This is a genomic window from Pseudomonas sp. DTU_2021_1001937_2_SI_NGA_ILE_001 (assembly GCF_032463525.1).
Classification (GTDB): domain Bacteria; phylum Pseudomonadota; class Gammaproteobacteria; order Pseudomonadales; family Pseudomonadaceae; genus Aquipseudomonas.
On the sequence record NZ_CP135971.1, the window covers coordinates 679,483 to 906,996 of the forward strand.

Here is a 227,514-nt window from a genome sequence, read left to right on the forward strand (position 1 = left end):
GTGTCACACCGCCGGCCTTGGCTACGGCTTCGAACTCCCACCCGGGCATGCCTACTGGCGGGCCGGGGTGTCCGATGGCCTGGACAGCGCGACGCTGAGCCTGGAGCAGAATCTGCGGCGGCTGGCCGAGCTGCCGCTGCTGTTCGCGCCGGGTAGCGCCTGGCGCTATTCACTGGCCACCGACGTGCTCGGTGCGATGATCGAGGCCGCCAGCGGGCTGCCTTTGGCCGCTGCTATCCAACTGCATGTCACAGGCCCCTTGCAGATGCAGGCCACCGGCTTTGCTGGTGACCAGCACCTGGCGCGGGCCTACAAGGACACTTCAGGGCTGCCGGTGCTTATCGGCGAGGATGACACCCTGCAGCTGGACGGCGGCGTGGCAAGGCTGAGCGCCCGGCGCATCTGGCAGGCCGACGCCTACGCTTCGGCCGGCGCCGGACTGGTGGGCACGGCGGATGATTACCTGCGCTTGCTGGAGTGCCTGCGCCAGGGCGGCGCTCCGCTGCTGAGCCCGGCCAGCACGGCATTGCTGCTGGGAAATGCGCTGGGCGATCTGCCCATGGCCAGCCGCGGTCCCGGCTGGGGCTTCGGCCTCGGCCCGGCGATTCTCACCGACCCGCGCCGCGCCGGTCAGCCGCAAGGCCCAGGCACCTGGGGCTGGTGCGGCCTGTACGGCTGCCACTACTGGGTCGACCCTCAGGCGCAACGCAGCCTGGTGGTGCTGACCAATACGGCGGTGGCGGGGGCCTGGGGGGCCTTGGCGGATGGCCTCGTGGCGGCGCTTTATTGATGGGGCTGATTGGCTCGGTGCTTTGCCACAACGGGCGGCGTGGGGGTGAGCGGTGCGCGGTAGGCGCGAATCCCCCGGCACTGGGGGTAGTCGCTGCAACCCCAGAACTGCCCGCCCGCGTTGGGGCCGGTGCGGGCCGTTTTCATGAGCATGGGTTTCTTGCAGTGCGGGCAGCCGGGCGCCATCGTCGATACGGGTGCGGGTGCGGGTGCGGGTGCGGGAGGCGCTGGCATTGCTGGCTGTGCTGGCGGCATCGGCGCCTCAGGCGCCGTTACCGGACTGCCGGACGGCTCGACACGTTCGTCGATCCAGCGCTGCAGTACCGCACCATCGACCAATTGCAGGTTACGGCCGTGCCCGAAGTCTTCGGCAGCACGGGTGAAACGCCCGCTGGTGACCACGTAACCGCCTACTGCGCCTTCGGCGGCCATTACGCCGTACAGCTCACGTACGACGGCGACGCCTACTTGCTGTGCGCGCCAGTGCTTGCACTGCACCAAGTAGGTTTCGCCATCACGCTGCAAGCGCAGGTCCACCCCGCCATCCGGACCTGCGCCTCGGTTCTCCTGGACCACGAAGCCCTGGCGCCGCAGCGCTTCCCCTACGGCCAACTCAAACTCCCGCCACGTGAGGTTGACCAGTTTATTGCCGCCCGGCTTGGCGAGGGACTCCAGCAACTGGCGGCGCTTGCGTCGGCCCACGAACGACGCCACCGCAGCACTGGCGAACACCAAGGGCAGAAAGAACTGCCCGAAGGTGGCCATGCCCTTGAATGCTGAACTGATCAACGCCTTGTCGATGTGTCGCGGGTCTACCCCCACTGGGGTGGCGGCCAGGGCGTGCAACAGCGCCGCAGAGGTGATAGCCAAGGCAACGTTGGCCCACCAGGGCAGGACGCTGGCGAGCTGCAGCAGAGCAGTAAATGGCGAGATTTTCTTAGGTGACATGGCGGGGCTGGACACATCCGTGTAGGGCGCTGACCGCGCCGTCGATAGCGCGATCAGTCAGGCGACGACTGGCTGAAAGGGGTGGGTGATAGCCATATAATATCATGGTAAAAGTGTGTCGGAAATTTCATCCAGCCCGCCAAGGAAAGCACCCATGATAAAGGCAGTCACTTGCACCCTTGCGTTACTCGCGTCCGTTTACTGGCTGCCGCTGCAAGCCAAGGAAGCCCAGGTTTCCGATGCCGAAATCGTCCAGCGCCTGATCGACGCGTCGATTGCCGGTTATTCCGGCGCCTGCCCGTGTCCGTACAACACGGCGCGTAACGGCAGCCGCTGCGGCAAGCGCAGCGCCTACAACCGCGCTGGCGGCTATACGCCGTTGTGCTACGAGGAAGACGTGAGCAAGAGCATGGTGCAGGACTATCGCAAGCGCATGAAACTCTAGGTTTTGTACGAAAAGTCGGCGAGCGAATGTCAGGCAAGGCGCAACGAGCGAAGCGAGTAACAGCCGTAGGCTGACCCGAAGGGCGAGCGCCAGCGAGTCAAAACAGGCGAGGAACGGTCGGAGTCGCGGGCGACTTTACTGGAGTAAATGAGCATTCCGACCGGGTGGCGATCCACCGGGCTGGCGATCCAGCCTGTTTTTAACGCAGCATGGCCGAGCGTAGGCACTTTTCGTACAAAACCTAAGCCACTGGCTCGAATGCCGAGCACCACCTAACCTGATGCATGGAACCCCTGGCCGGGCGCTCCCTCAAAAAGGTGTCGCTCAATAACCCATCCAGGGATCAGGAGGCGTGTATGTCCAGGCACAACGTTGTCGAGAGTCTGTACGCATGGGTGATGATCGTGGCGATCATCAGTGTCTTCAACATCCAATACCTGATAAACGCCTTCCTCATCGGTATCTTCCTTTGCCTGGCCTATGTGCCGGCCTATCGCCTGCTGGGCCAGACCGTGCAGAACGTCGAACGCCAGGTGCTGCTGCGTTTCGTCGGTATCGGCTTTCTCATGGCCCTTGTGGCGCTGTGCGTGCTCGGTGACGAGTCACGCGGCAACGCCATGGTCGCGACCCTGCTGGGCTACGCGGCGGCACGCCCGGCACGGATGATGGTGGGCAATTATCTGCTGGCGGAAGATTGAGCAATCGCCCTCATGCTCCGGTGTAAAGCGTAATCGACTGCTCCCGATACGCTGGGTCGGGTTCTCGCCAAAAGGGGCGTGACTCGCGTGTCGGATCACTTACCCGCCTTGCGTTGCCACTTGACCACTGCCATTTTTGTTCAGGCTTGTGAATGACCTGATCGGGTTTCTAAGTAGCGGTGGCAGTTAATTGCTAATGGGTCTCATGACAGACTAGGCCGTTGCGCAGTGGATCACTTGTCAGGCGAGACGTTGATTTAATTCAGAAATGACGTACGTGTTGTCGACGGTCACTCGTTTATTTTCCATCCGAACGTTAGTATGGCCATTTTTAAAATAACGCGAGCCGCGAGCTGTTTTTGGAACGGCTTGCTGGGTCCGAAAATGTCCGACCTTGCCTGAGGCTGCCAGCCTTATGGGGGACAGCGAAAAAAACCTCCGCCGCACGCTAAAGCCCAGCGCGCGATAGACGATAAGCAGGTGTAAACCTGCATGAAAATCTGCTTGCCCCTGCCATAACTATACGAATACGCGAAGCCACACACGGACGCATGGCTGAGTCTGGAGCACCCCTCATGTTTAATAAACTTAGCATTTCGCAAAAGCTTTACCTCAGTTTCGCCACCGTCTGCGTCATCATTGCCATTCTGGTAGCAGGTGCCTATAGAGGGTTTGAACAAGTTCAAGAGGCCACGGACAGCAACCTGCATACTTATCAGGTACTGGGTGACACTCAATCGGCGCTAGAGCAGTTGATCAATATCGAAACCGGTATGCGTGGCTTCGTTATTGCGTCCAAGGACACTTTTCTGGAACCGCTTATTGCTGGGGAAAAAGTTTTCGCTGAAAAACTTCAGTCACTCAGAAAGTTGACCGCCGACAACCCGGAGCAACAACGACGCTTGTCACAGCTGGATGAAACACAGAAGCGCTGGATGAACGAGGATGTCAATCCGATCATCGCGCTGCGCAAGGACCTGACCGCCCGCAATCAGCCGGATGACGAACTGGACAAACGCATTACCGCCGGTGCCGACAAGGCCAAGATGGACAGCATGCGGGCGACCCTGGCTGAGATCAAAGGCGCCGAGAACCAGTTGCTCGTCAAACGCAGCCAGCACATGAAGGACGCGAAGGACTTGGCGTTGATGATCCTGATCTGGGGTGGCCTGGCTGCCGTCGTCTTGTCGCTGGTCATGGCTGCGACCCTGGCGCGCAGTACCACGGCACGCCTGCAGTTGGCCATTGATGCCGCTACCGCGATTGCCAACGGCAAGCTGGATACCGTGATCGACACCAGCAGCCATGACGAGCTGCCGAAAGCCTTCGACCGCATGCAGAAGCGCCTGCGTGAGACCATTCAACAGATCAACCAGGCCGCGCGCGAGCTGGTGGTTGCCGTGCAGCAGATCTCCGGTGCTTCCACGCAGCTGTCCGGGGCCATTCATGAGCAGTCGACTTCAGCCTCGGCGATGGCTGCGACCATCGAAGAGCTGACCGTCAGCATCCACCACGTGTCGGAGAACGCCGACGAGGCCCACCAGATCGCCAGCCAGTCGGGCGAGCAATCCAAGGAAGGCGCACAGGTCATCGAGAGCACGCTGTCGAGCATGAGCGGCATCGCCAAGACCGTGCAGCACTCCTCGGCGCAGGTCGCCGACCTGGGTCAGCATTCGGAGCACATCTCCTCGATCATTGGTGTGATTCAGGGCATTGCCGACCAGACCAACCTGCTGGCGCTCAACGCCGCCATCGAGGCTGCACGTGCCGGCGAACAGGGCCGTGGTTTTGCCGTGGTGGCCGATGAAGTGCGCCTGCTGGCACAGAACACCGGCAAGTCGACCAAGGAAATCTCCGGCATGATCGAAAAGATCCAGGCCGGGGTGCGTGACACCGTCGAAACGATGCGCAGTGGTGTGGATGAGGTGAACCAGGGCGTGGCCATGGCCGGTACGGCGGGGCAGGCGATCATCGGTATTCGCGACAGCTCCAGCAAAGTGCTGCATGTCGTCGACCAGATCTCCTTCGCCCTGCGTGAGCAGACCGCTGCCAGCCAGGACGTAGCGCGCAGCGTGGAACGTTCGGCGCAGATGGCCGAGCAGAACAACCAATCGGTGCAAGAACTGCTGAAAACCAGCGGCAACCTCAACACCCTGGCCGCCGGCCTGCAGCGCGAAGTGGCCAAGTTCCAGGTCTGAACCGGAAAGGCCCGGTAGGGGCTTCAGCCGCGAAGAGCCCAGCGCAGCCTTCGCAGCCGAAGCCGTTCCTGCATCCTGCCGCTGGGTAAGCCGCGTCTGGTCAGGCCCGGGCGAACTGCTTGCGGTAGCTGGTGGGGCTGACCCCGACCAGATTGCGAAAATGCCGCCGGAACGACTCCTCGGAACCGAAGCCGCTCTTTTCCACCACTTCGATCAGCCGCACCTTGGGCGATTCCAGCAGTTCCTTGGCGTAGGCGACGCGTTCGCCCAGCAGCCAGTCGTAGGGCGTCAGCCCGGTGCACTCCATGAAGCTGCGGTGCAGGGTGCGGGTGCTGACGGCGGCCTTGTCGGCCATGTCCTTGATGGTGATCGGGCGCTGCAGGTCGCTGCGGATCCAGTCCATGAGGTTGGAGATTGGCGCGTCGCTGGTGCTCACCAGCTGGCGCGTGGCGTATTGTGACTGGCCGCCTTCGCGATGCGGCGGGATGACCATGCGCTGGGCGACCATGTTGGCCACCTTGGCGCCGTGGTCCTTGCGCACCAGATGCAGCATCATGTCCAGCCCGGCGGCAGAGCCGGCGGCCGTGACGATGTGCTCCTCATCCACGTACAGCTCATTGGGCTGGATGGTCAGCTCCGGGTACATGCTGGCCAGCAGGTCGGTGAAGCGCCAGTGGGTGGTGACCTTGTGGCCGTTGAGCAGGCCGGCGGCGGCCAGCACGAAGGCACCGGTGCAGATCGAGCAGATCCGCGCGCCGCGTGCATGCGCGGCTTGCAACTGTTCGATGAGGCGGGCTGGCACTTCGGCCTCTACGCCGCGCCAGCCGGGCACGATGATGGTGTCGGCGTTCTCCAGCAGCACGTCGCCAGCGGTGGGGGTGATGGTGATGCCACCCGCAGCGGTGATCGGCCCATCGTCCACCGCGTAGGTGGCGAACTCATACCAGGGTACGCCCAGTTCCGGGCGCTTGAGGGCGAATACCTCGACGGTGCAGCCGAATTCGAAGGTGCACAGCTGGTTATAGATGAGGGCGACGACCAGATGATTCTTCATGGCGGGATGTGACCGGATATTGGCATTACCGACAGTAGTTGCCCCTGATGCTACTCAGTAATCTGCCTCCTGTCACTCAGGGCCTGTCCCCCAGGCCGTGGCGCCCGTCCGGTGCGCCACGCAGCGCCACGCGACAGGCCCTGGATGGAGTCATTTTTTCAGGGGAGCCCATACAACATGACACTCAATATCGGCATCTACGTATTCGACGACGTCGAAGTACTGGACTTCGCGGGGCCCTATGAAGTGTTCACCACCGCGACCCGCATGCATGCCCGCAACAGCCGCGACGAGCGTCCGCTGTTCAACGTCTTCACCATCGGTCGCAGCACCGCGCCGGTGCGCGCCAGGGCCGGGCTGAAGGTCGACCCGGACTACGCCATCGATGACCACCCGCACCTCGACTGCCTGGTGGTGCCGGGCGGCGTGGTCACCGCCGAGCTGGAAAAGCGCGATGTCATCGACTGGATCAGCGGCCAGGCGGTGCCCGACCGCCTGGTCGCTTCCGTATGCACCGGCGCTTTTCTGCTGGCACAGACCGGCAAACTCAATGGTCGCCAGGTGACCACCCACTGGGAAGACATCGCCGACCTCAAGGAAATGTTCCCGTCCGTGGACGTGCTCAGCACCTTGCGCTGGGTGGATGAAGGCGCGTTCATCACCTCGGCCGGTATCTCTGCCGGTATCGACATGAGCCTGCACCTGGTCGAGCGTCTGCACGACCGTGCCCTGGCCGAGCGCACTGCGCTGCAGATGGATTTCGACTGGACCGAGAACGACTGACGAGTCGCCATCCCTGGCCGTGGCCATGCCGCCGTCAGGACCTGCATCGTTCAAAGCCTGGCCTGCAAGCCGTGTCTTGCGGCCGGGCATGGTGCGTTTGCAGCGGCCCTCTCGCCTAGGTTCTGTACGAAAAGTCGCCGAGCGCAGGCACTTTTCGTACAGAACCTAGCGTTTTACACCTGCCTGAACCCAGGCCTGCGTCCCCTCGCCATGCAAAGTGCAGGAACACATGAGAACCCACTTCTTCAAGATCGTCCAAACCGTCGCGCAGCATGGCTCTTTCTCGGAAGCCGCAGCCATTCTCGGTTGCAGCCAGTCCAACATCAGCTACGCCATCAAGGAAGTCGAAGACTACTTCGAAAAGCGCCTGTTCATCCGCAGCCGCACCGGTTGCACCCTCACCCCGGAAGGCAAGGTCATCAGCCAGACCCTGGGTCAGATGCTGGCGACCCTCGAACAGCTAAAAAAAATGGAGTCAGCGGCTCCGTTGCCATCCACTACAGCACCCATGTACAGGAAACCAATCTCGGTCCCTCACTGGATTACCTCGCCCGGCACTACCCGGACATTCAACTGAGCGTGTTGCATACGCATCAGCTACAGCCCAGCCTCGACCCCCTGCAGCGCGAAGCGGCCGATATCCTCATTCTGCCGAGCACCGTGCTCGACGAGCAGCACATCGAGCACCATCGTTGGTCAGATCACTACGTGCTGGTGATCGCCCGCAGCATTTGCAAGCGTGCCGTCCCGCTGACCGACCTGGTGCGCGGTGTGCGCTACGTGGCCTGGCGGCATCCCGGCCAGGATCATCTGTACGCCCAGCTGGCCGCCGCGCAGTTGCGCCTGAGTCATCGCGGCGAACTCAGCTGCCTGGACACCCTGCTGGACCTGGTCAGCAAGGGGCACTGCCTGGCGGTACTGCCCAGTGCCTTGCTGCCGGTCAGCGATCCCGGCCTGGAATACCTCAGCCTGCCGGTGCCGGTGAAGCGGCGGATCAGCGTGGTGGCGCGGCCGACGTCGCTGTTGTCCAACGCTGCCAATGTGGTGATCGAGGCCCTCAAAAAAGCCCCGGCCCAGCCCCCTCGGCGTCTGGAACGGGTGTAGCGCGCCTGCTTGTCGATGCAACGAATGCCGCACGGGAGGTTCTACAGCTTAGGAAAGAATCCATCGGGGGTGCAGGCCCCCGGGTCGTGCAATCGCAAATGGATGAACGGACCCCATGACGAAACCGGACAAACACTACGTCGACTGGCTGGTGGAGCAGTCGATGCTGCAGGCCGCCAGGCAACGGGCAAAAACCTACGGCGGGCAGGGCAGGCTCTGGCAGCGGCCCTTCGCCCATGCGCGGCCACGCGACGCCACGGCGATTGCCTCGGTGTGGTTCACCGCCTACCCGGCGTCCATCGTGACCCGCGAGGGTGGCTCGGTACTCGAAGCCCTGGGTGATGAAAACCTTTGGCGGGCGCTGTCGGAAATCGGCATCCAGGGTATCCACAACGGGCCATTGAAACTCTCTGGTGGCCTGCAGGGGTATGAGCGCACGCCCAGCGTGGACGGCAACTTCGACCGCATCAGCTTCGGTATCGACCCGGACCTGGGCGAAGAAAGCCAACTGCTCAACCTCAGCCGCATCGCCGCCGCGCACAACGCCGTGGTGATCGACGACGTCATTCCCTCGCACACCGGCAAGGGCGCGGACTTCCGTCTTGCCGAGATGGCTTATGAGGATTACCCCGGCCTTTACCATATGGTCGAGATCCGCGAAGAAGACTGGCCGCTGCTGCCGCCGGTGCCGGAAGGCCGCGACGCGGTGAACCTGCTGCCCGAGACGGTCGACCTGCTGCGCGACAAGCACTACATCGTCGGCCAGTTGCAGCGGGTGATCTTCTTCGAGCCAGGGGTCAAGGAAACCGACTGGAGCGCCACCGACGAAGTGGTGGGCGTGGACGGCAAGACCCGGCGTTGGGTGTATCTGCATTACTTCAAGGAAGGCCAGCCGTCGCTGAACTGGCTGGACCCCAGCTTCGCCGCCCAGCAGATGATCATCGGCGATGCCCTGCACGCCATCGACGTCATGGGCGCGCGGGTGCTGCGCCTCGATGCCAATGGTTTCCTTGGCGTAGAGCGCAAGCTCGAAGGCGGCGCCTGGTCGGAAAGCCACCCGCTGTCGATCACCGGCAACCAGTTGCTTGGCGGGGCGATCCGCAAGGCTGGCGGGTTCAGCTTCCAGGAGCTGAACCTGACCGTTGATGACATCGCCACCATGTCGCACGGCGGGGCCGACCTGTCCTATGACTTCATCAACCGCCCGGCCTACCAGCATGCGCTGGTCACCGGCAATACCGAGTTCCTGCGCCTGATGCTGCGCCAGGTGCATGCCTTCGGCATCGACCCGGCGTCGCTGATCCATGCGTTGCAGAACCACGACGAGCTGACCCTGGAGCTGGTGCATTTCTGGACCCTGCACGCCCACGACACCTACCACTACCAAGGCCAGACCTTTCCCGGGAACATCCTGCGCGAGCACATCCGCGAAGAGATGTACGAGCATCTGGCCGGCGAGCATGCGCCTTACAACCTCAAGTTCGTCACCAATGGCGTGTCGTGCACCACCGCCAGTGTCATCACGGCAGCGCTGGGCATCCGCGACCTGGACGCGATCACCGAGGCGGACATCCAGCAGATCCAGCACATCCACCTGTTGCTGGTGATGTTCAACGCCATGCAGCCGGGGGTATTCGCGCTGTCGGGCTGGGACCTGGTGGGGGCCTTGCCGCTTGCTGCCGAGCAGGTACAGCACCTGATGCAGGACGGCGACACACGCTGGATTCATCGTGGCGCCTATGATCTGGTCGACCTCAATCCGCAGGCCGAAGTCTCGACCGGCGGCATGCCCAAGGCCCGTGCGCTGTACGGCAGCCTGGTCGAGCAGTTGCAGCGCCCGGATTCCTTCGCCTCGCAGTTGAAGAAGATCCTCGCCGTGCGCCGCGCCTATGACATCGCCGCGAGCCGCCAGGTCCTCATACCGGATGTCGAGCACCCCGGCCTGTTGGTGATGGTCCATGAGCTGCCGGCGGAAAAGGGCACGCAGATCACCGCGTTGAACTTCAGCAACCAGCCGATCACCGAAACCCTGCATCTGCCGGCGGACATCGTGCCCGGCCCGATGGTGGACATTATCAACGAGCGGGTCGAGGGTGACTTGAGCGAGCAGGGTGAGTTCACCATCAACCTGGATGCCTACGAGGCGCTGGCGCTGCGGGTGGTCAGCCACCTGGTGTAGCCGCGTGCCTTGAGGGTGGAGCCGCTTGCGCCGCTACGCATTGCGTCTGCTTGGGGCGTAATGCGGCGAAAGCCGCCGCGGCCGGTCGGGCTTATGGACCGGCCCGGTAAACGTGCTTTAATACGCGGCTTCCAAGGGGCGGGTGCCCACTCTTCGACTTCTTTCATGCAAGGCGGTTATGGACACGGGCACACGACTCAAGCTGGTTCGCGAAAGCCACAAATTGTCCCAGCGCGAGCTGGCCAGGCGCAGTGGGGTAACCAACGCCACCATTTCGCTGATCGAGCAGAACCGCGTCAGCCCTTCCGTGAGTTCGCTGAAGAAGCTTCTCGAAGGCATCCCGATGACCCTCGCCGAGTTCTTCACTTTCGACCAGCCGCCCGGGCAGGCGCCGGAGCGCTATGTGTTTCGCGCCGCCGACCAACCGGACCTGGGCCGCGACGGGTTGCGCCTGTTGCTGGTCGGCGCAACCCTTCCGCAGCGACAGATGCGCGTGCTGCGCGAGTTGTACGCGCCCGGTGCCAGCTCCGGTGACGAGCCCATCGTGCACAGCGAGGGCGAAGAGTGCGGCCTGGTGACCCGCGGCACCATCGAGCTGACTATCGACGGGCAGGTGAATGTCCTGGGCCCAGGCGATGGCTACTACTTTCCTACCACCTTGCCGCACCGTTTTCGCAACATTGGCCAGGACGAGGCCGAGATCATCAGCGCCAACACGCCGGCGAACTTTTAACGGCCAGTCCTCAGGCAATGATCCTTCAGGCGCGCTTCGCGGCTACAAACAATACTGTCCGATTAAGCGCTTTGCGGGAGCGAGCTGGCTCGCGAAGGCGCCAGGAAATTCACTGCATCGGTTGTGAACGGGCGGTCGCTTCGCGGCTGAAGCCGCTCCCACCCGGCTAACTGACCGGTATTGTGGCTACAAAGGCTGAAAAGCGTCCGAACTGACAGGGCTGTCTCGAGCGGCGCAGGCGTCTGCCGACCACCGATCCATTTCCATTTGCCAGCATTGGATGGTCTGGTTACTGTGCGCCCATCCAGTATTCGGTAACCCCCTTGAGCCTCACCGATTCCTCTGCCGACTCGCCGCGTTATCGCGTGGCCGTGCGCGCCCTGTGCGAGTTCACCGCCAAGGCCGGCGACCTCGACCTGCGCTTCACGCCATCGCCCAGCGCCCAGGAGGGCATTGCCGGGCACCAGAAGGTGGCGGCGCGGCGGGGGCCTGAGTATCAGGCGGAAATTCCGCTCAGCGGTGAGTTCGAAGCGCTCAGCGTGCGCGGTCGCGCCGACGGCTACGACCCGCTGCTCAACCAGCTCGAAGAGGTCAAGACCTATCGCGGTGAGCTGGATGCCATGCCCGACAACCACCGTCACCTGCACTGGGCGCAGGTCAAGGTCTACGGCTGGCTGCTGTGCGAAGCCCGCGGCCTGGCGGAGGTCAATCTGGCGCTGGTGTACTTCAACGTGGCCACCGAACGCGAAACGCTGATCCGCCAGCGGCTGGGCCGTGAAGAGCTGCGTGCCTTCTTCGTGCACCAGTGCCAGCTGTTTCTCGACTGGGCGCGCCAGGAACTGGCGCATGCCGCCGAGCGCAACCAGGCCCTGACTCTGCTGAGCTTTCCCCATGTGCAGATGCGCAGCGGCCAACGGGTGCTGGCCGAATCGGTGTACAAGGCGGCGAGCACCGGCCGCTGCCTGATGGCCCAGGCGCCCACCGGCATCGGCAAGACATTGGGCACGCTGTTCCCGCTGCTCAAGGCCATGCCGGTGCGCCAGCTCGACAAGCTGTTGTTTCTCACCGCCAAGACCCCGGGCCGGCAACTGGCGCTGGACGCGTTGCAGACCCTCGACCGCCATGCGCAAGGTCTGCCGCTGCGGGTCCTGGAGCTGGTGGCCCGCGACAAGGCCTGCGAACATCCCGACAAAGCCTGCCATGGCGAAGCCTGTCCGTTGGCCAAGGGGTTCTACGACCGCCTGCCTGCCGCGCGCCAGGCGGCGCTGCAAAGCGCCTGGCTGGATCGGGCCGGCGTTCGCGACACGGCGCTGGCGCATGGCATCTGCCCCTATTACCTGAGCCAGGAACTGGCGCGCTGGGCCGACGTGGTGGTCGCCGACTACAACTACTGGTTCGACCTCAGTGCGCTGCTGTTCGGCCTGGCGCAGCTCAACCAGTGGCAAGTCGGCGTACTGGTCGACGAGGCGCACAACATGGTCGAGCGCAGCCGCGCGATGTACAGCGCCAGCCTCGACCAGCAGAGCCTCGCCGAGGTCATCCCCACCGCACCGGAGCCGGTGAAGAAGGCGCTGCAACGCCTCAACCGCCAGTGGAATGCCCTGAACAAGGAGCACACCCAGAGCTACCAGGCCCTCGGTCAGCTGCCGGAGCGTCTGCTGGGCAGCCTGGGCGGTTGCATCACTGCGCTGAGCGACCACTTCAACGCGCATCCGCAGCAGGCCACCGACGCGGCCCTGCAGGGCCTGTACCTGCAATTGATCGGCTTCACGCGCATCGCCGAGCTGTTCGACGAGCATTTCATCTGCGATGTCACCCGCCGCGACCTCGGCCGCCAGCGTGTGCGTTCGCGCCTGAGCCTGCGCAATGTGGTGCCGGCACGCTTCATCGGTCCACGGTTGGCGGCGTCGCGCAGCACCGTGCTGTTCTCCGCGACGCTCACGCCGCAGCCGTTCTACACCGACCTGCTGGGCCTGCCGGCCGGTACGGTATGGATCGACGTCGAATCGCCTTTTTCCGCCGAACAGTTGCAGGTGCACGTGGTCAGCCGGATCTCCACGCGCTACACCCACCGCCACGCCTCGCTGGCGCCGATCGTCGAGCTGATGGCCGCGCAGTACTGCGAGCGACCGGGCAACTATCTGGCGTTCTTCAGTAGTTTCGATTACCTGCAACAGGTGCTGGAGCGGCTGCGCCAGGTCCATCCGGAACTGCCGGTGTGGAGCCAGGCCCGGGGCATGAGCGAGGCCGAGCGCGAGGCGTTTCTGGCGCGCTTCACGGCAGACGGGCAGGGCATCGGCTTCGCCGTGCTGGGCGGCGCCTTCGGCGAGGGCATCGACCTGCCGGGCGCGCGGCTGATCGGCGCGTTCGTCGCCACCCTGGGGCTTGCCCAGCTCAACCCGATCAACGAGCAGTTCAAGCAGCGTATGGCTGCGTTGTTCGGTGCGGGCTACGATTACACCTATCTGTATCCGGGCCTGCAGAAAGTGGTGCAGGCCGCTGGCCGGGTGATCCGCACCCGTGAAGACCGGGGCGTGGTGCATCTGATCGACGACCGTTTCGCCGAAGCCAAGGTGCAGCGCCTGCTGCCGCGCTGGTGGCAGATCGACTGAAGTCCGTCACGGGCTGAATCAAAGCCGAGCAACTTGGTCAGAGTGCCAGTAAACTGCCGCTGTCCGGCGCGCCCGGCAGTGATTTCTACTTTCTATGGAGGTTGCATGAGTCTCAGTCCACTCGCCGGCAAGCTGGCACCCGAGCATCTGCTGGTCGACATCCCACGACTGGTCACGGCCTATTACACCGGCCAGCCGGATGCCTCGGTGGCGACCCAGCGTGTGGCCTTCGGTACGTCCGGGCACCGCGGCACCTCCTTCGAGCTGAGTTTCAACGAATGGCACGTTCTGGCGATCAGCCAGGCGATCTGCCTGTATCGCAAGAGCCAGGGCATCGATGGCCCGCTGTTCCTCGGTGCCGACACCCACGCGCTGTCCACCCCGGCCGCCGCCAGCGCCCTGGAAGTGCTGGCCGCCAATGGCGTGCAGGTGATGATCGCCGAGAACGACGAATACACCCCGACTCCGGCGGTGTCCCACGCGATTCTCTGCTACAACCGCGGCCGCAGCAGCGGCCTGGCCGACGGCATCGTCATCACCCCGTCGCACAATCCGCCGCAGAGCGGCGGCTTCAAGTACAACCCGCCCAATGGCGGCCCAGCCGACAGCGACGTCACCAAGTGGATCGAGAACAAGGCCAATGAACTGCTGGCCGGCAAGCTCGCCGATGTCTCGCGCATCAGCCACGAGCAGGCCCTGCGCGCCGACACCACGCATCGCCATGACTACGTGAATACTTACGTGGCCGACCTGCAGAGCGTCATCGACCTCGAAGTGATCCGCAATGCCGGCCTGAAACTGGGTGTCGACCCGCTGGGCGGTGCCGGGGTGCGCTACTGGCAGGCCATCGCCGAGCACTACAAGCTCGATCTCGACGTGGTCAACCCGCATGTGGACGCGACCTTCCGCTTCATGAGCGTCGACTGGGACGGGCAGATCCGCATGGACCCATCGTCCAGCCACGCGATGCAGAGCCTCATCGGCCTCAAGGACCGTTACCAGATCGCCTTCGCCTGCGACCCGGACCACGACCGCCATGGCATCGTGACCCCCACTGGCGGGCTGATGACCCCCAACAGCTACCTGGCGGTGGCCATCGACTACCTGTACCAGAACCGTCCGCAGTGGCGCGCCGATGCAGCGGTGGGCAAGACCGTGGTCAGCAGCGGCCTGATCGACCGTGTCACCGCGCGCCTGGGGCGTCAGTTGTTCGAAGTGCCGGTGGGCTTCAAGTTCTTCGCCCAGGGCCTGTTCGAAGGCTCGCTGGGCTTTGGCGGCGAGGAAAGCGCCGGGGCGTCGTTCCTGCGTCGCGACGGGACGGTATGGAGCACCGACAAGGACGGCCTGATCCCGGCACTGCTGGCCGCCGAAATGACCGCACGCAGCGGCCAGGACCCGAGCCAGCGTTATGCCGCGCTGACCGCCGAGCTGGGCCAGCCGTTCTCCACCCGCGTGGACGCCAAGGCCAACCCGCAGCAGAAGGCCGCGCTGGGCAAGCTGGCGCCCGACCAGGTGAAATCCACCGAGCTGGCCGGCGAGCCGATCCAGCAGGTGCTCAGCCATGCGCCGGGCAACGGCCAGGCGATTGGCGGCCTGAAGGTGATGACCGCCAACGGCTGGTTCGCCGCGCGCCCGTCGGGCACCGAGGACATCTACAAGATCTACGCGGAAAGCTTCATCGGCGACGAGCACCTGCAACGTCTGGTCGGCGAAGCCCAGGCCCTGGTCGACCAAGCCATCGCCTGAGCCAGCGGCTTCGTCCGATTCGATGATGGCACGCTGCCAAGGCTGGAGCTTGGCAGCGTTTTTGGCCACCATAGGCGGCTTTCAGCCTTGCTACGGACCCCCGCGTGCCTGACGACCTGCCTTCCGCCTTGCCCCCCGAACTGGACATCGACCTGGTTGCTGCCGAACGCCTGCCGTGGTTCAAGCGCCTGCTGGCCAGGGGGCTGTCCAAGGCGCTCGACGGGCTGGGTGCCCAGCACCAGACTTCCTGGGCACAAGGCCACACCGACGGCTATCTGAACGGTCACGGCGAGGGTGTACGCGAGGGCTATGCCGATGGGCATCTGGATGGTGTGGAGAAGGGCCGGCGCATGCTGCTGATCCGTGACACCCGCCCCGAGGCGCATCGCGGTCCGCAGGTCGAAGATCACCTGTTCGACGACTGGCGCCTGCCGCTCAGTACCGAACTCAAGAAACGCATCAAGGCCGATGTCGAGCAGAAACTGCCGGCCCACAATCAACCCAGCGCCGCGCAATGGAAGCTGATCTTCAGCGACACACCCTCCACCTGCGTGATCGCCGGGGCCGGGGCGGGCAAGTCCACTTCGCTGGTACTGCGCATCGTCCTGCTGGTCCACTACCTGGGCTTCGAGCTGGACAGCCTGACCGTGGTGACCTTCACCCGTGAATCGCGCAAGGATTTCATCGCCCGCCTCAAGCAGGTCATGGCCCTGTGGGGCCACGAGCTGAGCGATCGCCAGGCCCGCGAACTGGTGCGTACTTTCCATTCCCGTATTCTGCCGATGGTCCGCAGCCTGCCGGGTTTCGAGCGCCTGCAGGCCTTCGAGACCCTGGGCAGTGCCAGCCCCGCCAGCGAAGATGTCGACAGCAACCCCTTCGACCTGCGCATCAACGACGCCCAGCGTCAGCAGCTCAACCTCTGCTACCGCGACCTCTATGCCCGCGAGCCACGCTTTCGGGAGCTGATCGCGCCGCTGTGCCGTCAGGCCCGGCAGCTGCGCGAACTGGAGCGCGACCACCCGGACGTACAGAAACGCATGGCGGTGACCGAGCTGTCGGCCAAGCGCGACGCTGCATGGTGCGACACGGTCGAAGGCTTGTGGCGGCGCGCCGGAGCCTGGCCCATCGAAGGCATCGAACCCAGCCGCCAGACCGTGCAAATCAACGGCCATGCCTTTCACTTGCATGGTTATGCCGCCGAGCTGGATGCCTGGGTGGTGCTGGGCGTCGACGACAGTGAGAACCGCGAATTCAAGCGCCCCGATGCCAAGCTGCCGTTGTGGGCCGAGGGGGTGATCAAGCGCACACTGTTCCAGGCGTTCTGTGCCCAGCCAGTAATCTGGCTGGACAGCTATCAGGCTGGCCGCCAGCTCCTGGCTAGCCTGAGCGGCCAGGCCAGCGCCGGGCCCGGCTTCGAATACAAGGTCAAGGGGGAGCTGGCTAGCGCGCCGCTGCTGGACTGCTTCGTGATGGCCGCGGGGTTCATCGAGAACCTGGGGCTGGATGTCGCCGACGCCGTGGCGCGCATGAGCTTCGCCAGTGACGATTCGGATCGCTGCTTCTTCGAGGCCTTGAGTCTGTTCTGGAAGGCCTTCGAGTCGCAGCTGCTGGACCTCAGCCCTCCGGTGATGACTTACAACCGCATGTTCGCGCTGTTCGGTGAGCACAGCCCGGAAAACCTCACCCAGCTCGATGACCAGGCCCTGCGCCCGCTGGCGCACCTGCTGATCGACGAATTCCAGGATGTCTCGCCGCAGATCGTTTCCTGGTTGCGGGCCAGCCTGCGCGAGATCCGCCGTCGTGGCCCGGCCATGCATGTCGGGCGGCGGGCGACTTACTCGTCACTGTTGTGCGTCGGCGACGACTGGCAGTCGATCTATGGCTGGCGTGGCAGCTCACCGCATTACTTCATGGCCTTCGACAAGACCTTTTCTGCGCCGGCCAGCAGCCGGGTGATGCTTAGCGAAAACTACCGCAGCCACCAGTACATCATCGATGCTGCCGAACATATCGTACGCGCCGCGCCGGCGATTCCCGGCAAGAAAGCCAAGGCCTGCGGCGCGCCGCAGCCGTTGACGCCGGTGGTGATTCTGGAGCGCGACGACCAGCTGCTGGTCGACAAGGTCCAGGCGCACTACCAGCAGGGCGACAGTATCCTGCTGCTGTACCGCAAGGGCAGCGAGCGCCAGCGTCTGCCCGAGGCCTTGCAGACCCTGCTGCAGAACGATGCCGCCCAGGCCCGACGCATACGCCTGCTGAGTTACCACAGTGCCAAGGGCCTGCAGGCCGATACGGTGTTCCTGCTCGGTGATTGCCAGCACCTGACCCAATCGCCCTCGAAGAACCAGCTCTACCGCTTGGCCGGTCTGGGCGAGGCCGTTGACCCGCAGGCCTACGACAAGGCTCAGCAGGACGAAGTGCTGCGCCTGGCCTATGTAGCCATCACTCGTGCGGTGCGTCAGTGCTATTGGTTCATCGATGGCCAGGAAGAGGCCAAGGGGCCGAGAGCCTCGGCGCGCATCGCCGCTGACCAGCCGTTCTTCGATGACCGGCGTGTCGCGGCGGGCGCCCAGGCCTGATCAGGAGGCGTGTGAGGCAGCGGCCGGTAGGCCGAACAGTTCCATCTCCGTCTCGATGGCTTCGATGATGATTTCCACGTCACGGGCATGCATCACCGTGGCACAGGGCAGGCCTGCGATCGCCACGAAGGTCTGGCCACTGGCCCGGTCGAACAGACGGGCGACCATGCTGCCGGGAGCATCCATGGTGGCCTCGAAGCCGACCGGATGGAAATGCCAGCGCATGAGCTGGCAGGCGTTGGGAAACGTGACCTTGTTCATGGGACCCACCTGTTTCATGCAAGCATCAATCGATGCGTGGAGTGGCAGGGCAAGAGCGGGCCGGACAACGAGAGTGTTCTGCAGAAAAGTAGGAACGTTCCGGCAGAAGTGTCAGGCTTGTCTTGGTGAACACTCAACATAGCACCGCAATGTGACACAACGTGAAATATCTGTCGGGCGGTTACAAATAACTCGCGTTTCTTGATGTGCATCATCTTTGTTACGCATCGGTGCCTGTCGAGGTGGCCTTTCTATGAGCGTCAGAGATTCTTTTGATTGCGGCGCCAAGCGACAGAAGGCAAGCTGACAGCATTGCGCCGAGGGTCAAAACCATGTTGAAGAAAGCCATGTTGGGACTGGTGTTACTGGCCACCGCTGCGCAGGGCGCCGAGACGGTGAACATCGCCAACTGGACCGATTACATCGCGCCAGACACCCTCGCCAATTTCAAGGCCGCGACCGGTATCCAAAGCCACTACACCACCTATGAAAGCAATCGCGAGCTGAACGTCAAACTGCTGGCCCGGCATTCGGGTTACGACGTGGTGGTTCCCTCCATTCATTTCATGGCGCAGCAGATTGCCGTCGGCGCCCTGAAGCCTCTCGACAAGAGCCGTCTGCCCAACTGGAACAACCTCAACCCGGTGCTGCTCAAGGCACTGCAGGTCAGCGACCCCGGCAATGCCCACGGGTTTCCCTACCTTTGGGGCAGTACCGGCATCGCCTACAACCGCGACAAGGTCAAGGCGCTGCTCGGCGACAAGGCTCCGGTGGATTCCTGGGACCTGATCTTCAAGCCCGAGAACATCAGCAAGCTGGCCAAATGCGGTGTGGCCGTGGTGAGGAATGCCCCCGAAATGCTGCCCATCGCCCTCAACTACCTTGACCTGCCGCCGCACAGCACCTCGGTGGCCGACTACGCCAAGGCCGAAGCGCTGCTCGCCAGCATCAAGCCTTACATCACCTCGTTCCAGCTCGATGGCTTCACCCAGGACCTGATCCAAGGCAAGACCTGCGTCGCGGTGGGGTTGTCCGGTGACATTGCCATGGCCCAGCAGGCCGCACAGGGCAGCGACGTGCATATCGACTACGTGGTGCCGAAGGAAGGCGCGCCGATGTGGTTCGACATGGTCGCCATGCCGGTCGATGCACCCAACGAGAAGGCCGCCTATGCCTTCATGAACTACCTGCTGCGCCCGGACGTGATCGCCAATATCAGTAACCGCATGCGCTACGCCAACGGCAATGAAAAGGCCGACGCGCTGATCATTCCGTCGGTGTGGAACGACAAGACCGTGTACCCCTCGGACGACACGATCAGCCGCATGTTCGTGCTGGAGAACGTCACCCCGGAGATTGCGGCGTTGCGTGACCAGATCTGGAACCGGATCAAGACCGGGGAATGACCCTCAAGGGCCAGGCGGTTCATATTTGCTGACAACTTTTCGTCGGTTTTTCGCGCCTCTGTGCAACGCAGCGGTGTTACGCGGATCCGATGCACACCCTGGCAGGTTCCCCCCGCGATGGCTCTCGTTCTTCATCGTGCAACATCTTGGCGCTAGCCTGCTTCAGGGCTGCGGGAAGGACCCCGATAGCCGTAACGGCAGGGAGCCGATCATTGCCGACATTCACCCGGCGGGCTGACGTGGCCGCCGTGATTGGGCAGACGGCTTACATCCAACCTGTATCGGATTCACATATGAAACGCTTGCAAACCTTGTGTGACCGCTGGCGCCAGCGCCGCTGGCTGGTCCTGCCAGCCGTGCTGAGTGCCTCTGCGGTGTTCTGGTTCTCCATCGGCGACGGCGTGCTGGCCGAGCCGAAGAACGGCACCCAGACCCTGGTGTTCCTGCGCCATGCGGAAAAACCGGCCATGGGCCTGGGCCAGTTGAACTGCCAGGGGCTGAATCGTGCTCTGGACCTCGCCGAGGTGCTGCCCAGCGAATTCGGCAAGGCCGACTACATCTTCGCCGCCGACCCCAGTCGCCATGTAGAAGAGGGTGAGGGTGACCGTTCCTACAGTTACATTCGGCCGCTGCTGACCATCGGTCCCAGCGCGGTGAAGCTGGGCCTGCCGGTCAATATCGATTTCGCTGCCAACGACACCGATGACCTGGCCGATGAGCTGATGGACGCCAAGTACCACAATGCCACCATCTATACCGCCTGGTCCCACGGTTACCTGCCGGAGTTGGTCAACAAGGTCGCCAAGGAGGCTTCGGGCAAGGAAATGAAGCTGATCGACGACTGGACCGGCAACGATTTCGACTCGGTGCTGGTCATGACCCTGGAATGGACCAACGGCAAGGCCAGCATGGAATACCAGGTGGTCAAGCAGAACCTCAACGATGTACAGGCCAGTTGCCCGAGCCGCGCATGAAGTAGTGGCATAAACGCAGTACCGGCGTTAGTGTGCGCGCTATCGCCCGCCGTCCTGGCGGGCGATTTCGTTGCGGACTCTTCATGAACGTCGTACTCAACGCCCTGGTTCTGGCCCTCGCCGTGTTGTTGGCCGGTTGCATCGGTCCACCCATCCCCCTTACCGAGCGTACCGTGGAAAACCTGCGCCAGCAGGCCCCGGTGCGTTTCGTGCTGAGCTTCGATGACGGCCCCAGTGGCTCGGACTTCTATAACCCCACGGCGCGAATCCTCGACGACCTGGCCGACAATCCGGTGATGCCGGGCATCAAGGCGGTGTTCTTCGTACAGACCGGCGCCATCGGCGGGGGCGGCACCGCCACCGGTCGCGAACTGATGCGCCGTGAAGGGCGCGAGCGGCATGTGCTGGGCTTCCATACCGCCACCCCACGGCATACCAACCACCGTTCGCTGAGTCCCGAAGCGTTGGAGCAGGCGCTGACCGACGGGTTGCGCATCATCCAGGCCGAAACCGGACAGCACGCCACGCTGGTGCGCCCGCCATTCTGGAACTACGACCGACGCACCTTTGCCGCTTACCAGCAGAAGGGCCTGAGCGTGCTGCTCACCGACCTGAGTGCCAATGATGGCAAGATCTACGGCTTCAACATGAGCCCGCGGCGGCGTGAGAACCTGCTGCTGCAGGTGTCGCAGGTGCGCGAGCGCATCGCCCATGGCGAACTGCCGGTGGTGGACGGCGCCACACCAGTGGTGGTGACCTTCCATGATGTGAACCGCTACACCGCGCGGCACATCCAGGAATACCTGCAGATTCTCCTCGACAGCGCCCAGGCCGACGGCCTGCCACTGGCCGCGAAACCCTTCTACGACGACCCCGAAGAACTGCTGCGCGCCGCCACCGCACGTACCGTGCGCGACGCCAGCGAGCCGGTGCGCCTGCCCGGTTGGTGGAACTGGATCTGGGACCGTAACAGCCATTGACCGCCCCTGCGTCCAGCCCGCTCGGACCGGCTGTAGCCGCAGTACTGATCAGTCAGGCCGGGTAGGAGCGGCTTCAGCCGCGAAGCGATCGCATGTTCACAACAGATGCAGTGAATTTCCCGGCGCTTTCGCGGCTGAAGCCGCTCCCACCGGGCCAGTCCCACAAGGCCGCAAAGCGCTTAATCGAACAATATTGGCTTCAGCCGGGAAGCTTCTCTGCGTTCAGGCCGGACAACGGCTATTCAGCAATCCCTCGCCAGCAGCCAGTCGCGGAACACCACCAGCGACGGCAGGTTCTGGAAGCGCGCCGGGTAGGCCAGGTAATAGCTGCGGCCGCTGTTCATGGGCGCAAACAGGCTGACCAGCTCACCCTTGGCCAATTCATCGCGCACCAGCACGCTAGGCACCAGGGCGATGCCGATACCGGCGGCGACCGCCTGGATCAGGTGCGAGGTGACCTCGAAGCTCGGGCCTGGGCGCATCACGTGGTGGTCCAGGCCGTTGTGCTCGAACCAGTCCGACCAGGCGTGCGGTCGTGAAACCACACTGAGCAGCGAGTGCCGCGTCACGTCCGCCGGTTGCAGGGCGGCGTGGTCGGGCAGGGCGCTTGGGCTGGCCACCACCAGCAGTTGCTCGACCATCAGCGGGTGGGCGATGTAGCCGGGCCAGTTGCCGTCGCCGGCACAGATCAGCGCGTTCATGTCCTGGGCAGCGACGCTGAGGTCGGCCAGGGCGATGCGCGAATGGATGTGCACCACGAAACCGGGGTGCCGAGCATAGAAATCATGCATCTGTGGCAGCAACCAGCGCGAGCCGAAGGTCGGCAGCACCGCCAGGTTCAGGGTGCCGACCTGCGATTTATGGGCGATGGTCTGCAGCGTCGCGCTGCGGATGCGCCCCAGCGCGGCAGCCAACTCATGCTGGTACAGCGCCCCGGTGGGAGTCAGTTCGATGCGTCGGCCGTCACGCTTGAACAGCTCGACTTCCAGTTGCGCCTCCAGCGCCTGCACCTGGCGGCTGACCGCGCTCTGAGTCAGCGCCAGTTCATCGGCGGCCTTGGTGAAGCTGCCATGCCGCGCGGCGGCTTCGAAGGCCAGCAGCAGGGACATTGACGGAGTGAGTCGGCGCGGATTCATTCATAAAACTCATGCAAAAACGGCGGTATTTACGTTTGCCCAATGCCACCCAGTGCCGGAGAATCGGCAGCACCGTGATTCAGGCGTAGCCGGGCATGCCCCGCAGCATACGTGTTTTACCTATTAAAAGTCTCCGTGCCAGGAACCTCCGTGATGATTGCCCAGCTCAAGCCTGCCAGCCCCCAGGCCGACCTTTATGAACGCTTTCTCAGTGCCCTGAGCCGTGCCGGCTTCGCTGGCGAGATCGCCCGGGACCATGGTTCGCGCAGCGTGCTGGGCACTGACAACTCCATCTACCAGCGCCTGCCGCAGGCGGCGGTGTTTCCCCGCGACGCCGATGACGTGCAGATCGTCGCGCGCCTGGCCGGCAGCCCGGAGTTCCAGCAGGTGGTGCTGACCCCACGGGGTGGTGGGACCGGCACCAACGGCCAGTCGCTGACCGACGGTGTGGTGGTCGACCTGTCGCGGCACATGAACCGCATCCTGGAAATCAACGTCGAAGAGCGCTGGGTGCGGGTGCAGACCGGGGTGGTCAAGGACCAGCTCAACGCGGCGCTCAAGGCCCATGGCCTGTTCTTCGCCCCGGAGCTGTCGACCTCCAACCGCGCCACCCTCGGCGGCATGATCAACACCGATGCCAGCGGCCAGGGCAGCTGCACCTACGGCAAGACCCGTGACCACGTGCTGGACCTGCATACCGTGCTGCTCGGTGGCGAGTGCATTCACAGCCGCCCCCTTGACGCAGCCACCCTCGACGCGGCCAAGGCCGGCACCGACCGCGCCGCCGAGGTGTACCGCTGCGCTCAGGGCATTGCCGATGAACAGGCGCAATTGATCAAGGATATTTTCCCGCCGCTCAACCGCTGCCTGACCGGCTACGACCTGGCGCACCTGCGTGAAGAGGACGGTCGCTTCAATCTCAACAGCGTGCTGTGCGGTTCTGAAGGTTCGCTGGGCTTCATCGTCGAGGCGCGCCTGAATGTGCTGCCGATTCCCAAGTACTCGATTCTGGTCAACGTGCGCTACGCCAGCTTCATGGAGGCGCTGCGCGATGCCAAGGCGTTGATGGCGCACAAGCCGCTGTCCATCGAGACGGTGGACTCCAAGGTGCTGATGCTGGCCATGCAGGACATCGTCTGGCACGGCGTGGCCGAGTATTTCCCGGCCGGTGGCGAGGTGCCGACCCTGGGCATCAACCTGATCGAATTCAGTGGCGACGAGCTGGACGAAGTGGAGCGCCGGGTGCATGAGTTCGTCGAGCACCTGCAGCGCGACACCTCGGTGGTGCGCCTCGGCCATACCCTGGCGGTGGGCAGTGCCGCCGTGAACCGCGTGTATGCCATGCGCAAGCGTGCGGTGGGCCTGCTCGGCAACGTCAAGGGCGAGGCGCGGCCGCAGCCGTTCGTGGAAGACACTGCCGTGCCGCCGGAGAACCTCGCCGACTTCATCCAGGCGTTCCGCGACCTGCTCGACAGCCACGGCCTGCAGTACGGCATGTTCGGCCATGTCGATGCCGGTGTGCTGCACGTGCGGCCGATCCTCGACATGAAGGATCCGGCCCAGGCCGCGTTGATCCGCCCGATCTCCGACCAAGTCGCGGCGCTGACCCAGAAGTACGGCGGTCTGCTGTGGGGCGAACATGGCAAGGGCCTGCGCTCGCAGTACGTGCCCGGCTACTTTGGCGAGCTGTATCCGGCGTTGCAGGCGCTCAAGGCAGCCTTCGACCCGCACAACCAGCTCAACCCCGGCAAGATCGCCACTCCGGCGACAAAGCCGGAGGCCAGGCTGACCCTGGTCGACGAAGTGCAGCTGCGTGGTGACCTGGACCGCAGCATCGACGAGCGCGTATGGCAGAGCTACGAGAGCGCGGTGCACTGCAACGGCAACGGTGCCTGCTACAACTACGACCCCAACGACGCCATGTGCCCGTCGTGGAAGGCCACCCGCGACCGTGTGCATTCGCCCAAGGGCCGCGCCTCGCTGATCCGCGAATGGCTGCGTCTGCAAGGCCAGCAGAACATCGACGTACTGGCCGCCAGCGTGCAGGCGCGTTCGGCCGGTTTCTTCCAGGGCCTGGCGGGCAGGGTGCGCAACAGCCTGGCGCGGCGGCGCGGCGAGGCGGACTTCTCCCATGAGGTGTACGACGCCATGGCCGGCTGCCTGGCGTGCAAGTCGTGCGCCGGCCAGTGTCCGATCAAGGTCAACGTGCCGGATTTCCGCTCGCGCTTCCTGGAGCTGTACCACACCCGTTACCTGCGCCCGCTGAAGGATTACCTGATCGGCTCGCTGGAATTCAGCATTCCGTACCTGGCGCGCTTTCCCAAGCTGTACAACGGCCTGATGAGCGCCAGGCCGGTGCGCTACCTGCTGGAACATGTGGCCGGCATGGTCGACAGCCCGCTGCTCAGCCTCATGGATTTCCGCGCCGCCTGCGCGCGCTGGAACGTCGCCATCGCCACGCCTGAACGCCTGGCGCGACTGAGCGCCGAACAGCGCCAGCGCACCGTGATTCTGGTGCAGGACGCGTTCACCCGCTACTTCGAGACCCACCTGGTCGCCGACTGGCTGGAGCTGATCAGCCGCCTGGGCTACCAGGTGTACCTGGCACCGTTCGCGCCGAACGGCAAGCCGTTGCAGGTACAGGGCTTCATGGCCGCGTTCGAGAAGGCCGCCGCCTACAACGCGCAGACCCTGCGCAGCCTGCAAGGCTACGACATCCCGCTGGTGGGCCTGGACCCGGCGATGACCCTGGTGTACCGCCAGGAGTACGCCAAGACCCTCGGCGAACAGGCGCCTACCGTGTTGCTGCCGCAGGAATGGCTGGCCCAGGCGCAACTGCCGGAATTCGCCGAGACCGGCCAGGCGTTCCGCTTCCTGCCGCACTGCACAGAGAAGACCAACGAGCCGGGCAGCGTCGGCCTGTGGCAGAAGGCCTATGCGCGCCTGGGGCTCACGCTGGAGGTGCTGCCCAGCGGCTGCTGCGGCATGTCCGGTACCTACGGCCATGAAACCCGCAACGTTAAGACCTCGGCGATCATCTACCAGCAATCCTGGCAGCCCCTGGTCGCCAAACATGCCGCCGATGGCGGGCTGGTTGCCGACGGCTACTCGTGCCGCAGCCAGGTCAAGCGCCAGGATGGCAAGGTAGTGCTGCATCCGTTGCAGGTGTTGTTGCAGCAACTGCGCAGTGCGTGATCAGCGTTGGCCCTGGCGTGCCTGAAGGGGCGCAAGGGCCGCGCCAGATATCCGGTTGAATCTCTGGAATAGGGACGGGTCACAAAACTGTGGCGACCCGTCACCTACATCGATAGCAACCAGAGAGGTATCTATGAGCGATCAAGAGCTGGAGCGCGAAGTCCTGACCCGTCTGCTGCACGCTCACCCCGAGGGGCTGGGCAAGGAAGTGTTGGACAACTACCGAGGTGAGAGGGCTGTCGCCGACGTCCTCAAGGACCTGCAGGGCCGCCACCTGATCCATGGCGGCGCGGTGTCCGAGCAGCAGGACACACCGCAACTGGTGTTTCCCATCAAGCTGAGCAGCGCCGGAGTCGAGCACGCCAGGCGGCTGGAGGTCTGACCCGGGCAGGGGGGCGGGCTAAGCCTGCCTCCCTTGGCGGGCTCTTGGTGGCGTACATGACATCTGCTGTAACGCAGTCACGCAACCTTTTTGCCTGAACCTGTATTCGATGGTGCTCAGTCCATTAACGGAGGTATGAGCATCATGCAGTTCGAGTCATTGATAGGCTGCCTGGGCCAACGTCATGGTACGTTCGAGATTCCTGGTTTCGACATGGATCCTTCGGTCAGTGGCTGCGAAGGTGGCAAGAACTGGTTCGCGTTCGAGGCGGCGCCTGGGGTCATGGTCGAATTCGGCGAGGGTGGCGTCTTCGAGTCCATCGCCATACGCCGCCCTGAATCCGGGCTTGCTGCGCGAGCATTGGCACAGGCGTTACCGTTACCTCTGAGTCTGGATATGGATCGTGCCCAGGTCAGGCGGCTTTTTGGAGCGCCGTGCTCGGCGCACCCACCGTACGCCTTCAACGGCACCGGCGGGACGGATATTTTTGAACATGTCCTTGACGCTTATCCTTGCGTGCATCTGGCATTCGAGTATCAAAGTGATCTGTCGGTTTCGGTCATCTTCATGTTGCTGAATACGACAACGGCTTGACGAGGTTCGAACGGCTGGGGCTTGGCAGAGCGCAGTCAGTCTCTGTCGGTCAAACCCGAAAGCGAAATTCTCTGAACTTCCCCGCCTGCTTCTGGCCCACCTATGCAAGGGCGATCAATCGGTTGCCCACGGTTGAAGGAGAGTCAGGATGCCAAGTGAAGACGGCAAGATCCGGTATGGGGTCGTAGGCGGCGGATCGATTTCCCAAGGGGCGTTCATGCCAGGCGTAGGGCAGACCGACAATTCGGTGCTCGCCGCGCTGGTCACCGGCGACCCGCAGAAGGCCGAGAAACTGGCCGCGTTATACGGCATCAAGGCGTACCGCTACGAGGACTACGACAAACTTCTGAAGTCCGGCGAAATCGACGCCGTGTATGTGGCCACGCCGAATTTCCGCCATACCGAGTTCGTGATTCCGGCGCTGGAAGCGGGCATTCATGTGCTGCTGGAAAAACCCATGGCCACCAGCGAAGCCGATTGCCACGCGATGATCGAGGCCGCCAACCGCACCGGCAGCAAGCTGATGGTCGCCTATCGACTGCACAGCGAGCCGGGCACCCTGGAGATCATCGAGCGGGTGCGCGCGGGCGAGTTCGGTGAACCGCGCCTGTTCACCTCCACCTTCACCCAGACCGTCAAGGCCAGCAACCACCGCTCCAAGCATGGCTTCGCCGCCGGCCCGGTGCCGGACATGGGGCCTTATCCGCTGAACATGGTGCGTCAACTGTTCGGCGACGAGCCGATCGAGGTCACCGCATTTGGCAGCAAAGACCCCAAGCACGACATCGGCACCTGGGACACGGTGACCGTGGCCTTGCGCTTCCCCGGTGAGCGCCTGGCACATTTCACCGTCAGCTACAGCCTGCCCGACAGCGAGCGCTTCCAACTGATCGGCAGTGAAGGGGAGGTCGAGGCGTCACCCTGTTTCGGCTATGGGGAAGGTGTAGCAATTGGTTATCGCGCCAAGCGCGGCGATAGCTGCCGCGAGCATGTACACCCGGTGGTCGACCAGTTCGCCGGGGAGACCGCCTACTTCTCCGCTTGCATCCTCAACGACCAGACACCGGAAGCGGATGGCCAGGAAGGCTGGCGCGATGTGCGCGTGGTGGCGGCCATCGAGCGGGCACTGCAAACCGGCCGGCCGCAGACGCTGGAGCATGTGCCAGGGCGTCGCGGCCCGCAGCGCAGCCAGGCGCGCGAGTTCCCGCTCGCCAAGGTGCCGGAGATGATTGATACCGAATCTCCAACCGAGTAAAGGCCGTTGAGGGCAGGGGACAGGCTCTGCGAAAGGTCAGGTAGGCCCGTTTTTGCTTGGCGAATGGCGGGTCTCGACCCAGGGCAGCCGGGTCAATCAGTAACCAGCTGTTTTAAAAGTAAATTTTTTTACATCAGGGCTTCACAGGCGACAATAAAGTTGTTAAATTGCCGCCCATTCCAGCATGGTCTGCCAAGACGCGCTGGAAGTTTCAGCAGAGTGCTCACGCACTCGTCGCTACAGGGGCGTCGCCAAGCGGTAAGGCAGCAGGTTTTGATCCTGCCATGCGTTGGTTCGAATCCAGCCGCCCCTGCCATTTTCTCTTCGAATATCTTCCTTTGCCCTTCAGGGTTTTTTGCGTTTCTGTCTGCCCCTTTTCCACGTCGGGCCTGTGTCCTGCGATCCTGTCGCAACAGACCTGAGTGCCTGTATGCTGGCGGCAAAATTCAGGATCCCGCGCACGTCTCATGAAGCCTTTCTCGCTGTTGTCTGGTCGCATGACCTCCAGGGCTTTGTCGATCTGGATCGCGTTCTTCATCAGCCTGGTGTGCGTTTCGCTGATCCTGGCCACGCTTTGGCAGATCAAGCAGTCAGCGAACGAGCGTCTGGCCAGCGCACGCAGTGCGGTGCTCAACATCGTGCGCGCCACCGAACAGCAAGCCACCGACACCGTACGCCAGGCCGACAACACCTTGCGCAACATCGCCGAGCGTATCGAGACCGACGGCCTGGGTACGGCGCAGCTCGAACGCCTGGCGCAACTGATGAAGCACAACGTGGTCGAGGTTGAAGGACTGCAAGGTTTGTTCGTCTACGATGCGCAGGGAAACTGGATTGCCAATTCGTTCAGCCAGATACAGGTTGGACTCAACAACAGTGACCGCGACTACTTCATCTGGCATCGGGACAACTCCAGCGCTGCCGTGCATATCGGATCCATCGTCGTCAGCCGTACCACGGGTGAGCTTATCGTGCCGATCAGCCGCCGCCTCAACCATCCGGACGGGCGCTTCGCTGGCGTGGCGCTGGCGACGGTACCGGTGGCCTATTTCCAGGCGTTTTTCCAGCGCATGGCGGTGGATGAGCAGGGTGTGATCTTCCTGGCGCTGGTCAACGGCGACCTCCTGGCGCGGCGGCCCACCATTGAAAAAATCATGACCACCAATCTGGCCAAGGGCGAAATCTTCAGCAAGTACCTGCCCGTGGCCGATCAGGGCACGGCGATCGTGACTTCGGTGGTGGATGGGGTCGAGCGGCTGTATGCCTATCAGCGTATTCCGGGGCTGCCGCTGGTTACCGCCGCCGGCCTGTCGATGCAGTCGGTGTACGCGTCCTGGTGGGAGTACGTCTGGCGTTCGTTCGCGCTTACCGGGGTGATGATCCTGGTGCTCGGTCTGCTCGGCGGATTGATCTGGCGCCAGGTGCAGCAACTGATGGTTGCCGAGAAACGCCTGGGCAAAGCGCACCGCGAACTGGAACTGCTGGCCCGTACCGACGGGCTGACCGGCGTCGCCAACCGTCGCGCCTTTGATATCGCCCTGCAACGCGAATGGGCTCAAGCCGAGCATCGCGGGCTGGGCGTCATCCTGCTGGATATCGACTGGTTCAAGCAGTACAACGACCGCTACGGCCACCTGGACGGCGATCAGTGCCTGAGGCGCATGGCTGCGCTGTTGTCTGATCAGCTTGATGCTGACCACGGCCTGGTGGCTCGGTATGGCGGGGAAGAATTCGTCATTCTGCTCCCCGGCAGCGACCTGACACAGGCCGCTGCGGCGGCCGAGCGGATACGGGCTGCCGTGGCCGAGGCGCAATGGGTGCACGCGGGCAGCCCGCTTGGCGTGGTGTCGATCAGCGCCGGGGTCGCCAGTACTTCGGGCCTCGCTGCAGGCAGTGCAATGGCGCTCCTGCAACGGGCCGATGGCCTGTTGTACAAGGCCAAGCAGCAGGGTCGTAATCGGATTTGCCAGGGCTAGGCCCAATACCGTTCGGTTAGTGGTAATTGGACCTTGTTGGAGCGAGCCCGCTCGCGATGACTGCCTCAAGTTCACAGCCGATGTGCTGGCTTTACCGGACTTTTCGTAAGCAAGCTCGCTTCAACAAAAGCCGGATGACACGTATTGGGGTTAGGCCTGGCTCGGGCGCCGCAGCCCCTCGACGATGAGATAAAAGGCTCCGGCCATGATCGCCATGTCGGCGATGTTGAATACGCCGGTGTGCAGGCTGCCGAGGTTGAGCACCAGGTAGTCCACCACATGACCGTCGCGGTAGACCCGGTCGAACAGGTTCGAAGCCCCACCCAATGCGATCAGGTACACCGCTGCGGCCTTGGCCGTGGCGATGCTCCAGTGCGACAGCGACCACCTGATGGCCCAGGCCACCACCAGGCCGACCGCGATGACGAAGATGGCCTGCTTGAGCAGCAGTGGCAGGCCGGCTCCGAGGCTTAAGAACGCACCAGGGTTGAGGCTCAACGCCACGTCGAGCCACAGGCTGCTGCTTCCATACCGCAAGCTCTCGTGGGCCAGGCGTGTCAGGGCCACGAGCTTGACCCACTGGTCGAAGAGGATGAACAGCACCCCGGCCACTAAGGCGAAGGCAGGGGCTCTCAATAACTGGCGCATGACAGCGGTTCCGAGCAAAGTAGGGGCGGCGTGAAGATAGCCTGAGCACAGACTTTACTCCAGGCCTTCGTGCACGCTGGCGATGGCTTCCACCTCGACCTGATAGCCGTGGTGCAGCTCCGCGACCGGAACGATTGCCCGGGCTGGGCGATGTTCACCCAATACCTGGGCATAGAGTCGATCGAAGGTCGGCCAGTGCTGCACGCCTACCAGATAGACCCTCACCTGCAGCAGATCGTGGATTTCGCCTCCCGCCGCTCGCAGCACGGCCAGCAGATTATCCAAGGCGATCATTGCCTGGACTTCGAACGGCGCGTCGTGGCTGTGTCCGCCGCCAGGGTGTATCGGCAACTGCCCGGAAATGAACAGCGTATTGGCGTGCCGCAAACCCTGAACGTAATGACCGCCAGGCGCTGCGGCCTGTCGGGTGCTTATCGTGCGGTCCGCATTACCAGCCATGCAGGCGACTCCAGGCTTGAGTGTTGCCCTGGGCGTCAAGCGCCTGGTAGGCAGGAAACTGCGCCCCAGTGGCGCAGGCGTGGTTGGGCAGGATGCGCAAACGGAGGCCGATGGGAAAACGCGACAGCAGGGTGCTGCTGTCCAGGTTTGCCAGGGTGATGAGCCCATGCTCTTGATTGGCGGTATGAAATTGCGCCGCTTCGATCCATTCGCCTTCCAGGCTGCACACCTGTCCGTAACCGAAGTCGCGGCGCTGGCGTTGCGTGCCGCGGTCGCGGCTCATGGCCATCCATCCGGCGTCGGTGATGACCCAGCCTTTGTCCAGCTGATGGCCAATGACCGTGGTCAGGACACTCAGGGCCAGGTCTTCGCGGTGGCAGACGCCGACGTTGTGCATCACCAGGTCGAAGAATACATAGACACCGGCGCGAACTTCCGTGACTCCCTCCAGGTGGGCGGCTGACAGCGCCGTGGGCGTAGAGCCGACGCTGACCTCGGGGCAGGGCAGCCCTTGGTTACGCAGCTGTTCGGCGGCCGTCACGCAGGCGAGGCGCTCCTGCTCTGCCAGGCGCTGTAAGGACTCGGAGTCGTTCAGTTCGTAACTGGAGCCGGCGTGAGTCATGACCCCGGCCAGGCGCATGCCGGCGGCATGCAGGCAGCGGGCGACCGTCAGCAGGGTATCGTCATCGGCCTTCAGTCCGCCACGGTGACCGTCGCTGTCGATCTCGATCCATACGCTGAACGCGCATTGATGTCGGCTGGCGAATTCGACGATGGCCCGTGCGCTCTCGAGGCTGTCAGTCAGGATGCCCAGCCGACAGCCATGACGCTGCAGTTCGAGGGCTTGTGGCAGCTTGCCGGGGGCGATGGCCACGGCATAGAGAATGTCGTCGATGCCGGCAGCGAAGCAATGTCGGGCCTCGTGGAGGGTCGACACGGTGATGCCCTGGGCGCCGGCGGCCAGTTGAGCCTTGATTACCGGCAGACACTTGCTGGTTTTCACATGCGGGCGCAAGCGTACGCCCAGCCGTTCTGCGCGCTGCTGCAAGCGCTGGATGTTGCGAGACATCGTCGGCAGATCGATGAGTGCTGCCGGGGTCTCGAGGTGGTCGAGTGAGTGAGGCATGACGAAGCGCTCCATATGAGTCGTGGTTGCCACTCTATTGTTTGTTCGTAAAGCCGTGGTTCAATGGCTGGTCATCAATCATTAAGTGAATCTGAATGTTCAGCCTTGAAGATCTCCGTCTGGTCGTGGCGCTGGGGCATTCGGCTTCGCTCAGCGCAGCCGCGCGGTCACTGCGAGTGACCCCGCCAGCTTTGTCTATGCGTCTGCGCAAGCTCGAGGCGCAGTTGGGTGTTGCCCTGGCCAACCGTGATGCTCGGCGCCTGAGTCTGACTGCCGAAGGCCAGCGCCTGGCCGAGGAGTGTGCGCAACTGCTGGAGCGCTTCGAGCGCTTGTCGGAGTCCTTTCGTGCCTCTGACGCGCCGCTGCACGGCACCTTGCGCCTGGCCGCGCCGTTCGGTTTCGGACGCCAGCGCATCGCACCGTTGCTGGCTCGGTTCGCTCGCCTGCACCCGGGGCTGCGCCTGTGCCTGGACTTGCGCGAAACTCCCTGGCCCGATCGGCACGACAGCGATGCGGTGGTGCATATCGGCCCGGTCAGCGACAGTGCCTGGGTGGCACGAACTCTGGCCAGCAATCACCGTTGGCTGTGCGCGAGCCCTGAGTATCTGGCGCGCCATGGAGTGCCCGCCACGCCAGACGAGTTGCCTGATCATCGCTGCCTGTGTATCCGCGAGAACGATCAGGACGTGACCCTGTGGCAACTTCAGCAAGGGGCAAGGCAGCGCAGCCTGCGCATTGATCCGGCGATGCTGTGCAACGATGGCAGCGTGGCCCGGCGCTGGGCCGAACAAGGTCTGGGGTTGGTGCTGCGTTCGCAGTGGGATGTCGAGCAGGCGATAAGCCAGGGGCGTCTGGTTCGGGTGCTGGCCGATTGGTCGTTCGGCAGCGTACCGGTGCTGCTCTTGGTGCCTGCGCGCCGGCAACGCAGTGCCCGTGTGCAGGCACTTGTCGCATTCCTCGAACAGGCTTTCGGCGGTGACAGCCCTCTCACGCCGTTGTCTACCCCTGAGCCGATGGGCGACGACGCTTCGCATCACCCCCTTGAGTGAGCTACTGGTACAAGGAGCTGCAATGAAAGTTGGCGTTATCTCCGACACTCACGGGCTGTTGCGTCCAGAGGCCCTGGCGGCCTTGCAGGGCTGTGCGCGGATTGTGCACGCGGGTGATATCGGCAAGCCGGAGATCCTCGAGCAACTGGCGCGCCTCGCCCCCTTGCACGTGGTGCGTGGCAACAATGACCTGGGTTTTGCCTGGGCCGATAAACTGCCGGATCAGTCGCTGTTCGATCTGGAAGGCTGGCAGATTCTGCTGGTTCACGACCGCGCGGATGTGCCAGCGGAACTGGCGGGTGAGATCAAGGTGGTGATCACCGGCCACTCGCACAAGCCGCTGATCGACTGGCGTGGTGAGCGCCTGTGGCTCAATCCCGGCAGCGCCGGGCCGCGGCGCTTCAAACTGCCGGTGACCGTGGCGATTCTGGAGTTGGGGCCAGCGGGGGTAGAGGCGCAGCTGGTGCCTCTGCTGCAATGACGCAGCGCCCGGAGGTAGTGCCGTTGGGCGATGCACACGGAATTTTCTTCTGCCCATCGGGTTCAACTGCCTGACGCTGTCTGAACCTAGGGAGGCTTGCATGAGCAGTGCATTCAAGAAGGGCGATACCGTGACCTGGAATTCCGAGGCCGGGGTGATTCACGGCAAGGTGGTCAAGAAGCATACCGAGGATGTCGAGTTTCGCGGGCGTACCCGACATTGCTCCAAGGACCAGCCGCAGTACGAGGTCAAGAGTGACAAGACCGGGGCGACGGCGATGCACAAGGAAGACGCGTTGAAAAAGGCCTAGCCTCGATACTGTTCAGTTAGACGCTCTTCGGCCTTTGTTGGAGCGAGCTTGCTCGCGAAGAGGTCAGCAAAACCCATGCATCTGCTGTGAACGTGACTCAGCTATCGCGAGCAAGCTCGCTCCAACGGTGTGATTGACCTGCATTGGCTGTAGCCGGGAAGGGGGTTACCCCAGCCCCAGTGCCTTCAGCCGGCGATACAAGGTGCGTTCGCTGATGCCCAGTTCTTTGGCCAGCTCCGCGCGTGAGCCGGTGAACCCGTGCAGGGCGTGGGCGATGCGGGCCAGGCCGTCGTCCTGACGGTGTGGCAGTGGCGGCGTGGCAAGCAGGTGCGCGGGCAGGTCCTTGTCGCGAATCACGCCGTCGTCACTGAACAGCCGGGCGCGTTCGAGGATGTTCTTCAGTTCGCGGATATTGCCGGGGAAATTGTGCCGCTGCAGGTGCCTGAGGGCGCTGGCGTCGACACGCGTGCGGCCGCCGGGCGCCAGGTTGCGCAGGTGGCTTTCGATCAGCAGTGGCAGGTCTTCGCGGCGTTCACGCAACGGCGGCAGGTCGATGGTGAAGGCATTGATGCGGTAGAACAGGTCCTGGCGAAAGCTGCCTTGTTCGACCATGCGTGGCAGCGGCTTGTGCGTCGCCGCCACGACGCGAAAATCGGCATGCACGGTACGCAGGCTGCCCACGGGACGAAAGCTGCCCGACTCGATCAGGCGCAGCAGCTTGACCTGCATGGCCAGTGGCACGTCGCCGATCTCGTCGAGAAACAGCGTGCCGCCATGCGCCGCTTCGGCCAGCCCGGTCTTCTTGTACAGGGCGCCGGTGAAGGCGCCTTTTTCATGCCCGAACAACTCGCTTTCGAACAAGGCTTCACTCAGCCCGGTGCAATCGACCACCACCAGCGGGCCGCTGGCGCGTGGGCTGCCCATGTGCAGGGCGCGGGCGAACAGTTCCTTGCCGGTACCCGACTCGCCCTGCAGCAGCACCGGGATGGAGGAGGGCGCCGCACGCTGCAGGGCAGCGAGCGCCTGCTTGAAGGGCGCCGATGTGCCGACCAGGCCCTGCTTCTGCGGCTGTGCCGAGGCCAGTTCGACGCTCTGCAGGCGTTCGACGTAGGCCACCACACGCTGCTGGCTGTCGAGCACCGGACGCAGCTCTACATCGACATGTTCTGGTCCGCGCGGAGTGTGGTGGATATGCAGGACGCGTTCCGGGCGATGGCTGTCGAAGGCCTTGCGCATCGGGCAATGCTCGCCGGCTTGGTCGCAAGGCACTGCGTACTCATGGGAGACCTTGAAGCACTTGGCGCCCAGATGTTCACGCCCTTCCACCGCAAAATGGCGCTGGTAGGCGGCATTGGCCGCCACGATGCGGTATTCGGTGTCGAGAATGATGGTTGGGCAGTCATCGTGTTCCAGGTAGGAAGACAGCGCCTGGACGTTCAAGGCATCGGTGGCAATCAGGGATTCGGCGGACATGGGCTGATCCGGGCGGGTCGACTGCCAGATACTGCCACGAACTGCCAGCGTTCTGCCACAAAGCCTGGCAGTCGGTGTGCCAGCAGGTCGGTCGACCCTGTGCTGAACTGCGTATGACCGGGCCCCAGAGCCTGCCAGGTAGGCTGGCACGGATATTGACTTGCCTGTTGGGACATTCAGAGGAAGCGGTGCATGAACATCGGTGCGAACATCTGGCTTGAAGCCTTCTTCGACGAGGCTTCGTCCACTTTCAGTTATCTGCTGCTCGATCTGCCCAGCCGCCGCTGCGCGTTGATCGACAGCGTGCTGGACTACGATTGCAAATCCGGGCGCACCGCCACCCGCGCGGCTGACCAGCTCGTCGAACGCGTGCAGGCGCTGAACGCCCAGGTGGAGTGGATCCTGGAAACCCATGTGCATGCCGACCATCTCAGCGCCGCCAGTTATCTCAAGCGCCAGGTCGGTGGCCGCATCGGCATTGGCAGTCGGATTCGCGACGTGCAGAGCGTGTTCGGTGATCTGTTCAACGCCGGTGCAGGGTTTCGCCGCGATGGCAGCCAGTTCGACGTGCTGCTCGAAGACCGGCAGGTGATCAGTGTTGGCGGCCTGCAGGTCACCACCCTGCATACGCCTGGACACACGCCGGCATGCATGACCTACGTGGTCAGCGACGGCGACGAGACGCTGGCCTTCGTCGGCGATACGCTGTTCATGCCCGACTACGGCACCGCACGCTGCGACTTTCCCGGTGGCGATGCACGCATGCTGTTTCGTTCGATCCGCCGCATCCTGGCCTTGCCCGAAGCGACCCGGATCTTTCTGTGCCACGACTATCGGCCTGACGGCCGCCCGCTGGCCTTCGAGACCACAGTCGCGGCACAGCGTGCGGCGAACATCCATGTGCATGACGGCGTCGAGGAAGAGGCGTTCGTGCGCATGCGTGAAGCCCGCGATGCCACGCTGGACATGCCGGTGCTGATGCTGCCGGCGGTGCAGGTCAACATGCGCAGCGGCCAGTTGCCCGAGCCGGAGGACAACGGTGTGCGCTACCTGAAAATCCCCCTGGACGCGATATGAGCGACTGCACAGGAGACCACCCCATGTCAGTGCTTCACCACCAGGTGCTGATCGTCGGCGCCGGCTCGGCCGGTATCGCCACCGCAGCCAGTCTCAAGGCCCGTGAGCCCGGTCTGGATATCGCGCTGATCGACCCGGCCGATACGCATTACTACCAACCGGGCTGGACGCTGGTGGGCGGCGGCGCTTTCGACGTGCGTGCCACGGCAAGGCCCATGGCCTCGGTGATTCCCCGTGGCGTGCAGTGGTTACGCGCCGCAGTGCGCGCCTTCGAGCCTGAGGCCGACACAGTGGTGCTGGACGATGGCCGGCGTGTCGGTTATTCGCAGCTGATTGTCTGCCCTGGTCTGAAGCTCGACTGGGCGGCCATCGAAGGATTACCGGAAAGTCTTGGCGAGCATGGCGTGACCTCCAACTATCGCTTCGACCTGGCGCCCTATACCTGGGAGTTGGTGCGCCAGTTGCGCGGTGGTCGGGCGCTGTTCACCCAGCCGCCGATGCCGATCAAATGTGCTGGTGCACCGCAGAAAGCCTTGTACCTGGCCTGTGACCACTGGCGACGCCAGGGCTTGGGGTCGGCCATACAGGCGCGTTTCTTCAACGCCGGCGGCGTGTTGTTCGGCGTCCCGGACTACGTGCCGACATTGATGGAATACGTGGACAAGTACGCCATCGACCTGCAGTTCAATCACCGTCTGGTCGCCGTGGATGGCCCTGGCAAGACCGCGACTTTCCTGCGCAGCGCGGCTGACGGCAGTGTGGCGACGGTCATCGAGCCGTTTGACATGCTGCATGTGGTACCGCCCCAGGTGGCCTCGGATTTCATTCGCAACAGCCCGCTGGCCGATACCGGCGGCTGGCTGGACGTCGACCCCGCCAGCTTGGCGCACCGACGCTTTGCCAACATTCATGGCCTGGGCGACGTGATCAACACCAGCAATGCCAAGACCATGGCCGCCGCCCGCCAGCAGGCCCCGGTGGTCGCCTGTAATGTGCTGGCAGCACTGGGCATGCGCAGTTCGCGGGCAACCTATCAGGGCTATGGCTCGTGCCCCTTGACCGTGGAGCGCGGCAAGATCGTCCTGGCTGAATTCGAATACGGGGGCCGTCTGGCGCCGACTTTCCCGCGCTGGCTGCTGGAGGGGCGCCGGCCGACGCGGCTGGCCTGGTGGCTGAAAGCCTGGCTGCTGCCGCCGTTCTATTGGCACGGCATGCTCAAGGGGCGTGAATGGCTGGCGGGCGTTCGCTCGGCCGAGCAGGCGCCGCACGGATGATCACCGGCATCGCACTGGGTGCGTTGATGGGGCTGATCCTGGCCCTGACCGGTGCCGGCGGCGGCATCCTCGCGGTGCCTGCGCTGGTGTTCGGTATGGGGATGAGCATGGCCGAGGCGGCGCCGGTGGGCCTGCTGGCGGTTGGCTTGGCGGCCGGTGTCGGTGCGGTGCTGGGTTTGCGCCAGGGCATCGTGCGCTACAAGGCCGCCTTGTTCATGGCCGCGATTGGCATGGCCAGTGCGCCGTTGGGCCTGCATTTGGCCCGACAGGTGGCCAACGCGCCATTGGCCCTGGCGTTCGCGGCCGTGCTGGTGCTGGTGGCGCTGCGCACGCTGGGCAAGGCGCATCGGCAGCTACGCGGTGAAGTGACAGCGCCAGCCCCGGCCTTGCTGCCCTGTGTGCTCAACCCGACCAAGGGCCGCTTGCGCTGGACCCTGCCGTGCGCCCGGGCTCTGGCGTTCACCGGTTTCGCCTCGGGGCTGCTCTCGGGCCTGCTGGGCGTCGGCGGCGGTTTCGTGATCGTGCCCGCGCTGACGCGCTATACCAACCTGCCCGGCAACAGCGTGGTCGCCACCTCGCTGGCGATCATCGCCCTGGTGTCGACCGCGACGGTCTCCACGGCGGCTGCCACGGGTGCGCTGCACTGGGCAGCGGCGATACCGTTCGCCGGGGGCGCACTGTTGGGGCTGCTGCTCGGTCGGCAGATCGCCGAGCGCCTGGCCGGTCCGCGCCTGCAACAGCTGTTTGCCCTTGCCGCAATGGCCGCCGCCGCGCTGTTGGCCGCGCATGCCTTGGGCGGGCGCTGAATCATGATCAGGACCCAGGGCGCCGTCCCCCAGCGGCTTCCCGTCCAAGGCCAATACGGGTCAGTTAGGCCGCATAGGAGCGGCTTCAGCCGCGAAGCAACCGCATGTTCACAACAGATGCAGTGAATTTCCTAGCGCTTTCGCGGCTAAAGCCGCTCCCACCGGTCCACATGCCGCTTAAGCGAACAGTATTGCGTCTAAGGCCGGTCCCGGCGGGTCGGTGCAGGCTTCGAGGCTCGGAGCGGCTTCAGCCTCTCTATGGCTGCTCCTCAGGGCAGGAACGAGGCCAGCAGCCGGCCCAGTACGGCCATGGCGGCTTCGCTCTGCGGCGTCCAGGGGTAGCCGTGGTTCAGCCGTGCGCAGTGGCCGAACTTGCGCTGCGCCGAGAACATCGGCCCTGGTGCGATGCTGATGCCCTGGGCGAGTGCCATCTGGTAGAGCTTCAGCGAGTCGACCGGCTCGGGAAATTCGAACCACAGGAAATAGCCACCGCCAGGCCGCGTGACCCGCGTCTGCTCGGGAAAGTGCCGGGCGGCCGAGGCAAGCATCGCACCCTGCTGCATTTCCAGGGTATGGCGCAGCTTGCGCAAGTGGCGGTCATAGGCGCCGTCTTGCAGGTAGTCGGCGATTGCCGCTTGCGCTGGCACCGAGGGGGAAATGCTGGTCATCAGCTTGAGGCGGCTGACCTTCGCCGCGAAGCGCCCGCCGGCGACCCAGCCGACCCGGTAGCCGGGGGCCAGGCATTTGGAGAACGAGCCGCAGTGCATCACCAGGCCCTCGGTGTCGAAGCTCTTCACCGGGCGCGGTGCACGGGTGCCGTAGTACAGCTCGGCGTACACGTCGTCCTCGATCAGCGGCAGCTCGTGTCGCTTGAGCAGCTCGTAGAGGGCCCGTTTCTTGTCATCGGGCATGCTCGCTCCGAGCGGGTTCTGCAGGCTGCTCATGAACCAGCAGGCCTTGATCGGCAGGCGCTCCAGGCTGTCGGCCAGGTGCTGCAGGTCGACCCCTTCACGCGGGTGCACCGGAATTTCCACGGCCTTGAGCTTGAGGCGTTCGAGCATCTGCAGGCACGCATAGAAGGCCGGAGCCTCGATGGCCACCAGGTCGCCTGGTTCGGTTACCGATTGCAGGCACAGACTCAGCGCCTCCATGGCGCCGTTGGTGATCACCAGTTCTTCGCGGGCCGGGTGAACGCCGCTGTTGAGGTAGCGCAGGGCGATTTGCCGACGCAGTTCCTGGTTGCCACTGGTCATGTCGGCGATTACCCCGTGCGGTGACAGACCGCGCACGCTATGGGCCATGGAACGCGCCAGGCGGGGCAGGGGAAACAGGTCCGGGCTGGGGAAGGCCGAGCCGAAGGGGACGGTCTGCGGATCCTGCAGGCTGGCCAGCACGGAGAACACCAGCTCGCTGACGTCCACGTCGGTGCCAATGGCAGGGCTGGCGTGGATCACCGGCTCGCTCAGCGAGCGGTTGGCGTGTTCGCGTACGTAGTAGCCGGAGCGCTCGCGGGCCTGGATCAGACCACGGTCTTCGAGGCGGTAGTAGGCCTGAAACACCGTGGAGGGGCTGACCGCGAAGCGCTGGCTGGCGACCCGTACCGAGGGCAGCTTTTCCCCGGCCTTGAGGGTGCGGGTGCGGATCATCTGGGCGATGTCTTCGGCAAGCTGTTCGTAGCGTTTCATGGCGGGTACGAGTGATGGGTGATGCGCGAAGGATGCATGGCCGCTACTGATCGCACCAGCGTCATTTTCGGGATTTATTTGCATATCAGATGGGGCCGGGCCAGCCAGCGTGCCGGTCTGTGGGTGATGTGGGCCGGGCGGGAAAACAGCGGGGGAAGCTGCGCTGCTCTGGCGAAATCCGCTGAATCTGAGCCTTTTGGGCCAGCCCAGGGCTGAGCAAACTCTTGGTATACCGTAATACATCGGTAATTTCAGGAGGCAATATGGCTTTTCAGATACGCAAACTGGTCACCTATCACGAACAGATCTTCATCGAGGGTGGCAAGGCAGTGCAGACACCACTGAACATGGTGGCCGTAGCGGCGGTGATCAGCAATCCGTGGCATGCCCGGGGCTTCGTCGACGACCTCAAGCCAGAGATTCGCGCCCACTGTTCGGCGCTGGGCGAGCTGATCGTCGCGCGCCTGGCCGAGGCCATCGGGGGAGCGGGGCATATACAGGCGTACGGCAAGGCGGCCGTGGTGGGCGAAGCCGGAGAGGTGGAACACGCCTCGGCGGTCATTCATACCTTGCGTTTTGGCAATCATTTCCGCGAGGCGGTAGACGCCAAGAGCTACCTGGTGTTCACCAATAAACGCGGTGGGCCGGGCACTTCGATCCAGGTGCCGATGATGCACAAGGACGACGAGGGTCTGCGTTCGCATTACCTGACCTTGGAGATGCGCATCGATGACGCACCACGCGCCGACGAAATCATCGTGGTGCTGGGCGCCGCCGACGGCGGCCGGCCGCATGCGCGGATCGGTAACCGCTACCTGGACCAGCAGGAACTGGCCACTGAAGCGGCGCCCATCTGATACGGTTTTTATTGGTATTTCTGAATCTGTAATCGGATCAGCCATCGGCGCAGGCTATGCCCATGATCTTTGATAAGTGACAGGAGCAACGAGATGGGCAAGATGGCGCTTTTCATGCTTGGCTTTCTGGCGGTGACCATTCTGATCGGGGCCCTGGCCACCATCCCGCCGCCGCTGTAATGCCTGTGGCCAACCAGCAGCCCTCGACGTGCCGAGGGCTGCCGCGTTTACGCAACCTCAGTGCCCTATGACAGGTGTTCTTCGCTGAGCATGCCGTCTAAACTGCGCGGCCCAGAGCACTGACCAGGCATCCCTCCCTTGAATGTTCCGCTGATTCTGCTTCCCGGCCTGTTGAACGATGCGCGCCTGTGGGCGCCACAACGCGCCGTCCTCGAACCTGACCGAGCCGTTCAGGTTCCTGACCTCACCCTGGATGACAGCATCGCCGCCATGGCGCGCCGGGTGCTGGACGCTGCACCGCCGCGTTTCGCCCTGGGGGCATTGTCGATGGGGGGCTATGTGGCGCTGGAGATCGTGCGCCAGGCCCCGCAGCGCGTCGAACGCCTGGCCCTGGTGGACACCATGGCCCGTCCGGACAGCGCAGACCGTGCGCGGGTGCGTCGTGGCCTGCTGGAATTGGCGCACATGGGCACCTTCAAGGGCGTGACGCCGCAACTGCTGCCCAAGCTGATTCACCGCAACAGCCTGGACACGCCAGCCGCCCAGACGGTGCGCGACATGGCCCTGGCGGTGGGACGCGAAGGATTCATTCGCCAGCAGCAGGCGATCATTGAGCGCGCCGACTATTCGGCATGGTTGGCAGATATCCAGGTGCCGACCCTGGTGATCGTGGGCGCAGACGACCAGATCACCCCGGTGGAGGAAGCACAATTCATCCACCAGGGCATAGCCGGTTCGCGGCTGGAGATCATTGCCGAATGCGGCCACCTGCCGCCGCTGGAGCATCCCGAGTTGACCACCCGGCTGCTGCAGCAATGGCTTTCGGCCTAGCCGAACGCCCTGAGGGGCGGGCTCAGCCGTGAACAGGCGCCGCTGAAGCGGCTCCTATCTCCTCACAGACTCCACGACACTCCGGCATAGATGCCCCGGCCTTCGCCCGGTGTGGAGCGCGCCACGTCCTGGCCGCGATCGTCGTAGCCTGGGGTGACGGTCGTCGCGTAGCGCTGGTTGGTCAGGTTGCGCAGGTCCAGCCAGGTCTGCCAGTGCTGGTCGGGCGAGTTGTAGCCCAGGGTCGCGCCAAACAGGTTGTAGTGGTCGGCGTAGAACGAGTTGGCATAGTCCACCGCCACCTTGGCGGCGTATTCGGTGTTGACGCCCAGGTACATGCCGGTGGAATGCGTGTAGCGCAGCTCGGCCTGGTAATAGTGCTGCGGGACGCCAGGCAGGCGGTTGTCGCCGAAGCGCTTGTCGTCGCGGTAGTGGAAGTCGCTCCAGGTATAGGCCTGGCGCAGCTCGACCTTGCCAGCCGGGCCTTTCCACAAGGGGCTGGTCAGACCCAGCTCGACGCCCTGGTGCACCGTGGGGCTGGCGTTGTTTTCGGCGACCACCGATGAAGTGCTGGCGCTGGCCGCCTGGATCTCGACGCTGAGCAGTTCATGGCGCACTTGCGAGTAGTACCAGGCCAGGTCCCACTGCCCCAGCCGGTTTTCGCCCCGACCGCCCAGCTCCAGGGTGGTGGCGGTCTGGTTGTCGAGTTTCACGCCACCGCTCTGCAGCCCAGTGGCGGCGCCGCTGCCGGCCGGGAAATACTTGTTCGAGCCCCAGATCATCGACCAGGCGTGCGGCGGCTCCACCGAGCGGCTGAGGTTGCCGTACAGCTGCAGTTGCGGGTCGACCTGGTAGCGCAGCCCCAGGCGTGCGGCATAGTCCCAGGCATGGGTGCTCAGCGGGTCGTGGGCGTCGGGGTAGGTGACTTCGGTTTCCCGGCGGGTGTAGATCGCCGCCACGCCGGTGCTCAGCCACAGGTCCGGGGCCAGTTCCAGGTCGTTGGCGGCCTGCAGCACGCTGTCCGAGCCCAGGTAGCTGTAGTCGCGAGTACGGGTGCCGGGGGCGAAGCCGGCGGTGTTGCCGGCCGGGGTGCGCACGAACTCCGACGTGCCGCTGTTGGGCAGGCCCTGGGTGTGGCGCAAGCCCAGGGTGGTCCGGCTGTTCAGGCCGAACAGTTGGTGCTGGCGCACGTAATTCAGGGTGCCGCTGACATCCGTATAGGCCACCTTCAGGCGGTTGGTGCCTTCGCGCAGGTCCATGGGGTAGTCGTGGTAGACCAGGCCGGCCTCGACCCGTGACTGGTCGTCGATGTACCAGGTGGTCTTGTTCGCCAGCCAGGTGCTGCCCGGCTGCACGCGTTTGTTGTCGCGTGCCACGTTGAGTGGGTTGGCGTCGCGCGGGTCGTGGCGGATCTGCTCGCGAGTCAGGCGCCCCGGCGTTTCGTAGTCGTTCTCGCGATAGCGGAAGTAGAAGCGTGTCTCAAGGTTCGGCCCCAGGCGGTAGCCCAGGTTGGCGGCGATACCCTGGGCGTTGCCGGCGGTCTGGTCTTGAAAGCCATCGGTGCGCGAGTCGGTGAGGCTCACGTAGTAGTCCAGGTCGCCCAGTACCTGTCCAGAGCTGATCTGGCGCTTGGTGTAGCCATGGCTGCCCACTTCGTAGCGCAGTTGCAGCGGCGAGGCGTCGTAGCCGGTGTGCGTCACGTAGTTCACCGCACCGCCCAAGGCCAGCGAGCCACGCTCGAAGCCGTTGGCGCCACGATAGACCTCGACGCGGCTCAGCCACAGGGGTTCCTTGAGTTCGTAAGGCGTACCGCCCGGGCCGGTGAGCGGCAGGCCATCGAAGGTTTCGTACAGGCCTGAGGCATGCCCCCCCGGGGCGCGGTTCAGGCCCGAGCCGCGGATCGACAGTTTGCTGCCTTCATTGTGCGCGGTACGCGCATAGACCCCCGGCTGGTAGCGGAACACATCTTCGTTGCTGCTGACCCGGCCCTGGCCGACGCGGCCCATGTCCACCAGGTTGCTGGCCCCCGGCACGCGGTGCAGTTCTTCGCGGGCGCTTTCCAGCTCCGTGACGGGTTGGGCATTGACCTCGATATCGCCCAGATCAAGCGCTTCGCCGGCCATGGCCTGGGGGGCGCAGGCCAGCATGGCGCTGAGTCCCAGGCTGCGCACTGGACGTTGCCAGGCGCCGCAAGTGGCGCGGCGCACAGCGGCCAGTGGGCTGAGGGCGAAGGGCGGGGCGGGTGGCACGGGCATCGAGCGTGTTCCTTGCAGCATCGGTAGAAGAAGTACGTCATTCGATGCTGCGCCGGGCCTGGGGGTCACGCCCCTGAACTCTGTGGCCGTTCATCGGGTCGTAGCCAGTAAGCAAGTGAATCTCCAGGGGGCATGGCGTGGCGGAAAACAAGACACGGGTCGACAATGCGGCGACGGGTGACATCAGCCATCTGGGCAAGAACATATTCTTCGCCGCCGTGGAAACCACGCGCATGCCGATGATCGTCACCGACCCGAATCGGCCGGACAATCCGATCATCTTCGCCAACAAAGCCTTCCTGCACATGACCGGCTATACCTGGGACGAGGTGCTGGGCCACAACTGCCGCTTCCTGCAGGGGCCGGAAACCGACCGCGAGGTGGTGCGCCAGGTGCGCGAGGCCATCGAGGCACGCCGGGACATTTCCACCGAGATCCTCAATTACCGCAAGGACGGCTCCAGCTTCTGGAACGCGCTGTTCATTTCGCCGATCTTCAACGAGAACGGCGACCTGATCTATTTCTTCGCCTCGCAGCTGGATGTCAGTCGTCGTCGTGACGCTGAAGATGCCCTGCGCCAGTCGCAGAAGATGGAGGCACTCGGACAGCTCACCGGTGGCATCGCCCATGACTTCAACAACCTGCTCCAGGTCATGGGGGGCTACATCGACCTGATCGGCAATGCCATGGAAAAGCCCCAGGTCGATACCCAGCGCGTGCAGCGCAGCGTGCATCACGCCAAGGCGGCGGTGGAGCGTGCCAGTACCCTGACCAAGCAGCTGCTGGCCTTCGCCCGCAAACAGAAGCTGCAGGGCCGAGTGCTCAACCTCAACGGCCTGGTCGACAGCGTGCAGCCGATGATCGAGCGCACCTTTGGTGCCGGGGTCAGCGTGGAAACCGACCTGGATCCGGCACTGCGTAACTGTCGCATCGATCCGACCCAGGCCGAGGTCGCTCTGCTGAACATCTTCGCCAACGCCCGGGACGCCCTGGCAGGGCGTACAGACCCGAAGATCTTCATCGAAACCCGCAACATGGAGGTGCATGACCTGGCCGGCATGACTCACGATGGACTGTTGCCAGGCCATTACGTGAGCATCGCCATCACCGACAATGGCGTCGGCATGCCGGCCAGTATCCGCGAGCGAGTGATGGACCCGTTCTTCACCACCAAGGACGAAGGCAAGGGCTCCGGGCTGGGCCTGTCGATGGTCTATGGCTTCGCCAAGCAGTCTGGCGGCGCGGCACGCATCTACACCGAGGAGGGCGTGGGCACCACGCTGCGCCTGTACTTCCCGGTCGACGAAGCCAGCGTCGCCGCCCATGAAATTCAGCGCGTGCCCGAGGGGCGCCAGGGCAGCGAGCGCATCCTGATCGTCGAAGACCGCCCGGACGTCGCCGAACTGGCGAGAATGGTCCTGGAGGATTATGGCTATACCACCGACATCGTGCTCAACGCCCGCGAAGCGCTGAAGCGCTTCGAGTCGGGCGCGCAGTACGACCTGCTGTTCACCGACCTGATCATGCCCGGCGGCATGAACGGGGTGATGCTGGCCCGCGAAGTGAAACGCCGTTATCCGGATATCAAGGTGCTGCTCACCACCGGTTACGCGGAAAGCTCCATCGAGCGCACTGACATCGGCGGGGCGGAGTTCGACGTGGTGTCCAAGCCCTGCATGCCACATGACCTGGCGCGCAAGGTGCGCCAGGTGCTGGACGGGCCGAACGGGATTACCTGAGTGGCGTTCGCTTTTCAGCGCTGGGCAGCTATTTCGGGTGGCGGAACGGCAGTCTTGAGGTTGATGCCGATGGTGCTGCCCGGCAAGTGGCCCAGGCGTCTGCGCTAGCCGGAAAAAAGCATACCGCACCAATAAGGGTGAAACGGTGCTTCGTCAGGTCGCGCTTGTTTTTTCAAACGCTACAACAGGCTGAATGCGGCCTCACGACTTCCTGGCCCCGTAAGGTTTCGCGTCATGGTTCCTGTTTCGGCCTACCTGAACATTGCCTGTCCGAGTATCTGGGACGGGCTTCAGGACAGTAGCCAGACGCTTGGGGACACTTTACAGCCGTCAAGGGCTAGTGACAGACTGCCATCAGCAAACCCGCCTGGATGTTCTGCACGCCGCGTTCCTGGTGCGCGTCAGTCATCCTCAGCTGCTACCTTGATAACGCTTGAAACAAACTTCTGCGGCCTGGCCGTTGGATTTGTGTCTTGCCGTACCTGCAAAGCCCCTCGAACGCGCTTAAGGATAAGACTCGCCATGAACCTTCGATCCATGCCCATCGCCCGTCGCAGCATGCTGTGTTTCGGCGCCATTGCCATTCTGGTCGTGATGCTGGGTCTGTTCAGCCTCAACCAGATGACCAATATCCGCAACGAGAGTGAAGTGATCGAGCGCGATTCGATTCCCGCCATCGTGTCGAGCAGCAAGCTTGCACTGGCGTTAGCGCGCCTGCGCCTGGAAACCATCCGCCTGGCTGCCGACCCTGGCAGGGTGGACGGCACCTACGCGAAGATCCAGGAGATCGGTGGGGTTATCGAAGCCGAGCTGGCTCGCTTCAAGGCGCTGATCGGCTCACCCGAGGAGCAGACTCACTTCGACAAGCTGACCGACATCTTCCACGAGTACCTCAAGCATGACGCGACCCTGGTCACGCTGATAAAGCAGGGCCGTATCGACGAGGTGCGCGAGATGCTGGCGACGCGGATGAACGACTTGGGCATCGCGATGAACGCGTCGTCGGGCAAATTGCAGAGTCTCAACCTTGATGAGGCCAACCATCACACCGAAGTGGCCGCCGTGATGTTCGCCAACTCGCAGAAAATCACCATTCTGGCCATCGTTCTGGCCGTGGCGCTGACCGTCCTGCTGTCCTGGCGGGTAACACGCAGCCTGACAGCGCCGTTGAGCACCGCCGTAACCGCTGCGCAGACCATCGCTTCGGGTGACCTTACCCGTGAGCTGGATCTGGCCGGCAAGGACGAGGCGGCGCAATTGCTGCAGGCCATGCATGCGATGCAGACCACCTTGCGTGGCACCCTGGAGCATATCGGCAAGTCGGCAGAGCAACTGGCGTCTTCCACCGAGCAGATGAGCGCGGTGATGAGCGAGAGCGCCCAGGGATTGCAGCAGCAGAATAACGAGATCGAAATGGCCGCTACCGCGGTGACCGAAATGAGCCATGCCGTTGAGGAAGTGGCGTCCAACGCGGTGACCACCTCGGCCGATTCCAAGGCCGCCGCCGAAACCGCGCGCTTCGGCCAGGTTCAGCTCACCGACACCCTGACCGCCATCGGGGCATTGACCGGCAACGTGTTGACCGCATCTGAGCAGGCGCGCCACCTGGCGGACCAGACGCAGAACATCAGCAAGGTGCTGGACGTGATTCGCGCCGTGGCCGAACAGACCAACCTGCTGGCCCTGAACGCCGCGATCGAGGCGGCGCGTGCCGGTGAGGCCGGGCGCGGCTTTGCGGTGGTGGCCGACGAGGTGCGTTCGCTGGCGCATCGCACCGGCGAGTCGACCCGGGAAATCGAACAGATGATCGGCAGTATCCAGCAAGGCACCAGCCAGACCGTCTCGGCCTTGTTGACCAGCGCCGAGCAGGCGCGCCAGACCCAGGAACAGGCGCGCGCTGCCAACGAAGCGCTGAGCACCATCACCCAGGCGGTCAGCGGTATCGACGAGCGTAACCTGGTGATTGCCAGCGCCGCCGAGGAGCAGGCCCAGGTGGCCCGTGAGGTGGACCGCAACCTGGTGCGTATTCGTGACCTTTCGATCCAGACCTCTGCCGGCGCCGAGCAGACCCAGACGGCCAGCCAGGAACTGTCGCGCCTGGCCGGCGACTTGAGTGGTCTGGTGCGCCGCTTCAAGGTCTGACAGACGCCGGGGCGGTTTCTGGCGGCGCGGCTGCAAGGCGGGTACGCAACTCGGTTATCATGCGCGTCACTTTCTGTCAGGCGGCCCTACGGCCCGCCTGACACCCTGCATCGATCACAGGAACGCGCCATGCCGCTGAGCAACGAAAAGCTCCAGGAATACCTGACCTTCGCCCACCAACTGGCCGACGCTTCTGGGCTGGCCATTCAGCCGTGGTTCCGCAGGCCACTGTCCGTCGAGGACAAGGGTGAGGCGCTGTTCGACCCGGTGACCGAGGGCGACAAGGCCGCTGAGCGGGCCATGCGCGAACTGATCCAGGCGCGCTACCCAGCAGACGGCATTCTGGGTGAGGAAGAGGAGGCCGTGGCCGGCAGCAGTGGCCTGACCTGGGTACTCGACCCCATCGATGGCACCCGCGCCTTCATCACCGGCCTGCCGCTGTGGGGCACCCTGATTGCCCTGAACGACGGCCAGCAACCCGTGCTGGGCATCATGAACCAGCCATTCACCCGTGAACGTTACGTCGGCACCCGCGAACAGGCCTGGTGCAACGGCGCGCCGCTGAAAACCCGCCGCTGTGCGAGCCTGGCCGAAGCGACCTTGATGGCCACCACCCCGGACATGTTCGATACCGCCCAGCGCCAGACCTTCGACCGGGTCGCCCGCCAGGCTCGCCTCATGCGCTGGGGTGGTGACTGCTACGCGTACTGCATGTTGGCCTCCGGTTTCGTCGATGTGATCATCGAAGCCAGCCTGAAACCCTACGACGTGCAGGCGTTGATGCCGATCATCGAAGGTGCCGGCGGGGTGATGACCAGCTGGACCGGGGAAACCGCACAACACGGCGGCCCTGTGGTGGCCTGTGGTGATCCGGCGTTGCATGCCGAGGTCATCGAGTGGCTGTCTGGCCAGCGCTAAGGCTGTCTTGTCACCCGGTAGGAGAGGCTTAGCCGCAATACTGGTCAGTTAGACCGTTGGAGCTTGCTCGTGAACACCTCCCAACTGATGTTAAAGCTGTTCCGGCCCCAGGTTTCGCCCTGGCGGGCGACCCACTTTGTTACGGCAAAGTGGGCAAACCACTGCTCCTGGTTTGGCCCCGCCTACGGCGGGGTTCCCTCCTTCCGGCGCCATTCCAGGGGGCCGGCGCAATGGGCCGTCCCTGGCCCAGTGCGCCTAAGCCGGCTTCCCTGCCGGCTTACCCCCTTCCATGACACCTGCACTCGGCCTGCACCCAAGTCGCGTCTGGCGGTGTCTGTGAGAGCGGTGCTTGAAAAGCAAAAGCGACGCCAGATCAGGTTGCTTCGGTCTAACTGACCAGTACTTGGCTTAGCCGCAATACTGGTCAGTTAAGCGCTTTGCGGCTTTGTGGGAGCGAGCTTGCTCGCGAAAGCGCCAGGAAATTCACTGCATCTGTTGTGAACATGCGGTCGCTTCGCGGCTGAAGCCGCTCCTACCCGCCTAACTGACCAGTATTGAGCTTAACCGGGAAGCCATTCGCAGCGGAGGCCGGGCCTTACAGGTCGGTCATCGGGCGGCCTTGTGCCAGTACCCCCGTTGATCGGTGGACCGGGAAAAAATCCGAACGCGCCACCTCGCGATGCCTGTCGTAATCCTGCACGGCGGGTTTTCCGTCGCTGAGGCGAGGTGACGCAACATGGACATTTCGGTTTTCGTATGGGGCGGGGTACTCATTCTGGCGGCGCTGGACATCTGGGTCGCCAATAGCATCTGGCGCAGCGAGCAGCGCTCGGCGTCCAAGACCGGCTGGACGCTCATCGTGTTCCTGCTGCCGGTCATCGGTCTGGTGATCTGGGCACTCATGGGGCCGCGTGGAGTGGCCGAGCCGCCCAGCTCCGACACGCACAGCAAAGGCTGAGCGCGCCTGCTTGAGGGTGTCAGCCGCGCAAGGCGGCCATACGCCGGCTGACCGCCGAGGTGAAGACCCGCTCCAGCGTATCCAGCTCTGCCTGCGGCAGGGCTTTCACACAGCCCAGGGCGCGAGTGAAGCCTTCGGCCACGCCGGCCAGCTGGGACATCTCCAGCAGGCCGTTGGCGTTCTCCAGGTCGGCAAGAATCTGCACCGCCTCGGTCTTGATGGTTTCCGGAATCGACAGATGGGTGAGTGGCATGGAAGTCACCTGTGGCTGGGGCCTGAGTGCCCAGCCTAACAGTGAATGGGCATGCTCGACGATCTGTTGGCGTGATTCAGGTCAACCGCAGGTCGTGACGCAGTGCTTCGCGATGCGCCGCACGTCCGGTCCCCATAGCCAACAGCGTGGCACTGCCCAGCAGTGCGGCGCTGAGTTCGAAAGTCGGCCGGTAGCCACCGGCGTCGAAGACCCACCCGCCGACGGTGGCGCCCAGGGTAATCGCCAACTGCACCACTGCAACCATCAGCCCGCCACCTGCCTCGGCGTCGTCGGGCAGGGTCCTGGCCAGCCATGTCCACCAGCCTGCCGGCGCAGCCGTCGCCACCGCTCCCCACAGGCCGAGCAGTACTGCCGTGGCGACCAGCGAATGCCCGAAGCACACCAGCGCCAGTGCCAGCAGTGACATCAGCAAGGCAATGGCCGCCAGCGTGCGGTACAGACCCCTATGCAGCCAGCGCTCGACCAGTAGAGTGCCTGCCAGGCCGGTAACGCCGAGAATCAGCAGCATCAATGACAGCAGGCTGTCATGCACGCCGGTCACGTTCTCCAGAAACGGCCGCAGGTAGGTGAACAGCGTGAACTGGCCCATGAAGAACAGGTCGACCGCCGTCATACCCAGCGCGACGGGAGCCTTGCCCAGCAGCGCCAATGGGCGGGTAGCCGCGGCACGTGAAGTGGCGGGCAGGCGTGGCAGGCTGAACTGCAGCCAGACCCATGCCAGGACCGCCACCGGCACGATGCAGAAGAAGGCGCCCCGCCAGCCGATCAGCCCGCCCAGGAAACTCCCCAGCGGTGCGGCAATCACCGTCGCCAGGGCATTGCCACCGTTGACGATGGCCAGTGCCCGAGGAACCCGGTGGCTTGGCACCAGTTGCAAGGCGGTGGCGGCCGACAGAGACCAGAAGCCGCCGATGACCACGCCGAGCAGCGCCCGGCCAAGCATGAACAACATGAAGCCGGGCGCCAGGGCCACCAGCGTGCCGGAAAGCACCATCAGCAGTACTAGGGCCAGCAACAGAGGCTTGCGTGCGACACGCGCGGCGATAGCGGCGGTCAGCAAGCTGCTGACCAGGGCGAATAGGCCGGAGACGGCGATGCCCTGGCCGGCCCGGCCCTCGCTGATGCCCAGTTCCTGCGCGATCGGGGTCAGCAGGCTGACCGGCATGAATTCCGAGGCAACCAGTGCGAAAGCGACAAGAGAGAGGGCGAGCACAGCGCTCCACGATGCGCTCGGCTTGGCCGAGGAGGGTGATACAACCATGAGGTGCGTTCGAGTCCTGTCGTCCGATCAGCGCCGTGGGGCGGCGCTGACATGAGTTTATGGATCATTGCAGATGGGTCAGGAAGAACTGGCCGAGCCTGTCGAAGGGAATCAGCGGGACGCGGTCGTACAGGTCCACATGACCGGCGCCGGGAATCACCAGCAGTTCCTTGGGTTGCGCGGCGCGCTGATAGGCGTCTTCGCTGAACTCGCGTGAATGTGCTTCAGCGCCGGTGATCAACAGCAGGGGGCGGGGTGAAATCGTCTCGATATCGTTGAACGGATAGAAGTTCATGAACTTCACGTTACTGGTCAACGTCGGCATGGTGGTGGTCTGTGACGAGGCGCCGGGCGGAGTGACCTCACCCCTTGGCGTGCGGTAGAAATCATAGAACTCATCAGCGACCGGTTGCCCCGTACGTTGCAGCGGCGTACCACTGGTGTACTTGAGAGGTGCCCCCTGGAATTCGGCGTAGCGCTGCCGGGCGGCATCGCGCAGGATCTGCTGGCGTTGCTCAGCGCCGATGGCATGGCGCAAGCCGTTGCGGTTGGCAGCGCCCATGTCGTACATGCTCACTGTGGCGATGGCTTTCAGGCGCGGGTCGATCTTCGCCGCAGCGATGGCGAAACTGCCGCTGCCGCAGATCCCGATCACCCCGATGCGTTCGGGATTCACGAACGAGCGGGTGCCAAGGAAATCCACGGCAGCGCTGAAGTCTTCGACATACAGGTCGGGCAGCACGGCATTGCGTGGCTGGCCAGCGCTCTGGCCCCAGAACGACAGGTCAAGTGACAGGGTGACAAAGCCGCGTTCAGCCATTTTCGTGGCATACAGGTTGGCGCTCTGTTCCTTCACTGCGCCCATCGGGTGGCCAACGATGATGGCGGCGTTCTTCGCCTGCGTGTTCAGCTCCTTGGGACGGAACAGGTTACCGGCCACCTGCATGCCGTACTGGTTGGCGAAGCTGACCTTCTCCATGGTCACCTTGTCGCTCTGGTAGAAATTGTCCGCACCCTCGGGAGCGGCGCTGGCCATGCCCGAGGCGATCAGCAGTCCGGCAGCCATCAGCAATCTTTTCATGGTCAATCTCCGCAGTCAGGAAGCCAGCGTGGCGTTATCGATGACGAAACGGTATTGCACATCGCCAGCGAGCATGCGTTCGAAGGCCTGGTTGATCTGCCCGGCCGTGATCAGTTCGATGTCGGCGACGATGCCGTGCTCGGCGCAGAAATCCAGCATCTCCTGGGTTTCGCGGATGCCGCCGATCATCGAACCACTGATGGCGCGGCGTTTGGTGATCAGGTTGAACACGTCTGGCGAGGGGTGCGCCGATGCGGGCGCGCCAACCAGGGTCATGCAGGCGTCGCGCTTGAGCAGAACCAGCAGCGCGTCGAGGTCATGAGGAGCGGCGACGGTATTGAGGATCAGGTCGAAACTGCGCAGGTGTGCGAGCATTTCCTGAGGGTTGCGGGTCACCACCACGTCATCGGCGCCGAGCTGTCGCGCCGCTTCGCGCTTGGATTCGGACGTCGTGAAGGCCACTACGTGAGCGCCCAGCGCACGGGCCAGTTTGATCCCCATGTGCCCCAGCCCGCCGATGCCGACGATGCCGACTTTCTTGCCTGGCCCGATGTTCCAGCGACGCAAGGGCGACCAGGTGGTGATACCGGCGCACAGCAACGGTGCTACGGCAGCCAGTTGCGCCTCGCCATGGCGAATGCGCAGGACGTAGTGGGCATCTACGACGATCCGTTGCGAGTAGCCTCCCAAGGTATGCCCCGGGGTGTCGGTCGTCGGGAAGTTGTAGGTGCCGACCATGCCGTCACAGTAGTTTTCCAGGTCTTCGGCGCAGTCTGCGCAATGACGACAACTGTCGACGATGCAGCCGACGCCGACCAGGTCGCCCACGCGCAAGCCGCTCACCGAGGCGCCGAGGGCGCTGACCCTGCCGACGATCTCGTGACCCGGCACACAGGGATAGTGGGTGCCTGCCCACTCGCCGCGTGCCTGATGCAGGTCGGAGTGGCAGACGCCACAGAAGGCGATGTCGATCTGCACGTCATGCGCGCCCGGCGTGCGGCGGCTGATCTGCAGAGGAACGAGTGGCTGGTCGGCTGCGTGGGCACCATAGGCATGAATGATCATGCAGGTTTCTCCGATAGGGTGGATGTGCCGACCATCTTTTCCCGAGCGGGCTGCGCCGGGTTAGCGTGATTCGCTGTTTTTCTTGCCTGATCCGCTGAAGCGGGTGAATTTCGGTAGGAGTGACGGCCTTGGCGCAATATCCTCGCCGGCAGCCCCTTGAGACAGGCCCTTGCATGACAGAACTCGCCGCTACATTGACCGACCTGATCACCCGGCAGATTGACCGTACGGGCGATTTCCCCACGCTGATCGATGGGCTCGGCCTGTACCGCCGCGACGCGCCGACACCGCCGGTGGTCTGCATGGTGCCGCCGAGCCTCGTGGTGGTCGCCCAAGGGGCGAAGCGTATGTGGGCGGGGGATGAAGGATTCGACTACGACCCGGACCGTTTTCTGGTGACCTCGCTGGACATGCCTGCCAACTCCGAGGTGATCCAGGCCAGCCACCAGGCGCCTTGCCTGGGCGTGGTGTTGAAGCTCGACCTGCGCATGCTGGCCGAGTTGATTGCGCTTGGTCATCCGCTGGCTCCCCAGGCGCGTTCGACGGGCAAGGGGGTGGGCATCGGCACGCTGAGCGACGCCTTGCGCGAGCCATTAGTACGCCTGTTGCGCCTGCTCGACGAGCCCGAAGCCATCGCGGTGTTGGCGCCGATGATCCAGCGCGAGCTGCATTATCGGCTGCTGTGCAGCGACCAGGCCGCCAAGTTGCGGCAGATCGTCAGTGTCGACAGTCAGGGCTACCGCATTGCCCGGGCCATCGACTGGCTGAAACTCAACTTCGCCGAGCCGCTGCGTGTCGAGGAGCTGGCCGCACGCGTGCAGATGAGCGCACCGAGCTTTCATCATCATTTTCGCCAGCTCACCGCCATGAGCCCCCTGCAGTACCAGAAGTGGCTGCGTCTTACCGAGGCGCGGCGGCTGATGCTCAACGAACAACTCGACGTGTCCAGTGCTGCCTATCGGGTCGGCTACGAGAGTCCTTCACAGTTCAGCCGTGAATACGGTCGGCTGTTCGGTAGTTCGCCGAAACGCGACATCATGGCCCTGCGTGGTCAGGCTGCGGGGCTCATGGAGGCCTGAGCCTCGCGTCTTGCCGCCAGGCGCAACACCGCGCAGGCCAGCAGCGCCGACACCAGCGAGCCCAGCAGGATGCCGAGCTTGGCCTGTTCGACCCAGGCCGGATGCTGCGGATAGGCCAGGGCGCTGATGAACAGGCTCATGGTGAAGCCGATACCGCATAGCATCGACATGCCATACAGCTGCGTCCAGCTGGCGCCCTCGGGACAGCGGGCCAGCCCGGTCTTGACGGCCAGCCATACGCCAGCGAACACGCCGAGCTGCTTGCCGAGCAACAACCCGAGGGCGATGCCCAGCGGCAGCGGCTGCAGGGCGTCTGCCAGGCTCAGCCCGTGGAACGACACGCCGGCGTTGGCAAAGCCGAACAACGGCACGATCAACAGCGCACTCCACGGCGCCAGGCCATGCTCCAGGCGCACCAGCGGGCTCTGCTCGGCAGCTGGCCGGTGGGGAATCAGCAGCGCGCCGACCACGCCCGCGACGGTCGCGTGCACACCCGAGAGCAGAGTGAAATACCAGAGCACCACACACCCGAGCAGGTAGGGCCACAGGCGTGTGACACCCAGGCGGTTGAGCGCCAGCAGACCGCCCAGGGTCAGAGCCGATGCCCCCAGTGCCGCGAGGTCCAGGCTGCTGGTGTAGAACACCGCGATGATCAGCACTGCGCCCAGATCGTCAAGGATCGCCACCGATACCAACAGCAGTTTCAACGAGGCGGGCGCGTGACGGCCCAGCAGGGCCAGCACGCCCATGGCGAAAGCAATGTCGGTGGCCGCAGGTATGGCCCAACCATCGCTTAGCCCGGCCTGGCCGGCGGTCATGCCGAGAAAGATCAGTGCGGGCAGCAGCATGCCAAGCAGCGCGGGCAGTGCCGGCAGGCGGCGCTGTTCCCAGGTCGCCAGGCGGCCGTCGAGCAACTCGCGTTTGATCTCCAGGCCCACCAGCAGGAAGAACAGCGCCATCAGACCGTCGTTGATCCACAGGTGCACGGTCATGGGGCCGAGTTTGTCGCTCAGGGTCGGCCCCAGCTGGGCATGCAGCAGGTGTTCATAGCCGTCTGCCCAGGGGCTGTTGGCGATGAGGATCGCCAGGGCGGCGGCGAGCATCAGCAGTACGCCCGCGCTGGCCTCGCTGTGCAACAGGCGGTGGAGGATGGATTTGACGGGCCGGCTGGCCTGGGGTGCAGTCATGCAGAAGTCCTCGGGCAGGAGCGAACCGCCACAGGCAGGACCGCAGCCGGGCGAACACGTCGCGCAGCGCGGCCAATACCAGAGGCAGGCGCAAAGAAAGACAAGGCGTGGAGGCGGGGCGCATTCGAAGGCTGAATGCAGGGTGCGGTAAGGCACGCAAGCGCGGCGTGGAACATGCTGAAAACCTCGGAAAACAAATGAATGTTCTCCGTATTCGGGATGGCTCCCGGGCGCACGCAGCACACGCCAGACGCGAATGTTAACAAAGCACAGGCATTTCCAGGCGTGTCGATCTGCTTCCGAATATTTCACCGGGAGGAGGTTGTGCGGGGGCTATGCAGGTCAATGGAGCGTTCTGATTTAGGCAACAACAAATGAATTCCGCAATATTGGAGTGGCTGCTGGTGCTGGCCATACTGGCCTCACGCCTGGCCGGGTTCGCTGAAAACGGACACGGGCGTCGCTGATAACAATCCGCTCGCCAACCGCGAGCCGCCATGCCCGTCATGGATTTTCCATCTGCCCTGGGTGCCGACAGGCACTTCCTGAAAACAAGACAACTATTGGGCCACCGGCAACGGTGCCCAGCAGGCGAGGGGATTCACATGCACCACACCAACACGCTCGCCATGGGCGAGAACAGCGCTGTGTCGGCCACGGTCAAGTTGTACTGCTGGGCCGCCGTCATCCTCATCGTCGCCGAGGCCGTCGGGGCCTTGAGCATCCCCCTGGGCCCCGGCAAGGTCGTGCTGCTGCCGATGGTCTGGGCATTGCTGATCGGTGCCGCCATCGGCTTGCTCAGCCCGCGCCTGCCAGGCTCGCTGGCCCTCGACAGCCGTGCCCAGGCCCGCGCCGCCGCAATCCTGCAACCGGCCTTGCTGGTGTTCATCGCCAAGCTCGGCCTGGTGGTCGGTGGTTCCCTGCCGGTGGTCATGGCCTCGGGCTGGGCGTTGGTGTTCCAGGAGTTCGGCCACTTCGTCGGCACCGTGATCCTCGGCCTGCCTGTGGCCTTGCTGCTGGGCATCAAGCGTGAAGCCGTGGGGGCGACCTTTTCGGTGGGGCGCGAACCGAGCCTGGCGATCATCGGTGAGCGCTATGGCATGGATTCCCCCGAGGGGCGTGGCGTATTGGCCGAATACCTCACCGGCACCCTGTTCGGCGCGCTGTTCATCGCCATCGTGGCCGGCTTCATCACCAGCCTGGGCATCTTCGATCCCAAGTCTCTGGCGATGGGTTCGGGCATCGGCTCGGGCAGCATGATGGCCGCCGCCGCCGGGGCCATCGCCGCCCAGCAGACCCCCGAGGTGGCCAAGGAGGTCATGGCCCTCGCGGCAGCGGCGAACCTGATCACCACCACCCTGGGTACCTACTTCACGCTGTTCATCTCGCTGCCACTGGCGGTGTGGGGCTACCGCGTGCTGGAGCCATTGATTGGCCGTACCACCAAGGCTTCGGTCACCGAGCACGGGCCGAGCAGCCAGGACGTGTCGCTGGAAACCCCGGAACTGGGCTGGGCGGGCCGCATCAGTGCCTGGTTCGCCGCGGGTGCCCTGGCACTGATCGCCAACTATGTCGGTTATAAGGTGCTGTCGCCAGCCGCGTTCGCAGGCATGGCGATCATGATCGGTGCAGTGTTCGTAGGTGAGCTGCTGTACCACCTGCTGCGCCGCAAGATCCCGGCTGTATGCACCGTCTCGGTGGTGGCGATGTTCCTGACTTCGCCGGCCTGCCCATGGGCGGCAGAGATCACCCGCCTGACCGGTACGGTAAATCTGCTGGCGGTCATTACCCCGATGCTGGCCTTCGCCGGGCTGTCGGTGGCCAAGGACCTGCCAGCGTTCCGCCGCCTGGGCTGGCGTATCGTGCTGGTGTCGTTCCTGGCCAACTTCGGCACCTTCATCGGGGCGGTGCTGATCGCCGAATTCTTCCACTGACACCCAAGCGACGACGGCCCTGAAAGGGGCCGTTCGCACGACCGGCCCAGGCCGGTCGTTTTCGTTCATGCGCCGCCTCGACATTCGTGTGCAGATGGCCTAGGGTCGGCGCTTTACCTGCCAGAACAAGGACGCGCCATGCTGCGGATACTGGGAAAAGCCTCGTCGATCAACGTTCGCAAGGTGCTGTGGACCTGCGCCGAGATCGGCCTGCCCTTCGAGCGCGAGGACTGGGGCTCTGGCTTCCAGTCCACGCACAATGCGGCTTTCACGGCCTTGAATCCCAACGCCATGGTGCCGGTCATCCAGGACGGCGATTTCACGCTGTGGGAGTCCAACAGCATCATCCGCTACCTGGCCAACCGCTATGCCGGGCCAGGCCTGTATCCCGTCGAAGCCTGCGCCAGGGCGCGGGTCGACCAGTGGATCGACTGGCAGGCCAGCGATCTCAATCGTTCCTGGAGCTATGCGTTCATGGCCCTGGTACGCCAATCGCCAGCGCATCAGGACAGCGCCGCCATCGAGGCCGGTTGCGCAGAGTGGTCGCGGCACATGCAGATTCTGGAACAGCAACTGGCAGCCACCGGGGCCTATGTTGCCGGGCAGGACTTCACCCTGGCCGACATCCCCATCGGCCTCTCGGTGAACCGCTATTTCGAAACCCCGCTGGCCCACCCGCCGTTGCCGGCGGTGCGGGCGTATTACGAGCGTCTGAGCGCAAGGGCCGGCTACCGTGCGCATGGGCGCAACGGTACGCCGTAAGGCAGACGAGGGAACAGGGCCTGCAGCGCAGGCCCGGGTTGGCTCAACGAGCCGGCAGGTTACGCTCCACCAGGGCGGTCCACACCGCCACGCCCGGCTCGATCGCCCGGTCGTTGAAGTCGTAGTAAGGGTTGTGCAGCGGTGCCGAGGGCTGCTCGCCATCCACGCCCAGCCACAGGTAGGCACCGGGGCAGGCCTGCAGCATGAACGCGAAGTCTTCCGAGGCCATCGACGGATTACATCCGAACACCACCTGGTCTTTGCCCAGGGCCGCCTGTGCCGCCTCGCGGGCGATCTGCGCCTGTGCCGGATGGTTTTCGGTCACCGGGTAGCCGACGTTGTAGGTCAGCGCTCCGCTGACGCCGAAAGACACCGGCAACTGCTCGACGAATTCGCCGATCAGGCGCTGTACCTTCTCCCGTACCGGCGTTTGCAGACAACGTACGGTGCCGCGCAGGGTGGCGGTTTCCGGAATCACGTTGATCGCCTCGCCAGCATTGACCTGAGTGACGCTGACCACCGCGCTGTCCAGCGGCGACAGGCGCCGCGAGGTGATGGTCTGCAGGCCGAGGATCAGCTCGGCGGCCGCGACGATGGGGTCGTAGCCACGATCCGGCATGGCGGCGTGCGAACCTTTGCCGGTGAGGACGATCTCGAAGGTGTCCAGCGAGGCCATCATCGCACCGGGGTTGACCGCCACCTGGCCGGCCGGCAGGCCCGGCCAGTTGTGCAGGCCGTAGATGGCCTGCATGGGGAAACGTTCGAACAGGCCGTCGTCGATCATCTTCTGCGCGCCGCCGAGGTTTTCCTCGGCGGGCTGGAACACCAGGTAGACCGTGCCGCTGAAGCGTCGGGTCTCGGCCAAGTGGCGGGCGGTGGCCAGCAGAATGGCCGTGTGGCCATCGTGGCCGCAGGCATGCATGCAGCCCTGATGGGTGGATTTGTGCCCACACTGGCCCAGCTCCTGGATCGGCAGGGCGTCCATGTCGGCACGCAGGCCGATGCTCGGCCCCTCGCCGTTGCGCAGGACACCGACCACGCCGGTGCCGCCCAGGCCGCGATGCACTTCGATGCCGAAGCTGCTGAGCAACTGGGCAACGCGGTCGCTGGTGCGCAGTTCTTCAAAGCCCAGCTCGGGGCTGGCGTGGATCTCGCGGCGCCAGGCGATGGCGTCCTCGATCAGTTGCTTGGAAACCGTCATGCCGTTCACTCCAGGCTGGCGCCGTAGCCGAAGCTCGCCGCCGGCACGGCAGCGGTTTCGACCCAGACGCTCTTCACTTCACTGTATTCGCGCAGGGCATCGAGGCCCGACGAACGACCGTAGCCGCTTTTACCATAGCCGCCAAACGGCGAGCTGACGTGGATGGTCTTGTAGCCGTTGACCCAGAAGGTCCCGGCGCGCACCTGGCGCGCGACGCGGTGGGCGCGGCCGACATCGCGGGTCCACACCGCGCCGGCCAGGCCGAAGCGGCTGTCGTTGGCGATGCGGATGGCGTCGGCTTCGTCTTCGAAGGGAATGGCCACCACCACCGGGCCGAAGATCTCTTCCTGGGCGCAATGCAGGCGGTTATCACCCGCCAGTACCGTGGGGTTGATGTAGTAGCCCGGCCCGGCAGGCACCGGCTCGGCATCCTCGCCGACCAGGCGTGCGCCGTCGGCCAGGGCGCGCTCGATCATGGCTTTGACGTGAGCGTATTGCTTGGGGTTGTTGATCGGGCCGATCTGAGTCTGTTCGCTGGCCGGGTCGCCGACCTGGAACTGTACGGCGGCCTTGGCCAGGGCCTGGGTGAACTTGTCGAAGATCGACGCCTGCACCAGCAGGCGCGAACCCGATACGCAGCTTTGCCCGGCGCCGGAGAAGATCGCCGCCTGGGCACCACGCAAGGCGACCTCCAGGTCGGCATCGGCGAACACGATGTTGGCCGATTTGCCACCCAGCTCCAGCACGGTGGGGATGCAACGCTGCGCGGCGGCGGCGGCGATGTGTCGACCGGTGGCGGGCGAACCGACGAACACCACCTTGCGAATGTCGGCTTGTGCGATCAGCTGCTGGCCAATGCTATGGCCAAAACCGGCGATCACGTTGACCAGACCCTTGGGCACCCCGGCACGTTCGACCAGCACGCCGACCACCAGCGAGGACAACGGGGTCAGTTCCGAGGGCTTGAGGATCACCGCGTTGCCGGCAGCGATCGCCGGCGCCACTTGCCAGCCGCAGGTGAAGATCGGCGCGTTCCATGGGGTGATCTGCAACACCGTGCCCAGCGGTTCGTAGGTGACGTAGTTGAGGTGCGAGGTCGGTACGGGAATGACTTCGCCGTGCAGCTTGTCGGCCCAGCCGGCGTAGTACTCGAACATCTCGGCGACCTTGGCCACCTCGACCCGCGCATCGCGAATCGGCTTGTTGGCGCTCAGTGCTTCGATCTGCGCAAGATTCTCTGCGTGCTCGCGGATCAGCGCGCCGACCTGGTACATGGCCCGGCCACGCGCCTGGGCGGTCAGCGCCCACCATTGCTGGCGCGCGCTGCGTGCGGCGGCGTCGGCTTTCTCGACCAAGGTCTCGTCGGCGTCGGCGAAGCTCAGCAGCAGGCTGTCATCGTGCGCGTTGCGGATCTGCACCGGGGCGCCGTGGCCGTCGATGAACTCGCCGCCCACATAGCTGGCGACGGTCTGCCGATCGCCCCAATAGGGGCTCATCAGGTCGAGGATTGTCTGTGTGCTCATCGTCTTATTCCCCACGGCCGTACAAGGCCTTGTCGGTGCGCTGCACGATGCAGCAGAAATCGTCGCTGTCCGGCAGCGTTTCACGGCTGTCATCCCACAACTGCGCCACGTGGCGCGCCAGCGGCAGGTCGAGATCGAGGGCGGCGGCCAGGTCGCTGGCCAAGCCGACGTCCTTGCGCATCAGGCCCATGGTGAAGCCCGAGTCATAGGCCTTGTTCAGTACCCAGGTCGGGAACATCACCTGGCTGGCGGCGCTGCGCCCGGACCCGGCATTGATGCCTTCCAACAGCTTCTGCGGGTCGACGCCGGCCTTGGCGGCCATGCTCATGGCTTCGGCGGTGGTGATCAGGTGTGCGGCGGCGAGCATGTTGTTGGCGATCTTGGCCACGTTGCCGGCGCCATGGCCGCCGACATGCACCCGCGTGCCGCTCATGGCTTCCAGTACCGGCAGCACCTTGGCCAGGTCAGCTTCCTCGCCGCCGATCACCATCGACATGCTGCCGTTGGCCGCGCCCTTGGGGCCGCCGGAGACTGGCGCGTCGAGAAAGGCGATGCCCTTGGCACGCAGGGCGGTGGCGACCTTGCGGCTGGCTTCCGGGGTGGAGGTGGTGGTGTCGACCACCACCAGGCCCGCACGGCCCAGTTCGAGAATGCCGTGCTCGCCCAGGCACACCGCCTCGACGTGCTCGGCCTTGGGCAGCGACAGAATCAGTACGTCGACGCTGCGGATCAGCTCGGCGCGGTCGCTGACGGCGCGTACGCCCTGGCGCTGTGCCTGCTCCAGCGCCGCGGCACTGAGGTCGAAACCGCTTACCTCGAAGCCTTTGCCGGCCAGCGTGGCGGCCATGCCGCCGCCCATGTTGCCCAGGCCGATCACTCCGGTTTTCAAAGTCATGTCAGAACGCTCGCTCGATGATTCACCCGCATGAATGAGGCCCTGCCTCTGGCCGCAGAAGGCGTGTGCAGCCGAGGAGGGGTCGTTGGACCGAGTATGGACAGTGCTCTGTCATCGCAGCAATAATCAGTCAAATTCGATTCCGTTGCCTTTTCAGCAACACACAGGAAAGCCCATGAGTCTGGTTCAGGATCGCCGCATTCTTTATTTCTTCGAAGCCGTGAGGTTGGGCAGTGTGCGGGCGGCGGCGGACTTTCTTGACGTCGCGGCCTCTGCGGTGAGCCGGCAGATCGCCCAGCTCGAACACGAACTCGGCAGCCCGCTGCTGGAGCGCCATCGCCGTGGGGTAAAACCCACCGAAGCCGGGGAGCGGGTGCTGCATTACTATCGCCAGCGCCTGTCGCAGCAGGAGGTGCTGCTGGACTCGTTGCAGGCCCTGCGTGGCCTGCAGAGCGGCTCGGTGGTGCTGGCGGTGGGTGAGGGCTTCATCGACGGCCTGGCCGCGCCGCTGAGTCGTTTCTCCGAGCAGTACCCGCGCATCGACTTGCAGGTCAACGTGTGTGGCACCAACGAGGTGATCCGTCAGATCGTCGAAGACGAAGCGCACCTGGGGCTGGTATTCAACCCTCCCGCCGACCCCAAGATTCGTTCCCATGCCCATACCCGCCAGCCGGTGTGCGTGGCGGTAGGCCCCGAACACCCGCTGGCGCAGCGCAGCGAGCCATTGCCCCTGGAAGGGCTGGACCGCTATCGGCTGGCCCTGCCGGGGCTGTCGTATGGCATTCGCCAGATTGTCACCCTGGCCGAGCATCGCCAGGGTCTGAGCCTGGTGCCGACACTGACCTGCAGCACCTTCGCCATGCTCAAGCGTTTCGCCATGCGCGGGGGCGTGACGCTGATGCCGGTGTTCGTGATGGAAGATGAGATCCGCAGCGGTGAGCTGGTCGCCGTGCCCCTGCAAAGCGAAGTGTTCAGCAGCCCTGAAGTGCACCTGATCAGCCGCCTGGGCCGGCAACTGAGCGTAGGCGCCAGCCGCATGCTGAGCCTGGTGCTGCAGGACATGACGGCGTTCAGGCAAGATCACTAAAGCCATTTTTTGAGGGGGCAGCCAGGTAGAACCGGCTTGAGCCGCAATGCTGGTCAGTTAGACGTTCTTCGGCTTTGTCGGAGCGAGCTGTTTTGGCCTCAGCCGCAATCCAGGTCGATTAGACCGGGTAGGAGCGGCTTCAGCCGCGAAGGGACGGCCTGTTCACAGCAGATGTAGTGATTTTCCTGGTGCTTTCTCGGCTGATGCCGCCCATGTCGGCCGAGGCGGGCAAACCCGGCTGGATGCTGCTGGGTGCATCTATGGTTATTCAATAAAGTTATTTATTGGCGTTGTTTTAGATTCGCTAGGCTATAAGAAAGCGGCCATCCCGGCCCTGAAGCCTGCGACTCACACTGCCTCATGACTTTCGATTTTCCGTTCCTGCTCAGCACCTTGCCGGCGTTTTTCAAGGCGGTGGGCGTCACCTTGCAGGTGGGCCTGATCGCCATTGCCACTTCGCTGCTGGTGGCATTGCTCAACACCGCGATAGTGCTGTTCCGCACGCCGCTGCTGTGCCGGGCGATCGGCCTGTATGTGGAGCTGGCGCGCAACACGCCGTTGCTGATCCAGCTGTTCTTCGTGTATTTCGCCTTGCCCAGCCTGGGCGTCAAGATCTCCGGCTTCGCGGCGGCCATCATCACCATGACCTTCCTCGGCGGTGCCTACCTCACCGAGGTGTTGCGGGCCGGTGTCGAGGCGGTTCCCGCCGCGCAGCTTGAGTCGGGGCGCTCCATCGGCCTGTCGGACTGGCAACTGCTGCGCCATGTCATCCTGCCGCAAGCGGGCATCCTCAGCCTGCCGGCGCTGTTCGCCAATTTCATCTTCCTGCTCAAGGAAACCACCGTGGTGTCTGCCGTGGCGGTGCCGGAAATCCTCTACACCACCAAGAGCTACATCGCCCTGTACTACAAGACCTATGAAATGCTCACCGTGCTGACACTGATCTGCGTATTGCTGTTCCTGCCGCTGTCGCTGCTGCTCGGGCGTCAGGAAAGGAGGCTGCAACATGGCCAGTTCGGGTCTTGAGCTGTTGTGGGTGTCGCTGCCCCTGCTGGGGGAAGGCGCCGCCCTAACGGTGTCCATCTCGGCCTTGAGCATTCTGTTCAGTACCGTCGGTGGCTTGCTTTACGGTTCGCTCGGCACACTGGGTATTGGCTGGCTGAACCTGGCATTGCGCAGCTATCTGGAGCTGTTTCGCGCCGTTCCGGTACTGGTGTGGCTGTACCTGCTGTTCTTCGGTTTGCCGATCTTCTTCGGCCTGAGCATCCCCAGTTTCTGGTGCGCGGTGCTGGTGCTGAGCCTGTGGGGGGCGACAGAGGTGGGCGAGGTGGCGCGCGGGGCGCTGAAATCACTGCCCAAAGGGCAGCGCGAGGCGGGGCTGTCCATCGGCCTGTCCACCGTGCAGCTGTACTCACAGGTGCTGGTGCCGCAGGCGCTCAAGCGCATGACGCCACCGACCATCAACATCTATACCCGGCTGATCAAGACCAGCTCGCTGGCGGTGCTGATCGGTGTGGTGGATGTCATCAAGGTGGGCCAGCAGATCATCGAGCGCACCTACGAGTCGGTGCTGATCTACGGCGCGCTGTTCCTGTTCTTCTTTTTCATCTGCTATCCGCTGTCGCTCGCCTCGCGCGTGCTGGAACGGCGCTGGACACAAGCATGAGCGCACTGATCGAATTCAAGGGTTTCAACAAGTCCTACGGCAGCCAGCCGGTATTGAGGGACATCGACCTGAAGGTCGAAGCCGGCGAAGTGATCGTCGTCCTCGGCCCCAGCGGCTGCGGCAAGAGCACCTTGCTGCGCTGCCTCAACGGCCTGGAGCAGGCGCAGGGCGGCGAACTGCACTTCGCCGGGCGACAGTTGCTCGCGCCCGGCACCGATTGGCGCCAGGTACGTCAGCAAGTCGGCATGGTGTTCCAGAGTTACCACCTGTTTCCGCACATGAGCGTGCTGGACAACGTCCTGCTCGGTCCGCTGAAGGTACAGCGCCGTGACCGCCGGGAAGCCCAGGCCCAGGCCGAGGCGCTGTTGCGCCGGGTTGGCCTGGCGGACAAACGCGATGCCTTTCCCCGCCAGCTTTCCGGGGGCCAGCAGCAACGCATCGCCATCGTGCGTTCGCTGTGCATGAACCCGCAGGTCATGCTGTTCGACGAGATCACCGCCGCCCTCGATCCGGAAATGGTCAAGGAAGTACTGGAGGTGGTGCTCGACCTCGCCAAAGGCGGCATGACCATGCTCATCGTCACCCACGAAATGGGCTTCGCCCGCGCCGTGGCCGACCGCATCGTGTTCATGGATGCCGGACGCATCCTTGAACAACGCGACCCCGAGTCTTTCTTCACTCAACCTTCGAGCGCACGCGCGCAGCAGTTCCTGGAGAAGTTCTCATACCTGGAGACCCTGCCGGGGCGGCGCCATGCCACCCGGGCAGCGGCCATCTGAAAACAGCCAAACCAAGGACATCTCATGCTGACTGCCTCGTTGAAATCCACCCGCTCGCTGTTCCTGCTGCCCTTGCTCGGGCTCGGCCTGCTGGCCGGGTGCGGCCAGGGTGACCAGGCGGCCAAGCCTGCCGCCACGGCACCTGTCCAGGCGGCTGCACCCGCCGGCTACCTGGACAAGATCAAGGCCCGCGACAAACTCATCGTTGGCGTGTTCACCGACAAGCCGCCATTCGGTTTCGTCGATGAGAAGGGCCGTTATGTCGGCTTCGATACCGACATCGGTCGGCAATTTGCCAAGTCGCTGCTGGGCGACGAGAACAAGGTGGAGTTCGTCGCAGTGGAGCCGGCCAGCCGCATTCCGTTCCTGCAGAGCGACAAGGTCGACATCATCCTCGCCAACATGACCGTCACCCCTGAACGCCAGCAGGCGGTGGACTTTACCAACCCCAACCTGAAGGTCGCGGTGCAGGCCCTGGTGCCCAACGACAGCCCGGCGCAGAAGCTCGAAGACCTGGCCGACAAGACCATCATCGTCACCACCGGCACCACCGCCGACGTATGGCTGACCAAGAACCATCCGGACTGGAAGCTGCTCAAGTTCGAGAAGAACTCCGAGTCGCTGCAAGCCCTGGCCAACGGCCGTGGCGACGCTTATGCCCAGGACAATCTGGTGCTGTTCAGCTGGGCCAAGCAGAACCCTGGCTACCGCACCCTGCCGGAAAAACTTGGCGGCGAAGCGCCGATCGCGCCGGCCGTGAAGAAGGGCAATACCGAGCTGCGTGACTGGGTGAACATCGAGCTGGCGCGTCTGGGCCAGGACAAGTACCTGCTCAAGCTTTACGACCAGTACGTGCGCAAGGAACTGGCCAGCGATACACGCCCTGAAGACGTGATCGTCGAAGGTGGCAACTGGAAGGGCTAAGCCCTGTTGTTCTGAGCAGACAAAAGGCCCGGTGTCGATCACCGGGCCTTTTTGTTTTGCGCACGGGCTTGAGCCTTGACGACGGGGCGATGAAGAGAAATACTCCGCCAAAGATTCATATATATGACTGGATGACCATAACAATGAAAACCCCTGTCACTGATGACCGTCTGCCCCGTTACCAGCGTCTGCGCGACCAACTGGCCCACGAAATCGCCATGAACCGCTGGCGTCCGGGCGAGGCGATTCCCACTGAAGCTGCCCTGGCCCAGGAATACGCGATCTCCGTGGGCACGGTGCGCAAGGCAGTCGATGCCCTGGTAAGCGAGGGGGTGCTGGAACGCCAGCAAGGGCGCGGTACCTTTATCCGCCGTCCGCAATTCCAATCATCGCTGTTCCGCTTCTTCCGCTTCCAGGGGCCTGGCGGCGAGCGTCGGGTGCCGGAAAGCCGCATCCTGCGTGTGGAGACCGTGCCGGCCCCTTCGGCGGTCAGCCAGGTGCTGGATCTGCCCGCCGATGCGCCGGTCATCCGTATGCAGCGCTTGCGTCTGCTCGATGCCCAGCCGGTGCTGGCCGAGGAGATCTGGCTGTCCCAGGCGCTGTTCCAGCCGCTGCTGGAGGTCGACCTGGACCGCGAGGGACCGCTGCTTTACCCCATCTACGAATCGCTGTGCGGGCAGGTCGTGGCCAGCGCCGAGGAAACCCTGACTGCCGAAGCCGCCAGCGAGGTGCATGCGCGCCTGCTGCACACCGAGCCGGGCAGCCCGGTGGTGGTCATCGAGCGTCTGGCGCGCGACTACGCCCGCAAGCCCCTGGAATGGCGCCGTTCGCGCGGCCATGCCAGGCATTTCCACTACAGCGTCGAGATTCGCTGAGGCCCGCGACGCTTCACTCACCCCCAATAAGGATAAGAACAATGTTCAGTTGGTATCGCCAAATCACTTCCCGGGAGCGCAAGACCTTCTGGGCCTGCTTCGGTGGCTGGTCCCTCGACGCACTCGAAGTACAGATGTTCGGCCTGGCCATTCCCGCGCTGATCGCGGCCTTTGCCCTGAGCAAGAGCGATGCCGGCCTTATCAGCGGCGTGACCCTGGTCACCTCGGCCATCGGCGGCTGGCTGGGCGGTACGCTGTCGGACCGCTACGGGCGGGTTCGCACCCTGCAGTGGATGATTCTGTGGTTCTCGTTCTTCACCTTCCTGTCGGCCTTCGCCACCGGCTTTCACCAGATGCTGGTGATCAAGGCCTTGCAAGGCTTCGGCATTGGCGGCGAATGGGCGGCCGGTGCGGTGCTGATGGCCGAGACCATCCAGAGCAAGTATCGCGGCAAGGTGATGGGCGCGGTGCAAAGCGCCTGGGCCTTTGGCTGGGGTGCGGCGGTGGGCCTGTTCACGCTGATCTACTCCCTTGTGCCGGAAGATATCGCCTGGCGGGTCATGTTCCTGGTCGGCCTGTTACCCGCGCTGCTGGTCATCTACGTACGTCGCAATGTCGAGGAGCCGCCGGTTTCGGCGCACAAACGCGAGGCCTTGCAGGGCAAGAGCCTGCTGGCTTCGATGGCCGGGATCTTCCGCCCTGAGCTGCTGCGCGTGACCCTGCTGGGCGGCATCCTCGGTCTTGGCGCCCACGGTGGCTACCACGCCGTGATGACCTGGTTGCCGACTTTCCTGAAGACCGAACGCAACCTGTCGGTACTCGGTTCCGGCGGCTACCTGGCGGTGATCATCGTGGCGTTCTGGCTGGGCTGCATCGTCAGTGGCCTGCTGATCGACCGTATCGGGCGGCGCAAGAACATCATTCTCTATGCGCTGTGCTGCGTGATCACCGTGCAGTGCTACCTGTTCCTGCCGTTGACCAACACGCAGATGCTGTTCCTGGGCTTCCCGTTGGGCTTCTTCGCCGCCGGTATTCCGGCCAGCCTCGGCTCGTTCTTCAACGAACTGTACCCGGCCGACGTACGCGGTGCGGGCGTGGGCTTCTGCTACAACTTCGGCCGCGTGCTGTCGGCGGTATTCCCGTTCCTGGTCGGGCACATGAGTGGCTATATGTCGCTGGGCAGTGCCATTGGCATCGATGCGGGCATTGCCTACGGTGTTGCGGTGCTGGCCGCCCTGGCGCTGCCGGAAACCCGCGGTCGCCAGCTGAATGACAGCGTGCCAGGCAGCGAAGCCCCCGAACCGGCTCCCGCGCAGAAAGCCTGACCGTCGTTTTCCGGTGCCCGGTACGGGCACCACCCTTGATCGAGATGTTTCATGACCACGATTCAATCCTTGCCGTTCAGCGGCATCGACGCCCATGCCCACGTGTTCGACCACCGGCTGCAAATGGTCCAGGCGCGCCGCTACGCACCGAACGCCGATGCCACGCTGGACGATTATCTGGCGCAACTCGACGCCCATGGCATGAGCCACGGTGTGCTGGTGCAGCCCAGCTTTCTGGGCACCGATAACAGCTACCTGCTCGACGCACTGGAGCAGAACCTCGATCGTCTGCGCGGGGTGGTGGTCATCGACCCGCACACGCCCCTCGAAACCCTGGTGCACATGGCCTCGCTGGGCGTGCGGGGCATGCGCCTGAACCTCGTCGGCCAGACCTTGCCCGACCTGCGTCAACCGGCCTGGCAGGCTTGCCTGGAGATGGTCAATGCACTGGGGTGGCATGTCGAGCTGCACCGCCAACTGGCCGACCTGCCGGCGCTGATCGAAACGCTGCTGGCGGCAGGCTGCAAGGTGGTGGTCGACCACTTCGGTCGTGCTGACGCTCGGCTGGGCCTCGACCAGCCCGGCATGCGCGAACTGCTGGAACTGGGCCGTGGCGGTCAGCTCTGGGTCAAGGTCTCGGCCCTCTACCGCCTGGGCGGCACCGCGCAGCAGCAAACGGACTTTGCCGCCCAGGCGCTGGCAGCCTTGAGTGACCATTTGGGCGCGCGGCGCCTGCTGTGGGGCAGCGACTGGCCGCACACCCAGCACGAAGCGCAGGCCCGCTTCGGCGACGAGCTGGACAGGCTGCGTCAGCTGGCCGCCGCTCAGGGGATCTTGCCCCAGGTACTGCGTGAATCGGCGGCCGAGCTGTTTGCTATCTGAGTGTCATGGGTTGACAGCCCGGTAGAGGCGCGCGTTTAATGCGCGCCTTTCGATAAACCCTTTCCTACAAGTGGTGAAGCCAGTGCCCTGCATCAACCAACACATCTAACCCGACGACGGTCTGATCGCTGTTGGTCTGCGCCTGCGCATGGCCTTGCCACATCCCTCCGAGCGTTGTCGGTCTCTCATTTTCAGGAGACTCGATCATGACACTCGACCCGCGCGCTGAAGCGCAACGCTACGAATTATTCAAATACCCCCGTACTCGCCACCTGGAAAGCTCGCGCCTGCAGTTTGGCGACTCGGCCCATGACCAGTTGGCTTACCGCGACCTGCAAGGTCGCCATATCGTCGTCGAAGAAAAACTCGATGGCGCCAACGCCGCCGTGTCGTTCAGCGAGGCCGGCGAGCTGCTGTTGCAGTCGCGGGGGCATTACCTGACCGGTGGTTCTCGCGAGCGCCAGTTCTCGATGTTCAAGCAATGGGCGGCCTGCCACGAAGCCTGGCTGCTGGATCGCTTGCAGGACCGCTATGTGATGTTCGGCGAGGTGCTGAGCAAGACCCATTCGGTGTTCTACGACCGCCTGCCGCATCTGTTCTGCGAGTTCGACGTCTACGACCGGCGCAGCGGGCGGTTCCTGTCTACGGCGGCGCGCACTGAACTGCTGCAAGGCGGGCCGGTGCTGCCGGTGCCGGTGCTGTACGCCGGCGTCGCACCACGGCGGCTGGCCGATCTGCTGGACCTGGTCGGTCCGTCGCTGGCGCGTTCTTCGCAGTGGCGCGAGCGCTTCGTCGAAGCCGTGCAGCGCGAAGGCCATGACCGGGAGCGGGCCTGGGCACGCCTGGACAAGTCGGAGCACATGGAGGGCCTGTACCTGAAGATCGAAGACCAGGCCCAGACCCTCGAGCGTGCCAAATGGGTCAGGGCGGACTTCGTCCAGGCCATCATGGAGGCCGGTGAGCATCACCTGCGCCAACCCTACGTGGGCAACGGACTGGCGGCCGGCGTGGACCTGTATGCGCCACAGCCGACAGTGACCTGGCAAACCTTGAAGGAGGACTGCTGAGATGGACTTTCAAACCCTGCAGGCGCTGTTGCCAGCGCCTGGACAAGAGCCGGACTGGGCTGCCCTGATGCACGGCATTCCCGCGCTGCTGGCACTGGAAGGCACACCCCAGGACCCGCTGTACCATGCCGAAGGCAATGTGCTGATCCACACCCGCATGGTGGTCGAGGCCCTGCTCGACAGCGCCGCCTATGCGGCGGCGAGTACCGAACAGCGTTTCATCCTGTTCTACGCCTGCCTGCTGCATGACATCGCCAAGCCCTCGACCACGGTGATCGACGAAGCGACCGGACGCATCGGCCAGCCAGGGCACTCCGCGCGTGGCGCCGTAGACGCTCGGGTGATCCTCTGGCGGGCCGGGGTGCCCTTCGATATTCGCGAGACGATCTGCCGGATCATCGCCGTGCATCAGGTGCCGTTTTTCGCGCTCAACGACCGGCGCGGCGACAAACCGGCGGAATATGTGGTGCGCAAGCTGTCCTGGGAGCTGCCATTGTGGATGCTCTGTGCGGTGGCCAGCGCCGACATGCAGGGGCGTGGCTTCGACGGCAAGCAGGCGGTGCTCGACGACATCGAACTATTTCGCCTGCTGGCCGAGGAGGAGGGCTGCCTGCACCACCCACGAGCCTTCGCCGATGCCTATACGCGTCTGGCGTACTTCCAGGGCGCCAAGGTGCACCCGGACTACGCCCTTCACCGTGAGCGCGAAGGTTCTTCGGTGATCGTGATGTGCGGGCTGCCGGCCAGCGGCAAGAACACCTGGGTGGCCAGCCAGCATCCGCACCTGCCCTGCGTGTCGTTCGACGATGCGCGGGAAGAACTGGGGCTGGCGCACGGCAAGAACGAGGGCAGGGTGGCGCACCATGCCATCGACAAGGCCCGGCAACTGCTGCGTGAGCGGCAGCCGTTCGTCTGGAATGCCACGCACCTGTCGCGGCAGATGCGCAAGAAGACCCTCGACCTGCTGCACGGCTACGGCGCGCAAGTGACCCTCTGCTACCTGGAACAGGCCGAAAAAGAGCTGTACCGGCGCAACAGCCAGCGCGACAGCAGCTTGCGCAACAAGGATCTGGCGCGCATGTTCCACCGCTGGGAAGTGCCGACCCCGGTGGAGGCCGAAGCGGTCGAGTACCTTGTCAGCCACGGGTGAACGGCGCACTGTGTGCGCCTCACACAAGGAGTGCGGCGATGCCAGACAAACAACACCAGTACAGCGTCAAGGTCACCTGGACCGGCAACCAGGGCAGCGGCACCTCGGGCCATCGCGCCTACAGCCGTGACCATCGTATCGAGGCCGAAGGCAAGGCCAGCGTGATCGACGGCTCGTCAGACCCAAGCTTTCGCGGCGACCCGGCGCGCTGGAACCCCGAAGACCTGCTGTTGGCTTCGCTGTCGGCGTGCCACAAGCTCTGGTACCTGGGGCTGTGTGCCAGTGCCGGCGTCATCGTGCAGGCTTACGAGGACAACGCCGAAGGCGCCATGCTGGAGCAGGCCGATGGTGCCGGGCAGTTCACCTCGGTGGTGCTGCGCCCGCAGGTGACCCTGGCGCCGGGCAGCGACCTGGACAAGGCGCGCCAGCTGCACCACGCCGCCCATGAGAAGTGCTTCATCGCTCGCTCGGTGAATTTTCCGGTCAGCCACGAGCCGCAGTTGCGCATCGCCAGCGCGGACTGACGGCTTATGCGGCTGCCTTAATTTCAAGCTAGACATAAGGGTTTCTGTCAGCAGGAGTTCGATCATGTTCAGCCACATCCAGATCGGCGCGCGTGACCTCCCGCGCATGACCGCCTTTTACGATGCCGTGCTGGCCCCTTTGGGCCTGGTGCGTGCTCCAGATGCCGAAGACTCCGGCCCGCCAGGGGTCGGCTGGCATAAGCCCGGCACACGCTGGCCGTTTTTCTATGTGCAGTTGCCGTTCAATGGCTTGCCCGCTACCTGGGGCAACGGCGTGCAGGTCAGCTTCGCCGGCACGTCCCAGCAGCAGGTGCGTGATGCCTGGGCGGCGGCGATGGCGCATGGTGGGGTCGACGAGGGCGAGCCGGGAATTCGCGCACACTATGCGCCGGATTACTTCGGTGCCTACTGTCGCGACCCGGAAGGTAACAAGCTGTGCTTCGTGCATGCCGATGATCTGCCGATCGGCTGAGATGTACGGCGGTTCATCGTGTGGCAGCGAGCTTGCTCGCAAAAGACCGCATCGCCGCGGCAGGTCTTTTCGCGAGCAAACCCCAACGGTATGAAGGCCTGTGCAGGCCCGGACAGCGTGGATGCGTCAGGCGTGGCCGTCAGCCACGTCGCGCTCGATTTTCTCGGCCTTGCGTCGCAGCTCTTCAGCCTCCTGCTCCTTGGTGCGCACCGAGGTCGGGGTAATGGCTTCATCGATGCCGCGGGTCTTGGCCGATGAATCTTCAAGGTCGCGGCGCACCACGTCCACCGGCTTGCCCTCGGCGTCTAGGGCACGGCCGGCAGTGTCTGGCTGAGTGTTGCGGTCTTCTGGGGTCATGGCACTTCTCCTTGAGGTGTAAAAGATTGGAGAAGGCCGGCAGCCACGAGTTCGGTCTTTTTTACCCCCGGTCAAACCCCAGATAGCAGGCGTTGAACCCGTTCGAGCAGCTCGTGGATCTGGAACGGCTTGATCAGCAGGTCGGTTCCCGCGTCGAGAAACGCCTGGCGATCAGTAGTCCCGGCGGCGTAGCCGGTCATGTACAGCACGGGCAGGTCGGGACGCAGGCTGCGCGCCTGGCGCGCCAGTTCACGACCGCTCATGCGCGGCAGGCCAATGTCGGTGAGCAGCAGGTGGATGCTGTCATTGTCACGCAGCTGTTGCAGTGCGCTGTCGACGTCGCTGCAGGCCAGGCATCGATAACCGGCATCTTCCAGCACTTCGGCGACGAACAGGCGCACCGAGGCGATGTCGTCCACCAGCAGCACCAGCTGTCCCGCCCCGCGCTTCGGTGTCGCCGAAGGCAAAGGTTGCACAGGCACGGGCTCGCGGCTGGCCGGCAGCATGATGGTCACTTCGGTGCCGCGTCCGGACACACTGCGGATACTCGCGTGTCCACCTGACTGACGGGCAAAGCCATAGATACTCGACAGGCCCAGGCCGGTGCCCTGGCCCAGGGGCTTGGTGGTGAAGAAGGGGTCGAAGACCTTGTCGAGCAGCGTGTGATCGATACCGGTACCGTCATCGCGTACTGCCAGCGCCACGTAGGTGCCATCGGCCAGGTTGGGGTCGCCACTGGCGTGTGCGGTGTAGGTGGAAATCCAGATGTGCCCGCCGTGGGGCAGCGCATCGCGGGCATTGATGACCAGGTTGAGCACGGCGTTTTCCAGCTGGCTGGTGTCGACCATCGCTACCGCCGGATGCATGCTCAGTTCCAGGCCCAGTACGATGCGTTCGCCGATGCTGCGCACCAGCAGCTCTTCCAGTGACAGGATGCGTTCGTTGATGTCCACCGGGCGCGTGTCCAGCGGCTGCTTGCGGGCGAAGGCCAGCAGCCGTTGGGTCAGGCCGGCGGCACTCATCGCCGAACCCAGCGCAGCCTGGACGTAGAGTGGCACCTTTTCCAGGCGCCCGGCGTCCAGGCGTTTCTCGATCAGTTGCAGGCTGGTGATGATACCGGTCAGCAGGTTATTGAAGTCGTGGGCGATGCCGCCGGTGAGATTGCCCAGGGCGTCCATCTTCTGCACTTGCAGCAGCTGAGCCTCGGTCTGTGCTCGTTCGGCTATCTGCACCGCCAATTGCGTGGTGGCATCGTCCAGGCGGGCGAGGTGGGCGCGCTCGCGCAGACGGTGCTCGGTAACGTCTTCGACGAACACCAGGCTCAGTGCCGAGGAACGATAAGGGGCAACCTGCCATTCGGTTTCACGCAACTGCCCCAGTACCCGCATGTTCAGCGAGCCCTTCCAGCGCTCGCCACAGCCCATGCGCAGGCGCATCTCTTCAAGCATGTCCTGTTGGCCATCGGCGAAGCAGGCCGACAGCTGCGCGCAGTCGAGGTTGTCCTGGATCAGCTGGGCGAAGGCACCATTGCACTCTTGTACCTTGAGATCGGCATCCAGCACGGCGATGGGCGCCGAGACATTGAGGAAGATTTCGCGAAACCGCGCCTCGCTCTCGCGCAAGGCGCGCTCGGTGTCGCGTACCCGCAGCAAGGTGCGCAGGGTCGCCAGCAGCACGTCCGGGTCTACCGGGTGGACCAGATAGGCATCGGCACCGGCATCCAGCCCGGTGATGATGTCGTTGGTCATGATCGACGCGGCGGACACATGGATGACCGGCAACAGGGTCGTTGCCGGGTCGCTGCGCAGGCGGCGTACGATGTCGAAGCCGCTGATATCGGGCAGGTTGACGTCGAGAATCAGGGCGTCGGGTTGTTCGCTGGCGATCAGTGCCAGCCCCTCGCCACCGGTGCCAGCTTCCAGTACACGGTAGCCGTGGCTTTCCAGGCGCCGGCGTAGGGCGTAGCGCGTGGCGGCGTTGTCATCGACGATCAGCAGCCGGCTGTCAGGCTTCATCGGCCGTCTCCGTGGCCAGCGCCAGCGGAATGATCACGTAGAAGCACGAGCCAACGCCTGGGGTGCTGTCGACGCCGACTTCGCCACCGAGCAGTTCTGCGAAGCGCTTGCACAGCGACAGGCCCAGACCGGTGCCACGCAATTTCTTCTGCAGCGGCGAGTCCACCTGGGAGAAGTCTTCGAACAGCTTGTCGTGCAACTGCGGGTCGATGCCGATGCCGGTATCGCTGACCGCGAAGCGCACCCGTTCCCCGCCTTCCAGGCGTGCAGACACCCGCACTTCGCCCTGGGTGGTGAACTTCAGCGAGTTGGAAATGAAGTTGCGCAGGATCTGCGCCAGCTTCTTGTCGTCGGTGAACAGCGCCGGCAGGCCCTCCGGCGCTTCGAAGATCAGGTCGACATTGGTGGCATCGACGATGGGCCTGAACATGCCACGCAGGGCGGCGAACAGATCGAACATGTCGAACCAGGCCGGCGAGATGGATATGCGCCCGGCCTCGATCTTGGCCAGGTCCAGCAGGTCATCCACCATATCGCTCAACTCGCGGGCAGCGGTACTGACGAACGCGACCTGCTTGTGCTGTTCGGGGCTCAGCGGGCCGTCCAGTTCGTCGGCCAGCAGGCTGGTGATGCTCAGGATCGAGCCCAGCGGCGTGCGGAACTCGTGGCTCATGTACGACAGGAAACGACTCTTGAGATCCGAAGCCTCGCGCAACTGCTCGGCCTGGGTGTCCAGCTCGGCATACAGCGCCAGCACGCCCTGGTTGGTTTCATCCAGTTCGGCGCGCAGCGCTGCGTTTTCCTGTTGCAGGCGACAGAGCAGGGCAGCCTGCTCGTTGAGATCACTCATGAGGGTCCTCCAGGTTCAGCACCAATACGGTCACGTCGTCACGGCCACGGCAGAAGTCCCGGTGCAGGATGCTGGCGATGACGGCGGGGTGGCGATGCACCAGGCCGGGATAGTCCTGCAGATTCCAGCGTGACTGCAGGCCGTCGCTGTACAGGATCAGCCGATGAGCGCCGACCGGTTGGTAATCGAAGCTTTGCGACTTGCGGTATTGCACGCCGACGATGCCCGGATGCGAGGCCAGGCCGCGGGCGCGCTCGGCATTGATCAGGCTGGCGCCGATGTTGCCGATCCCGGTGTAGGTCAGCTGCCCGGCGCGGTACTGGGCGAAGGCCGCCGCACCGCCACGTGTCGAGGTCATGGCCTGGTGCAGGCTGTCCATCAACCGGCCCGGTGCCTGGAAGGGCGCCTGGGCGAACGCTTGCTCGCCGGCGCGGGCGGCCTGTTCGGCCTCCTCGCCGTGGCCCAGGCCGTCGATGACCAGAGCGCTGAAATCCTGGCCCTGCCAGGTCAGGTGCCAGACATCGCCGCAGGCCGGGGCATCGTGCAGGGCGCGCTGCACGACGCCGAACGGCAGGTCGGCGTCGGTATCGTCACGTCGCTGTACCCGTGCCAGCAACACGGCGCCGCGGTGGTCGGCATAGGCGTCGAAAACGCTGGCCATGCGCATCAGCGCGCCGAGGCCGATGCCCTGGGTGCCGCCGGTGGAAAAACCATCGGCCAGGCAGGTGTCCAGGTCGAAGCCCTGGGCGCGATCCACCGATTGCAGTTCGATGGCGAAGCCAGTCGGTCGGGGCAGAGCGCGCAGGTGCAGCTCGCCGTGTCCCGCGTGCTTGAGCAGGTTGCTGGCCATTTCGGTGGCCAGCAGTGCAACGCGTCCGGCATCGGTTTCGTCCAGCCCGTGCGCCTGGGCCAGGCCCTGCGCCACGCGGCGGGCATGGCCGACCTGGCTGCTTTCCTGAATGGGCAGAACCTGCGTTTGGGTGCCGCTGATCGTCATGTCCATCGGGTAATCGTGACTCGCGTGCCCTGGCCAGGGGCGGTGTCCAGTTCGAATTCGTCAACCAGCCGGCGGGCACCGGTCAGGCCCAGGCCCAGGCCGCCGCCGGAGGTCCAGCCATCGGTGAGGGCCAGCTGGATGTCGGGTATGCCCGGCCCCTCGTCACGGAAGGTCAGGCGCAGCCCGACCCGGGTGCTGTCTTCGAGGATCTGCCAGTCCATGTCGCCACCGCCGCCGTAGATCACCGTATTGCGGGCCAGCTCGCTGACTGCAGTGACCATCTTGGTCAGATCGACCAGGCGCATGCCGCATTCGGTGGCCAGCTTGCGCGCCACCTGGCGGGCCAGGACCACATCCTGTTCGACGCGTACCGCCTGGGTACCGCTGCTGCGTTCGATCATCGCTGCGCCACCCGTTCGCGCAAGCGCTGCATGCCGCGCTCCACGGTCAGGGCGGTGCTGACGCCGGGCAGGTTCATGCCCAGTTCCACCAGGGTGATGGCTACGGCCGGCTGCATGCCGACCAGCATGGTTTCGGCATCCATGATGCGCGACAGGCCGGAGATGGTGCCGATCATGCGGCCGATGAACGAGTCGACCATGTCCAGCGCCGAGATGTCGATCAGCACACCACGCGCCGAGGTACGGCTGATGAGGTCGGCCAGGTCGTTCTGCAGGTTGAGGGCCAGCTGGTCATGCATGTCGACCTGAATGGTCACCAGCAGGAACTCGCCCATGCGCAGGATGGGGATTCTATCCATGGGTTCAGGCCTTTTTGTCGAGAACGACACCCTGGCGGGTCAGCGCCAGCTTCAGCGCATCGGCGAGGTTGGCCTTGGTGATCACCCCTTGCAGGTCGACGCCTAGGTGCACGATGGTCTGGGCAATCTGTGGCCGCACGCCGCTGATGATGCAGTCGGCGCCCATCAGGCGGATCGCGGTAATGGTCTTGAGCAGGTGCTGGGCCACCAGCGTATCTACGGTGGGCACGCCGGTGATGTCGATGATGGCGATTTCCGAGCCGGTGTCGACGATGCGTTGCAGTAGCGATTCCATGACCATCTGCGTACGCTGCGAGTCCAGGGTGCCGATCATCGGCAGCGCCAGTACGCCATCCCAGAGCTTGACCACCGGGGTAGACAGCTCGAGCAGCTCTTCCTGCTGACGCTTGATGACGGCTTCGCGGGACTTCTGGAAGGTGGCGATGGTGTGCAGGCCGAAGGCATCGAACAGCTCGGAGACTTCCCAGAGCTGCTCGGCCAGTTGCTCGGGCTCATTCTGGTAGTGCTTCTGCAGCAGGCTGAACAGTGGGCCCTTGAGGGCAAAGATGAAGCTCGCCGTCTGCTGCGAGTCATGGCCGAGCAACGCGCGGCTGGCCGAGAGCTTCTCCAGGAACTGGCGAATCGGCGCCCACTGCGCGGCGGCCAGGTTGATGTCGGCGCCACTTTCCAGTGCGCTGGTGAACAGGGTGAGGAATTCGGCGGTCTGTTGCGACAGATCTTGCTCTTTGATGTTGCGCCCGGCGCCGCTCTTGCGCAGCCCCACGGTCCATTCGTCCAGCAGTTGCGGGTGTTTGTTACGGATCGCCTCGATGGTGCCGACCTGCATTACCGCCATGTGACATGCTCCCGAAATATTGAACGCCGGCTCCCCATATAAAGTCCGGCGTAAGGCTCGCTGTGTGCGAAAGCCCGGGCGCTGGCTCATGCAGCGCTCCTCGGCCTTTCGTACAGAGGTTACAGACCCCAAGGGTTCAAAATAGTTGAAACAACTGTATCAAAGTCGCAGAAATAAAGGGTTTGACAGCCATGACCAGCTGTGATGGCCATTAAATGGCATGCGCGGGCAAGTATACGCTTGAACCGTGTCGGGTCGCTGCGGTCATTGGCGTTGCCCCTCTGAATTTACGGAAGCGTTGCGCATGAACGAAGACGAACAGTACATCGCCGACTCGATCCGCCTGTGGGTATGGTCGGGCTATTACTCGGCAGAAGAAATGGACGAAATGGTCGATGACGTCCTCGACGGGGAGTGCGACGTGGCCATGCTCAAGGGCCTGATCGCTCCTGAGCTGCAGCGCAAGCGCGAAGCCGAGCGGCATTGGCCGGCCAAGACCGACTGCGAGCGGCTCGACGCGCTGTTCGAGCAGTTGCATGAAGAAGGCATATGCGCCCTGGACAATGCCGGCTACACCATGTCGGACGGCTTCGCGGAGATTGCCGAGGCGTTGCATGAGGCGCCCGAGGGACACTATCACGGCTACTGCTTCTACCACGGCCAGGACATCGAAAGGTCGATTCAGGAAGGCGGTCTGATGCTCGCCTTCGGTGCCATGAGCGATGACCCTGAGCAGGCCTTGCAGGTGGCCCAGCGCATCGGCCAGTTGTGCCGCGCGGCGGGCTTCGAGGTGCACTGGGACGGCAGCGTGAAGCAGCGCATCGACCTGGTCGGCTTCACCTGGCAGCGCCGCCACCTGCACTGAATGCTGGGGCGGCTCAGCCAGCTGCGCGGCGGGTGTTCTGGCGTATCAGCACGGCCAGCCACAGGCAAAGACCGAAGGCCAGCAGCGCCAGGGCGGCAAGCAGGTGCAGCATCGCGGTGCTGCCGTAATGCCCGAGGACATAGCCACAGGCCAGTGGCGCCACGGCCTGGGCCAGCAACGCGGGCCGTGCCATGCGCCCGGACACCAGCGCATAGTCCGCCGGAGCCACCACGACCATGGGCAGGGTGCTCTTGACGATGGCGCGCAGGCCGTTGCCGACGCCGTAGCACAGCAGGCCCCAGATCACCAGGTCGGGCACGAAGTCCACCAGCAGCAGACCCAGGGCCGTCATGCCGCTGGACAGCAGGGCGGTGAACAAGGGCGCCTGGCGCTGCGCCAGCAGGTCGATGATGCGGCACAGCACCTGGGCCGGGCCGATCAACGCGGCCATGGCAATGGCCGAGGCCAGGCTGTGGCCGCGATCCTGCAGCACCGTGATGAGCACGATCGATACGCCGGTCATCAATGCCGCCGCGATGGCAAACAGCAGGGTCATGGCCCAGTACAGCGCGGGTTCCAGCGCATCCTCGTTGCCCTTTACGGCGTGGGCGCTGCGCTGCACCGGCGTATGAGGCTCCAGGGCGTAGCGGTACAGCGGAAACAGCAGCAGCGCTGCCAGCGCGCCCAGCAAGGCGCAGGTCATTCGCCAGCCCATGGCGTGCTCCATGATCGCCAGCAATGGCCATACCACCGTGGTGCAGAACCCGGAAATCAGCGTCACGCCGACGATGATCGGTCGGGCCTTCATGCCATACATGGCACCCAGCGAAGTGAACAGCGCGTCATACAGCCCGGTGGCCATGGCCGCGCCGAGCACCACCCAGGCCAGCAGGAACATCGGCAGGTTCGGCGCCAGCGCCATCAGGCCCAGGCCGGCGGCGAGGATCAGGCTGTGCACCGCCAGCACCTGGCGTCCGCCGACCCGGGCGATCATCCGCCCGCACAGCGGGGACAGCAGCGCCGCGACCAGCAGGCCCAGCGAGGCACCACCCAGCACCCAGGGCTGCGGCCAGCCGGTGTCCCGGGCAATCGGCCCGGCCAGTACGCCGAGCAGGTAGAAGGAACCGCCCCAAGAGAGGATCTGCAACAGACCCAGCAGGACGATTTTCGGCAGGTTGGGGCGGGCGGGTGATGTGGAACTGGTCAAGCGTGATCCTTGGCAAACGGCCAGGCCTGAGCGGGCAGGCGGTGGCTATGGAAAAGCGGCAGGTGCGCAGCTTAGCCGGTCGCTGGCGCGCCTGACAGTACCCGGCCGATGCCGTGTCAGTTGTAGGGAATGATGGACAGGCTGCCATTTCGCTCGATGATCGCGTAGCGAATCTCCTCCAGGCTGATCAGGCCTGGCCCGGAGCGCGCCGCCTCGAGTATGTCGGCCTCGGTGATGCGCGCTTCCTTCATGCGCTGGCGCAGCCATTTGCCGTCTTCGACGACGATCGTCGGGCCGCCGTCGAGCAGGCTGGCCAGGCGCGGTGAGCGCTGTTTCAGGCGCGAGAAGCCGACATCGATGGCGATCAGCGTGGCAATGATCAGCAGCGAATTGGTGACGGAGAAGTCGTCACCCAACAAGGCCTGCTGGGTGGCCTCGCCGACGATCAGCAGCAGGACGAAGTCGAAGGTGGTGAGGTCAGCCAGTGAGCGTCGCCCGGCAATCTTGAACAGCACCACCAGGGCCAGGTACATCGCGGCAGCACGTAATACGGCATCCATGAACGGCTTCCTTCAGGGGTAGATGAATTTACTCAGCGACAAGGCGGGCTGCCCTCGCAGCCCCAGGCTGCCGCGATACAGACCGACGCCGTCGCTGCGCAAGGTCAGGTACAGCGTGGCCACGCCCTGTTCGTCGCCCTGCATGGGAATCAGCAGGTCCTGGCCCTGGCTGCGCGAAGGCCCAGGCTCGGGCGTCTGGAATTCGATCGAGTAGCCTTTCAGCAGGCCGCTGCCCAGCACCAGCCAGCGCATTTCACCGGGCGCGCCGTGGCTGGTGACGATCAGGCTCTCCTGGGCGCCATTGCGGCTGAAACGCTGGTACTCGACCTGCAAGCGTCCGTCGGCGCTGCTGCGCGTCACCTGGCTGAGCGGCCCCTTGGAAAACAGCCCGCCCAGCGCGAGCGCCACCAACATGATCAGGGCCAGCCAGCCCACCCGCTCGAAACGCCAGGTGCGGCGTTGCAAGGCCATGTTTTCCCGAATCGGTGCCTTGCGGTCGCTGAACTCTTCATCGCTCATCATCGGATGCCTGCCAGCCCTCGGGTCCTGTTGAAGGATAGACCGCGCGGCAACGCCACTTGCTCAACCGGGGCGCGCGCGCGCCAATGACCGTTGGTAGAAAACCGTCGGCCATTGGTCCCTGGGCGTGAACCTCGCTGGCCGCCGGTGCTTCTACCGCGTCTCTGAGAGGAGGAGATGACCATGACCACCACAACCCCCCAGGAAAATCTGCTGGACTGGCTGCGTGATGCGCATGCCATGGAACAGCAGGCCGAGAAGATGCTGCAGGCGCAGAGCGAGCGGCTGGAGCACTATCCGCAGCTCAAGCGCCGTATCGACCAGCATCTGCAAGAGACTCGCGGACAGCAGGCGCGTATCGGCGAATGTCTGCAGCGCTTGAATGACAGTCCATCGACGCTCAAGGACCTCGGCGCCAAGCTGATGGCCTTCGCCCAGGGTGTCAGCGGCATGACCATGAGTGATGAAGTGATCAAGGGCGCCATGGCCAGCTATGTGTTCGAGAACGTCGAGATTGCCATGTACACGGTGCTGATCGCGGCTGCCAATGCTGCCCACGACCCGGAAACCCGCTCGGCCTGCGAAGCCAGCCTGTCCGAGGAAATCGACATGGCGGACTGGCTTCGCGAGCATTTGCCGGAGCTGACCCGCCAGTATCTCAGCCGTTCTCAGGCACCGGACCAGGAGGCCAAGGTCTGAGTCGCAGCGGTTCTGATCCGGGCTGTCGTGCAATGGGACTGTGCAGGGCTGCTTATTGACGCAGGCTTTTTGCCCTGTCGAGAATGCGCGACACCCTCCTGGCGCGAGCAAAGCCGACGCTGCCCTGGTCCGGGCTGTATGATGCCGGGCAGCGTTTCGATCAGAATCAGAGTGAACAGGTCCATGATAGAAGTCACCGAAGTTTCCATCGCCCAACTGCGTGAAGCCCTGCAAAGCGGGCGTACCACGGCCGTCGAACTGGTCAAGGCCTACCTGGCGCGCATCGAGGCGTTCGACGTGCCTGGCAGTGCCACGGCGTTGAATGCCGTGGTGGTGCGCAACCCGGAGGCCCTGAAAGAAGCCGAGGCTTCCGACGCCCGGCGCGCCAAGGGCCAGACCCTCGGCCCGCTGGACGGCATTCCCTACACCGCCAAGGACAGCTATCTGGTCAAGGGGCTGACCGCCGCGTCCGGCAGCCCGGCATTCAAGGACCTGGTAGCGCAGAAGGATGCCTTCACCATCGAGCGCCTGCGTGCCGCCGGTGCCATCTGCCTGGGCAAGACCAACATGCCGCCCATGGCCAATGGCGGCATGCAACGGGGCGTCTATGGCCGCGCCGAAAGCCCCTACAACGCCGATTACCTTACCGCGCCGTTTGCCTCTGGCTCTTCCAATGGCGCCGGCACCGCCACGGCGGCCAGCTTTTGCGCCTTCGGCATGGCCGAGGAGACCTGGTCCAGTGGCCGAGGCCCGGCCTCCAACAATGGTTTGTGTGCCTACACGCCCTCGCGCGGGGTGATCTCCATTCGTGGCAACTGGCCGTTGACGCCGACCATGGACGTGGTGGTGCCGTATGCACGCACCATGGCCGACCTGCTGGAAGTGCTCGATGTGCTGGTGGCCGACGACCCCGAGACCCGTGGCGACCTGTGGCGTCGCCAGCCGTGGGTGCCGATCCCCAAGGCCAGCTCGGTGCGCCCGGCCTCCTACCCGGCATTGGCCGCTGGCAGCGAAGCCCTGGCCGGCAAGCGTTTCGCGGTGCCGAAGATGTTCATCAACCGTGACCCGGACATGGGCACCAGTGAAAAACCGGGCATCGGCGGCCCGACTGGCCAACGCATCGATACCCGGCCGACGGTCATTGCGCTCTGGGAGCAGGCGCGCCAGGCCCTGGAAGCCGCCGGTGCCGAAGTGATCGAGAGCGATTTCCCGCTGGTGTCCAACTGCGAAGGCGACCGCCCCGGCGCGCCGACGGTGTTCAACCGTGGCCTGGTCAGCAAAGAGTTCCTGCATGACGAACTGTGGGAGCTGTCTGGCTGGGCCTTCGACGATTTCCTGCGGGCCAACGGTGACCCCAAGCTGAACCGCCTGGAAGATGTCGATGGGCCGCAGATCTTTCCCCATGACCCTGGCACCTTGCCCAATCGCGAGGATGATCTGGCGGCGGGCATGGATGAATACGTGAACATGGCCAAGCGGGGCATTACGCCCTTCGAGCAGATTGCCACGCTGCCCGACGGCCTGCGCGGCCTGGAGCAAACCCGACGCATCGACCTGGAGGAGTGGATGCAGCGCCAGGGCTTCGACGCGGTAATCTTCCCGGCGGTCGCCGACGTGGCACCGGCCGATTCCGACGTCAACCCGGCGTCCAACGACATTGCCTGGCGCAACGGTGTCTGGGTGGCCAACGGCAACCTGGCGATCCGTCACCTGGGCGTGCCGACGGTGACCGTGCCCATGGGCGTCATGGATGACATCGGCATGCCGGTGGGGCTGACCTTCGCCGGTCGCGCCTATGACGACAACGCCTTGCTGCGCCTGGCCTCGGCCTTCGAAGCCACCGGCCAGCGCCGCCGCGTGCCGCCGCGCACGCCGCCTCTGACCCAGGGCTGAGCCAGGATCGGCCAGCCAGGCAAGGTCCGGCATCTCGCCGGGCCTTGCGGGCTCCAAACCCCAGCTTCGTCACGCCACGGCCTGTAGGCCCGGCGCGGCGTCGCTCGCCCATAACAATGACTGCATGGATGCACGCGCTTGAACGTGGCCCTTCATTGAAGGCTTCCACACTGCCTCGTAACGACATAACGACAAATCAGCAACGGGCAACAACGATGACCAGCACACATGATTCTTCCCTTGGCGACCAACGCCTGCGTCGCGTCCTGGGCCTGCCGGCCCTGGTGTTCTTCGGCCTGGTGTACATGGTCCCGCTGACCGTCTTCACCACCTACGGTATCGTCACCGAGACCACTGGCGGGCGCACCGTCAGTGCCTACCTGATAACCCTGGTGGCGATCCTCTTCACCGCGTTGTCCTATGGGGTGATGGTGCGCCGCTACCCGATCGCCGGCTCCGCGTATTCCTATACCAACCTGGCCTTCGGGCCCAACGTGGGCTTCCTGGCCGGCTGGTCGCTGCTGCTCGACTACCTGTTCATCCCGATGATCAACTACCTGTTGATCGGGCTGTTCCTCAATATCGCCTTCCCGCACATCCCGTCCTGGGTGTTCATCGTCGCGTCGATCAGCCTGGTCACTGCGCTGAACGTGATCGGCATCCAGTCGGTGACCAAGGTCAGCAACCTGATCGTCGGTGCCCAGTTCCTGTTCATCCTGGTGTTCGTGGTGCTGTCCTGGCGGAGTTTGTCCGGTGCGCCGGTACTCGACCTGTGGGCGCCGCTGCTCGGCGATGGCAGCCAGCCGGGGTTCGGCGCGCTGATGGCGGGTGCCGCGATCCTGTGTCTTTCGTTCCTGGGCTTCGATGCCGTATCGACCCTGGCCGAAGAAACCCGTGACGCACGGCGCGACGTACCGCTGGCGATTTTGCTGACCACCCTGGTGGCCGGTGTGCTGTTCGCATTGCTGTCCTACATCAGCCAGCTGGTGTTGCCGGGCACTCACTTCGAGAACACCGACGCCGCTGCTACCGAGGTCATGATCAAGGCCGGCGGGCAGTTCCTCGCCAACTTCTTCACCGCCGCCTACGTGGCCGGCAACCTGGGTTCGGCGCTGGCCTCGCAGGCGGCCGTGTCACGGATCATCTACAGCATGGGCCGCGACCGCCTGCTGCCAGTGCGCTGGTTCGGCAGCCTGTCACCGCGCTACGGTACGCCGGTGACGCCCATCGTGCTGGTGTCGCTGGTGTCATTGATGGCCATCGTCTTCGACCTGGCGACCCTGGCCTCGCTGATCAGCTTCGGCGCCCTGGTGGCCTTCTCGGCGGTCAACCTGGCAGTGATCCGCACCCACCTGTTCGGCGAGCAGCCGCAGCGCGATGCCAAGGCACTCTTGCACTATGGCCTGGTGCCGCTGATCGGCCTGGGGCTGACGCTGTGGCTGTGGACCAGCCTGTCGGGCCTGACCCTGGTCATCGGCCTGTGCTGGTTCGCGGTCGGGCTGATCTATCTCGCGGTGCTCACCGCCGGCTTCCGGCGCCCGGTGCGGCAGGTGGACTTTTCCGAGGCCGGCTAAGGGCAGGAGAGTGAGATGGCTGGCCCGAAGCGACAAGTGCTCAGGGCGCCAGCTCGTTTTGCGGATGTAAAGGCTTTCGCGCTAGCGCGTGGCTGTCAGGTCTGCAGGTACACCACGTGGGTATGGGTGTACTCGTACAGGCCGTGCTTGCCGTCGGCACCGCCGATGCCAGACTTGCGCACCCCGGCGTGGAAGCCCTGCATGGCCTCGAAGTTCTCGCGGTTGATGTAGGTTTCGCCGAAGTCGATCTCGCGCATGGCCTGCATGGCCTTGTTGAGGTCGCGGGTGTACAGCGACGAGGTCAGGCCGTACTCGCAATCGTTGGCCAGGGCGATGGCTTCGTCGAGGTCGTCGACGATCTGGATCGGCAGCACCGGGCCGAAGATCTCCTTGCGCATGATTTCCATGTCCGCCGTACAGCCGGCGAGCACCGTGGGCTGGTAATGAAAGCCGGCGCCCAGGTCGGCAATCTGCCCGCCGGTGATCAACTGTGCGCCCTGATCGATCGCCTTGGCCACCTTGGCAGCCACGCCGTCCAGCCCTCGGCGGTTGATCAACGGACCCATTTCCACTTGCGAGTCGGCCACTGGATCCCCATACCGGGTTGCGGCCATGGCGGCGGCAATCCGTTCGATGAACGGCTCGGCCACCTTGCGCTCCACATAGACGCGCTCGGCGCAGTTGCAGACCTGTCCGGTGTTGATGATCCGTGAATCGCGGATGGATTTCACCGCCAGGTCCAGGTCGGCATCGGCCAGGACGATGGCCGGCGCCTTGCCACCCAGCTCGAGGTTGAGCTTGGTGATGTGGGGGGCAGCGGCGGCCATTATGCGTGCGCCGGTTTCCACGCTGCCGGTGAAGCTGACCATATCAACAGCCGGGTGCGCGCTCAGCGCGGCACCGATACGGCCATCACCGCAAACCACGTTGAAGACACCCGCCGGCAGCTCGGTCTCGGCCACCAGCCGAGCAAATTCGAAGCAGTTGTTCGGCGTTTCCTCACTCGGCTTGATGACGATGGTGTTGCCGGTCAGCAGCGCCGGGGCCATCTTGCGGGCGATGAGGAAGAACGGGAAATTCCACGGCAGGATGCCGGCTACCACGCCCAGGGGCTTGCGCAACAGGAAGATGTTTTCGCCGGGGCGGTCGCTGCTGAGGATCTCACCCTCCATGCGCCGGGCCCATTCAGCCATGTAGTCCAGGTAATCCGCCGTGAAATTCACCTCCACCTCGGCCAGCGCGCTGATCTTGCCCTGTTCCAGGGTGATGGTGCGGGCCAGGTGCGGCACCTGCTCACGGATCTTCGCGGCAATGCGCCGCAGGTAGCCGGCGCGCTCCTGGGCGGTGCGCCGTGCCCAGCCGGGTTGGGCCTTGCGAGCAGCGGCCAGGGCATCGTCCACCTGCACGGCGTCCGAGGCCGGGACCTGAGCCAGCAGGGCGCCGGTGGCCGGGTTGAAGACGTCCAGATGCTCGGCGCTGGTGACGAACTCACCATTGATGTAGTTCTGATAGACAGGCACTGAAGTCATGGTGATCACTCCTTGTTCTTTTAGTAGGTGCGTGAGGTCGACGGCGCCGCTGTGAGGTCGCGGTAGCGCGCCAGGTTATTCAGCGCGGCCTGGCGCATCAGGCTGATGTCGATGCCCACGGCGATGAACTGGCAACCCCAGGCCTGGTAGCGACGGGCGTCGTCTTCGGCGGGGGCGAGAATGCCGCAAGCCTTGCCGGCGGCCAGGGTCGCGTCGATGGCCTGGCGGATGCACTGCTGGACCTCGCGGTGCGAAGGGTTGCCGACATGGCCCAGTCCGGTGGACAGGTCGGCCGGCCCGATGAACACGGCGTCCACGCCCTCCACGGCGGCGATGGCGGCGGCATTGTCGATGCCGGCACGCGACTCCACCTGGACGATCAGGCACAGCTCGCGTTGTGCGTCGAGAATATAGTCAGGTACGGCGTCCCAGCGCGTAGCGCGGGTCAGGCCACCGCCGACGCCGCGAAAGCCGTGGGGTGGGTAGCGCATGGCCTGGACCAGCGCGCGGGCCTGTTCGGCGCTTTCCACCATGGGGATCATCAGCGTCTGCACGCCGATATCCAGCAATTGCTTGATCAGTAGTTGGTCATGGCCCACCGCACGCACCACCGGGGCAGTGTGATAAGGCGCGACGGCCTGCAGTTGGGCAAGGATCGACGGCACGGTGTTGGGGGCATGTTCCCCGTCGATCAGCATCCAGTCATAGCCGAAGCTGGCGGTGATCTCCGTGGCATAAGGGTGGGCAAAGCCGGCCCAGATGCCGTACAGGGGCTCGCCATGGGCGAGACCGGCCTTGAAAGGGTTGCGAGGCAGAATCATGGAAGACTCCCAGAGGGCTAATGAGGGCTCAGTGCGTGTAGGGGCGGTGCAGTTGGCACTCGGGATTCAGCGTCACGCCAAAGCCCGGTTGGTCCAGGCGCGACAGGCGCATGCGGCCGTTCTCCGGCACGGGTTCACCCAGCAGTTGCGGATGGAACATGGGCACCACCTGATCGGCCTTGGGCGCCATCATCAGGAACTCGGCGAACGGACTATTGGTGCGGGTGGCGACGAAGTGGTAGCTGTAGACCGACGAGCCGTGGGGTACGACCATGGCGCCGTGGGCGTCTGCCAGCGCGGAAATCTTGATCAGCTCGGTGAGGCCGCCGCACCAGCCGACATCCGGCTGGATGATGTCGCAGCAGCCCATTTCCAGGAGCATGCGAAAGCCCCAGCGGGTGGCCTCGTGCTCGCCGGTGGTGACCAGCATGCCGTTGGGCACGTTCTTGCGCAGCGCGGCGTAGCCCCAGTAGTCGTCCGGCGACAGCGCCTCTTCGATCCACTTCAGGCCGAACTCCTGGGCGCCGTGGGCCAGGCGAGTCGCGTAGTTGAGGTCCAGGCTCATCCAGCAGTCGAGCATCAGCCAGAAATCCTTGCCGACCCGCTCGCGCATCACCGCCAGTTCTTCGAGGTTCTTGCGCAGGCCTTCCTCGCCCTCGGCCGGGCCATGGTGCAGCGGCAATTTGCCGCCGATGAAACCCATCTGTTGCGCCAGGTCCGGGCGCGCGCCGGTGGCGTAGAACTGCAGCTCATCACGCACCGCGCCCCCCAGCAATTGGTGTACTGGCTCCTGGCGAACCTTGCCGAGCAGGTCCCAGAGCGCCAGGTCGATGCCCGACAGCGTGTTGATGACCAGCCCTTTGCGACCGTAGTACTGCGAAGACAGGTACATCTGGTCCCAGATGCGTTCGATGTCGGTGACCCTGGCGCCCTCGACGAAACGCGCCAGGTGTTTTTCCACGATGAACGCAGCCGGTTCGCCGCCGTTGGTCACGGCGAAACCGATGTTGCCGTCGCTGTCTTCGATCTCCACCACGAGAGTGCCGAGCACGTTGATGCCGAAGCTGCGTCGGCTCTGCCGGTACTCCGGGTATTTGCTCATCGGCGTGGCGATATGGTCGTCGATCCAGTGGCCGTCGCCCTGGTCGTGGTAATCGGCGCCGCCGCCGCGCAAAACGTAGGCGCGAACGTGCTTGATGGTCGGTGTGGCCATGGGGTGAGCCTCTTGATCAATGTTGAAAGGTGGGTTGTTTGTGGGGCACGGAAGGGGCCTTGGCGCGGATGCCCAGCACCAGGACCGCTGCGATCAGCGTGGTGACGGCCAGCAGGTAGAGACCAGCAGCCGGCGACTGAAAGACGCCTTCGGCCCAGTTCTTGAGGATGGGGGCGATGAAACCGCCCAGGGCGCCGAAGGAATTGATCAGGGCGATGGCCCCGGCGGCGGCCGAGCCGGCCAGGAAGCTGCCGGGAAAGGTCCAGAACACCGGCTGCACGGCAATGAAACCGGAGGCTGCGAAGCACAGGGCGAGAATGCCGAGTACCGGGCTGGACACCGAAACCGAGGCCGCTATACCCAGCCCGGAGATCAGCAGAGTGAGGGCCGCGACGCGGCGACGCTGGCCGCTGCGATCAGCGATCGCCGGGACTTTCCACGCTGCGAGCAGGGCGCACAGCCAGGGAATGGCACTGACGATGCCGACCATCAGCCCGACCTTGGTGCCCAGTAGCCCGGCGACCTGGCTGGGCAGGTAGAACACCACGCCATACACGCTGGCCTGGATCAACAGGTAGATCAGGCACAGGTACAGAACGGCGGGCTGGCACAGTACCCCGAGCAGGCTGCCGTGGCGTTGCTTTTCGCGGTCTTCGGCGTCGAGCACGGTCTGCAGCTGGCTGCGTTCCTCGGCGCTCAGCCACTTGGCGTCAGCCGGGCGATTGTCCAGGTAGAAGTACGCCCACACGCCCACCGCACTGGCCAGCAGGCCCTCTACGGCGAACAGCCACTGCCAGCCGCGAGCGCCGAGCAGGCCGTCCAGTTCCAGCAGCAGGCCCGACAACGGGCTGCCGAAGATGAAGGCCAGCGGCGCGCCGAAGTAGAAGAAGCCCATGGCCTTGCCGCGTACGGCGCTGGGGAACCAGTAGGTCAGATAAAGAATGACGCCGGGGAAGAAGCCCGCTTCGGCAACGCCCAGCAGAAAGCGCAGCACGTAGAAGGTCATTTCGTCGTGGGCGAACATCATCGCCGCCGACACCAGGCCCCAGGTCACCATGATCCGGCACATCCACAGGCGCGCGCCGACGCGGTGCATGATCAGGTTGCTGGGCACTTCCAACAGCGCGTAGCCGACGAAGAATACCCCGGCGCCAAAGGCGAAGGCGGCGTCACCGATGCCGGTGTCGGCCTGGAAGGTCTGTTTGGCGAACCCGACATTGGCGCGGTCGAGGAAGGCCATGATGTACATGAGCAGCAGGAAGGGCAGCAGGCGCCAGGAGACCTTGGCCAGCAGCGAGGCGGGGAGTGTGTTCACGTCAGTTTCCTTTTTTGGATTTATCGAACTGAGCAACAGCAGATCTTGTGCTGGAACGAACTCTACCGCCTGTTTATGATGCGCCACCAATCGAAATAAGCTGTTAGTCGATACCCTGGGGTTATCGATCCTGAGCGGGAGGTTGCCATGAATGGCCAGCAACTCTTTGGCCGGCTGCGCTACAAGCATCTGCAAATGCTGCTGATGCTCGGCTCCAGCCTCAATCTGCACCGTGCTTCGGTGAGCATGAACATGTCGCAGCCTGCGGCCAGCCGCATGCTGCAGGAGATCGAGGACATGTTCGGCTGTGAGCTGTTCGAGCGCCTGCCACGCGGCATGCGCCCCACCGCACTGGGGCGCGAGCTGCTGCGCTTCGCCGAATCGGCCCTGAGCGGCCTGGACCGCTGCGCCGCCGACTTGGCGGCGCGCAAGGAGGGCGGCTATGGCTACCTGTCGATCGGCACCATCATGGGCGCCGCCCCTGACCTGGTCATGCACGCGGTGGCGCGAATCAAGCAACTGAACCCGCGCTTGCGCCTGCGCATCATGGGCGACACCAGCGACCAGGTGGTGCAGCTCCTGGAACAGGGGCGGGTGGACATCGCCGTGACCCGGCGCAGCCCCAGCCATGACCGCGACCAGTACGAGTTCGAACCACTGGGCAACGAGCGGTTGATCGCGGTGGTCCACAGCGGCCACGCCTTGGCCCGGCGACCGGCACTGGAGTGGGAGGAGCTGGTGCGTGACTGGCCGTGGATCCTGCAGCCACAGTCCAGCCCGGCACGCATGGCCTTCGACCAGGCCCTGCAACGCCTTGAATTGCCGACGCCGGCGGACATCATCGAATGCAGTTCGGTGTACTCGATGCAACAGCTGGTGCAACTGACCGACGCGATCATGGTGTTGTCCGAATCAGCGATGCGCGACTACCTGAAGATGGGCCTGGTCACCGCCTTGCCGCTCAGCCTGGAAGCGCAGATGGCGCCGTTTGGCCTATTGCGCCGCAAGGACGAACCGGTCAGTCGCGAATTGCAGTTGTTCATCGAGTTGCTGCGCGAGCATCGTCAGGACGCTAGCGGGTCGTTCAACCCGGATCAGCCTGTACCAGCGAGTCGCGGCTGATTTCGCTGATGGTGCGGGCACCGGTCAGCACCATGGCCACGCGCATTTCCTTTTCGATCAGTTCCAGCAGGTGGCTGACGCCTGCGCCACCCGCTGCCGCCAGGGCATAGACGAAGGCGCGACCGAGCATCACGCAATCGGCGCCCAGCGCGATCATGCGCACCACATCGAGCCCATTGCGCACGCCTGAGTCGGCAAGAATCGCCAGCTCGCCCTTTACCGCATCGGCAATGGCTGGCAACGCCCTGGCAGTCGACGGCACGCCATCGAGCTGGCGCCCGCCATGGTTGGACACCACGATGCCGTTGGCGCCGAAACTCACCGCATCGCGGGCGTCCTGGGCATCGAGAATGCCCTTGATGATCATCGGCCCGTCCCAGAACTCACGAATCCATTCCAGGTCCTTCCAGCCGATCGACGGGTCGAAATTGGCCCCCAGCCAGCCAATGTAATCGGCCAGTCCGGTGGGATGGCCGCGATAGGTGGAAATATTGCCCAGATCGTGAGGCTTGCCGCGCAGGCCGACATCCCAGGCCCAACGCGGGTGGGTGACGGCCTGCAGCAGACGCCTGAAAGGCGCGTTCGGGCCGCTCATTCCAGAATGGGCATCGCGATAGCGGGCGCCGGGCACCGGCATGTCGACGGTGAATACCAAGGTGCTCACCCCGGCGGCCCTAGCGCGCTCCAGGGCGTTCTTCATGAAGCCGCGGTCCTTGAGCACGTAGAGCTGGAACCACATGGGGCGGTCGATGGCGGGGGCAACTTCTTCGAGGGGGCATACCGACACGGTCGACAGCGTGAACGGCACGCCGTGTTGCGCCGCCGCCCGGGCCGCCTGCACCTCGCCACGGCGTGCGTACATGCCGGTCAGGCCCACAGGGGCGAGGGCTACCGGCATGGCCAGCTCTTCGCCCAGCACCTGAGTGCGCAGGCTCAACTCCGACATGTCGCGCAGTACCCGTTGCCGCAAGGCGACATCCGCCAGGTCGGCGACGTTGCGGCGCAAGGTGTGCTCGGCGTAGGCGCCGCCATCGATGTAATGAAACAGGAAAGGCGGCAGTGTGCGCTGGGCAACGGCGCGGTAATCGCTGCAGGCCGAAATGATCATGGCGGTTTCTCGTTATTGTCTTGGAATGCTGACTTGCGGCCTGCCTGTCGGGCCTGGCGCATTGAGCCTGCTGCACAGTCTAGCGGTCCTCTACGATGACCCACCAATCGCACGTTGTTAAGCACCGATACCTTGAGGTTATGGGTGATCGAGACCGTTGGTCTGTCCAATTGCAACCCCTTGTCGGCGTAACTTTCCAAATTGAAGGTCATCAGGCGGTCGCCGATGGTCTTTCAATCTGCCAGCAGGAGGCGTCATGTCCGAGAAACCAGTCAATTCCGTTTGTGCATGCGAGGGCTGCAAATGCCAGGTCGAGCCGGGCAAGGCAGTCATCAGCGCTGGCAAGGCCTATTGCTGCCAGGCCTGCGCTGAACACCATCCTCACGACCGTCCATGTAACGACCAACATTGCCACTGCGGCGACACGGCCGGTGCCGCGCACTGAGCGACGCCGTATGGCGGGAGCGGCTTGTTCGACTCAAGCCGCTCCTGCAGTGGCCGCGAACGGCCATGATCAGTCGCTGAACAGCTCGAACATCAATTCGCGGAACCACTGGTTGGCCGGTTCCTTGTGGAAGCGCGCGTGCCAGAACAGGTTGATGGCGATTTCCGGCAATGGCACCGGCAAGGGCAGGGCGACCAGATCGAAGGGTTCCAGGCAGGTGTCGGCGAAGCGTTCCGGTACCGTGGCCAACAGGTCACTGCGTTGCAGAATGTGCCCCACCGCGACGAAGTGTGGCACCTGCAGGCGGATATCGCGCTTGACCCCGGCGCGGCGCAGGTATTGTTCGACTTCGCCGTGTCCGGTGCTGGCCGCCGCTACATGGATGTGGCCGTGGTCGCAGAACCCTTCAATGCTCATGGGCTGCCGTGTCAGTGGGTGGTCGCGGCGGCACAGGCACACGTAGCGATGCACGAACAGGCGCCGCTGGTAGAAGCCACTCTGCAGGTTGGGCTGCAGGCCCACGGCCAGGTCGATGGCGCCGCTGGCCAGCGCTTCGGAGAGTTGCGCGTCGCTGCGCACGGTGGTCACTGAGACGCCCGGCGCGCGCTGCAGTAGCGTTTCGATCAGCCGAGGCATGAACCAGATCTCGCCGATGTCGGTCATCGCCAGGGTGAACGGGCGTTCACTGTTGGCGGGGTCGAAGGCGGCCGTGCGCACCAGCGCCTGGCTCAACAGGCCGATGGCCTGGGCCACCGGCTCGGCGAGGCTCTGGGCGTATGGGGTCGGCTGCATGCCCCGGCCGGTACGCACGAACAGGTCATCCTGCAGGGCGAAGCGCAGACGCTTCAGGGCGTTGCTCATGGCCGGCTGGCTCAGGCCCAGGTGTTCGGCGGCCACCGAGACCTGGCGGTCGAGCAACAGTTGATGCAGGACCAGCAGCAGATTCAGGTCGAGATCACGCAGGTTCATGGCAGGTCCTGTGATGCAGGGTGATGCAATATTCATCACCGTGATAATGGCTATATTCTTTGCGGCATTTATCAATATCGCAAGCGGCCGCATGATGGGCTCATTCCAATAACAAGCAGCCCGACGGGTAACCCTCATGCAACAAGCTTCCTTGCGTATCGCAATCGTCGGCGGCGGCATCGCTGGCATCGCCCTGGCACTGGATCTGTGTCGTCACGCCCACCTTCAAGTTCGCCTGTTCGAATCCGCCGCCGCCTTCGGCGAAGTGGGGGCGGGCGTGTCGTTCGGCGCCAACGCCGTGCGCGCCATCGGTGGCCTGGGTATCGGTGAAGCCTACCGGCAGATCGCCGACCAGACCCCCGCGCCCTGGCAGGACGTGTGGTTCGAATGGCGGCGCGGCGTCGATGCTGGCTACCTGGGCGCCAGCGTGGCACCGGGGGTCGGGCAGTCGTCGGTGCATCGCGCCGACTTTCTCGACGCCTTGGCCAGCCGCCTGCCAGAGGGCGTCGCCTGTTTCGCCAAGCGCGCGGTGCAGGTACAGCAGGCCGATGACCAGGTGCGGCTGAGCTTCGCGGACGGCAGCTCGCACACCTGCGATCTGCTGATCGGCGCCGACGGCATCAAGTCGTCGATACGTGACCATGTGCTGGCCGGCCTCGGTGCGCCACTGGCCCAGCCGCGCTACAGCGGCACGCGGGCCTATCGCGGGCTGATCGACAGTCAGGTGCTGCGCGCCGCCTACCGTGAGCACGACCTGGACGAGCATCTGATCGACGTGCCACAGATGTACCTGGGGCTCGATGCCCACATCCTGACCTTCCCGGTCAAACAGGGCCGCCTGATCAATGTGGTGGCATTCATCTCCGATCGCAGCCGGGCCGAGCCGGAGTGGCCGGCCGGGCAACCCTGGGTGCGCGAAGCCAGCCAGGCGGAAATGCTCGACGCCTTCGTCGGCTGGGGGGCTGCTGCACGGGTCTTGCTGCACTGCATCGGCGCACCGACGCTGTGGGCCTTGCACGACCTGGCCGAGCTGCCCGGCTATGTGCATGGTCGGGTGGCGCTGATCGGCGACGCTGCGCATGCCATGTTGCCGCACCAGGGCGCAGGCGCCGGGCAGGGGCTGGAAGATGCCTGGCTGCTGGCCCGTCTGCTGGGTGACGCGCCGCTCGCCGGCGCCGATGTACAGGCGCTGCTGGCTGCCTACGACGCGGTGCGTCGGCCTCGCGCCTGCCGGGTGCAGCGCACCTCGCGTGAAGCCGGCGAACTCTACGAACTGCGTGACCCGGCCACGGCGGCAGACCCAGTGTTGCTCGGCCAGACCCTCGCCGAACGCTTCGCCTGGCTGTGGGACCACGACCTGCACGGCGATCTGCGCCAGGCCAAACAGGCCCTCGACGCGCTGCAGAACGCCTGACGCGCTGGATCACAACAACAAGAAAGAGCCATGCCATGCACAAGACCCAAGTCACCGCCCTGCTGGACGGGGCGCGCTTCTCAGCCTTTCATGCCCGCGTACTGCTGTGGTGCGCGCTGATCATCATCTTCGACGGCTATGACCTGGTCATCTACGGTGTGGTGCTGCCGTCGTTGATGAGCGAATGGAGCCTCAGCCCCTTGCAGGCCGGTGCGTTAGGCAGTTGCGCACTGGTGGGGATGATGTTCGGTGCACTGTTGTTCGGCTCGCTGTCCGACCGGATAGGGCGGCGCAAGACCATCGCCTTCTGCGTGATGCTGTTCAGCGGCGTCACCGCCCTCAACGGCCTGGCCGGCAGCCCCGAGGCGTTCGGCCTGTGTCGTTTCATCGCCGGGCTGGGCATCGGCGGGGTGATGCCCAACGTGGTGGCGCTGATGAACGAGTACTCGCCCCGTCGTTCGCGCAGCACCCTGGTAGCGGTGATGTTCAGCGGCTACTCGCTGGGCGGCATGCTGTCGGCCGGGCTGGGCATCGTGCTGATTCCGCAGTGGGGCTGGCAGTCGGTGTTCTATGTGGCATCGATTCCCTTGTTGTTGCTGCCGTGGCTGGTGCGCCAGTTGCCAGAGTCCATGACCTACCTGATGCGCAGCGGACAGACCCAGCGTGCCAGGCAGACACTCGTGCAGGCGCTGCCGGACTATCAGCCCAGAGAGGACGAGCAACTGCTGCTCGAAGGCGACGGCAAGGCCAGCGTGGCCATCGCCGAACTGTTCCGCGAGGGACGCACCTTGAGCACCCTGATGCTGTGGCTGGCGTTCTTCTGCTGCCTGTTGATGGTCTACGCGCTGAGTGCCTGGCTGCCCAAGCTGATGCACAGCGCCGGCTACGGCCTGAACTCCAGCCTGACGTTCCTGCTGGTGCTGAATGCCGGCGCGATCATCGGTGCCATCGCTGGGGGATGGCTGGGTGACCGGGTCGGACTGGGCCGGGTGCTGTTCGGTTTCTTCGTCTGCGGTGCGCTGGCGCTCAGCCTGCTGGCGTTCAAGGCGCCGCTGGGGGTGCTGTACCTGCTGGTGGCGGTGGCCGGGGCCTGCACCATTGGCACGCAGATTCTCGCCAATGCCTGCGCGGTGCAGTATTACCCGGCGCAGGTGCGCTCCACCGGCCTGGGTTGGGCCATGGGCATCGGGCGTACGGGGGCGATCATCGGTCCGCTGCTGGGCGGCGCCTTGCAGGCCTCCGGGTTGCCGCTACAGGCGAGCTTCCTGGCCTTCGCCTTGCCAGGGCTGATCGGCGCTGCAGCAGTGCTGGTGTTCCTGCGCCGCAGCCGTGCCATGGGAGGACCGCTGCAGCAGCCTGCCGGAGTGGTTCCAGCCACGAAGCGCATGCCCGGCTGAAGCCGGTCGTGCCGGTAACGTGCAGGTTTCACGCCCCGGTCTTGGGCATGAGCGGGGGAGGTGGGGTCTTGGCCGGCGCTGTGTGGCCCTCGATGATCGCCTCGATGTCCTCGATCAGACCATCGAAGACCGCAACCACGGCCGGGTCGAAGTGCCGGCCCGTCTGTTCGCGGATCAGTTCCAGTGCGCGTTCGCGAGTCCAGGCGGTCTTGTACGGACGCGGCTGGCGTAGCGCGTCGTAGACATCGCACAGGGCCACGATGCGGGCCTCCAGTGGAATCTGTTCGCCTGCCAGCCCTTGAGGGTAGCCGCTGCCATCCCATTTCTCATGGTGGGTGAGGGCAATCTGGGCGGCCATGGCAGTCAGTTCGCTGTTGCTGTCATCGTGCAGGATGTCGTAGCCGATCCACGCATGCGCCTTCATCCGTTCCCGTTCCTCGGGCGTGAGGACACCGGGCTTGAGCAGGATCTCGTCGGGGATGCCGATCTTGCCCACGTCGTGCATCGGCGCGGCCTGGCGGATCAGCGTGCACCAGTGCGCCGGCAGGCCCATGCCTTCGGCGAGCATGCAGGCGAAGGTGCCGATGCGATGGATATGCTCCCCGGTGTCGTCATCGCGGTAAGAGGCGGCCCGGCTCAGCGCGCCGATGACGGCCCGGTAGCTGTCCTGCAGTTCGGCGGTGCGCTGGCGAACCCGTTCTTCAAGATCGGCATTGGCGCGCTTGAGGTCATCGGTGGTGGTCTTCAGCAGCAGGCTGTTGTGGATCCGCAAGATCACCTCGGGAAGGTCCAGAGGCTTGCAGATGTAATCGTTGGCGCCCAGTTCCAGACCCTGGCGACGGCTCTGCGGGTCGTTGAGGGCGGTGACCAGGATCACCGGGCGCTCGATACGGTTGCGCGGTTCCAGCGCCTTGAGAATGTCGAAGCCGTTGGGCGCCGGCATGTCCAGGTCGAGCAACAGCAGATCCCAGTCATGCGTGCGCAGCCAGTCCAGGCCGGCAGCCGGGTCGGTGAAGCTCACCTGATCATCGAGGCCGAAGGCCTTCAGGCTGGAACTGAGCAGGCGAACGTTGGCGGCCACGTCGTCGATGATGACGATCGGCGCCTTGAGTCGAATATTACGAAACACGTCAGGCATCCTCGCTCAGGAACACGGCCGCCAGCTCGCGCAGCTCGGTCGCATCGATGGGTTTACGCAGCAGGCCCTGGCAATCGAGGCTCAGCAGCCAGGCCGGCATGGTCTGCGCACTCATGACGATCAGCGGCGGGCGCGGACCCTGATGCAGTTCATGGAGGGTGGCGAGCAGGGGTTGCAGCGCCTCGCCGAGGCTGTCCAGGTCGATGATCAGCAGTTTCGGCCTCTGCCGGGCCATTTCGTCGAGCAGCTCGCGTTCTTCCTCGACCAGCCGCACGCGGGCCAGGGGGGCCAGCGTTTCCCGGATCAACTTCTTTTCGCTGTCGCCGCGTTGCAGGCACAGCACGCTGGCGTGGCCGGCGACCTTGGCCGGCGGCTTGTCGGGTGTAGCGCTGCAGGGCAGTTCGATCCAGAACAGGCTGCCACTGCCAGGCGTGCTGACCAGCCCAATGCTGCCATTCATGGCCTGCGCCAGCTCCTTGCACAGCGCCAGGCCGATGCCGGTGCCAGGGATCGCGGTCTTTTCCTGGCCCAGGCGCTGGAAGGGTTCGAACAGCCGGGCGCGGGCCTGGCTGTCGATGCCCATGCCGGTGTCTTCGACGTAGATTCGTACGCGGCCCTGCTCATGACGGCAGCCCAGGGTCACCGAGCCGCCCGGGCGGTTGTATTTGATGGCGTTGGACAGCAGGTTGAGCAGCACCTGGCGCAGTCGTCGGCTGTCGGCAACCACGCCAGGGCCAGGGCGGATTTCCGCGACATTGAGGGTCAGCCCTGCGTCCTTGGCCTCCTGGCGCACCATCTCTACGCACTCGCCGATCAGCTCGGTCATGTCGATACGGCTTACGTTCAGAACCGGCTTCTCGGCCTGCAGGCTCGACCAGCTCAGCAGGTCGTTGACCAGTTGGCAGAGATGATGGCTGGCCTTGAGGATCTCTTCGACAGGTCCGGCGCCACTGCGGCTGGTGTCGCTGTATTTGAGCAGCTGGGCAAAGCCGTGGATGGCGTTGAGCGGCGTCTTGAGTTCGTGGGTCATGCTGGAGATGAAGCGCGATTTGGCCTGGCTGGCGGCCTCGGCTTCCAGGGTCTTGTGCCGCAGGTCGGTCTCGACGTGCTTGAGTGCGGTAATGTCCATGCAAGTGCCGGCCAGCAGGCGTGGTTCGCCGGTCACCTCGTCACGCTCCAGTACGCGGCCCCGGCATTGCAACCAGACGTTCTTGCCGCGATTGTCGATCAGGCGCAGCTCGCAGCCTTCCGCGCCCCGACCCTGTTCCAGCTCTTTGATGAAGCGCGTCACGGCCTCGCCGTCGGCGCGGTCCAGGCGCTCCTTGAACAGCTGGTGGTCGGGCAGGGTCTCCGGCAGGTCGAAGCGGTGGCACAGGCTGCCACGCAGGCGCAGTTCGCGCTTTTGCACATGAAACTCCCAGAGCCCCTCCGTGGAGCTTTCCATCACCACTTCCAGCCGCTGCTGAGCACCGCTACGCGACTGCTCGGCCTGGCACAGCCGCTCGCCCATGGTCCGCGCCTGTTCAGCCATGCCTGCCAGCTCCCTGATGGAGGTGTCGGGTTTTTCCGGGCGCCATTGGCCGTCGCTGATCTGTTTCATCATGTGGGCCACACCGGCCAGGGGCTTGGACAGGGCCTGACTGAGCCGGGTGACACGCGCCCAGGTGAACAGGAAGAAGCCCGCATAGAAGACGGCCAATCCACCGATCAGCAGGTAGCCGACCCTCCGGTAATGGCTGGCCAGGCTATTGGTGGTGGCAGTGATCTGCGCCTCTTCGACCACTGCCAGGAGATGCCACCCGGTGTCGGCCACGGTGTCCCAGGCCACCAGGTGCGGGCGCCCGGCAAATTGGGTGGCCAACAGCCCACGTGGCTCGGTTTCCACGGCATTGGCCAGGTCATCGTGGGCGCCGTTGAAGCGCAGGTTGAACATGGCGGGTTTCAACGTTTCGCTGGTCACCATCTGCTGGTAAAGGTGTTCGGTCAACTCGGTCACGTGGAAGTCATGTTCGCCGGCCTGCGGCAGGGCCATGATGGTCAGGTCGGGGGCCACCAGCATCAGATAACCGTTCCACGGCACTTTCAGCTCGTTGATCTGTTTGAGAATGCCACCGACGGTAACGTCGATACCGACTACCCCTTCGAGGAAGTCGCCACGGTAAACCGGGGCAATGGCTGACATCATCCAGCCGTTGCCGGCCGGGTCCAGGTAAACGTCTGTCCAGCGATTGCGACGTTCTGGGTTATGCACCGCATCGGCCAGATAATAGAAGTTGAACTCGGGAATATTCAGGTCATGGGGGTACTGCTGCAGCACGTCGAACCCTGGGTAGATCCGGTTGTAGCTGTCCCAGCTGTTGAAGTAGATGCTGGCGACCAGTGGATTGTCGTTCTTGAGCTGCTTGAGCAAGGGGTCGAGGGTCTTCAGTTTGCCAATCTTGGCCAGGTTCTGACGCTCCAGCGGGGTGACGCTGGAATAGAAGGACGCGGCTCGGTCCGGACCGCCATTGTCATAACGCACGCCGTCTTCGGAGAGGTTCAGGTCTTCCGTTTCACTGTGGTCATGTTGCAGCACGTGCTCGGTCAACTTCGCGAGCAGCCGTGCCTCGCTGGCCAGGCGTACCAGCTCTCCGTTGACGACCTGGGTGTTCTGTCCAACGGAATCGACCAGGTCGGAGACGGCAGTGTCGTGCAAGTAGTCGATCTGCGCCGTGCGTATCGACTGGTTGGTGAAGAGATAAACACCGATCAGCACCAGTTCAACGGCAATCAATGGAATCAGCGCGCTGCTGGCTAGCGCCTTCCACATCCAGTGTCTCAGACTGAGCTGTTTCGGGGTTTGCATGCTCGGCCTCGTTCGGGTCCGGACGGCTTTAGAGTCGACGCACTTCGAGAGTCCCGCTGGCGTGCGCGGCGAAGGCTTAGCGCAGGTCAAGCGATGATGTCATATAGACATCATTATAGGGCGGCGTGGTGATTCCCGATACGGTCAGGGGCTCATACTTTGGCGTAAGGCTGCGCCGCCAGAGTCGGCTTCAGGCGGGGTGAACCGTCGCTCCCTCGACATAGATACTGTCATCCTGAACGCAATATAGACCCAATGGGCCAGCTCCGCCGCCCGTGCAGTCCAGCGCCAATACGTTGCCCAGGCGCTGCGGGCGTGCCACCCGGGTGTGGCCGACGCAGACCCGCCAGATACCCTCGACCCCGTGGTGGTTCTGGCGGCGGATACGCTCACGGCCCCACAGCGCCGTCTCGCTGATGCGGGGTGTATCGAGCTGGCTGATGAAACCCGGCCAGTCGAGATGAGCGGGCAGGTCGGCATGCAGCACACCCACGGTGCCCTGTACCGACTCGATTTCGATCACCAGCGGCAGGCTTTGCAGCCTGGCGATGATCATGGCCTTGGATTCGTCGGCGATGTGCAGCCACCAGCCGGCGCCATGGGCCGAGTAGGGCACCTGTGGATCGGTGTTCCAGGCGTGGATCAGCATCGCCTCATGGTTGCCTTGCACGGCGTAGAACCATGGCTGGCCGAGCAGTTCCAGCCCTTCGAGCACGCCCGGCCCGCGGTCGATCAGGTCGCCGACGCCGATCAGCCGGTCTACCTTGGGGTCGAATGCCAGCAGCGCCAGTGCTTGGCGCAGTTCTGCCAGCTTGAAGTGGATATCGCCGACAACGAAATCCCGGCCAAGGCCGTTGGCCGGGAGTCTGAGCAGCTTGGCGGGCATGAACGGGGCGCTCCGTGCGGGTGATGGCACCCGGATGACGGAGGTGCCTGGGGACGACATCAAACCGACCCTGTCAGGGGGCGGCCAGTTCCACCGTCACGCGTGGGTCGGCCTCGAACAGCCGCAACGCTTCGCGGCTGGCGGTGGTCACCAGGGTCCACTCGCTGCCCAGCGGTGTCCAGTACTGCTGCTGGTCGCGACCGATCTTGCTGGCGTCGGCCAGCACGAACACTTCCGATGCCTGCTGGATGATGCGCTCCTTGAGGTAGGCCTGTTCGGCACTGGCCTCGCACAGCCCGCGCCCGGCCACCACGCCGTCGGCGCTGACGAACGCCTTGTTGGCCGTCAGCCGTTCCAGCGTGGCCAGCGCGGCGGCACCGAAGGTGGCCATGCTGCCGGGACGCAGGTCGCCGCCCAGCAAGGTGACCCGCCCGCCGGGCAGGTCACGCAGGGCCGGCAGGGCGAGGATGTTGTTGGTAATCACGTGCAGACCGCTGCGCTCCTTGAGCAGCTGCGCCAGGCTGGCGGTGCTGGTGCCGCTGTCGAGCAGGATGGTGTCGTTGTCCTGGATGTGCGCCAGGGCGGCTCGGGCGATGCGGGTCTTTTCCGGGCCGGACTGAATGCTGCGCTCTTCCAGTGAAGGCTCGGGGGCGCGCTTGCCGACGTGGGTGGCGCCTCCGTAGGTGCGCGTGATCATGCCCTGTTCGGCGAGGGCGGTCAGGTCGCGGCGTACCGTGGCCTCGGAGACCTGCAGGATGGAGCAGAGGGTTTCGACGTTGACGTTGCCGTGGTTGGCAAGCACCAGTTCAAGAATGGCCTGACGGCGTTTGGCGACTTTCATGACGATCCTTCAGTGACGCGACATGGCACTTTAGCACTTGTGGCGGTGTTACCCGCCACGTCTGCGTGATTCGATTATCGCCGTCGGTCAGAACCCGTGCATCGCTCAGAGCGACGCACCGCCGCAGATCACCAGACTCTGCCCGGTGATGGCACCGGCCTGCGGGCCGAGCAAGAAGGCGGTCATGGCGGCCACTTCCTCGCGCTGCACGAAGCGCCCGATCGGCGGCTTGCGTGGTGGCGTGCCTTCGCGGCCAGGGGCGGTGAGCATCGGCGTCTCGGTGGCGCCGGGGGCGACCAGGTTGACGGTGATGCCCTTGGGCGCCAGTTCGATGGCCCAGGAACGCGCCAGGCCCACCAGCGCCGCCTTGGTCGCAGCGTACTGGCTGCGCCCGGAGGCACCGTTCATGGTGCGGCTGCCCAGCAGCACGATGCGCCCCGGCACGCGCAGTCGCCCGATCAGGCTGTCGACCAACTGCGTGGCTGCCGCCACATGCACCTGCCACATGGCCTGGCCGTCTTCGGCAAGCAGCTCGCCGAGCGGTGCGGTGCGCATGAAGCCGGCCGCGTGGACGATGGCGTCGAGCGCTTGGATGTCTTGCAGCGCCTCGTCGAGGCTGGCGCTGTCAGCCAGGTCGGCGCTGGTCCAGCGCAGTGCCGGGTGTTGCAGCGCCGGGCGGCTACGGCTCAGGCCGATGACTTGCCAGCCGTCGGCGAGCAGGCGGCTGGCGATGGCTTCGCCGATGCCGGAACTGACGCCTGTCACCAGGGCTACGGGAGAGGATGAGTTCATGAACAGGTCTCCGATAAGAGGGGCGCCGTGGCGGGCGCCCTTCCTGGGTTCATCAGCGAATGGCAGCCAGCGGAATGTGCACGTGCTTGATCTTCTGCCTGAAGTAGGTGAAGGCCACGTGCAGGCTGCCGTCGCGGGCCTGGATGATGGTCGGGTAGGAGTACTCGCGGTTGAGCTTTTCCGTGGAATTGTTGGTCATGCAGAAGCCATCGCCCAGTTCGATATCCAGACGCAGCGGCCAACTGCGACCTTCGTCGCGGGAGACTGCCAGGCTCATGGGCGCCCGCGGAATGCCCCACACCGCTGCGCGGCCATCGGCGTTGGCGCCCGGCGTGACGCGGTCGTCGCCTTCGTCTTCGATCTCGTCGTACAGCGAGGCCCGGCGTTGCTCGATGCCTTCGGCATTGATGGGGTTGTAGACCAGCGCCAGTTCGCCGCTGGCCAGGCGGATGTACTGGATCGACGAGTTGTTGTTGGGCAATTCGGTAGGGCTCGGCGCGCTCCAGGTACGGCCGGCGTCGCTGGAACGGCTGCTGTAGACGTGGTCCGCCCAGCGGCTGCGGAACAGCGCCAGCAGGCTGCCGTCGGCCAGTTCATGAACGTTCATGTGCACGCAGCCGGTGCTGTGCGGTACGTCGTGGCGTGACCAGCTGCGGCCTTGGTCGCCGCTGATCATCACCGCACTGACGTCGTGGTTGCCGATCCATTTCTCGCCCGGCCGGGTGATGCAGTACCACACCGGGAACACCCAGTCGCCGTTGCTCAGTACTTCCGGTGCATGGCGCACGAAGATGCCGGGTTCATCGAACAGTGTTTCGATGGCGCCCCAGGTGCGGCCACCGTCTTCGGACAGGCGACGTCGCACGATGGCGGTTTCCTGATTGCCCGAGACCTGGGCGGTCCAGATCAGCCACAGCGGCCCGTCGGGCGCCTGGAACAGGATCGGATTCTGCTCCGAACGGCTGGCGTCGTCGGACATTTTCTGCGGTTCGCTCCATACGCCGCTCTGCGGGTCACGGCGCGACAGCAGCACGAAAATGTCGGCCATGCCTTCCTGGGTGCCGGCGAACCAGGTGCACAGCAGCGTGCCATCGGCCAGTTCATGCAGGTTGGCGGCATGGTTCTGCGCGTACGGGGTCGGCAGGTAAGCTTCCTGGCGTTGTTCAATTGTTGGCATTGGATACCTCCGAAGACTGGACTGGGGCCTTTTGGCTGCGCGGCAGCAGGCGTTCGATGGCGATGACCAGGGCAGGGGTCACCAGGGCGACGTACATGTTGTCGATGCCGTACGGGTTGCCCAGGTAGTACCAGGCACTGGTGGTCACGGTGGCCGCACCCAGGCCCCAGGTGGCGCCGCGAGCTGTGGCGAACAGCGGCAGGTAGATCGCACCGAGGGCGATGATGGTGATCGACAGGCGCAGGGCGCGGGTGAAGAACGACAGGCTGAGGATTTCCGGTACGGCGAACACGAACACCAGGGGCAGGAAACCGATCACCAGGCTGATCAGCTTGGTCATGCGGAATTCACGCTCGGCAGACGGTTTGCACAGCGGCACGTAGAAGTCGCGCACCACCAGCGAAGTGATGGCCAGGGCCACGGCGCTGACACCGACGAACACCGAGGCCACCAGCGAGATGGTCACCACGCCGGCCAGCCAGGGGCTCATGGAGTGCAGGAACACCGGCATGGCGTACAGGCTGTTCATGTCGGGGTACAGGTACTTGGCGACCACGCCGATCAGGCCCAGGGCGATGGAGATCGGCAGGCACAGCAGGCCGGCCCACAGTGCCGAGTTGCGCGCGGCATTGGGGTTCTTGGTGGAGCTGACCGCCTGCATGATGTACTGGGTGGAGAAGATCGCACCTACGGTCCCGATGATCCAGGCCACCACCTTGGAGCCACCGATGGCGCCGGTCCAGGTGAAGTAGTGCTCCGGCAGGCCCTGCTGGACCTTGTCGAAACCACCGCTGAGCTTGACCGCCAGCCACAGCACGATCATCACCCCGGCGTACTTGACCACGGTGTGCAGCACGCTGATGTAGGCCACGCTCTTCAGGCCGCCGAAGGCGTAGTACAGGGTACTGACGATGGCAGTGATGAAGGCGGCGGTGGGTAGGTTGATGTGCATCACCGTGGAGATCGCCGCCGCACCACTGATGTAGTTACCGACGTTCACCAGCAGCAGGGCGTAGATCATGATCACCGAGACCATCAGCTTGGCCGAATGCCCGTACTTGCGCTCGATGAATCCGGAGATGGTGTACTCCCCGGAGCTGTAGAGCTTCTTGGCCATGAGAATGCCGAACAGCGGGAAGCCGATCGCCGCCGCGACCACCGCCCAGGCGGCTGCCATGCCGCTCTCGAAGGCGGCCTGCGCCGTGCCGATGGTCGACTTGGCACCGATGTATTCGGACATCATCAGCACGCCGACGATGAACGCCGGCATGCTGCGTGCCGCCACCATGTATTGTTCGCTGTTCTTGCTGCGCATCAGCAGGGTCAGCAGGGTGGTGAAAAGGATGTAGACCACCACCATGCCGATGATGATCAGCGTGGCTTGCGTATCGAAAGTTTCCATCATTGGCTCCAGTTATTCTTGTTCAGGGCTTGCTTGAGGAAAGGTCGGGTTCAGGCGTGTGCGGAGTGCTCGTGCTTGCGTTTGCGGGTGGCCAGCTCGACCGCCTGGCGCAGCGCCTCGATCAGGCTGCGTTCGTCGGCGATGCCTTTGCCGGCGATGTCGAAGGCGGTGCCGTGGTCCACCGAGGTGCGGATCACCGGCAGGCCGACGGTGACGTTGACGCCGGCTTCCAGGCCCATGACCTTGACCGGGCCGTGGCCCTGGTCGTGGTACATGGCGACCACCGCGTCGAAGTCGCCGCGCCCGGCGCGGAAGAACAGCGTGTCGGCCGGCAGCGGGCCCTCGACACGCCAGCCGCGGGCGCGCAGTTCGTCGATGGCCGGCTGGATCTTGGTGGCCTCTTCGCCGTAACCGAACAGCCCGTTTTCACCGGCGTGGGGGTTGATCCCGCAGACCGCGATCAGCGGGTCGTCAATTCCGGCGCGTACCAGGGTTTCGTGGGCGCGCTCGATGGTGCGGCGCACCAGGCCCGGCTCGATGCGCGCGATGGCGTCGATGATGCCGATGTGAGTAGTGACATGGATGACCCGCAGGGTCGGGGTCATCAGCATCATCGAGACTTCTTCGATGCCGGTCAGGTGGGCGAGCATCTCGGTGTGACCGGGGAAAATGTGCCCGCCGGCGTGCAGCGCTTCCTTGTTCAACGGCGCGGTGCAGATGGCGTCCAGCTCACCGGCTTCAGTGAGTTGCACGGTGCGTTCGATGTAGCGGAATGCGGCGTCGCCGGCCACCGCCGACAGACGCCCGTAGGGCAGGTCTTCGGGAATCAGCCCGAGGTCGATGCAATCCACCACGCCGGCTTCGAAACGCGCCTGGCTGGGGTGCTCGATGGCGTTGACGCGCAGCGCACCGCCGACGATGCGGTTGGCATCGGCCAGGCGCTTGGCGTCGCCGATCACCAGCGGGCGGCACAGGGCATAGACGCTGGCGTGCTGCAGGGACTTCATGATGATTTCCGGGCCGACGCCGGCGGCGTCACCCATGGTGATGCCGATCACTGGGCGCTCAGACATGCTGGGATTCCTCTCGATTGTTCTGTACGTGCGGGGAGGTTGGGTCCGAGACCGGGCGCAGTGCGGCCCAGGCCTGATAGAGGGTGTCTGGCTGGCCGAAACCACCGGCCTTGGTGACTACCGCCAGCGTGCGCTGCGCATGCTGGGCACGCGACAGCACCACGCCTGGCGCCAGTTCGCCATCGAGCAGCAAAGCATCGATGCCGGCGGCGCCGAGCAGGGCACGGGCAGTCTCGCCACCGGTGGCGACAAGCGCTCCGGCATGGGCCAGCAAGGGCTGTAACAGGGCCGCCAGGGCATTGCTCAGCGCAGCGGCCTGGCTGGCGTCGCGGTCGGCCTGTTCGAGGCTGACCAGCAGGTCGTTACCGGCCTGCAGAACGTCATGCAACTGTTGCTGCAAGGCTGCACGACGTGCGTCGGCATCGCTGGCGAGCAGCACCTGCGGGTCGATGCGTACCCAGCCCTGTCCACTGCGTTCGGCCAGCAGCGTCGCCTGCGCCTGTGAATGGCGCGACATGCTGCCGACCACGGTGAGCACCGGTGTGGCGGGTTCCGGCTGCGCCAGCCGTTTCGCCTCGGGCAAGCCCAGGGCCTCGGGCAGGTGCTGTGCCAGGCCGGCCGAACCGACCCAGAACAGCCGCTCGGCCAGGCTTGCCGAGGCCTGTGCCAAGGCACGCAGGTCTTCGTCACGCTCGGCATCGCAGATCAGCACCTGGGTGCCGCGGTGCAAATGGTCGAGCAACTGGCGGGGCAGGAGCCGGGTACGAACCTCATCCAGCGACAGGTGGGCGCAGAGCAGCCCTTGCTCACTGAACAGCGCCTGCAGGTCGGCGCTGCCGCTGAGGCTTTCGTTGCGCCACACGTCGCTGCGGTCCACCGCCACGCCATCCAGCAGTTGCACGGCGCCCACTGTGGTGCGCGCCATGGCCGGAAAGGCCGGGGCCACCAGGGCCATGCCGCGGCCGAGCAGGGCGGTGACTTCTGCAACCACGTTGCCGCGCAGGGTGGAGTCGATCTTCTTGTACAGCGCATGGCCCGACCACAGCGGGTTGTCGAGGAGTGCGCGATTGCGTCGGGCCGCCTCGGTCGCCGGCAGGCGCCGGGTGTCGAGGTCCACGGCGGTGACCTGGCCGTGCTCGCCCTCGGGCGCGCGCAGGCACACCCGGGTCGAGACGCGCGGGGCGAACCCGGCAGCGCAGTCGGCGGCGCCGGACAGGTCGTCGGCGATCACCAGCAGCGGCCGGCTCATGGCAGCAGGCACCGGTACAGTTGCTGGATGTCGTCCAGGCTCAACGCCTTGGGGTTGTTGATCATCAGGCGGGTGACCTTCGAGGCCGCCACCGCCATGTCTGCAAGGTGCTCTTCGGCGACACCGAAATCGCGCAGGTTCTGCGGAATCTCCAGTACCTGGGTCCATTGCTTGATCTGCTCGATCAGTTTGCCGGCTGCGACCTCGTCGCTGTCGGCGTGGTGAGCGATGCCACACACGCAGGCGGCGCGCTTCAGGCGTGCGGCGCAACTGTCGAGGTTGAAGGCCATCACATGGGGCAGCAGCATGGCGTTGGCCACGCCGTGGGTGACATGGAACTTGCCGCCCAGCGGATAGGCGAGGGCATGCACCGCTGCGGTGCCTGCGGCGGTCAGGGCCAGACCGCCGTACATCGAGCCGAGCAGCATGTCACTGCGTGCCTGTACCGAACCGGGCTGCTGGAAGGCTTCGACGATGCTGCCGGCAATCAGGCGCATCGACTCCAGGGCGAAGGTGTCGCTGACCGGGTTGGCCTTGGTGGAAATGAACGACTCCAGGGCATGGGTGAAGGCGTCCATGCCGGTGGCAGCGGTGATCGCCTTGGGCAGGCCGAGGGTCAGGTTGGCGTCGAGCAGCACCAGGGTCGGCAGCAGGTGGCGGCTGACCACGCCGATCTTCAGTTCTTCGTCAGGCAGGGTGACGATGGCGTTGGGTGTGACTTCCGAGCCGGTGCCAGAAGTCGTGGGCACCAACACCATGGGCTTGCCGGGATGGGCGACCTTGTCGATGCCCAGCATGTCCTTGAGCGGCATGTCGTTGGTGAGCATCACCGCGAACAGCTTGGCGGCGTCCAGCACGCTGCCGCCGCCGATGGCGATCAGCGCATCGGGGGCTGCCGGGGCGATGGTGCTGCGGAACACGCCCTCGATGTTCTCCAGGGTGGGTTCGATCTCGACGTTGTCGATCACGGTGGTTTCCACACCCAGGCCCTTGAGTTGGGCCACCACGCGCTCGGTGACGCCCAGGCGGTGCATGGCGTCCTGGGTGATCAGCGCGACGCGGCGCACCGGGGTATCCAGCAGGCCCAGGCGCTCGCCCAGGCTGTCGAGGCTGCCGGGGCCGTGGATGAAGTGTTTGACGGTCTGGAAGTGGTACAGGGACATGGCGGGGCCTCCGGCTCAGGCGCGATAGACGGACAGCAGGCCTTCGAGCCTGTGCACGGTGGATTCATCGAGGGCGGCGACAGGGGCGCGGCATGGGCCGACGCTGACGTTCAACAGGTCAGTGGCTTTCTTCAGCACCGAAGGCATGGTGCCCAGGGCAAAGGCGTCGCGCAGCGGGCGCAGGGCTTCCTGGGCTGCGCGGGCGGCATCGTGGTTGCCAGCCTGGAAGTGCTTCCAGATGTCCATCACCACATGCGGCACGGCATTGGCGGTGGCAGCCACCGCGCCGTCGCCACCGGCCAGCAGGTTCCAGTAGATCAGCGAGTCGGTGCCGGCAAACACCGCGAACTCGTCGCTGCGGTAGCGCATCATCTGCACCAGGCTGTCGAAGTTGCCGGCGCTGTCCTTGATGCCCTTGATCATCGGGTGCTGCGAGAGGGTGGCGACGGCCGGGACACCGATGGACATGCCGGTCTTGGCCGGAATGTTGTAGAGCATGATCGGCAAGGATGAGGCGTCGGCGATGGACGTGTAGTGGCCGATCAGCTCGGACTGGCTGACCGCGTTGAAGAAGGGCGTGATGACCGACAGGGCTTGAATGCCTACATCGCTCATTTTCTTGTTCAGCTCGATCACATCACGCGTGGCGAAGGCGCCGGTACCGGCGATCACCGGCACACGGCCGTCGGCCAGCTCGACGGTGAGGCGGGCGATGCGCAGCTTTTCGGCTTCGGACAGGGCGAAGAATTCGCCATTGGTGCCCAGCACGAACAAGCCGTGCACACCCGCTGCGATCAGGCTGTCGATCAGTTGGGCCAGGGCCTGTTCGTCCACTTCCTGGCGATCGTCGAAGGGGGTCACGAGGGCTGGAACGATTCCAGTGAACTTCATGGGGTCTCTCCACGGCAGTGGTTTTATTGTTGGAATGCCATTGATCGATTCGATCATTTGAACGGATCTTGAACTGATGATGGTTAAATGACAAGCGCTTTTTCGCGCAATTCGATCATCAAATGCGGCATTAAAATGATCGAATCAATCGTTATTGAGGCGCGGCCTGACGCAGCCCGGTAGCCTGTCGCCTTGCCGACAGGCGCGCGCAGCCCCTAGGATGGGCGCCTGACCAAGGGAGGAGAAGGGTTCATGCTGGCGTCGTTGTTCGCGGTTCTTGCGCCCGTATTCATCGTGGCGGGCATCGGTTACGGCTGGGCGCGTCGCGGGCACAGCTACCCCACCGATTTCATCGCCCGGGTGGTGATGACCATCGGCACGCCGGCGCTGGTGCTGTCGACCCTGAGCCGTACCCGCCTGGATTCCGCCGCCTTCACCAGCATGGCCCTGGCCTGTGTGTTGTGCATGGTGATCATGGCCTTCGTCGGCGTGGCGGTCAGCCGGGTGTTCCGCCAGCACTGGCGGGTGCTGGTGCCCGCGTTCATGTTCCCCAACACCGGCAACATGGGCCTGCCGATCAGCCTGTATGCCTTCGGCGAGCATGGCCTGGCGCTGGCCGTGGCGTTTTTCCTGACCCTGTCGTTGTTCCAGTTCACCCTGGGGATTGCGCTGTCCGGCGGTGCCGCATCGCTACGTGAGCTGGTGCGCAACCCGATCGTCATCAGCCTGGTACTGGCGCTGCCGATCATTTTTTTCGACCTGCACCTGCCGCGCTGGCTGACCAACACCGCCGACCTGCTCGGTGGCATGACCATTCCGCTGATGTTGCTGACCCTGGGTGTGTCGCTGGCCAGCATTCGCTTGCACCATGTCGCCAGCGGCCTGCTGCAGGGCGGCTTGCGCATCGCGCTGGGCGCGGCGGTGGGGTGGGGCATCGGCCTGCTGCTGGGGCTGGAACCGTTGGCACAGGCGGTGCTGGTGACACAGTCGGCGATGCCGGTGGCGGTGTTCAATTACCTGCTGGCGGTCCGCGCCAACCAGTCGCCGGAGAAAGTCGCCAACCTGGTGATGTGTTCCACCGTGTTGTCGTTCCTCTGGTTGCCGTTGATCCTCATCGCCTGGATGTAAGTGGCCAGCCGGTCCTGACCATCAGCGCTCGGCGGGTTCGCTGGGGGGCGTATTGGCTGCCTCGCTGATGTAGGTCGCCAACGCGCCGAGTACCGGGTTGCCGGCGAGCGCTGAGCGGTGTACCAGGCCGACGTGGCGATGGAAGGTGTGCGCACCCAGGTCCAGGGCCCGGATCCCGGCAGGCCAATGTTCGCGTTCGGGCACCAGGGCGATGCCGACGCCGTGGTTGACCAGCTCGACGATCGCCTCCTGCTCATCCAGCTCGCTGCGTTCGCGGGGTGTCAGATGCATCTGGCGCAGGAAGCGGTCGACCTGACGGCCACCGAACGAGGTGCGGTCATAACGAATGAACGGGCACCTGCCGAGCAGCTCCAGCCAGTCATCACCCTCTGTGTCGTGCGGTACGATCAGCCGGTATGGCTCGCGCAGCAGGGTGGTCCACACCAGGTCGCTGTGCAGCTCGAAGGGCGGGCGGATGATCGCCGCCAGGTCCAGCTCGCCAGCGTCCACCAGGTTGACCAGTTGTGCCGAGACGCCTGGCAGGACCCGGCTGCGTACCTGCTCGAAGTCGGCATGGAAACGCGCCAGGGCCGCGGGCAACAGGCTGCGTTGCACCGACGCGATGGCCCCGATGTTCACCTGCGTGGTCGCGGGCTGGCCGGGCGCGGCCTGGCCCAGTTCGGCATACAGGCGCAGCAGCTCGCCGGCCTTGATCAGCAAGGCCTGGCCCCGTGGGTTGAGGTGGGCGGCGCGCCCGGTGCGGTCGAACAGCGCATGGCCCACCTGGGCTTCGAGGCGCTGCATCTGAGCACTGACCGCCGCCTGCGTCAGGCCAATGCGTTGGCCAGCTGCAGCGAAGGTGCCTTCCCGGGCCACGGCAACGAAGGTCTTCAGCTCGCGAATCATTGATAGATTTCCTTTGGGCTCAGAGCAAAATCATATTGTTGTTCCTGATGCTCGGCGAGCTTTAGCATGCGGCTACCACCGAACCTTGCCGCATCAGGAGAGCATCATGAGTCTTTGCCCGTTCCACCTCGCGATTCCCGTCTATGACCTGGCCGCCGCCCGGGCCTTTTACCGCGATGTCTTCGGCCTGGAGGAGGGGCGCTCCAGCGACCAGTGGGTGGACTTCGATTTCTTCGGTCATCAGCTGGTGATTCACGAACACCCGCGCACCGCCTCTCAGGAACACGCCCATTCCAACCCGGTAGACGGTCACGATGTGCCGGTGCCGCACTTCGGGGTGGTACTGCAATGGGAACAGTGGGAAGCCCTGGCCGCGCGTTTGCGAGCCGCGGGCACCGCCTTCGTGATCGAGCCCTATGTGCGCTTCAAGGGCCAGGTGGGCGAGCAGGCCACCATGTTCTTCCTCGACCCGTGCGGTAACGCGCTGGAGTTCAAGGCCTTCAAGGACATTGGCCAGTTGTTCGCCAAGTAGCCGGGCGAGGGTAGCCACACTGGATGGCCGCCGGCTGCGCACTACCCGGCGGCCAGATCATTTCGCGCGCCAGCGGCCGGCGCAGGGTGTGTCGGATTTTTACAATACGCCCCCAGGGCCGCTCCCTAGACTCGAAAGCACGCTCCACCTGTGTTCAACATGCCAGACCACCTCGCGTGGCCGGGCGAACCATGCCGAAGTGCCTCGAGATCGCTATGACCAACAATACCAACATCGATTTTATCTACCTGTCCGAGCAGGACATGATTCGCGCCGGTGTGACCGACATGCCGTCGTGCGTGGACACCATGGAGGAGATGTTCGCCCTGCTGTATCACGGTGACTACCGGATGGCCGGACCCAACAGCGATTCGCATGGCGCGATGATCACCTTCCCGGAGAACTCGCCGTTCCCGAACATGCCCAAGCCCACCGCCGACCGCCGCATGATGGCGATGCCGGCCTACCTGGGCGGCAATTTCTGCACCGCCGGGGTCAAGTGGTATGGCTCCAACGTTGCCAACCGTGAGAAGGGGCTGCCGCGTTCGATCCTGATGTTCACCCTCAACGACCCGGACACCGGCGCACCTCTGGCGCACATGTCGGCCAACCTGTTGTCGGCCTACCGCACCGGGGCGATTCCGGGCGTGGGTGCCCGTCATCTGGCGCGCAAGAACTCCAAGGTCATCGGCCTGCTTGGCCCAGGAGTGATGGGCAAGACCACCGTGGCCGCGTTCATGGCGGTTTGTCCAGAGCTGGACACCATCAAGATCAAGGGGCGCGGGCAGAAGAGCCTGGATGACTTCATCACCTGGCTGCACGCCACCTACCCGCAGATCGTCAACGTGCAGATCGTCGACACCCTGGAAGAGGTGGTGCGCGACTCCGACCTGGTCACCTATTGCAGCTCCGGCGAAGTCGGCGACCCGTCGATGTACCCCATCGTCAAACGCGAGTGGGTCAAGCCCGGCGCCTTCCTGGCCATGCCGGCGGCCTGCAACATCGATACGGCCATGGAGCAGGCCGATGTGCGCAAGGTGGTCGACAACACCGGCCTGTACCAGGCCTGGTTCCATGAGCTGCCCAAGCCTGCGCACCACTGCGTGCCAGTGATCGGCGTGCGCTTCATGGACATGATCGCCGAAGGAAAGATGCGCACCGACCAGCTCGAAGACATCGGCAAGATCATCGCCGGCGACGCCCCGGGCCGCCTCAACGACGACGAGATCATTCTCATGTCGGTGGGTGGCATGCCCGTGGAAGACGTGGCCTGGGGCACCGTGGTGTACCGCAACGCCGTCGAGCGCGGCATCGGCGTGAAGCTGAATCTCTGGGAAACCCCGGTCCTCAGCTGAGGCCCACAGCATTCATCCAGCAAGGAACTGAAATGACTCAGATCACCAAACTCAAGACCGGCTCGAAGTTCGAGGAAATGGGCAGCTATTCGCGGCTGGTGGCCGTGGACAACTGGATCTACGTGTCCAACACCGCAGGGCGCAATCCGCAGACCAAGCAGATTTCCGAAGACCTGGTCGAACAGACCCACCAGGTGTTCGCCAACGTCGAGGCGGCCCTGGCCGCCGTGGATTCCAGCCTGGCCGACGTGATCTTCTCGCGGGTCTTCGTGCAGGAAGCCAAGGACGTGGAAACGGTGATGGGCATCGTTGGCGAGAAATTTCGCGGCATCGACCCAGCCACCACAGTGACCTGTCCTCCGCTGGGCTCTACCGTCTACAAGATGGAACTGGAGGTCACCGCGTTCCGTGGCGCGTCCCGTGCCACCGTGCAGAAAATCACCCTGGCGCAATGACGCCCGCGGCAGGTGCGGTGTTCATCGCGCCTGCCTTCCTATTCGTTTGCGAGTGCTCAACCATGGCCCCCACTATCGCGCCCGTGCGCACCTCCACCGACCTGCCGACGTCTACCACTGTGGTGATCATCGGCGGCGGCATTGTCGGCCTTACGGCGGCCCTGACCCTGGCCGAACGCAACATTCCGGTCGTGGTCCTGGAAAAGGGGCGCATTGCCGGTGAGCAGTCGTCACGCAACCTGGGCTGGATCCGCAAGACCAGCCGGCACGCCGCTGACCTGCCGCTGGCCCAGGCGGCCGACCGGCTGTGGGCCGAGATGCCTGCGCGGGTCGGTGCCGACGTGGGCTATCGCCAGGCCGGGATCATGTTCATCGCCCGTAACGAGACGCAGATGGCGATGCACGAGCAATGGCTCAACGGTGTGCAGGCGCTGGGGCTAGACTCGCACCTGCTCAGCCGCGCCGAGATCGCCCGTCATGTGCCGGGTGTGCAGGGGCAGTGGGCCGGTGGCATCTATACACCTTCCGATGGCCGCGGCGAGCCGACCCTGGCCTCCAGCGCCATTGCCCAGGCGGCCATGGCCAAGGGCGCGGTGATCATCGAGCACTGTGCCGTCAGAACCCTGAGCACCAGCGGTGGTCGGGTGAGCGGGGTGGTCACCGAGCGCGGCGAGATTCGCTGCGAACAGGTGCTGTTGGCCGGTGGGCTGTGGTCGCGGCGCTTCCTCGGTAACCTCGGCGTCAATCTGCCAACCCTGCCGCTGACCTGCTCGGTGCTGCGTACCCAGCCGATGGAAGGGCCGACCGACATCGCCGTCGGGGCGCCGGACTTCTCGTTCCGCAAACACATCGATGGCGGTTACATCATCACCCAGCGCGGCAAGCTGGACGCCTTCCTGACCCTCGACCACTTCCTGCTCGGCCCGCAGTTCCTGCCGCAACTCAAGGCGCAGCGCAGTTTCCTCAAGGTGTCGATGGGCAAGTACTTCTTCAACGACCTCAAGCTGGCGCGGCGCTGGCAGCCCGACCGTGTCAGCCCCTTCGAGAAAGTGCGGGTTCAGGACCCGGCAGCCAACACCGAGTTGAACGACGACGCGCTGCGTAACCTGCGCGCGGCGTGGCCGGTGTTCGAGCAGGCGCGGATCGCCCAGGCTTGGGCCGGTACCATCGACGTGACGCCGGACTCCAACCCGGTGATCGGCCCGGTGGCAACCATTCCCGGCCTGACCCTGGCCACCGGGTTTTCCGGGCATGGCTTCGGTACTTCGCCGGCGGCCGGGCAACTGGCTGCCGACCTGGTGTGCGGCAGCACGCCAATCATCGACCCGGCGCCGTACCGTTTCGAGCGCTTTGCCTGAGGGCCTTGGGGCAGGGCGCAGGGGTGGCAGGATGCTGGCCCCGCTGCCGGAAACGCTGAGTATGATGCAGGGCTTTTCGAGCCTGGAAGCTGAGTTCTATGCGTTGTGCCACCGTGGTTTTTGCAGTCACCGGTTTGCTGTTGTCGATGGTTGAAGTGGCCCATGCCAGGCCGGTGACCCAGAATCAGGCGAAGATGTGTCGTTGGGGTTCGGAGGTGGCGAAGAATGCCCAGCAGCTGAAGTTGTCCGGCAAGACCCTGTGGAGCACCCGGCGTTCCATCGAAGGGCGTCAGTACGCCAAGCCATGGATGAAGAAGATGGCCGTGGGCATCACCGAGCAGACCTTCGCCAGCCGCAGCCGCATGAACCCCAAGGAAGTCAAGGACACCTATTACCAGGGCTGCCTGCGCCACGAAATGGCGCGGCGCTGAGCGTTTCTTTCAGGCCGACTGGCGGGCGCGTTCGGCGAGCAGCGTGCCAGACGGTGGGTTGGCCTGGAAATGCCCATGGATGCCGGCGAAGATCGCCTGGGCCACGCGGTCCTGGTGACGCGGGTCGCACAGCTGGCGGCAATCACCCGCATTGGAGATGAAGCCGGTCTCGACCAGGATCGACGGAATGTCCGGTGACTTGAGCACCGCGAAGCCCGCCTGCTCGACACGTCGCTGATGGGTGCCGGCCACGGCGCCCACGCTGTCGAGAATGGTCTTGCCCAGCTGCAGGCTGGTGGCGATGGTCGAGTTCAGCGACATGTCGAGAATCACCCCGGCCAGCATCGGGTCCTTGTCCTTGAGCGACAACAGCTGGCGGGCGCCGATCAGGTCGACGTTGTTTTCCTTTTCCGCCAGCCAGCGCGCGGTGGTCGAGGTGGCGCCGTTCTCCGACAGGGCGAACACCGAGGCACCGGAGGCCGTGCGGCGGGGTGCGGCATCGGCGTGCACGGATATGAACATGTCGGCGTTATGCCGGCGCGCCACTTCCACCCGTTTGCGCAGCGGAATGAACACATCGTCGTTGCGCACCAGCTGCGCCCTGAAGCCTGGCTGGCGATTGAGCTTCTGCGCCAATTGCCGGGCGATGGCCAGGGCCACCACTTTTTCCTGCTCGCCATTGGCGCCCACTGCGCCCGGGTCCTTGCCACCATGCCCGGCGTCGATCACTACCACGATGTCGCGTTGCTTGCCGGCTGGCTGCCGGGCGGATGCCTGGCGTGGTGCAGGTTCTGGCGCAGGCTCTGGTGCGTGGGCGGCGGCCTGGGCTACCTGTGCCGGGGCTGCGGCGCTGCGCAGGTCGAGGACCAGCCGGTAACCGGCATCGCCCTGTGGCGGTAACAGGAAACTTTCCAGCGCCGCGGCCTGGTCGAGTTCCAGCACGATGCGCGTGCCGTTGCCCTGGACGCCGCTGCGCACGGCCTTGAGCAGTGCGCTGTTGGCGGGCAGGGTGTCCAGGCGGGTCGCCAGCCGGGTGTCGTCCAGGTCGATGATCAGCCGCTGCGGTGACTGCAGGCTGAAGGTGCGGTAGTGGCTCGGGCCGCTGAGTTCCAGGACCAGGCGCAGTTTGTCGTCACTTTGCCAGGCCCGGGCGCCGGTGAGTCGCTGCGCGGCGCGAGCCGCCGTCGCCCAGGGCACGACCAGACCGGCGAGGAGAAAGTGCAGCAAAGGACGTCGGTGCATAGTGCTGGCTCGTGGAAAAAGAGTGGCGGGATGAAATAGTTATAACATAGCATTAAAGTCCTGTGTCTCCACTCGATGCCTTTCATGAACACTGCCTGCCAAGCCTCCGCGATTCGCTGCCACGCCTTGCAATGGGGACCCATCGGTCGTCCACTGACCCCACCCCTCGACCTCGACATCACGTCTGGCACGCTGACCGCCGTGGTGGGCGAGAACGGCACCGGCAAGACCAGCCTGTTGCGCGTGCTGGCCGGGTTGCAGAGGCCCTTGGCCGGCCGGCTGGATATCAGCCTGCCGCGTGGCGCTGTGACCGGCTTTCTGCAACAGCAACAGGCCATCGACCGGCAGTTCCCGATCAATCTCGGCGAGCTTGTGCTTGCGGGCCTGTGGGGGCAGCGTCTGCCGCGACCGGTGCGCCAGGCGCGTCTGGACGCCGCTTTGGCTGCCTGGCAGCTCGACGGCCTGGCGCGCTACAGCCTGGCGGAGCTGTCCGGCGGCCAGTTGCAGCGTGCGCTGCTGGCACGTTTGAGCCTGCTGGACGCACCGCTGCTGTTGCTCGACGAGCCGGAAGCCTCGCTGGACGAAGCCGGGCAACGCCTGCTGTGGCGACACCTGCAGGCCTGGCAGGCTGAGGGCAAGACCCTGGTGATGGTCTGTCATGACCTGGCCAGTGTGCGCGAGCGTGCCCAGTGGTGCCTGTCGATTGCCCCCTCCGCCTGCCAGTGGCAGCCCGGTGCCGCGCTGAGGGCGGTCGCATGCTGACGCCGCTGTGGCAACCCTTCATTGAGTTCGCGTTCATGCAGCGCGCCTTGCTCGGTGGCCTGCTCTTGGCCGCCAGTGCGGCGCCCTTGGGAGTGTTCCTGATTCTGCGGCGCATGAGCCTGATCGGCGATGCCATAGCCCACGGAATCCTGCCGGGTGCCGCCGTCGGGTTCTGGATCGCCGGCCTGTCGCTGCCGGCGCTGACCCTGGGTGGTCTGGCAGCGGGCCTCACGGTAGCGGGACTGGCGGCGTGGATCACCCGGCATACCGGTCTGCGCGAAGACGCCAGCCTGGCCGCGCTGTACCCCATTTCCCTGGCTTCGGGCGTGCTGTTGCTGGGCCTGGCCGGCAAGCGTCTCGACCTTCTCGGCTTGCTGTTCGGCTCGGCCTTGGCGGTAGACCGCACCACCCTGGACGCCATGCTCGGCGTAGCGCTGACCAGCGTGGTGCTGCTCGCCGTGCTGTACCGCGCGCTGTGGCTAGACAGCCTGGATGCGTCGTTCCTGCGCAGCGTCAGCCGCGTCGGGCCGCTGGCTCACGGGCTGTTCCTCGGCCTGGTGGTGCTCAACCTGGTGGTGGGCTTCCAGGCCATCGGGGCGCTGATGATGGTGGGGCTGATGATGCTGCCAGCGGCCGCCGCCCGCTTCTGGAGTCGCCGCCTGCCGGTGCAACTGCTGTGCGCGGCAGGTATCGGCATGGCAGCGGTGTACGTCGGTCTGCTGGTGTCGTTCCACGCCGGCCTGCCCAGCGGCCCGGCCATCGTGGTCGCTGCTGGCGGCGCCTTTCTGTTTTCCGTCGTGGCCGGTCCGGTCCACGGCCTGTTGCGCCGTTCTACCTCACCCATTCCTCAATAAGGAGAGACCCATGCGTGTGCTGCTCTGGTTGTGCCTGTTGCTGCCCTTGTCCCTCAACGCTGCCGAACGCCTGCAGGTGGTCACCAGCTTCAGCATCCTTGCCGACATGACCCGGCAGATCGGCGGCGATCATATCGACATCTACAACATCGTCGGCCCGGATGCCGACGCGCATACCTTCGAACCGTCGCCGGATGATGCCCGGCACATCCAGCAGGCCGGGCTGGTGGTCACCAACGGTCTGCACTTCGAATCCTGGCTCGACCGTCTGGTCAGCGGTACGCAGACCAAGGCTCTGGTGATCCGCGCCAGCGACGGCGTCATTCCACGCACCATGGAAGAAGACGGCCAGACCATCGCCGACCCGCATGCCTGGAACAACCTGGCCAACGCCAAGATCTACGCGGTGAACATCAAGCGTGCCCTGATCCAGGCCGACCCGGCCCACAGCGACGCTTACGAACGCAATTACCAGACTTATCTGGCGGCCATCGAGAAGCTGCTGGCCTACGCGCAGAGTACCCTCGGACAGTTACCGGCCGGCAACCGCCACATCGTCACCTCGCATGATGCTTTCGCTTACCTGGGCCAGGCCTACGGCATTCGCTTCTCCGCGCCGCAGGGGCTGTCCACCGAGCGCGAGCCTTCGGCCGCCGAAGTCGCCGCGCTGATCCGTCAGATCCGCGAGGAGCACATCAAGGCGGTATTCGTGGAAAACATCAAGGATGGGCGGCTGCTCAAGCAGATCGCCGAAGAGAGCGGGGCGCGCATCGGTGGCACCCTGTATTCCGATGCGCTGGCCGCTGAAGGACCGGCGTCGACCTACCTGGGCATGTACCGTTCCAACATCGATACCTTGACCCAGGCGTTGCGCGACTGAAGCGCCGCATCACTCGATGGTGATGCGATATTCGACGGCGCGTCGTTCGGTCTGGTTGGGGAACGACGCGAACCTCAGTGAATCTTCGCCGCGCTGCTGGCCGGCGATGTAGAGGTAGCGGTCGACGCTGGCAACATCGCCCTGCACCTTGTATTCGCGCTTCAGGCGGCCCAGCCGGGTCTGGCTCGGGCCGATCTTTTCGACCGGCCGCCACAGCTCGTTGCGGGTCTTGATGCCTTCGGCGCTGATCTGGTCGATGATCACGCAGCGCTCGCCGGGCTTGACCTTGACCGGAATCACGTAGTTGCCGTGGCTTTCGTCGCGCACGGCGGCGGCGGTGTCGACCTGGCAAGCCAGGACCGGTGCACAGGCCAGCAACAGGGCGGTTGCACAAAACCAGGGTGCTTTCATTCGTTTCCCTCCGGGCAGATCACGAGTGTCACTAAGTGCCGGCACTGTAAAGTCCGGCTGCCGAGACAGACAAGCGTTTGCCGCCAAGGTGCAATACAGTTCGATCAGGCGTCCTGTGGCTGGGTAGGAGCAGCTTTAGCTGCGAAAGAGCCATTGAATTCACTGCATCTGTGGTGAACATGGGGTGGCTTCGCGGCTGAAGCCGCTCCTAAGCGCCAAGGTGCGCCGCCCGACCTTCAACCCGACGCTGGCAGCTCCGCGAGGGCCTGTTCCAGCGCCTCCAGCAGGTGGTCGGCATGCTCGCGCTCGAAGGCCAGCAGCGGGCGTATCTTCAGGACGTTTTCCAGCGGTCCCGCCGCGCTGATCAGCACGCCGAGTTCGCGTATGCGGTTGACCAACTGGCGAGTGAGGGCGGCGGCGGGGGTTCTGGCCTGGCGGTCGCTGACCAGTTCGACTCCGAGGAACAGCCCTGCACCACGTACATCGCCGATCACCGGGTAGCGTGCGGCGAGGCGCTGTACGCCGGCCAGCAGGTGTTCGCCGAGCGCCTGGCAGCGGCTCTGCAATTGCTCGTCGGCAATCACGTCGAGCACCGCCTGGCCCGCTGCACAGGCCACCGGGTTACCGCCGAAGGTGTTGAAGTAGCGCATCTGCCGACCGAAACCGTCGACGATCTCTGCACGCCCGACCAGGCCGGCCAATGGGTGGCCGTTGCCCATGGGCTTGCCGAGCGTCACCAGGTCCGGTTGCACGCCGTGGCGCTGGAACCCCCACATGTGGCTGCCCGTGCGGGCGAAGCCGGCCTGCACTTCGTCGGCGATGTACAGCAGCCCCTCGGCCTGGGCCAGGGCCACGGCCTCGGCCATGAAACCGGGCGGGCCGGTGAGCACGCCGTCGCTGGCGAACAGACCGTCGACCAGCAACGCGGCAGGGCGGATACCGGCGGCGCGCAGGTCGGCGATGGCGGTGCGCACGTCAGCGGCAAAGGCTTCGGCGACGGGTTCGCCAAGGCGGTAGGCGTCTGGCGCTCGTACCGTGCGCACATGGGGCGGCAAGACCAGCGCCGGCCCCAGAGCCGGTGACAGCTGCGCCACCTCGTGGGTCACGCCGTGGTAGGCGAAGCGGGTGACGATGATCCCGGTGCCGCCGGTGTGCTGGCGGGCGATGCGCAGCGCCAGGTCGTTGGCCTCGCTGCCGGTGCAGGTGAACATCACCCGCCGCAGGTGGGCAGGGAAGGTGTCCAGCAGGTTTTCGGCGTAATCCAGGATACCGTCGTGCAGGTAGCGGGTATGGGTATTGAGCTGCGCCGCCTGGGCGGCGATGGCCTGCACCACACGGGGGTGGCAATGCCCGACCGAGGCCACATTGTTGTAAGCGTCCAGGTAGCGGCGCCCGTGGGCGTCGTAGAGCCACACGCCCTCGCCGCGCACCAGGTGCAGGGGGCGCTCGTAGAACAGCCGGTAGGCGGCGCCCAGTACCCGCTCGCGGCGCTGGATCAGTTGCTGCTCGGCACCGCTCAACTGGGCACGGTCGTCGCGGGTGAAGCCGTTGGGCATGGTCATGCGAAGCTCTCCGGCCGGCAGGCGGCATGGATACGTTCAAGGGTTTCGGTATGGCCGTGGCGCGCCAGGCCTTGCAGGCCGATCCAGGCGCTCTGGGCGTTGCGCATGATGTACGCGCGGTTGTCCGGGTACAGCGCGGCCCGCCAGTAGTTGATGCACAAGGCCAGGGCCTGGCGCGTGGCGATCAGCGTCGGCAGCAGCGCCAGTTCCTGTTCCTGCAACGGGTTGTGGGCATGGTAGGCGCCGATCAGTTGCAGCGCCGGTGCCAGGGCGTCGTCGTCCGCGCCCAACTGGTAGGACGCCGCCACCGCCAGCTCGTTGACCAGCGGGGCGCAGACCATGTCGCCGAAGTCGAGGATGTTGCGCAATTGCTCGGGGTCATGCTGGTCGACGATGACGTTGTGCGGGTTGAGGTCGTTATGGATCACCTGCCGACGCAGCCCCGCTAGGCGTGGCAGGGCCTGCTGCTCGAAGGCCTCCAGGGCCTGGCCGACCAGGCGCTGCATGTCGCCTTCGGGCAGGTGTTCGAGCAATGGCCGCAGGCGCGCGGCGCGTTGCATGTCCCAGAGCAGCAAGTGATTGGCCGCCGGGTGCTCGAAGCCCTCCAGCGCCCGGTCGAAGCGCGCCAGGGCTTGGCCCATTGCTCGCCGCAGGGCGGGACCGGGTTGCGCCACTTGGCTGAGAGGCTGGCCTTCGACGAACGACAGCAGCCTGGCCAGCAGGTGTTGCTCACCGACCCTCGCCTCGACCTGCAGGCGGCCACAGGTAGTCGGGTGGATACGCTGCACCGGCAGCGTCGGGTCACGTTTGGCGATCCATTGCATGGCCTGGTTGTGAAAGTCGGTGACCTGCGGATCCTCCAGGGGGTTGGACAGCTTGAGCAGGCGCGCCTGGCCATCGCTGCGCAATACGCGGTAGTTGAGGTCGCGCTCGCCCCCCAGGCGCTGCAGCGTGCCGGAAAACGCGAAGTGCACGTGGAGCACCTGCTGTACCTGGGCGTTGCTCACCTGCGGCACCGGTGATTGCAGGATGGGGTCATGGATCATGGGCGGCTCGCTGGGGGCTGTTGGCATGGCGATGTCCGAAGCGTGGTGAAGCTCCCCCTCGGGGGAGCGGTTTACCCTGTCACTTGCTGGCCCAGGCATTGAAGCGCTCTTCGAGTTCTTCGCCGTTGTCGAGCCAGAATTCGGTGTCGGTGGCGCGGGCGTTGGCCAGGTTCTGGCGAGCGGTGGGCAGGTTGTTGGCCGTGGTGCGATCAAGCAGGTCCAAGGTGGCGATATTGCTTGGCCCGTAGGGAATGCGCTGCACGAAGCCTTTCTGTTGCTGCGCCTGGCTGGCGAAGGCAATGAACTGCTCGGCAGCGGCCTTGTGTTTGCTGCCCTTGACGATCGCCCAGTGGTCCAGGTCGTAGAGGCTGCCATTCCACTGAATGGCAAACGGCTGGCCCTCCTGTTGTGCACCGTTCACCCGCCCGTTGTAGGCCGAAGTCATGACTACGTCGCCTGCGGCCAGCCACTGCAAGGGCTGGGCGCCGGACTCCCACCATTGGATGTCCGGCTTGATCTGATCGAGCTTGCGGAACGCCCGGTCGACGCCTTCGCGGGTGGCGAGCACCTTGTACAGGTCTTCCTTCTTCACGCCGTCGGCCAGCAGGGCGAATTCCAGGGTGAACTTGGCGCCGCGACGCAGGCCGCGCTTGCCGGGAAAGCGTTTGGTGTCCCAGAAGTCGGCCCAGCTGCGCGGTGCGCTGGCCAACTTGCTGCTGTTGTAGGTCAGCACCGTGGACCAGATGAAAATGCCTACGCCGCACGGGCTGACCGCTTCAGGCAGGAAGGCCTCGCGGCGACCGATGGCCGGCCAGTTCAACTGCTCGAACAGGCCTTCGCTGCACCCGCGCATCAGCTCGGGCGACTCCACTTCGACCACGTCCCAGGTGGTGTTCCCGGTGTCGGCCATGACCTTGATCTTGGCCATCTCGCCGTTGTAGTCGGCGGCCAGCACCGGGATCCCGGTCTTTTCCGTGAAGGGTTTGTAGAAGGCGCTGTCCTGCGCGTCTCGGTTGGTTCCGCCGAATGACACGACGGTCAGGGGCTCGGCAGCCATGGCCTGGTTGGCTCCGATACCAAGGGCTAACAATGCGGCGACGATCTTGCTCATGCGTGCTTTCCTCACAGGTCCTGGCTTGGCTGGCAGCGGGTACGTAATGGGAAGGAGTTCTTGTTGTCTTCTTTTGGCAGCATGTACAACGCCGGTCGTGGGGCTTGCCGGGTGGGCCGACTTTTTGATTGGAGTGAGTGACACGGCTCAGGCATTAGAGCATATTCGAAATATGATGCATCATAAATTTTACTGATTCTTGCGGATCATTCTGGAGAGTGCACAGATGGCTGAACAGAAAACCCTGCTGTTGACCGGCGCCAGCCGTGGTATCGGGCATGCCACCGTCAAGCACTTCAATGCCGCCGGCTGGCGGGTGTTCACTGCCAGCCGGCATGACTGGGTCGCCGAGTGCCCCTGGGCCGAAGGGCAGCTCAACCACATTCACCTGGACCTTGAAGACATCGACAGCGTGGTCGACAGCCTGCCGACGATTCGCGAGAAGCTCGGTGGGCGGCTCGATGCGCTGGTCAACAACGCCGGTATTTCGCCCAAGGGGCCGGAAGGTGAGCGCCTTGGCGTGCTGGAGTCGGACTACGCCGTGTGGCTGAAGGTATTCAACGTCAACCTGTTCGCCACCTCGCTGCTGGCCCGGGGGCTGTTCGACGAACTCAAGGCCGCGCAGGGCAGCGTCATCAATGTCACTTCGATTGCCGGTTCACGGGTGCATCCGTTCGCCGGCACCGCCTACGCCTGCTCCAAGGCCGCGCTGTCGGCGCTGACCCGGGAGATGGCGCATGGTTTCGGCCCGCATGGCATCCGCGTCAACGCCATTGCGCCGGGGGAGATCGAAACCTCGATCCTCTCTGCCGGCACCGATGTGATCGTCGAGCGTGACATCCCGATGCACCGTCTCGGCAAGCCGGAAGAGGTGGCGGCATTGATCCACTTCCTGTGTACGCGCGGGGCGTCCTATGTGAATGGCGCGGAGATTCATGTGAACGGTGGCCAGCACGTCTAGCGTCGTGCCTGCAGTGAATTTCCTGGCGCTTTCGCGGCTGAAGCCGCTCCCACCGAGCCACATGCCACTTAATCGAACAGTAACCGGGTAGTAGCGGCTTCAGCCGCGAAGCGACTGAATGTTCACAGCAGATGCAGTAAATTTCTCGGCGCTTTCGCGGCTAAAGCCGCTCCCGTCGGACCATATCGCGACCAACTGAACGGTATGGCGATTCATGCCGGTCCTGCAGGCCCGTTGCCGCGTTGCGCAAACCTCAGGAGCGCATCGGGTCCTTTTCGAACACCTGGCGCAGCACCTGCAGGTAGCGCTGGGCACCCAGGCCCAGGGGGCGGGACTTGATCCAGATCAGGTCGATCCACAGCCGCAGGCGGCTGGTCATGTTGTCGAAACGCACTTCGGCCAGGGTGCCGGCGTCGATCAGTGGCTGCACCAGCGGCTGCGGCAGGTAGGCCCAGCCCAGGCCGTTCTGCACCAGGTCCAGAGTCGCCAGATAGCTGTCGGTCAACCAGATGCGCCGCGACAGCACCATGCGCGGCTCGGAGCCGGTGGGCTCGCCAGAGGCCACTATGATCTGGCGCTGCTCGGCGAACTGCTCTTCCGCCAGTGGAACGCCATTGGCCTGGGCGGCGGGGTGGTTCGGCGCCACCACGGCGATCAGCAGTTGGCTGCCGGCTTCGAGGAACGATTCGCGCTCGTCGATGCCCGGGCGTTCGAACACCAGCGCCAGTTGCACTTCGCCGTCATACAGCAACTGCACGGCTTCGGCTTGGGTCGCCGAGCGCACTTCCACTTCCAGGGTCGGAAACTCCTGGGCCAGTACTTGCAATGGCTGGCTCCAGCGCCCGGTCTGCAGCTCCGGGGCCATGGCGATGCTCAGGCGCTTTTCCAGCCCCTGGTGGATTTGCAGGGCCTGAGCGTCCAGCAGGTTGAGCTGGCAGATCACCTGGCGCGCCTGCGGCTCCAGGGCCAGGGCGGCGCTGGTGGGCAGCGCCTTGCGCGTGGAGCGGTCGAACAGCACCAGATCCAGTTCGGCTTCGAGCTGGGCAATCGCCATGCTCACTGCCGAAGGGACCCGGCCGAGTTTGCGCGCCGCCGCCGAGAAAGAGCCCTTTTCCAGCACCGCAAGGAAGATGGCCAGTGAGTCACTGGAGAACGCCATTGTCAGAATTCCTGATGATGATCGACTGTTATTGACAGTAAATACGAGCATAGATTGGGCCTGCGCTACAACACGCTGCCCGAGGTGGAAGGCCGTCAGGTCGCTGCCAGCGAAGGCTTGCCTAAAAACGACAACGCACGTCCAAGCAAAGGTGATTCCATGCAAACCAGGATGCTCATCAACGGCGAATTGCACGAAGGGGCCGCCGGCCCTCAACCGGTTTTCAACCCGTCGACCGCCGAGGTGCTGGTCCAGATTGCCGAGGCCAGCAGCGAACAGGTCAATCAGGCCGTGGAAGCGGCTGCGGCGGCGTTTCCCGGCTGGTCACAGAGCGCTCCCAAGGAACGTTCCGAAGTCCTGCTGCGCATCGCCGAGGTGATCGACCAGCATGCTGCGGAACTGGCGCGCCTGGAATCGAACAACTGCGGCAAACCCTACAGCGCTGCGTTGAACGACGAACTGCCCGCCGTCGCCGATGTATTCCGTTACTTCGCCGGTGCCTGCCGCTGCATGAGCGGCATGGCGGCCGGTGAGTACCTGCCGGGTCATACGTCGATGATCCGCCGCGACGCCATCGGCGTCATCGCGTCCATTGCGCCATGGAACTACCCGCTGATGATGCTGGCCTGGAAGATCGCTCCCGCGCTGGCCGCCGGCAACACGGTGGTGCTCAAGCCTTCGGAGCAGACCCCGCTGACCGCCCTGCGCCTGGGCGAGTTGCTCGCCGACGTGCTGCCGGCCGGGGTGCTGAACCTGGTCTTCGGGCGTGGCCCCAGCGTCGGCGTGCCGCTGACCCAGCACCCCAAGGTACGCATGGTTTCGCTGACCGGTTCCATCGCCACCGGCAGCCGCATCATCGCCAGCACCTCGGACGCGGTGAAGCGCATGCACATGGAATTGGGCGGCAAGGCACCGGTGCTGGTGTTCGACGACGCCGATGTCGACGAAACCGTGGCGGCGATCCGTGCCTTCGGTTTCTACAATGCCGGCCAGGACTGCACCGCGGCCTGCCGTATCTACGTGCAGGATGCGATCTACGATGAGTTCGTCAACAAACTGGGCGAGGCAGTCAGCAGCCTGCAGCTGGGTCTGCAGGATGACCCGCAGACCGAGCTGGGGCCGCTGATCACCGAGCAGCACCGGGAGCGCGTGGCCGGCTTCGTCGAGCGGGCGCTGGCATTGCCGCACACTCGCCTGGTCACCGGTGGCAAGGTGGCCGACCGCCCGGGCTTTTTCTTCGAACCGACGGTGATCGCCGATGCCCGGCAGGGCGACGAGATCGTTCAGCACGAAGTGTTCGGCCCGGTGGTTTCGGTCACCCGCTTCAGCGACGAGGCGCAGGCACTGGCCTGGGCCAACGATTCGAACTACGGCCTGGCGTCGTCGGTGTGGACCCGCGACGTGGGCCGGGCACACCGCCTGAGTGCGCAGCTGCAGTACGGCTGCACCTGGGTGAATACGCATTTCATGCTGGTCAGCGAAATGCCGCATGGCGGCCAGAAGTATTCGGGCTATGGCAAGGACATGTCCATGTACGGCCTGGAAGACTACACCGCGATCCGTCATGTGATGTTCAAGCACTGAGTCGCTAGCGCGTTAACGCACAAAGCCCGGGCATCTGTCCCGGGCTTTGTGTTTTCGGGTTCACCTCGATGAGGTACTGGCTTGGTGGTCCGAGGTTTCGCCCCGCCCTACGGCGAGGCGCCCTCGCTCAGGCATACAGGTCGTGGGACAGGACCTGGTCGATGCTGTCGACGAAGTAGTCCACGCTTTCCCGTGTGGTGCACATCGGCGGCTTGATCTTGAGGATGTTCAGGTAGTCGCCGGTCGGCTGCATGAAGATCCCCAGGTCGCGCAGGCGGTTGCACAGCAGGGTGGTTTCCTCGGTGGCCGGCTCCAGGGTCTGGCGGTCGCGCACCAGCTCCAGGCCCAGGTAGAAGCCCGAGCCATGCGCTGCGCCGCAGATGGGGTGTTTGTCGACCAGGCCTTCGAGGCGCGACTTGAAGTAGCGGCCTACGTCGCGGGCGTTGTCCCACAGGCCTTCGTCGCGCATCACATCCAGCACCGCGATGCCGATACGGCAGCTCACCGGGCTGCCGCCGGCAGAGGAGAAGAAATAGCCCTCCGCTTCCAGCGCTTCGGCGATCTCGCGGCGGGTGATCACCACCCCCAGCGGCTGGCCGTTGCCCATGCCCTTGGCCATGGTGATGATGTCCGGCACCACGCCCTGTTGTTCGAAACCCCAGAAATGTTCGCCGAGGCGGCCGTAGCCGACCTGCACCTCGTCGGCGATGCACACGCCGCCACGGCTCCGCACCTGGGCATAGACCTCCTGCAGGTAACCGTCGGGCAGGGCGATGCCGCCGGCATTGCCGTAAACCGGCTCGCAGATGAACCCGGCCAACTGGCGGCCGGCGCTGTCGATGGCGTCCAGCTTGGCATGCACGTCGCGCAGGTAGCCGGCGGCACTGTCGGCGCCGCGGTAGCGGCCACGGAAGGTGTTCGGCGCTTCTACCGGGTGCACCCATTCCGGCCGGGTTTCCAGGGCCTGCGGGTTGTCGGCGATGGAGGTGGAAATCGCATCGGTCGCCACCGACCAGCCGTGATAGGCCTCCAGCACGCTGAGCATGTCGCGCCCGCCGCTGAACGCCCAGGCCAGGCGGATAGCCAGGTCATCGGCCTCGGTGCCGCTGTTGACCAGGAACACTCGGTCGAAGCCTGGTGGGGCCAGTTCCAGCAGGCGCTCGGAGAACTCGGCGATGGCTGCGTAGTGGAAGCGCGAGTTGGTATTGAGCAGCGACCACTGGCGTGCCGACTCGGCGACCATGCGCGGATGGCCGTGGCCGAGCACGGCGACGTTGTTGAGCATGTCCAGGTACGAGCGGCCCTGCATGTCGATCAGGTAGTTGCGCCAGCCGCGCTCGATGTGCGGCGGCTGGGCGTAATAGTGCTTCTGCGAACGGGCGAAGCTGGCGTCACGACGAGCCAGCAGCGCCTGCGGGTCGGGCAGCGGCGCGGCGTCGCAGTCGAAGCCCAGCAGCGCCTGGGGCGAAGGGCACAGGGTCAGCCACACCGGCGCATGCGATGGCACGGCAAAGAACGGCGGTTGCAGTTCGGTGTCCAGGCACAGTTGCACACTCAGCAGGGGACCGGTGGTGCCCAGCGGTTGCCCGGCGGCGATGGGCTGGCCGTGTTCCGGTTGCTGCTCCAGGCCACCGAACCACAGGCTCCAGTGCGCGGTACGCAGCGCGCTGCGGCCGTTTTCGCCCTGTACCCAATGCCCGGCCTGCGGCGCCACTACGGCATTGCCGGGGGCAATGTGCAGCTCCACGCCCAAAGCGCAGGTGGCCGGCTCGTCAGTACGGTCGATGTGGGTCTGCGACAGGCGATACTCACCGTGCAGCGTGCAGCTCGGCGCGGGTTGGGCCAGCAGCAGGTCCTGGTCGAAACCGGGACGCTCCCAGTTGCCGGCCTCGTAGTGGCGGCTGAGCACGCCGAGGTCCAGGCGGTTGACGGCCTGGCCGGCCAGCGCGGGCAGCAGCGCAGCGCCGGTCAACTCGACGCTTTCAGGGCGCTGTCCGGCGGCCATGAGGATGGCGTTTTCCATGAGGGAGAAAGGCACCGCCATGGCCGTGCGCAGGATTTCCCATTCATGCACGATGTTGGTCTGCGTGTATTGGTTGCCGGGGTCGACCGCCAGTTGTTGCTCGCTGCTGAGCACCAGGATCACCGCACGGTTGATGATCATCGGCCACAGTGCGCGCAGCTCTTGTTCCTTGAGCGGGTTGATGGCCTGGTAGGCCTCGACGGCCGGCAGGATACGCAGCGGGTCGCCGCCCACATGGTGCAGCAGCGCGGCGCAGGTGACCGACAGGTCGGCGATGCGCCAGCTGTGGCACAGATCACCGAAGTCGATGACACCGCTCAGTTGCCATTGGTACTCGGCATCGCGCTGCCAGACCACGTTGTCATCGGTCACATCCAGATGTACCGCCTGCACCGGCAGGTGTGCGAGCAGCGGTTGCAGCTTGCTGGCGGCCAGCTGTGCGGCGCTTTCGACGTGCTGGCGTCGCTCGGGGTCCTGAACCACTGGCAACAGATCGGCGATCACGGCACTGGCGTGTCGGGGGTCCCACTGCAGGGTTCGCTCCAGCCCAGGGTGCTGGAAACCGGCCAGGGCGACATCGAGGCGCGCGCACAGGCTGCCGAGTTCGGCCATCAGGCGCGGTTCCAGGTGTTTGATACGGGTCACTGGCTGGCCTTCGAGGAACTCCAGCAGTCGTGCGCGCAGGCTCTGCCCGCCGTATTCGACGCTCAGCAGGGTCTGCCCGTCGTTCGCGTTGCGCACCGCCGCCACCGGCAAGCCCTGTTCACGCAGGTACGCCAGTGCCGCATGCTGCGCCTCGATCTCGACTTGCGCGTAGCTGGCGTGGCAGACCTTGAGCACATGGCGCCCCTGGGCGGTGTCGACACGGAAGTTCAGGTCCTGCTGGCTGCCCAGCGGGGTCAGTTGCGCCTCGATGCAATAGTGCGTGCGCAGCAGGTCGCAGGCCTGGCTCTCATCGAGTTGCGGCGATGGCAGCGAAGCGCGCTCGCGCAAGGCATCGAGTACCTGCGCTGAATGGGCGCTGGAAATGAGGGAATCTGGACTTTCTTGTTGAAGGGGCATGGGCTCCACCGATCTGTCGTGCAGTTGATGGAGCGCACTCTATTTCCGCTTAACCTGATGAAAAAAGTTGATTGTCGTCAGAAAAACTGATGAATCCACCTTCAGTCATGTGTCGCCCCCCGCCAATCCTCTATGGCATTCCCGGCAGGAAACCCCGATCATGGCGGGCATCCCTCCGCTACACGAGCTGTCGATGAATTACCCCATTCAGGACCTGAACCACGCCTACCTGGGCAACGGCATCTACGGCCTGCTGCGCGAGGCGCTGATCACCGGGCGCTTCCAGCCGGATGACCGGCTGCGCATCCGTGACCTGGCCGAGCAACTGGGCACCAGCGTCACCCCCGTGCGCGATGCGATTCTCAAGCTGGCCAAGGAACAGGCCCTGGTGCTCAAGACCCCACGTGATATCCGTGTGCCGGTGCTGTCGCTGGAGCAATACCTGGAAATCCGCAGCATCCGCCTGGCCCTCGAAGGCCTGGCAGCGGAGACCGCCGCCGCAAGGGTCGGCGATGCACAGCTGCAGGCGCTGGAGCGCAATATCCTCGACAACCTCGCCGCCATCCGCAGCAACGACCTGGGCGCCGCGCTGAAGCTTAACCAGGCCTTTCATTTTTCCCTGGCCGAGATCGCCTGCATGCCGTTGCTGGCCGGTTTCCTCGACAGCCTGTGGATGCGCACCGGGCCGTTGATTGCCCGCGCCTACGGCAATTTCGGCGAACACATCGCCGTGGACCATCACTGGGAAGTGCTGCATGCCTTGCAACACCACGACGGGCCGGCGGCCCGCCAGGCAATCTGCGCCGACATCATGGACGGCAATGCCAAGATGATCGTCTATATCGAAGGGACCGCCGCTACCCCGCCTGAGCACCTGAGCACCTGAGCACCTGAGCACCTGAGCAGGGCCGCGCCTCACAGTCCGGCGGCGAACGCCAGCATCAGGGCAGCCAGCGCCTGTGGCGTCTGCAGCGGCATCAAGTGGCCGGCACCCTGGATCAGCTCGATACGCCCTTCGGGGAAATGCGCCAGGGTGGTCCTGGCCTGTTCGTCCGGGCCGGGCACCTGTTGGTCGTCAGCGCCACACACTAGCAGCACGGGATAGGGCAGGCTGCCGATCCGTGCGCTCCAGTCTTCCCGGCTGCCCTGGTCGACCCAGGCTTTCCAGGCCTGCAGATTGACCTGCCGCGCATCGCCGATGGCCACTTCACGCAGCGCTTGCGGCAACGGATGGAAGCTCGACTCATCGACGAAGGCTTCGGCCTGTTCCCGGGAGCGGTCGTAGGCGCGCTGGCGGTCGCGGTCGGCCTCGCTCATCGGCTGCGGGCCAGGCGGCGAGGGCGCAACCAGAATCAACCCGGCCAGATAATCCGGCCGACGCGCCGCCAGCACCACCGCCACCTTACCGGTCATCGAGTGGCCGACCAGGATGCAGCGCTTCAGGCCGGCGGCGCGGATACTTTCATCGACCCGGTCGGCCATCTCCGTGACGCTGTAGCCGGGCACTTCGGCAGAGTCGCCGAAACCGGGCGTATCGAGGGCCAGGCAGTGATGCCGCCGGTCGAGAAAGGGTACGGCGGCCGACCAGGTTCGGTGCGAACCGCCGAGGAAATGCATGAGCACGAACGCGGGCGAACCCTGGCCTTGCTGACTGTTGGCTAACATGAAGGAGACCCCGGTGAGCTTTTGCTATGGAGAGCCACCGGGACCCTGAGTTTCATTTTTCTTTCGTCGGCGGCGTGGCCTGTATCCCGCCAGAGAGCCCAGCATGTCCCCCGAAAAGATCGTTACTTACCTCAAGGATCATGATCTCTACCTGACCACAGCCGAGTCGTGTACCGCCGGGCGTATCGTGGCCATGCTTGCCGAAGTCCCGCAGTGCGGAGAAATACTGGAGAGCGGCTATGTGGTCTATTCGCCACACGCCAAGCAACGCTTGCTTGGGGTCAGCATGCATACCGTAGAGCAATTCAACCTGACCAGCGTCGAAGTGGCCCGGGAAATGGCCGTTGGCGCGTTACGCGACAGCCCGGCCAACGTGGTCATCGCCACCACCGGCTTGTGCGGCGGTGAGGATGTCGACGGTATACCCGCCGGCACGGTCTGTTTCGCCTGGGGCTTCCTGCATGGCGGTCGTCAGGCGGTGTTCACCCGCCGGCGGCGTTTCTTCGGTGATCGCCACGCCTTGCAGACTCAGGCGGCCCTGTATGCCCTGGAGCAACTGCCGGCGTTTCATCGTCGCATGCTCGCTGGGGAGTCCGCCTGAAGACCGGCGGCTCCCTCAGCCAGTCGGGCAAGGGCGCCTGCCGCGCCCTGAGGTTTTCCTGGCCGGTACGGTCCAGCTGGAGTGGACTCAATCAGTCTTGCGCCACACCAGGTCGCGGGTGTCGTACCCCTGGTCGCGGGCGATCTGCAGCAGGTGGTTGCGGGTTTCGTCGGTGACCGCTTCAGTGCGTGACAGCAGCCACAGGTACTTGCGGTTCGGATGGCCGACCAGCGCCACGCGGTAATCCTGGTCGTGGTACAGCACCCAGTACTGGCCTTTGGTCAGGCCGGGAAACAGGCGGCTGAACCAGTTATCGAAGCGCACCCACAGCTTGTCGGTACGTCCGGCCTGTTGCGGTTCGGCGACGCCCTGGACCTCGTTGGTCTGGCCGTCTTCTTCGCGGCAGCGGTTGGTCACGTCGATCTTGCCGTCGGCACGCAGGCCGTAATGGGCCTCGGACTGCACGCACTTGCGCTGGAAGAACATCGGCAGGCGCGCCAGCTCGTACCAGGTGCCCTGGTAGCGCTGCAGGTCGACCTGCATGGTCGTCGGCTGGTTGCTGTCGTCGCCAGACCCGGCACAACCCGCCAGGGTCAGCAGCAGGCAGGAACACAACAGGGTGGTACGCATCTTCATCTCAACCTCCTGGAGAGTCGCAGCGCTCAGCGCGTTCAGGCATTGGAGGTCGGTGCCGCGTAAAAGTTGAAGAAAATGCACCGGCATCTGCAATAAATCCTGTACGCAGAAACTTGTTTGTACAATTATTGTCTCCCGGTCTATACCCGCACATTGCGTCTTACTCGGCCAAACGGCTTGCCTGAACGCTTGGAGGTCTTTCCATGACACATGAAAACCTGTTCACAGTAAAAGCCTTGTATAACCTGTTTTGGCAGGCTGCCCGATGAACCTCGCCACATTGGCCCGGCGTGCCAGGGCGGGGCAGGTGAATGAGCTGGAGCTGTTCTCCATGGAGGGCGGTTTCTACCTGTTGCGTGTGCACACTGCCGAAGGCAGCGAGCTTTTGCACGGTGAGCAGGGCAAGGTCATGCACCTGCGTTCGACCACCCACCTGCGCGACCTGCTGCATGACCTGCAACTGCCGCCGCTGCCCTGCGTGCTGGTGCAGCACGTGGTACACGACGAGATGTGTGGCCGCCGTGACGGCCCCATCGAGCCGTTGCGCCTGCCGGTGAACCTGGAGCGCCAGTGGTGAGGGCACGCCGACTGGGCCTGCTGCTCGGCGACCAACTGTCTTTCAACCTGGACATGCTGCAGGTCCTGGACCCGCAGCAGGACGCTCTGTTGCTCGCTGAAGTGCAGGAGGAGGCGCGCTACGTCCCCCATCATCCGCAGAAAATCGTGCTGATCTTCAGCGCCATGCGTCATTTTGCCGAGGCGTTGCGTGAGCGCGGCTGGCAAGTGATCTACGTGACCCTCGACGACCCGCACAACCGCGGCAGTATCGCCGGTGAGCTGCACCGTTGGCAGGCCGCTCTGGAGGCGCAGCAGGTGCACGTTACCGAATGCGGTGAATGGCGCCTGGAGCAGGCCCTGCGCGACAGCGGCCTGGACCTGCACTGGCATGCCGACCGGCGTTTTCTATGCTCGCGCGCCGAATTTGCCGCCTGGGCCAAGGGGCGCACGCAGTTGCGCATGGAGCTGTTCTACCGGCAGATGCGCAAGCGCAGCGGGCTGTTGCTGGAGCCGGACGGCAGCCCGGTGGGCGGCGCCTGGAACTTCAACAGCGACAACCGCAAGGCGCTGCCACGTGGCGTGCGTGGGCCGTTTCCGGCGCGTTTTGCCCAGGACCCCATCACCCGCCAGGTAATCGCGCTGGTGGGGGAGCGCTTCACCGACCACTACGGCCGCCTGGAAGGGTTCGACTATCCCGTCACCCACGCCGAAGCGCAGGCGCTGTGGGCGCACTTTCTGCAGTTCTCGCTGGCGGCGTTCGGTGACTACCAGGACGCCATGGCCGAGGGCGAGCCCTACCTGTTCCATGCGCGGATCAGCGCCGCGCTGAACATCGGCCTGCTGGACCTGCGCGAGCTGTGCGCCGATGTCGACAGTGCCTATCGTCAAGGTCATGTTCCACTCAATGCCGCCGAGGGCTTCATTCGCCAGTTGATCGGCTGGCGCGAATACGTGCGGGGCATCTACTGGTTGTGCATGCCCGATTACGCCGGGCTCAATGCCTTCGGTAACCAGCGCGCGCTGCCAGGCTTTTACTGGACCGGGCACACCCGCATGCGCTGCATGGCCCAAGCCATCGTTCAGACGCTGGAGCTGGGCTACGCGCACCACATCCAACGGCTGATGGTCACCGGCAATTTCGCCTTGCTGGCCGGCATCGCGCCGCCGGCGATCTGCGAGTGGTACCTGGCGGTGTACATGGATGCCTTCGACTGGGTGGAGCTGCCCAACACCCTGGGCATGGTCATGCACGCCGATGGCGGCTACCTGGGTTCCAAGCCGTATTGCGCCAGTGGCAAGTACATCCAGCGCATGTCCGACCACTGCCGGCACTGCGAATACCGGGTGGACCGTGCAGTGGAAGAAGATGCCTGCCCGTTCAATGCCCTGTACTGGCACTTCCTGATGCGCCACCGCGAACCGTTGTCCGGCAACCCGCGCATGAGCCTGACCTATCGCAACCTGCAAGGCATGAGCGAAGAGCGCCGAGCGGCGCTGTGGCAGCGTGGGGAGGACTTACTGGCCCGGCTGGATGCCGGCGAGGCTCTGTGAAGGAAAAGCGCCCGAAGAAAGCCGACCTGCCGCAGAAAACCTGCGTGGTCTGCGGCCTGCCGTTCACCTGGCGCAAGCGCTGGGCGCGCTGTTGGGATGAGGTGCGTTACTGCTCCGAGCGCTGCCGCCGTGGGGCACGCAGCGCTCGGTCATGAACCACGGCTCAGCGGCAGTTGCCGGCCTTCTTGTAGCCCGCCGCCTGGGCTTCGGCTTCGCTGGCGAAGCTCACCTGGTTCTTCGCTGACACCTGGCTGTAGCCGGGGCAGCCACTGGGCAGGTGATACAGCTGGCTGTTGCGGTTGCCGATGATCGCGCCACTGGCCGCGACTTGCGCACTGGCCGCCGGTGCGGCCTTGGCCGTCTTGGTCGGCACGGGGCTGACCAGTCCGTCACCCACCGGCTTGTAGTCCAGGGTCCAGGTACGCTGGCCGGTGACGAAGGGGTTGTGGTGACCCATGATCGCGGCGATGCGTTGGTCACGCTGTTTCTCCCAGGCGCTCACCGGGTACTGCTTGTTCCAGGCCATGAGCAGTTGCTGCTGTTGGCGCGACATGTTCAAGCCGTAGCGATCGAACATGTAGAAGGTGGTGCGGGCGACCATACCTTTTACCTCGTCACGCGGTTCGGCGACTTCTTCGCTGAAATCCACCTTGGTCTTGCACTGGCCGTACTGCGGCGCGTTACTGGCGACCATGCCGTAGCTGAAGTTGCTGCGGTCGCCGTTCACTTCGCCCACCGCCGGGTAGAGGTTGAACAGGTTGGCTTCCATGGCGTTGAACACCGGATCGTCCTTTTCGCAGAACGAGCGTCCCCCTTTCTGCCAGCACTGGCGCTGATGGCCGAAGGTCCAGGCCGGCACGATGTGCTCCCACTCAGTGCGCTGCGCACGCTCTTCCTGCTTGCGGGTCTGGTAGCCGCACGAGCGTTTGTCGAGCCGCCCACCGGAACGCCCGACCCACTCCCATTGGCAGCCGCAGTACAGCTCGCCAAGGGCACTGTGGGTCTGGTCGTTGTAGATCTTTTCCCGGGCCACCACCTTGGCGTCGTCGAAGCTGGCCGGAGGCGCCGCCAGGGCAGGGCTGATGAATGAAAAGGCGAGGGCAAAGGAAAGTAACAATCTGGTCATGGACAATCGTTTGTTATGAAGGGCGGCGGATTATACATAGCGTGGGCGCTGCGACCACGTCTGCTGCCTGAGGTCAAATGGCCATGATTGTCATGGGCGCTGGACGATAAATGTGCTCTGATACGCGTACCTGTTCACCGCTCCTCCCATTCAGCCCGTGTCATGTCCGGGCCTACTTCATTTCTCTCAGTGGTGGCCATCCTGGAAAACCTGACCCGTGAACAACTGCTGGCCGAGATCGCACGGCTGCAGGGGGTGGTGGCGGCCGTCGGCCTGGATCCTGCGGCAGCCGGGCCGGCCCCGGCCAATGCGGCTGTCCATGCCTGCCAGGCGCACCAGGAGATCCTCGAAACCCAGGAGCGTTATCGCCTGGTCGCCAAGGCCACCAACGACGCGATCTGGGACTGGGACCTGAAGGCCAACCATGTGCAGTGGAACGATGCCTTGCAGGACGCCTATGGCCATTGCCTGAAAGCCTCGGACATGACCGGTGACTGGTGGATCGCGCAGATCCACCCCGATGACCGCCAGCGCATCCATGATTCCATCCACGCGGTGATCGACGGCAGCGGCACCGCCTGGACCGACGAATACCGCTTCCGCCGCGCCGACGATTCCTATGCCGAAGTGTTCGATCGTGGCCACGTGATTCGCAACGCCGAAGGGCAGGCCACGCGGATGATCGGCGCGATGCTCGACCTGAGCGAGATGCGCCGCACGGAAAAGGCCCTGCTCGACAGCCAGGAGCGCTACCGCACCATTCTGGAAACCATCGCCACCGCGTTTGCCATCGTGCAGGTCAGGTTCGATGCCGACGAGCTGCCGGTGGACTACCGCTTCGTCGAGGTCAACGCGGCCTTCGCCCGCCAGGCCGGTGTCGACCTGCAGGGCAAGTGGGTCACCGAGTTTGCGCCGAACCTCGAAGCCGTGTGGTTCGAGAACTACGGGCGGGTGGCGCTGACTGGCGAGCCGGCGAGTTTCGAAAGCTATGCCGAGGCCTTTGGTCGCTGGTTCGATGTGCGGGCGGTGCGGGTCGGCGACCCGGCGGATCGGCAGATCGGCATTTTCTTCAGCGATGTCACCGAGCGGCGCAACGCCGAAGAACGCCTGCGGGTCAGCGAGGCGCTGGCCATCGAAAGCGTCGAGCGCGTGCAGCTGGCGCTGTCGGCTGGAGCCATCATCGGCACCTGGCACTGGAACCTGCCGCTGGACGCCTTCAGCGTCGACGAGGGCTTCGCCCGCGCGTTTGGCCTGGACCCGGCGCTGGGGCGCGTCGGGCTGAGCCTGGAGCAGGTGATCCAGACCGTACACCCCGATGACAAACAGGGGCTGATCGACGCCATCGACGAAGTCGTGGCGCGTGGCGGCGCCTATGCGCACCAGTACCGGGTAAGACGCCTGGACGGCAAGTACTACTGGATCGAGGCCAACGGCCGGGTCAATCACGACGACGAAGGTCGGCCACTGACCTTTCCCGGGGTACTGATCGATGTGCAGGAGCGCCGTGCCGTGGAGGCCGAACGCGACCGAGCCACGGCGGCCTTGTGGGCGATGAACGATACCTTGGAGGCGCGCGTCGCCGAGCGTACCGCCGAGCTGATGCAGGCCGAAGAAAAACTGCGCCAGTCGCAGAAGATGGAAGCGGTAGGGCAGTTGACTGGCGGCTTGGCCCACGACTTCAACAACCTGCTGGCCGGTATCTCCGGCGCGCTGGAATTGATCGACAAACGCATTGCCCAGGGGCGCTTGAAGGACATCGGCAAATACATGTCGGCGGCCCAGGGTGCCGCGCGTCGGGCGGCGTCGCTGACCCATCGCCTGCTGGCCTTCTCGCGGCGTCAGACCCTCGACCCGCGGCCCACGGACGTCAACATGCTGGTCGCCGGGCTGGCGGAAATGGTGCAGCGCACCGTCGGTCCGGGTATCGACGTGGGGACCCGCTGTTGCGAACCGCTGTGGCCGACCCTGGTGGATGTCAGCCAGCTGGAAAACGCCTTGCTCAACCTGTGCATCAACGCTCGCGACGCCATGCCCGGCGGCGGGCGCATCAGCATCGAGACCGCCAACCGGCGCATGGACCCTTCGTCGGCGATGGCCTACGAGATTCCTTCTGGTGACTATGTGGCCCTGAGCGTCACCGACACCGGCTGCGGCATGCCGCCGGATGTGATCGCCAAGGCGTTCGACCCGTTCTTCACCACCAAGCCCCTGGGGCAGGGCACGGGCCTGGGGCTGTCGATGATCTACGGTTTCGCCAAGCAGTCCGGCGGTCAGGCGCGCATCTATTCTGCGGTCGGCAGTGGCACCACGGTACGCATCTACCTGCCGCGGTACATGGGCGACATCGTGGCCAAGGAAGAGTCCACGACACAGCAGGCGGTCACTTCCCAGGCGCAGTCTGGCGACACCATTCTCGTCGTCGACGACGAGCCCACGGTGCGCATGCTGCTGGCCGACAGCCTCGGCGAGCTGGGTTACACCATCATCGAGGCGGGCGACAGCGTGGCCGGCATCAGGCTGTTGCGCTCGGACATGCGCATCGACCTGCTGATCACCGACGTCGGCCTGCCCGGCGGCATGAATGGCCGGCAACTGGCCGATGCCGGGCGGGAGGTCCGTCCGGGCCTGAAGACCCTGTTCGTGACCGGTTACGCTGAAACCACGGTGATCGGCAAGGGCGACCTGGGGCCGGACCGCCTGGTGCTGGCCAAACCCTTCAGCACCGAGGCCCTGGCAGCGCGGGTGCATGAACTGATCGGCTTCACCCTGTAGGAGCGGCTTCAGCCGCGAAAGCGCCAGGAAATTCACTGCATCTGTTGTGAACATGCGGTCGCTTCGGGGCTGAAGCCGCTCCTGCCCGGCCTAACGGACCCGTATTGCGGCTAATCCAGGAAGCTGCGGTCGAACAGGTAGAGGCTGCCTGGCCTGAGGCTTTCCAGGGTCGCTTGCGGGCGGCCGCCGTCGCCCTGTTTCTTGCGCCCCGACTCGCGCAGATAGCCAGCCTCGCTCATCTTCAGCAGGCGCTGGCGGATACTGGTCTTGAGCACTGGGCGTTGCAGCACCAGGGAGAAGATCGTCACGGCTTCCGGGGCGCTGAACTCGGTGCCGAGGAACATCAGCGGCAGGCTGCTGTACAGCGACTTGGACAGCAACCGTTCCTGGGCGCGGGCCGCCAGGAGGTTGTGGTCGAACGGCAGCTTGTAGGCGCCGCTGGCGACCTCCAGTAGCGGCACGAAACGCTGGTGCGCCGCCAGCTCGCAGGGCTCGCTGAGAATCGCCAGGTAGAAGGTCGAGGAGGACCAGCAACGCGGGTCGCGAAAGGCATCGCCCACCGTGCCGACCTGTTCGAGCCAGGCCAGAGGCATGTCGACCTTGGGCGAACGGCGCAGGCGCTCGACGGCGTCTTCCAGGGTACGGTCTTCGACGTCGCCGTTGACCACGATACCGGGCAGCGCCCAGTGCCTGGCGAACGGCTCGTTGTCACGCTGGTTGAGCAGAATCTGCAGGCTCTGGGTCTGGCGGCAGTAATGCAGCACGCAGAGGTCGATGGTGTGCAGGTAGGCGGCGCGTGGGGTGGTGCGGTCTTGCATGTCAGGTTCCGTGAACGGCGTAGTGGCGGTAGTTTAGCGGATCCAGCCCGGGGGCCAGCCACTGCTTTGGCAGCGCCAGGCCCTGCTGCAGGCGCTGGCGCAGGCTGCTGCTGCGCACGTCCAGTTGTTCGTCGATGGCGATCACCGCGAAGCGCTCCAGCAACGCCGCGCCGCGATGAAACTGCGGCAGGCGTTCCAGCACATCCGGCCCGGTGACCAGGGCCAGCTGCCGATCGGCGATACCCAGACGCGTCGCTAGGCGTTCGAGCAGGGTGTAGCTGTACACAGGACCAGGCTGCAACTGCGCCAGCTCCCGTTCGATGCCACTGACCCGTACCGGCGCCGCACACAGCGGGCGAATGCTCGCGACCACGTCATGCAACCAGCCCAGGCGCAGATCGAAGTCAGCCATGCGCTTGCCATCGGCATGCCGGAAGCTGGGCACCACCCACACCTGCCGCGCCTGGCGCGACGCTTCGATCATCACGCGGGCATGCCCGGCATGTGGCGGGTCGAAGGCTCCGCCGTATACAGCCACTTCGATCATCACGCACCTCCATAAAGTACATGTCGTGTACCTTATAGCATAAGCTTCGCGCAGGGAAGGGCGGCCTCTCAACGAGCTCGCAGCTGCATTCATGGCTAATAAATTAGGGATTTTTCAGCGGGCCGAGAAAAAGCTTGCATCGTAAGTACACGACATGTACCTTTCGTCTCACGCAACGGAGGTACACGACATGAACTCATCGCTTGGCAATACCGCATCCTTCGACGTCGATGCACAGAAAGGCTTCACCCCGCTCTGCCCGGATGAACTGCCGGTGGCCGGCGGTGAGCAGATCGGCGCCGAACTCAACTTCATCGCCAGCCTGGCCGGCGTGCGGGTGGGCAGCAAGGACGCGCACAGCCCCGAGGCTCCCTGGGTGGTGGCCGGGCATGAGCAGATGCTCAAGCCCACCGGCCTGCCGCAAGCCGACCTGACCTGGGTCAGCCACTGCGTACCGGGCACCGAAGGGTTCACCCTGCTGGACGAGCTGCCAGCACCCTGTGACTACGACTACTTCGTGTGGAAGGGCGTGGAGCCGGACCTGCACCCCTATGGCGCGCTGTACCACGACCTGGACGGCAAGCTGTCCACCGGCGTGGCCGAATACCTGGCCAGCCGCAGCGTGACCCAAGTGATCGTCGGCGGCCTGGCCCTGGACTTCTGCGTCAAGACCACCGCCCTGCAACTGGCGGCAGCGGGCTTTCGGGTCATCGTGCACCTGCCAGCCTGCCGGGCGATCAGCGAAGAGGGCGCACACGCGGCAATTGCCGAAATGCGCCAGGCAGGCATCCAGGTTGCCGCCGACCGTGAACAGACCCGCCAACTGGCCGGCCAATGAGGAGCATGAACATGGACAGTGCATTCGATCGTGACACCGGGGTGATCCAGAGCCTGCTGGACACCGACTACTACACCTTCACCATGATGCAGGCGGTGCTGCACCAGCACCCCAACGTCGATGTGGAGTACCTGTTCATCGTCCGCTCGCGGGAAAAGCTCGGCCACCTGATTCCCGAGATCCGCCAGGAACTGGAACGCCTGGCCGACCTGCAACTGCGTGAAGGCGAGCAGCGTTTTCTGTTCAACCGGCGCTTTCGCGAATACCTGACTCCGGATTTCGAACAGTTTCTCGGCCTGTTCCGCTTCAACCTGCGCTACATCCATGTTGCGGAGGTAGAGGGCCAACTGCAGATTCGCGTCCGAGGCCCGATGCTGCACTGCATCATGTTCGAGCAACCCGTGCTGGCCATGGTCAGCGAGCTGCGCAACCGCGACAAATACCCGGATGTCGAACTGGCCGACGTGACTCGCCGCTTGTACCAGAAATTCGAATGGCTGGAACAGAATGCCAGCCGGGAAGAACTGGCCGAGCTGCGGGTGTCGGACTTCTCTACCCGCCGACGCCTGTCGTTCCGTGCCCAGCGCGAGGTGGTGGACATCATGCGCCGTGATTTCCCCGGGGTGTTCGTCGGCACCAGCAACGCGCACCTGGCTTATGAGTTCGACCTGCCGCTGATCGGCACCATGGCTCACCAGTGGCTGATGGTCCACCAGCAATTGGGGCGCCTGCGCGAGAGCCAGAGTGCGGCCTTGGAGAACTGGGTGCGCGAGTACCGCGGCCGGTTGGGCATTGCCCTGACCGACTGCATCAGCACCGATTTTTTCCTCAAGGACTTCGACCTGTACTTCGCCAAGCTCTACGACGGCCTGCGCCAGGACTCCGGTGACCCCATCGTCTGGGCCGACAAGGTGCTGGCGCGCTACGCCGAGCTGGGCATCGACCCACGCAGCAAGGACCTGATGTTCTCCGACGGGCTGAATTTCGAGAAATGCCTGCCGATCCTGCGCCACGTGCGCGGCAAGGCCAAGGTCGGTTTCGGCATGGGCACCAGCCTGGCCTGCGATGTGGACGGCGTAGAGCCGCTGAGCATCGTCATGAAACTGGTTCGTGTACATGGCGAGCCGGTGGTGAAGTTTTCCGACGACCCGGTGAAGAATGTCTGCGAGGACGCCTCGTTCCTGCAGTACGCCGCCCAGGTCTTCAACGTCGCATTGCAATGACGGCCGCGCCGCACGGCGTGCCAGATCGTTAGAACTGCAGGAGGAAGCAAAGATGAGCACTCAATGCCAGACCGCTATCGCCCGTGAACTGGGTGTCGACCGCCAGTGGCAGGCCGGCAGCGAGCACGCCCAGATCGAACGCCGCGTCGCCTTCATCCGCCAGGTGCTGCAGGACTCCGGCTGCCAGACCCTGGTGCTGGGTATCAGCGGCGGGGTGGACTCGCTGACCGCCGGGCGCCTGTGCCAGTTGGCGGTGCAGCAGATCCGCGAACAGGGCGGCCAGGCACGCTTCATCGCCGTGCGCCTGCCGTATCGCAGCCAGGCCGATGAAAGCGATGCCCAGGCCAGCCTGGACTTCATCGCCCCAGACCAGATCGCCAGCAGCAACATCACCGCAGCGGTCGACGGCCTGATGGACTCGATCCGGCTTGACGGCCTGCAGCCCAGCGCCGCGCAGACCGACTTCGTCAAGGGCAACGTCAAGGCCCGCACGCGCATGGTCGCGCAGTACGCCATCGCCAACTTCAGTAATGGCCTGGTGGTCGGCACCGACCACGCCGCCGAGGCCGTGATGGGCTTCTTCACCAAGTTCGGTGACGGTGCCTGCGACCTGGCCCCGCTGTCAGGCCTGACCAAGGGCCAGGTACGCCAGTTGGCCAAGGCCCTCGGTGCTCCCGACCGATTGGTCTATAAAGCGCCCACCGCTGACCTGGAAGACCTCGACCCTGGCAAGCCGGATGAAGCCGCCTACGGTTGCAGCTATGCCGAGATCGATGCCTACCTGATGGGCGAGGCGGTGTCCGATCAGGCCCGTTCGATCATCGAGAAGGCCTACCGGCAGACCGCCCACAAGCGCGAGCTGCCCCGTGTGCCCATGGCCTGAACGCCCGCTGCGCAGCCTTCACTGAAAGTCGCGGCTGCGCACATCCAGCCCTTCGAGCAAATCGCTCCTGTCCAGCAGGTGCCCGGCGATCAGATGCCGGACACCTGACTGATCCTCCAGCCGCCCCTTGATCTGCAACAGCCTGGCATGCACCAGGGCGGTTCGGTAGCGCTCTGCCAGGTCGCGCCAGACCAGCACGTTGACCATGCCGAATTCGTCCTCCAGGGTGACGAAGGTCACACCCGAGGCTGTGCCGGGGCGCTGGCGGCCGGTGACGATACCGATCACCGTGACATGGCTGCTGTTGCCGATGCACGCCAGCTCCCTGGAACTGCGGGCGCGCAGGGCATCGAGTGTCGGACGCAGCAGTGCCAGGGGGTGCGGGCCGAGGGTGGTGCCGGTCAGCGCGTAGTCGGCACGCAGGTTCTCCACCACGCTGGGGGCCGGGATCGGCAGCGGTTCCTCGACCGGCGCGGTATCGAACAGCGGCAGGCTGGGCTGCACCGCCGCGATGTCCCATAAGGCACGATGGCGGTGGCCGGCCAGGGCCTGCAGGGCATTGGCCTGGGCCAGGCAATCGCGGGCCTTGGCGTCCAGCCCGGCGCGCCGACACAGATCCTCGATGTTGTGGAAATGTTGCGCAGCCCGCGCAACGGGAATCTGCCGGCCCACCGCTTCGGCCAGCCCACGGACCATGCGCAAGCCCAGGCGCAGCGCCGGTTGCGGCCCCTGGGTGGCTTCCAGGGAGCAATCCCAGTCGCTGGCGGTGACGTCCACCGGGCGCACTTCGATGCTGTGCCGGCGCACGTCCTGCAGCACCTGGTCGGGGGAATAGAAACCCATCGGCCAGCTGTTGATCAGCGCACAGGCGAAGGCCGCTGGTTCATGGCATTTGAGCCAGCAGCTGGCATAGGTGAGCAGGGCGAAGCTGGCAGCATGGGATTCGGGAAAGCCATAGCTGCCGAAGCCCTTGATCTGTTCGAAGATCTGCGCGGCGAACTCTTCGCTATAGCCCTTGGCAAGCATGCCGGTACGCAGCCGTTCGCGATGCGGCTCCAGACCGCCATGGCGTTTCCAGGCGGCCATGCAGCGCCGCAGTTGGTCGGCTTCGCCTGGGCTGTAGCCGGCGGCGACGATGGCGACTTTCATCACCTGTTCCTGAAACAGCGGCACGCCCAGGGTGCGCGCGAACACTTCTCTGAGTTCATCGCTGGGGTAAGTGACGAGCCTCGGGTTGGCACGGCGTTGCAGGTAAGGGTGCACCATGTTGCCCTGGATAGGACCGGGGCGAACGATGGCCACCTGCACGACCAGGTCATAGAACCTGCGCGGCTTCAGGCGTGGCAGCATGGCCATCTGCGCCCGTGACTCGATCTGGAACACCCCGATGGTGTCGGCACGGCAGATCATGTCGTAGGTCGCTTCATCGTCGGCTGGAATGCTGGCGATGCTCAGTTCGCCACGACCCTGCCCCTGCAACAGCGCCAGGCAGCGGCGCACCGCGCTGAGCATGCCCAGGGCCAGCACATCGACCTTCATCAGGCCCACGGCATCGATATCGTCCTTGTCCCACTGGATGATGGTGCGGTCGGGCATGGCGGCGTTTTCCACCGGCACCAGGGTGCTCAGCGGGTGCTCGGAAATCACGAAACCGCCGGGGTGCTGCGACAGGTGGCGGGGAAAGCCGATCAGTTGCTCGGTCAGCGCCAGGACCATGCGCACCTGGCGGTTCTGCGGATCGAAGCCGGCCTCGATCAGGCGCTCCACCGCGGGCAGGCGGTCGCTCCAGCGGCTGCAACAGCCGGCCAGGGTGTTGATCTGATCGGGCGGCCAGCCCAGGGCCTTGGCGACATCGCGAATCGCGCCGGTGACGTGATAGGTACTGGCCACAGCGGTCAGGGCGGCCCGCTCCCGGCCGTAGCGCCTGAACACGTACTGGATCACCTCTTCGCGCCGTTCGTGCTCGAAGTCGACGTCGATGTCCGGCGGTTCGTTGCGCTCGCGGGAGATGAAGCGCTCGAACAGCATGTCCATGCGCGTGGGGTCCAGTTCGGTGATGCCCAGGGCGAAGCACACCGCCGAGTTGGCCGCCGAGCCACGGCCCTGGCAGAGGATTTTCTGGTCACGAGCGAACTGCACGATGTCGCGCACGGTGAGGAAATAGCTCTCGTAGCCCAGCTCGGCAATCAGGCTCAGTTCCGCCTCGATCTGCGTGCGCACCTTGTCCGGCATGCCCTGTGGCCAGCGCCAGCGGCAGCCGCGCTCGGTCAGCTCACGCAGCCAGCCACTCGGGGTATGGCCGCTGGGCACCACTTCATGGGGGTACTGGTAGCGCAACTGGTCCAGCTCGAAATGGCAGCGGGCGGCGATGTTCAGCGATTCTGCCAGCAGTTCAGGCGGGTAAAGGCCCTGCAACACCGGGAGGGGCCGCAGATGCCGTTCGCCATTGGCAAACAGGTGATAACCGGCTTCGTCGACCGTGCAGTGGTGGCGGATGGCGGTGAGGGTGTCCTGCAGGGCGCGACGGCCCCGTACATGCATGTGCACGTCGCCGGCCGCTACCAGCGGCATGCCCAGGCGCCGGCCGAGGGCCTGCAGGCGAGCGAGGCGTTGCGCATCGTCCGCGCCCTGGTGCAGCTCCACGGCCAGCCAGCAGCGCCCGGCGAACTGCTCGGCGACCCAGGCACCCTGGGCGTCATGGACCTCGCCGGCCGCGTCGGCTTCCGGCACCCACAAGGCCAGTACACCGTCATGCGGGCCTTGCAGATCGGCCTGGGCCAAGGCGTAGCAGCCCTTGCGGCTGCGCCGCCGGGCCAGGGTCACCAGGGCGCAGAGGCGTTGGTAGCCCGCCAGGTGTTCGGCCAGCAGCACCAGCTTGAGACCTCCGGCGAGGTTGACCTCGATGCCGGTGAGCAGCCGCACCCCGGCGGCCTTGGCGGCCTGCCAGGCGCGCACGATGCCGGCCAGCGAGCACTCGTCGGTGATCGCCAGGGCGGTATAGCCCAGTTGCGCGGCGCGTTCGAACAACTCCTGGGCATTCGACGCACCGCGCTGGAAGCTGAAGTTCGACAGGCAGTGCAGTTCGGCGTAGCCGCTCATGCGAACCAGCCCTGCACCTGCCAGGGGCCGTCGCGGCCAGCCTCGCGATAGGCCCAGCCACGCTGCCCGGCCGGGGTACGCACCACGTAGTAGTCGCGACGCACATCGTCACCGTCCCACCAGCCGGACTCGATGCGTTCCGGCCCTGCCAGCACCTCAAGGGCGGCCTGCGGCCAAGGCTCGGGAACCGCCAGCAGCCAACCGGGGCGTGGCGCGCTGGCCGGTGAGGGGGCGGCCACGGGGGCCTGGCTCCAGGACCGCTCCGGGCGGTGGTCGGCGCGATGCTGCAGTTCGTACACCGCCGCATCGCCCAGGCGGGCACGCAGGCGTTCGCGCAGCTGTTCCCAAGGCTGCGATTGCTGCGGGCGCTCGTTGAACAGCGGCTGATGCTGAGGGGTGAAGGCCGGCACCTGGTCGGCCAGCAGTCGGACCGCCAGCACCGGTGCCGCGAGTTGCAGGTTCTCCAGGCGGCCGCGGCTCAGTTCGAAGAGCATGCCAGCGTCACGCTCGGCACTGAGCAGACCGACCGGCACCTGGCTGTCGGGCAAGGCACGGTGTTGCAGGTACAGCACGAAGCGCTGCACGCCACAGTCGCGCCCGGCCAGCCAGGCGGCCAGGTCAGCGGTCAGGCGACGCAGTGGAAACAGCAGCGCCTGGTGCGATTCCACCTCGAAGTTCAGCTCGAGGCGTACATCGAAGACATCCGGTGGCGTGTAGAAGTCCAGGGCCATGGCCCGCTGGCCAAGCAGGCGGTCGAGTTGCACCAGCAGCTGTTCGGGAAAGCGCCGCGCCAGGCTGCTGCGCGGCAGGTCCATGACCTGCTGCAACTGGCGCAGCCCCATGCGCGCCAGGGCATTGGCGGTTTCTGCCGGCAGGCCGGCGCGCTCCACCGGCAAGCTGCGCAACAGCGGTCGCAACTGCGCGGTATCGAACACCGCCAGGCCGTCGCGGGCATTGGCCAGCACCCGTGCAGCGGCCGGGTTGGGGGCAGCGGTGATGCGATGGGCAAAACCCAGTTCGCGCAACTCGCTACGCAACCGCGCTTCGAGGCGTGGCCAGGGGCCGAACAGCCCCAGGCTGGATTGCACCTCCAACAGCAGGCAACGTGGGTAATGCAGGCTGACCTGGGCACTGAAACCATAGGCCCAGGCTGCCAGGAACTGCTGGCAGCGCTCGAGCTGCGCGTTGTCGTAATCGGCCGTCGCGAAACCGCTGGCCAGGGTCTGCGCGGCGGTCAGCGACTGCCCCGGCCGCAAGCCCAGGGCGCGGGCCGCCGGATTCACCGCTTGCAACACCCGGCGTTGCGCCGGCCCGCTCAGCAACACCAGAGGCTGAGCGGGGTCGTCACGCTGGCGCAACACGGCGTCCATGGCCAACTGGGGCAGCAGGATGCAGGCCCAGAGCATCGCCATGTCACTGCCAGCCCATGGCGATGGGCTGCTGCGCGGCCAGCCCGCCCCGGCACTTGAGCACTCGCAACTGCGCCGGGTTGCTCTCCAGGGCCAGACGCAGCGCGGCCGGCGAAGGGTTGCGTGATTCATGCAGGGGGCGGTAGGCGAACGCCAAAGTCTGGCCGCTTTCCGCTGCCACTTGCAGGCGTCGCAGGGCACGGTCGTCGGCCTGTTGCAACCAGCACAGCACCGCGCCGCAACTGCCCGAGCGCAGGCTCTGCTCGGCGGCCCACAAGGCATCGCGGCCCTCGGCCTGGATGATGCTCAGGTAGCGCAGGTCGACCTGCGCTGCCGCCCAGGCACGGGGGTAGGGCAGGTGCGGCGGGCCGACCAGCAGCACCCGCTCGGCGCGTGCCGTGAGACGTGCCAGGGTCGGCCACAACAGGCCCAGCTCGCCGATGCCCTGGGCCGCCACGAGAATCTCGCTGAGCGCTGCTGCCGGCCAACCGCCGCCGGGCAGGGCCCGGTCCAGGGCCGCGTGGCCGGTGGCAGGGTTGCTGGGGGCGTTCACTGGCATGGACTGGCCGCGCCAGATACGGCGGGTGTCGAGGAGGCTGTTGAGAGAAACGACTGCGGACATGAGGGTAGGCCAGAAAAACACTGTATCTACATACAGTATTTGTCTCATCGTCGAGATCGGTCAACCCCGCGCCGACCAATTGTATGGCCACGGGATATCAGCCAGCGTGGCGTGGCCGTACACTGCGGCGCTGGTATTTCCTCACTGGAGACGACTTCATGACTTTCGATGCACTGGCATTCACCCCCGGCCCGGCGCTGGCCGGTGGGGTGCTGATCGGCCTGGGCGCGGCGCTGTTCGTGGTCGCCAATGGGCGTGTTGCCGGTATCAGCGGCCTGCTGGCGGCGGTCTTCAAGCGCGGCGAGCCTGGCTGGGGCGAGAAGTTGGCCTTCCTGCTGGGCCTGTTGGCCGCGCCGCTGCTCTGGGGCTGGGTGGCGCTGCCACCCCAGCCCCATGTGACGGCAGGTCCCCTGGTCCTGGTGGTGGCCGGCCTGCTGGTCGGCCTGGGCACCCGCTATGGCAGCGGCTGCACCAGCGGCCATGGTGTGTGTGGCCTGTCGCGGTTGTCCGGGCGCTCGCTGGTGGCCACGCTGTGCTTCATGACCAGCGGCTTCGCCACGGTGTTCATCCTGCGCCACGTGCTGGGTGGGTTCTGACATGCGTGCACTCACCGGTTTCATCGCCGGGCTGCTGTTCGGCACCGGCCTGTTGCTGGCGGGCATGGCCGACCCGGCCAAGGTCCTGGCGTTTCTCGACCTGGCCGGGGCCTGGGACCCTTCGCTGGCGCTGGTCATGGCGGGGGCACTCGCCGCACTGATCGGTCCGATGACCTGGATCCGCCGCCGTGGTCGACCCTTGCTCGACGGTCCCTTGCACCTGCCAGAGCGCCGTGGCCTGGACCGGCGCCTGATGGGTGGCAGCCTGCTGTTCGGTGTCGGCTGGGGGCTGGCCGGGCTGTGTCCCGGCCCGGCCCTGGTCCTGCTGCCGGGCGGCCACTGGCAGGCCTGGCTGTTCATGGCTGCGCTGCTGGCCGGGATGAAACTCTTCGATCTTGTCCAGGCCAGGGCGGTCTGATTCGGTGTGCCGCGATGGTGCGCGGCTGCCTCGATACGAGGCAGCGCGCACATAAAAACCGCTCTGTCGGCAGGTAAAAATGTGCAGTCTGTACAGCTTTGAATGGTCGTTTCGCCTGCTTTCAGGCCGCGTTCGCGTCTGCTCAAAACTGGCCTGGCGATTGCTCAAGGGCTGGGTATCCCCATCCTGGAGCCTGGCCCATGAGTACACACGACGAGTTTCCTCTCTCTGAAGCGCCCCAGCATGCGCGCAAGGGCTTCATGCCCATCGCCATGGTGCTGTTCAGCTTCACCTTCTTCACCGGCACCATGTTCGCCGGTGGCAAGCTGGGCATGGCCTTCGATTTCACCGACATGCTGTGGATCGCAGCCATCGGCAACAGCCTGCTGGCCTTGTATGCGGCTGCCCTGGCGCTGATCGCGTCGCGCAGTGGGCTGAACACGGTACTGATGGGGCGTTTCTGCTTCGGCGAGTCCGGCAGCCGCCTCTCTGACTTCCTGCTCGGTTTCGCCGAGCTGGGCTGGTACGCCTGGGGCACCGCTACGGTGGCCATCGTGTTGGTAAAGATCCTCGGCCTGGCGTCAGACTTCACGGTGCCGCTGATGGTGCTGTTCGGCCTGGGCTTCAGCCTCACGGCGATCGTCGGCTTCAAGGGCCTGGACCTGCTGTCGCGGGTCTCGGTGCCGCTGATGTTCGTGCTGCTGGTGGTGTCGATGGTCATCGCCACCCGTCAGGCCGGTGGCCTGAGTGGCCTGCTTGCCGTGGTTCCGCATGAAAGCATGACCTTTTCGGCGGCGGTGACCATGGTCTTCGGCACCTTCGCCAGCGGCGCCACCCAAGCCACCAACTGGACACGCCTGTCGCGCAGCGGTCGGGTGGCCGTGGCAGCCAGCGTGGTCAGCTTTCTGGTCGGCAACGGCCTGATGGTGGTGGCCGGCGCCTGGTGCGCGATGGTCTACCAGCAGGCCGATATCGTCGAAGTGATGATCCTCCAGGGCCTGTCGTTCGCCGCCGTGGTGATGCTGTGCCTGAACCTGTGGACCATCCAGGGCCCGACCATCTACAACGTCGCCGCCGCCAGCTGCCACCTGCTGCGCAGCGAACGCCGGCGCACCGCGACGCTGGTGGCCGCAGCGGTGGGTATCGTGCTGGCCATTGGTGGCATGTATGAAATGCTCATTCCGTTCCTGGTGCTGCTGGGGTCGATCATTCCGCCGGTGGGCGGGGTGATCATGGCCGACTTCTGGTACCGCCATCGTGGTCAGTACCCGACCCTGGCCAGCGTGCGCCTGCCGCGCTATAACCTGCTGGGGCTGTTGGCCTATGCCGCCGGAGCACTGCTGGCCTGCCTGTCGCCGTGGGTCGCCCCGCTGGTGGGCATCGCCACTTCGGCACTGTGCTACATCGTGCTGCTGCAACTCAGTGGCCGCCGTCAGGCCCTGGCCACCGAGGCGGCGCAGTGAGCCTGAGCCTGGCCGAGATTCTCGCCTTGCCCGGCCTGCAGGAGATGACCCTGCGCGCCGGTGCCAGTGGCCTGCAACGCCGGGTGCGCTGGCTGTACGTGGCCGAGAACGAAGGCATCGCCGAATGGGTAATGGGCGGTGAGCTGGTGTTCATCACCGGCATCAACCACCCGCGTGGCGAGGCCAACCTGCTGAGCCTGGTAGAGGACGGCCACGCGGTGGGTATCGCCGGGCTGGTGATTCTCACCGGCGGCAGCTTCCTGGCCGCCATTCCGGCAGCGGTCATCGCCCGCGCCGAACAACTCGGTCTGCCACTGATCGAACAGCCGTATCTGTTGAAGATGGTCGTGGTCACCCATGTGATCGGCACGGCGCTGATCGAGATGGCGCAAGTGCGTCGCTCGCGGGACGACGTACTGGGCCAGTTGCTGACTGGCGATTATCCCAGCCTGGCCATTGCCCGGCAGCGCGCCGCACACCTGCAACTGGGGCTGGACAAGCCGCGGCGCCTGGCCGCGTTGCGTCTGGCGGCAGCGCCGGGCTGGTTCGAACGCCATGGCGCGGAGCAGGGCGAGCGACGCTGGCAGGCCCTGCGCCAGGTCCTGGAGGAACGCCTGGAAAGCTGGTGCCGCGAACACCCCGGCGCACTGCTGGTACAGTTGCCGGGCGATCTTTTCGTGCTGCTGCTGGTCGAGGCGCCAGGCTGGCCCGCCACCCTGGCTCAATTGCACCGGTCGTTGCACACCCTGGCCGAGGAAATGGAGCTGTTCATGGGGCTGTCCAGCCATGTCGAAGACTGCACCCAGTACCGCCGCGCCCTCAACGAGGCGCGCCAGGCACTGGACGTGGCCCAGCAGCTGCGCCCGGCCAGTGGCCTGTGCGATTTCAGCGAACTGGGTGTGCTGCGCCTGCTGCAAGGCATCACTGACCGCAGCCTGATCGACACCTTCGTCACCCAGACCCTGGGCGCGCTGATCGAGCCACGGCGCAAGCATCCGCATGCCCTGGTGCATACCCTCGACGTGCTGCTCAAGGCCAACGGCAACGCCCTGAAAGCCGCCCAGCAGCTGGGCCTGCACCGCAACACCCTCAATCAGCGCTTGCAACGCATCGAACAACTGAGCGGACAATCGCTCGACGACCCGCTTTTTCGTATGAATGCTTCGGTCGCCTTACTGATATGGCGCATGACCGAAGTGCATGAACAGGAGTACACCCGATGAACATCATCAACGCCCGCCTGCGCGGCAAGCCCGGCCTGCACCGCATCGAACTGGCCGGCGAACGCATTGCCGCCATCGTCGCGCAGCCGACCGTGGCCCCGGCGGCGCCGGGCGACCTGGATGCCGGACAGAACCTGGTGATCGCCCCTTTCGTCGAACCCCACATTCACCTCGACGCCACCCTGACCGCCGGCGAGCCGAAGTGGAACATGAGCGGCACGCTGTTCGAAGGCATCGAGCGCTGGGCCGAGCGCAAGACGCTGACCACTCACGACGACATCAAGCAGCGTGCGACCAAGACCATCGGCATGCTGGTCGACCACGGCATCCAGCATGTGCGCACCCATGTCGATGTCACCGACCCCAAGCTCACCGCGCTCAAGGCCATGGTCGAAGTACGTGAGCAAACCCGCCACCTGGTCGACTTGCAGATCGTCGCTTTCCCTCAGGAAGGCATCGAGTCGTACCCCAACGGTCGTGCCCTGATGGCCGAGGCCGTGGCCATGGGCGCCGATGTGGTGGGGGGCATCCCGCACTTCGAGAACACCCGCGACCAGGGCGTTTCCTCGGTGAAGTTCCTCATGGACCTGGCCGAGCGTACCGGCTGCCTGGTGGACGTGCATTGCGACGAGACCGACGACCCGCAGTCGCGGTTCCTGGAAGTGCTTGCCGAAGAGGCACGGGTGCGCGACATGGGCGCTCTGGTGAGCGCCAGCCACACCGTAGCCATGGGCTCCTACGACAACGCCTATTGCTCCAAGCTGTTCCGCCTGCTCAAGCGCTCCGGGATCAACTTCATTTCCTGCCCGACCGAGAGCATTCACCTGCAGGGCCGCTTCGACACCTATCCCAAGCGTCGCGGCGTGACTCGTGTGGCCGAGCTGGATCGGGCCGGCATGAACGTGTGCTTCGGTCAGGACTCCATCGTTGACCCCTGGTACCCGCTGGGTAACGGCAACATCCTGCGCATCCTCGAAGCCGGCCTGCACATCTGCCACATGCTCGGCTACGAAGACCTGCAACGCGGCCTGGACCTGATTACCGACAACAGTGCACGCGCCTTGAATCTGGGCGAGGGCTACGGTCTGGAAGCCGGGCGTCCGGCCAACCTGTTGTTGCTCTCGGCACCGGATGACTACGAAATGGTCCGCACCCAGGGCCATGCGCTGGTCTCGGTGCGCCACGGCAAGGTGCTGATGCGCCGTACGCCGGCGCAGGTCGAGCGGCTGTTCTGAGGCATCAGGCGGCTTGCAGAGAGCGACCTCGGCCGCGATACGGGGCGGTCAGGCGCGCTCTGCTTGTGGGAGCGAGCTTGCTCGCGAAGGCGGCGTCATGCTCACAACAAATGGGGTGACCTTGCCGGCCTCTTCGCGAGCAAGCTTGCTCCCACAGAGCCGCAAAGCGCTTAACCGAACAGTATTGGCTTTAGCCGCACTACTGATCTTTTACCGATCTGGCGTCGCTTTTGCTCGTGAACGAGGCTCAGCCCGAAACCAGCAGGGCCTCGGCGCGTTCGCTCAGGGGGCAGCCCTGGTCCTTGAGCCGTTGCACTACCTGCCGTGCCGATTCGGTACGACCGGTGTTGCCGATGAAGGTCACCACCGAATCGTGGAATTCCAGCACCACGTTACGGGTGCCACGCATCTCGCGGTAATCCACCTGCTGAATCGCCGCATACGGTTTGCGACGGCGCCGCAACACCCGGTATTCGACCTCATCGGCGTGCAGAACCAGCACCGGGTTGAGGTTGTTGTGCGCCCAGGCGAACCAGGGAATGGCTTTCCAGCCGCAGAAGGCGGCGAGCAGGGTGACGGTCATGCTTCTTATCCCGAAAACAGCCGAGCAGACTGGCATGGCCTACTGCTTGAGGCAAGCGGCGATCCAGTGTCAGCTCAGGGCTTCACGCGCTACGGCGGCCAGCGACGCCTCGACCAGCAACTGCGCCGATTCCAGCTGATGCACCACCGCCCGCGCCAGCGGGCGGAACTCGGCGTTCTGGTTATCCGCGACCTCGTAGGCCGTGGCGACTGCGCATTGCAGGTGTTCAGCAGCGGCCACCAGGGCGTCTTCGGCCTTGATGCCGGGGCGTACGCTGAACAGGCCGGATTCGCCTGCAGGCAGGGGTGATGAAGTTGGGGGATGGGGTGTGGAAAGGATCATGATGGCTATCCCTAGTATCGAGTTGGAGACCATCACGCTTCGCGACTAAACAAAGGGTGGTGGCCATGCGCGGGTTAGTCGCCGGGTACTAGGAACCCGGTGCGCCCCGAGGAGGCGCCCCGTGCACAGCCACCATAACGACATCGTCACGGCAAAGGCACGATGATGCTTTTGGGGCTGGCTGTTTCTAGTACCTCGGGCGACTAAACCCGGTCGCTGCATGAGCGACGCGCAGGACCTTAGCGGCCTTGAAGTACCGTCACAAGCGGGCCGGGAGGATAACGCGGAAATTCGGAATCGTCTTACCAGGTCGGTAGATTGCGGTGTAGGAATCTTCTGAAATCAACCCTGCCAGCCCCAACAGCTGGCAGGGTTGCCTTGCATCAAGCCTCTTCGAAACTCATCTCCGGTGGCGGCCGACGGAAACCCTGGGTGAGCACCGCCAGGTACAGCAGCCCCAGGCACAACCAGCCGGCCCCGAGGTACAAGGCCAGGTGGTCGAGGCTGGCCATCAACCACAGATTGGAGGCCAGGCCGAACAGCGGGAACACCAGGTACAGCAGCAGCGCTCGGCTGCCGCGCTGTTTCTTGGCCAGCCAGTAATGGAAGATCACCGCCAGGTTCACCAGGCTGAAGGCCAGGAAAGCCCCGAAGTTGATGAACGAGGTGGAGGTGGTCACGTCCATGCGCAGGGCCAGCAGCGCCACCAGGCCACAGAGGATGATGCTCGGCACCGGGGTGCTGAAGCGCTCGCTGAGCCTGCCGAAGAACGCCTTGGGCAACACGCCGTCACGCCCCATGGCGAACAGCAGCCGCGAAGCGCTGGCCTGCGCCGACAGCCCCGAGGTGAACTGGCCGACGATCAGCCCCAGCAGGAACAGGCTGACGAACAGGTCGCCGCCGATGTTGCGGGCGATCTCGTAGGCGGCGGCGTCGATATTGGCGAAGTCCGTCGAGGGGTGGGCCAGTTGCACGAAGTAGCTGCAGGCGATGAACAGCGCACCGCCGATCAGGGTGATCAGCAGAATGGCCTTGGGAATGTTCTTGCGCGGCTCGCGGGTTTCTTCGGTCAGGGTGCTCACCGCATCGAAGCCCAGGAAGGAATAGCAGGCAATCGCCGCGCCGCCCATGATCAGCGGCAACTGCGCGCCTTCTTTGTAAAACGGCGCCAGGCTCCACAGCGGGGTACTGGCATCGCCCCATACGTAACGGATAGCCAGGCCGACGAAGGCCGCCAGCACCAGCAACTGAATGAACATCAGCAGGCCGTTGACGGTTTTCGCCAGGCGCAGGCCGATGACGTTGATGCCGGTGGTGACGCCGATGAAGGCCAGCACCCACAGAGCCTGCGGCACGTCGGGAAAGGCCGAGTGCAGGTAGGCCGCGCCGATCAGCCAGATGGCCATGGGCAGGAACAGGTAGTCGAGCAGCACCGCCCAGCCGGTGATGAAGCCCAGTTGCGGACTGATCGACTTGCGCACGTAGGTGTAGGCTGAGCCGGCCACGGGAAAGGCCCGCGCCATGTTGCCGTAGCTCAGGGCGGTGAACAGCATCGCCACGGCGGCGGCCAGGTAGGCAGCGGGCACCAGCCCGCCGGTGGCGTCGGCGAGGATGCCGAAGGTGCCAAGGACGATGATCGGCGTCATGTAGGCGATACCGAACAGCACCACCGAGCCCAATGACAGGGTTCGTTTGAGTGTGGCCATCAGAGTGTGCTCCCGTTTGTGATTGTTATTTCGCACTGCGCCCGTGGCGGCGAGGGGCTGCCTGACGCCGCCGCGGCAAGGCTCAGGAAGGGATGATCAGTTCGCGCCGGCCATCGGTCTGCTCGGTCGGCTGGCCGGGCAGTTGCAAGCGGCGCTGGGCCAGGTAGCTGTAGTCGCGCCGGGCCTGGAGCAATTGCGCAGGGTCCAACTCCACGGCCAGACGGCACTCGCCACGGCCGGCTTCGCACAGCAGTTGGCCGAACGGGTCGACCACCGCGCTGCCCCCGGCGAACACCAGGCCGCCGTCGCCTTCGCCCACTCGGTTGACCATCACCGCGAAGGCCTGGTTTTCCATGGCGCGGGCCATGATCGCGGTCCTGTGTGTCGGGCCGTAGGGGTCCATGTTGCCGTTGGTGACGATGATCAGGTCGGCACCCAGTTGCCCCAGCGCCCGGGCGCTTTCCGGAAACTCGATGTCGAAGCAGATCAGCAGGCCGACCCGCCAGCCCTTGAACACGGTGGTGGCATAGCGGTCGCCGGGGCTGAAGACCCCGCAGTCCGAGGCCCACAGATGGGTTTTGCGGTACTTGAGGGCGACACCCTCAGACGTGACCAGCACCGTGGTGTTGTAGAAGCGCCCATCGTCGGCCGCTTCGGCCAGGCCGACCACCACTGCGACGTTGCGTTCGTCGGCCGCCTGGCGGATCGCCTGCACACTGGGGCCATCCAGGGGTTCGGCCACCCGGCGAATGGTGTCCTGGGTCGGAAAGCCCATCAGTTGGGTTTCCGGAAACACCACCAGATCGGTGCCCACCGCGCAGCGGCGGATGGCCTCCAGCGTGCGCTGCAGGTTATACGCGGTATCGCCATCGCGACCGGCCAATTGGACAAGCTCGACCTTCATATGCATTCCTCGACTGGCAGCGCCTGCCCCTTGGGCAGGCGCCGGAAAAAAACGCTCTGGTGACGCCTCGCTGAGCGTAAGCTTGCGCCGATTATGTCGGTGGCCATCATGGCCGGGGTATTACGCCCACGTGGTAACCCAACAGGGGTAGGGGATGACTTTCACGCTTCATGACATGGCCTGGCACCGCTCGGTGGGCCAATTGATCGAAACGCTGGACCAGGATCGCTTCTGGACCCGCCTGGTGCGCCTGCTCAACGATTATGTGGCGTGTGACAGTTGGGTGGCCTTGCTGTTCAGCGCCGGCCGCCCGCAGGTCTGTGCCGAGTGCCCCAGCGAAGATGGCAACCCTGACCCGCTGTTCCAGGATTACCTCAACGGTCTGTACCTGCTGGACCCGTTCTACGTCGCCAGCCGCGAATCGCGCTTCACCGGCCTGGTGCGCCTGGCCGATGTAGCGCCGGAGTGTTTCGAACAGACCGATTACTACCAGCGTTATTTCCGACTCAACGTGGTGGCCGACGAGATCCAGTTCAATGTGGCACTGGATGGGCAACGAACCCTGTGCCTGTCACTGGGCAGCGAGCGGCGTTTCAGCGTCGAACAGGTGGCACTCCTCGACCTGGTGCGCCCCTGGGTCACGGCTTTGATGCGCCAGCGCATGGCCTTCGAGCCGGAGCTGCTGGATGCCGCCAGCCGCCCGGCGCCGCACTGGCAGAGCGCTCTGGAGGCCCGGGTCGAGCAGATGGAATCACCGTTGACCGGTCGTGAACTGGAGGTGGGGCGCCTGATGCTCAGCGGCTGTTCCAGCAAAGAGATCGCCCGCAAGCTGGAAATCTCCGTGGAAACCGTGAAGGTGCACCGCAAGCACATGTACAGCAAGCTGGGCATCAAGTCGCAATCCGAGCTGTTTGCACTGTTCCTGCAGGCGCAGCTGGGTTGACTCAGGCCATCGGTCGCTCGTCGCTGAAGCCCAGTTCGCGAATGAACACCGAGAACAGTTCGGGCTGCGAAGAGATGTTCAGCTTGGCGTAGAGGTGCCGGCGGTGCGCCTTGATGGTCTCCGGAGAAATGCCCAGGCGCTGTGCCATGGCCTTGGAGGAGTAGCCACGCAGGATCAGCCGGGCGATTTCCAGCTCGCGCTCGGACAATACGCCCTGGCCGAACCTGGCCAGGGCATCGCCCATAGGCGCCGGGGCCGGCAGGGCAATGTCGCTGCGTGCCCAATGCTGGCCGAGCAATGCCAGGACCCAGCCACTGACCAGGCGCAGCTTGCCCAGCTCGACCGCTGAAAAGCTGCGGCGCATGCCCAGCGATACCGACAGCACACCTTCGGGCAACTGCAGGAGAAACTGCACTTCGTCCTGCAGTACATGGGCCTGGAAGTAATTGAGGTAGTAATCGGCCTGCCAGAACGAGTCCGGAGCGACTTCCTCCAGGTGATACAGCCCGCTGGCCAGACCTTCGCGTGCGGCCTGGTAGAAAGGGTCGAGCAGGTACAGGCCGTCCAGATACAGCTCGCCAGCCGCCGGAGCGGGTGCAGCGTCGTATTCCTCCAGCACCTGGGGCGCGCCCTGGGCCGGGAAGTGGATGATCAGCGCGTTGTCGAAGGGCACCCAATGGCGCAGCACCAGCACCAGTTGGCGCCAGAAGCGCGCCGTACCCAGCTGCTCGATGCTCCGCGCCAGGGCGGTGTGAGCGGCAACTTCCTGGAAGAGAATGTCCACGGCAGCTCCTGGTAAGGGGGAGGGCATTGGCGCCCGATTTGCTGTGCCTGTCAACGGGGGTACCCCTTGGGGGGAATTGCCCGGCATCGCCAACCTGCCTACTTTCGGATGCATCAAGCGGGCCGTCGAGCCTGCGCCGTTTCACCGCTTAGTTCTGCCTTCTGACACTTACAACAACGTGAGGGTGAACCATGACGTCCCGCAATGCTGCATCCCCTGATCTGAAACCGACGCTCAGCGTCGCCGATGTGGTGGCCATTACCGTTTCTTCGGTGACGCCTGCCAGTTCCGTCTTCGTCATCGCACCCTTTGCCATCGCCCAGGCCGGCACCGGGGTGATCTGGGCGTTCATCCTCGGCGGGCTGTTGGCGCTGATGTTCGCGCTCTGCTACGCCGAGCTGGGCCGTGCGCACACTGCCGCCGGTGGCGAATACGTGTTCGCCAAGCGGGTGTTCGGCGGCATGGCCGGCTACGCGACCTTTCTTACCGTGCTGGCCATGCTGCTGTTCATTCCGCCGGTGCTGGCCACCGGCGCAGCCACTTACCTCAACGCCGCCCTCGGCACGCAGTTCGACGGGCAGACCGTGGCCCTGGTGATCGTGGCTCTGAGCTACCTGCTCGGCATCCTCAATATCAAGCTCAACGCCTGGGTGACCGGCAGTTGCCTGTTGCTGGAGGTGGCGGCGCTGATGGTCATCGTGGTGCTGGGCTTCGGCCATGCCCAGCAGCCGGTGGCCAGTTTGCTGAGCCCGATGACGCTCGACAACGGCGTGCTGCACGCGGCGCCCTGGGCGCTGGTGATCGGCGCGGTAGGCACGGCGCTGTTCTCTTTCAATGGCTATGGCGGCGCGGTGCTGCTGGCCGAAGACATGAAATGCGCCGGGCGCGGAATTCCCAAGGCGGTGCTGTGGTCGCTGGTCCTGGTGGTGGCCATCGAGCTGATTCCCCTGGTCGCGTTGCTGGCGGGTGCGCCGTCGCTGGAAGCGATGCTGGCCAGCCCGGACCCGATCGGCTACCTGCTTACCGCACATGGCAACCAGACCCTGTCGCGCCTGGTCAGCGCAGGCATCTTTCTCTCGGTGTTCAATGCCATCATCGCCCTGGTGATCCAGATTGGCCGGGTGATCTACAGCAGTGGCCGTGACGAGCTGTGGATGCCGGGCATGAACCGCGCCTTCACCCGCATTCACCCCAAGTGGGAGTCGCCCTGGTTGGCCACGCTGTTCCTGGCAGTGCCTTCGGCGGCGCTGACCTTCAGCTCCAACCTCTCGGAACTGACGTCCTTCACCGTGCTGCTGATCCTCTGCGTCTATCTGGTGGTGGGCCTGTGTGCGCTGTTCAGCCGGGTGCTGCGCCGTGACCGCGAGCATCCGTACCGCATGCCGCTGTGGCCGCTGCCGGCGCTGCTGGCCGTCACCGGCGCCGGTTACCTGCTGACCACCCTGCTGGGCAGCGCCTCGACCCGCGATCTGTTCATCCTCCTGGGCATTCTGCTCACCTCGGTGGTGCTCTATGGCACCTACGGCAAACTGAGCCCGGCCTTTCAGAAACTCTGAGCGAGACACTTCATGCGAGCACGCGACTTCGGTATCACCCTGGGGCTTGGGCAGCCTGGCCCACACAATGCCATCACCGACGTACCCGGCGTACGGGTCGGCCACGCCACGCTCGACGGCGTTCACGAGGGCAAGCCGGTGCGCACCGGTGTCAGTGTCATCGAGCCGCGTCCGGGAGCGGCCCGCTACCAGCCGTGTTTCGCCGGCTGCCACGTACTCAACGGCAATGGCGACGCCACCGGGCTGGAGTGGATCCGCGAAGCCGGGCTGCTGACCACCGCCATAGCCACCACCAACACGCACAGTGTCGGCGTGGTCCGCGATGCGCTGATCGCCCATGAACATGCGACCCTGGCCGACCCTTCCACCTACTGGTGCATGCCGGTGGTGATGGAAACCTACGACGGGGTGCTCAACGACATCTGGGGCCAGCACGTGAATGCCGACCTGGTGCAGCAGGCGCTGGGTGCGGTGAGTGACGGCCCGGTGGCCGAAGGTGCGGTAGGCGGTGGCACCGGGATGATCTGCCATGAGTTCAAGGGCGGTATCGGCACCGCCTCACGCTGCCTGCCGGGCGAACAGGGTGGCTGGACGGTAGGCGCCTTCGTGCAGGCCAACCATGGCCAGCGCCGCGAATTGCGGGTCGACGGCTACCCGGTGGGGCGCACGCTGCTGGACCTGCCTTCACCCTATGCCGCGCAGGACACCGCAGGCATGGGTTCCATCGTGGTGGTGCTGGCCACCGACGCGCCGTTGCTGCCACACCAGTGCCAGCGTCTGGCGCAACGCGCCTCGCTGGGCATCGCGCGTACCGGCGGCGGCACCGATGACTCCAGCGGGGATATCTTCCTGGCGTTCTCCACCGGTAATACCGGCCTGGCCCCGGCGGACTACAACCGCCGCGACCTGCCACGCACGGCGCAGGTGGCGATGGTCAACAACGACCACATCTCGCCACTGTTCGCCGCCGCCGCCGAAGCGGTGGAGGAGGCCATCGTCAATGCCCTGCTGGCGGGCCGCAGCATGCGCAGCGCAGACGGTCGGCAAGTACCCGGCCTGAGCGGTGAGCGCTTGTTGAAGGCACTGCAAGCCTGTGGCTGGCGACCGGGTGGTATGGCTTGAAGAGGCTCAGGGCTTGGCCGCTGATGGCGGCATCGCGGGGCTGCGGCCCTTGCTGAGGTTGACCAGCAGCATGCCCCCCAGCGCCAGGCCCGCGCCGCCGAGAAAGCCCAGGCTCAGGCTTTCGCCCAGCCACAGGGCGCCCATGAGCACGCCGAATATCGGCGTCATCAGGCCCATCACCCCCAGCCGGCCGGCCAGGTAATGGCGCAGCATGCGGAACCAGATGAGGTAGCTGGCGAACGACACCACAAGCGCCTGGAAGGCCAGGCTGGTCATGGCCTGAGGGGTGAAGTGCAGGGCACTGCCAGTGGTCGCGAGGGCCAGCGGCAACAGCAGCACGAAGGCTCCGCTGAGTTGATAGAACAGCGTCTGGGTCGCCGGCGCCTCGCTCAACCGACTGGTGCGCACGGCCACGGTGGTGAAGCCCCAGGCCGCACCGGCACACAGCGCCAGCGCATCGCCCAACAGGCTGGTGCCGGACCCCGTCAGCCCGGCGGTGGTATCACGCGGGGCCAGGAAGATTGCCGCCACCCCGGCGAACGCCAGGGCCATGCCCAGCCATTGCCAGGTGTTCAAGCGCTCTTCGGGCAGGCGAAAGTGCAGGCCCATGGCGGCGAACAGCGGCGCGGTGTAAAGGAACACCGCCATGTGCGCCGCCGTGGTATGCCGCAGGCCTTCGGCGATGAACAGGAACTCGGCGGCAAACAGCACGCCGACCACCACGCCGGCACGCGTCCAGACCCCGCGCAGCCAGGGCTCGCGCCCCCACAGCCGTGACACCAGCCAGACCAGCAGCGCCGCCACACCGGAGCGAATGACGATCTGCGCGGCCGGTGAGACGTCCTCGGCCACGGCCTTGATCGCCACCTGCTGGGCCCCCCAGATCAGGCACAGCCCGACCATCAGCAGGCTTGCCAACCCGTCCACTTGCTTTCTTTGCGCCACGATAGGTCCTGCCGTGTGATTTCAATGCGTCGATTGTGTTGTCCAGAGCGGCAGGTTACAAATCATGTGTTCTGCATCCATGGAAGAGAAAAACTGCATCATGCGCGCTGACACCCCGTTGAAGGCCATCGCTTGTTTCGATGCGGTCATGCGCACCGGCAGCGCCACCCTCGCCGCAGAGCAACTGTTTGTCACCCCCGGCGCGGTGGGTCAGCAACTGCGCAAGCTCGAACGCTGGCTGGGGGTGACGCTGTTCGCTCGGCAGGTCAGGAGGCTGCAGCCGACCGACCAGGCACTGCGCTACTGGGCGCAGATCCAGCCTGCGCTGCAACAGATCGACGCCGCCAATGCGGTTTTCCTCGAAACACCTTCTTCGAGGGTCAGGCTGAGCCTGCCGCCAGCGTTGGCGGGCTCCTGGTTCGCCAGGCGCATGCCAGAACTGACCCGCGCCTTTCCTGACCTCGACCTGCATTTGAACGCTATGGCCAGCCCGGTAGATCTGGACGTCGAGGGCTATGACATGGCCGTGCGGCACTTCGACGGGCAGGCTGCGCACCTGAACGTCACGTTGCTGCTCAAGGATGAACTGCGCGTGTATTGCAGCCCCGACTACCAGGCGCAACACACGCTTGACCAGCCTCAAGGGTTGGCCGATGTCACCTTGCTGGACACCACCACTCACCCGCATTGGGCCCGCTGGCTTGCCGAGGCCGATGCCGGGCTGCAGGAACCTTCGCGGCGCATGCGCTTCGACCAGCCGGAACTGGCCATCGACGCCGCGCGCCGTGGCCAGGGCGTGGTGCTGACCAGCCCCTGGCTGGTGGAGGACGACGTGCAGCAAGGGCGCCTGATCCGGCTGTTCGCCACCGGGTTGGTCACGGGCAAGCATTACTACCTCGTGACCTCGAAGCAGCGACCGCTGAGCGCGGCCGCACAGCGCCTGCATGCCTGGCTGGCCAGTCATTGAGCAAGCTGAACCCTGTAGATGCGGCTTTAGTTGCAATGCCATTCGCTTAAGCGGCATGTGGCCGGTGGGAGCGGCTTTAGCCGCGAAAGCGCCAGGCAACTCGGTGCATCTGTTGTGAAACAGGCGGTCGCTTCGCGGCTGAAGCCGCGCCTACCCGGTCTAGCTGACCAGTATTGGCTTTAGCTGCGAACCAGGCTGGCCAAGCCATGGGATGGGGCCGCTTCGCAACTGAAGCCGCTGCAGGCCGCTCAGGTCCCTGACTTGATCCGTGTCCAGGCCCGGGTCCGGGCGCGTTCGCCGTCGCGGTTCAGCGGTTTGAGGGTATAGAGCGTGGCCATCGCCGCTTCGGTCGGGTACAGGTCCGGGATGTTGCGAATCGCCGGGTCGACCTTGTCGGTGGCGTCCTTGTTCGGGTTGGGATAGCCCACGAAATCACTGATCGGCGCGATCACTTCCGGGCGCAGCAAGTAGTTGATGAAGGCATGCGCATCCTCCGGGTTGGCCGCGCTCTTCGGAATCGCCAGCATGTCGAACCAGATCGGCGCGCCTTCCTTGGGCAGGCGCATGTCGACCACTACGCCGTTCTTGGCATCTCTGGCGCGATTGGCGGCCTGCGAAAAACTACCCGAGTAGCCGACGGCCACGCAGATGTCGCCATTGGCGATGTCGGCCATGTATTTGGACGAGTGGAAGTAGGTCACGTCTGGGCGGATCTTCAGCATCAATTGTTCGGCCTTCTGGTAGTCGGCCGGTTTGCTGGAGTTGGGGGCCAGGCCCAGATACTGCAGGGCCAGCGGCATGATTTCCGAAGGCGAGTCGAGCATCGCCACGCCGCATTGCTTGAGCTTGCTGATGTTCTCGGGCTTGAAGATCAGGTCCCAGCTGTTCACCGGTGCGTTGTCACCCAGCACGGCCTTGACCTTGGCCGGGTTGAAGCCGATCAGGATGGTGCCGTACATGTAGGGCACCGCGTACTTGTTGCCGGGGTCGTTGGCTTCCAGCAGCTTCATCAGTTTCGGGTCCAGGTGCTGCCAGTTCGGCAGCTTGCTGCGGTCCAGCGGCTGGAGCACCCCGGCATCGATCTGCTTGGCCAGGAACATGTTCGACGGCACCACCACGTCGTAGCCGGAGTGTCCGGTGAGCAGCTTGGCTTCCAGGGCCTCGTTGGTGTCGAAGATGTCGTACACCAGGTTGATTCGGGTCTGTTCCTTGAAGTCGGTAAGGGTCTTCGGCGTGATGTAGTCGAACCAGTTGTAGACCTTCAGGGTGCGGGGTTCGTCGGCCTGCACCAGGCTGCTGGCCAGGCCCGCACAGAGGGCGGCGGCCAGGGTATTCTTGAGCAGCTTGACCATCATTGGCCCTCCTTGTGGGCGGTTTCATAGCCTTCGAGCACGTTCACGGCATTGATGCCGATTTCTTCCACGGCGTAACCGCCTTCCATCACGAACAGCACCGGCAGGCCCAGTGCCGCGATGCGCCTGCCCATGGCCAGGTAGTCGGGGCTGTCGAGGGTGAACTGCGAGATCGGGTCTTCCTTGAACGTGTCCACGCCCAATGACACCACCAGCACCTCGGCCTGGTAGTCGTCGATGGCCGAACAGGCGGTTTCCAGTGCCTTGCTCCATTGCGCCCAGTTGCTGCCATGGGGCAGGGGCAGGTTGAGATTGCAGCCCTCGCCGTCGCCTTCGCCGGTTTCGTCGGCATAACCGAGGAAAAACGGGAATTCGTTGTTCGGGTCGCCGTGAATGGAGGTGAAGAACACATCGCTGCGAGCGTAGAAGATCGACTGGGTGCCGTTACCGTGGTGATAGTCCACGTCGAGGATGGCCACACGCTGGCGACCCTGGTCGAGGAACGCCTGGGCGGCGATGGCGGCGTTGTTCAGATAGCAGTAGCCGCCCATCAGGTCGCTGGCCGCGTGGTGCCCCGGCGGCCGGCACAGCGCGAAGGCACTGTCGGCCCCGGCCTGCACGTGGGCCTGGGCGGTCAGTGCCACCTGCGCGGCACTGTAGGCGGCCTGCCAGGTGCCGGCGGTGATGGGGGCGCCAGCATCGAAACTGTAATAGCCCAGCTCGCCATGCAGGCCCTTGGGCTTGACCCGGCGCAAGGTGCGCGCCGGCCAGGTGAAGGGCAGCAGGTCGCCGTCCTGGCCCAGCGCCTCCCAGCGTGCCCAGGCGCCTTCGAAGAACGCCAGGTAATCAGCGCTGTGCACACGGGCGATGGGTGCCAGGCCATGGTCGCGCGGCGCTTGCACCGGCCCCAGCTCACGGGCCTTGACCCGGGCGAGAACGTGATCGGCGCGTGACGGCATCTCGAAACAGGGCATCAGTTGCCCGTTGATCAGCTCGCAGCGTCCGTGGTGCAGATGATGGTCATCCGAGTAGATGGTCAGCATGGTCGTGCTCCGTGTGGCGGGTTGCCTGGCATTGTTTCGCCAGGCGGGCCGATTGGAGAACGGTGCGAACGGCCATAAGGGGATAGATATGGCCAATCTGTTTGACCGTATTTCGCCCTTTTTCAGGGCGCGCGCGCACGCTTCAGGTGCGGTAGTGACTGGGCGCGATGCCGCTCCAGCGTACGAAGGCATGGCGAAAACTCGCGGTTTCGCTGTAGCCCAGGGCTTCGGCGACGCGCTGCACCGGCCACTGCTGTTCGGCCAACAGCATCTTGGCGCGCTCGAAACGCAGGCTGTCGAGCAGGGCCTGGTAGCTGCTGCCCATGTCGTGCAGGTGGCGGCGCAGGCTGCGCGACGAGCAGTTCATCTGCCGCGCCAGGCCTTCCAGGCCCGGCGGACTGGCCAACTGCTCGGCCAGGTGCTGGCGAATCCTCCCCAGCCAGGCCTGGCGCCCGGTGAACTCGGCATTCTGTTGTCGGCAACGTTCGGCCATGGCGCGATGGGTCAGCCGGTCGGCCAGCGGCAGCGGTCGGCGCAGCCACTCGGCAGGAAAGGCAAAGCCGTGCTCCACGGCGTCGAAGCTTACCGGGCAGGGAAAGTTGCGTCGGTAGCGCTTGCTGTAGACGGGCGCCGGGTGGGCGAAGCGGGCCTGCTGCAAGGGCAGGGGGCGGCCCAGCAGGTCGTCGCAGATCACTTTCAGCGAGCCCAGGCACAGTTCGGCATTGAACACCGCCAGTTCAGGCTCCGAACGATAGTGCGTGGCCAGCAGCCAGGCCTGCTCGCCGCGCACCTCAAGGTGCAGCTCGAACAGCGTGCCGAGCAGGGCCGGGTAGCGCAGCGCCAGCTCCAGGGCGCTGCCCAGGGTGTCGCTGAGCAGCATCGCGTAGCCCAGCACGCCATAGGACGACACGTGCATGCGCTGGCCCAGCTCCAGGCCGAAGGTCTCACGCAGGGCCAGCGCATTGGCGCACACCCGGGCTTCCTGGGCAGTGGTGATGCGCGGGTCGGGCCGCGCCAGGTCGGCCTCGTCGATACCGCTGCCGACCAGCAGCTCGCGGGCCGGCACGCCGTCTTCACGCAGGGTTTCGAGAATCAGCGAGACCGCATTGAGGGTGGTGAGGTGGGTGTGGAGCATGCTGTGGACCTGCTGGAGGCGGGACAACCTGGCCGATGGTGCCGTGCTTGCAGGCAAAAACCAAGCCGCTCACACCACCGGCGCGACCTGCCGCTGCGACCAGTTCGCCGGGTCGTGCAGCTCCAGCACCTGCCAGTGGAAACGCTCCAGCGAGGCATTGTGGCCGACGCTGATCAGAATGCTGTCGGGCAGGTGCTGCTTGAGCAGCTGGTAGCAGCGCGCCTCGTTGGCGGCGTCCAGGGCCGAGCTGCTTTCGTCGAGAAACAGCACGGCAGGGCGGGTCAGCAGGGCGCGGACGAAGGCGCAGCGCTGTTGTTCACCGACGCTCAGGGTCTGCGCCCAGTCGTGCTGCTGGTCCAGTTGCTCGGTCAGGTGCTGCAGGCCGACCTGCTGCATGGCCTGGCGAACCGCCCCATCGGCGTCAGCTTGCGGCGGCTTGGGATACCACAGGGCTTCGCGCAGGCTGCCCAGGGGCAGGTAGGGCTTCTGCGAAAGGGTCAGTGCCTGCTCACGGTCGTAGCTGGCCGTACCTTGGGCGTGTGGCCACAGGCCGGTGATGGCGCGGATGAGCGTGGACTTGCCAGACCCGGACGGTGCGCTGATCAACAGGCTGTCGCCGGGTGCCAGCGACAGGTTGAAGCCTTCGAGCAGGCGCCGGCCGCCGGGCAGCCAGATGTCCAGGTCGTGGATGGCGAGGCCGTCACGCTGTTGCCGGGCTTCGACACCCGACTTGACTTCGACGTTGTCCAGGCGCTCCTGGAAGCCGATAAGCCGGTCGACCACCGATTTCCACGCCGCCAGCTCCGGGAACACCTCGACCAGGTAGGCGATGGCCGCATGCACTTCGCCAAAAGCGGCGCTGATCTGCGTCAGGCGGCCAAGGGGGAAGGCGCCGGCGAAGAACTGCGGGGCCATGATGAACATGGGGATGACCGTGGCACTGCGCAGGTAGAAGGTCGAGTAGCCCATGATCAGTTTCTGCTTCTTCACCAAGGCCCAGAAGTTCTCCAGGGCCGCTTCAAGGCGTTGGTGGAAACGCTGGTTCTCCACTGCTTCGCCCTGGTACAGCGCCACCGAGTCGGCGTTTTCCCGCAGGCGCATCAGCGCGAAGCGAAAGTCAGCCTCGCGGCGCTGTTGCACGAAGTTCAGGCGCGGCAGGGCACGGCCCAGCCAGAATGCCAGGCCGGTGCCGGCCAGGGCATAGAGCAGGGCGATCCACACCAGCAGCCCTGGTATGACAAACGAATCTCCGGCGAACGGCACGCTGACCAGGCTGGAGGCTTGCCAGAGGATGTGCAGGAAGGAAAACAGCGACACCACCGAGGTCAGCACGCCCAGCGACAGCTTCAGCGACTTGACGATGAACAGGTCGATGTCCTCGGCGATGCGCTGGTCGGGGTTGTCGACTTCGTTTTCCGTCAGCTTGAGCTTCTGGTAACGCTGCTGGCCCAGCCACTGTTCGAGCATGTTGTGCGTGGCCCAGCGGCGCCAGCGCAGGGTCAGCTTCTGTTGGAAGTGGAAGGCCGCCACGGTGAAGGTCGCGGTGCCGATCTGTAGCAGGATGAACTGCAGGCCACCGATCAGGAAACCGTGGTAGTCCTTCTCTTGCAGCGCATTGTAGAAGTGCAGGTTCCAGAAGTTGTTGAGGATGTTGACGCCGACCAGCCCCAGGGTCATCGCCACCGTGGCCACCAGCAACAGCAAGGCCGGGTATTTCTCTTCCGAGGTCCAGAAAGGCTTTGCGATGCGCCAGAAATTGCGAAGAGTGTGCATGAAATCCTGGTAGGTCCGGTCGCGTGCGACGTTGAGTTTGCAAGGGAGGAAAGATAGGATCGGACAATGCTAATTGTTTGCATTCATTAGGGAAAGTAACGGGGGACCTGTCATCGAATTTCCAGCGTGGCTCAACCAGGCCTGGCCGCCCATCCAGCGGGTGGTGCGGAGTAACGCCGATGGCGAGCCTTCCATTCCCCTGAACCGGCTGGCCGACCCGGCTCGACTCAAGCCGCAGCTCGAACGTTTCGCGCTGCTCTATCCGGGGGTGAACCGCGCTGCCGTGGTGTCGCAGTGGTCGATGAACTACATGAGCATCACCTTGCCCGCCACCCTGGCCTGTGTGCTGACCCGTGGCGTGGCGGTGGACTTCTGGAGCGGCCAGCATGCGCTGGTTCACGAGGACGGCCAGCCCCGCGCCCTGGCCCTGGACAATCCGCCACAGCCCCTGGCTGAAGCCGAGCGTGCCGCCTACTGGTCACGACTGGTCCACGAGCATCTGGCTCCGCTGTTCACCACCCTGGCTGCTGCCGGAGGCCTGGCACCGAAGATTCTCTGGGGCAATATGGTGGCGATCTGGGACGGCGCTTTCATGCGCATGGACCCTGACCTGAGCCATGCCGGCTTCGCCGAGGCGCATGCCTGGCTGGAGCCGGTGGCGGTTAATGACGGACGCCTCAAGCTGCGCGGCCTGCAACGCATGGTCGAGTCACCGGCGCCCGACCTGTGTGCCCAACTGCCGTTGCGCCGCCACTGCTGCCTGCATTACCAGCTGCACGCGCCGGTGGAAGGCGAACCCCCGGTGCTCTGCGAGTCGTGCCCCAAACTGCACCGCCTGCCGGTGGCGGAGCAGATCAGCTACCTGCATCACATCTACGATTGACCCGCCGGGTTGGTCAGCACTGGTCGATTAAGCGCTTTGCGGCGTAATGGGCTCGGTGGGAGCGGCTTTAGCCGCGAAAGCGCCGGGAATTTCACAGCATCTGTCGTGAACATGCGGTCGTTTCGCGGCTGAAGTCGCTCCTACCCGGCCTGACTGACCCGTATCGCGGCTAAGGCCGCTCGGCCCCGAATCATGCCCGAAGAGGGGTATTCAGCCGGCCTTGCGAAAGGTCAGGTTGATGCGCTGGGCGCCGAAGCGGGGGTGTTCGCCCTCGGCCAGCGGCAGGATGCCGTGGAACCGCAGTCGGTCGGCGCCGCCCCATACCAGCACGTCGCCGTGGAACAGCGGCACGCGCTGGGTCTTGTCAGTGCGCTGCAGCCCACCGAACTGGAACACCGCCGGCAGGCCGAGGGAGACCGAGACCACCGGCCATGAATGGTCGCGTTCGTCTTTGTCCTGATGCAGCGACATTTTCGCGCCCGGTACGTAGCGGTTGATCAGGCAGGCGTCCGGTTCGAATCCCTGGAAACCGGCCTGTTGCGCAGCCTCGCCCGCCAAGGCCCGCCAGGCGTCGGGCATCGGCGGCCAGGGCTGGCCGGTCAACGGGTCGGTGGCGCTGTAGCGGTAGCCACGCCTGTCAGTGATCCAGCCAAGCTCGCCGCAGCAGGTCATGGCGGCCGACATCCGGTAGCCACCTGGCGTGTACATATGGCGAAAGGGCGAGCGCGCCTCGATCTGTTCCAGTAGTGCCAGCCAGCTTTCTGCTTGCGGCAAGGCATGGCCACGCAGCAGCACAGCCGAAGGCCCTAGGGTTTCGCGGCCTTGGGGCGTGTCGTCGGCAAACAGGTCGAAGGTCATGGGGGGCGGCTCTCTAAAGGCGCCGGGCGGTGGTTCCGCCCATCCGCGGCAGGTCGCGCTTGGCCGGTAACCCGCCAGACTGATCTGGCGGGCGTGGCGTCTTACAAGGCCTTGCTGACCTTGACGTCGCTGATCACGTCGTCGCCCTGGCCATGCATCTTTTCCAGTGCGGCACGGGCCTCTTCGACGCTGGCCGATTGCAGGTAGGCGAATTCGAAGCGGCGCTCACCGTTGAGTTTGTAGCTGACGGCGAACTTGGTGGTCGGGGTAGGGCTGGTCACGGTCACTCCTGGATTTTTACGGCTTCAGCCGAGCCGCGAAGGCGAGCGGCGCACGATCTTGATCGAGTGGGTGAAGGTCGGCTTGTGGCTGGGGTTCTTGTCCGGCTTGCGGCCGGTGGTGTCGATGGTGATGTTCCAGAATCCGGAGCTGGGTACGGTGATCTTGGCCGGGAACCGGTCGAAGGCGCCGCCATGGTACGTATGCCGGCCGCCGTTCTTGAAGCTGCGGAAATTCGCGTCGTTCATCAGGCGGATATTGCAGGTACGCGAGCATTCGATGACGACCAGGTCGTCTTCGTTGAGGTGCTCACGCTGGTGTACGAACTTCATGGGTGTCTCCGGAAACAGGCTGTCGCGCAAAAGCGAAACGATAACACGAGGCAATCGGGGTTTTGTGCAATGGCGCACAGTTATTTGCCCGTGATGGCAAAAAGTTAAGCGGCTGGGGATCTTATTCACCTGCCGCTGGTCCTACCGGCTTTCATATTGGAGCAACGACATGAAACTGGCCGTGGTAATCCTGGCCCTGGCGACCTTGGCCGGGTGCGCGACTGTCGAGGACATCGAGCATTCGCCGGCGACGCTGAGCGTCATTTCCGGCAAGAAGCCCAACGAATACGCCGATTGCGTCATCGGCAAGCTGGGTAGCGACCGTGAGCCGCCAATGATGACGGCGCGCAATGACGGCGTGCGGCTGATCGTGGCGCAGAAACTGACCGACAGCCCTGCGGCGGTGATCGACATCGACGAGCGCTCCAGTGGCAGCTCGATCAAGGTGCATGAGCGTATGAACAACCTGCCGATCCGTGGTGACGTGAAGCGCGCTGCCGAGGCGTGCATTTCCGGCTGATCGCAATCCGGGCTGTCAGGGCCTGTAGGCGCTTTCGCGGCTAAAGCCAATACCGGTCAGTTAGGCCGGGTAGGAGCGGCTTCAGCCGCGAAGCGACCGCATGTTCGCAACAGATGCAGTGAGTTTCCTGACGCTTTCGCGGCTAAAGCCGCTCCCACCGGGCCACATGCCGCTTAACCGAGCAGTATTGCGACTAAAGCCAATACTGGTCAGCTCGCTCCAACAAAAGCCGGGAAGCGCCTGATCGGTATTCGGCCAAGGCCGTTCCCACCGAGCCTGAATGGCCCGTATGGGGTTGTGATCGCTTATTTGCACACCACCAGGACGCTGCGGTGCTTGTAGTTGCCGACATCCAGGCCCAGGGTCTTGTCTTCGGCTTCCGGTTGCGGCGTGCCATCGGTACCGATGATCTCGTAGCCGGTACCGGCACAGGAGTCGTCCGCCTTCTCATAGCATTTCGCCCAGGAATTGGCTTCGCCCGAACAGTCGATGCTCAAGCCCTGTTGGCCGTTCTTCATATAGGTCGGGGAGGCGGTGGCGCACGCGGTGAGGCCCAGTACGGCAATCAGGGGCAGCAGTCTGATCATGGTGTTCGCTTCGGAAAATAGGCTCTAGGGTAGGCGTTTCAGGCATACCGCTGCGTAATCTGCCGGCCCTGGCGGGCTGGCGGCGCAGTGGGCGTCCTGATCGAGGTGTTGGACAGGGCGCGCATGCCATCGTTCCGCCATAAGTTACCGCATCGAGATGGTCATGCGGCTGTCTTTCGATGGTCACGATGCTGCAATCCGCTACAGGTGCAATTGTTGCAAATCCTGTCAGGAGACACGGTCATGCGACTTTGCATCATTGGCGCCGGTTATGTCGGGTTGGTCACCGCCGCCTGCTTCGCGGAAATGGGCAACCAGGTGGTGTGTGTCGAGCGCGACCCCGACCGCCTGGCGGCGCTGCGTCGCGGTGAGTGCCCGATTCATGAGCCGGGGCTGGACACGATGCTCGCGCAGCAGCGGCTCAGTGGCCAGCTGGTGTTCACCGGGCAGTTGCTCGAAGGATTGCGTCAGGTCGACATCGTGTTCATCGCCGTCGGTACGCCGGCCCAGGAGGACGGTTCGGCGGACCTCAGCCACGTGCTGGAAGTCGCCGATCAGCTGGGGCGCCACCTGAGCCGCGCCTGCCTGGTAGTGAACAAGTCCACCGTGCCGGTCGGGACCTGCGAGGCAGTGGCCCAGCGCATCAATCGCCAGCTGGCCAGCCGCAGCCTCGACTGGCGCATCAGCGTGGCGAGCAATCCGGAGTTTCTCAAGGAAGGCGCGGCCATCGAGGATTTCATGCGCCCGGACCGGGTCATCATCGGCTGCGACGAGCCGCACAGTGCCGAGCTGTTACAGCGTCTTTACAGCCCGTTCCTGCGCAATCGTGACCGGGTGCTGGTCATGGGCCTGCGTGCGGCGGAGTTCACCAAGTATGCGGCCAACGCCTTTCTGGCGACGAAGATTTCCTTCATCAATGAAATGGCGGCGCTGTGCTCGCTTCTGGACGTGGACATCGAGCAGGTGCGTCATGGCATCGGCAGTGACCGGCGTATCGGCACCCACTTCATCTATGCCGGGTGCGGTTATGGGGGGTCGTGCTTTCCCAAGGACGTGCGTGCGCTGATCAGTACGGCCCGGCAGCAAGGCTTCGACCCGCAGATCCTGCGTGCGGTACAGGCTCGCAACACGTTGCAGAAGACCCTGCTGTTCGAGGCGCTGCACCAGCATTTCGGCGGCTACCTGCAGGGACGGGTGGTCGCGGTCTGGGGGCTGGCGTTCAAGCCGGGTACCGACGATATCCGCGAAGCCCCGAGCCTGGTGCTGATCGACGCCCTGCTGGCCGCCGGGGCGCGGGTACAGGCCACTGATCCGGCGGCCATGGCCGCAGTGGCGCGGCGTTATCCGGACGCGATCGGCAATGCTCAGCTAGTCTTGTGCGAGACCTTGTACGGCTGTGCGCAAGGCGCCGACGCCGTGGTGCTGGTGACCGAATGGAAGCAGTTTCGCCAGCCCGACTTCTTGCGGATTCGCGGCGCCATGCGCATGCCGATGCTCTTCGATGGTCGCAATATCTATGACCGGGCGGAACTATCCGGCCATGGATTCCTCTATCACGGGATAGGACGGCCAGTGGCGGGGCATTGTAAGGTGACCGCCGCCTGATTAGACTGCGCCGACAATGCCCACAGCCCTTGACTAAGGACTTATATGATCAAGAAATGCTTGTTCCCTGCAGCCGGTTACGGCACTCGCTTTTTGCCAGCGACCAAAGCCATGCCCAAAGAGATGCTGCCAGTGGTCAACAAGCCACTGATTCAATACGGCGTTGAAGAGGCACTTCAAGCAGGTCTGCGGGAAATCTCCATCGTGACTGGCCGCGGCAAGCGCGCGCTGGAAGACCATTTCGACATCAGCTACGAACTCGAGCACCAGATCAAAGGCACCGACAAGGAAAAATACCTGGTCGGCATCCGTCGCCTGATCGACGAGTGCAGCTTCTCGTACACCCGTCAGACCGAAATGAAAGGCCTGGGCCATGCGATCCTCAGTGGTCGCCCGCTGATCGGCAACGAGCCGTTCGCCGTGGTGCTGGCGGACGACCTGTGCGTCAACCTCGACGGTGACGGCGTGCTGCAGCAGATGGTCAAGCTGTACAACCACTATCGTTGCTCGATCGTTGCCATCCAGGAAGTCGATCCAGCGGAAACCAACAAGTACGGCGTGATCGCCGGTGAAGAAATCAAACCGGGCCTGTACCGCGTCAACGACATGGTCGAGAAGCCGAAGCCGGAAGATGCACCGTCCAACCTGGCGATCATCGGTCGTTACATCCTGACCCCGGACATCTTCGAGCTGATCGAGCAGACCGAGCCGGGCAAGGGCGGTGAGATCCAGATCACCGACGCCCTGATGAAGCAGGCTGCCCAGGGCAACGTGCTGGCTTACAAGTTCAAAGGTCAGCGTTTTGACTGTGGTGGCGCCGAAGGCTACATCGAGGCCACCAACTTCTGCTTCGAGAATTTCTACAAGACCGGCAAGGCGTTCTGATTCCGCCTGCGTCGCCCCTAAAGCCATCCCGCACAGGCCGTGCGGGATGGCTTTTTAGTTTCTGTGTAATGCGCCGGGCGGTTATGCTCTGGAACATTTCTGCCAACTGAAGGAGAAGACAGTGGCTTACGACTTCGATCTGTTCGTCATCGGTGCCGGCTCCGGCGGTGTGCGCGCTGCGCGTTTCGCCGCCGGATTCGGGGCCAGGGTCGCGGTGGCGGAAAGCCGTTACCTGGGCGGCACCTGCGTCAACGTCGGCTGCGTGCCCAAGAAGCTGCTGGTCTATGGCGCGCACTTCGCCGACGATTTCGCCAACGCCAAGGGGTTTGGCTGGAGCCTTGACGAGCCGACTTTCGACTGGTCAACCCTGATCGCCAACAAGGACAAGGAAATCCAGCGCCTGAACGGTATCTACCGCAAGTTGCTGGCCGACAGCGGCGTGACCCTGGTCGAAGGGCATGCCCGGCTCACCGGCCCGCATGGGGTGGAAGTCGACGGCAAGACCTATAGCGCCGAGCGCATTCTGATCGCCACCGGCGGCTGGCCGCAGGTGCCCGACGTTCCAGGTCGTGAGCACGCCATTACCTCCAACGAAGCCTTCCACCTGGACAACCTGCCCAAGCGGATCATCGTGGTTGGCGGTGGCTACATCGCCGTGGAGTTCGCCTCGATCTTCAATGGCCTGGGCGCGCAAACCACCCTGGCCTATCGTGGTGAACTGTTCCTGCGTGGTTTCGACGGCGGCGTGCGCACGCATCTGCACGAAGAACTGGTCAAGCATGGCCTGGACGTGCGTTTCAACTGCGACATCAGTCGTATCGACAAGCAGGCCGATGGTAGCCTCAAGGTGAGCCTGAAGGACGGTGGCATTCTGGATACCGATTGCGTGTTCTACGCGACGGGGCGCCGACCGATGCTCGATAACCTCGGCATGGAAAATGTCGACGTGCAGCTCGACGAGCAGGGTTACATCAAGGTGGACGAGCACTATCAGACCAGTGAGCCGTCGATTCTGGCGCTGGGCGACATCATCGGTGGTGTGCAGCTGACACCGGTGGCGCTGGCCGAAGGCATGGCCATCGCGCGCCGTCTGTACAAACCCGAGCAATATCGCCCGGTGGACTACAATCACATCCCGACGGCGGTTTTCAGCCTGCCGAATATCGGCACCGTGGGGCTTACCGAAGAGCAGGCGCTCGAACAGGGCTATTCGGTGCAGGCGTTCGAAAGTCGTTTCCGGCCCATGAAGCTGACCCTCACCGATGACCAGGAACGCACTTTCATGAAGCTGGTCGTCGATGCCAAGAGCGACCGTGTGCTGGGTTGCCATATGGTCGGCCCGGACGCCGGAGAGATCGTGCAGAGCCTCGCCGTGGCGCTCAAGGCCGGTGCGACCAAGCGCGTCTTCGACGACACGCTCGGGGTGCATCCGACCGCTGCCGAAGAGTTCGTCACGATGCGCAGCCCGGTATCGCGCTGAGCAGTACCTGCCATGCCCGGGATTCAGGATGATGACCGGGCTGACCCCTTCTTCAAGGATGGATTCCACAGTTGAGAACCCCTACGCCGACGGCGGCCATACCCGTGAACCCAGCACATCCGGATGATGACGAGCGACGACAGCTCGATACTCTGCGCGAAAGCGAGCGGCAGTTCAGGAGTCTGGCCGACAACATGAGCCAATTGGCCTGGACGGCGGATCCCGCCGGGCATATCCATTGGTACAACGAGCGCTGGTACGCCTATACCGGGGCTTCGCTGGAGGCGATGCAGGCGCTGGGCTGGCGCGCGCTTCATCATCCGGACCACCACCAGCGGGTCACGGCGCGGCTCAGGCATTGCTTCGCCACCGGCTCGGTGTGGGAAGACACCTTCCCGCTGCGCAGCAAGGACGGCGTGTTTCACTGGTTTCTGTCGCGAGCCTTGCCGATCCGCGATTGCCAGGGGCACATCACCCATTGGCTGGGTACCCACACCGATATCACCGCCCAGGTCAACGCGGAGGAGGCCCTGCGCGAACTCAACGAGAGCCTGGAGCTGCGTGTCGCCGAGCGCACCCGTGAGCTGGCCGAAGCCAATCAGCGCCTGCAGGTGGAGATCGCCGAGCGAGCGCAGGCCGAAGAAGCGCTGCGCCACGCGCAGAAGATGGACGCCATCGGGCAACTGACCGGGGGCATCGCTCATGACTTCAATAACATGCTCACCGGTGTGCTCGGTGCCCTGGATCTGATCCGTCGGCGCCTGGCAGCGGGTCGTGTGCAGGAAGTGGGCAAGTACATCGAGGCGGCAGTCACCTCGGCCAACCGTGCGGCAGCGCTGACCCAACGTCTGCTGGCCTTCGCCCGGCGCCAGTCGTTGACTACCCGGCCCGTGCAGTTGAACGAGCTGGTCGCGTCGATGGAAGAGCTGCTGCGGCGTACCATCGGCGAGAGCATCGAGTTGTGCATCGACCTGCAGGATCAGCAGCGAGTCATTCGTACCGACGAGCACCAACTGGAAAACGCCTTGCTCAACCTGGTGATCAACGCCCGTGACGCGATGCCGGACGGCGGCCGCCTGTGGGTGCGCAGCCAGGTGGTGCAGGTTGACGCGCGTCAGGGCGACCTGGCGCCTGGCGAGTATGTACAGCTGAGCGTCGAAGACTCCGGTTGCGGCATTCCGGCGGATGTGCTCGAACGGGTCTTCGACCCGTTCTTCACCACCAAGGCCATCGGTCAGGGCACCGGGCTGGGCTTGTCGATGGTCTATGGCTTCATGAAGCAGACCGGCGGGCACGTGCGAATTGACAGTGCCGAGGGGCGGGGCGCGTGTATTTCGCTGTTTCTGCCTTGTGAGTGGCGAACGACCGGCGGTCAGGCGGTTGCCGGCGACCAGCCTCAGGCGCCACGCGCCAGCGAGGGTGAGTGCGTGCTGGTGGTCGAGGATGAAGAAGCGGTGCGCATGATGGTGGTCGATGCCTTGCGCGAACTGGGCTATACCGCGCTGCAGGCAGGTGACGGGGCGGGCGCCATCACTCATTTGCAGCGAGCGGAGCGTATCGACCTGCTGATCAGTGATGTCGGCCTGCCAGGGCTCAACGGTCGGCAACTGGCCGAGATCGCCCGGCAGTTCCGCCCCGAGCTGCGGGTGCTGTTCATGACCGGTTATGCGCGTAATGCGCAGGCCCGCGAAGAGCTGCAAGCTTTGGGTATGGACATGTTGGCCAAACCCTTCAATGTCGATGAGCTGGCGGCGCGGGTCAGGCAGATGCTGGAGGCTGAGTCGCTGCGCTAGGCGCTTGCTGTGCATCGACGCGGGCCTGGAGATTTTCCAGGGCTGCTTCCTTGCGGCTCAGCAGCAACTCCAGCATGCGACCTTGCTGCTGCGCCTCGCTCAATTGCTGCCGAGCCGCGGCGCCATCCTGCTGTGCGGCCTGCAAGCGCACCTCCAGCTGGGCACTGCGGGTTATCGCTTTGTGCTGTTCGCTGCTGGCCTTTTCGGCCTGTTTCAAGGCCTTGTCCAGCTGTAGCTGGCACTGCTGCAGGTCGCGACCGGTACTGCGCTGTTCGGCCAGCAGGCGTTCGTTGTCGCGATTGAGCAGGGTGATGGATTCCTGATGCAGTGCCAGGGTCTGGCGTGCCTGACGCAATTCCATCTGCAATTGCTGGAGCTGCCCTTCATGGCGTTGCTGGTCCTGTTCGCGCTGCTCCTTTACGGCATTGCGGTAATGCTCCAGGGCCTCGCGAGCATGCTGGTGCTTGTCTTCCAGTGAGGCGATCTGGCGGTCGCGGTCTTCCAGGCGGCCGTGCAGATCCTGACTGGCCTGGTTCAACCGTGCATTGTCCAGCATCGCCTGACGCAGGGTTTCGCGAGTCTGTTCCAAAGCCTGGTCGCTGGCTTGCAGCGCCTGCGCTTGTGTATCGCAGCGTTCTTGCAATGCCCGCAATTGGCGGGTGAGCTGCGCCAGTTCTTCGCGCTGTTCGGCGCGATCTTCATCCATCCGCTGCTGCGCCTGATCGATGCGCTCCTGGGCCTGGCCCTGCAGGCGTGCGGCCAAGTGTGCCACCAGTTCGGCCAACTCATCGTTGATCGACGGGGCAGGGGTGTCGTGGCTTTCCAGTTCCTTCAGATAGCGGTGAATGGTGGTTTTCGAACCGGTATTGCCCATTTCCACCCGTACAGCGTCGATGCTCGGATGCTCGCCACGTGCGATCAGGGCCTGTCGGGCCTTTTGCACAAGTGCCTTGTTGATTCCGCCGCGCGCCATGCCTGCTCCTACGATTACGTACTGTGGTATGTACCCTGTAATTACATACTAAATATTGCTTTTGAGGTAGTGAATATTGCCGGTTATTTCACACGGGGTATTGGCGTATTATCCCGTGTCATTGCCTTTTGAGCGTATTCAAGGGCGTTCGCCAGTACGGAATTCCCCTATGAGTGACGTAGATCGCTACATCGCCGCGGCCACCCGGGACAACACCCGGCGCAGCTATCAGGCCGCTATCGAGCACTTCGAAGTGGTGTTCGGCGGCTTCCTGCCGGCCACCAGCGAGAGCGTGGCGCGTTATCTGGCTTGCTATGCCGGGGAGTTGTCAGTGAATACCTTGAAGTTGCGTCTTTCCGCGCTGGCCCAGTGGCATGCCAGCCAGGGTTTCGTTGACCCGACCCGGGCACCGGTGGTGCGCAAGGTGCTCAAGGGCATTCGTGCCTTGCATCCGGCGCAGGAAAGACAGGCCGAACCTTTGCAACTGGCACACCTGGAACGGGTGATCCACTGGCTGGAGGAGACTGCCGCGCAAGCGCAGCGCCAGCATCGACATGCAGAGGTCTTGCGCTGTCGCCGCGATGCTGCATTGATTCTGCTGGGTTTCTGGCGTGGCTTTCGCAGCGATGAGCTGTGCCGCTTGCAGGTCGAGCACGTCAAGGCGGTGGCGGGAACGGGGATTACCCTGTATCTGCCGCGCAGCAAGAGCGACCGTGACTACGCCGGGCGCAGTTTCCAGACGCCGGCACTGCAGCGGCTGTGTCCGGTGCAGGCCTACCTGGTGTGGCTCGACTGCGCCGCCCTGGAGGATGGGCCGGTATTTCGCAGTATCGATCGCTGGGGCAACCTGGGCGAGGCAGGCTTGCATCCCAACAGTGTGATTACCCTGTTGCGCCAAGCCTTCGCGCGCGCCGGTCTGCGCGGACAGGCCTACAGCAGCCACTCACTGCGGCGAGGTTTTGCGACCTGGGCGCATCAGAACGGCTGGGACCTCAAGTCGTTGATGGCCTATGTAGGCTGGAAAGACATGAAGTCAGCCATGCGCTACATTGAGATTTCCCCGTTCGGTGCCATGGCCAGGCTGGAAGCGGGCAGCAAGATTTCTTCTATTGATAAGGAGCCTTCATAGTGAAAAGCAATCGTTGGCATCGACTTTCCCAATGAGCCATGCCCGGCGATTGTGAGTAAGCTTCTTTCCATCGAATCGCAACCCTTCAACTCACACACCCATGGAGATTCACAGATGCCTATCATCAACAGCCAAGTCAAACCGTTCAAAGCTACCGCTTTCAAAGACGGCAAGTTCGTTGACGTCTCGGATGCCGACCTGAAAGGCAAGTGGTCTGTGGTGTTCTTCTACCCAGCCGACTTCACCTTCGTCTGCCCGACCGAACTGGAAGACCTGGCTGACAACTACGCCGAGTTCCAGAAACTGGGCGTCGAGATCTACAGCGTTTCCACCGACACCCACTTCGCCCACGCTGCCTGGCACAACACCTCGCCAGCCATCGGCAAGATCAAGTACACCATGATCGGCGACCCAACCCTGGCCATTTCGCGCAACTTCGACGTGCTGATCGAAGAAGCCGGTCTGGCTGACCGCGGTACTTTCGTGATCAACCCTGAAGGCCAGATCAAGATCGTCGAAATCAACGACGGCGGTGTAGGCCGTGACGCTTCCGAGCTGCTGCGCAAGATCAAGGCTGCTCAGTACGTTGCCGCTCACCCGGGCGAAGTCTGCCCAGCCAAGTGGAAAGAAGGCGAGGCTACCCTGGCTCCTTCCCTGGACCTGGTCGGCAAGATCTGATCCGCATGAAGTCGATCGGGGCGCCGTACGCTAATCCGTAAACCCTAATCGCCCCGTCAAACGCCCGGGCGGTCATCGCCTGGGCGTTTTCATTTATAGGCATCGAAAGAACATGGCAGCGCCATCGCCGCCTGCTCGTTCGAGCCGTCAGCCTGAAGACAGGAAGCCGAAACATGTTGGACGCCAATCTTAAAGCCCAGTTGAAATCCTACCTGGAGCGGACTACTCGCCCCATCGAGATCCAGGCCTCCCTCGATGACGGCGCCAAGTCCCAGGAAATGCTCTCGCTGCTGCAAGACGTTGTCAGTGCCGGCAAGGACATCAGCCTGTCCACCGAGGGCACCGATGCGCGCACGCCATCCTTTACCCTGAACAGCCCCGGGCAGAACATCAGCCTGCGTTTCGCCGGTATCCCGATGGGGCATGAATTCACTTCGCTGGTCCTGGCCCTGCTGCAGGTCGGTGGTTACCCACCGAAAATCAGTGAAGAAACCATCGAGCAGGTGCGCGCCTTGCAGGGCGAGTTCCGCTTCGAAACCTATTTCTCGCAGTCCTGCCAGAACTGCCCGGACGTCGTCCAGGCACTCAACCTGATGGCAGTACTGAACCCTGGCATCAAGCATGTCGCCATCGACGGCGCGCTGTTCCAGGACGAAGTCACCGATCGCAAGATCATGTCGGTGCCCAGCATCTACCTCAACGGCGAAGTGTTCGGCCAGGGCCGCATGGGCCTGGAAGAAATCCTCGCCAAGATCGACACCGGTGCCAGTGCTCGCCAGGCCGACAAGCTCAACGCCAAGCAGGCCTTCGATGTGCTGGTGATCGGCGGCGGCCCTGCCGGTGCGGCAGCGGCGGTGTACTCGGCGCGCAAGGGCATCCGTACCGGTGTTGCAGCCGAGCGTTTCGGCGGGCAGGTGCTGGACACCATGGCCATCGAGAACTTCATCTCCGTGCAGCATACCGAGGGGCCGAAGCTGGCCGTGGCGCTCGAAGAGCACGTCAAGCAGTATGAAGTCGACATCATGAACCTGCAGCGCGCCGACCAGTTGATTCCTGGCAAGGACGGCGAGCTGCATGAAGTGAAGTTCGCCAGTGGCGCGAGCCTCAAGGCCAAGACCCTGATCCTGGCCACCGGTGCGCGCTGGCGTGAAATGAACGTGCCAGGCGAGAAGGAATACCGTAACCGTGGCGTGGCCTACTGCCCGCACTGCGATGGCCCGCTGTTCAAGGGCAAGCGCGTGGCGGTGATCGGCGGCGGCAACTCGGGTGTCGAGGCGGCCATCGACCTGGCCGGTATCGTTTCACATGTGACGCTGCTGGAATTCGACAGCAAGCTGCGCGCCGATGCGGTGTTGCAGCGCAAGCTCAACAGCCTGCCGAACGTCACGGTGTTGACCAGTGCGCAGACCACCGAAGTGACGGGGGACAGCGAGAAGGTCAACGGCCTGCGCTACAAGGATCGCGTCAGCGGCGAAGAGCAGCTCATCGAGCTGGAAGGTATCTTCGTACAGATCGGCTTGCTGCCCAACAGCGAATGGCTGAAGGGCGTCATCGAGCTGTCGCCGCGGGGCGAGATCGTCGTCGACCCGCGTGGCGAGACTTCGGTGCCAGGTGTATTCGCTGCCGGTGATGTGACGGTTGCGCCCTACAAGCAGATCATCATCGCCCTGGGCGAGGGCGCCAAGGCCTCGCTGAGCGCCTTCGATCACTTGATCCGCACCAGCGCTCCGGCCTGATCGACCCAGCGGTAAACAAAAAGCCCCGGTTGCGAAAGCAGCCGGGGCTTTTTCATGTCGGGCGCGCAGCCTGCGAACCTTGACCGGCACAGGCCACGCGTTGACGTTGCGGCACTTACAGCGGCGCAGGCTGGATGACTTCCACCCAGTAGCCGTCCGGATCCTTGATGAACGCCAGGTGATTCATGCGGCCGTCGGCCAGGCGCTTCTGGAAGGGCACGCCAAGTTGCTCGAAGCGCTCGCAGGCCGCGACCACGTCTGGCACCGATACGCAGATGTGACCGAAGCCGCGTGGGTCGCTGTTGCCATTGTGGTAAGCGAAGCCTGCGTCTTTCTCGGTGCCGTGGTTATGGGTCAGCTCCAGCACGCCGGGGATGGATTTCATCCACTGGTGGCGTGCCTCGTCGTCTTCCGGAATCTGTTGCTTGTCTACCAGGGCCAGGAAGTAAAGGCTGAATTCAGCCTCCGGGAAGTCGCGTTTGTCGACCAGGCTGAAGCCCAGTACGCGGGTGTAAAAGTCCAGCGAGGCGGTGATGTCCTTGACACGCAGCATGGTGTGGTTGAACACGAAACCCTGTGTGGCCGCTTCGGGCTGGGCGGTCACGCCTGGGAAGGTGTTGAGATCGTGCAGGCTCATGGATGTCTCCGGCTTGAGGTGTACAAAGTGCGCAATGATACGGGGCAGGGGGGCTCATGCAAACCGCTCTGCCTCTTGTTGTCGCGGTGCGACAGGCTCAGAATTTCCGCATCTCCTTTCGGTGCCTTGCCCCATGCCCAGTTTTCGCTTGCGTTCGATCTGCATCGCTTCCTTTCTTCTGGCCGGTGCCGGCTTGGCGCATGCCGAGGATGCGATGATTCTCTGGCCCGCCGGTTGGGACGTTCAGTCGCTGCCGGTAAGCGAGTCGGGCACGGAGCAGCCCACCGTCCAGCTCAGACAACGGGCGATCAAGAATGATCAGCGCGGTGAGCCGAGCATGGTGGTGGAGCTGACCCGATCGCGCCTGGTGCCGGGGCACGCGGTGAATGTCCAGGGCGTGCTGCTGGAGATGCGCAAGGCGGTACAGGTCGACTTTGCCCGAAGCGGCCTGCAAAGCGCCTGTACTCACGTACGAGAAGTCTCCCTGGGTGGCGTGCCGGGCATGGAAAGTACCTGCACCGTGACGCAGAACGGCGTGCACGTGATGACCCAGACCCTGGTGGCGGCAGCCGATGCCCAACAGGCGTGGTCGTTGTCTTATGCAGGGTCGGCGCAGGGCTACGCGCAGAACAAGGACGAGGTGCAGCGAATTCGTGACAGCTTGCGCCTGGGCGACGCCCGCTGAGCTTTTCAACAGGCAAAATAAAGCCCGCGTGTGCGGGCATGGGGTGCTAGTCCTTTAGCTGGTTGTATCTTGGATTACCTCGCGTGAAAAAAACGTGAAGCCAGCGCCTGCAGATCGAGGGATGCAGGTGCCGTCCATCGACATATCCGGAAATAGCCTACAGGGTTTCCGTAATTGTCTGATTGCCAATAATCTGTAGCGGCGAATTGTTTGAAGTTTCGCAACGCACTATTTTGCAGGCTGCAATGAAGGTTTATTGACGTCATAAATCTTGCGATGACGGAGATGTGACGCTGTCGACACTTTCACATTAGCGCGCAGCGCCGCTGCCTGCTCTGAGCGTGGGTGATGTATCGACCGATCCCGGCAACGGCTGTTAGCGGCGGGCCTGCTACTTGTCCTTACCTTTCGTGCGGTGTTCAGGCAACAGTGAAATGGTACGGATGTGACCTTTGGAAGGACGTTTTCTTCTGTTCGGCGGATAACTTTACCAGGCGAGAGGGCGCAAGTTGTGATGCAGTTCAATAACGTATCAGCAATAAAAAAGCCCTGCTAGGCAGGGCTTTGGCAGATCGATGCGGTCAAGCACGGACCCAGGAGTCGACAGTGTCTGCACCGTACTGTTCTTTCCAGGCCTTCAGGCCGCGGTGATTACCGCCTTTGGTTTCGATCAGTTCGCCGGTGTGTGGGTTCTGATACACCTTGACCACGCGGGCGCGACGGCGCTTAGGGCCTGCCGGTGCGGCAGCCAGGCTGGTGGCGCTGGCAGGATCGAGGATAGCGATGACATCGCGCAGGCTTTTGCCATAGCTCGCCATCAGCTCCTTGAGCTTCTGCTCGAATTCGATTTCTTTCTGAAGGCCGGCATCTTTCTTCAAGGCTTCCAGCTGGGCCAGCTGTTCTTGAAGGGCTTTCTCTGCGGCTCGAAACTCGGCAAGTCTGGACAAAAAACATACTCCGACAGTGTATTGGCTGTGATCAGCCGAACAAAGCGACAAGACAAAAAACTTTGACCGATTCGCTCATCTCATTTGCTGGCCGGTGGATCGATGCTGAAACTAAACGTTTCAGCTATCACTAACCGATGACAGCGCAGCCGTTAATCGGCTACGCAGTAATAATGCCCGTTTTTTCGAATTTAGCAAACTGTCTTGTGCATACCTTAATTGTATAGACACTTTCAGCTTGCTCGGAATGTGTTAACGGCGAGGGCGGGGTGTAAGTTATTTCTGATAATAACGGCGTGCGCCAGTGAGTCTTGACAGCCTTGACCGGGTTGCAATCAGTACGACCCGGCGTCTGTATCAGAGGCCCTGTTGCAGCGCCGGATCATCAGGATTCTGTTGTTCAAGTTCGGCCAACAATACCTGAACATTCTGTAACTGCCCGGCCTCGCGGGCATACTGAATCAACAATACCCGTGCTTTTCGGTTGGCCGGATGATTCTGCACAATCTGTTGCAATTGCTTCTGCGCGGCTTCCAGTTGTTCAAGATCGTGCAGGGCCAGTGCCAGGTCATAGTGATAATCGTCATTGTCCGGCGCCAGTTCCGACGCCCGGGCCAGGCTGAGTACCGCGAATTCAGCCTGTCCATGTTCGCGCAGCCACTTACCCAGGGCGTGTTGTAACTCTGGCGCATTCGGATGCTTCTCCAGCAGGGTGCGGAACGCTTGTCGGGCCTTGTCGGCCTGGCCCAGGTCATCGAGCAGTTCGACCCGCGCCATGCCGGTGGCCAGGTCGTCAGGCTGTAACTTCACCGCCTGCTCCATGCTGGCCAGCGCCTGTGCGCTTTTGCCTGTCTGCTGGTACAGGCGAGCGAGTTGCACCAGGTTCGAGGCACTGGGCGGTTGCCGGGCCAGGAAGGGTTGCAAGGATTCGGCGCTGTGCTGCAGTGCCGCGAAATACAGACCAAGGTCGTCCGGCGACAACGGCACAAGAGCCAGCGTCGCGGCCAGGCGTACCTGCATGTCGCTGTCGGTGAGCAAGGGGCCCAGCAGCACGGCCAGGTGATTATCCGGCAGCAGTCGCACTGCGCTCTGAATCGCCGCTTCGCGGACCGCCACGGACTCGTGGTCCAGGAGCGTGTCGAGCAATTTCAGCGCCTGCGGGCTGGGGTAGTGGGGCAGTTCGGCGAGCAAGGCGATCAGCCGCTCATCGGGCATGTCGTCGCGGACCAGTTGCTGGTAAAGCATGCGTGCGGCACCCGGCTTGCCGAGGCGGGCCTGCTCCAGGGCCTGGGCGTAGCTCTGGCTGGGATGGCTGGCCTTGGTCTGGCCATTGGGTTCGCTGCGCCAGATCAGCAAGACCAGCGCCAACAGGCAGATCAACGAAGCTGACAGCAGGGCGCTCATCCAGCGACGCGGCCGCTGGGGACTGGAGGAAGAATCTTTGCGCATACCGATATCCAATGCGTGACGCCATGCAGCTTCGAAGAGACGAAGACGGCTGTCAAATTCTGGATCGGGTCGCTACCTGACCGGGCCGACTGTCAACGCAGCATCAGCCAGTGGCATGACACAGCCTGGGGGCGTGCCGCAAGCAAGGGGCAAAAGCCCCTCGCTGTGGCCAAAGACAGACGGTCAGGCTTTCTGCCAGCCGCCGCCCAGCGCCTTGTAGATCGCCACGATGCCCTGGTACAGATCAATCTGCGCTTGGGCCTGGGCATCCTCGGCGGCCAGGCGCTCGCGCTCGGCATCCAGCAGCACCAGGAAATCCGCCGTGCCTTCGCGGTATTGCACCGAAGCCAGGCGTGCCGCCTCGCGGCTGGCCTCGCTCTGACGCAACAGGGCGAGTAGGCGTTGCTGGCGCTTGTCGTAGTCGCTGAAGGCGTTTTCCGACTCTTCCAGGGCCAGCAACACGTGCTGCTCATAGTTGGCCAGCGCGCCCTCGGCGTCGGCATCGGCGCCGCGAATCCGCGCCCGCACGCTGCCCAGGTCAAAGGCCGCCCAAGTGATGCTCGGACCCAGGCTCCAGGCCTTGGCCGCCTGTGAGCCAATCTGCGAACCACGGCCTGCGGTGAAGCCCAGGAAGCCGCTGAGGCTGACGCGTGGGAACAGGTCGGCGGTGGCCACGCCAATGCGGGCAGTGGCCGAAGCCAGTTGCCGCTCGGCCGCCCAGACATCCGGACGCTGGCGCAGCACCTGAGTCGGGTCACCCACCGCCAGGGTCTTGGCGATGGCCGGCAGCCCGGCCGGGCTCAAGTCGACGCTCAAGGCCTCGGGGCGCTCACCCAGCAGGGTGGCGATGCGGTTGCGCTGGCGCACCTGTTCGGCCTGCAGCTGCGGCACGCTGGCTTCCACCGCTGCCAGACGCGCATCGGCCCGCACCACGTCCAATTCGTTGCCGACGCCCGCGTCACGCAGTTGGGTGGTCACGGCGCGCGAGTCCTGCTGGTTCTTCAGGTTGTCACGGGCAATGGCTTCGCGCAGCTGGGCACCGCGCAGTTTGCCGTAGGCGTCCACCACGTCGGCGACCAGCGTCACCTGCAGTTGGTAGAGGTCCGCCTCGGCGGCCTGCTGGTCGGCGTCGCTGGCCTCCAGCTGGCGCTGGATGCGCCCGAACAGATCAACTTCCCAGGCCATGTCCAGGCCCAGGTCGTAGCGCTCGCTGTTAACCCGCTGTTCGGTCTGGCCAGGCACCTGGCCCTTGCCAACCTGGCCGCTGGCGCGGCTGGTGATCACCGGCATCGCGTCGTTGGCCACGTCGTCACGGATCGCCCGGGCCGCCTTGAGGCGGGCAAAGGCTACGCGCAAGTCGCGGTTGCCGGTCAGCGACTGCTCGACCAGGCGGTTCAGCGTGGGGTCGTCGAACTGCTGCCACCAGTTGGCCGCGCTGCGGCTGCGGTCATAGGCGGTTTTTGCGGCCTGGGCCTGTTCCAGTGCCAGGGGCTTGGCCGCCGGGGTGTCCGGGGTCTTGTAGTCCGGGCCGACGGCACAGGCCGCCAGCGCCAGGACCAGCAGGCTCGGGGCGAAGAGTTTCACGGCACTCATCAATGCGCCTCCACGGGCTGGGTCGGTTGTTGCGCGATGCGCGCGGCCTTGCGGGCTTCACGGCGCTCGACGAAGTTACGGATCAGGACATAGAACACCGGGGTCAGCAGCAGGCCGAAGAAGGTCACCCCGAGCATGCCGGAGAACACCGCCACACCCATGGCATGACGCATTTCCGCGCCCGCGCCGCTGGACAGCACCAGGGGCACCACACCCATGATGAACGCGAAGGAGGTCATCAGGATCGGCCGCAGACGCAGGCGGCAGGCTTCCAGCACCGCAGCCAGCGGATCCAGGCCCTCGGCCTGCTTGTCCTTGGCGAACTCGACGATCAGGATCGCGTTCTTGCATGCCAGGCCGACCAGTACGATCAGGCCGATCTGGGTGAAGATGTTGTTGTCGCTGCCGGCGATGATCACCCCGGCAATCGCCGAGAGCAGGGTCATCGGTACGATGAGGATCACGGCCAGGGGCAGGCTCCAGCTTTCGTACTGCGCGGCCAGCACCAGGAAGGCCAGCAGGACGCAGAGCGGGAAGACGAACAGCGCGGTGTTGCCGGCGAGGATCTGCTGGTAGGTCAGGTCCGTCCATTCGTAGGTCATGCCGTTGGGCAGTTCTTCCTTGAGCAGCTTGGCCATCGCCGCTTCGGCCTGGCCGGAGCTGTAGCCCGGTGCGGCGGCGCCGTTGATCTCGGCGGTGATGAAGCCGTTGTAGTGCATGACCCGGTCAGGGCCGGCGGTGTCGCTGACCTTGACGAAGGTCGCCAGTGGGATCATCTCGCCCAGGTTGTTACGCACCTTGAGCTGGCCGATCTGGTCGGCTTCCTGGCGGAACTGCTGTTCGGCCTGGACGTTGACCTGATACGTGCGGCCAAAGCGGTTGAAGTCGTTGGCGTACAACGAGCCCAGGTAGACCTGCAGGGTGTCGAAGATGTCGCTGATCGCCACGCCATGGGTCTTGGCCTTTTCGCGGTCGATGGCGGCGTCGACCTGCGGGACGTTCACCGTGTAGCTGGTGAACAGGCCGGCCAGTTCCGGCACGCTGCGGCTTTTGGCGATAACGTTCTGGGTTTCCTTGTACAGCGCTTCGTAGCCGAGGTTGCCACGGTCCTGCACCTGCAGACGGAAACCGCCGATGGTGCCCAGCCCCATGACCGGTGGTGGCGGGAAGATCGCCATGTAGGCGTCCTGGATCGACGCGAACTTGCCATTCAGTGCACCGGCAATGGCGTTGGCCGACAGGCTCGGGTCCTTGCGCTCATCGAAGGGCTTGAGCGTGACGAAGACGATGCCGTTGTTCGGGCTGTTGGTGAAGCCGTTGATCGACAGGCCGGGGAAGGCCACCGCGCTTTCCACGCCGGGTTGCTTGAGGGCGATGTCCGACATGCGCTTGATCACGTCTTCGGTGCGATCCAGGCTCGCGGCGTCCGGCAACTGGGCGAAGGCCACCAGGTACTGTTTGTCCTGGCTGGGAACGAAGCCGGTCGGGGTGCTGGAGAAGCCCACCCAGGTCAGCGCCATCAACCCGGCGTAGACCAGCATGGCAATGCCGCTGCGGCGGATCACCCGTCCCACGGTGCCGACGTAAGTGTGGCTGGCCTTGACGAACATCCGGTTGAAGGGTCGGAACAGCCAGCCGCCCAGCAGCCTGTCGAGCAGGCGCGAGAAGCGGTCCTTGGGCGCATCGTGCCCCTTCAGCAGTACCGCAGCCAGCGCCGGCGACAGGGTCAGCGAGTTGAAGGCGGAGATCACCGTGGAAATGGCGATGGTCAGGGCGAACTGCTTGTAGAACTGCCCGGTAAGGCCGGAAATGAACGCCGCGGGTACGAACACCGCGCACAGCACCAGGGCGGTGGCGATGATCGGTCCGGTCACTTCGCCCATGGCCTTGTGCGTTGCCGCCACCGGCTCCAGACCCAGCTCGATGTTTCGCTCGACGTTCTCCACCACCACGATGGCATCGTCCACCACGATACCGATGGCCAGTACCAGGCCGAACAGCGACAGGGCGTTGAACGAGAAGCCGAACAGGTGCATGACGGCAAAGGTGCCGATCAACGAGACCGGTACGGCGGCCAGCGGAATGATCGAGGCGCGCCAGGTCTGCAGGAACAGGATCACCACCAGCACGACCAGAATCAGCGCTTCGAACAGGGTGTGGATCACCGCCTCGATGGAGCCGCGTACGAAGATGGTCGGGTCATAGACGATCGAGTAGTCCATGCCCTGGGGGAATTCCTTCTTCAGCTCGGCCATGCGCGCCCTGACTTCGTTGGAGATGTCGATGGCGTTGGAGCCGGGGCGCTGGAAGATCGGCAGGGCCACTGCCGGCTTGTTGTCGAGCAGCGAGCGCAGGGCGTATTGATTGGAACCCAGCTCGACCCGCGCGACGTCTTTCAGGCGCGTGATCTCGCCGTTGGCGCCGGCACGAATGACGATGTTCTCGAATTCTTCCTCTGTCACCAGGCGACCCTGGGTGTTGATCGACATCTGGAAGCTGGTGGCGTTGGGCGAGGGCGGCGCGCCCAGCTGGCCGGCGGCGACCTGGCGGTTCTGTTCGCGAATGGCGTTGACCACGTCGGTGGCGGTCAGGTTGCGCGAGGCGGTCTTGTTCGGGTCCAGCCACACGCGCAGCGAGTAGTCGCCCATGCCGAACAACTGCACGTCGCCCACACCGTTCAGGCGGGCCAGTTCATCCTTGATGTTGAGCACCGCGTAGTTCGACAGGTAGAGCATGTCGTAGCGGTCATCCGGCGAGGTCAGGTGCACGACCATGGTCAGGTCGGGCGAGGCCTTGTCCACCGTGATACCGATACGGGTGACTTCCTCGGGCAGCTTGGGCTCGGTGCGCGTCACGCGGTTCTGCACCTGCACCTGGGCGTTGTCCAGGTCGGTACCCAGGGCGAAGGTGATGGTCAGGGTCATCTTGCCGTCGGCGGTGGCCTGAGACGACATGTACAGCATGTTCTCTACGCCGGTGATCGCCTGTTCCAGCGGCGAGGCGACGGTTTCGCCGATCACCTTGGGGTTGGCGCCGGGGAAATTGGCACGCACCACCACGGTGGGCGGCACCACTTCCGGGTATTCGCTGATCGGCAGCTTGAACAGCGAGATCGACCCGGCAATGAGGATCAGCAGCGATAGCACGGCGGCGAAGATCGGCCGTGAAATGAAAAAGGTCGAAAAATTCATCGGTCGGGTCCCTTAGCCGCGCGGCGCATTGGCGCTGGCGAGCTTGACGTTGGCCTGGTTCTTGGCAGGCGTGCTGTTGCTGGCTTCGAGGGCTTCACGCTGCTGACGCAGGGCGGCGAGGGTCTTTTCGCTGGCCATCGGCATGACTTCCGGGTCAACGGGCTGGCCTGGACGTACACGCTGCAGCCCCTTGACCACGATGGTGTCGTCCTTGGCCAGGCCGCTGCGCACGATACGCAGGCCTTCAAGCTTCGGACCCAGCTCCACCGGGCGATAGGCCGGGGTGTTGTTCTTGTCCATCACCAGCACGTACTTCTTGCCCAGGTCGGTGCCGACCGCGTCGTCCTGGATCAGCACCGCCGAGTAAGTGGCGCTGCCGACCAGCTTCAGGCGGGCATACAGGCCCGGGGTGAAGAAACCGTCGCGATTGTCGAACACGGCACGGCCACGGATGGTGCCGGTGCGCGGGTTGACCTGGTTATCGACAAAGTTCATCTGCCCCTGGTGCGGGTTGTCCGGCTCATTGGTCAGGCCCAGGTAGACCGGGGTGCTCTGGCCGCGCTGCCCCTGGCGCGCCAATTCGTTGTACTTGAGGAACACGCGCTCATCGGCATCGAAATAGGCGTACACCTTGTCGGTGGACACCACGCTGGTCAGCGGCGTGACGTCGGCGGTGACGATGTTGCCGGTGGTGATCTCGGCGCGGCTGACCCGACCACTGATCGGTGCAGTGACGCGGGTGAAGCTGAGATTCAGACGCGCCAGGTCCAGTTGCGCCTGAATGGCGGCGACGCCGGCACGGGCTTCCTGGGCCGCCGTGGTGCGCGAGTCGGCCAGCTCGGCGGAAATGGCGTTGTTGGCACGCAGGCGGTCACCGCGCTGGGCTTCGTTTTCGCTGCGATTGGCGACGGCGCGGGCTTGTTGCAACTGGGCTTCGAGGCGACGGACCTCGGCCTGGAACGGGCGTGGGTCGATCTGGAACAACAGGTCGCCTTTCTTCACCAGCGCGCCGTCGGTGAAGGCCACCTGGTCGATCTGCCCCGACACGCGTGGGCGAACTTCGACAGTCTCCGGGGCTTCCAGGCGGCCGGTGAACTCGTCCCATTCGTTGATCGGCTGTTCCAGCACCTTGGCCACGCTGACCTTGGGGGCAGCAGGCGCGACCGTGGCTTCCGGTGCACGACCGCAGGCGGTGAGCACCACCAGGGCCAAGGCGGTGAGGGGGTAACGTAAGTGTTGGAGGGACTGAGCCATGGAGAATCCGCCGCAGATTAGGTTTATTGATGGGCGGATTCTGTTGGTGGGCCCCACTATTAACGAATCGAATGGGACGAAGGTTATTATCGATCTGAATGATGCAAGCGGCACCCTGAGGGTGCCGCTTCATCCTAGGCCACGAAGAACGTGACCGGCAGGGTCGAGCAGAGGCTCAGCGCACGGCTTCAGCCTGGTTCATCGCCGTGCCGCGTAGCGCTGCCATGTACACCAGCAGGCCCAGTAGCGCGGTGGCCGCACCGACATAACCGGTGGCGGTCCAGCCCCAGCCAGCAGCAATGGCCATGCCACCCAGCCACGGACCCAGGGCATTGGCCAGGTTGAAGGCCGCATGGTTGGACGCCGCCGCCAGGGTCTGCGCGCCCTTGGCGATGTCCATCAGCCGAGTCTGCAGCACCGGACCCAGGGCGATCATCGAGCCGACGCAAGCGATGCCGACCAGCAGCGAGCCGATCGACTGGGCGGCGAGCGGGAAGGCCAGCAGCACGATGATCGACCAGACCAGCACGATGCCGATGGCCCGCACGCCAAAGCGGTCGAACAACCGGCCGCCGACGATGTTGCCCAATACCGCGCCGCCGCCGAAGCTGGCCAGGGCAGCAGGAATCCAGGCCTGAGACGCCCCCGTCACCTCCAACAGGGTCGGTGCCAGGTAGCTGAACACGCAGAACATGCCGGCGAAGCCTACCGAAGCGATCAGCAACAGCAGGCCGATCTGCGGCTTGCAGAAGGCCTTGAGTTCGTGACGAACACTGGTGGCTTCGGGTTTGGGGCCGCCGGGCAACAGCAGGTAGACCAGCACGCTGGTCACCGCGGCGATCATCGCCACCAGCACGAAGGCGTAGCGCCAGTCGAGGATCTGCCCCAGCCAGGTGGCCAGCGGGTTGCCGATCAGCATTGCCAGGGTCAGGCCCATCATGACCGCACTGACGGCTGCGCCGCGCTTGTGCAGCGGGCTGATCGACGCGGCTGCCAGCGCCGCGACACCGAAATAGGCGCCGTGGGGCAGGCCGCTGACGAAACGCGCGAGCATGGCGCCGTGGTAGTCGCTGACCATGGCGCTGGCCAGGTTGGCCAGGGCATAGAACAGCATCAGTGAAACCAGCAGCGCCTTGCGTGTCAGGCGGCTGCCGAGCATCGCCAGCACGGGGGCGCCGACGACGACGCCGAGGGCATAGGCGCTGATCAGATGGCCCACCTGCTGCTCGTTGACCGCCAGACCATGGGCGACCTCGGGCAACAGGCCCATGATCACGAATTCGCTGGTGCCGATGGCGAAACTGCCCATCGACAGCGCCAGCAGAATCAGCAGCCGCAGGCCGGCGCTGGGTGGGTTGTCATTGCTGATTGACACGAATTGACCTCATCGGTGAAGAACGGGCAAAGGCGCATATCGGCGCCGAGGGGCGCAAACCATACGTGATCCGACCGCGCTCGTCATGCCTGAGAGCGTCCTGTCCGGATAGCGCCATGGCAGCTTCGACCGCTCTACGGCGCCGGGGTTGCGCTGCCAGGGCGCATTGGCCTGGCAGCACCGGCGTCAGCGCTTTGGCCTTCGTGGGAACGAGCTTGCTCGTGATGGCGGCGTCATGCTCGTGACAAATGCAGTGACCTTGCCGGCCCTTTCGCGAGCAAGCTCCAGCAAGGTGCGAGGGCGCCTGCAGTCGGGGGAGGGGCCTTGCGTAGCGGTGGCCGCTCTGCTCAGAAGCGGCCACGGTGCCGGGGAGGCAGGAAGGTTCAGGCTGCCCGGTCGGCCTTGCGCAGCACCTTGAAACCGTGGGTGCCATCGCGGTCCAGCTGGGCGATCAGGCCGAACTCCCAGTCCAGGTAGCCCTGCATGGCTTCGCGTGGGTTGTCGGTGCCCTCGTAGGGGCGCCGGTAGCGATCGGTACGTGGTACGGCCAGGTGGCTTTCACCACTTTCCAGTGCCTTGCCTGCGGCGATCCACGCCGCCGTGCCGCCGGCCAGCACGTACACCGGCACCTGGGTCAGCGCCTGCAGGTCGATGGCGGCAAAACGCGCCAGCAGGCTGCTGCCACAGGTCACCACATAGCGCTCGGCCACTGGCAAGCGTTCCAGCGCCTGGGGCAACTGCGCACGAATCGCCCAATGTGCGCCAGGGATATGGCGCTTGACGTAGTTGGCGCTGGTGGTGAAGTCCAGCAGCACGGTGCCGGGTTCCTGCAACCAGGTTTCCAGTTGCCCGGTGCCGATCTCGGTGACCGATGGCAAGGCCGGCAAGGGGGCTTGCCAGTCGCCGCGCTCGCTGAAGTCGACCGCCGAGAGCCCGTCCAGTACCGCCACCTCCCAGCCCATCTGCGCCAGCCATGACGCGCTCATGTTGGCCCGTACGCCGTCGTCGTCGAGCAGCACGATGCGTGCCCCACGTACGCTGGCGACGTGATCGGTCTCCTGGACCAACTGGCCGCCTGGCACCGAGCGGCTGCCCGGCAGGTGGCCGTTGGCGTATTCCTCTGGCGTGCGCACATCGAACAGGTAGGTGGTGCGCCGCGCTTCGGCCTGCCAGGCGCTCAGCGTCGTGCGGTCCAGGCGTTTCACGCCGGCCTGGTCGGCCACCGTTCTGGCGCGTCGGGCGGCGTTCTCGCGGGTATGTTCAGCCACTTCACCGAAGCGGCGTTCCTGCCCATGGGCCAGTTGCTGACCGGCGAGGGTCCAGCCGATGGTGCCGTTGCGCAGGGCAGCGACCGGGTTGGGAATACCCGCGTTGACCAGCGACTGGGTGCCGATGATGCTGCGCGTACGCCCGGCGCAGTTGACGATCACCTGGGTCTTCGGATTCGGCGCCAGCTCGGCGACGCGCAGTACCAGCTCGGCGCCCGGCACGCTGATGCCACCGGGGATGCTCATGGTCTGGTATTCGTCGAAGCGCCGCGCATCGAGCACCACCACGTCGGCCTGCTCATCGAGCAGTGCCTGCACCTGCTCGGCGGCCAGTGACGGGGTATGGCAGGCGCTTTCGACCAGTTCGCCGAACGCCTTGCTGGGCACGTTGACGTCGCGGAACAGCTCACCGCCTGCGGCGCGCCAGCCGGCCAGGCCACCTTCGAGCAAGGCCACGTCGCTGTAGCCCAGCGCCTGCAGGCGCTGCGCTGCCAGCTCGGCCAGACCTTCGCCGTCGTCGTACAGGGTGATGGCGGTATCGCGGCGCGGCACCCGCGCGTAGATCTCCAGCTCCAGGCGCGACAGCGGAATGTTGGCGGCGAACAGCGGATGTTCCTGGGCGAAGGGGTCTTCTTCGCGCACATCGATCAGGGCCAGTTCTTCATGGGCCAGCAGAGCCTGGCGAATATCTTGGAAACGACGGGTCATGGGGCAGGATTCTCTTTGGACAGGTCCCAGATATTGGGCAGATGACGGTTGGAATAACCGGAAATGAACGGCTTCTCGCTGCCGTCGGGCAGGTACACCGCACGGCTCACGGCGCCGATGTTGGCGCCGTACACATGAATGCTGATCGACACGCGGTCGTCGAAGGCGTTGCTGACCTGGTGGATGTCACCGATGCGCGGCGACACGGCTTCCACCTGGCCGGGTTCCAGGCGCACGGCGTCGCCCTGCGGCACCAGCAGGCCCTCGGTGGTGCGCGAGTAGCCCTGGGAGTGTTCGGCGCCGCGCAGCATGCCGATCAGTCCCCAGACCCGATGGTCGTGGATCGGTGTGCGTTGGCCGGGGCCCCAGACGAAACTGACCACTGAAAAGCGCTGCCGACCATCGCCGTGCAGCAGGTACTGCTGGTAGCGCTCGGGGTCGGGCCGGGCGAGTTCATCCGGCAGCCAATCGTCATGGCTGACCAGGCTGCGCAGCAGGGCCTGGCCCTGATCGAGGAGGGCGGCTTCGTCCGCTGTGCGGTCGAGCAGTTCGGACAAGGCGGCGATGAAATGACGCAGGCGCTCGAGGCGCGGCGGTGGGCTCATTGGGGTGGCTCGCTGACGATTTACGCTCACCCTAACAAAGCGGATAAATATTCTACAAATTCAAAATAATTATAAGTAAATATGCATACTGCGCATTTAAAGCCGTCTTTCGCCGGGCTGCCGAGCGGGCATGAGCTTATGCCTAAAACGAATTTCACAAGCGTTTTTATGGCGTTTAGTTTGTGGCTGGGCGCTTGTTTAGATTTGAAATTCATATGCGCCATTAGCCGGACCTGGCAAGTATTCCATCCCCCTTAGCAATCACGAGACCGCACGCGCGGATCGCAACGGTCGTGCCCATTGGGCACCTGGAGACGAACGTGCGTTACTTCAAGCAACTGGCGGCTGGCATGCTGGCCGCCTCTTTCAGCCTGGCTGCGGCGGCGCAGACCCTGGTGGTCGGCGACCAGAGCTACAACACCCGCGCGGTGATGGAAGCCGCCGGTGTCCTGGACGGTTTGCCCTACGAACTGGACTGGAAGCAGTTCACCGCCGGCTCGCCGGTGGCCGAGGCGTTGAACGTCGGCAGCCTGGACCTCGGCTTACTCGGCGATGCGCCGCCGCTGTTCCTCGGTGCCCTGGGCGCGCCGATCAAGATCATCGCGGTGAGCCGGCAGAACCTCGAAGGCGTGGCCATCCTGGTGCGCAAGGATTCGAACATCCACAGCCTGGCCGACCTGCGCGGCAAGCGCGCAGCCATCTGGAAAGGCTCGTGGAGCCAGCAACTGCTGCTGACCGCGCTGGACCGCGCCGCCGTGCCGCGTGACGCCGTTGAACTGCGTTACCTCAGCGCCCTGGATGCGTCCCATGCCCTGGACGGTGGTTCGGTAGACGTCATCGCCACCTGGGAGCCTTACGTCACTCAACAGCAGCGTCAGGGCGCCCGGGTACTGGCCACCGCCGACGGGCTGATTCCGGCGCAGAGTTTCGTGGTTGCCAACGCCAAGGCGGTGGAGACCAAGCGAGCGCAGATCGCCGACTTCCTGCAACGCCTGAAACAGGCCCGTGAATGGGCGCTCAGTGACCCGCAACACACTGAAGCCTACGCCGATGCCTGGGCAGCACGGACCCGCGCCGACGGTGATATCGCCCGTGCCTGGTTCGCCCGCGCGCGCACCGACCTGGCGGCACTGAACCCGCAGGTGATCACCGATGCGCAAAAGACCGTGGACTTCTTCGCCAGCCTGGAGCTGATCAAGGCTTACCCGGCGGCGAGCCTGTTCGACACCTCGTTCAGTGCCGCGCTGCAGGCACCGGCCACTGCCCAGGCCACGCGCTGAATCGGCTGGCGCCCCCCACCACGAATTCCAAGGAAGTCATGCCCATGAGCAAACGACAGATCAAACTCGGCGCCCTGACCATGGGCTGCGGCGGCCCTGGTCGGCACAACCTGTGGCTCGACCCGGAGCTGCCGGCAGACGCCAGCGTCAATATCGATTGGTACATCGACATCGCCCGGCAGGCCGAAGCCGCGCTGTTCGACCTGATGTTCATCGTCGACAGCCAGTTCATCACCCCCGGCTCGCCGTCGCACTACCTCAACCGCCTGGAACCGCTGACCCTGCTTTCGGCCCTGGCGGTCAGCACCCGCCACATCGGCCTGGTCGGCACGCTCACCACCTCTTATAACGCGCCGTACAACGTCGCGCGTCGCCTGGCATCGCTGGACCTGATCAGCAAGGGCCGCGCCGGCTGGAACGTGGTGACCAGCGGCGACGCCGGTACGGCGGGCAATTATGGTCTGGATGAACACTACGACTACGACACCCGCTACAGCCGTGCCCATGAGCACGTGCAGGTGGTCCAAGGCCTGTGGCGCTCCTATGAAGACGACGCCTTTCCCCGCGACCGCCGCACCGGGCAGTTTCTCGACCCTGCCAAGTTGCATGCGCTGAACCACCAGGGAGCGCATTTCTCGGTGGTCGGCCCGCTGAACATCCAGCGTTCCCCCCAGGGCCAACCGGTGATCTTCCAGGCCGGCGATTCCGAACAGGGTCGCGACCTGGGTGCAGCCACCGCTGACGTGGTGTTCACCCACGCTGCGAGCATCGAACAGGGCCAGGCGTTTTACCGCGATATCAAGGCGCGTGCCGCGCGGCTGGGGCGCGACCCGGAGCAATTGTTGGTGCTGCCGGGGGCAGAGATCTACGTGGGCGACAGCGATGAGCATGCCCGCGAGATCGAGCGGCATTACCACCAGGCCGATCACAGTTTCGAGCTGGCGCTCAAGGAGTTCGGGCGCAATTTCGGCTGGCACGACTTCAGCCAGTACGATCTGGACGCGCCGTTTCCGCAGCAGAGCCTGGAGTCGGCGCGCAGCAGTTTCTTCACCAACGCCAAACGCATCGCCGATCAGGCGCGGGAAAAAGGCTTCACCTTACGCCAGGCGGTGGAGTTCGGGCGGCAGTTGCGTCCGGGTGCCTTCGTGGGGTCGGCGCAGACGGTGGCGGCGAAAATGACCGAGTGGTTCGAGGCGCGGGCGCTGGATGGCTTCAATATCTACATCGGCCACCCTGGGCAGTTCCGCCGTTTTACCGATGAGGTGGTGCCGCTGCTGCAAGAGCGCGGGGTGTATCGCCAGGCCTATGAAGGCACCACCTTGCGCGAAAGCCTGGGCCTGCAAATTCCCCGCTGGCGTAACTGAAACGAGGAAAGGGGCCGCCGAAAGCTTCCCGGCTGAAGCCGGTCCTACCGGTATCGGCCACATATCGCGGCTGAAACCGCCGGGTAGGAGCGGCTTCAGCCGCGATATGTGGCCGCCTATTCACAACAGAAACAGTGAATTTCCTGGGGCTTTCGCGGCTAAAGCCGTTCCCACCGAGCGCCACAAAGCCGCTTCTCAGGCCCTGCGCTGTTGCCGCTCGGCCTCGCGCTGCGCCACCAGGGCGCGGATGCGCGGGATCAGCTCCTGGCCGTATTGCACCGAGTCGGCCAGTTGATCGAAACCGCGGAACAGGAAGGTGGTCACGCCCAGGTCGTAATAGGCCAGCGCCGCTTCGGCGACCTGGTCGGGGGTGCCGACCAGCGAGGTGGAGTTGCCGGCGCCGCCACCCAGCGCGGCGATTTCGGTCCACAGCCGGGTGTCGTGGACCTTGCGCTGGCTGGCCAACTGCACCAGTCGTTCGGAGCCGACGTTGCTCTTGCCGAAGTTCTTCTCACGGCGCTTGCCCTGGCGAATGCCGATACGTTCACGGGCCTCGGCAAGAATGCGCTCGGCGCGCTCCCAGGCCTGCTCCTCGGTGGCGCCGAGGATCGGCCGCAGCGACAGACTGAAGCGGATCTGTTCCTCGCGGCCGTAACGTGCCGCCGCCTTGCGCACCTGGGCAATGCGCTCGCGTACCTGCTCCAGGGGCTCGCCCCACATCATGTACACGTCAGCGTGCCTGGCGGCGACTTCCACCGCCGCGTCGGAGGCACCGGAGAAGTAGATCGGCAAGTGCGGCTGCTGCAGTGGCTTGACCAGGGTCAGGTTGTCTTCCACCCGGTAATGCGCTCCTTGATGGTCGAACGGCTCGTGGCGCGTCCAGGTGTTGCGCAGCACCTGCAGGTACTCGTCGGTACGGGCATAGCGGGCATCCTTGTCGAGGAAGTCGCCGTCGCGTTGCAGGTCGCCGCTGTCGCCGCCGGTGATCACGTTGATCGAGGCCCGGCCACGGCTCAGGTGATCGAGGGTCGCGAATTGCCGCGCGGCGAAGGTCGGTGCCTGAAAACCAGGCCGGTGTGCCACCAGCAGGCCGATGCGTTCGGTCAACGCAGCCACATAGGTGGCGAGGATCATCGAATCCGGGGCGCTGGTGTTGACCGCCAGCAACGCCTTGTCGAAACCACCGTACTCCTGGGCCTGGGCAAAGGCACGGATGAACGGCAGGTCGATTATCGGGCCACGCGGGGCCTGGGATTCGCTGCCTTCCTGGGGGCCGATCAGGCCGATGAACTCAAGACTCATGGACTCGCTCCTTGCATGAAAAATGTCAGGCCACCGCGCCCTGGGCGCGGCGCAGGGTGTTGCGATTGGTCGGTACGGCCAGGCCGAAATGCTCGCGCAGGGTCTGGCCCTGGTACTCGCGGCGCAGCAGCCCGCGGGCCTGCAGCAGCGGCACCACCTGTTCGGTAAAGGCTTGCAGGCCGTCAGGCAGCAGCGAGTTGATGATGAAACCGTCGGCAGCGCCGTTTTCGAACCAGTACTGCAGGGCATCGGCCACCTGTTCCGGAGTGCCCACGAAGTCGCGACGTGGCTGCGAGAAACGCAGCGCCAGCTGGCGCAAGGTCAGGCCCTCGTCGCGGGCCAGTTGCTTGAGCTGGTCAGAGGTGCCCTTGTGGCTGTCATTGCCCAGGGTGCCAAGGTCCGGGAACGGCGCATCGAGGTCATGCCGGCTGAAGTCGTAGTCATTGAACGGCCGGCCCAGTGCAACCAGGGCATCTTCGATGCTGACCAGCTCGACGGCCTGCTGATAGCGATCTTCCACCTCGGCGGCATCGCGACCAACGATCGGCCGGATACCCGGCAGGATCGACAACTGTTGCGGGTCGCGGCCATGCCGTGCGGCTCTTTGCTTGAGGTCCTGGTAGTAGTCGCGGGCATCGCTGAACGACTCGGGGCTGACGAAGATCGCATCGGCGTTCTGCGCCGCGAAATGGCGGCCGTCTTCCGACACCCCGGCCTGGAAGATCACCGGCTGGCCCTGGCGCGAACGCTGGATGTTCAGCGGTCCCTTGACCTTGAAGAACTCGCCCTGGTGGCCAAGTGTGTGCAGTTTGTTCGGGTCGAAGAACTGCCCGCTGTGCTTGTCGCGGGTGAAGGCGTCGTCTTCCCAGGAGTCCCACAGGCCCTTGACCACTTCCAGGTGTTCGCGGGCGATGCGGTAGCGCACCGCATGCGGTGGGTGTTCGGCCTTGCCGAAGTTGTCGGCGGTACCCGACAGCCAGGACGTCACCACGTTCCAGCCGGCGCGGCCGCCGCTGATCAGATCCAGCGAGGCGAACTGCCGGGCGACCTGGAACGGCTCGGTGTAGCTGACCGTGACCGTGGCCACCAGGCCGATGCGCTCGGTGATCGCCGCCAGCGCCGAAAGGATCGTCAGCGGTTCGAAGCGATTGAGGTAGTGGGGGCTGGAGCGGGCATGGATGTGCAGGCTGTCGGCGATGAAGGCGAAGTCGAAGCGGGCGGCTTCGGCCAACCGGGCCTGGTGCTTGTAGAAACCGAAGTTGACGCTGGCGTCGGCCAGCGCATCGGGGTGGCGCCATTCGCCCCAGCCATGGCCGACGCCATGAATCATGGCGCCAAGGCGGATTTGTCGTGTGCTCATCGAAGTACCTGTGGTGAAGAGGTGGGAAAGGGCTGGCGCAGGCCATCGCCAACGCGCCGCAGGGCGCGTCGAGCATGGCGTGAGTCAGAATGGGCGTTCATGCGGTGCAGGCTCCTGGCGTGGTCGGGAAAACGGCCTCCGCCAGGAAAGGGGTCGGTCTGGATTGAACTTAGCGGTGTAAGTCAGGCTTGTGAAAGGCTTTGTGGTTCTATGCTAATAATGAGTGATCTGAATCTAAATTAACTAAGATTATGCGTTTTATGCATTTATGGCTCGACGCCCCGGAATGGCCGCGATCAGCTCGCGGGTGTAGTCACTGGCTGGCTGCTCGAACACCTGGTTGGCCGGGCCTTGTTCCACCACATGGCCCTTACGCAGCACCAGGACGTGATCGGCCATGTTTGCCACCACGGCCAGGTCGTGGGACACCAGCACATAAGCGATACCCAGTTCGCGCTGCAATTGTTCGAGCAACGCGAGGATCTGCGCCTGGACAGACACATCCAGTGCACTCACCGGTTCGTCGAGCAGCAGCAGCTCAGGTTGCAGCGCCAACGCACGGGCGATGGCCACGCGCTGGCGCTGGCCGCCAGACAGCTCGCGGGGCAGACGGTCGAGGTATTCCACGGGCAGATGCACTCGCTTGATCAGCTCACGCGCCGCCTGCTCCAGCGCCTCGCCCTTGAGCAGGCCAAATGACACGAGCGGTTCGACGATGCTGTCGAACACCGTGAAACGTGGGTCCAGTGCCGCGAACGGGTTCTGCTGCACCAGTTGGATGCGCCGGCGCAGTGGGCGGAACTCGCGCCAGCCATAACCACTGACATCCTGCTGATCGAACAGCACCTGCCCATGGCTGGGTGTTTCAAGGCCCAGGGCGATACGCAATGCCGTGCTCTTGCCTGACCCGGATTCGCCGACGATCGCCAGGGTACGGCCACGATGCACCTCCAGGCTCAGGTCGTGCAGGGCCGTGAAATGGCTGTTCTGCCCCTGACTTGCGGGCAAGCGAAAGCGTTTGCCGACGCCCACCAGGCGCAGGATGGGCGGTGCCTCGCTGGGTACTGAGACGGGTCGCTGGCGGGGTATGGCGAACGCCGGTGCAGCAGCGAGCAAGGCTCGCGTGTAAGGGTGCTGGGCGTCGCCGAGAATCTGGGCTGGCGAACCCTGTTCGACCCCTTCGCCGCGCTGCATGACCAGCAGGCGGTCGGCGCGGTCGGTGGCCATGCCCAGGTCGTGGGTGATGATCAGCAGGGCAATGCCGCGCTCGGCCACCAGGCGCTGCAAATGGTCGAGGATCTTGCGCTGTACCGTGACATCCAGGGCGCTGGTTGGCTCATCGGCGATGATCAGCTGCGGGTCGCCCGCCAGAGCGATGGCGATCAGCACGCGCTGGCGCATCCCGCCAGACAGTTCATGGGGATACTGACGTGCGCGTAGCAGCGGGTCGTCGAGGCCGACCTGAGCGAGCAGTTCCAGCACGTCGGCATCCAGGCCGGCATAGCGCCGCCCGCGCGCCAGCAGCAAGGCTTCGCCGATTTGTTGGCCGACGCGCAGGGTGGGATTGAGGCTGACCATCGGGTCCTGCGGCACCAGGCCGATCATCCGCCCGCGCACCTGGCGCCAGTCGCGTTCGCTGGCCTGGGCCATTTCCCTGCCGGCGATGCGCAGCTGACCCGCGTCGATCTGTGCGTTGCCCGGCAACAGACCGAGCAGCGCATTGGCCAGGGTCGATTTGCCCGAGCCAGACTCACCGACGATGGCCAGTGTTTCCCCGGCGGCCAGGCTCAACGACAGTCGGCGCACGGCCTGCAGCCGCTGGCTGGCCACGGCATAGCTGATACTCAGGTCCTGTACTTCGATCAAGGCTGGCGAGGTCATCGGGCCTGCTCCTCGACGCTGCGCGCCAGATGGTTGAGGCTGAACACCACGGCGACCACGAACAGCCCCGGCAGCAGCGACACCCAGGGTGCGGTGATCAGGAAGTGCCGGCCATTGGCGATCAGCGTGCCCCATTCCGCTGCCGGCGGCGCGGCGCCGAAGCCGAGGAAGCTCAACCCGGCAGCGGCCAGGATCGCCGCACCGAAATCCAGCGTGGCAAGCACCGCCACCGGCCCCCAGGCGTTGGGCAGCACATGGCGCAGCAGGGTGCGGGTCCAGCTGGCGCCGCCCAGGCGCGCGGCTTCCACGTAGGGCAGGGTCTTGATGCGCAGCACCTCGGCGCGAGTGGTACGGGCGAAGCCAGGAATGATCCCGACACCGACCGCTACGGCCACCGGCACGGTACCGAAGCCGATGGCAGTGACGATGGCCAGGGCCAGAAGCAGGCCGGGCAGCGCCAGCAGCACGTCGACCAGGCGCATCAGAGCGGCATCCACACGCCCGCCGGCAAACCCGGCCAGTACGCCAAGGCTCAAGCCCCCGGCCAGGGCGATGGCCACGGCCAGCAGCGCCGCCTGCACCGAAAGCCGCGAGCCATAGACGACGCGGGTATACAGGTCGCGGCCCAGTTCATCGGTGCCGAACCAATGGGTCGCACTGGGGGCGGCGAGCTTGTCCACCGGCGATGTCGCGTAGGGGTCGAAGCTGGTCAGCAGTTGCGGCGCGGCGGCTGCCAGCAGGGCAAACGCCACCACCAGCAGGGCCAGGCTGAAGCCGGGACGACGTAGCAGTGGCGCGGCGGCCAGGACCAGGCGTCGCAGGCGTGTGCGGCGTTTCCAGGTTGCGCTGGGTGGCGCCAGGGGGGCGGGGTAGGAGCGAGTTTCGGCGGTCATGTCAGGTCACCTTGGGAGTATGGGTGATACGTGGGTCCAGGCACGGGTAGAGCAGGTCGACGATCAGGTTGACCACCACGAAGGCCGCCGCCGAGACCGCGACCACCGCCAGCACCACCGGAATGTCCTGGCGCAGCACGGCTTCCTGGGCCAGGCGCCCGACGCCGTTGCGCGAGAAGATGGTTTCCACCAGTACCGCGCCGGACACCGTGTTGCCCACCTGCAGGCCGACCAGGGTCAGCACCGGCAACGCGGCATTGCGCAGCCCATGGCACGCCTGCACCTGCGCGCGGCTGAGGCCTTTGGCAAAGGCGGTGGTGATATAGGGCTCCTGCCACACGCCCTGGAAACCGCGCTGCAGCACCTGGGCATACACGGCGGCACTGGGAATCGCCAATGTCACTGCAGGCAGCACCAGGCTTTCGACGCCTTGGCTGCCGGTGGCGGGAAACCAGCCCAGGCCGAAGGCGAAGACCTGGATCAGCAACAGGCCCATCCAGAACACCGGTACGGAAAAGCCCAGCGACGGCAGGCGCGCCAGTGCGGTCTTCAGCGGCTGCCATTGCAGGTAAGCCGTGAGGTAGGCCAGGCCGATGCCTCCCACCAGCGAGAGCAGGATGGCCAGGCCGGCCAGGGCCAGGGTCTGTGGCAGGCGCTCGGCGAGCAGTTCGCTGACCGGGCGGCCCAGCGACAGCGACTGGCCGAGGTCGCCCTGCACGGCGCGCCACAGCAAGTCGAAATACTGCTCGAACAGGCCCTTGTCCAGGCCGTAGTAGGCGCGGGCCTTGGCCAGCGCTTCGGGCGACAGGCCGTCGGCCTCCATGCCCGAGGCGCTGAGCATGATCGCCAGGGTGTCGCCTGGCAGCAGGTAGAGAATGAAATAGCTGATGCTGTAGGCGCCCCAGAGCACCAGCAGCGCCTGGCCGATGCGGCCGATCAGGTAGCGCCTCATGGCTGGCCCACCTGGATGTCACTGAGGAAGGCGAAGCCTTCGGCGGTCCAGTGGAAGTTCTTCACCCGCGGGGCGGTGGCTGCCTGCCAGACACGCTCGTAGATCGGAAAGGCCGAGGCTTCGTCGACCAGCAGGTCCTGCAACTGGCCGTAGGCGTCGGCGCGCTGTGCATCGGCGGTGGCGGTGATGCCCTGGTCGAACAGCGCCTGGGCGCGCACCAGGGTAGCGGGTTCATAGGTGCTGGTGGCCAGGGTGGCGCTGTTGGCGGCACGCGGGTCGAGGATGGTCTGCAGGATGATCGGGTCGGCTCGGGTCATGTAGGTGGAGGTCAGGTCGTAATTGCCCGAACTGTTGCCGGCCACCCACTCGGCGCGGGTCAGCACGTTGAGTTTCAAGTCGATGCCGACCTTGCGCAGCTGGTCCTGGATCAGCACATCGCCAGCGCTTTCGGCAGGCGTGAGGTTGTAGCGCAGGGTCAGGCGCTGGCCGTTCTTGTAGCGGTAGCCGTCGGCTGCCTTGTTCCAGCCCGCGGCATCGAGCAGACGCTCGGCGCCCTGTGGGTCGTAGGCGAGCTTGGCGCTCTGCTCCTTGAAGTACGGCGTGGTCACGTCGTACACGCCGCGCACCACCGGAAATGCGGCGTTGTAAACGGTGTGTGCGTAGCTGCTGCGGTCGATGGCTTTCTGCAGCGCCAGGCGCAGTTGCCGGTCGCCGAGCAGACGACCGTTGCGGGTGTTGGGGTAGAGGTTGAGCGCCGGACCGGGCAGGGAGCGGCTCTGGATGGTCGCGCCCTTGGACTGGAACAGCGTGGCGTCGACCTCCGAGAAGGGGTTGCGTGGCCAGAGGATGTCGGCCTTGCCCTGCAGGAACAGGCCATTGCGCACGCTTTCCTCGGGAATGTAGCGGATCTCGACGCTGTCCAGGTGGGCGGCCCCCTGGTTGCGCACGTTGGCCGAGGCCCAGGCGTAGTCGGCTCGCTTCACCAGCCGGGCGCCGACCTCCGGGGTGTAGTGCTCCAGCACGAAGGGGCCGGTGCCGATGATCTTGCCCAGCGAGCGTTCCTGGGCCGTGAGCTGGTAGGAGGCCGGGGCGAGGATCGCCAGGTTGGTGGTGGACGTGGCCTGCAGGAAACCGGCATTGGGGCGTGACAGCACCAGGCGGACGGTGAAGGTGTCGAGCACCTCGGCGTGGTCGTAGCCGGCCAGGTAGGTGGCGCCGAAGGTCGCGGGCAACTGCGTGGCAAAGGCCTTGTTGCTGTCGAAGGCGGTCTTCACCGCCTGGGCGTCGAAACGCTCGCCGTTGCTGAAGGTAACGTCCTGGCGCAGGTGGAAGGTGTAGCTCAGCGCATCGGGGCTGACCTCCCAGCGCTCGGCCAACCAGGGAATGATGCGGCCCGTTTCCGGGTCCTGGTCAGTGAGCGACTCGGCGACGTTGCGCAGCAGCACGCGATGCTCCAGCCAATACACCTGGAACGGGTCGACGCTGACCAGGGTGGTGTTGTCGCCCCAGAAGGCGATGTTCAGGGTCTTGCTGGCCGTGCTGTCGGCCGTGGGCGAGCAACCGCCCAAGGCCAGGCCGAGGGCGCAGGCGGCGAACAGCTGCCTGACGAGACGCAGTGGGGGCATGGAATCTTTCCTCATGGGCGCAGGGTGCCGGGGGGCACCCCCCAGCAGGCATTGGGTGCGATGGATCAGTGCTGGTAGTCACGGCCTTCGCGATCGAGCTGGCGGATCAACGCGTCCCAGTGGCGCTGGATGCCTTCGCCCAGACCGTCGGAAAAGCGCTTGGACTGTTCGTGAACCTTGGCGATGGCCGCTGGCGCGGCGTGCAGCAACTGGTCGTTGCCGCCGGCCTGGGCAGCCACCTGGATGTTGCAGGCGCGTTCCAGACCGTGCAGTTCCCGGAACGCATGCTCGACACTGACGCCGCCGGTGAGCAGCCCGTGGTTGCGCAAGATGAGAATGTTGCTGTCCCCCAGGTTGGCCACCAGCCGCTGCTGTTCATCCAGATCGAGGGCCACGCCTTCGTAGTCGTGGTAGGCCACACGGCTGTAGTAGGCCAGCGCATGCTGGGAGATTGGCAGCAGACCGTCGCGCTGCGCCGATACCGCCGCACCGTCACGCGTATGGGTGTGCAGCACCGCCTTGAGATCCGGACGGGCGCGGTGGATGGCACTGTGGATCACATAGCCGGCCTGGTTGATGCCCAGCCCCAGCGGGTCGTCGATGAGGGTGCCGTCGACGTCGACCTTGACCAGGTTCGACGCGGTGATTTCGTCGAACAACAGGCCGAAGGCGTTGATCAGAAAGTGCTCGTCTGGGCCGGGCACCCGTGCAGAGAAGTGCGTGTAGATGTGGTCGGTCCAGCGCAACAGCGCGGCCAGGCGGTAGGCGGCGGCGAGCTTGACGCGCACCTCCCATTCCTCGGCGCTGACGCGGTTGCGTACGTCGAGGGTGCCGATGTCGATGGCGGTCAGTGAACTCATGTCGGGTCTCCGGTGGTCGGGTCAGTAGCCGCGTCGGGTGTCGACCAGGTTGGCCAGGGGCGCCTGTTCGCGGTAGCGGTGGAAGTTGTCGATGAAGGCTTCGAGGAAGGCCGGGTAGCCGTCGGTGGAAATGGCCGAGGTATGCGGTGACAGGAACACGCGCGGGTGATGGTAGAGCGGATGGCCGTCGGGCAGGGGTTCCGGCTCGCTGACGTCGAGGCTGGCGCGGCCGATGCGCCCGCTGTCCAGCGCTTCGAGCAACGCCTGCTGGTCGAGCAGGCCGCCACGGGCGATGTTGATCAGGTGCAACCCGGGACGCGCATGGCTCAGCACCTGGCGATCGATCAGGCCACGGGTAGCCGGTGTCAACGGCGCCGCCAGCACCAGGTGGTCGCTACCCGCGAACAGCTGCTGCAGGGTTTCGGCGCGCGTCACCCCAGGTTGCTCGGCGATGGCCTGGCCGGGACGGCTCAGGGCCAGAACCTGCATGCCCAGAGCCACCGCCTTGTGCGCCAGGCTCTGGCCGATGCTGCCGAAACCGAGAATCCCCAGGGTGCGGCCGCGCACGGGTGACAGGGGGCTTAGCTGCCAGGCGGCGTCCTTGACCCACAGCCCGGGCAGTTGCTTGGCCGCGGCGAAGATCAGGGCAAGGGCGAATTCGGCGACCTGTTCGGCGTTGGCCCCGCGGCCGCTGGTCACCGGCGGGCCGTGGAATACCCAGTCCGGGTAGAAATCGATGCCCGACGAGACCAACTGCACCCAGCGCAGGCCCCATGGCCAACCGACGGGCACCTCGTCGACCCGCTGACCGCGCACATTCAGCGGGCGCAGGATCAACACGTCGGCGGGCACATCGAGGTTCGGCTGCCCCAGGGGCAGGTCGAGGACCTGGTGGTCGACCAGGCGCTCGCGCAACCATTGGTTGGCGGCAGCATCCAGCTGGCTGGCGATCAGCGAGGCACTCATGCCGACACCTCTGCGAACGCGGCGCGGCCGGCCTGGCCGAACACCACGTCGTCCTGCGGGGTGTGGATGCGGCTGCACAGCACGTCGCGGTAATGGCGCTCCAGCGGATTACGACGCGACAGACCAGGGTTGCCGGCGGCTTCGATGGCCAGTTCCACGGCCTGGATGGCGTTGTTGCACACCAGATGCTTGATCTGCCCGGCGTGCCGCGCCTCGATCTGCCCCGCGGCGGCGGAGTCGAGCAGGCTGCGATTGGCGAACAGCAGGGTGTCGATGCGCCCCAGCACTTCCTGGAAGCGTGGCAGGCTGGCCAGTGGCGCCCCGAGGTTGGACGGTGCCCGCTGCTGCAGGAACGTTGCCAGCCAGTCTCGCGCCGCCTGGGCCACGCCGTCGTACACCGAGGGCAGCAGCACGGACATCCACAGCAGTCCTTCGGGGTCGAGTTCGGCGCGGGGTGCGCTGGCCGGGCTGACGCTCACCGCATGGTCGAGGGGAATCAGCACGTCGTCGAAGCGCACTTCGTGGCTGCAGGTGGCGCGCATGCCCAGATGGTCCCAGTCCTCGACGATCTGAATGCCTGGGGTGTCGCGGTGGACCAGGAAGCCGCCGACCAGCGGATCGTGGTCGTCGCTGCGTCCCCACACCAGATACCAGGTCAGGCCATGGCTGCCGGTGGAGTAGATCTTGCGCCCCGACAGCCGCCAGCCTTCCGGGGTGCGCCGCGCCACGCTGGCGGGCAGGCCACCACGGGCCGGCGTGCCGAGATCGGGCTCGACACGCAGCGCGTTGATCAGTGCGCCGTGTGCCACGGCCTCCTGGGCGACGCGGCGGCGCAGGTGCTCGGGCCAGCGCGGATCATCGTGCAGGCGGGCATGTTGCAGGTACTGCATGACCAGAATCAGCGCGCTGGCCGGGTCGCCTTTGCCGACGGCTTCGACCACCCGGCGTGCTGCAGGCAGGTCGGCGCCACCACCGCCAAGCGCACGTGGCACGCTGAAGGCCAGCAGCCCGTGGCGGCGCAACAGGTCGAAGTTGTCATGGGGAAACTGCGCGCTGCGGTCATAGCGCTCGGCGTTGGCGGCCAAGGCTTGGGTCAGCTCGGCCAGGGCGCGCGGGGAAGGGTGACTCATGGGGCTTTCATCCCTGAAGTACGGTGGTTTTTAAGACCGTATTCGCATGGATCAAAGCTGTAAAAGTCTTTTTGGTTCTATGCTAATTATTTGTTTTAAGAATCTTTAAGATTTTTATATATGCAAAATTCGCATTAAATGGTGCGTGTGCCGCGTTCCCGCGCGGCACATAGGGGGTCAGCCCTGCAGGCGCTGCGCGGTCACCCGGCCGAACAGCTCCACCGGCTCCTGCAGATTGCCCAGGTAGCGCGGATGGAACAGCCACAGGTCGACCTGCGGTTTGAAGTCGCTGATGTTCAGCACCTCCAGCGCATCGCGATGGCGGCTGGTGTGCAGCAGCGGCTCGGGCACCAGCCCCAGGCCCTGGCCGCTGGCCACCAGGCCCAGTTGCAGTTCGGTGCCGAAGGTTTCCAGGTTGATCCCCAGGCTCAGGCCCTGTTCGCTCAAGGCGCGTTGCAGGCCGGCACGGAACCCGCAGCCGTCGGGGTTGAGCACCCAACCGCGGGTGTAGCAGTCCTTGAGCTTGCAGTTGCGCTTGCCGACGCTGCCCTTGGCTGCCACCACCTTCAGCGCCATGCGCCCGATCGACTGGCTGGCGATGCCCTCGGGGAAGATCTTGCCCGGTGGGAACAGGGCGGCAGCGGCATCCAGCTCGCCATTCTCCATGCGCGTGATCAGGCTGCTGCCCCAGCCACTGCTGACCTGGGTACGCAGGGGCGGGTAGGCTTCGCGGATCTGTGCCAGGGCGTCGAGCAGCACCACGTCGCCGAGCGTCTGCGGCATGCCCAGGCGCAGGGTGCCGGAAGGCGCACCGTCATTGGCCACCAGCTCGCGCAGTGAGTCGATCTCGCGCAGGATGGCCTTGCACTGCTCGTAGACACGCAGGCCCATGGGAGTGGGTTTGAGCGGTTTGGTATTGCGGTCGAGCAGCGTGGCCCCGAGGGCTTCCTCGAAGTTCTGTACGCGCCGGGTGATGGCCGGTTGCGTCAGTTGCAGGGCTTCGGCGGCCAGGTTGGTCGACTGGCAACGAATGACCGCCACGAAGGCGTCCATATCATCGATTTTCATGTTCGGCGCTCGGCAAAAGGAACGGAAAAATAACGCATGCACATAATCTGCCTGAAGAATAATGCTGCCTGTATCAATTACCAAGCCGCCCTGATAATCGTGCCTGGAGCCCTGATCTTGCGATGCATGCGATTAAATGCATATTAGGTTATTCCTAAAATCAATTTAATTTATTCATTGCTCCTCGTTTAGAGTCGCTGCCATCCGGGGCGCAAGAAGCGCCTCGCCATAGACTTCGAGGAGCGCCATGTCCATCCGTTCAAGATTGCTGAACCGCTTGTTGCCCTTTGCCGCGGCCATGCTGCTGGTCACTCAGGCGAGTGCTGCCGAGCGCCTGACCCTGCGCATCGGCGACCAGAAGGGCAACATGCGCGCCCAGCTGGAAGCTGCCGACGCCCTGCGAGACCTGCCTTATGACATTCGCTGGGCGGAGTTTCCCGCCGCCGCGCCGCTGGCCGAGGCGTTGAACGCCGGGGCCATCGATGCGGGCATCATCGGCGATGCGCCGTTGTTGTTCGTGCTGGCGTCCGGTGCGCCGGTCAAGGCCATCGCCGTCGACAAGTCCGACCCTTATGGCACCGCACTGCTGGTGCGCCCGGATGCACCGCTGCAAACCGCTGCCGACCTCAAGGGCAAGCGTATTGCGACCGGGCGTGGCTCGATCGGCCATCATCTGGCGCTCAAGGCCCTGGACCAGGCCGGGTTGAGTGAAAAGGACGTGGAATTTCGTTTCCTGGGGCCGGTCGACGCCAAGATCGCCCTGGCCAATGGGGCAGTGGATGCCTGGTCGACCTGGGAGCCTTATACCGCGCTGGCCGAGTTGAGCGGGCAGGGGCGAGTACTGGTCAATGGTCGTGGCCTGTCGAGTGGCAACAGCTTCCTGGCCGCCACCGACCAGGCGCTGGAAGACCCGGCACGCCGCGCCGCCTTGCAGGACTACCTCAATCGCCTGGCGGGTGCGCAGATCTGGGCCTACCAGCATCTGGACAGCTATTCCAAGACCCTGGCGACCATCATCGGCTTTCCGCAAGACGCTGCCCGGCTGCAGTTCGAGCGCCGCCAACTGCATTGGCAGGCCATCGATGCCAAGACGGTTGCCGAGCAACAGGACACCGCCGATTTCTACCAGGCCCATGGCCTGATGAACGAACGCCTCGACGTGGCACCGACCTTCGCCCAGGGCTTCAGCGTACCGGGCACCGGCAAAGTCGCCGCCAATCCTTGATCAGGAGGTTCCGTCATGACCTTTCCATCCTGGCGCCGTCTGGCGCTGACGCTGGTGCTCGGCACGCTGCTGCCGGGCCTGGTCCAGGCCGAGCAGACCCTGCGCATCGGCTACCAGAAATCCTCGACCCTGCTGACCCTGCTCAAGACCCGCGGCACTCTGGAGCAACGCCTGCAGGCGCAAGGCATACGCATCAGCTGGCACGAGTTTCCCAGCGGCCTGCCGCTGCTGGAAGCGCTCAATCTGGGCAACGTCGACTTGTCGGCAGACGTCGCCGATACCGTACCGGTGTTCGCCCAGGCCGCCGGCGCCAAGCTGACCTATTTCGCCCGGGAGACCGCCTCGCCCAGGGCCCAGGCGATTCTGCTGCCTGCCGACTCGTCGGTCCGCAGCCTGGCCGACCTCAAGGGCAAGCGCGTGGCAGTGACCAAGGCCGCCGGCAGCCATTACCTGTTGATCGAAGCACTGGCCAAGGCCGGGTTGAGCTTCAAGGACATCAGCCCGGCCTACCTGATCCCCGCCGATGGGCGGGCGGCGTTCGAGAACGGCAAGGTCGATGCCTGGGTGACCTGGGATCCTTACGTCGCCAGCGCGCAGCGCCAGCAGCAGGCGCGCATTCTTGTCGATGGCAGCGGCCTGGCCAGTTACCAGCGCTACTACCTGGCGGGCAGTGACTACGCCAAGGCGCACCCCGATGTGCTGCAGCAGGTCTACACCGCCCTGCGCGAAACCGGCCGCTGGGCCAAGGCCGAACCGGCCGCCGCTGCCGCGATTCTCGGCCCGCTGTGGGGCAATCTGGACAGCGAGACGGTGCAACAGGCCAACGCACGACGCAGTTACGACGTGCAGCCGGTGCGGCTCGATGAATTGGCTGAGCAGCAACGCATTGCCGATGCGTTCTACCGCGAAGGGCTGTTGCCCAAGGCGGTGGACGCCCAGGCGGTGAGTGTGTTCGAAGTGCGGGCGGAGTGAGCGCAGCAGGCTGCATTCATAACGGCCACTGGATGGGGGCCATTGGCCAGGATACACTCGCTCCCCTCATCATGCCGGGCATCAAATGGGTGCTAAGTCTGCTATGAAAAGGATCTTCACGGTTTGCCTGGCGGTCTCTCTGATCGCCCAGGCCTCGGCCGGGCTGGCCGACTCGGCCAATGGGAAAAAGCTGTTCACCGAGCGCTGCGCCTTGTGTCACGGCGCAGACCTCAAAGGCTCCGGGCCGCTGGCCAACAAGAGCGATCCCCCTACACCGGACCTCACCACGGCGGCCTTCAAGAAGCGTCTGCACGATTATCCTGGCGTGATTGTCGCGTCGGTCATTCTGCGCCCCAATGGCGACCTGATCCCCAGGACGCTGCGGGAAAACGGGGTCAAGGTTCCGCCACACGCCTGGACGGTGAACGATTTTCGCGACCTGAACAGCTACATGACCGGCATCATCTCAGGCCGATGAAGCTGCTTGGATCGAGGCCAATCGGCTCTCGCCGGTTCAGAGCCCGCTGACATCAAGAAGGAGTTCTACATGATCGAACTTCTGGGCGAAGTGCTGTTTCGCGCGGTCTGCTTTCCTGTCGGTTGGTTGACGCTCAGGCTGGTGACCTTTGGGAAATACCCCCCTAAAGGGACTTGGCATTCCGAGTCGCCGACAACCGAGTGGGTCACGGCAATCGGGCTGGCGGTGCTGGTCGTTGCCATGATGGCTATGTTGGGTCAGTTCGTCTTTTCCTAGCCTGCGTCTTTTCCGTTTGAGCGTGGCAGCTCCGTCATGGGAGCAGCCAGCGGATCGCCGCCAGCAGCGCAAAGCCGGCCGCGAAGAGCAGCGGTCGCTTGGCCTTGCCGGCATGGCGTAACACCCACGCCCAGCCATGCTGAATCCAGGCTGCCGGGGAGTCACCACGGGTCACCACGTCGACGAAGCGGATGCCGCCAGCCAGGGTGAGCAGCCCCATCACCACACCGAGCGGCGCATGGGTCTGGCCCCAGGCGAACACCAGTGCCGCCGGTGCCAGGCAGGGCAGCAGATGGCGCAGCAGAAGCACGCCATTGCCGTCGCGTACCAGCCCCCTTGGCAGCAGGCGCATGCTCAATATCACGTCGGTCTGTACCAGCCCCTCGGCGACCTTCGACCAGAAGATACCCACCCAGGTCATGATCCAGACCAGCACGTAAGCCATTACGGCCGTCGCGGGCAAGATGATCCAGAAACGCTCGTCGTTCCCGTGCGCATCCAGCTTCAAGACCAGGTACAGACACAGCCAGAGCATGCCCCACAGGTAGATGCGCGCCCAGCCCCAGTGACCCTTGGGTCGCCAGGCCTGCCAGTCGGCAACATAGCGGTGTTGCAGGCGCTCGGGCAGTGACGGGTCGTCGTGGATGTGGTGCGCGAGTTCTGCGCACGCCTCCCAGTCTTCCGAGATGAAGCGATCCGCCCACTGGCGGCGCTGGCCGGGCGTTAGGTCGGCCAGCAGGAACCACGCCGCGTTGTGTCGGGCGTCCTCGGGCGGGCGAGCCAGCAGTTGGCGCAACTCAGCCTCCAGTCGAGCGCTTTCATAGCGGCGCTGGACATCGGCCCATCGCTCTGCACTGCAAGGCAGGTAGCCCTGGATTTCGTCCCAGCCGGCCAGCGTGCAGAGCTGTTCGAAGAATGTCGGCGTCCAGTGCGCGTGGTTTTCCAGCAGCTCCAGCATCTGCGCCTTGAATCGATCACGGCGGTCCAGTGGTTGCAACCATTCACTGCTCAGTGCGCGGTGCAGGCTGTACAGGGCCTGTTCTTCCTGCTGAGCATGCAGCGCCTGGTGAGCGTGGCGCAGGGCGCGGCTGGCCAGCCGCTGCGCGAGGATTTCCATCTCTGCATACGGCAGGTATTCGGGCTGTCTTGCCGTCAGCCAGCCCAGGTAGCGATGCGCCCAGTCCAGCGCTTCGTCGTCTGCCTGGTGCAGCAGACGCTGCAGCAGGTGTTTCTGGAACGACGCTTCGAGCCCGGCAGCCTGCGCTTGTGCCAGTCCTTCGTCGAGGCCGCCGCTGAACAGGCTCTCGATGCGCAGTGGCGGGCGCGAGTCGAGTTCCTCCAGCCTCGACGGCACGCTCTGGGTGAGCGGCAGTCCGGCAGCAGGGTGCGCTTCGGAGTCGCCGCCTTGTGCCTCGTACAGCCAGGCCGGGTCCGTCTCGCCATCCATGCCGCCAAGCGCGGTTTCTGCGGCTGGGGGCACGAAGGATTGCTCGTACCCGGCATCCTTGTCGAAGAACGTCTCGGACTCCTCGAAATCGCCGTGTTCGGCACGCCAACGTGCCTGGTCCAGGGCGCGCTCGTAGGCTTCGCGCAGGCGCTGGAAGGCCTGTGGGTCTTCGTCAGGGCGGTGGGTTTTCAGCAGGCGGGCATAGGCGCGCTTGATCTGGCGTTCATCGGCGTCTGCGGCAACGCCCAGTATTTCCCAATCCATGGCCGGCCTCAGAGTCGCTGCTCAAGACGGTCGAGGCGCTCGGTCAGCAGCACACGGGCCTCGCGGATCGCTCGTTCATCCTGGCGCTCCAGCTCATGCTGGAACTGCCGGGCCAGGTCGGCAACGTACTGGCGCGTGTCACCCAGGCTTTCCTGATACAAGCGCTCCATGCGTGCCATCAGCACCGTGTTGACCTGCTGGTCGCGTGGGTGCACCTTCAGCGCGGCGAGGCTTTCCAGGCGTTGGGCGATTTCCTCGGCGCTCAGCACGCCGGGATTGTTCTCGATCACCAGCGTGCGGCGCTCGTCGGTCAGCGGGATGTGCACCTGGGCTTCGAGCAGGCCGTTGATGTCGTAGGTGAAGCGCACTTCGAGGCTGACTTCACCGGCAGGGCGGGGCGGCACAGGTACTTCAAGTTCGCCCAGGAAAATATTGTTTTTCACCAGTCGGCTCTCGCCCTGGAAGATGCGCACCTTCACCTTCGTTTGCCCGTCGTCGACGGTGTATACGGTCTGCACCCGGCTGACCGGCACCACGCTGTTGCGTTCGATGATCGGCAGGTACAGCCCGTAGTCGCGGCGCAGGTCATCACCGGAAGTGGTTTCGATGCCCAGGGTGTAGGGGCAGACATCGGTGAGCACCACCTCTTCGAGCGAGGCATGGCGGGCCTTGAGGGCCGCCTGGATGGCCGCCCCCTGAGCCACCACCTCGTCAGGGTTGAGCTGCATGGCCGGAATGCGCCCGAACAGGCTGGCGACCAGCCGGCGCACCAGTGGCATACGCGTGGTACCACCCACGAGCAGTACTTCGTCGAGGTCGGCGGCCTTGATGCGCGCATCGCGCAAGGCACGTTCGATCGGCGCACGCAGGCGCTCCAGGAGGGGTTGCGCGAGGCGGGCCAGATCGTTCTGCGTGATGGTCAGCGCCCATTCGCGCTCGTCTTCGCGCACCGTAAAGGTGGCCTGTAGCTGCTGGCCCAAGGCATGGCGTACGCGCTGCGCTTCACGACGCAGGCGCTGCGCCATGCTGCCGTCGCTGGCGTTCGGCAGGCCCTGGGCCTGCGGCGAAGCGCGGAAATGCTCGGCCAGCAGGTCATCGAAGTCTTCGCCACCCAGGAAGTTGTCGCCAGCACTGGCGCGCACTTCCATGACGCCTTCGAACAGTTCTAGCACCGACACGTCGAAGGTCCCGCCGCCCAGGTCGAAGACCAGGAACGTCGCTTCTTCCTTGTGATGCAGACCGTAGGCCAGGGCTGCGGCAGTCGGCTCGTTGATCAGCTTCTCGACCTTCAGCCCCGCCAGTTCGCCGGCCACTCGCGTGGCCTTGCGCTGCGCATCGCTGAAATAGGCCGGCACGCTGATCACCGCTTCGGTGACCGGCTCACCTAGGTAGCGTTCGGCGTCTTCCTTGAGGCTGCGCAACAACAGGGCAGACAGCTCTTCGGCCCGATAGGGGCGGTGACCCAGCAGGGTTTCATGGGCACTGCCCATGTGCCGCTTGAACAGCGAGGCAGTGACCTGCGGGTGGGTCTGCAGGCGCTCGCGGGCGACGTCGCCGACGATCAGATGCCCGTTGTCGTCGAGCCCGACCACGCTGGGGGTGAGTACCTTGCCCAGCGCATTGGGAATCAGCTTGGCGGTTTCGCCGCTCCATACCGCCACCAGGCTGTTGGTGGTGCCCAGGTCGATGCCGATGATCATGGTCGTTCCTTGTGTGTATCGAATGCCAGGCGATATGACCACGAAGACGCAGAGAGTATCCAGAACGGGGAAAACATTTCGGCTCGCCCCCGAACCAGTCCTTGCAAGGTCGAAATGCCGCTCGAACGTGCCCAACGGGGTAAGGGCATGGAACCAGCGTGCCGGGAGTGGGTGGGCTAGGTGACTGCTAAACCAGTTGCCTTGGACGGGCTATGGATGTTTGAGCAGGTGGGCATTTGTGGTGTTGCCGGAGACTCACTGAACAGATCCTTGGTTTCGAAGTGACATCATTTGATGGTCGTTCATGAAATCGTCAGCTAAGGCCGTCTGAGCTGTGCTGAAATAGCCTCCCGCTCAACCAATCTCACAAGCCTTGCCCATGAGTCAGATTGAGGGGTGGAAACCGCTCTGCCGGCGTCGAAACGCTGCTCACTGCGCGTTCAAGGCAACTTCTTCGGAGTTTTCCCAGATAAACCAGTCTTGACGGGTCGGCGCACCGCGGCCCGACAACAATACGTCTTCGCATTCCGAGTACCTGGAGTCATGGTGAGTACAGTCCTGGATACCCCGGATCTACACAGCAAGCCTCGCTTTCTGCAAGCGCCCGAGCAGGCAAGGCACTTGGTCCGTCTGTGTCGATTGGCACTGGCTGGTGCTGGCGGGTTATGGCTGCTGGCGCTGCTGGTTGAGCTCTTTTCACCCGATGCCCACTGGGTCCCCCTGTTACGAGTGAATGCCGCCGCACTGTTGTTGCTGGCGGCCGCGGGGCACTCAGCCTGGTTCATTGTCAAGTGGCGGGTCGAGGCACAGGGGCAGCAGCCCCTGCGCCTGGCCTTCTGGCGAAACACCGGCCAGATGCAGGACGAAGACCAGCCCCTCAGTGCCTTCGACCGTTGGTTGGCGCGCACCGGTGATGCACTGGCCAGGTGCTCGCGGTCGATCGGCCATGACGTGTTGTGGCTGTCGGGCTGGTCGGTGTTGGCGCTGGCACTGGTCATGGGCAGTTGGCGTTTCGACCTGCCGGCACCGGCCGCTGCCACTCAGGCAAGCTGGGTGGCAGTGGGCGTCTTGCTGGCACTGGCACTTGCGCTGCTGATCGTCGAAAGGCACCTGGCCTCGGCCAGCGAGGCGGACTGGCCGGAGGCGGTTGCCTTGGCGACAGTGGTCCGCGTGGTGATTCTGGTCCAGGTGCTGTCGATTCTCTGCCTGTTTTTTGCCGATGGCGCGCGGTTGTGGCCGGCCCGTCTGGCCGTGCTGATCGGCATACTGCCTGGCCTGTTGGCGGTGGAGTTCCTGGTGCGTGCGCTGGTCGCGGCATTCCGGCCGCAACGGGCGGAGCAGGAGCCCGCCCTGGTGGCGCGTAGCCTGATGGGGGGCATGTTGCAATGGCCGCCGAGGCCGTTGGCCGCACTGCAGGGCGAGTTGCAGCAGCGCTTCGGTATCGACCTGCAGCAGGTCTGGGCTTTCGGTTTCATGCGCCGGGCGCTGCTACCCGTGGCCGCGCTGGTGGCGCTGGTCGGCTGGCTGCTGAGCGGGGTGGTGCAGGTGCCGCTGGAGGGGCGCGGTATCTATGAGCGATTCGGCAAGCCGGTGCAGGTTTATCCGCCGGGGTTGCATGTCGGCTTGCCCTGGCCGTTCGGACGGGTGCTGGCGGTGGAGAATGGTGTCATCCACGAGCTGGCGACCTCTGGTCGCGAGATGCTGGCCGACCCAATGGCCGGTGCTGAAGGGGAGGCGCCGATGTCGGCCAACCGCTTGTGGGACGCAACCCATGCCAGCGACAACGCCCAGGTGATCGCCGGCAGCGATGACGACCGGCAGAGCTTCCAGATCGTCAACATGGATGTGCGCTTCATTTACCGCATTGGCCTGGACGATGCCTCCGCCCTGGCGGCGACCTACCACAGCGCTGAAGTCGCGCAGTTGGTACGCAGCCTGGCCAACCGCGTACTGCTGCATGATTTCGCCAACCGGACATTGGACGGCGTGCTCGGCTCAGAGCGCGAGGCCCTCAGCCGTGACATCGGCAAGGCTGTGCAGGCTGACCTCGACCGGCTGGACAGCGGCGTGCAGATCCTGGCCACTTCCGTGGAGGCCATTCACCCACCCGCTGGCGCGGCGAATGCCTACCATGGCGTGCAGGCGGCGCAGATCACCGCGCAGGCACTGATCGCCCGTGATCGCGGTCAGGCCGCCGAGCAGACCGGCCAGGCCCGCCAGAATGCCGCGCTGCTGGTCGACCAGGCCGCTGGCAGCGCCCACGAAGCCCTCGCCAAGGCCCAGGCCGCAGAACTTGGCTTCAACGCCGAGCGGTCTGCCTGGCGACAGGCCGGGGCGGCGTTCGTGCTGGAACAGTACCTTGCGCGGTTGCGCGAAGGCCTGAGCAACAGCAAGGCTTTGATCATCGACCACCGCATCAGTGCCGGACAGGCCCCGACCCTTGACCTGCGCACCTTCGCCGCGCCAGTCGATCCGGCTACCTCGAAACACAACCAGGAGCGCACCCCTTGAGCCCCCACGCCTCTCACGCTCACGATGACCCTGCGGCCCATGACTGCGTGCATGACCATGATCACGACCATGACCATGACAGCGATCACGACGGGCCAGCGCGACCGGCCTGGCCGCGGATCCTCGGGGCCGTGCTGCTGATGCTGCTGTTGGCGGCAGTGGCCTGTTTCGTCCAAGTGCGTATGGGCGAGGCCATGGTCATCACCCGCTTCGGCAACCCGTCACGGGTGTTGCTAGAACCAGGCCTGGCCTGGCGCTGGCCGCAGCCGTTCGAGGTGGCGGTGCCGGTCGACCTGCGCCTGCGCACCACCTCCAGTGGATTGCACGATGTCGGCACCCGCGACGGCCTGCGCATCATCGTGCAGGCCTACATCGCCTGGCAGGTGTCGCCGGACCCGCAAGATATCCAGCGCTTCATGCGCGCAGTGCAGAACCAGCCGGACGAGGCGGCGCGGCAGATCCGCACACTGGTGGGCTCGGCGCTGGAAACCACCACCAGCGGCTTCGAATTGGCGGACCTGGTCAATGTCGACCCCGGACGCGTGCGCATCGAGGCCTTCGAACAGCGGTTGCAGGCGCAAATTGCCGATCAGTTGGCCCAGACCTATGGCATCAAGGTGGTTCAGGTAGGGATCGAACGCCTCACCCTGCCCAAGGTGACCTTGGAAGCCACCGTCGACCGCATGCGCGCCGAGCGCGAGACGATCGCCACCGAGCGCACCGCCGAAGGCAAGCGCAAGGCGGCCGAGATCCGTTCGGCGGCCGAACGGGATGCGCGAATTCTCGAAGCCGACGCCACCGTGAAGGCGGCGCAGATCCAGGCACAGTCCCAGGTGGAGGCGGCGCAGATCTACGGCAAGGCCTACGCCAGCGCGCCTGAGCTTTACAAGCTGCTGCGCTCGCTGGACACCCTGGGCACCATCGTGACGCCCGACACTCGCCTGGTGCTGCGCACCGATGCGGCACCGTTCCGGGCGCTGGTCGACGGACCCAACCCGCCGGCGTCGCTGAGCCGCGAAGCAGGTCAAGGCCATGACTAGCCCGCGCCAGCCTGCCGGCCCCTGGCTGCAGTCGGCGCGGATCGGTTTCATCGCCCTGTACGCGGTGACCGTGCTCGCCGCGCTGGGCTGGTTGTTCGGCAATGTCCGTTCGGTAGGGCCGGAAAGCCGGGCCGTGGTGCTCAGGCTGGGGGCCGAGCAGCGTATCCAGAATGCTGGCCTGCTACTGGCTTGGCCACGTCCGTTCGAACAGGTGGTGATGCTGCCTTCGGATGGTCGGGTGACCGAGCGCAAGGTGGAGCTGTTGTTGCGCTCGGACTTCGCACATAAGGCGGACTTGGGGCTTGTGCCGGCCAGCGACGCGACGGCCGGGTCCGGTTACCTGCTCACGGCCGAAGCAGGCATCGTGCAGCTTGAGGTGCGGGTGTTCTACCAGGTCGTCGAGCCGTTTGCCTTTGCCCGTCAGGGCGTCCATGTGGATCCGGCGCTGGATCGCCTGGTCGAGCGCAATGCCGTTCAGGTCTGCGCATCCCGAGACATGGATGCGATTCTGGTCGCGCGGCCTGAACTGGTAGGCGCCGATGCGCAGATTGCCGAGCGCCGTGAGCGTCTGCGTGGCGACTTGCAACAGGGCATCAACCGCAGCCTGGCGGCGCTCAAGGCGGCAGGCGCCGACCTGGGCATCACGGTGGTACGGGTCGATGTGCAATCTTCGCTGCCGCCCTCGGCGGTCAGCGCTTTCAATGCCGTGCTCACCGCCAGCCAGCGCGCCGAGCAAGCGGTTGCGAGCGCCCGCAACGAGGCCGCGCAACGACTGCAGCAGGCCACCCAGAATGCCGAGCGCACCGTCCAGGTCGCGCAGGCCCAGGCGCGTGAACGGCTGGCGCAAGCCAGTGCCGCCACCAGCACCATCGTCGGCCTGGCACAGCAGCAGGACCCTGGCCTGATGCTGCGGCTGTATCGCGAACGGGTGCCCGCCATCCTGTCCCGTGCGGGCTCTGTCACCACGGTCAATCCCGAGGACAGCGGGCATTTGATCCTGCAAGGCCCCAAACCATGAACGCCTATTCTGGCCCCTGCACCTGGAACCCCGGACGATGAGCGCCCACCATCAGCACGGTCATCACCACCACGGTCATCACCATCATGGCCATGTCCATCTCACCTCGGGTCTGCTGTCTCGGGACGAGCGCCGGCAGGCCGCACGCCAGTTGACCTTGGCTATGGTCGCCCTCGGGCTGCTGGCGCTGGGCTTGGCCTGGCAAAGCCTGGCCCCAGACCAGGAAGGCGTGGCGCAGTTGCTGTTGGGCGCTGCGTCGTTGCTGGTGGCCGTACCGGTGCTGGGCTCGGCGTGGCACAGCCTCAAGCAACCGAGCCTGCATGGCGTCACCGACCAGTTGATCGCGCTGGCCATGCTCGGCGCCTGGGCCATTGGCGACCTGACCACCGCCGCCTTGTTGCCGATCATCATGATCTTCGGGCACGTGCTCGAAGAGCGCAGCATGCTGGGCTCGCAGGAAGCCATCGACGCCCTAGGCCGCCTCACACGCAGCCAGGCGCGGCTGATCGGTGCCAACGGCGAGGTGAGCGAGGTCGACAACGCCAGCCTCAAGGCGGGGGACCGGGTAGAGGTACGAGCCGGTGACCGGGTGCCGGCCGATGGTCGTGTCCTCGAAGGCCAGGCCAGCCTCGATACCGCGCCCATCACCGGGGAGTCCTTGCCGCAGGAGGTCGCGCCGGGTGCGCCTGTGCATGCAGGCGCAATCAACCTCGATGGCTTGCTGCGCATCGAGGTGACCGCCACCGGCGAGGACTCCGCGCTGGGCAAGGTGATTGCCCTGATGCGCCGCGCAGAGCAGGCCAAGCCCCCCATCACCCGGCTGCTCGAACGCTACGCCGGGCGTTACCTGCTGCTGGTGCTGATGATCGCGGCGGCCACCTGGTTCATCACCGGCGATGCCCAGGCCATGCTGGCCGTGCTGGTGGCGGCTTGTCCGTGCGCACTGGTGCTCTCAGCCCCGGCCACAGCCATTGCCGGGGTCGCCGTTGCGGCGCGGCATGGCATTCTGATTCGTGGCTCTGCGTTTCTCGAAGAGCTGGCCGACCTGTCGTCGCTGGTGATCGACAAAACCGGCACCCTGACCCAAGGGGCACTGCACCTGCAACAGATCGTGAGCAGCCAGACCGAGGTGGCGGAGCACCAGGTGCTGCGCCTGGCTGCCAGCCTGGGCACGGCGAGCAGCCACCCGGTCAGTCGCGCCTTGGCCAAGTCCGTTCCCCGCGACCAGCACCTTGCGCTTGCCGAATTGCACGAGATGCAAGGTTTCGGTGTGGTTGCTTCGACCGAACAAGGCCAGGCCGCGCTGGGGCGTGCGGAGCTATTTGAGAAGCTGGATATCGCCTTGCCGGCGGTGCCGGAGCACGATGGCCCGATCGTTGGCCTGGCACTGCACGGACGTTTTCTCGCCTGGCTGCTGCTGGCCGACAATGTACGCCGGGAAGCGCCTGAAGCGTTGGCGCAACTGCGCGAGCTGGGGCTGCGCCGGCAGTTGCTGCTGACCGGCGACCGACGCAGCGTGGCGCAGTGGGTGGCGAGCCAGGTGGGCATCACCCATGTGGTCGCCCAGGCGTTGCCGGAAGACAAGCTCAAGCAGGTCAATCAGGAAATCCAGGCCGGTTTCAGGCCGATGGTGGTGGGCGACGGCATCAACGACTCGCTGGCGCTCAAGGCGGGCGTCGTGGGTGTCGCCATCGGTGCGGGCGGAACCGACATCGCCATGGCTGCGGCGGACATCGTACTGATCAATGGTGACCTGCGCCGCCTGGCCACCGGTGTGCGTCTCAGCCGCCTGTGTCGGCGGACTCTGCAATGGAATGTGCTGATCGGCCTCGGCTGGACGGTGGGAATCATGCTGGCGGCGGCATTCGGGCTGTTGGGTGCGGCCGGCGCGATGATCGCGGCGCTGTTGCACAACCTCAGTACCTTGCTGGTGCTCGGCAATGCCGGTCGGCTGCTGCGCTACGATGAAAGGGACGAGGTACCGGTGTCGTGAGGCAGCTCACTGCTCGCATCGCGAAACCTCCCGTGATTGGGCTGCTTCAGGGGGCTGGCTCAGTAGCTGAGCACTCGCTTTGGCAGCGGCACGATGCGCTTGCTGTCCAAATACTCAGGTTTCACTGAACACCTATCGCCAATCCGATCAGAGACTATCGGGATCCCCGAAGAACATCTGAATCCGCGAGCGCAACCAGCGCTCCGCCGGGTCGTTGTCCTGGGCGCCGCGCCAGGCCATGTGCAGTTCGAAGGTCTGCGATTCCAGTGGCAGGTCTTCGGCGCGTACGCCGCCGCTGGCGGTAAGCACTTCGGCGGCGTAGTCGGGGACGGTGGCGAGGATGTCGGTGCCGGCCAGCAGGGTCGAGAGGCCATTGAACTGCGGTACGGCGAGCACCACGTGGCGTTTGCGACCGATCTTTTCCAGGTGTTCGTCGATGAATCCCGACAGGTCGCCGGCGAAGGACACCAAGGCGTGCGGGCGGTTGCAGAAGTCGTCGAGGCTCAGCGGGCCGGGCACGGTGTCGGCGCGCAGCAGTCGTGGGCGGCTGCGGCGCAGCACCTTGCGCTTGGCATTGGCGGGCAGGTCGCTGGTGTAGCTGACCCCCACGGAGATTTCGCCCGAGGCCAGCAGGGCGGGCATGAGGATGTAGTTGACTCGGCGGATCACCAGCACGATGCCTGGTGCTTCGGAGCGCAGGCGCTTGAGCAGCGAGGGCAGCAGGGCGAATTCGACCTCGTCGGACAGGCCTATACGGAATACCGCATTGCTGGTCGCCGGGTCGAACTCGGCGGCGCGGCTCACGGCCGTGGAGATAGAGTCCAGGGCCGGGGAGAGCAGGGCGAAGATTTCCGAGGCCCGGGCGGTGGGTTCCATGCTGCGCCCGGTGCGCACGAACAGCGGGTCGTCGAACAGGCCACGCAAGCGTGACAGGGCGGCGCTGATCGCCGGCTGGCCGAGGAACAGCTTCTCGGCGGCACGGGTCACGCTGCGCTCATGCATCAGGGTTTCGAAGACGATCAGCAGGTTGAGGTCGACGCGACGCAGGTCGTTGCGGTTCATACGTGAGGACTCGGGCCTTGTATCGAGGCGCTCGCCAGGGCTTGGGCGAGGCAGGTGGGCATAGTACGGGCAAATCGGTCCGGGGTGTAGCCGTCGATTGTTGCCCGTGGCGCAAAGGACCCTGGCAGCAGACGGTTGCATTGTGGCATGTGAATGCCACAATGGCCTCCTTTCGAGGGTAGGGCGGAACCGCACCACACCCTGACGAATCAATGACAGACATGTCGACTATTAATGGCCACTGACTGGTCCTGCCGGGAAAGCCCCGATAAAGTGCAGGGCATCCTGATACAAAAGGCGAGGTTCTAAATGTCCCGCATGATCCGTTTCCACCAGTTCGGCCCGGCCGAGGTGCTCAAGATCGAAGAGCACCCGGATGCGTTGCCTGCGCCCGGCGAGGTGCAGGTGCGTGTCCATGCCATCGGCGTGAGCTGGTATGACGTTCTCTGGCGGCAGAATCTGGCCAGCACGCTGGCGCGCTTGCCTGCCGGCATCGGGCATGAGATGGCCGGTGTGGTCACGGCGGTCGGCGACGGCGTCGATGATCTGGCCGTGGGTGACCGGGTGGCCAGCTTCCCCGCTGCTGACCCCAATCAGCATCCGGTGTATGGCGAAGTCATCGTCATGCCGCGCAATGCGCTGACGCGTTACCCCGACGTGCTGACCCCGGCGCAGGCCAGTGTCCACTACACCCCGTTGCTGGTTGCCTATTTCGCTTATGTCGACCTGGCGCGCATCAAGCCGGGCCAGACCGTCCTGATCACCGACGCCAGTCATTGCGCCGGCCCCTGCTTCGTGCAGTTGGGCAAGGCCCTGGGGGCCAAGGTGATCGCGGCGACCAAGACTGAGGACGCCCGCGACTACCTGCTGGGCCTGGGCGCCGACAAGGT

General features: G+C 64.7%; 202 protein-coding genes, 1 tRNA gene and 2 pseudogenes (2 of these 205 cut by a window edge). 107 read left to right on the top strand and 98 right to left on the bottom strand.

Going from position 1 to position 227,514, the window contains the following annotated elements; genetic code table 11:
• On the top strand, positions 1-790 hold the 3' portion of the coding sequence (locus tag RRX38_RS03025) for a serine hydrolase domain-containing protein (RefSeq protein ID WP_315961468.1). 323 nt of this gene lie to the left of the window's left edge; the window shows 790 of its 1,113 coding nt (coding positions 324-1,113); its start codon lies off the left edge, out of view; it ends in the stop codon at positions 788-790.
• Here the strand turns inward: RRX38_RS03025 and RRX38_RS03030 are convergent.
• Complete coding sequence (locus tag RRX38_RS03030; RefSeq protein ID WP_315961469.1) at positions 784-1,737, bottom strand: restriction endonuclease; 954 nt, start codon at positions 1,735-1,737, stop codon at positions 784-786. The two genes, RRX38_RS03025 and RRX38_RS03030, sit on opposite strands and share 7 nt — an antisense overlap.
• Before the next feature lie 154 nt (positions 1,738-1,891).
• Between RRX38_RS03030 and RRX38_RS03035 the strand changes: the two genes are divergently transcribed.
• The 3 genes from RRX38_RS03035 to RRX38_RS03045 all read left to right on the top strand — a co-directional run bounded on the left by RRX38_RS03035 (position 1,892) and on the right by RRX38_RS03045 (position 5,078).
• Entirely contained in the window at positions 1,892-2,182 is a 291-nt protein-coding gene (locus RRX38_RS03035; protein ID WP_315961470.1) for a hypothetical protein, read from the top strand.
• A 356-nt stretch (positions 2,183-2,538) separates the two neighbouring features.
• On the top strand, positions 2,539-2,880 hold the full coding sequence (locus RRX38_RS03040) for a hypothetical protein (RefSeq protein WP_315961471.1): 342 nt from the start codon (positions 2,539-2,541) through the stop codon (positions 2,878-2,880).
• Between the two features lie 575 nt (positions 2,881-3,455).
• The gene (locus tag RRX38_RS03045; RefSeq protein ID WP_315961472.1) at positions 3,456-5,078 is read left to right on the top strand and encodes a methyl-accepting chemotaxis protein; all 1,623 of its coding nucleotides are present in this window, start codon (positions 3,456-3,458) and stop codon (positions 5,076-5,078) included.
• Between the two features lie 100 nt (positions 5,079-5,178).
• Here RRX38_RS03045 and ftrA read toward each other — a convergent pair whose 3' ends face one another.
• The gene (ftrA, locus tag RRX38_RS03050) at positions 5,179-6,132 is read right to left on the bottom strand and encodes a transcriptional regulator FtrA (RefSeq protein WP_315961473.1); all 954 of its coding nucleotides are present in this window, start codon (positions 6,130-6,132) and stop codon (positions 5,179-5,181) included.
• 177 nt (positions 6,133-6,309) lie between these two features.
• Between ftrA and RRX38_RS03055 the strand changes: the two genes are divergently transcribed.
• From RRX38_RS03055 to RRX38_RS03090, 8 genes are all read left to right on the top strand, one after another.
• Positions 6,310-6,915: a DJ-1/PfpI family protein gene (locus tag RRX38_RS03055; RefSeq protein ID WP_315961474.1), complete on the top strand. Its 606-nt coding sequence runs from the start codon at positions 6,310-6,312 to the stop codon at positions 6,913-6,915.
• 229 nt (positions 6,916-7,144) lie between these two features.
• Positions 7,145-7,492: a LysR family transcriptional regulator gene (locus RRX38_RS03060; RefSeq protein WP_315961475.1), complete on the top strand. Its 348-nt coding sequence runs from the start codon at positions 7,145-7,147 to the stop codon at positions 7,490-7,492.
• A complete protein-coding gene (locus tag RRX38_RS03065; RefSeq protein ID WP_315962624.1) occupies positions 7,408-8,019 on the top strand; it encodes a LysR substrate-binding domain-containing protein in 612 nt (203 codons plus the stop codon). The genes RRX38_RS03060 and RRX38_RS03065 overlap by 85 nt, the downstream gene beginning before the upstream one ends.
• A 115-nt stretch (positions 8,020-8,134) precedes the next feature.
• Positions 8,135-10,198, top strand: coding sequence for a maltose alpha-D-glucosyltransferase (treS, locus tag RRX38_RS03070; protein ID WP_315961476.1), 2,064 nt, complete (start codon positions 8,135-8,137; stop codon positions 10,196-10,198).
• A 178-nt stretch (positions 10,199-10,376) separates the two neighbouring features.
• Positions 10,377-10,931: a cupin domain-containing protein gene (locus RRX38_RS03075; RefSeq protein WP_315961477.1), complete on the top strand. Its 555-nt coding sequence runs from the start codon at positions 10,377-10,379 to the stop codon at positions 10,929-10,931.
• 323 nt (positions 10,932-11,254) lie between these two features.
• Positions 11,255-13,543 carry an ATP-dependent DNA helicase gene (locus tag RRX38_RS03080; RefSeq protein ID WP_315961478.1) on the top strand — a complete coding sequence of 763 codons (2,289 nt, stop codon included), beginning with the start codon at positions 11,255-11,257 and terminating at the stop codon, positions 13,541-13,543.
• Positions 13,544-13,648: 105 nt separating this feature from the next.
• Positions 13,649-15,289, top strand: coding sequence for a phosphoglucomutase (alpha-D-glucose-1,6-bisphosphate-dependent) (gene pgm / locus RRX38_RS03085; protein ID WP_315961479.1), 1,641 nt, complete (start codon positions 13,649-13,651; stop codon positions 15,287-15,289).
• 104 nt (positions 15,290-15,393) lie between these two features.
• Complete coding sequence (locus RRX38_RS03090; protein WP_315961480.1) at positions 15,394-17,868, top strand: UvrD-helicase domain-containing protein; 2,475 nt, start codon at positions 15,394-15,396, stop codon at positions 17,866-17,868.
• Here the strand turns inward: RRX38_RS03090 and RRX38_RS03095 are convergent, their stop codons facing one another.
• Positions 17,869-18,147 carry a DUF1652 domain-containing protein gene (locus RRX38_RS03095; RefSeq protein WP_315961481.1) on the bottom strand — a complete coding sequence of 93 codons (279 nt, stop codon included), beginning with the start codon at positions 18,145-18,147 and terminating at the stop codon, positions 17,869-17,871.
• Between the two features lie 314 nt (positions 18,148-18,461).
• Here RRX38_RS03095 and RRX38_RS03100 point away from each other — a divergent pair, with 314 nt between their 5' ends.
• The 3 genes from RRX38_RS03100 to RRX38_RS03110 all read left to right on the top strand — a co-directional run bounded on the left by RRX38_RS03100 (position 18,462) and on the right by RRX38_RS03110 (position 21,489).
• The gene (locus RRX38_RS03100; protein WP_315961482.1) at positions 18,462-19,535 is read left to right on the top strand and encodes an extracellular solute-binding protein; all 1,074 of its coding nucleotides are present in this window, start codon (positions 18,462-18,464) and stop codon (positions 19,533-19,535) included.
• Positions 19,536-19,828: 293 nt separating this feature from the next.
• A complete protein-coding gene (locus RRX38_RS03105; RefSeq protein WP_315961483.1) occupies positions 19,829-20,509 on the top strand; it encodes a hypothetical protein in 681 nt (226 codons plus the stop codon).
• Between the two features lie 83 nt (positions 20,510-20,592).
• Positions 20,593-21,489 carry a polysaccharide deacetylase family protein gene (locus RRX38_RS03110; protein WP_315961484.1) on the top strand — a complete coding sequence of 299 codons (897 nt, stop codon included), beginning with the start codon at positions 20,593-20,595 and terminating at the stop codon, positions 21,487-21,489.
• A gap of 242 nt (positions 21,490-21,731) precedes the next feature.
• On the opposite strand, the gene RRX38_RS03115 is transcribed toward RRX38_RS03110, so the two are convergent.
• Positions 21,732-22,625 carry a LysR substrate-binding domain-containing protein gene (locus RRX38_RS03115; RefSeq protein ID WP_315961485.1) on the bottom strand — a complete coding sequence of 298 codons (894 nt, stop codon included), beginning with the start codon at positions 22,623-22,625 and terminating at the stop codon, positions 21,732-21,734.
• A gap of 153 nt (positions 22,626-22,778) precedes the next feature.
• Here RRX38_RS03115 and RRX38_RS03120 point away from each other — a divergent pair, with 153 nt between their 5' ends.
• The 6 genes from RRX38_RS03120 to RRX38_RS03145 all read left to right on the top strand — a co-directional run bounded on the left by RRX38_RS03120 (position 22,779) and on the right by RRX38_RS03145 (position 30,027).
• Entirely contained in the window at positions 22,779-25,820 is a 3,042-nt protein-coding gene (locus RRX38_RS03120; RefSeq protein WP_315962625.1) for an FAD-binding and (Fe-S)-binding domain-containing protein, read from the top strand.
• A gap of 133 nt (positions 25,821-25,953) precedes the next feature.
• Complete coding sequence (locus RRX38_RS03125) at positions 25,954-26,202, top strand: hypothetical protein (protein WP_315961486.1); 249 nt, start codon at positions 25,954-25,956, stop codon at positions 26,200-26,202.
• A 144-nt stretch (positions 26,203-26,346) separates the two neighbouring features.
• On the top strand, positions 26,347-26,796 hold the full coding sequence (locus tag RRX38_RS03130; protein WP_315961487.1) for a hypothetical protein: 450 nt from the start codon (positions 26,347-26,349) through the stop codon (positions 26,794-26,796).
• Positions 26,797-26,944: 148 nt separating this feature from the next.
• Entirely contained in the window at positions 26,945-28,051 is a 1,107-nt protein-coding gene (locus tag RRX38_RS03135; protein ID WP_315961488.1) for a Gfo/Idh/MocA family oxidoreductase, read from the top strand.
• A gap of 241 nt (positions 28,052-28,292) precedes the next feature.
• Positions 28,293-28,367 (top strand) — tRNA-Gln (locus RRX38_RS03140).
• A 151-nt stretch (positions 28,368-28,518) separates the two neighbouring features.
• Positions 28,519-30,027, top strand: a complete 1,509-nt coding sequence (locus RRX38_RS03145; protein ID WP_315961489.1) for a sensor domain-containing diguanylate cyclase — start codon at positions 28,519-28,521, stop codon at positions 30,025-30,027.
• 150 nt (positions 30,028-30,177) lie between these two features.
• Here the strand turns inward: RRX38_RS03145 and RRX38_RS03150 are convergent, their stop codons facing one another.
• Genes RRX38_RS03150 through RRX38_RS03160 form a run of 3 tightly spaced genes read right to left on the bottom strand, consistent with a single transcriptional unit; the run spans position 30,178 to position 32,260 of the window.
• Positions 30,178-30,675: a signal peptidase II gene (locus tag RRX38_RS03150; RefSeq protein ID WP_315961490.1), complete on the bottom strand. Its 498-nt coding sequence runs from the start codon at positions 30,673-30,675 to the stop codon at positions 30,178-30,180.
• Positions 30,676-30,729: 54 nt separating this feature from the next.
• Complete coding sequence (locus RRX38_RS03155; RefSeq protein WP_315961491.1) at positions 30,730-31,134, bottom strand: RidA family protein; 405 nt, start codon at positions 31,132-31,134, stop codon at positions 30,730-30,732.
• Positions 31,124-32,260 carry a DSD1 family PLP-dependent enzyme gene (locus tag RRX38_RS03160; RefSeq protein ID WP_315961492.1) on the bottom strand — a complete coding sequence of 379 codons (1,137 nt, stop codon included), beginning with the start codon at positions 32,258-32,260 and terminating at the stop codon, positions 31,124-31,126. Before RRX38_RS03160 ends, RRX38_RS03155 begins: the two co-directional genes overlap by 11 nt.
• A gap of 95 nt (positions 32,261-32,355) precedes the next feature.
• Between RRX38_RS03160 and RRX38_RS03165 the strand changes: the two genes are divergently transcribed.
• The 3 genes from RRX38_RS03165 (at position 32,356) to RRX38_RS03175 (ending at position 34,100) form a co-directional block, all read left to right on the top strand.
• Positions 32,356-33,309, top strand: a complete 954-nt coding sequence (locus RRX38_RS03165; RefSeq protein WP_315961493.1) for a LysR substrate-binding domain-containing protein — start codon at positions 32,356-32,358, stop codon at positions 33,307-33,309.
• Between the two features lie 22 nt (positions 33,310-33,331).
• The gene (locus RRX38_RS03170) at positions 33,332-33,790 is read left to right on the top strand and encodes a metallophosphoesterase family protein (protein ID WP_315961494.1); all 459 of its coding nucleotides are present in this window, start codon (positions 33,332-33,334) and stop codon (positions 33,788-33,790) included.
• 100 nt (positions 33,791-33,890) lie between these two features.
• Positions 33,891-34,100 carry a DUF2945 domain-containing protein gene (locus RRX38_RS03175; protein WP_315961495.1) on the top strand — a complete coding sequence of 70 codons (210 nt, stop codon included), beginning with the start codon at positions 33,891-33,893 and terminating at the stop codon, positions 34,098-34,100.
• A gap of 165 nt (positions 34,101-34,265) precedes the next feature.
• On the opposite strand, the gene RRX38_RS03180 is transcribed toward RRX38_RS03175, so the two are convergent.
• Positions 34,266-35,573, bottom strand: a complete 1,308-nt coding sequence (locus RRX38_RS03180) for a sigma-54 interaction domain-containing protein (protein ID WP_315961496.1) — start codon at positions 35,571-35,573, stop codon at positions 34,266-34,268.
• 192 nt (positions 35,574-35,765) lie between these two features.
• On the opposite strand from RRX38_RS03180, the gene RRX38_RS03185 reads away from it, so the two are divergent.
• From RRX38_RS03185 to RRX38_RS03195, 3 genes are read left to right on the top strand one after another with little or no spacing between them, the layout of a single operon-like run.
• Positions 35,766-36,650: an MBL fold metallo-hydrolase gene (locus RRX38_RS03185; RefSeq protein WP_315961497.1), complete on the top strand. Its 885-nt coding sequence runs from the start codon at positions 35,766-35,768 to the stop codon at positions 36,648-36,650.
• 23 nt (positions 36,651-36,673) lie between these two features.
• Positions 36,674-37,924: an FAD/NAD(P)-binding oxidoreductase gene (locus tag RRX38_RS03190; RefSeq protein WP_315961498.1), complete on the top strand. Its 1,251-nt coding sequence runs from the start codon at positions 36,674-36,676 to the stop codon at positions 37,922-37,924.
• Positions 37,921-38,730: a sulfite exporter TauE/SafE family protein gene (locus RRX38_RS03195; RefSeq protein WP_315961499.1), complete on the top strand. Its 810-nt coding sequence runs from the start codon at positions 37,921-37,923 to the stop codon at positions 38,728-38,730. The genes RRX38_RS03190 and RRX38_RS03195 overlap by 4 nt, the downstream gene beginning before the upstream one ends.
• A gap of 269 nt (positions 38,731-38,999) precedes the next feature.
• Here RRX38_RS03195 and mapR read toward each other — a convergent pair whose 3' ends face one another.
• Positions 39,000-40,415, bottom strand: a complete 1,416-nt coding sequence (gene mapR, locus RRX38_RS03200; protein ID WP_315961500.1) for a GntR family transcriptional regulator MpaR — start codon at positions 40,413-40,415, stop codon at positions 39,000-39,002.
• A gap of 263 nt (positions 40,416-40,678) precedes the next feature.
• Here mapR and RRX38_RS03205 point away from each other — a divergent pair, with 263 nt between their 5' ends.
• Positions 40,679-41,272: an amino acid synthesis family protein gene (locus RRX38_RS03205; protein ID WP_315961501.1), complete on the top strand. Its 594-nt coding sequence runs from the start codon at positions 40,679-40,681 to the stop codon at positions 41,270-41,272.
• A 318-nt stretch (positions 41,273-41,590) separates the two neighbouring features.
• The gene (locus RRX38_RS03210; protein ID WP_315961502.1) at positions 41,591-42,283 is read left to right on the top strand and encodes an alpha/beta fold hydrolase; all 693 of its coding nucleotides are present in this window, start codon (positions 41,591-41,593) and stop codon (positions 42,281-42,283) included.
• Between the two features lie 62 nt (positions 42,284-42,345).
• Here the strand turns inward: RRX38_RS03210 and RRX38_RS03215 are convergent, their stop codons facing one another.
• Positions 42,346-44,427, bottom strand: coding sequence for a TonB-dependent receptor family protein (locus RRX38_RS03215; protein ID WP_410524892.1), 2,082 nt, complete (start codon positions 44,425-44,427; stop codon positions 42,346-42,348).
• A 245-nt stretch (positions 44,428-44,672) separates the two neighbouring features.
• Between RRX38_RS03215 and RRX38_RS03220 the strand changes: the two genes are divergently transcribed.
• The 5 genes and pseudogenes from RRX38_RS03220 (at position 44,673) to RRX38_RS03235 (ending at position 50,292) form a co-directional block, all read left to right on the top strand.
• Positions 44,673-46,274, top strand: coding sequence for a hybrid sensor histidine kinase/response regulator (locus RRX38_RS03220; RefSeq protein WP_315961504.1), 1,602 nt, complete (start codon positions 44,673-44,675; stop codon positions 46,272-46,274).
• A gap of 537 nt (positions 46,275-46,811) precedes the next feature.
• A pseudogene (locus tag RRX38_RS24945) lies at positions 46,812-47,315 on the top strand (MCP four helix bundle domain-containing protein); the annotation flags it as partial.
• A gap of 24 nt (positions 47,316-47,339) precedes the next feature.
• Positions 47,340-48,416: a methyl-accepting chemotaxis protein gene (locus RRX38_RS03225; protein WP_410524893.1), complete on the top strand. Its 1,077-nt coding sequence runs from the start codon at positions 47,340-47,342 to the stop codon at positions 48,414-48,416.
• 129 nt (positions 48,417-48,545) lie between these two features.
• Positions 48,546-49,334 carry a histidinol-phosphatase gene (gene hisN, locus RRX38_RS03230; protein ID WP_315961506.1) on the top strand — a complete coding sequence of 263 codons (789 nt, stop codon included), beginning with the start codon at positions 48,546-48,548 and terminating at the stop codon, positions 49,332-49,334.
• Positions 49,335-50,070: 736 nt separating this feature from the next.
• Positions 50,071-50,292 carry a PLD nuclease N-terminal domain-containing protein gene (locus RRX38_RS03235; protein WP_315961507.1) on the top strand — a complete coding sequence of 74 codons (222 nt, stop codon included), beginning with the start codon at positions 50,071-50,073 and terminating at the stop codon, positions 50,290-50,292.
• A gap of 19 nt (positions 50,293-50,311) precedes the next feature.
• On the opposite strand, the gene RRX38_RS03240 is transcribed toward RRX38_RS03235, so the two are convergent.
• The 4 genes from RRX38_RS03240 to RRX38_RS03255 form a co-directional block, all read right to left on the bottom strand.
• Positions 50,312-50,545, bottom strand: a complete 234-nt coding sequence (locus RRX38_RS03240; protein WP_315961508.1) for a hypothetical protein — start codon at positions 50,543-50,545, stop codon at positions 50,312-50,314.
• A gap of 76 nt (positions 50,546-50,621) precedes the next feature.
• Positions 50,622-51,827: an MFS transporter gene (locus RRX38_RS03245; RefSeq protein WP_315961509.1), complete on the bottom strand. Its 1,206-nt coding sequence runs from the start codon at positions 51,825-51,827 to the stop codon at positions 50,622-50,624.
• Between the two features lie 64 nt (positions 51,828-51,891).
• Positions 51,892-52,908, bottom strand: a complete 1,017-nt coding sequence (locus RRX38_RS03250) for an alpha/beta hydrolase (protein ID WP_315961510.1) — start codon at positions 52,906-52,908, stop codon at positions 51,892-51,894.
• Between the two features lie 15 nt (positions 52,909-52,923).
• Positions 52,924-53,973, bottom strand: a complete 1,050-nt coding sequence (locus RRX38_RS03255) for an NAD(P)-dependent alcohol dehydrogenase (RefSeq protein ID WP_315961511.1) — start codon at positions 53,971-53,973, stop codon at positions 52,924-52,926.
• Positions 53,974-54,146: 173 nt separating this feature from the next.
• Here RRX38_RS03255 and RRX38_RS03260 point away from each other — a divergent pair, with 173 nt between their 5' ends.
• The gene (locus tag RRX38_RS03260; protein WP_315961512.1) at positions 54,147-55,052 is read left to right on the top strand and encodes an AraC family transcriptional regulator; all 906 of its coding nucleotides are present in this window, start codon (positions 54,147-54,149) and stop codon (positions 55,050-55,052) included.
• On the opposite strand, the gene nhaA is transcribed toward RRX38_RS03260, so the two are convergent.
• Positions 55,025-56,239, bottom strand: coding sequence for a Na+/H+ antiporter NhaA (gene nhaA / locus RRX38_RS03265; RefSeq protein WP_315961513.1), 1,215 nt, complete (start codon positions 56,237-56,239; stop codon positions 55,025-55,027). The two genes, RRX38_RS03260 and nhaA, sit on opposite strands and share 28 nt — an antisense overlap.
• A 605-nt stretch (positions 56,240-56,844) precedes the next feature.
• On the opposite strand from nhaA, the gene RRX38_RS03270 reads away from it, so the two are divergent.
• Together RRX38_RS03270 and RRX38_RS03275 are read left to right on the top strand one after the other, a co-directional pair.
• Positions 56,845-58,173 carry a DUF3100 domain-containing protein gene (locus tag RRX38_RS03270; protein ID WP_315961514.1) on the top strand — a complete coding sequence of 443 codons (1,329 nt, stop codon included), beginning with the start codon at positions 56,845-56,847 and terminating at the stop codon, positions 58,171-58,173.
• A 138-nt stretch (positions 58,174-58,311) separates the two neighbouring features.
• Complete coding sequence (locus RRX38_RS03275) at positions 58,312-58,935, top strand: glutathione S-transferase (protein WP_315961515.1); 624 nt, start codon at positions 58,312-58,314, stop codon at positions 58,933-58,935.
• 43 nt (positions 58,936-58,978) lie between these two features.
• On the opposite strand, the gene RRX38_RS03280 is transcribed toward RRX38_RS03275, so the two are convergent.
• Genes RRX38_RS03280 through RRX38_RS03290 form a run of 3 tightly spaced genes read right to left on the bottom strand, consistent with a single transcriptional unit; the run spans position 58,979 to position 62,554 of the window.
• On the bottom strand, positions 58,979-60,136 hold the full coding sequence (locus tag RRX38_RS03280; RefSeq protein ID WP_315961516.1) for a M20 aminoacylase family protein: 1,158 nt from the start codon (positions 60,134-60,136) through the stop codon (positions 58,979-58,981).
• A gap of 5 nt (positions 60,137-60,141) precedes the next feature.
• Positions 60,142-61,659 (bottom strand): aldehyde dehydrogenase family protein, encoded by a 1,518-nt coding sequence (locus tag RRX38_RS03285; RefSeq protein WP_315961517.1) that lies wholly within the window; start codon positions 61,657-61,659, stop codon positions 60,142-60,144.
• A gap of 4 nt (positions 61,660-61,663) precedes the next feature.
• Positions 61,664-62,554 (bottom strand): NAD(P)-dependent oxidoreductase, encoded by an 891-nt coding sequence (locus RRX38_RS03290; protein WP_315961518.1) that lies wholly within the window; start codon positions 62,552-62,554, stop codon positions 61,664-61,666.
• Between the two features lie 175 nt (positions 62,555-62,729).
• Here RRX38_RS03290 and RRX38_RS03295 point away from each other — a divergent pair, with 175 nt between their 5' ends.
• The 12 genes from RRX38_RS03295 (at position 62,730) to RRX38_RS03350 (ending at position 73,305) form a co-directional block, all read left to right on the top strand.
• Complete coding sequence (locus RRX38_RS03295; RefSeq protein ID WP_315961519.1) at positions 62,730-63,641, top strand: LysR family transcriptional regulator; 912 nt, start codon at positions 62,730-62,732, stop codon at positions 63,639-63,641.
• 360 nt (positions 63,642-64,001) lie between these two features.
• On the top strand, positions 64,002-64,667 hold the full coding sequence (locus RRX38_RS03300) for an amino acid ABC transporter permease (RefSeq protein ID WP_315961520.1): 666 nt from the start codon (positions 64,002-64,004) through the stop codon (positions 64,665-64,667).
• Positions 64,648-65,307, top strand: a complete 660-nt coding sequence (locus RRX38_RS03305; protein ID WP_315961521.1) for an amino acid ABC transporter permease — start codon at positions 64,648-64,650, stop codon at positions 65,305-65,307. Before RRX38_RS03300 ends, RRX38_RS03305 begins: the two co-directional genes overlap by 20 nt.
• A complete protein-coding gene (locus RRX38_RS03310; RefSeq protein WP_315961522.1) occupies positions 65,304-66,086 on the top strand; it encodes an amino acid ABC transporter ATP-binding protein in 783 nt (260 codons plus the stop codon). Before RRX38_RS03305 ends, RRX38_RS03310 begins: the two co-directional genes overlap by 4 nt.
• Before the next feature lie 24 nt (positions 66,087-66,110).
• A complete protein-coding gene (locus tag RRX38_RS03315) occupies positions 66,111-67,010 on the top strand; it encodes a transporter substrate-binding domain-containing protein (protein WP_410524864.1) in 900 nt (299 codons plus the stop codon).
• A 143-nt stretch (positions 67,011-67,153) separates the two neighbouring features.
• Entirely contained in the window at positions 67,154-67,885 is a 732-nt protein-coding gene (locus RRX38_RS03320) for a GntR family transcriptional regulator (protein WP_315961523.1), read from the top strand.
• Positions 67,886-67,926: 41 nt separating this feature from the next.
• A complete protein-coding gene (locus RRX38_RS03325) occupies positions 67,927-69,210 on the top strand; it encodes an MFS transporter (RefSeq protein ID WP_315961524.1) in 1,284 nt (427 codons plus the stop codon).
• A 51-nt stretch (positions 69,211-69,261) separates the two neighbouring features.
• Complete coding sequence (locus RRX38_RS03330) at positions 69,262-70,092, top strand: amidohydrolase family protein (protein WP_315961525.1); 831 nt, start codon at positions 69,262-69,264, stop codon at positions 70,090-70,092.
• Positions 70,093-70,298: 206 nt separating this feature from the next.
• On the top strand, positions 70,299-71,159 hold the full coding sequence (locus RRX38_RS03335; protein WP_315961526.1) for an RNA ligase family protein: 861 nt from the start codon (positions 70,299-70,301) through the stop codon (positions 71,157-71,159).
• A gap of 1 nt (position 71,160) precedes the next feature.
• Positions 71,161-72,309: an AAA family ATPase gene (locus RRX38_RS03340; protein ID WP_315961527.1), complete on the top strand. Its 1,149-nt coding sequence runs from the start codon at positions 71,161-71,163 to the stop codon at positions 72,307-72,309.
• 38 nt (positions 72,310-72,347) lie between these two features.
• A complete protein-coding gene (locus RRX38_RS03345) occupies positions 72,348-72,833 on the top strand; it encodes an OsmC family protein (RefSeq protein WP_315961528.1) in 486 nt (161 codons plus the stop codon).
• A gap of 64 nt (positions 72,834-72,897) precedes the next feature.
• Positions 72,898-73,305, top strand: a complete 408-nt coding sequence (locus RRX38_RS03350) for a VOC family protein (protein WP_315961529.1) — start codon at positions 72,898-72,900, stop codon at positions 73,303-73,305.
• Between the two features lie 126 nt (positions 73,306-73,431).
• Here RRX38_RS03350 and RRX38_RS03355 read toward each other — a convergent pair whose 3' ends face one another.
• From RRX38_RS03355 to RRX38_RS03385, 7 genes are all read right to left on the bottom strand, one after another.
• A complete protein-coding gene (locus tag RRX38_RS03355) occupies positions 73,432-73,662 on the bottom strand; it encodes a hypothetical protein (protein ID WP_315961530.1) in 231 nt (76 codons plus the stop codon).
• A 71-nt stretch (positions 73,663-73,733) separates the two neighbouring features.
• A complete protein-coding gene (locus tag RRX38_RS03360) occupies positions 73,734-75,677 on the bottom strand; it encodes a response regulator (RefSeq protein ID WP_315961531.1) in 1,944 nt (647 codons plus the stop codon).
• Complete coding sequence (locus tag RRX38_RS03365; protein ID WP_315961532.1) at positions 75,667-76,527, bottom strand: sensor histidine kinase; 861 nt, start codon at positions 76,525-76,527, stop codon at positions 75,667-75,669. Before RRX38_RS03365 ends, RRX38_RS03360 begins: the two co-directional genes overlap by 11 nt.
• A complete protein-coding gene (locus RRX38_RS03370) occupies positions 76,520-77,524 on the bottom strand; it encodes an ATP-binding protein (RefSeq protein WP_315962627.1) in 1,005 nt (334 codons plus the stop codon). Before RRX38_RS03370 ends, RRX38_RS03365 begins: the two co-directional genes overlap by 8 nt.
• Positions 77,521-77,925: an anti-sigma regulatory factor gene (locus RRX38_RS03375; RefSeq protein WP_315961533.1), complete on the bottom strand. Its 405-nt coding sequence runs from the start codon at positions 77,923-77,925 to the stop codon at positions 77,521-77,523. Before RRX38_RS03375 ends, RRX38_RS03370 begins: the two co-directional genes overlap by 4 nt.
• A complete protein-coding gene (locus RRX38_RS03380) occupies positions 77,922-78,284 on the bottom strand; it encodes an STAS domain-containing protein (protein ID WP_315961534.1) in 363 nt (120 codons plus the stop codon). The genes RRX38_RS03375 and RRX38_RS03380 overlap by 4 nt, the downstream gene beginning before the upstream one ends.
• Positions 78,285-78,288: 4 nt before the next feature.
• Entirely contained in the window at positions 78,289-79,140 is an 852-nt protein-coding gene (locus RRX38_RS03385) for an STAS domain-containing protein (RefSeq protein ID WP_315961535.1), read from the bottom strand.
• Between the two features lie 304 nt (positions 79,141-79,444).
• On the opposite strand from RRX38_RS03385, the gene RRX38_RS03390 reads away from it, so the two are divergent.
• Positions 79,445-80,005: a DUF6891 domain-containing protein gene (locus RRX38_RS03390; RefSeq protein WP_315961536.1), complete on the top strand. Its 561-nt coding sequence runs from the start codon at positions 79,445-79,447 to the stop codon at positions 80,003-80,005.
• A 13-nt stretch (positions 80,006-80,018) separates the two neighbouring features.
• Here the strand turns inward: RRX38_RS03390 and RRX38_RS03395 are convergent, their stop codons facing one another.
• The 3 genes from RRX38_RS03395 to RRX38_RS03405 form a co-directional block, all read right to left on the bottom strand.
• A complete protein-coding gene (locus tag RRX38_RS03395) occupies positions 80,019-81,212 on the bottom strand; it encodes an MFS transporter (protein WP_315961537.1) in 1,194 nt (397 codons plus the stop codon).
• Between the two features lie 116 nt (positions 81,213-81,328).
• Positions 81,329-81,772: a DUF421 domain-containing protein gene (locus tag RRX38_RS03400; RefSeq protein ID WP_315961538.1), complete on the bottom strand. Its 444-nt coding sequence runs from the start codon at positions 81,770-81,772 to the stop codon at positions 81,329-81,331.
• A gap of 12 nt (positions 81,773-81,784) precedes the next feature.
• Positions 81,785-82,291 (bottom strand): hypothetical protein, encoded by a 507-nt coding sequence (locus RRX38_RS03405; RefSeq protein ID WP_315961539.1) that lies wholly within the window; start codon positions 82,289-82,291, stop codon positions 81,785-81,787.
• A 183-nt stretch (positions 82,292-82,474) separates the two neighbouring features.
• On the opposite strand from RRX38_RS03405, the gene RRX38_RS03410 reads away from it, so the two are divergent.
• The 3 genes from RRX38_RS03410 to RRX38_RS03420 all read left to right on the top strand — a co-directional run bounded on the left by RRX38_RS03410 (position 82,475) and on the right by RRX38_RS03420 (position 86,457).
• Positions 82,475-82,990 (top strand): ferritin-like domain-containing protein, encoded by a 516-nt coding sequence (locus RRX38_RS03410; RefSeq protein ID WP_315961540.1) that lies wholly within the window; start codon positions 82,475-82,477, stop codon positions 82,988-82,990.
• 183 nt (positions 82,991-83,173) lie between these two features.
• The gene (locus RRX38_RS03415; protein ID WP_315961541.1) at positions 83,174-84,883 is read left to right on the top strand and encodes an amidase; all 1,710 of its coding nucleotides are present in this window, start codon (positions 83,174-83,176) and stop codon (positions 84,881-84,883) included.
• A 215-nt stretch (positions 84,884-85,098) separates the two neighbouring features.
• Positions 85,099-86,457, top strand: a complete 1,359-nt coding sequence (locus RRX38_RS03420; protein WP_315961542.1) for an APC family permease — start codon at positions 85,099-85,101, stop codon at positions 86,455-86,457.
• 95 nt (positions 86,458-86,552) lie between these two features.
• On the opposite strand, the gene aldA is transcribed toward RRX38_RS03420, so the two are convergent.
• Genes aldA through RRX38_RS03440 form a run of 4 tightly spaced genes read right to left on the bottom strand, consistent with a single transcriptional unit; the run spans position 86,553 to position 91,335 of the window.
• Positions 86,553-87,986: an aldehyde dehydrogenase gene (aldA, locus tag RRX38_RS03425; RefSeq protein WP_315961543.1), complete on the bottom strand. Its 1,434-nt coding sequence runs from the start codon at positions 87,984-87,986 to the stop codon at positions 86,553-86,555.
• 20 nt (positions 87,987-88,006) lie between these two features.
• A complete protein-coding gene (locus RRX38_RS03430) occupies positions 88,007-88,807 on the bottom strand; it encodes an HpcH/HpaI aldolase/citrate lyase family protein (protein ID WP_315961544.1) in 801 nt (266 codons plus the stop codon).
• A gap of 28 nt (positions 88,808-88,835) precedes the next feature.
• Positions 88,836-90,020 (bottom strand): L-rhamnonate dehydratase, encoded by a 1,185-nt coding sequence (rhmD, locus tag RRX38_RS03435; RefSeq protein ID WP_315961545.1) that lies wholly within the window; start codon positions 90,018-90,020, stop codon positions 88,836-88,838.
• Positions 90,021-90,036: 16 nt separating this feature from the next.
• The gene (locus tag RRX38_RS03440) at positions 90,037-91,335 is read right to left on the bottom strand and encodes an MFS transporter (RefSeq protein WP_315961546.1); all 1,299 of its coding nucleotides are present in this window, start codon (positions 91,333-91,335) and stop codon (positions 90,037-90,039) included.
• Positions 91,336-91,482: 147 nt separating this feature from the next.
• On the opposite strand from RRX38_RS03440, the gene RRX38_RS03445 reads away from it, so the two are divergent.
• Positions 91,483-92,457, top strand: a complete 975-nt coding sequence (locus RRX38_RS03445; RefSeq protein WP_315961547.1) for a LysR family transcriptional regulator — start codon at positions 91,483-91,485, stop codon at positions 92,455-92,457.
• Here RRX38_RS03445 and lldD read toward each other — a convergent pair.
• Positions 92,420-93,565 (bottom strand): FMN-dependent L-lactate dehydrogenase LldD, encoded by a 1,146-nt coding sequence (lldD, locus tag RRX38_RS03450; protein WP_315961548.1) that lies wholly within the window; start codon positions 93,563-93,565, stop codon positions 92,420-92,422. The two genes, RRX38_RS03445 and lldD, sit on opposite strands and share 38 nt — an antisense overlap.
• Before the next feature lie 256 nt (positions 93,566-93,821).
• Between lldD and RRX38_RS03455 the strand changes: the two genes are divergently transcribed.
• Positions 93,822-94,010, top strand: coding sequence for a metallothionein (locus tag RRX38_RS03455; RefSeq protein WP_315961549.1), 189 nt, complete (start codon positions 93,822-93,824; stop codon positions 94,008-94,010).
• A gap of 69 nt (positions 94,011-94,079) precedes the next feature.
• On the opposite strand, the gene RRX38_RS03460 is transcribed toward RRX38_RS03455, so the two are convergent.
• Complete coding sequence (locus tag RRX38_RS03460) at positions 94,080-94,979, bottom strand: LysR family transcriptional regulator (RefSeq protein ID WP_315961550.1); 900 nt, start codon at positions 94,977-94,979, stop codon at positions 94,080-94,082.
• Between the two features lie 136 nt (positions 94,980-95,115).
• Here RRX38_RS03460 and salA point away from each other — a divergent pair, with 136 nt between their 5' ends.
• Both salA and RRX38_RS03470 read left to right on the top strand, forming a co-directional pair.
• Complete coding sequence (gene salA, locus RRX38_RS03465) at positions 95,116-96,393, top strand: salicylate 1-monooxygenase (protein WP_315961551.1); 1,278 nt, start codon at positions 95,116-95,118, stop codon at positions 96,391-96,393.
• A gap of 35 nt (positions 96,394-96,428) precedes the next feature.
• Positions 96,429-97,790 carry an aromatic acid/H+ symport family MFS transporter gene (locus RRX38_RS03470; protein WP_315961552.1) on the top strand — a complete coding sequence of 454 codons (1,362 nt, stop codon included), beginning with the start codon at positions 96,429-96,431 and terminating at the stop codon, positions 97,788-97,790.
• A gap of 28 nt (positions 97,791-97,818) precedes the next feature.
• On the opposite strand, the gene RRX38_RS03475 is transcribed toward RRX38_RS03470, so the two are convergent.
• The 11 genes from RRX38_RS03475 to dapA form a co-directional block, all read right to left on the bottom strand.
• Positions 97,819-98,919, bottom strand: coding sequence for an HD domain-containing phosphohydrolase (locus tag RRX38_RS03475; RefSeq protein ID WP_315961553.1), 1,101 nt, complete (start codon positions 98,917-98,919; stop codon positions 97,819-97,821).
• Position 98,920: 1 nt separating this feature from the next.
• Positions 98,921-101,773, bottom strand: a complete 2,853-nt coding sequence (locus tag RRX38_RS03480; RefSeq protein ID WP_315961554.1) for an ATP-binding protein — start codon at positions 101,771-101,773, stop codon at positions 98,921-98,923.
• Between the two features lie 190 nt (positions 101,774-101,963).
• The gene (locus RRX38_RS03485) at positions 101,964-102,659 is read right to left on the bottom strand and encodes a metallophosphoesterase (protein WP_315961555.1); all 696 of its coding nucleotides are present in this window, start codon (positions 102,657-102,659) and stop codon (positions 101,964-101,966) included.
• 73 nt (positions 102,660-102,732) lie between these two features.
• Positions 102,733-103,500 (bottom strand): DeoR/GlpR family DNA-binding transcription regulator, encoded by a 768-nt coding sequence (locus RRX38_RS03490; protein ID WP_315961556.1) that lies wholly within the window; start codon positions 103,498-103,500, stop codon positions 102,733-102,735.
• A 105-nt stretch (positions 103,501-103,605) separates the two neighbouring features.
• On the bottom strand, positions 103,606-104,292 hold the full coding sequence (locus RRX38_RS03495) for an SDR family oxidoreductase (protein ID WP_315961557.1): 687 nt from the start codon (positions 104,290-104,292) through the stop codon (positions 103,606-103,608).
• A 52-nt stretch (positions 104,293-104,344) separates the two neighbouring features.
• The gene (locus RRX38_RS03500) at positions 104,345-105,469 is read right to left on the bottom strand and encodes a sialidase family protein (RefSeq protein WP_315961558.1); all 1,125 of its coding nucleotides are present in this window, start codon (positions 105,467-105,469) and stop codon (positions 104,345-104,347) included.
• Complete coding sequence (locus RRX38_RS03505) at positions 105,456-106,871, bottom strand: sodium:solute symporter family protein (protein WP_315961559.1); 1,416 nt, start codon at positions 106,869-106,871, stop codon at positions 105,456-105,458. Before RRX38_RS03505 ends, RRX38_RS03500 begins: the two co-directional genes overlap by 14 nt.
• Positions 106,872-106,921: 50 nt before the next feature.
• On the bottom strand, positions 106,922-107,944 hold the full coding sequence (gene pdxA, locus RRX38_RS03510; protein WP_315961560.1) for a 4-hydroxythreonine-4-phosphate dehydrogenase PdxA: 1,023 nt from the start codon (positions 107,942-107,944) through the stop codon (positions 106,922-106,924).
• A complete protein-coding gene (locus tag RRX38_RS03515) occupies positions 107,937-109,193 on the bottom strand; it encodes a four-carbon acid sugar kinase family protein (RefSeq protein ID WP_315961561.1) in 1,257 nt (418 codons plus the stop codon). The genes pdxA and RRX38_RS03515 overlap by 8 nt, the downstream gene beginning before the upstream one ends.
• Positions 109,190-110,356 (bottom strand): iron-containing alcohol dehydrogenase, encoded by a 1,167-nt coding sequence (locus RRX38_RS03520; protein ID WP_315961562.1) that lies wholly within the window; start codon positions 110,354-110,356, stop codon positions 109,190-109,192. The genes RRX38_RS03515 and RRX38_RS03520 overlap by 4 nt, the downstream gene beginning before the upstream one ends.
• Positions 110,357-110,371: 15 nt before the next feature.
• Positions 110,372-111,247, bottom strand: coding sequence for a 4-hydroxy-tetrahydrodipicolinate synthase (gene dapA, locus RRX38_RS03525; RefSeq protein WP_315961563.1), 876 nt, complete (start codon positions 111,245-111,247; stop codon positions 110,372-110,374).
• 252 nt (positions 111,248-111,499) lie between these two features.
• Between dapA and RRX38_RS03530 the strand changes: the two genes are divergently transcribed.
• A complete protein-coding gene (locus tag RRX38_RS03530) occupies positions 111,500-112,375 on the top strand; it encodes an AEC family transporter (protein WP_315961564.1) in 876 nt (291 codons plus the stop codon).
• 21 nt (positions 112,376-112,396) lie between these two features.
• Here the strand turns inward: RRX38_RS03530 and RRX38_RS03535 are convergent, their stop codons facing one another.
• Entirely contained in the window at positions 112,397-113,281 is an 885-nt protein-coding gene (locus RRX38_RS03535; RefSeq protein WP_315961565.1) for a LysR substrate-binding domain-containing protein, read from the bottom strand.
• A 106-nt stretch (positions 113,282-113,387) separates the two neighbouring features.
• Here RRX38_RS03535 and RRX38_RS03540 point away from each other — a divergent pair, with 106 nt between their 5' ends.
• From RRX38_RS03540 to RRX38_RS03560, 5 genes are all read left to right on the top strand, one after another.
• Positions 113,388-113,813 (top strand): VOC family protein, encoded by a 426-nt coding sequence (locus RRX38_RS03540; RefSeq protein ID WP_315961566.1) that lies wholly within the window; start codon positions 113,388-113,390, stop codon positions 113,811-113,813.
• A 215-nt stretch (positions 113,814-114,028) separates the two neighbouring features.
• Positions 114,029-115,168 carry a tyramine oxidase subunit B gene (locus tag RRX38_RS03545; protein WP_315961567.1) on the top strand — a complete coding sequence of 380 codons (1,140 nt, stop codon included), beginning with the start codon at positions 114,029-114,031 and terminating at the stop codon, positions 115,166-115,168.
• Positions 115,169-115,200: 32 nt separating this feature from the next.
• Complete coding sequence (locus RRX38_RS03550; protein WP_315961568.1) at positions 115,201-115,623, top strand: Rid family hydrolase; 423 nt, start codon at positions 115,201-115,203, stop codon at positions 115,621-115,623.
• Between the two features lie 62 nt (positions 115,624-115,685).
• Positions 115,686-116,981, top strand: coding sequence for an FAD-binding oxidoreductase (locus RRX38_RS03555; RefSeq protein ID WP_315961569.1), 1,296 nt, complete (start codon positions 115,686-115,688; stop codon positions 116,979-116,981).
• Positions 116,982-117,079: 98 nt separating this feature from the next.
• A complete protein-coding gene (locus RRX38_RS03560; protein WP_315961570.1) occupies positions 117,080-117,412 on the top strand; it encodes a hypothetical protein in 333 nt (110 codons plus the stop codon).
• A gap of 9 nt (positions 117,413-117,421) precedes the next feature.
• Here the strand turns inward: RRX38_RS03560 and RRX38_RS03565 are convergent, their stop codons facing one another.
• Entirely contained in the window at positions 117,422-118,654 is a 1,233-nt protein-coding gene (locus tag RRX38_RS03565; RefSeq protein WP_315961571.1) for an N-acetylmuramoyl-L-alanine amidase, read from the bottom strand.
• A gap of 84 nt (positions 118,655-118,738) precedes the next feature.
• Here RRX38_RS03565 and RRX38_RS03570 point away from each other — a divergent pair, with 84 nt between their 5' ends.
• The 3 genes from RRX38_RS03570 to RRX38_RS03580 are packed head-to-tail and all read left to right on the top strand — an operon-like array spanning position 118,739 to position 121,150.
• A complete protein-coding gene (locus RRX38_RS03570) occupies positions 118,739-119,416 on the top strand; it encodes an ATP-binding cassette domain-containing protein (RefSeq protein WP_315961572.1) in 678 nt (225 codons plus the stop codon).
• Positions 119,410-120,270, top strand: a complete 861-nt coding sequence (locus RRX38_RS03575) for a metal ABC transporter permease (protein ID WP_315961573.1) — start codon at positions 119,410-119,412, stop codon at positions 120,268-120,270. The genes RRX38_RS03570 and RRX38_RS03575 overlap by 7 nt, the downstream gene beginning before the upstream one ends.
• A 10-nt stretch (positions 120,271-120,280) precedes the next feature.
• On the top strand, positions 120,281-121,150 hold the full coding sequence (locus RRX38_RS03580; protein ID WP_315961574.1) for a metal ABC transporter substrate-binding protein: 870 nt from the start codon (positions 120,281-120,283) through the stop codon (positions 121,148-121,150).
• A 9-nt stretch (positions 121,151-121,159) separates the two neighbouring features.
• On the opposite strand, the gene RRX38_RS03585 is transcribed toward RRX38_RS03580, so the two are convergent.
• The 4 genes from RRX38_RS03585 to RRX38_RS03600 all read right to left on the bottom strand — a co-directional run bounded on the left by RRX38_RS03585 (position 121,160) and on the right by RRX38_RS03600 (position 125,280).
• The gene (locus RRX38_RS03585) at positions 121,160-121,561 is read right to left on the bottom strand and encodes a hypothetical protein (protein ID WP_315961575.1); all 402 of its coding nucleotides are present in this window, start codon (positions 121,559-121,561) and stop codon (positions 121,160-121,162) included.
• 236 nt (positions 121,562-121,797) lie between these two features.
• Complete coding sequence (locus tag RRX38_RS03590) at positions 121,798-123,123, bottom strand: aspartate aminotransferase family protein (protein ID WP_315961576.1); 1,326 nt, start codon at positions 123,121-123,123, stop codon at positions 121,798-121,800.
• On the bottom strand, positions 123,120-124,196 hold the full coding sequence (locus RRX38_RS03595; RefSeq protein ID WP_315961577.1) for a phosphotransferase: 1,077 nt from the start codon (positions 124,194-124,196) through the stop codon (positions 123,120-123,122). Before RRX38_RS03595 ends, RRX38_RS03590 begins: the two co-directional genes overlap by 4 nt.
• A gap of 52 nt (positions 124,197-124,248) precedes the next feature.
• Positions 124,249-125,280: an ABC transporter substrate-binding protein gene (locus RRX38_RS03600; RefSeq protein ID WP_315961578.1), complete on the bottom strand. Its 1,032-nt coding sequence runs from the start codon at positions 125,278-125,280 to the stop codon at positions 124,249-124,251.
• A gap of 226 nt (positions 125,281-125,506) precedes the next feature.
• On the opposite strand from RRX38_RS03600, the gene RRX38_RS03605 reads away from it, so the two are divergent.
• Positions 125,507-126,241, top strand: coding sequence for an SDR family NAD(P)-dependent oxidoreductase (locus tag RRX38_RS03605; RefSeq protein WP_295474900.1), 735 nt, complete (start codon positions 125,507-125,509; stop codon positions 126,239-126,241).
• 253 nt (positions 126,242-126,494) lie between these two features.
• Here RRX38_RS03605 and RRX38_RS03610 read toward each other — a convergent pair whose 3' ends face one another.
• Positions 126,495-127,400 carry a LysR family transcriptional regulator gene (locus RRX38_RS03610; RefSeq protein WP_295474897.1) on the bottom strand — a complete coding sequence of 302 codons (906 nt, stop codon included), beginning with the start codon at positions 127,398-127,400 and terminating at the stop codon, positions 126,495-126,497.
• A gap of 159 nt (positions 127,401-127,559) precedes the next feature.
• On the opposite strand from RRX38_RS03610, the gene RRX38_RS03615 reads away from it, so the two are divergent.
• Complete coding sequence (locus RRX38_RS03615) at positions 127,560-128,984, top strand: gamma-aminobutyraldehyde dehydrogenase (protein WP_315961579.1); 1,425 nt, start codon at positions 127,560-127,562, stop codon at positions 128,982-128,984.
• Positions 128,985-129,111: 127 nt separating this feature from the next.
• On the opposite strand, the gene RRX38_RS03620 is transcribed toward RRX38_RS03615, so the two are convergent.
• Entirely contained in the window at positions 129,112-132,069 is a 2,958-nt protein-coding gene (locus tag RRX38_RS03620; RefSeq protein ID WP_315961580.1) for an aminotransferase, read from the bottom strand.
• A gap of 193 nt (positions 132,070-132,262) precedes the next feature.
• On the opposite strand from RRX38_RS03620, the gene RRX38_RS03625 reads away from it, so the two are divergent.
• The gene (locus RRX38_RS03625; RefSeq protein ID WP_315961581.1) at positions 132,263-132,955 is read left to right on the top strand and encodes a GntR family transcriptional regulator; all 693 of its coding nucleotides are present in this window, start codon (positions 132,263-132,265) and stop codon (positions 132,953-132,955) included.
• 29 nt (positions 132,956-132,984) lie between these two features.
• Here RRX38_RS03625 and RRX38_RS03630 read toward each other — a convergent pair whose 3' ends face one another.
• Entirely contained in the window at positions 132,985-133,734 is a 750-nt protein-coding gene (locus RRX38_RS03630; protein WP_315961582.1) for an alpha/beta hydrolase, read from the bottom strand.
• 103 nt (positions 133,735-133,837) lie between these two features.
• Between RRX38_RS03630 and RRX38_RS03635 the strand changes: the two genes are divergently transcribed.
• Positions 133,838-134,335, top strand: a complete 498-nt coding sequence (locus tag RRX38_RS03635) for a CinA family protein (protein WP_315961583.1) — start codon at positions 133,838-133,840, stop codon at positions 134,333-134,335.
• A gap of 87 nt (positions 134,336-134,422) precedes the next feature.
• On the opposite strand, the gene RRX38_RS03640 is transcribed toward RRX38_RS03635, so the two are convergent.
• The gene (locus RRX38_RS03640) at positions 134,423-134,971 is read right to left on the bottom strand and encodes a lipocalin family protein (RefSeq protein WP_315961584.1); all 549 of its coding nucleotides are present in this window, start codon (positions 134,969-134,971) and stop codon (positions 134,423-134,425) included.
• 265 nt (positions 134,972-135,236) lie between these two features.
• Between RRX38_RS03640 and RRX38_RS03645 the strand changes: the two genes are divergently transcribed.
• Genes RRX38_RS03645 through RRX38_RS03655 form a run of 3 tightly spaced genes read left to right on the top strand, consistent with a single transcriptional unit; the run spans position 135,237 to position 137,235 of the window.
• The gene (locus RRX38_RS03645) at positions 135,237-135,548 is read left to right on the top strand and encodes a DUF6482 family protein (RefSeq protein WP_295474877.1); all 312 of its coding nucleotides are present in this window, start codon (positions 135,237-135,239) and stop codon (positions 135,546-135,548) included.
• Positions 135,542-137,080, top strand: coding sequence for a cryptochrome/photolyase family protein (locus tag RRX38_RS03650; protein WP_315961585.1), 1,539 nt, complete (start codon positions 135,542-135,544; stop codon positions 137,078-137,080). The genes RRX38_RS03645 and RRX38_RS03650 overlap by 7 nt, the downstream gene beginning before the upstream one ends.
• On the top strand, positions 137,077-137,235 hold the full coding sequence (locus tag RRX38_RS03655) for a DUF2256 domain-containing protein (RefSeq protein ID WP_295474872.1): 159 nt from the start codon (positions 137,077-137,079) through the stop codon (positions 137,233-137,235). The genes RRX38_RS03650 and RRX38_RS03655 overlap by 4 nt, the downstream gene beginning before the upstream one ends.
• An 8-nt stretch (positions 137,236-137,243) precedes the next feature.
• Here RRX38_RS03655 and RRX38_RS03660 read toward each other — a convergent pair whose 3' ends face one another.
• Positions 137,244-138,206: an endonuclease gene (locus RRX38_RS03660; RefSeq protein WP_315961586.1), complete on the bottom strand. Its 963-nt coding sequence runs from the start codon at positions 138,204-138,206 to the stop codon at positions 137,244-137,246.
• Between the two features lie 162 nt (positions 138,207-138,368).
• Between RRX38_RS03660 and RRX38_RS03665 the strand changes: the two genes are divergently transcribed.
• Complete coding sequence (locus RRX38_RS03665; protein ID WP_315961587.1) at positions 138,369-140,978, top strand: hybrid sensor histidine kinase/response regulator; 2,610 nt, start codon at positions 138,369-138,371, stop codon at positions 140,976-140,978.
• Between the two features lie 110 nt (positions 140,979-141,088).
• Here RRX38_RS03665 and RRX38_RS03670 read toward each other — a convergent pair whose 3' ends face one another.
• Together RRX38_RS03670 and RRX38_RS03675 are read right to left on the bottom strand one after the other, a co-directional pair.
• Complete coding sequence (locus RRX38_RS03670) at positions 141,089-141,796, bottom strand: NUDIX hydrolase (RefSeq protein WP_315961588.1); 708 nt, start codon at positions 141,794-141,796, stop codon at positions 141,089-141,091.
• 1 nt (position 141,797) lies between these two features.
• Positions 141,798-142,343: a cytidyltransferase gene (locus RRX38_RS03675; protein WP_315961589.1), complete on the bottom strand. Its 546-nt coding sequence runs from the start codon at positions 142,341-142,343 to the stop codon at positions 141,798-141,800.
• 190 nt (positions 142,344-142,533) lie between these two features.
• Here RRX38_RS03675 and RRX38_RS03680 point away from each other — a divergent pair, with 190 nt between their 5' ends.
• The 3 genes from RRX38_RS03680 to nadE are packed head-to-tail and all read left to right on the top strand — an operon-like array spanning position 142,534 to position 145,287.
• Positions 142,534-143,181 carry a nicotinamidase gene (locus RRX38_RS03680; protein WP_315961590.1) on the top strand — a complete coding sequence of 216 codons (648 nt, stop codon included), beginning with the start codon at positions 142,534-142,536 and terminating at the stop codon, positions 143,179-143,181.
• An 11-nt stretch (positions 143,182-143,192) separates the two neighbouring features.
• Entirely contained in the window at positions 143,193-144,404 is a 1,212-nt protein-coding gene (pncB, locus tag RRX38_RS03685; RefSeq protein WP_315961591.1) for a nicotinate phosphoribosyltransferase, read from the top strand.
• A gap of 52 nt (positions 144,405-144,456) precedes the next feature.
• Positions 144,457-145,287, top strand: a complete 831-nt coding sequence (nadE, locus tag RRX38_RS03690; RefSeq protein WP_295474851.1) for an ammonia-dependent NAD(+) synthetase — start codon at positions 144,457-144,459, stop codon at positions 145,285-145,287.
• 18 nt (positions 145,288-145,305) lie between these two features.
• On the opposite strand, the gene RRX38_RS03695 is transcribed toward nadE, so the two are convergent.
• Genes RRX38_RS03695 through imuA form a run of 3 tightly spaced genes read right to left on the bottom strand, consistent with a single transcriptional unit; the run spans position 145,306 to position 150,417 of the window.
• The gene (locus RRX38_RS03695) at positions 145,306-148,386 is read right to left on the bottom strand and encodes an error-prone DNA polymerase (RefSeq protein WP_315961592.1); all 3,081 of its coding nucleotides are present in this window, start codon (positions 148,384-148,386) and stop codon (positions 145,306-145,308) included.
• Positions 148,383-149,792, bottom strand: a complete 1,410-nt coding sequence (locus RRX38_RS03700; protein WP_315962628.1) for a DNA polymerase Y family protein — start codon at positions 149,790-149,792, stop codon at positions 148,383-148,385. Before RRX38_RS03700 ends, RRX38_RS03695 begins: the two co-directional genes overlap by 4 nt.
• A gap of 7 nt (positions 149,793-149,799) precedes the next feature.
• Positions 149,800-150,417 carry a translesion DNA synthesis-associated protein ImuA gene (imuA, locus tag RRX38_RS03705; protein ID WP_315961593.1) on the bottom strand — a complete coding sequence of 206 codons (618 nt, stop codon included), beginning with the start codon at positions 150,415-150,417 and terminating at the stop codon, positions 149,800-149,802.
• Between the two features lie 158 nt (positions 150,418-150,575).
• On the opposite strand from imuA, the gene RRX38_RS03710 reads away from it, so the two are divergent.
• The 5 genes from RRX38_RS03710 to codA all read left to right on the top strand — a co-directional run bounded on the left by RRX38_RS03710 (position 150,576) and on the right by codA (position 155,352).
• Complete coding sequence (locus RRX38_RS03710) at positions 150,576-151,013, top strand: YeeE/YedE family protein (RefSeq protein WP_315961594.1); 438 nt, start codon at positions 150,576-150,578, stop codon at positions 151,011-151,013.
• Between the two features lies 1 nt (position 151,014).
• Complete coding sequence (locus RRX38_RS03715; RefSeq protein WP_295474844.1) at positions 151,015-151,431, top strand: DUF6691 family protein; 417 nt, start codon at positions 151,015-151,017, stop codon at positions 151,429-151,431.
• Positions 151,432-151,631: 200 nt separating this feature from the next.
• Positions 151,632-152,894: a cytosine permease gene (codB, locus tag RRX38_RS03720; RefSeq protein WP_315961595.1), complete on the top strand. Its 1,263-nt coding sequence runs from the start codon at positions 151,632-151,634 to the stop codon at positions 152,892-152,894.
• Entirely contained in the window at positions 152,891-154,117 is a 1,227-nt protein-coding gene (locus RRX38_RS03725; RefSeq protein ID WP_315961596.1) for a PucR family transcriptional regulator, read from the top strand. Before codB ends, RRX38_RS03725 begins: the two co-directional genes overlap by 4 nt.
• Positions 154,114-155,352, top strand: coding sequence for a cytosine deaminase (gene codA, locus RRX38_RS03730; RefSeq protein ID WP_315961597.1), 1,239 nt, complete (start codon positions 154,114-154,116; stop codon positions 155,350-155,352). Before RRX38_RS03725 ends, codA begins: the two co-directional genes overlap by 4 nt.
• A gap of 247 nt (positions 155,353-155,599) precedes the next feature.
• On the opposite strand, the gene RRX38_RS03735 is transcribed toward codA, so the two are convergent.
• The 4 genes from RRX38_RS03735 to RRX38_RS03750 all read right to left on the bottom strand — a co-directional run bounded on the left by RRX38_RS03735 (position 155,600) and on the right by RRX38_RS03750 (position 158,887).
• Entirely contained in the window at positions 155,600-155,935 is a 336-nt protein-coding gene (locus RRX38_RS03735; RefSeq protein WP_315961598.1) for a hypothetical protein, read from the bottom strand.
• A gap of 69 nt (positions 155,936-156,004) precedes the next feature.
• Positions 156,005-156,277, bottom strand: a complete 273-nt coding sequence (locus RRX38_RS03740; RefSeq protein WP_315961599.1) for a DUF6124 family protein — start codon at positions 156,275-156,277, stop codon at positions 156,005-156,007.
• 383 nt (positions 156,278-156,660) lie between these two features.
• A complete protein-coding gene (locus RRX38_RS03745) occupies positions 156,661-157,983 on the bottom strand; it encodes an APC family permease (RefSeq protein WP_315961600.1) in 1,323 nt (440 codons plus the stop codon).
• A gap of 82 nt (positions 157,984-158,065) precedes the next feature.
• Positions 158,066-158,887, bottom strand: coding sequence for a carbon-nitrogen hydrolase family protein (locus tag RRX38_RS03750; RefSeq protein ID WP_315961601.1), 822 nt, complete (start codon positions 158,885-158,887; stop codon positions 158,066-158,068).
• A 154-nt stretch (positions 158,888-159,041) separates the two neighbouring features.
• Here RRX38_RS03750 and RRX38_RS03755 point away from each other — a divergent pair, with 154 nt between their 5' ends.
• Entirely contained in the window at positions 159,042-159,830 is a 789-nt protein-coding gene (locus RRX38_RS03755) for a helix-turn-helix transcriptional regulator (RefSeq protein WP_315961602.1), read from the top strand.
• A gap of 1 nt (position 159,831) precedes the next feature.
• Here RRX38_RS03755 and RRX38_RS03760 read toward each other — a convergent pair whose 3' ends face one another.
• Positions 159,832-160,614, bottom strand: coding sequence for a helix-turn-helix transcriptional regulator (locus tag RRX38_RS03760; RefSeq protein WP_315961603.1), 783 nt, complete (start codon positions 160,612-160,614; stop codon positions 159,832-159,834).
• A 191-nt stretch (positions 160,615-160,805) separates the two neighbouring features.
• On the opposite strand from RRX38_RS03760, the gene RRX38_RS03765 reads away from it, so the two are divergent.
• Together RRX38_RS03765 and RRX38_RS03770 are read left to right on the top strand one after the other, a co-directional pair.
• On the top strand, positions 160,806-162,170 hold the full coding sequence (locus tag RRX38_RS03765) for an APC family permease (RefSeq protein WP_315961604.1): 1,365 nt from the start codon (positions 160,806-160,808) through the stop codon (positions 162,168-162,170).
• A gap of 12 nt (positions 162,171-162,182) precedes the next feature.
• The gene (locus tag RRX38_RS03770) at positions 162,183-163,292 is read left to right on the top strand and encodes a P1 family peptidase (protein WP_315961605.1); all 1,110 of its coding nucleotides are present in this window, start codon (positions 162,183-162,185) and stop codon (positions 163,290-163,292) included.
• A 6-nt stretch (positions 163,293-163,298) separates the two neighbouring features.
• On the opposite strand, the gene RRX38_RS03775 is transcribed toward RRX38_RS03770, so the two are convergent.
• A complete protein-coding gene (locus RRX38_RS03775; protein WP_315961606.1) occupies positions 163,299-164,237 on the bottom strand; it encodes a DMT family transporter in 939 nt (312 codons plus the stop codon).
• Between the two features lie 64 nt (positions 164,238-164,301).
• On the opposite strand from RRX38_RS03775, the gene RRX38_RS03780 reads away from it, so the two are divergent.
• On the top strand, positions 164,302-165,204 hold the full coding sequence (locus tag RRX38_RS03780) for a LysR substrate-binding domain-containing protein (protein ID WP_315961607.1): 903 nt from the start codon (positions 164,302-164,304) through the stop codon (positions 165,202-165,204).
• Positions 165,205-165,452: 248 nt separating this feature from the next.
• On the opposite strand, the gene RRX38_RS03785 is transcribed toward RRX38_RS03780, so the two are convergent.
• The 4 genes from RRX38_RS03785 to RRX38_RS03800 all read right to left on the bottom strand — a co-directional run bounded on the left by RRX38_RS03785 (position 165,453) and on the right by RRX38_RS03800 (position 170,507).
• The gene (locus RRX38_RS03785; protein ID WP_315962629.1) at positions 165,453-166,556 is read right to left on the bottom strand and encodes a polyamine ABC transporter substrate-binding protein; all 1,104 of its coding nucleotides are present in this window, start codon (positions 166,554-166,556) and stop codon (positions 165,453-165,455) included.
• On the bottom strand, positions 166,556-167,599 hold the full coding sequence (locus tag RRX38_RS03790; RefSeq protein ID WP_315961608.1) for a histone deacetylase family protein: 1,044 nt from the start codon (positions 167,597-167,599) through the stop codon (positions 166,556-166,558). The genes RRX38_RS03785 and RRX38_RS03790 overlap by 1 nt, the downstream gene beginning before the upstream one ends.
• 142 nt (positions 167,600-167,741) lie before the next feature.
• Positions 167,742-168,734 carry an AraC family transcriptional regulator gene (locus tag RRX38_RS03795; protein WP_295475579.1) on the bottom strand — a complete coding sequence of 331 codons (993 nt, stop codon included), beginning with the start codon at positions 168,732-168,734 and terminating at the stop codon, positions 167,742-167,744.
• A gap of 69 nt (positions 168,735-168,803) precedes the next feature.
• Positions 168,804-170,507, bottom strand: coding sequence for an ABC transporter ATP-binding protein/permease (locus tag RRX38_RS03800; RefSeq protein ID WP_315961609.1), 1,704 nt, complete (start codon positions 170,505-170,507; stop codon positions 168,804-168,806).
• Positions 170,508-170,706: 199 nt separating this feature from the next.
• On the opposite strand from RRX38_RS03800, the gene fhuF reads away from it, so the two are divergent.
• Positions 170,707-171,390, top strand: coding sequence for a siderophore-iron reductase FhuF (gene fhuF / locus RRX38_RS03805; protein ID WP_315962630.1), 684 nt, complete (start codon positions 170,707-170,709; stop codon positions 171,388-171,390).
• Positions 171,391-171,600: 210 nt separating this feature from the next.
• Here fhuF and alkB read toward each other — a convergent pair whose 3' ends face one another.
• The 3 genes from alkB to RRX38_RS03820 all read right to left on the bottom strand — a co-directional run bounded on the left by alkB (position 171,601) and on the right by RRX38_RS03820 (position 172,859).
• Positions 171,601-172,248, bottom strand: a complete 648-nt coding sequence (gene alkB, locus RRX38_RS03810) for a DNA oxidative demethylase AlkB (protein ID WP_315961610.1) — start codon at positions 172,246-172,248, stop codon at positions 171,601-171,603.
• Positions 172,249-172,349: 101 nt separating this feature from the next.
• Complete coding sequence (locus tag RRX38_RS03815) at positions 172,350-172,529, bottom strand: hypothetical protein (protein WP_295475570.1); 180 nt, start codon at positions 172,527-172,529, stop codon at positions 172,350-172,352.
• A gap of 24 nt (positions 172,530-172,553) precedes the next feature.
• Entirely contained in the window at positions 172,554-172,859 is a 306-nt protein-coding gene (locus RRX38_RS03820; protein WP_295475567.1) for a DUF1883 domain-containing protein, read from the bottom strand.
• 169 nt (positions 172,860-173,028) lie between these two features.
• Between RRX38_RS03820 and RRX38_RS03825 the strand changes: the two genes are divergently transcribed.
• The gene (locus RRX38_RS03825) at positions 173,029-173,379 is read left to right on the top strand and encodes a hypothetical protein (protein ID WP_295475564.1); all 351 of its coding nucleotides are present in this window, start codon (positions 173,029-173,031) and stop codon (positions 173,377-173,379) included.
• A 305-nt stretch (positions 173,380-173,684) separates the two neighbouring features.
• Here the strand turns inward: RRX38_RS03825 and RRX38_RS03830 are convergent, their stop codons facing one another.
• Positions 173,685-173,966, bottom strand: a complete 282-nt coding sequence (locus tag RRX38_RS03830) for a hypothetical protein (protein WP_295475561.1) — start codon at positions 173,964-173,966, stop codon at positions 173,685-173,687.
• Between the two features lie 243 nt (positions 173,967-174,209).
• On the opposite strand from RRX38_RS03830, the gene RRX38_RS03835 reads away from it, so the two are divergent.
• From RRX38_RS03835 to RRX38_RS03850, 4 genes and pseudogenes are all read left to right on the top strand, one after another.
• A complete protein-coding gene (locus RRX38_RS03835; protein WP_315961611.1) occupies positions 174,210-175,571 on the top strand; it encodes a UDP-glucose/GDP-mannose dehydrogenase family protein in 1,362 nt (453 codons plus the stop codon).
• A 45-nt stretch (positions 175,572-175,616) separates the two neighbouring features.
• A complete protein-coding gene (gene galU, locus RRX38_RS03840) occupies positions 175,617-176,456 on the top strand; it encodes a UTP--glucose-1-phosphate uridylyltransferase GalU (RefSeq protein WP_295475557.1) in 840 nt (279 codons plus the stop codon).
• Positions 176,457-176,577: 121 nt separating this feature from the next.
• Positions 176,578-177,936, top strand: a complete 1,359-nt coding sequence (gene gorA / locus RRX38_RS03845) for a glutathione-disulfide reductase (RefSeq protein ID WP_315961612.1) — start codon at positions 176,578-176,580, stop codon at positions 177,934-177,936.
• Positions 177,937-178,061: 125 nt separating this feature from the next.
• Positions 178,062-179,729: pseudogene (locus tag RRX38_RS03850) on the top strand (ATP-binding protein); the annotation flags it as partial.
• Here RRX38_RS03850 and RRX38_RS03855 read toward each other — a convergent pair.
• Positions 179,695-180,702 (bottom strand): DNA-binding protein, encoded by a 1,008-nt coding sequence (locus tag RRX38_RS03855; RefSeq protein WP_315961613.1) that lies wholly within the window; start codon positions 180,700-180,702, stop codon positions 179,695-179,697. The pseudogene RRX38_RS03850 and the gene RRX38_RS03855 overlap by 35 nt on opposite strands.
• Before the next feature lie 169 nt (positions 180,703-180,871).
• Here RRX38_RS03855 and RRX38_RS03860 point away from each other — a divergent pair, with 169 nt between their 5' ends.
• The 3 genes from RRX38_RS03860 (at position 180,872) to ahpF (ending at position 184,245) form a co-directional block, all read left to right on the top strand.
• The gene (locus RRX38_RS03860) at positions 180,872-181,831 is read left to right on the top strand and encodes a site-specific integrase (RefSeq protein ID WP_315961614.1); all 960 of its coding nucleotides are present in this window, start codon (positions 180,872-180,874) and stop codon (positions 181,829-181,831) included.
• Positions 181,832-181,945: 114 nt separating this feature from the next.
• Entirely contained in the window at positions 181,946-182,509 is a 564-nt protein-coding gene (gene ahpC / locus RRX38_RS03865; RefSeq protein WP_295475545.1) for an alkyl hydroperoxide reductase subunit C, read from the top strand.
• Between the two features lie 173 nt (positions 182,510-182,682).
• Positions 182,683-184,245, top strand: coding sequence for an alkyl hydroperoxide reductase subunit F (gene ahpF, locus RRX38_RS03870; RefSeq protein ID WP_315961615.1), 1,563 nt, complete (start codon positions 182,683-182,685; stop codon positions 184,243-184,245).
• 115 nt (positions 184,246-184,360) lie between these two features.
• Here the strand turns inward: ahpF and gloA are convergent, their stop codons facing one another.
• Entirely contained in the window at positions 184,361-184,882 is a 522-nt protein-coding gene (gene gloA / locus RRX38_RS03875; RefSeq protein WP_315961616.1) for a lactoylglutathione lyase, read from the bottom strand.
• 133 nt (positions 184,883-185,015) lie between these two features.
• On the opposite strand from gloA, the gene RRX38_RS03880 reads away from it, so the two are divergent.
• Positions 185,016-185,567 (top strand): DUF4946 domain-containing protein, encoded by a 552-nt coding sequence (locus RRX38_RS03880; protein WP_295475538.1) that lies wholly within the window; start codon positions 185,016-185,018, stop codon positions 185,565-185,567.
• 581 nt (positions 185,568-186,148) lie between these two features.
• Here RRX38_RS03880 and RRX38_RS03885 read toward each other — a convergent pair.
• From RRX38_RS03885 to RRX38_RS03920, 8 genes are all read right to left on the bottom strand, one after another.
• Entirely contained in the window at positions 186,149-186,514 is a 366-nt protein-coding gene (locus RRX38_RS03885) for a histone-like nucleoid-structuring protein, MvaT/MvaU family (protein WP_295475590.1), read from the bottom strand.
• A 357-nt stretch (positions 186,515-186,871) separates the two neighbouring features.
• Entirely contained in the window at positions 186,872-187,918 is a 1,047-nt protein-coding gene (locus RRX38_RS03890; RefSeq protein WP_315962631.1) for a tetratricopeptide repeat protein, read from the bottom strand.
• 228 nt (positions 187,919-188,146) lie between these two features.
• The gene (locus RRX38_RS03895; protein WP_295475534.1) at positions 188,147-189,556 is read right to left on the bottom strand and encodes an efflux transporter outer membrane subunit; all 1,410 of its coding nucleotides are present in this window, start codon (positions 189,554-189,556) and stop codon (positions 188,147-188,149) included.
• Complete coding sequence (locus RRX38_RS03900) at positions 189,556-192,747, bottom strand: efflux RND transporter permease subunit (protein ID WP_295475531.1); 3,192 nt, start codon at positions 192,745-192,747, stop codon at positions 189,556-189,558. Before RRX38_RS03900 ends, RRX38_RS03895 begins: the two co-directional genes overlap by 1 nt.
• A gap of 12 nt (positions 192,748-192,759) precedes the next feature.
• A complete protein-coding gene (mexE, locus tag RRX38_RS03905; protein WP_315961617.1) occupies positions 192,760-194,001 on the bottom strand; it encodes a multidrug efflux RND transporter periplasmic adaptor subunit MexE in 1,242 nt (413 codons plus the stop codon).
• A 175-nt stretch (positions 194,002-194,176) separates the two neighbouring features.
• Complete coding sequence (locus tag RRX38_RS03910; protein WP_315962632.1) at positions 194,177-195,310, bottom strand: MFS transporter; 1,134 nt, start codon at positions 195,308-195,310, stop codon at positions 194,177-194,179.
• Positions 195,311-195,759: 449 nt separating this feature from the next.
• Entirely contained in the window at positions 195,760-197,352 is a 1,593-nt protein-coding gene (locus RRX38_RS03915; RefSeq protein ID WP_315961618.1) for a rhodanese-related sulfurtransferase, read from the bottom strand.
• On the bottom strand, positions 197,349-197,957 hold the full coding sequence (locus RRX38_RS03920; protein ID WP_295475523.1) for a cysteine dioxygenase: 609 nt from the start codon (positions 197,955-197,957) through the stop codon (positions 197,349-197,351). Before RRX38_RS03920 ends, RRX38_RS03915 begins: the two co-directional genes overlap by 4 nt.
• Before the next feature lie 320 nt (positions 197,958-198,277).
• Here RRX38_RS03920 and RRX38_RS03925 point away from each other — a divergent pair, with 320 nt between their 5' ends.
• Together RRX38_RS03925 and RRX38_RS03930 are read left to right on the top strand one after the other, a co-directional pair.
• A complete protein-coding gene (locus RRX38_RS03925) occupies positions 198,278-199,237 on the top strand; it encodes an ABC transporter substrate-binding protein (protein ID WP_315961619.1) in 960 nt (319 codons plus the stop codon).
• 44 nt (positions 199,238-199,281) lie between these two features.
• The gene (locus RRX38_RS03930; RefSeq protein WP_315961620.1) at positions 199,282-200,601 is read left to right on the top strand and encodes an LLM class flavin-dependent oxidoreductase; all 1,320 of its coding nucleotides are present in this window, start codon (positions 199,282-199,284) and stop codon (positions 200,599-200,601) included.
• 195 nt (positions 200,602-200,796) lie between these two features.
• Here the strand turns inward: RRX38_RS03930 and RRX38_RS03935 are convergent, their stop codons facing one another.
• The 10 genes from RRX38_RS03935 to RRX38_RS03980 form a co-directional block, all read right to left on the bottom strand.
• Positions 200,797-201,903, bottom strand: coding sequence for an LLM class flavin-dependent oxidoreductase (locus RRX38_RS03935; RefSeq protein ID WP_315961621.1), 1,107 nt, complete (start codon positions 201,901-201,903; stop codon positions 200,797-200,799).
• 25 nt (positions 201,904-201,928) lie between these two features.
• Positions 201,929-203,263 (bottom strand): LLM class flavin-dependent oxidoreductase, encoded by a 1,335-nt coding sequence (locus RRX38_RS03940; RefSeq protein WP_315961622.1) that lies wholly within the window; start codon positions 203,261-203,263, stop codon positions 201,929-201,931.
• A gap of 258 nt (positions 203,264-203,521) precedes the next feature.
• Positions 203,522-205,144 (bottom strand): ABC transporter ATP-binding protein, encoded by a 1,623-nt coding sequence (locus RRX38_RS03945; protein ID WP_315961623.1) that lies wholly within the window; start codon positions 205,142-205,144, stop codon positions 203,522-203,524.
• A complete protein-coding gene (locus RRX38_RS03950) occupies positions 205,141-206,037 on the bottom strand; it encodes an ABC transporter permease (RefSeq protein ID WP_315961624.1) in 897 nt (298 codons plus the stop codon). Before RRX38_RS03950 ends, RRX38_RS03945 begins: the two co-directional genes overlap by 4 nt.
• A 1-nt stretch (position 206,038) precedes the next feature.
• On the bottom strand, positions 206,039-206,989 hold the full coding sequence (locus RRX38_RS03955; RefSeq protein WP_315961625.1) for an ABC transporter permease: 951 nt from the start codon (positions 206,987-206,989) through the stop codon (positions 206,039-206,041).
• Positions 206,986-208,614 carry an ABC transporter substrate-binding protein gene (locus RRX38_RS03960; protein ID WP_295475503.1) on the bottom strand — a complete coding sequence of 543 codons (1,629 nt, stop codon included), beginning with the start codon at positions 208,612-208,614 and terminating at the stop codon, positions 206,986-206,988. The genes RRX38_RS03955 and RRX38_RS03960 overlap by 4 nt, the downstream gene beginning before the upstream one ends.
• 65 nt (positions 208,615-208,679) lie before the next feature.
• On the bottom strand, positions 208,680-209,474 hold the full coding sequence (locus RRX38_RS03965; protein WP_295475500.1) for a class II aldolase/adducin family protein: 795 nt from the start codon (positions 209,472-209,474) through the stop codon (positions 208,680-208,682).
• A gap of 21 nt (positions 209,475-209,495) precedes the next feature.
• The gene (locus RRX38_RS03970) at positions 209,496-210,440 is read right to left on the bottom strand and encodes a D-isomer specific 2-hydroxyacid dehydrogenase family protein (RefSeq protein WP_315961626.1); all 945 of its coding nucleotides are present in this window, start codon (positions 210,438-210,440) and stop codon (positions 209,496-209,498) included.
• Entirely contained in the window at positions 210,437-211,570 is a 1,134-nt protein-coding gene (locus tag RRX38_RS03975; RefSeq protein WP_315961627.1) for an acyl-CoA dehydrogenase family protein, read from the bottom strand. Before RRX38_RS03975 ends, RRX38_RS03970 begins: the two co-directional genes overlap by 4 nt.
• Before the next feature lie 177 nt (positions 211,571-211,747).
• Complete coding sequence (locus RRX38_RS03980; protein WP_315961628.1) at positions 211,748-212,638, bottom strand: LysR family transcriptional regulator; 891 nt, start codon at positions 212,636-212,638, stop codon at positions 211,748-211,750.
• Positions 212,639-212,885: 247 nt separating this feature from the next.
• On the opposite strand from RRX38_RS03980, the gene RRX38_RS03985 reads away from it, so the two are divergent.
• The 4 genes from RRX38_RS03985 (at position 212,886) to RRX38_RS04000 (ending at position 215,589) form a co-directional block, all read left to right on the top strand.
• On the top strand, positions 212,886-213,863 hold the full coding sequence (locus RRX38_RS03985) for an ABC transporter substrate-binding protein (protein WP_315961629.1): 978 nt from the start codon (positions 212,886-212,888) through the stop codon (positions 213,861-213,863).
• 15 nt (positions 213,864-213,878) lie between these two features.
• Positions 213,879-214,835 (top strand): aliphatic sulfonate ABC transporter substrate-binding protein, encoded by a 957-nt coding sequence (locus RRX38_RS03990; protein WP_315961630.1) that lies wholly within the window; start codon positions 213,879-213,881, stop codon positions 214,833-214,835.
• Positions 214,836-214,938: 103 nt separating this feature from the next.
• Complete coding sequence (locus tag RRX38_RS03995) at positions 214,939-215,313, top strand: cytochrome c (RefSeq protein ID WP_315961631.1); 375 nt, start codon at positions 214,939-214,941, stop codon at positions 215,311-215,313.
• A 69-nt stretch (positions 215,314-215,382) separates the two neighbouring features.
• Entirely contained in the window at positions 215,383-215,589 is a 207-nt protein-coding gene (locus RRX38_RS04000) for a hypothetical protein (protein WP_315961632.1), read from the top strand.
• Between the two features lie 34 nt (positions 215,590-215,623).
• On the opposite strand, the gene RRX38_RS04005 is transcribed toward RRX38_RS04000, so the two are convergent.
• Complete coding sequence (locus tag RRX38_RS04005; protein WP_315961633.1) at positions 215,624-217,300, bottom strand: DnaJ domain-containing protein; 1,677 nt, start codon at positions 217,298-217,300, stop codon at positions 215,624-215,626.
• 8 nt (positions 217,301-217,308) lie between these two features.
• Positions 217,309-219,000: a molecular chaperone HscC gene (locus RRX38_RS04010; protein ID WP_315961634.1), complete on the bottom strand. Its 1,692-nt coding sequence runs from the start codon at positions 218,998-219,000 to the stop codon at positions 217,309-217,311.
• A gap of 543 nt (positions 219,001-219,543) precedes the next feature.
• On the opposite strand from RRX38_RS04010, the gene hflK (RRX38_RS04015) reads away from it, so the two are divergent.
• The 4 genes from hflK (RRX38_RS04015) to RRX38_RS04030 are packed head-to-tail and all read left to right on the top strand — an operon-like array spanning position 219,544 to position 225,562.
• Positions 219,544-221,511, top strand: a complete 1,968-nt coding sequence (hflK, locus tag RRX38_RS04015; protein WP_410524865.1) for a protease modulator HflK — start codon at positions 219,544-219,546, stop codon at positions 221,509-221,511.
• On the top strand, positions 221,508-222,551 hold the full coding sequence (locus RRX38_RS04020) for a protease modulator HflC (protein WP_315961636.1): 1,044 nt from the start codon (positions 221,508-221,510) through the stop codon (positions 222,549-222,551). The genes hflK (RRX38_RS04015) and RRX38_RS04020 overlap by 4 nt, the downstream gene beginning before the upstream one ends.
• A complete protein-coding gene (gene hflK, locus RRX38_RS04025; protein WP_295475474.1) occupies positions 222,544-223,569 on the top strand; it encodes a protease modulator HflK in 1,026 nt (341 codons plus the stop codon). The genes RRX38_RS04020 and hflK (RRX38_RS04025) overlap by 8 nt, the downstream gene beginning before the upstream one ends.
• Positions 223,570-223,606: 37 nt before the next feature.
• Positions 223,607-225,562 (top strand): cation-translocating P-type ATPase, encoded by a 1,956-nt coding sequence (locus RRX38_RS04030; RefSeq protein WP_315961637.1) that lies wholly within the window; start codon positions 223,607-223,609, stop codon positions 225,560-225,562.
• A 147-nt stretch (positions 225,563-225,709) separates the two neighbouring features.
• Here the strand turns inward: RRX38_RS04030 and RRX38_RS04035 are convergent, their stop codons facing one another.
• Complete coding sequence (locus tag RRX38_RS04035) at positions 225,710-226,624, bottom strand: LysR family transcriptional regulator (RefSeq protein WP_295475468.1); 915 nt, start codon at positions 226,622-226,624, stop codon at positions 225,710-225,712.
• Between the two features lie 309 nt (positions 226,625-226,933).
• On the opposite strand from RRX38_RS04035, the gene RRX38_RS04040 reads away from it, so the two are divergent.
• A protein-coding gene (locus tag RRX38_RS04040) for a zinc-dependent alcohol dehydrogenase family protein (protein ID WP_315961638.1) crosses the window boundary here: on the top strand, positions 226,934-227,514 show its 5' portion. 442 nt of this gene lie beyond the right edge of the window; 581 of the gene's 1,023 nt are visible here — the first part of the coding sequence; its start codon is at positions 226,934-226,936; its stop codon lies beyond the right edge, outside the window.

Bases quoted from the DNA above. Each gene is read 5' to 3' on its own strand.
- RRX38_RS03335 (WP_315961526.1), top strand. From the start codon at position 70,299: ATGACACTCGACCCGCGCGCTGAAGCGCAACGCTACGAATTATTCAAA.
- RRX38_RS03765 (WP_315961604.1), top strand. From the start codon at position 160,806: ATGACGTCCCGCAATGCTGCATCCCCTGATCTGAAACCGACGCTCAGC.
- RRX38_RS03800 (WP_315961609.1), bottom strand. From the start codon at position 170,507: ATGCACACTCTTCGCAATTTCTGGCGCATCGCAAAGCCTTTCTGGACC.
- RRX38_RS03615 (WP_315961579.1), top strand. From the start codon at position 127,560: ATGCAAACCAGGATGCTCATCAACGGCGAATTGCACGAAGGGGCCGCC.
- RRX38_RS03410 (WP_315961540.1), top strand. From the start codon at position 82,475: ATGACCACCACAACCCCCCAGGAAAATCTGCTGGACTGGCTGCGTGAT.
- RRX38_RS03785 (WP_315962629.1), bottom strand. From the start codon at position 166,556: ATGGTCAAGCTGCTCAAGAATACCCTGGCCGCCGCCCTCTGTGCGGGC.
- RRX38_RS03365 (WP_315961532.1), bottom strand. From the start codon at position 76,527: ATGAGTGATCTCAACGAGCAGGCTGCCCTGCTCTGTCGCCTGCAACAG.
- RRX38_RS03460 (WP_315961550.1), bottom strand. From the start codon at position 94,979: ATGAACCTGCGTGATCTCGACCTGAATCTGCTGCTGGTCCTGCATCAA.
- gloA (WP_315961616.1), bottom strand. From the start codon at position 184,882: ATGAGCCTGCACGATCTCAACACCTTCCCAGGCGTGACCGCCCAGCCC.
- RRX38_RS03180 (WP_315961496.1), bottom strand. From the start codon at position 35,573: ATGTCCGCCGAATCCCTGATTGCCACCGATGCCTTGAACGTCCAGGCG.
- RRX38_RS03175 (WP_315961495.1), top strand. From the start codon at position 33,891: ATGAGCAGTGCATTCAAGAAGGGCGATACCGTGACCTGGAATTCCGAG.
- RRX38_RS03855 (WP_315961613.1), bottom strand. From the start codon at position 180,702: ATGGCGCGCGGCGGAATCAACAAGGCACTTGTGCAAAAGGCCCGACAG.
- RRX38_RS03880 (WP_295475538.1), top strand. From the start codon at position 185,016: ATGCCCAGTTTTCGCTTGCGTTCGATCTGCATCGCTTCCTTTCTTCTG.
- RRX38_RS03275 (WP_315961515.1), top strand. From the start codon at position 58,312: ATGCTGCGGATACTGGGAAAAGCCTCGTCGATCAACGTTCGCAAGGTG.
- RRX38_RS03670 (WP_315961588.1), bottom strand. From the start codon at position 141,796: ATGCAAGACCGCACCACCCCACGCGCCGCCTACCTGCACACCATCGAC.
- hflK (WP_295475474.1), top strand. From the start codon at position 222,544: ATGACTAGCCCGCGCCAGCCTGCCGGCCCCTGGCTGCAGTCGGCGCGG.
- RRX38_RS04030 (WP_315961637.1), top strand. From the start codon at position 223,607: ATGAGCGCCCACCATCAGCACGGTCATCACCACCACGGTCATCACCAT.
- RRX38_RS03610 (WP_295474897.1), bottom strand. From the start codon at position 127,400: ATGGCGTTCTCCAGTGACTCACTGGCCATCTTCCTTGCGGTGCTGGAA.
- RRX38_RS03150 (WP_315961490.1), bottom strand. From the start codon at position 30,675: ATGCGCCAGTTATTGAGAGCCCCTGCCTTCGCCTTAGTGGCCGGGGTG.
- RRX38_RS03700 (WP_315962628.1), bottom strand. From the start codon at position 149,792: ATGCTCTGGGCCTGCATCCTGCTGCCCCAGTTGGCCATGGACGCCGTG.
- RRX38_RS03555 (WP_315961569.1), top strand. From the start codon at position 115,686: ATGGCCCCCACTATCGCGCCCGTGCGCACCTCCACCGACCTGCCGACG.
- RRX38_RS03455 (WP_315961549.1), top strand. From the start codon at position 93,822: ATGTCCGAGAAACCAGTCAATTCCGTTTGTGCATGCGAGGGCTGCAAA.
- RRX38_RS03145 (WP_315961489.1), top strand. From the start codon at position 28,519: ATGAAGCCTTTCTCGCTGTTGTCTGGTCGCATGACCTCCAGGGCTTTG.
- RRX38_RS03250 (WP_315961510.1), bottom strand. From the start codon at position 52,908: ATGAAAAGATTGCTGATGGCTGCCGGACTGCTGATCGCCTCGGGCATG.
- RRX38_RS03675 (WP_315961589.1), bottom strand. From the start codon at position 142,343: ATGATCGAAGTGGCTGTATACGGCGGAGCCTTCGACCCGCCACATGCC.
- RRX38_RS03445 (WP_315961547.1), top strand. From the start codon at position 91,483: ATGAATGGCCAGCAACTCTTTGGCCGGCTGCGCTACAAGCATCTGCAA.
- RRX38_RS03345 (WP_315961528.1), top strand. From the start codon at position 72,348: ATGCCAGACAAACAACACCAGTACAGCGTCAAGGTCACCTGGACCGGC.
- RRX38_RS03590 (WP_315961576.1), bottom strand. From the start codon at position 123,123: ATGACCATGCCCAACGGCTTCACCCGCGACGACCGTGCCCAGTTGAGC.
- galU (WP_295475557.1), top strand. From the start codon at position 175,617: ATGATCAAGAAATGCTTGTTCCCTGCAGCCGGTTACGGCACTCGCTTT.
- RRX38_RS03830 (WP_295475561.1), bottom strand. From the start codon at position 173,966: ATGATCAGACTGCTGCCCCTGATTGCCGTACTGGGCCTCACCGCGTGC.
- RRX38_RS03270 (WP_315961514.1), top strand. From the start codon at position 56,845: ATGCACCACACCAACACGCTCGCCATGGGCGAGAACAGCGCTGTGTCG.
- RRX38_RS03355 (WP_315961530.1), bottom strand. From the start codon at position 73,662: ATGACCCCAGAAGACCGCAACACTCAGCCAGACACTGCCGGCCGTGCC.
- RRX38_RS03135 (WP_315961488.1), top strand. From the start codon at position 26,945: ATGCCAAGTGAAGACGGCAAGATCCGGTATGGGGTCGTAGGCGGCGGA.
- RRX38_RS03565 (WP_315961571.1), bottom strand. From the start codon at position 118,654: ATGCACCGACGTCCTTTGCTGCACTTTCTCCTCGCCGGTCTGGTCGTG.
- RRX38_RS03375 (WP_315961533.1), bottom strand. From the start codon at position 77,925: ATGATCGAACGCAGCAGCGGTACCCAGGCGGTACGCGTCGAACAGGAT.
- RRX38_RS03755 (WP_315961602.1), top strand. From the start codon at position 159,042: ATGACTTTCACGCTTCATGACATGGCCTGGCACCGCTCGGTGGGCCAA.
- mapR (WP_315961500.1), bottom strand. From the start codon at position 40,415: ATGAAACGCTACGAACAGCTTGCCGAAGACATCGCCCAGATGATCCGC.
- RRX38_RS03680 (WP_315961590.1), top strand. From the start codon at position 142,534: ATGAACTCATCGCTTGGCAATACCGCATCCTTCGACGTCGATGCACAG.
- RRX38_RS03155 (WP_315961491.1), bottom strand. From the start codon at position 31,134: ATGGCTGGTAATGCGGACCGCACGATAAGCACCCGACAGGCCGCAGCG.
- RRX38_RS03735 (WP_315961598.1), bottom strand. From the start codon at position 155,935: ATGACCGTCACCCTGCTCGCCGCCTTCTGCGGCTGGAAAGCCATTCCC.
- RRX38_RS03165 (WP_315961493.1), top strand. From the start codon at position 32,356: ATGTTCAGCCTTGAAGATCTCCGTCTGGTCGTGGCGCTGGGGCATTCG.
- RRX38_RS03990 (WP_315961630.1), top strand. From the start codon at position 213,879: ATGACCTTTCCATCCTGGCGCCGTCTGGCGCTGACGCTGGTGCTCGGC.
- RRX38_RS03060 (WP_315961475.1), top strand. From the start codon at position 7,145: ATGAGAACCCACTTCTTCAAGATCGTCCAAACCGTCGCGCAGCATGGC.
- RRX38_RS03120 (WP_315962625.1), top strand. From the start codon at position 22,779: ATGATTGCCCAGCTCAAGCCTGCCAGCCCCCAGGCCGACCTTTATGAA.
- RRX38_RS03895 (WP_295475534.1), bottom strand. From the start codon at position 189,556: ATGAGTGCCGTGAAACTCTTCGCCCCGAGCCTGCTGGTCCTGGCGCTG.
- ftrA (WP_315961473.1), bottom strand. From the start codon at position 6,132: ATGAAGAATCATCTGGTCGTCGCCCTCATCTATAACCAGCTGTGCACC.
- RRX38_RS03170 (WP_315961494.1), top strand. From the start codon at position 33,332: ATGAAAGTTGGCGTTATCTCCGACACTCACGGGCTGTTGCGTCCAGAG.
- nhaA (WP_315961513.1), bottom strand. From the start codon at position 56,239: ATGACTGCACCCCAGGCCAGCCGGCCCGTCAAATCCATCCTCCACCGC.
- RRX38_RS03605 (WP_295474900.1), top strand. From the start codon at position 125,507: ATGGCTGAACAGAAAACCCTGCTGTTGACCGGCGCCAGCCGTGGTATC.
- RRX38_RS03370 (WP_315962627.1), bottom strand. From the start codon at position 77,524: ATGACGATCAGCGGCACCCAAACGCAGGTTCTGCCCATTCAGGAAAGC.
- aldA (WP_315961543.1), bottom strand. From the start codon at position 87,986: ATGACTTCAGTGCCTGTCTATCAGAACTACATCAATGGTGAGTTCGTC.
- RRX38_RS03185 (WP_315961497.1), top strand. From the start codon at position 35,766: ATGAACATCGGTGCGAACATCTGGCTTGAAGCCTTCTTCGACGAGGCT.
- RRX38_RS03645 (WP_295474877.1), top strand. From the start codon at position 135,237: ATGAACCTCGCCACATTGGCCCGGCGTGCCAGGGCGGGGCAGGTGAAT.
- RRX38_RS03960 (WP_295475503.1), bottom strand. From the start codon at position 208,614: ATGCCCCCACTGCGTCTCGTCAGGCAGCTGTTCGCCGCCTGCGCCCTC.
- RRX38_RS03035 (WP_315961470.1), top strand. From the start codon at position 1,892: ATGATAAAGGCAGTCACTTGCACCCTTGCGTTACTCGCGTCCGTTTAC.
- lldD (WP_315961548.1), bottom strand. From the start codon at position 93,565: ATGATCATTTCGGCCTGCAGCGATTACCGCGCCGTTGCCCAGCGCACA.
- imuA (WP_315961593.1), bottom strand. From the start codon at position 150,417: ATGTCCGCAGTCGTTTCTCTCAACAGCCTCCTCGACACCCGCCGTATC.
- pncB (WP_315961591.1), top strand. From the start codon at position 143,193: ATGGACAGTGCATTCGATCGTGACACCGGGGTGATCCAGAGCCTGCTG.
- RRX38_RS03315 (WP_410524864.1), top strand. From the start codon at position 66,111: ATGCTGACTGCCTCGTTGAAATCCACCCGCTCGCTGTTCCTGCTGCCC.
- RRX38_RS03430 (WP_315961544.1), bottom strand. From the start codon at position 88,807: ATGATTCTGCCTCGCAACCCTTTCAAGGCCGGTCTCGCCCATGGCGAG.
- salA (WP_315961551.1), top strand. From the start codon at position 95,116: ATGCAACAAGCTTCCTTGCGTATCGCAATCGTCGGCGGCGGCATCGCT.
- RRX38_RS03745 (WP_315961600.1), bottom strand. From the start codon at position 157,983: ATGGCCACACTCAAACGAACCCTGTCATTGGGCTCGGTGGTGCTGTTC.
- treS (WP_315961476.1), top strand. From the start codon at position 8,135: ATGACGAAACCGGACAAACACTACGTCGACTGGCTGGTGGAGCAGTCG.
- RRX38_RS03415 (WP_315961541.1), top strand. From the start codon at position 83,174: ATGATAGAAGTCACCGAAGTTTCCATCGCCCAACTGCGTGAAGCCCTG.
- RRX38_RS03480 (WP_315961554.1), bottom strand. From the start codon at position 101,773: ATGCAAACCCCGAAACAGCTCAGTCTGAGACACTGGATGTGGAAGGCG.
- rhmD (WP_315961545.1), bottom strand. From the start codon at position 90,020: ATGGCCACACCGACCATCAAGCACGTTCGCGCCTACGTTTTGCGCGGC.
- RRX38_RS03125 (WP_315961486.1), top strand. From the start codon at position 25,954: ATGAGCGATCAAGAGCTGGAGCGCGAAGTCCTGACCCGTCTGCTGCAC.
- RRX38_RS03340 (WP_315961527.1), top strand. From the start codon at position 71,161: ATGGACTTTCAAACCCTGCAGGCGCTGTTGCCAGCGCCTGGACAAGAG.
- RRX38_RS03390 (WP_315961536.1), top strand. From the start codon at position 79,445: ATGAACGAAGACGAACAGTACATCGCCGACTCGATCCGCCTGTGGGTA.
- RRX38_RS03100 (WP_315961482.1), top strand. From the start codon at position 18,462: ATGTTGAAGAAAGCCATGTTGGGACTGGTGTTACTGGCCACCGCTGCG.
- RRX38_RS03910 (WP_315962632.1), bottom strand. From the start codon at position 195,310: ATGGGCAGTTTCGCCATCGGCACCAGCGAATTCGTGATCATGGGCCTG.
- RRX38_RS03780 (WP_315961607.1), top strand. From the start codon at position 164,302: ATGTGTTCTGCATCCATGGAAGAGAAAAACTGCATCATGCGCGCTGAC.
- RRX38_RS03715 (WP_295474844.1), top strand. From the start codon at position 151,015: ATGCGTGCACTCACCGGTTTCATCGCCGGGCTGCTGTTCGGCACCGGC.
- RRX38_RS03595 (WP_315961577.1), bottom strand. From the start codon at position 124,196: ATGCCAACAGCCCCCAGCGAGCCGCCCATGATCCATGACCCCATCCTG.
- RRX38_RS03620 (WP_315961580.1), bottom strand. From the start codon at position 132,069: ATGCCCCTTCAACAAGAAAGTCCAGATTCCCTCATTTCCAGCGCCCAT.
- RRX38_RS03630 (WP_315961582.1), bottom strand. From the start codon at position 133,734: ATGTTAGCCAACAGTCAGCAAGGCCAGGGTTCGCCCGCGTTCGTGCTC.
- RRX38_RS03695 (WP_315961592.1), bottom strand. From the start codon at position 148,386: ATGAGCGGCTACGCCGAACTGCACTGCCTGTCGAACTTCAGCTTCCAG.
- RRX38_RS03970 (WP_315961626.1), bottom strand. From the start codon at position 210,440: ATGAGTGCCTCGCTGATCGCCAGCCAGCTGGATGCTGCCGCCAACCAA.
- RRX38_RS03225 (WP_410524893.1), top strand. From the start codon at position 47,340: ATGTTCGCCAACTCGCAGAAAATCACCATTCTGGCCATCGTTCTGGCC.
- RRX38_RS03490 (WP_315961556.1), bottom strand. From the start codon at position 103,500: ATGAAAGTCGCCAAACGCCGTCAGGCCATTCTTGAACTGGTGCTTGCC.
- nadE (WP_295474851.1), top strand. From the start codon at position 144,457: ATGAGCACTCAATGCCAGACCGCTATCGCCCGTGAACTGGGTGTCGAC.
- RRX38_RS03550 (WP_315961568.1), top strand. From the start codon at position 115,201: ATGACTCAGATCACCAAACTCAAGACCGGCTCGAAGTTCGAGGAAATG.
- RRX38_RS03500 (WP_315961558.1), bottom strand. From the start codon at position 105,469: ATGCCAACAATTGAACAACGCCAGGAAGCTTACCTGCCGACCCCGTAC.
- RRX38_RS04010 (WP_315961634.1), bottom strand. From the start codon at position 219,000: ATGATCATCGGCATCGACCTGGGCACCACCAACAGCCTGGTGGCGGTA.
- RRX38_RS03860 (WP_315961614.1), top strand. From the start codon at position 180,872: ATGAGTGACGTAGATCGCTACATCGCCGCGGCCACCCGGGACAACACC.
- RRX38_RS03040 (WP_315961471.1), top strand. From the start codon at position 2,539: ATGTCCAGGCACAACGTTGTCGAGAGTCTGTACGCATGGGTGATGATC.
- RRX38_RS03240 (WP_315961508.1), bottom strand. From the start codon at position 50,545: ATGCCACTCACCCATCTGTCGATTCCGGAAACCATCAAGACCGAGGCG.
- RRX38_RS03995 (WP_315961631.1), top strand. From the start codon at position 214,939: ATGAAAAGGATCTTCACGGTTTGCCTGGCGGTCTCTCTGATCGCCCAG.
- RRX38_RS03570 (WP_315961572.1), top strand. From the start codon at position 118,739: ATGAACACTGCCTGCCAAGCCTCCGCGATTCGCTGCCACGCCTTGCAA.
- RRX38_RS03205 (WP_315961501.1), top strand. From the start codon at position 40,679: ATGGCTTTTCAGATACGCAAACTGGTCACCTATCACGAACAGATCTTC.
- RRX38_RS03495 (WP_315961557.1), bottom strand. From the start codon at position 104,292: ATGAACTCATCCTCTCCCGTAGCCCTGGTGACAGGCGTCAGTTCCGGC.
- RRX38_RS03420 (WP_315961542.1), top strand. From the start codon at position 85,099: ATGACCAGCACACATGATTCTTCCCTTGGCGACCAACGCCTGCGTCGC.
- RRX38_RS03130 (WP_315961487.1), top strand. From the start codon at position 26,347: ATGCAGTTCGAGTCATTGATAGGCTGCCTGGGCCAACGTCATGGTACG.
- RRX38_RS03625 (WP_315961581.1), top strand. From the start codon at position 132,263: ATGAATTACCCCATTCAGGACCTGAACCACGCCTACCTGGGCAACGGC.
- RRX38_RS03770 (WP_315961605.1), top strand. From the start codon at position 162,183: ATGCGAGCACGCGACTTCGGTATCACCCTGGGGCTTGGGCAGCCTGGC.
- ahpF (WP_315961615.1), top strand. From the start codon at position 182,683: ATGTTGGACGCCAATCTTAAAGCCCAGTTGAAATCCTACCTGGAGCGG.
- RRX38_RS03640 (WP_315961584.1), bottom strand. From the start codon at position 134,971: ATGAAGATGCGTACCACCCTGTTGTGTTCCTGCCTGCTGCTGACCCTG.
- RRX38_RS03920 (WP_295475523.1), bottom strand. From the start codon at position 197,957: ATGAGCCCACCGCCGCGCCTCGAGCGCCTGCGTCATTTCATCGCCGCC.
- RRX38_RS03580 (WP_315961574.1), top strand. From the start codon at position 120,281: ATGCGTGTGCTGCTCTGGTTGTGCCTGTTGCTGCCCTTGTCCCTCAAC.
- RRX38_RS03660 (WP_315961586.1), bottom strand. From the start codon at position 138,206: ATGACCAGATTGTTACTTTCCTTTGCCCTCGCCTTTTCATTCATCAGC.
- RRX38_RS04005 (WP_315961633.1), bottom strand. From the start codon at position 217,300: ATGGATTGGGAAATACTGGGCGTTGCCGCAGACGCCGATGAACGCCAG.
- RRX38_RS03665 (WP_315961587.1), top strand. From the start codon at position 138,369: ATGTCCGGGCCTACTTCATTTCTCTCAGTGGTGGCCATCCTGGAAAAC.
- RRX38_RS03055 (WP_315961474.1), top strand. From the start codon at position 6,310: ATGACACTCAATATCGGCATCTACGTATTCGACGACGTCGAAGTACTG.
- RRX38_RS04000 (WP_315961632.1), top strand. From the start codon at position 215,383: ATGATCGAACTTCTGGGCGAAGTGCTGTTTCGCGCGGTCTGCTTTCCT.
- RRX38_RS03975 (WP_315961627.1), bottom strand. From the start codon at position 211,570: ATGAGTCACCCTTCCCCGCGCGCCCTGGCCGAGCTGACCCAAGCCTTG.
- RRX38_RS03585 (WP_315961575.1), bottom strand. From the start codon at position 121,561: ATGAAAGCACCCTGGTTTTGTGCAACCGCCCTGTTGCTGGCCTGTGCA.
- RRX38_RS03385 (WP_315961535.1), bottom strand. From the start codon at position 79,140: ATGGCGGTAATGCAGGTCGGCACCATCGAGGCGATCCGTAACAAACAC.
- RRX38_RS03405 (WP_315961539.1), bottom strand. From the start codon at position 82,291: ATGAGCGATGAAGAGTTCAGCGACCGCAAGGCACCGATTCGGGAAAAC.
- alkB (WP_315961610.1), bottom strand. From the start codon at position 172,248: ATGACCTTCGACCTGTTTGCCGACGACACGCCCCAAGGCCGCGAAACC.
- RRX38_RS03350 (WP_315961529.1), top strand. From the start codon at position 72,898: ATGTTCAGCCACATCCAGATCGGCGCGCGTGACCTCCCGCGCATGACC.
- RRX38_RS03890 (WP_315962631.1), bottom strand. From the start codon at position 187,918: ATGAGCGCCCTGCTGTCAGCTTCGTTGATCTGCCTGTTGGCGCTGGTC.
- RRX38_RS03835 (WP_315961611.1), top strand. From the start codon at position 174,210: ATGCGACTTTGCATCATTGGCGCCGGTTATGTCGGGTTGGTCACCGCC.
- RRX38_RS03750 (WP_315961601.1), bottom strand. From the start codon at position 158,887: ATGAAGGTCGAGCTTGTCCAATTGGCCGGTCGCGATGGCGATACCGCG.
- RRX38_RS03295 (WP_315961519.1), top strand. From the start codon at position 62,730: ATGAGTCTGGTTCAGGATCGCCGCATTCTTTATTTCTTCGAAGCCGTG.
- RRX38_RS03280 (WP_315961516.1), bottom strand. From the start codon at position 60,136: ATGACGGTTTCCAAGCAACTGATCGAGGACGCCATCGCCTGGCGCCGC.
- RRX38_RS03255 (WP_315961511.1), bottom strand. From the start codon at position 53,973: ATGATCATTCATGCCTATGGTGCCCACGCAGCCGACCAGCCACTCGTT.
- RRX38_RS03635 (WP_315961583.1), top strand. From the start codon at position 133,838: ATGTCCCCCGAAAAGATCGTTACTTACCTCAAGGATCATGATCTCTAC.
- RRX38_RS03160 (WP_315961492.1), bottom strand. From the start codon at position 32,260: ATGCCTCACTCACTCGACCACCTCGAGACCCCGGCAGCACTCATCGAT.
- RRX38_RS03105 (WP_315961483.1), top strand. From the start codon at position 19,829: ATGAAACGCTTGCAAACCTTGTGTGACCGCTGGCGCCAGCGCCGCTGG.
- RRX38_RS03915 (WP_315961618.1), bottom strand. From the start codon at position 197,352: ATGACCCGTCGTTTCCAAGATATTCGCCAGGCTCTGCTGGCCCATGAA.
- RRX38_RS03235 (WP_315961507.1), top strand. From the start codon at position 50,071: ATGGACATTTCGGTTTTCGTATGGGGCGGGGTACTCATTCTGGCGGCG.
- RRX38_RS03535 (WP_315961565.1), bottom strand. From the start codon at position 113,281: ATGATTCGCGAGCTGAAGACCTTCGTTGCCGTGGCCCGGGAAGGCACC.
- RRX38_RS03795 (WP_295475579.1), bottom strand. From the start codon at position 168,734: ATGCTCCACACCCACCTCACCACCCTCAATGCGGTCTCGCTGATTCTC.
- RRX38_RS03540 (WP_315961566.1), top strand. From the start codon at position 113,388: ATGAGTCTTTGCCCGTTCCACCTCGCGATTCCCGTCTATGACCTGGCC.
- RRX38_RS03530 (WP_315961564.1), top strand. From the start codon at position 111,500: ATGCTGGCGTCGTTGTTCGCGGTTCTTGCGCCCGTATTCATCGTGGCG.
- RRX38_RS03095 (WP_315961481.1), bottom strand. From the start codon at position 18,147: ATGAAACAGGTGGGTCCCATGAACAAGGTCACGTTTCCCAACGCCTGC.
- RRX38_RS03360 (WP_315961531.1), bottom strand. From the start codon at position 75,677: ATGAAGCCTGACAGCCGGCTGCTGATCGTCGATGACAACGCCGCCACG.
- RRX38_RS03520 (WP_315961562.1), bottom strand. From the start codon at position 110,356: ATGTCCCTGTACCACTTCCAGACCGTCAAACACTTCATCCACGGCCCC.
- RRX38_RS03515 (WP_315961561.1), bottom strand. From the start codon at position 109,193: ATGAGCCGGCCGCTGCTGGTGATCGCCGACGACCTGTCCGGCGCCGCC.
- RRX38_RS03115 (WP_315961485.1), bottom strand. From the start codon at position 22,625: ATGAATCCGCGCCGACTCACTCCGTCAATGTCCCTGCTGCTGGCCTTC.
- RRX38_RS03575 (WP_315961573.1), top strand. From the start codon at position 119,410: ATGCTGACGCCGCTGTGGCAACCCTTCATTGAGTTCGCGTTCATGCAG.
- RRX38_RS03245 (WP_315961509.1), bottom strand. From the start codon at position 51,827: ATGGTTGTATCACCCTCCTCGGCCAAGCCGAGCGCATCGTGGAGCGCT.
- RRX38_RS03900 (WP_295475531.1), bottom strand. From the start codon at position 192,747: ATGAATTTTTCGACCTTTTTCATTTCACGGCCGATCTTCGCCGCCGTG.
- RRX38_RS03285 (WP_315961517.1), bottom strand. From the start codon at position 61,659: ATGAGCACACAGACAATCCTCGACCTGATGAGCCCCTATTGGGGCGAT.
- RRX38_RS03045 (WP_315961472.1), top strand. From the start codon at position 3,456: ATGTTTAATAAACTTAGCATTTCGCAAAAGCTTTACCTCAGTTTCGCC.
- ahpC (WP_295475545.1), top strand. From the start codon at position 181,946: ATGCCTATCATCAACAGCCAAGTCAAACCGTTCAAAGCTACCGCTTTC.
- RRX38_RS03950 (WP_315961624.1), bottom strand. From the start codon at position 206,037: ATGACCGCCGAAACTCGCTCCTACCCCGCCCCCCTGGCGCCACCCAGC.
- RRX38_RS03980 (WP_315961628.1), bottom strand. From the start codon at position 212,638: ATGAAAATCGATGATATGGACGCCTTCGTGGCGGTCATTCGTTGCCAG.
- RRX38_RS03470 (WP_315961552.1), top strand. From the start codon at position 96,429: ATGCACAAGACCCAAGTCACCGCCCTGCTGGACGGGGCGCGCTTCTCA.
- RRX38_RS03215 (WP_410524892.1), bottom strand. From the start codon at position 44,427: ATGCTGGCCTGCGCCCCCCAGGCCATGGCCGGCGAAGCGCTTGATCTG.
- RRX38_RS03260 (WP_315961512.1), top strand. From the start codon at position 54,147: ATGACAGAACTCGCCGCTACATTGACCGACCTGATCACCCGGCAGATT.
- RRX38_RS03825 (WP_295475564.1), top strand. From the start codon at position 173,029: ATGAAACTGGCCGTGGTAATCCTGGCCCTGGCGACCTTGGCCGGGTGC.
- RRX38_RS03955 (WP_315961625.1), bottom strand. From the start codon at position 206,989: ATGAGGCGCTACCTGATCGGCCGCATCGGCCAGGCGCTGCTGGTGCTC.
- RRX38_RS03820 (WP_295475567.1), bottom strand. From the start codon at position 172,859: ATGAAGTTCGTACACCAGCGTGAGCACCTCAACGAAGACGACCTGGTC.
- RRX38_RS03940 (WP_315961622.1), bottom strand. From the start codon at position 203,263: ATGAGCACACGACAAATCCGCCTTGGCGCCATGATTCATGGCGTCGGC.
- RRX38_RS03560 (WP_315961570.1), top strand. From the start codon at position 117,080: ATGCGTTGTGCCACCGTGGTTTTTGCAGTCACCGGTTTGCTGTTGTCG.
- RRX38_RS03195 (WP_315961499.1), top strand. From the start codon at position 37,921: ATGATCACCGGCATCGCACTGGGTGCGTTGATGGGGCTGATCCTGGCC.
- dapA (WP_315961563.1), bottom strand. From the start codon at position 111,247: ATGAAGTTCACTGGAATCGTTCCAGCCCTCGTGACCCCCTTCGACGAT.
- RRX38_RS03300 (WP_315961520.1), top strand. From the start codon at position 64,002: ATGACTTTCGATTTTCCGTTCCTGCTCAGCACCTTGCCGGCGTTTTTC.
- RRX38_RS03190 (WP_315961498.1), top strand. From the start codon at position 36,674: ATGTCAGTGCTTCACCACCAGGTGCTGATCGTCGGCGCCGGCTCGGCC.
- RRX38_RS03075 (WP_315961477.1), top strand. From the start codon at position 10,377: ATGGACACGGGCACACGACTCAAGCTGGTTCGCGAAAGCCACAAATTG.
- RRX38_RS03945 (WP_315961623.1), bottom strand. From the start codon at position 205,144: ATGACCTCGCCAGCCTTGATCGAAGTACAGGACCTGAGTATCAGCTAT.
- RRX38_RS04035 (WP_295475468.1), bottom strand. From the start codon at position 226,624: ATGAACCGCAACGACCTGCGTCGCGTCGACCTCAACCTGCTGATCGTC.
- RRX38_RS03290 (WP_315961518.1), bottom strand. From the start codon at position 62,554: ATGACTTTGAAAACCGGAGTGATCGGCCTGGGCAACATGGGCGGCGGC.
- RRX38_RS03935 (WP_315961621.1), bottom strand. From the start codon at position 201,903: ATGAGTCTTGAGTTCATCGGCCTGATCGGCCCCCAGGAAGGCAGCGAA.
- RRX38_RS03710 (WP_315961594.1), top strand. From the start codon at position 150,576: ATGACTTTCGATGCACTGGCATTCACCCCCGGCCCGGCGCTGGCCGGT.
- codA (WP_315961597.1), top strand. From the start codon at position 154,114: ATGAACATCATCAACGCCCGCCTGCGCGGCAAGCCCGGCCTGCACCGC.
- mexE (WP_315961617.1), bottom strand. From the start codon at position 194,001: ATGGCTCAGTCCCTCCAACACTTACGTTACCCCCTCACCGCCTTGGCC.
- RRX38_RS03380 (WP_315961534.1), bottom strand. From the start codon at position 78,284: ATGGATAGAATCCCCATCCTGCGCATGGGCGAGTTCCTGCTGGTGACC.
- RRX38_RS03600 (WP_315961578.1), bottom strand. From the start codon at position 125,280: ATGAGCAAGATCGTCGCCGCATTGTTAGCCCTTGGTATCGGAGCCAAC.
- RRX38_RS03325 (WP_315961524.1), top strand. From the start codon at position 67,927: ATGTTCAGTTGGTATCGCCAAATCACTTCCCGGGAGCGCAAGACCTTC.
- RRX38_RS03320 (WP_315961523.1), top strand. From the start codon at position 67,154: ATGAAAACCCCTGTCACTGATGACCGTCTGCCCCGTTACCAGCGTCTG.
- RRX38_RS03330 (WP_315961525.1), top strand. From the start codon at position 69,262: ATGACCACGATTCAATCCTTGCCGTTCAGCGGCATCGACGCCCATGCC.
- RRX38_RS03485 (WP_315961555.1), bottom strand. From the start codon at position 102,659: ATGCCCGCCAAGCTGCTCAGACTCCCGGCCAACGGCCTTGGCCGGGAT.
- hflK (WP_410524865.1), top strand. From the start codon at position 219,544: ATGGTGAGTACAGTCCTGGATACCCCGGATCTACACAGCAAGCCTCGC.
- hisN (WP_315961506.1), top strand. From the start codon at position 48,546: ATGCCGCTGAGCAACGAAAAGCTCCAGGAATACCTGACCTTCGCCCAC.
- RRX38_RS03400 (WP_315961538.1), bottom strand. From the start codon at position 81,772: ATGGATGCCGTATTACGTGCTGCCGCGATGTACCTGGCCCTGGTGGTG.
- RRX38_RS03965 (WP_295475500.1), bottom strand. From the start codon at position 209,474: ATGAGTTCACTGACCGCCATCGACATCGGCACCCTCGACGTACGCAAC.
- pgm (WP_315961479.1), top strand. From the start codon at position 13,649: ATGAGTCTCAGTCCACTCGCCGGCAAGCTGGCACCCGAGCATCTGCTG.
- RRX38_RS03740 (WP_315961599.1), bottom strand. From the start codon at position 156,277: ATGATCCTTTCCACACCCCATCCCCCAACTTCATCACCCCTGCCTGCA.
- pdxA (WP_315961560.1), bottom strand. From the start codon at position 107,944: ATGTCTGAGCGCCCAGTGATCGGCATCACCATGGGTGACGCCGCCGGC.
- RRX38_RS03985 (WP_315961629.1), top strand. From the start codon at position 212,886: ATGTCCATCCGTTCAAGATTGCTGAACCGCTTGTTGCCCTTTGCCGCG.
- RRX38_RS03790 (WP_315961608.1), bottom strand. From the start codon at position 167,599: ATGCTGACCATCTACTCGGATGACCATCATCTGCACCACGGACGCTGC.
- RRX38_RS03110 (WP_315961484.1), top strand. From the start codon at position 20,593: ATGAACGTCGTACTCAACGCCCTGGTTCTGGCCCTCGCCGTGTTGTTG.
- RRX38_RS03310 (WP_315961522.1), top strand. From the start codon at position 65,304: ATGAGCGCACTGATCGAATTCAAGGGTTTCAACAAGTCCTACGGCAGC.
- codB (WP_315961595.1), top strand. From the start codon at position 151,632: ATGAGTACACACGACGAGTTTCCTCTCTCTGAAGCGCCCCAGCATGCG.
- RRX38_RS03505 (WP_315961559.1), bottom strand. From the start codon at position 106,871: ATGGAAACTTTCGATACGCAAGCCACGCTGATCATCATCGGCATGGTG.
- RRX38_RS03305 (WP_315961521.1), top strand. From the start codon at position 64,648: ATGGCCAGTTCGGGTCTTGAGCTGTTGTGGGTGTCGCTGCCCCTGCTG.
- RRX38_RS03030 (WP_315961469.1), bottom strand. From the start codon at position 1,737: ATGTCACCTAAGAAAATCTCGCCATTTACTGCTCTGCTGCAGCTCGCC.
- RRX38_RS03545 (WP_315961567.1), top strand. From the start codon at position 114,029: ATGACCAACAATACCAACATCGATTTTATCTACCTGTCCGAGCAGGAC.
- RRX38_RS03930 (WP_315961620.1), top strand. From the start codon at position 199,282: ATGAGCAAACGACAGATCAAACTCGGCGCCCTGACCATGGGCTGCGGC.